Here is a 182,794-nt window from a genome sequence, read left to right on the forward strand (position 1 = left end):
CGCCCGTCGACGCGGCCGCTCACCCCGTGCCCCGGCTCCTCGGTGACCTGCGTCGGCTCGGCCAGCGGCAGCCCCCGCTCGCGGGCCTGCCGCACCAGCGCGGCGGCCAGCACGTGCGGGGAGAGCTGCTCGACCGAGGCGGCCAGCCGCAGCACCTCGTCGCGGTCGCCGCCCGGCGCCACCACCACCTCGGCCGCCCGGGGCCGCCCGGCGGTGAGCGTGCCGGTCTTGTCGAGCAGGAGGGTACGGGCGCGGCCGAGCTGTTCCAGCGACCCGCCGTCGCGGACCAGGACGCCGCGCCGGGCCACCCGGGACAGCCCTGAGACCACGGCGATCGGGGTCGCCAGCAGCAGCGGGCACGGGGTGGCCACCACCAGCACCGCCACCGCCCTGGTGAACTCGCCGGACAGCAGCCACGCCAGCCCGGCCAGCACCAGCGTGAACGGTACGAACGCGGCGGCGTACCGGTCGGCCAGCCGTACCATCGGGGCCTTGCGGGCGGTGGCCTCGCCGGCCAGGCGGACGATGCCGGCGTAGGTGCTCTCCGCCGCGTTGCGGCGGGCCCGCAGCCCGAAGCCGGCGCCCGCGTTGACGACGCCGCTGGCCACCTCCTCCCCGGCCGCGCGGGTGACCAGCTGCGACTCGCCTGTGACCACCGACTCGTCCAGCGTCGCGGACTCCTCGACCACGCCGTCCACAGGCACCACGTCGCCCGGTCCGACCACCAGCCGGTCCCCCACCGCGACGCGGTCCAGCGGCACCACCTCGATCCCACCGTCCGGGGTGCGCCGGCGCGCCTGCCGGGGCGCGCGTTCCAGCAGCGCCCGCAGGTCACGGGTGGCGCGGCGCTGGGCGTACTCCTCCAGCGCCCGCCCGGTGGCGACCATCACCGCGATCACCGCACCGGCCAGGAACTCCCGCACCAGCAGCGCGCCGAGCAGCGCCAGCACCGCGATGACGTCCACCCCGAACTGCCGCAGCCACAGCTGGCGCAGCGTCGTCCAGGCCGCCGGCACCAGGGCCACCACCGTGACCGCCGCCCAGACCAGCCGGGCGGCGTCGTGCGCGCCGGCGAACCACAGCGCCGCGCCGGCCAGCACGGCCACTGTGAGCAGCACCAGCGGCGCCCACTCGGCCCAGGCCCACCGCCGGGCGCGGGCCGGCTGCTCGGGTACGCACTCGCGTGGTTCGGTTCCCACGTGTGGATCGTCTCAGCCCGGACGTGGGGCGGGCGGGGCGACCCGGGTAATCCGGGGGCGAAGGACCCCTGCGGGGGCGGCCGGGCATGCCCGAGGATGGAGCGGCATCCCCACCCGGGCGTCCCGGGCGTGGGGCACGATGGGGAAAACAGGAAAGGTCGTGACGATGAGCCACGAGACGCCGGCCGGCGATCGCCCGTTGACCACCGCGCTCGCGGAGGCCGCCGGAATGGCCGGCCACGCCCCCTCGGTGCACAACACGCAGCCGTGGCACTGGACGGTCCTGCCCGACGCGCTGGAGCTGCGGGTGGTCCGCGAACGGCACCTCAGCGCCATGGACCCGGAAGGGCACCTGCTGGTGGTGAGCTGCGGCGCCGCGCTGCACCACGCCCGGGTGGCGCTGGCCGCCGAGGGCTGGACCCCGGTGGTGGAACGGCTGCCCGACCCGAAGGAACCCGACCTGCTGGCCCGGCTCACCAGCCTCGAGCACACCGGCGCCGACCCCGACGCCATGCGCGTCGTGCAGTGCATGCAGGTGCGGCACACCGACCGGCGGCCGGTCAGCGACGAGCCGATCCCCACCGCCGCGCTGAACGACATCGACCGGGCCGCCACGCTGGAGGGGGTGAACCTGCAACTGCTCGACGACACCCAGAAGATCCAGCTCGCCAGCGCCGCCCAGCAGGCCGCCGCCGTCGAGGCCGACAGCCCGGACCTGCGCGAGGAACTGGCGTACTGGATCAGCCGGGCCGGCACCGGCACCGGGCTGCCGCCGGAGGTGCTGCCCGACCAGGCCCCGCAGACGACCGTTCCGGCCCGCGACTTCGGCCGCGCCGGCTCGCTGCCGATCGGACCCGGCCACGACAAGGCCGCCGTCTACGGGATCCTGTGGGGCTCCGACGACGAGACGATGAGCTGGCTGCGCGCCGGCGAGGCGCTCTCCGCCGCCTGGCTCACCGCCACCCGGCACGGGGTGTCGCTGGTGCCGCTGTCCGGTGTGGTGGAGGTCGAGAGCACCCGCGAGGTGCTGCGGCAGATGCTCTCCGGCCTGGGGTTCCCGTACATCAGCATGCGGCTCGGCCTGGCCGACCCGACGCACGCCGGCCCCCCGCACACGCCCCGGCTGGACGTCGCGCAGACAGTCGACACCTCGGCGGTCCGCGACCGTCTCGCCTGACCGGTCTCGATCACGGCGGCCACCGGGCGATACCATCGCCGGGTGGCCGCCGCACCCCAGTCCCGGCACGAGCACCTCACACCGTCGCTCGGGCTGACCCCGCTGTCCCGCGTCCGCCTGGACGAACTGCTCCAGGAGATGCTCGACCGCGTCGGCGAGGTGGTGACCAGCCGCGAGCGGCTCCGGGCACTGCTGGACGCGGTCGTCGGCATCGGGTCCGACCTCGACCTGCGCAGCACGCTGCAACGGATCGTGCAGTCGGCGTGCGAGCTGGCCGGTGCCCGCTACGGCGCGCTCGGCGTGATCGGGCCCGACCGGATGCTGCACGACTTCATCGTCCACGGCATCAGCCCCGAGCTGCACGCGAAGATCGGCGAGCTGCCGCACGGGCGGGGCGTGCTCGGCCTGCTCATCGACGACCCGAAGCCGGTCCGCATGCCGGACATCACCAAGCACCCCAACTCGTACGGCTTCCCGCCGAACCACCCGCCGATGCACAGCTTCCTCGGCGTTCCGGTGCGCATCCGCGACCACGTCTGGGGCAACCTCTACCTGGCCGAGAAGCAGGGCGCGGCCGAGTTCACCGAGGACGACGAGGAGATCGTGGTGGCGCTGGCCGCCGCGGCCGGCGTGGCGATCGAGAACGCCCGCCTCTACGCGCTGGCGCACCGGCGGGAACGCTGGCTGGCGGCCGCCGCGGAGATCACCTCGGTGCTGCTCGGTGAGGTACGCCGTACCGACGCGCTGACGCTCGTGGCGCGCCGCGCCCGTGAGGTCGCCGAAGCCGAACTGGCCCTGGTGCTGCTCTACGACGAGGACGAGGCGCAGTTCACCGTCGAGGTCGTCGACGGCGCCGACCCGGTCACCCGGGAACTGGTCGGCGCGGTGCTGCCGGCCGCCGAGACCAGCTTCGCCGCGTCCGTCACGCAGAGCCGCCACGACCAGGTCGAGGACCTCGCCGCCGCGGCGCCCTGGCCCCGGCCGGTGGTCGCCGGGCCCGCCGTGGTGTCCCCGCTCGCCGCCGCGGACACGCTGCACGGTGTCCTGGTGATCGGCTACCGGCCCGACCACGGGCCCGCCGCCGACGACGACCTCGCGCTGCTCGCCAGCTTCGCCGGGCAGGCCGCGCTCGCCATGGAACGCGCCCGCGGCCAGGAGGAGCGGGAACTGCTGGTGGTCCTGGAGGACCGCGAACGCATCGCCCGTGACCTGCACGACGTGGTGATCCAGCGGCTGTTCGCCACCGGCCTGCAACTGCAGAGCGGCGCGATGAACGCCCGCCCCGAGGCCGCCAAGCGGATCAACCAGGCCGTCGACGACCTCGACGCCACCATCCGCGACATCCGCCGCACCATCTTCGAGCTGCGCACCCCGATGAGCGCGGCGCTGCGCACCGAGATCCGCGAGGCGATCGAGGTGGCCGCCGAGTCGCTCGGCTACCGCCCCGAGCTGGAACTGATCGGCCCGATCGACAGCGCCGTCCCGGACGACCTGCGCCCCGAACTCACCGCCGTGCTGCGCGAGGCGCTCTCCAACGCGGTACGCCACGCGCAGGCCGACCGGGTGTCGGTGCGCGTCCGCGTCGACTCCGGCCGCGTCGAGATCACCGTCACCGACGACGGCGTCGGCTGCGACCCGGAGGCGGCCCGCAGCGGCCTGGTCAACCTGCGGGAACGGGCCGAGCGGCTGGGCGGCGAGTTCTCACTGCGCCGGGCCGAGCCGCGCGGCACCGAGGTGCGCTGGAGCGTCCCGCTCGACTGACAGCTGTCAGGTGTTCTTGCCGAGCAGCCGGGTGGCCAGCACCGCCGCCTGGGTACGCCGCTCCAGCCCGAGCTTGGCGAGCACGCTGGAGACGTAGTTCTTCACCGTCTTCTCGGCCAGGAACATCTTCCCGGCGATCTCCCGGTTGGTGAGCCCCTCCGCCACGTACTCCAGGATCCGCCGCTCCTGCTCGGTGAGCGACTTCAGCTCCCGCGGCTGCTCCACGCCGCTGCGGATGCGCTCCAGCACACGGGTGGTGATCGCCGGGTCGAGCAGCGACTGCCCGGCCGCCACCCGGCGGACCGCGTCCACCAGGTCGGTGCCGCGGATCTGCTTGAGCACGTACCCGGCGGCGCCCGCCATGATCGCCGCGAACAGCGCCTCGTCGTCCTCGTACGAGGTGAGGATCAGCCCCTTGATCGAGGAGTCCACCGCGCGGACGTCCCGGCACACGTCGATGCCGTTGCCGTCGGGCAGCCTGGCGTCGAGGATCGCCACGTCGGGGCGCAGCGCCGGGATGCGACGCGCCGCCTCCTGGGCCAGGCCGGACTCGCCGACCACCTCGATGTCGCCGCTGCTCTGGAGCAGGTCGGCAAGGCCACGACGGACGACCTCGTGGTCGTCGAGCAGGAACACCCGGATCATCAGTCCTTTCTACCCGCTTTCCCGCCCTCGTAGCACGGGTCGAAAGTCCCGTCCTGCCCGCGCCGGCCGGGACCGACGGCCGGGCCCAGGTGGGGACCTCCGGCCCTGCTCACCGCGCCGCCCCCTGACGCACCGTAGTGGTGTACCCGGCCGGGGGAGCCGGCGCCGCACGAGAGGGAGCACCACCATGACGACCGAATACACCGCCGAGCAACTGCGGGCCGCGGTCGCCGACGCGGTCCGGGCCCCGTCACTGCACAACACCCAGCCGTGGCGGTTCCGGCTCGTCGACGGCGGCATCGAGGTGTCCGTCGACCCGCTGCGCGGCCTGCCCGCCACCGACCCGACCGGCTGGGGCGCGCGCATCGCCGCCGGTGCGGCCCTGTTCAACCTGCGCCTGGCGCTCGCCGTGGCGGGCACCCCGGCCACGGTACGGCTGCGCCCGTACCCCGCCGACCCGGACGTCGTGGCCCGGCTGGTGCCGGACGTGCCGCGCCGTCCCACCCCGGTCGAGCAGAGCCTGTACGGGGCGATCGGCCACCGGTTCAGCAACCGCGCGCCGTTCTGGCCCGACCCGGTGCCGGCCGAGGCCCGCTGGCGGCTCGGCGAGGCGGCCCGCGCCGAACAGTGCTGGCTGGAACTCGTGATCGGTACCAGCGCCGTCAACGCGGTCGCCGAGGTCGCCCGCAGCGCCCACCGCGTGCTGGAACGCGACCCCGCGTACGTGGCCGAACGGGCCGAGTGGATCCGCTCCGAGCCGGCCCCCGACGGCGTGCCCTCCGGCGCCGGCGGACCGCAGAGCGAACCGCAGGACCTGCTGCCCCAGCGCGGCTTCGGCGGACGCAACCGCGCCCCCGGCCGCGACTTCGAGCCGGAGCCGCTGGTCGCGGTGCTCGGCTCGGCCGGCAACACCTCGGCCGACCAGATCCTGGCCGGGCAGGCGCTGCAACGCGTACTGCTCACCGCCACCGACGCCGGGCTGAGCGTGTCGATGCTGTCCCAGCCGATCGAGGTGCCCGCCGCACGCGAGGCGCTGCGGATGTCGCTGGGCCGATTCGGCACCCCGCAGATGGTGATGCGGATCGGGTACGGCCAGCCGGGCCGCGCCACCCCGCGTCGCCCGGTCGAGGAGGTGCTCGACCTGCCGGTCGTGCCGGCCTGACCCGTACCCTCCGCAGGTCAGGCCGGGAGCGCGGCCCTGCCTCTCGGGGTCAGGCCGGGAGCGCGGCCAGCAGGGCGGCCTCCCGCTCCGGCGCCAGGCCGACCGGTGCGCGCGCCGGCCGCCCCGCCCGGTCCGGCACGCGCCCCACCTCGCGCAGCCACCGCCAGGTGTCGGCGACCGTCTCGGTCACCGGCCGGCAGACCAGCCCCGCCGCGTACGCGCGTTCCACGTCCCGCTCCTGCAACCACCGGTACTCGTGCCCGCGCGGAATCCACACCGGCAGGTCGTTCCACGGCTCCACCCCGGCCGCCAGGATCGGCTCCGGCGCCGTCCACCGCAGCGTCGCGTCCGACCCGGTCACCGCCACCGCCGCGTCGAGCAGGTCACCCATCGTCGCGTGCCCGGTGCGACCCACCACGTTGTACGCCCCGCCGACGCCCTCGGCGCCCCGGTCCAGCAGCCAGGTCGCCAGGTCCCGGACGTCCACGTACTGGATGGGCAGGTCACGCGGCCCCGGCGCCAGCACGTCCCCGCCCCGGGCGACCCGGTTCAGCCACCACGGCAGCCGCCCGATGTCCTCCCCCGGCCCCAGGATCAGCCCGGCGCGCGCCAGCAGCGCCCGGTCGCCGAACACCCGCGTCGCGGCGAGTTCCCCGCCGGCCTTGTTCGCCGGGTAGTCACCGTCGTCTCCGTCCGCGTCGGCCGGCACTGTGGGCGCCTCCTCGCCGCTGCCGGGCGCGACGGGTGGCGCGTACACCGATCCGCTGGACACGTAGACGTAGTGCGGCACCGCGTCGGCGAGCGCCAGCGCGGCGTCCCGTACCGCGCGGGGCGCGCCGTCCCAGGTGTCCACCACCAGGTCCCACTCGCCGCCGGTGAGCGCGGCCAGCCCGTCCGGCGCGGTCCGGTCGCCCCGCAACCGGTGTACGCCGTCCGGCACCCGCCCGTGCACACCCCGGTTGAACACGGTCACCTGCCAGTCGCGGCGTACCGCCTCGGCCACGACCGCACCGCCGACAAAGCCCGTACCGCCAAGCATCAGGAGTCGCATAGGTCCCAGCCTGCCGCCCAGCACCACCCGGCAGGCACCAAGTTCACAGTCAGCAGATCTGCCAACGGCAGAACCCGACCTCCCGTCCCTCCCCGGGCCCCGCCGCCCTCGTCCGCACCGGACATGACCCGCCGATCTTGGAGTTGTGGCACCTCGCGAACCGCGCTTACCGGGCATTAAAGGCGCCACAACTCCAAGATCGACGGTGATGGGCGAGGGCGCAAAAGACTCCGGACAGCACCGGGCACGAACCTTCTCCCGAGCAGCCCGCGATCTTGCACTTTCGTACCCCGCAAACCTCGCGAATAGGGCACCTGAAGGGCTCGAACTGCAAGATCGCGCGGGTGATCACCGGCGCTTCGCTCCCGCCCCCGGCCAGCCCTGCCCGGACGCGTCGATCATGAGGTTGACGGCATTCCGTGTCCGGTTTGTCGCCGCTAACTTCATGATCGACGGGGCGGAGGGCCTGCGGTTGTGGCCGGTGCAGGGGGTGCGGCGGGTGCAGGGGGCGGTACGGCGGGCTGGGTGTGCTGGTGGGAGGTTCCGGGGGTGCATCGCGGGTGCGGGGCGCGGGAGTGTCGTGCCGGTGTGGGCGGGGGTGTCCGGTTCGGGGGTGGTGGGTGGCACTCTGGGAGTGGAATCGCTGGCGGGTGGGTGGCGTTGTAACCGGGTGAACGACCGAGCAAGGCTCGCCCCGCGAGTGGGGTGGCAATCTGCAAGGCCTCGGGAATCACCCCGGGCCGCTGGTCGTTGAGTACGGTTCCGGCGACGTGAGCCGCGGGGAATCATCCTGGCCGGCTGGTCGTTGAACACGGTTCCGACGACGTGAACCCCCGCGCCTGCTCTGCGGTGGCGTATGGCGCGCCCCCGGGAATGATGGCGGGTGGCGGGTCGTTGAACATGCTTCCGGCGCCGCGACAAGGTACCCCCTGCCCTCGCGAGCAGCCGGATCCCCCAAGACTTTTTTGAGCGCCTGACGGTGCCCACGCATCCCCGTCCCCCGCGGGGTGCGTCGACCCCCGAATGGAGCACTTCTGATGAACACGATTCTGCGTAAGAGCATTCTGGGTGTTGCTGGTCTGGCTTTCACCGGTGGCGTGTTCGCCGGTCCGGTGGCTGCGCACGCGGCGGACACCACCCACACCAAGCCGGTTGCGGTGACGGTGCAGGGTGACAAGCTGATCCCGCATGGTGTGCAGGGTGAGCAGTCGCGTATCGACCTGAACGACGAGCAGACTGCCAATGTGAAGGCGATCATTGCGGCGACGAAGAAGGCCGGTATGGACGAGCGTGCCGCGGTCGTGTCGATCGCTACGGCGTTGCAGGAGTCGAAGCTGGAGAACCTCGGCCACCTCGGTGACCGTAACGATCATGACTCGCAGGGCCTGTTCCAGCAGCGCCCGTCCAGTGGTTGGGGAACGGTGGAGCAGATCACCGACCCGGAGTACTCCACGACGGCGTTCCTAAAGGGTCTGAAGCAGGTCGACGGCTGGCAGGACATGCCGCTGACCAAGGCCGCCCAGACCGTCCAGGTGTCGGCCTACCCGGACCACTACGCCCAGTGGGAGCAGCAGGCCGCCGACCTCGTCGCCCAGCACTGGAACAGCTGAGAGAACAAGTGAGACCAAGCTGAAGGCCGGCACCCCGAACCAACGGGGTGCCGGCCTTTTCGCGTACCCGATGGGTCAGGCCGGGGGCAGGACGAACGTCCACGTGGTGGTGGTCGTGCTGGCCGCGGCGCCCGTGGCGGTGAGTCCGCCGTAGCTGCCGGTCGGCACGCTGCTCGCCGAGTCGGCGAGCAGGCCGGTCACCCGGCCGCCGCCGGTCTGCGAGGTGTTGCTGCGCACCGCCACGCCGGACGGCGGGGTGAGCGCGGTGGAGGTGCTGTCGCCGTGCAGCCAGTACGACACGGCCCAGCTCTGCGCGGCGGTCACCGGCGCGTAGGGGGTGATCCGGGTGGCGGTGCTCGCCGGGTCGGTGGCCCTGGCGAAGACCGGCCCTCCCGGTGCCACCCCCCGGTACGCGGCCAGCACCAGGTTGCCCTTAGCCTGGCTGTCCAGTGTCACCCGGACCGCAGTGCCGGCGTCACCCGCGCTCGCGGTCTTCCACCAGGCGGTGGTGGTGGCGAAGCCACCGTCGAGGCGGTCGAGCCTGGTCCAGCCGGTCACCCCGGTCGGCTCACCGGTGCCGGTGTGCGTGTTCTGGCTGAGCACGAGCAGCAGCATGTCACCGGCCTGCACGCCCGCCGGGACGGTGACCGTGTGACTGGTCCAGTTGGCGTTCGCGGTGGCCTGGCCGACGAACGAGATCCGCTCCGGTACGGGCGCCACCGTCACGTCGACTGTCGCGGTGCCGGTGGCGCCCCGGTCGTCGGTGACGGTGAGCGTGACCGGGTAGGTGCCGGCAGCCGCGTACGTGTGCGACGTGGTCGGTACGGAGGCGGTGCCCGTGGTGTCACCGTCGCCGAAGGCCCAGCTGTGGTCCTGGATCGCGCCGTCGGCGTCGGTGGAGGCCGCGCCGGAGAACGTGCACACCAGCCCGGAGCAGGTGGGTGTCAGCGCTGCCACCGGCGCCTGGTTGGCCGGGCCGCCCGATCCCTTCAGGATCTTCACGTAGTCGATGTCGCCGGCGAAGTAGTCGCAGGTGACCTTCGTACCGTCGCACTGGCTCTTGCCACCCACGGACAGCGGCCAGGTGTTGGCGATGGTGCCGGTCGGCCCGTTGAGGCGGCTGGTCCGCACGCCGTCGACGTACATCTCCACGTACGCGGAGGTGCGGTTGCAGGTGACCGTGTGCCACTGGCCGTCGGAGATCGGCACGTCCGTGTAGCCGGTCCGGGAGGCGCCGTCCGCGCCCCGGAACAGGCACTTCGGCTTACCGTTCGGGGCCTCGAACTTCCAGTAGCCGCCGGCCGTGTTGCCCTGTCCCTTCTGGAGGATGTTCCCGAAGGAGTACGTGGTCCGGTAGCGGATGGTCACCGAGAAGTCCCCGGCGTCCGGGTTGAAGTCGGTGCTGTGCGGCACCAGGTCGACGTGGCCCGGGACGTACTCCTTGTCGGTGGGCAGGTGGGTGGCGAAGCGGTGGCCGGTCGCCCCGGCGTAGAGCGCGCCGGTGACCACCTCGCCGCCGATCGTGCCGTGGCGGCCGTTGCCGCTGTAGTCGGTCAGCACCGTCGACGATGTCGGCTCGTCCATGCTGAAGAACGCCACCGTCCGTGTCGCGGTGGCCTGCGCGGGCGCGGCCGAGACCGTCACCCCGGCAGCCGCGACGACAGTCGCCACCCCTAACCGGGCGGCCGTCCGCCGCCACCGTCCCCGCTCGATCATGTGCATGTGACCGCCTCCCTGCGTATCGGGCATCACAGTGACACGCGTGGTGGCAACGGCTGAATAACCCGCACGGTGGAGCCGGGTGACCGATGTGGCCGGTACGAACCGTCCGAGGGGATACGTCCGCCGATCGACCGGCGGCACCGGCGGGCGGGGAGGGTGACTCTCGGTGGGCGATACTGGGTTTGAACCAGTGACCTCTTCCGTGTCAAGGAAGCGCGCTCCCACTGCGCCAATCGCCCGGGCAATCGCGAGCGGACGACGGGATTCGAACCCGCGACCCTCACCTTGGCAAGGTGATGCGCTACCAGCTGCGCTACGTCCGCGTGCCGCCGGTTCGCGCCGGCGACGGGGTGAACTCTACCCGATGCCAAGATCGCCGTGCGGCAGACCCCCGCCGCGCCCGGTGGCCGTGTGGTTGCGCTGCTCGCCGCCGGGGTACTGAGGCCGGTGACAGCACAACCATCCCCCCGAAGGAGGCTGTCGTGGGTATCGGTACGAGCATTTTCCTGATCGCGGTCGGCGCGATCCTCACGTTCGCGCTCAACGCCAGCGTCGGCGGGGTCGACCTCGACGTCGTCGGCTGGATCCTGATGGCGGCCGGCGTCCTCGGCCTCATCATGACCACGCTGGTCTGGGGCCGCCGTCGCCAGGTGGTCACGACCACCGCCGAGCAGCCGGTGGAGTACCGCCGGGTCGAGGAGCGCCGGGACGTCGCCCCGCCGATGTGACAGTGACCGGGGCCGACGGAGCTGATCGGTCCCGGATCGGGCCGGCCGGATCACTCGATCCGGCCGGCCCGCTCTGCCAGGGCCGCCCGCGGTCGGTGGCGGCGCGCGGAGTGCCGTCCGGGTCAGCTCCGCATCAGCTCGTTCAACGCGTCGAAGTCGAGCCCGCCGGCGAGCGCGTCGTACGTCCCGGCGCCGAGCACCTCCGCCGCCGCCCGCTGGGCCACCGCGTACGCGGCCTCGGCCACCGCCGGTCCGATGCTCACCCGGGCCACGCCGAGCCGCGCCAGTTCGGCGACCGGCGGCGCGCCCGGCCCGGCCAGCACGTTCAGCGGCGCCGGGATCGCCGCCGCCAGCGCGGCCACCGTCTCCGGTTCCACGGTTCCGGGTACGAAGATCCCGTCCGCGCCGGCCGCCAGGTACGCCTCGGCGCGCGCGACAGTCTCGGGTACGCCACCGGCCCGGCGCAGACAGGTGTCCACCCGCGCGTTGACGTACAGCGGGATGCCGGCGCGGTCGGCGGCGGCCCGGATCGCGGCGAGCCGGGCGACCTGCTCGTCGACCGGGCGCAGCGGGCCTCCGCCGTCGTGCCGGGAGTCCTCCACGTTGACACCGACGGCCCCGGCGGCGAGCACCGCGGTGACCGTCTCGGCGACCTCGGCGGGGCTGTCGCCGTACCCGGATTCGATGTCGGCGGTGACCGGCACGCGGACCGCGTCTGCCACCCGGCGGATCACGTCGACGGCGGTGTCCCGGGCGAGCGCGTCGCCGTCCGGGGCGCCGCGGCTCCACGCGACCCCGGCGCTCGTGGTCGCGACCGCGCGGGCGCCGGCTGCGGCGACGATCCGGGCGCTCAGCGCGTCCCAGGCGTTGACCAGGATCAGTGGCTCACCGGGCAGGTGCAGGGCACGGAACTGCCGGGCTCGGGTCTGCTGATCGTCCACCGGGCCAGTCTGGGTGGGGCGATCCGGCCGCGGCAATGGCCAGCGGCGCGGCACTGGACTGATCGATGACGACGAGAAAGGCCGTGCCGAGTGATCGGCACGGCCTTTCCGCTGGTGGGCGATACTGGGTTTGAACCAGTGACCTCTTCCGTGTCAAGGAAGCGCGCTCCCACTGCGCCAATCGCCCTCGTCTACTGCGAGGTGGAGACGGGATTTGAACCCGTGTACACGGCTTTGCAGGCCGTTGCCTCGCCTCTCGGCCACTCCACCGAGGTTGCCCCCGAACTGCGTGGCGGCATCTCCGAGCGGACGACGGGATTCGAACCCGCGACCCTCACCTTGGCAAGGTGATGCGCTACCAGCTGCGCTACGTCCGCACGCCCCCGGTGTTATCCGGTGACGGATGAGAACTTTAGCCGAGCCCGGGAACGGTTGCCAACTCGGGGGCCCTTCCGGCGCGTCCGGATGTTGCCGGCGCCTCGTGGCGCGGGCTTCCTAGGAGCCTGGGTGGCTGCCGTCGAAGGCCCGCGGGCAGGGCCGCGACCTGCGGAATCCGCTCGGCGAGTCGAGTGTCCGGCATCCGACTGTCCCGCCGCCGACCGGCCGCTTCGGTAACTCCCTGTGGTCAGAGGGATGGGTTACCGTAACGCCGTGACGAGACGAGCCGCCGAGATCCGCCTGGACGCGCTGCTGCGTACGGCCTGCGAGGTGATCGCGGAACGAGGGCTCGCCAACACCCGCACCGCGGACGTGGCCGAGGCCGCCGGGGTCAGCCAGGCGCTCGTCTTCTACCACTTCGCGACCAAGGACCGGCTGCTCGCGCAGGCCTTCGCGTACGCGGTCGAGCAGGACCTGGCCCGTCTCGACGCGGTGCTGCGCTCCTCCGCCCCGCCGCTGGCGAAGCTGCGCCGGATGCTGCGCCTCTACGCGCCGACCGGCCGGGCCACCTCCTGGTCCATGTGGATCGACGGCTGGGCGGAGTCGCTGCGTACGCCGGAGCTGGAGAAGCTCTCCCGCCGCCTCGACCTGCGGTGGCGGCAGGACCTGGCCGCGGTGATCAGCGACGGGGTCGCCGAAGGCACGTTCGACTGCCCCGACCCGGCCGGCGCGGCCTGGCGGATCAGCGCGGTGATGGACGGGCTGGCGGTCCAGCTCGCGGTGCACGAGCGGGTGATCACCCGCCGGCAGATCGCCGAGTGGATCCGCCTGGTGGCCGCCCGGGAGCTGGGCCTGGAACCCAGCCAGCTCGACTGACCCCACCCGCCGGCGGGTCAGTGCCAGCGAGGGCGGGGGCGTTCGAAGGGGGGCGGGAGCGTCTCCGGTTCGGTCTGCGCGGACGGGCGCAGCAGGCGGCGCATCCGCAGCAGCAGCCCGGCGCCGAGGAACAGCAGCAACCCGCCGAGCAGGAACGCGGCCTGCACCAGGCCGAATCCGCCGCTGTCCGCCACCGGCCGCCCGGCCACGCCACCGGGCGCCGGCGGTTCCACCACCGCGGCGTCGGTCGGCTCGTCAGTCGGCTCCTCGTCGGGCGCCTCGGAGGACGGCTCGTCGCTCGGTGTGGGCTCCGCGCTGGTCGGCGAGGGCGTCGGCTCGGCCGCCTCCTCCCCCACCACCTCACGGGAGGCTGTCCGCCGGGCCAGCAGCCGCAACTGCGGGTCGTACGCCTCGGCGGCGAAACTCACCCGGCCACGCCCGACGTCCTCGGCGAACGCCACCCGGTAGCGGGCGGTCACGGTACGGCCGGGACAGAGCACACCCGGGTCCAGCTGCCGGTCGGTGAGCCGGGCGGTGTCTCCCTCGGTGCGGATCTCCAGCGGGAACGATCCGCTGTCCTCCACCCGGTCCACCTTGAGCTGGTCCAGCCGCAGGCCCTGCACCCGCACCAGCATCGACCAGCGCACCTTGACACAGCCGCCCCCGTCGGAGCGGGACACCACGGCGGACAGCGTCTCCACCCGGTTCCCGGCGGTGAACTCGTCCGGCAGACCGCTCAACTCGGTGGAGAAGGCCGCCGCCGCCCGCGCCGGCAGGGCTCCGCCGTACCCGGTCCCGGCCACGAAGGTCAGTACCAGTCCGATCCGCAGCGCATGCCGCCAGCCGCTCACCACGCCTCCTCACCCTCGGTCGTGTCCACAGGCAACGCTAGGAGCGCGCCGGGCACGCCGGTAGACGGGCGTGTTCGCATCCAACGCCACAACGCGGGGGTCATTTCACCGAGCGTGGTGAACCGGTCACGACCTCGCCGCGACACGCCCGGGATCGGTTCCGGAACCCGGGTGGGACACAATTCTCCGATGTCCGAGCTGTCCGCCGCGTTCGTCCGGCTGCACGCCCGCCTCGCCCCCGTGGCGTTCGTACCCGAGGTGCTGCTGCACCAGGCCGACGAGCCGATCGGCCTGTGGGAGCTGACCGAGGGCGAGTTCCGCAGCTCCCAGCCGCCGCCGTTCTGGGCGTTCGCCTGGGCCGGCGGGCAGGGCCTGGCCCGTTACGTCACCGACCACCCCGACGTGGTCGCCGGCCGCCGGGTGCTCGACCTGGCCTCCGGCTCCGGCCTGGTCGCCGTCGCCGCCGCCCGCGCCGGCGCCGCCGCCGTCCGGGCGGTCGAGGTGGACGAGCGGGCCGTGGCCGCCGTCGCGCTCAATGCCGAGGCCAACGGGGTACGCGTCGACGCCGAACTCGGCGACATCCTCGACTCCGACGCGGGCGACGCCGAGGTGGTGCTGGCCGGGGACGTCTTCTACAGCGAGGCGATGGCCCGCCGGATGCTGCGCTTCCTGCTCCGGGCCGCCCGTTCCGGCGCCCGGGTGCTGGTGGGCGATCCGGGCCGGGCGTTCCTGCCCCGCGAGCGCTTCCACGAGCTGGCCGCGTACGACGTGCCGGTGTCGGAGGCGCTGGAGAGCGTACGGGTGAAGCACACCACCGTCTGGGAGCTGGACCCGAACCCGCCCGGCGCCCGCCGCTAGCGTTACCGCGTGCTGTTCCAGGGCTGGGGGGAGTCCGTCGACGGGCCGTGGCCCGACGCGGCCACCGTTGTCGACCACGTCGGCGTGCCGCACCTGGTGGTGACCCGGCACGCGCTCGTACGCAGGCTGCTCACCGACCCGGTGACGTTCCGGCCGGACAACGCGCTCGACGCGGTCACCCCGATCCCGGTGGCCGCGCTGCGGGTACTCGCCGGGCACCGGTTCCGGCTGCCGCCGACGCTGGCGAACAACGGCGGCGCGAGCCACCCGGAGATCCGCGGCATCGTGGCCGACGCGCTGCACCCGCACCGGGTGGACGCCCAGCGCCGGTGGCTGACCGGGCTGGTCCGGGAGCGGGTGGCGGGCCTGGCGGCGGCGCTGGACGCGGGCCGCCCGGTCGACCTGTACGCGGGTCTCGCCGCCGACCTGCCGCTGCTGGTGCTGGCCCGGCTGGTCGAGCTGCCGGACGCCCCGGTCGGCGCGGTGAAGGACTTCGCCCGGGCCGCGCTGGAGCTGTTCTGGGCGCCGCTTGACGAGTCCCGGCAGCTGGCGCTCGCCGCCGAGGTGGGCCGGTTCCACACCGTGCTGCGGGAGTTCGCCGCCACCGGGGGCGGGCTCGCCGCGCGGCTCCGCGAGGCGGGGCACTCCCCCGACGTGGTCGTCGGGGCGCTGTTCTTCCTGCTGGTCGCCGGCCAGGAGACCACCTCGCAGTTCCTCACCCTGCTGCTGCACCGGCTGTCCGGCGAACCGGCGGTACGGGCCGGGCTGCGCGCCGGTGAGATCGGCGCGGACGACGTGGTCGAGGAGGGGCTGCGGCTGGAGCCGCCGATCGTCACCTGGCGGCGGGTGGCGGCAGTCGACACCACGCTCGGCGAGGTGCCCGTACCGGCGGGCACCAGCATCGTGGCGTGGCTGGCCCGCGCCGGCCGCGACCCGGCCGTGGTGGACGCGCCGGGCGAGTTCCGCCCCGGGCAGCCCGGCTCGCGGCGGCACCTGGCGTTCGGCGCCGGGCCGCACCGCTGCGTCGGCGCTCAGCTGGCCCGGATGGAGGCCGCGGTGGTGGTCGCCGAGGCCGCCACGCTGCTCGACGACGTGACGGTCGTCCGTCCACCGTGGTGCCCGGACAACCTCACCTTCCGGATGCCGGACGCGTTCGTGGTCCGCCGCGCCTGAGCCCTGCGGGTGTTAACAGGGGGCCCTTCCTCTACCGGAGGCGTTAAGAAGGGGCCCTTCCTTACTCCTCGGCCCAGGCCCGCCAGTCGTCGAGCACGCCGTACAGGGCGGGGGTGAGCCAGCCGGGCGCGGACCGGCGGAACACGCCCGGGTCCATCCCGCCCGCGCCGGCCGGTACCGCGCCGAGCAGGTTCGGCAGCAACTCGGACAGGTTGAGCCAGTGCACCAGTTCCGGTTCGGTCGGCCAGGCCCCGATCACCACGCCGGCCGGGACGGCCCGCCGCTCCAGCGCCTCCAGCGTCAGCGCGGTGTGGTTGAGCGTGCCGAGCCCGGCCCGCGCCACCACCACCGCGGGCGCGCCGAGCGACACCGCCAGATCGGCCACCGTCCACGGCTCGCCGGACGGGCGCAACCCCATCGGTACGAGCAGCCCGCCCGCGCCCTCGACGAGCACCAGATCGTGCTTGTCCGCCTCCTCGCGGATCGCGTCGACCGCGTTGTACAGCTCCAGCGGCGGCAGCTCCGCCACCCGGGCCGCGGCCAGCGGGGCCAGCGGATCGGGGTAGCTCGCCAGCGTCCGGCCGGTCAGCGGGGCGGCCAGCCGGGTCACCGAGTCGACGTCGCCGGGCTCTCCCGTCGCCGTACCCGTCTGGCCGGGCTTGACCACCGCGACCCGCAGGCCGGCCGCCTGCGCGGCGGCGGCGACGGCGGCGGTCACCACTGTCTTGCCGACCTCGGTGTCGGTGCCGGTCACCAGCACCGGCCCGGTCCAGGCGTCGCCGAGGCTCATGGCGCACACTCCACGATCACGTCCAGGGCCCGGTCGAAGCCGGCCCGGTCCACCCCGGCGCTGACGGTGAGCCGCAGCCGGGAGCGGCTGTCCGGCGTGGACGGGGGACGGAAGCAGCCGACCGCCACACCCTGTTCCCGGCAGGCGGCGGCCCAGGCGGTCGCCTCCTGCGGGCCGGGCGCGGTCACCGAGATCACGGCGCCGTCCGGGGCGGACACGGACAGCCCGGCCGCGCCGAGCCGGCGCACCGCCGCGGCGACCCGGTCGGCCAGCTCGGCGCGCAGCGCGTCGCCGTCGCGGGCCAGGCGCACCGCGGCGCGGACCCCGGCCACCACCGCGGGCGGCGGCGCGGTGTCGAAGATGAACGTGCGGCCGGTCTCCACCAGGTGGCGGACGAACTCGGCCGGCCCGGCGACCACGCCGCCGGCCCCACCGAGCGCCTTGGACAGCGTCGCGGTGACCACCACGTCGGGCGCGCCGGCGAGCCCGGCGGCGGCGACCCCGCCGGCTCCGGCCGGGCCGGTGACGCCGAGCGCGTGCGCGTCGTCGACGAGCAGCAGCGCGCCGTGGCGGCGGGCCACCGCGTGCAGCTCCGCGAGCGGGGCCAGGTCGCCGTCGACGGAGAAGACCGACTCGGTCACCACCACCGCCGGGCGGCCCGGCGCGGCGGCGAGCGCCGCGGCCACCGCTGCGACGTCGGCGTGCGGGGTCACGAGCGTCTCGGCGCCGGAGATCCGGCAGCCGTCGATCAGCGAGGCGTGGTTGTGGGCGTCGGAGACGAGCAGCGTCCGCGGCTGGGTCAGTCCCCGGACGGCGGCGAGGTTGGCCAGGTATCCGGAGGAGAACACCAGCGCCCGGTCGACGCCGAGCCAGCCGGCCAGGTCGTCCTCCAGCGCGTGGTGCGCGTCGGTGGACCCGCGCACCAGACGCGACCCGGTGGCGCCCAGCCCGTACGCGGACAGGGCCTCTGCTGCGGCGGCGGTGACCTCCGGGTGGGTGGCCAGGCCGAGGTAGTCGTTTCCGGCCAGGTCGACCACGGCGTCGTCGGCGGCGCGGGGGCGCAGCGTGCGGGTCAGCCCCGCCCGGGCCCGCAGCTCGGCGCGGCGGTCCAGGGCCGCCAGCCAGTCCGCCACCGTGCCGTCCCCTCCCGCCGACTTCACGCCCCCCGCCGGGCGCTTCCGCGGGGCGAAGTTACCACCCGCCCCGGCGGCCCCGGCGTGGCGCGGTCCCGGCTCGCCGGAGGGCCGGCGGCGGTGGTTTCCCGCGCTCACGGTGGCCTGTTAGGTTACGAGCCATGCCAGAGATCCTCGACCAGGCCCGGGAGCGGGTGCTGGGCAACGGCGTCGGCCTCGACGAGGCCGGTGTCCTCGCGGTGCTGAACCTTCCCGACGAGCACCTGCCCGCCGCGCTCCAGCTCGCCCACGAGGTCCGGATGCGCTGGTGCGGTCCGGAGGTCGAGGTCGAGGGCATCGTCTCGCTGAAGACCGGCGGCTGCCCGGAGGACTGCCACTTCTGCTCGCAGTCCGGTCTGTTCACCTCGCCGGTGCGCTCGGTCTGGCTGGACATCCCGGCGCTGGTCGAGGCCGCGAAGCAGACCGCCGCGACCGGGGCGACCGAGTTCTGCATCGTGGCCGCCGTGCGCGGCCCGGACGCCCGGCTGATGAAGCAGATGCGCGAGGGCGTCGCCGCCATCCGCGCCGCTGTCGACATCCAGGTCGCCGCCTCGCTCGGCATGCTCACCAAGGAGCAGGTCGACGAGCTGGTCGAGATGGGCGTGCACCGCTACAACCACAACCTGGAGACCTGCCGCTCCTACTTCCCGAACGTGGTCACCACGCACTCGTGGGAGGAGCGCTGGGAGACGCTGCGGATGGTCCGCGAGTCCGGCATGGAGGTCTGCTGCGGCGGCATCCTCGGCCTCGGCGAGACGGTCGAGCAGCGGGCCGAGTTCGCCGCGCAGCTCGCCGAGCTGGACCCGCACGAGGTGCCGCTGAACTTCCTCAACCCGCGCCCCGGCACGCCGCTGGGTGACCGCCCGGTGGTGGAGGGCAAGGACGCGCTGCGCGCCATCGCCGCGTTCCGGCTGGCCATGCCGCGCACCATCCTGCGGTACGCGGGCGGCCGCGAGCTGACCCTCGGTGACCTCGGCACCCGCGACGGTCTGCTGGGCGGCATCAACGCGGTGATCGTCGGCAACTACCTGACCACGCTGGGGCGGCCCGCCACGGCCGACCTGAAGCTGCTGGAAGACCTGAAGATGCCGGTGAAGGCGCTCTCGGCGACCCTGTGAGGCAGCGGTGACCGAATCCTCCCCCGCCACGGCGGCCCCCGCCGCGCTCTGGTGCGACAGGTGCGGCGAGTCGGTGGCGGCCGGGCCGCACCCGGCGTGCGAGGCGGCCCGCGCGTGGGAACCGCCGCGCTGGTGCGCGTCCTGCCGGCGGCGGATGAAGGTGCAGGTCGTGCCGTCCGGCTGGTCGGCGGTCTGCGTCGAGCACGGCGAGCGGCGGGGCTGAGGCGTGCTGCGCGGGCGGGCGGTGACGCTGCGGCCGGTGACCGACGCCGACGTGCCCGCCCTGGCCGCGATCCGGGCCACCCCCGAGGTGCGCCGCTGGTGGCGCGGCGGTGACGACCTGGCCGCGTCGGTCCGGGCGGACCTGGCCGACGACTCGGTGACGATCTACGCCGTCGAGCACGACGGCAAGCTGGTCGGCGCGATCCAGTGGTACGCCGAGACCGACCCGGACTACCGCCACGCCAGCCTGGACGTCTTCCTCGACCCGGCGGTACGCGGCTCGGGGCTGGGCGGCGACGCGATCCGCACGCTGGTCCGGCACCTGATCGACGAGTACGGCCACCACCGGTTCACCATCGACCCGGCGGCGGCGAACACGGCGGCGATCCGGGCGTACGCGAAGGTGGGGTTCCGTCCGGTGGGCATCATGCGCCGCTACGAGCGCGGCGCGGACGGGCGCTGGCACGACGCGCTGCTGATGGACCTGCTCGCCGAGGACCTGGCCGGCTGAGTCAGCCGGCCCAGAGCAGGTGCCCGTCGGGCAGCCGGCGGGCGCCCTCGGCGGGCCGGTGCGGGCTGAGCCGGCCGTCCGGCATGAGGTGCGACACCGGCACTCCGCGGCCGAGCACGGCGACGTCGGCGATCAGCCGCCGGTGGCAGCGCCACCAGACGCTCTCGCTGCACATCACGGCTGTGGTCTCCCGGGCGGCGTCGGCCAGCACCTCGTCGAGTGCCGCGTCGAAGTCGGGCGTGCGGGTGTACGCGGCGTACGCCCGGAAGGCCGCGACCGTCCACCAGGTGTCCGGTTCCGGCTCGCCGGCGCGGACGTGCCGGCGGCCGCCGAGGCGCGGTTCCCAGCGGTAGCCGATGCCACGTTCGGGCAGCCAGTGCTCCAGGGCCTCGCGGCGGACGTCCGGGTTGGTCCGGCTGGCCGGGTAGCGGCGCACGTCCACGATCAGGGTGACAGCCGCGCCGGCCAGCAGGTCCCCGAGCTGGTCCCGGTGGGCGGCCCCGTGCCCGACGGTCAGCAGCATGCGCTCCACCGACTCAGCTTGCCCCGGGTCGGCGCCGTCCGCCCGCCGGCCGGGCCGGCCCACCGGAAAGGGCGTGCCCGGCACCGCACGGGTGCCGGGCACGCCTTCCTCTTACGGTGTGGCGCCTAGCGCTGGAGGGTCAGCACACCCGGCCGCCACGGCAGCAGGTTGTAGTCGCCTCCCGCACTGGGGTTCTTGCCCTGGTACAGGAACTGGAGGTTGCAGGCGTCGACGGTCTTGGTCTGGTCGGGGTTGGTGCGGACCAGGTCACCGTGGCTGATGTCGTTGGTCCACGTCGCGCCGCTGTTGGCCTTGCCGGCGAAGGGGTTGCTCTCGCTGGCGGCCTGCGGGGTCCACGAGCCGCTCAGGCTGTTCGACGTGAACGACCGGAAGTAGCGTCCCTGGCTCCCGATCGCCTCGACGATCATGAGGTACTGGTTCTGGCCCGCCACCTTGTAGACCTCGACGCCCTCGAACAGGTTGTTCGTCGAGTCGGTCATGATCGTCGTGTAGTTCGAGCCGAAGCTGCCCGGGAAGTTCCCCAGCGGCATGCTCGACCGGTAGATCTTGCCGTTGTCACCGGCGAAGAACAGGTACATGTTCTGGTCGTCGCCGATGAGCGTCTGGTCGATGACGCCGTACGGGGCGTCGGGCAGGGTGGCGGTGGAGAGCGTCTGCGCCGAGGACCAGCCGTTGGCGTTCGTCGGGTCGCTCGACGTCTTGTAGCTGAACGAGGTCGGTCCCCACTGGTACGCCAGCACCCAGATGTTCTTCGGGGCGAAGTACAGCAGGGTGGGCGCCACGGTGCCCTGGCTCATTCCGTTCTGGCCGGCCGAGGCCATGTCGGACCAGTTCGTGAACAGGCTGAAGTTCATCGAGCTGTACTGGCCGCTGCTGTTGACGTACGACCCGTAGACCAGGTGCTTGCCGTTGTAGACGACGTTCGTGAAGTCCTTGAGCGAGACCCAGCCGTTCTGCGGGTTGGCCAGCGGCCCGGTCGACGACCACCGGTAGGTCGACGGGAGCGCGCAGCCGCCCGGCGGCGGCGTCGTGGTCGGGGGCGGCGTGCTCGGGGGCGGCGTGGTCCCGCCACCGAAGTCGGTCCGCCACTGCTGGTTGGTCTGCCCGTGGCAGTCGTACAGCTGGATCTGCTGGCCGTTGCCGGTGCCCCAGACGTCCAGGCAGCGCCCGGACTGCACGCCGCTGATGGTGCCGTTGGAGTTGATGTTCCACTGCTGGTTCGACTGGCCGTTGCAGTCCCAGATGATGATTCCGGTGCCGTTGCCGGTGGCCGCGCCGTTCGCGTCGAGGCACTTGGTGCCGTAGACCATCAACTGCTTGTTCGACGTGTACGTCCACTGCTGGTTCGACTGACCGTTGCAGTCCCAGAGCTGGACCCGGGTGCCGTTGGTCTGGGTGGCGTTCGGTACGTCGACGCACCGGCCCGACTGGGCTCCGATGATCCGGCCGGCGCCACCGCTGGGCGGCGGTGCCGTGGTCGGGGTCGTGGTCGGCCCCGAGGTCGGGGCGGCCGCGTTGAGGGCGTTGAGGACCGAGGTATACGCGGCCTTCTTGTTGCCGCCGCCGTCGAACAGCAGCGGGTTCTCGCCTGAGCGCCACGAGTCGCTGTCGCGCACGCCCCACACCGTGATGCCGATGCAGCGCGGCACGTTCATGCACGCCTGGGTCAGCCCGGCGTACTGGCTGGTCGACGAGTTGGTGACGTCGACCTCGGTCAGCGCCACGTCGACGCCGAGCGCGGCGAAGCTCGACAGCGTGGTCTGGAAGTTGCCCGGCAGCGAGCTGCCGCCGGTGAAGTGCGTCTGCAACCCCACGCAGTCGATCGGCACACCACGGGACTTGAAGTCCCGGATCATGTTGTAGACGCCCTGCGTCTTGCCGTACGACCAGTTCTCGATGTTGTAGTCGTTGTAGCAGAGCTTCACCGACGGATCCGCCGCCCGAGCGGTACGGAACGCCACCTCGATCCAGTCGTTACCGGTGCCCTGCAGGTTCGACTGGCGGCGGCTGCCGTCCTCGTTGAACGCCTCGTTCACCACGTCCCACGCGGCCAGCTTGCCCCGGTAGTGGCCCATCACGCCGTTGATGTGGTCGACCATCGCCTGACGCAGGTTGCTGCCGCTCAGGCTCTGCATCCAGCCCGGCTGCTGCGCGTGCCACGCCAGCGTGTGGCCACGGACCTTCAAGCCGCGCTGGGTCGCCCAGTTGTAGATCTGGTCACCGGAGTTGAAGTTGAACTGGCCCCGCTGGGGCTGGGTCGCGTCCGGCTTCATCTCGTTCTCGGCGGTGATCATGTTGAACTCACGTCCGGCGATCGTGCTGTACGTCGAGTCGCCGAGCCGGCCCGCCGCGATGGCGGTGCCGAAGTACCGGCCCGACTGCGTGGCGGCGGCGCCCAGCGTGGACGCGGCGGCGTTCGCCGACGGCATCATCACCGCGACGGCTGCCACCGTCACGGCGCTGACCGCGCCGGCGAGCAGCGCCCGGACGGCCGGTGATCGCCGTCGTCGACTCCCGCCGCGATGAACGGATGGGCTCATTGCCATCTTGGCCTCCTTACTGGCCAACACCCAGGCCGTCGGGGCGGAACGACTGGACGTCTCGATTGGGGTATCTAGCTCCGTCGATGCTTCCATCGCGCATCGGCGGGGACAATGGTGTTTCGGAAAAGTTTCGGAACGTTTTTGGTCGCGCGAGGCATGGCGTGGCGTGGCCGGTCACCCGGGGTGCGGTACCGGCCACGCCACGCCGCCTCGGCGGTCAGGAGACGGTGCAGGCGGAGCCGTTCAGCGTGAACGCGGTGGGCCTCGGGTTGGCGCCGGTGTGGGTGCCGTTGAAGCCGAAGCTCGTCGACGCGCCCGGCGCCAGCGTCCCGTTGTAGGACAGGTTCGACGCGGTCACCGCCGTGCCGGTCTGCGTCACGTTCGCCGACCAGGCCTGCCCGACCTTCTGGCCGCTGTTGCCGAAGGTGAACGCCAGCGTCCAGCCGTTGATCGCCGTGGTGCCGGTGTTGGCGACAGTGATGTTCGCGGTGAACCCGGTGTCCCAGGTGTTCGCCGTCCAGGTCACCGCGCAGGAGCCGCCGGCGGGCGGGGCCGTGGTGGTCACCGTGACGCCGGGCGACGCGGGCGAGACGTTGCCGGCCGCGTCCACCGCCACCACTGTGAACGTGTACGTGGTGGAGGCGGTCAGCCCGGTCACCGCCAGCGTGGTGCCGGTGGCGGAGCCGACCAGGACGTTCCCGCCGCGGTAGACGCGGTACCCGGTGACGCCCACCGCGTCGGTGGACGGGCCCCAGGTCAGCGTCAGGCCGGTCGGGCCGACCGCGGAGGCGGTGGGCGCGCCCGGCGCGGTCGGCGGTGTGGTGTCCGGCGCCGGGCCGGCCGGCGTGGTGACGGCCAGCGCCGCCGACGCCGCCGAGCGGTTGCCGGCACCGTCGAGCGCCCGCACTGTGAACTGGTACGTCCGTTCCGGGGCCAGCCCGGTCACCGCGAGCGTGTTTGTGGTGGCGGTCCGCAGCACCAGCGCGTCGCTTCCGGTCTGCGACTGGGTGATCTCGTACCCGGCCAGGCCGCTGCCGCCGGTGTCGGTGGACGCGGCCCAGGTCAGCGTGAGCCCGCTCGACGTGACGGCGGACGCGACGGGCGTGCCGGGCACTGTGGGCGCGGTGGTGTCAGGGGTGACCGGGCCGGGCTCCTCGCCCCAGACGCGGACGCCACCGGAGTAGAGCGGCACCTTCCGGTTCGGCCCCGCGGTGGCCTGGTAGGACGGGTCGTTCGCCGGATCCCAGGTGCCGCCCTCCGGCACCCCGATCTTGAACTGGACCTCCATCCGGTGCTGCGACTGCCCGGCCGGAGCGATGGTGTAGCCGGTGCAGTCGACCTCGACGTACCAGATGTCGCCGGAGAACTGCTTCGCCGTCGACGGCGACGGGCAGCCCTGGGTGTAGCCGGGCGTGACGGTGACCGGTCCGGTGCCGTCGGGCCGGAAGAAGTACCGGAACTTTCCGGTCGTCAGCGCCCGGGCCGGGAACGCCGACTTGTTGTAGATGATCGCCTTGAGCCCGGTGGCGCGCGGCTCGGCCTGCATCACAGTGGTCTCCACTGTCAGCTCGTCCAGGTCGGGCGTCTCGGCGGACGGGAAACCGGCGCGCGGGCTGCCGCCGTACTCGTTCGTGAGCCGGGCCAGCGCGGAGGTGAAGCCGGCGTTGTAGTCGGTGGCGACCTCGTTCATCACGTAGTCCGACCGGCTGTCGGTGTATGCGTCGTTGGCCGAGGACGGGCCGCCGACCAGCGCGCCGTAGAGCACGTGCCGGGTCTCGGTGGGCACGGTCTGGCTGTCCCACCAGGAGCCGTGCGCGGTGCGGTGGTGCGGGTTGCGCGGCGAGTTGGTGCCGAAGCCGATCTGGTAGCTGGAGTTGCGCGGGTTGTCGCCGAGCGCGTAGTTGATCTGCCGGACCGCGAAGTCGTGGTAGCGCGCCTTACGGGTGGTGTCCGTGGTCCTGTCGCTGTAGACGAGCGCGGCGAACGCGGTGTTGGAGGCGTACCGCAGCGCGCCCCACGAGTCGAGCACCGCCATCCCGCCCGGCGAGTACGGCACCCGCTGACCGTTGACGCCCACCGTCCAGTAGTCGAGCCACCGGTTGGCGTCGTCGACGTACTTCTGCTTGCCGGTGAGGTTCGCCAGCAGCACGTACGCGCCGAACTGCTTGTTGTCCCAGGCGATGGTCCACTTGTAGGAGCGGGTGGTGGACTGCGGCTCGGTGCCGAGCTTGTCGTACTCGCTCTCGGCCTTGGCGAGGTAGGTGGCGTCGCCGGTGGCCCGGTACAGCCAGATCGCGCCCCAGACCAGTTCGTCCTGGTAGCCGCTCCACGACTTGTAGAAGCTCGTCGCGTCGGTGATGCACTCGTGGTAGTTCTTCCGCACGGTGTCGGCGAACGCGTAGAGCTGCTTGGCGTGGCCGAGCAGCTTGTCCGCGTAGGCCGCGTCGGTGGACCGGAACACCATGGACGAGGCGGCCATCGCGGCCGCCGTCTCCCCCGCCAGGTCCGCGCCGCCACAGCTCGCGTCGATCTTGTACGCGGGCCGCGCCATCGGCATCACCTCGGCCGGACCCCACCACTTGTGGTCGTCGTCGCCCTTGCCGACCTGTCCGTAGAGGACGTTCGGGGCGGAGTGCGCCTTGACGAAGTAGTCGTTGACGAAGCGCAGGTTGTTCAGCAGGTGGGTGAGCTGGCCGGAGGCGACGTACCCGTCGCGGTACTCGACCGCGCCCCACGCCAGCATGGTGGCGCTGAACGCCATCGGGAAGCCGAACTTCACGTGGTCGCCGGCGTCGTACCAGCCGCCGGTGAGGTCGACGCCGACGTCGGCGCCGTCGGTGAGCGCCGAGTCGCCGCGCCAGGAGACCCGGTTCCAGGAGGGCTTGCGGCCCGACTGCTGCGCCTCGTAGAAGAACAGCGACTTCTGCAACGCCTCGGCGTAGTTGAACGCGGGCGCGGCCTGTGCGGCGGAGGCGGACGCGGGTGGCGGGGCGGCGGCGGCCGTGGCCAGGCCGACGGCCAGCGCGGCGCCGGCGGCGAACAGCCGGCGGAGCCGGGACCGGCCTCCCGGCGGCGGAATCGGACGGGGCATGGCGAGCTCCTGTGGCTGGCGCCGGGCGGCAGCCGGAGCGGGGACGGTATCGCAGGGCTCCGGCTGCCGCGTGGCGGTGGTGGTGGGGTGTCCCTGAGAGGTTCGGGAGCGCTCCCATGGACAATCGACAATGTAATGCGCCGTTCATCACAGGGGAAGAGCGCGCTGATCCGGGCCGCCCGGGCGTACTCACGGGTAACCATCGGGAGCTGGATCACACCATCGATATTTGTCGATATAGAGCGTATTCGGTCCCAGCTCAGCGGCATCGTCACGGTGGTGAATGCAGCCGCCGGGCTGTCGTCGGCGGCGCGGCCGTCCTGGCATACGAGCGTACGGTTGCCCGGCCGCTCCGGCCCGCGGGACAGTACGCCTCACCTGCGGTGCCATCGACGCCGCCGCTCCCCGGACGACACTGAGGAGATCGCGATGGCTCTACGACTCGCCGAGGGCACCTCCTGGTCCGACACCCTCGCCCGGGCGGTGGCCGCCACACCCGAGGCGTTCGGCACCGGCCCCGACGGCACCACGACGCTGCACAACCTCGTCCAGGGCGACTGGCGCGCGCTCGGCACGCCCACCGCCGTACGGACCCCGGTGGACAACACGGTGCTGGTGAACCTCGCCCGGCTCGACGCCGAGACGGCCCGCGCCGCCGTCGCCCACGCCGCCGACGCGCACCGGGAGTGGGCACAGACCCCGCTGGCCGAGCGCGTCGCCCGGGTCACCGACGCCCTCGACGCGCTCACCGCACACCGCGACCTGCTCGCCCTGCTGCTGGTCTGGGAGATCGGCAAGCCGTGGCGCCTGGCCTGCGCCGACGTGGACCGCGCGCTGGACGGCGTGCGCTGGTACGCGCAGGAGATCGAGCGGATGCTCGCCGACGGGCGGGAGCCGCTGCCCGGCCCGGTCAGCAACATCGCCTCCTGGAACTACCCGATGAGCGTGCTCGTGCACGCCGAGCTGGTGCAGCTGCTCGCCGGCAACGCGGTGATCGCCAAGACCCCGTCGCAGGGCGGCGCGGTCTGCCTCACCGTCGCGCACGCGCTGATGCGCCGCGCCGGGCTGCCCGCCACGCTGCTGTCCGGCAGCGGCGAGGAACTGTCCGAGGTGCTCGTCCGCGCACCGGAGATCGGCGCGGTGGCGTTCGTCGGCGGGCGCTCCAACGGCGGCAAGGTCGCCGCCGCGCTGCTCGACTGCGACAAGCGGCACTTCATCGAGCAGGAGGGCCTCAACGCCTGGGGCATCTGGAACTTCTCCCAGTGGGACTCGCTCGCCGCCCACCTGCGCAAGGGCTTCGAGTACGGCAAGCAGCGCTGCACCGCGTACCCCCGGTTCGTGGTCCAGCGCGACCTGGTCGACGAGTTCCTCGACATGTACCTGCCTGTGGTCCGGTCGATCCGGTTCGGGCACCCGCTCGCCGTCGGCGACGACTGGTCGGCCGGCGACCCGCTGCCCGAGCTGGACTTCGGGCCGCTGATCAGCGGGGCGAAGGCCGACGAGCTGCGGCGCAAGGTCGACGAGGCGGTACGCGGCGGCGCCGTGCCGCTGCACCGCGGCAAGCTCGACGGCGCACCGTTCCTGGACGGGCAGGACACGTCCGCGTACGTCGCACCGGCCGTGCTGCTGGCCCCGCCCGGCCGGTCCCGCCTCATGCACGCCGAGCCGTTCGGCCCGGTCGACACCATCGTCGTGGTGGACACCACCGACGAGCTGCTGGCCCAGATGAACGCCTCCAACGGCGCGCTCGTCGCGTCGCTCGCCTGCGACGACGAGGAGCTCGCCGGCAAGCTGGCGGTGGACCTCCAGGCGTTCAAGGTGGGCATCAACAAGCCGCGGTCCCGGGGCGACCGGGACGAGCCGTTCGGCGGCCGGGGCGCGTCCTGGAAGGGCGCGTTCGTCGGCGGCGACCTGCTCGTGCAGGCGGTCACAGTCGGTGGTGACGGCCGGCTCTACGGCAACTTCCCCGACTACAACAGCTACCCGGCCACCTGATCGCACACAGACGGGCGGGGCCCCCGCATCGGGAGCCCCGCCGTGTCACCGTCCCCCGTATCGGAGGTCGGCCCGGGTGGCGCGTGACCGCGCCGGTTCCGGCCGTCGGGCCGTACCCCTCGGGTGTGCCGCGCCGTTGCGGCGCACCTCCGGGATCCGGCCGGCGGCCGTCAGCTCAACTCGACCGCTGTGCCGGCACCGTCACCCCGGCCCGCGCGGCCGGCTCGGCCGCCGGCCGTGCGGCCAGCGGCAGCGTCGCGGTCAGCACGCCGCCGTCGCGTTCCATCGCCACCGGCCGGTCCAGCCGGCGCAGCGTCCGCAGCATCGGCGTGTTCTCGGACTGCACGTGCAGCAGCACGGCGGCGTATCCGGCACGGTCGGCGTGGCCCACCAGGCGGCGCAGCAGCGCCGAGCCGAGGCCCCGGCGCTGCCAGTCGTCGCGGACCAGCAGCGCCGCCTCGGCCTCGTCGCCCTCGCCGAGCAGGTTCGCCATCGCCACGACCGGCTCCGCCGCCCCGCCGGAGCCCGCCGTGGCGAGCAGTGTCACGCCCCGCGCCGGTTCCAGCAGCCGGCGCAGCCGGGCCGGCGACGGGTCCGCCGCCCCGCTCAGGTAGCGCCGCTGCCGGCTGCGCGCCGAGCAGGCGGCGTGCAGGTCACGTACGCCGGGGACGTCCTCGGCGGTCGCGGCCCGCACCGACACCTCACCGCCGTCCGGCAGCACCAGCGTGATCCGGTCAGCGTCCCGCCGGGCCAGTGTCGCCGCCAGCTCGACCAGGGCCTGTGCGCGGGCGTACTCGGCCGGGGTGAAGCTGGGCTCCCGGCGATGCAGTTCGTGGGCGCCGCCGGCCGGGTCGGCGAGCACCATCGTGGTGCCGCCCACCCCGCCCGGCGCGGTGGCGGGCGTCGGACGCCAGGTCACCGAGTCGGCGCCGAGCAGCGTGCGCAGCACCTCGCCGGTCGCCTCCGGGTCTCGCACCAGCCGCCCGGCGAGCCCGAGCAGCCGGGTCGGCTCGTCGGCCAGCCCGCGCGCCCCGCTGCGCGCGATCCAGCAGTCCCGGCCCCGGCCCCGCTCCACGGCGGCCCGCAGCTCCGCCTCGGTCACCTGCTCGGGCGCGTCGACCAGGAAGTCGTCGACCGCGCCGGCCTCGGTGGTGTGCACCTGCACGCTGAGGATGTTGACCCCGCGCAACGCGAGGCTCGCCGTGAGCACCGACAGGTAACCCGGCCGGTCGTCCACCGTGGCTCGGATCCGCCAGAGCGCCATGGTTGTCTCCCTTCCTCGGCACCGACCATGCCGTGCGCCTGTTGCGGGCCCGTTGCCCCCGGGTGACGTGGGCCGTCCGGTCAGGTGACGGTGGTCACGGGCGGCGTGCCGACCAGGTCCAGCCGGTCGCCGAGGATCACCGCGCCGGCGCGGACGAGCTGGGCGAGCCGGTCCACCTCGGTGGAGTGGAACCCGGCGGCGGCGAGCGGTTCGCTGTGGTCACGGGCGACCACGAGCACCAGCCCGGCCCGGCCGAACGGCGCCACCGCGTAGTGGTGCCCGTCCGGGCTGGTCATGGCGCGCGCCCGCAGCGGGGTCACCTCCGGCAGCCGCGGCGGCACCGGCGCCCGCCAGCTCGCGTGCCCGATCGCGGCGACGCCGGCCTCGCCGCTGCGCGAGGCCCAGTCCAGGGGTACGACGGCGACCACCGCCCAGTCCGCGGCGAGCAGCCCCGGCACCGCGTCGACGAGCGTGGCCACCCCGTCGACCGGGTTCGCCGCCACCTGGGCGAGCAGTTCGGCGTCCTGCCCGGTGGTGGTGGGCGCGCCGATCGCCCGCCACACGCCGTCCACCCGGACGCCGGGGATCGCGGCCAGCCCGGCGAGCATCCGCTCCACCCGCGCCGCACCCGGCCAGACCACCGTGAAGTCGTCCACCGCCCGGCCGCCGAGCCGTTCCAGCACCACCACCTGCACGATGTCCGCGCCGGAGACGCCGAGTGTCCGGGCCACCTGGCCGAGCGTGCCCGGACGGTCCGGCAGGGTCACCCGAACTCTCAGCAGCATGTCTGATCCCCTCCGCTCGGCGGGCCGGCCGAGCGGCCGGCAGGCTGGGCCCAGCCTGCCGGTTGACCATTTCGCCCCTGTTGCAAGGGCATGTCCCGCCGGGAAAACCCGACCTTGACAACAAAGCTGAGCTGCCATCAACTAATCGGATGACCGATCCGGCCGCCGATGTCGCCGCGCCCTCGACCGGTCCGGCCCCACGCGGGCTCGACCTCGACCGGCTCGCCGCCCACCTGGCCGTCCACCGGCCGGACCTGAGCGGGCCGCTGTCGGCGCGGCTGATCGCCGGCGGCAAGTCCAACCTCACCTACCTGCTGCGCGCCGGCGACCGCGAGGTGGTGCTGCGCCGGCCGCCCCTGGGGCACGTGCTGGCCACCGCGCACGACATGGCCCGCGAGCACCGGGTGATCTCGGCGCTCACGCCGACCGGCGTACCGGTGCCGGAGGCGCTGCTGCTGTGCACCGACGAGAGCGTCATCGGCGCGCCGTTCTACCTGATGGCGAAGGTCGACGGCGAGGTCTACCGGCGGCGCGAGCAGACCGACGCGCTCACCGCCGCCCAGCGGCGTGACCTCGCCATGGCGATGATGGACACGCTCGCCACGCTGCACCGGGTCGAGCCGGCCGAGGTAGGGCTGGCCGACTTCGGCCGCCCGGAGGGCTACCTGGCCCGGCAGGTGCGCCGCTGGGCCGGCCAGCTCGACCGGTCCCGCAGCCGGCCGCTGCCCGGCATCGACGAGCTGCGCGACGCGCTGGCCGCCAGCGTGCCCGAGGGCGCGAACGCGGGCCGGATCGTGCACGGCGACTACCGGCTGGACAACCTGCTCGCCACCGTCGACCCGGTGGCGGTGCGGGCGGTGCTCGACTGGGAGATGGCCACGCTCGGCGACCCGCTGGCCGACCTCGGGCTGCTGCTGACGTACTGGGACGTGCTCGGCGACAGCGACCACGGCGAGGGCAACCCGGTCGCCGACGGCATCGGGCCGCGCGCCGGCTTCCCGACCGGCGCCGAGCTGATCGAGCGGTACGCCGGGCGCAGCGACGTCGACGTCGGCCCGCTGCACTGGCACGTGGCACTCGGCTGTTTCAAGCTCGCGGTGATCTGCGAGGGCATCCACTACCGGCACACGCTCGGCCAGACGCTGGGCGAGGGCTTCGACCGGATCGGCGACATGGTGGCGCCGCTCGTGGCACACGGACTGCACGCGGTGAGGGAGAGCTAGATGGAGTTCGCGTACGACGACCGGACGGTCGAGCTGCGGCAGCGGCTGGAGGCGTTCCTCACCGAGTGCGTGTACCCGGCCGAGCCGGTGCACCACGAGCAGGTGGCCGCGGCCGGCGACCCCTGGGCCCGCCCGCCGGTGATGGAGGAACTCAAAGCCGAGGCGCGGGCGCGCGGGCTGTGGAACCTGTTCCTGCCCGACGCCCGCTACGGCGCCGGGCTGACCAACCTCCAGTACGCGCCGCTGGCCGAGCTGACCGGCCGCAGCCCGCACCTGGCCCCGGAGGCGCTCAACTGCGCCGCGCCGGACACCGGCAACATGGAACTGCTCGCCGAGTTCGGCTCCGAGGAGCAGCGCAAGCAGTGGCTCATGCCGCTGCTCGCCGGTGAGATCCGGTCCGCGTTCTGCATGACCGAGCCGGAGGTGGCGTCCTCCGACGCGACGAACATCGCCACCCGGATCACCCGCGACGGCGACCACTACGTGATCAACGGCCGCAAGTGGTGGTCGTCCGGGGCGATGGACCCGCGCTGCGAGATCTTCATCGTGATGGGCAAGACCGACCCGGACGCCGACCGGCACCGCCAGCAGAGCATGATCCTGGTCCCCCGGGACACCCCCGGCGTGACCGTACGGCGCGGGATGCGGGTCTTCGGCTACAGCGACGCCCCGCACGGCGGGCACGCCGAGATCGACTTCACCGACGTCCGGGTGCCGGTGGACAACCTGGTCGGCGAGGAGGGCACCGGGTTCGCCATCGCCCAGGCCCGGCTCGGCCCCGGCCGGATCCACCACTGCATGCGCCTGATCGGCATGGCCGAGCGGGCCCTGGAGCTGCTCTGCCGGCGCGTGCTCGACCGGATCGCGTTCGGCCGCCCGCTCGCCGAGCAGGGCGTGGTCCGCGAGTGGATCGCCGAGTCGCGGGTCCGGATCGAGCAGGCCCGCCTGCTGGTGCTCAAGACCGCGTGGCTGATGGACACCGTCGGCAACAAGGGCGCGCACAGCGAGATCCAGGCCATCAAGATCGCCACGCCGCTGATGGCCGAGTGGGTGATCGACAAGGCCATCCAGGCGTACGGCGGGGCCGGGGTCAGCCAGGACACCCCGCTGGCCGAACTGTGGGCGCAGGCCCGCACGTTGCGCCTGGCCGACGGCCCGGACGAGGTCCACCGCGCGTCGCTGGCCCGCCGCGAACTGCGCCGCTGGTCCTGACCGCTCCCCCGTCGCCGGGGGTGGGTCAGCCGGAGGCCCGGTGGATCAGCTCGGTGTCCAGCAGCACGTGCGGGGAGGGGACCTCCTCGCCGCGGATGCGGGACACCAGCAGCCGGGCCATCTGCCGGCCCATCTCCTCCACCGGCTGGAACACGGTGGTCAGCGGCGGCTCGGCCTGACGCGCGATCGGGGCGTCGTCGAAGCCGATCACCGCCACGTCCTCGGGCACCCGGCGGCCGGCCTCGCGCAACGCGCGCAGCGCGCCGAACGCCATCAGGTCGGAGGCCACGAACACGGCGTCCAGCTCCGGGCAGACGTCGAGCAGCCGGCGCATGGCCGCGGTGCCGCTGCCCTCGCTGAAGTCCCCGTACGCGATCAGGCCCGGGTCGACCCGGCCGCCGGCCGCGCGCACGGCCTCCTGGTAGCCGGAGAGCCGGGCCAGGCCGGCGCCCATGTCCTGCGGGCCCGCGATGGTCGCGACCCGCCGGCGGCCCTGGCGGAACAGGTGCTCCACCGCCTGCCGCGCGCCGCCGACGTTGTCCATGTCGACGAACCACGCCGGCTGCGCGTTCGGGTGCAGCATCCGCGCCGGACGGCCGCCGAGCACCGTCGGGAGACCGCGCTCCTCCAGCAGCGTGGGCAGCGGGTCCGCGTCGTGCAGGGACAGCAGGAGTACGCCGTCCACGTGCTGGTTGGTCAGGTGGTGCTCGACCCGTTCCCGCTCGATCGGCGACTGCACCATGGCCAGCCAGAGCTGCATCGGCGTCTCCACCAGCCCGGAGCTGACGCCCCGGACGATGGCCGCGAAGAACGGCTCGGTGAAGACCCGCTCCCCCGACTCGGACACGACCAGTGCGACCGAGTCGGTCCGCTGGGTGACCAGCGCACGGGCGGCACGGTTCGGCACGTACCCCAGTTCGGCGATGGCCTGCTGGACGGCGGCCCGGGCCTCCGGACTGACCTGCGGCGAGCCGTTGACCACGCGGGAGACCGTGCCGCGCCCGACGCCGGCGCGGGCCGCGACCGCGTCGAGGGTCGGACGCCCGAGCGAGCGGGTGCGCTGCGTTGTCATCGTTGTGCTCCTCCGACGGTCGGGCGGACCCGGCACCGATTGAGGCGTCGGCGCCGGGCCGCCCGTTACTGGCTGGCCCAGCTTATTGTGCGGGCAGTCCGTTGCGTCGGATCACGTCGGCGTACCACCTGGCGCTGGACTTCGCGATCCGGGCCTGGCTGTCGTAGTCGACATAGACCATGCCGAACCGCTTCGTGTAACCCCAGGCCCACTCGAAGTTGTCCAGAAGCGACCAGGCGAAGTAGCCCTTGAGCGGCACGCCGGCCTCGATCGCGGCGTGCGCCGCGCGCAGGTGCGCGGCGAAGTAGGCCAGCCGGTCCGGGTCGTCCACCCGGCCGTCGACCAGCTCGTCGACGAACGCCGAGCCGTTCTCGGTGACGTAGAGCGGCAGGTCGGTGTACTCCCGGTGGACCCGCTCCAGCGTCTCCACCAGGCCCGGGGCGTCGATCTCCCAGTCCATGTCCGTCACCGGGACACCCCGGGTGACGAACCGGACGTCCTCGCTGCCCGGCCAGCAGGACGGCGCCCGCCAGTAGGGCTCCGGCTCCGCGCCCTCGACCGGCGCGGCCACCACGTGCCGGCTGTAGTAGTTGACCCCGACCATGTCCAGCGGCGTGGAGATGGTCGCCAGGTCACCGTCGCGCACGTGCCCCATGTCGGTGACCTGACGCAGGTCCGCGACGAGGTCCGCCGGGTACGACCCGCGCAGCACCGGGTCCAGGAAGAACCGGTTCGCCAGCGCGTCGATCCGGCGGGCCGCGTCGGCGTCCGCCGCCGAGCCGCTCGCCGGGGTCACCGGGTACAGGTTGACTGTGATGCCGAGCTGCGCGTCCGGGCGGACCGCGCGTACCGCCTGCACGGCCAGGCCGTGACCGAGCATCAGGTGGTGCCCGGCCCGGACCGCGTCCGCGCCGTCCCTGCGGCCCGGCGCGTGCACGCCGGAGCCGTAGCCGAGGAACGCCGAGCACCACGGCTCGTTCAGCGTGGTGAAGTACTTCACCCGGTCACCGAGCGCCTCGGCGACCAGGTGGGCGTACTCGGCGAAGCGGGCCGCGGTGTCCCGGGCCGGCCAGCCGCCCGCGTCCTCCAGCGGCTGCGGCATGTCCCAGTGGTAGAGCGTCAGCCACGGCTCGATGCCGTGGCCGAGCAGCTCGTCGACCAGCCGGCGGTAGAAGTCCATGCCCTCCTGGTTGACCCCGCCGGTGCCGCCCGGCTGCACCCGCGGCCAGCTCACCGAGAAGCGGTACGACCGCAGGCCCAGGTCGGCCATCAGCCGCACGTCGTCAGGCATCCGGTGGTAGTGGTCACACGCCACGTCGCCGGTGTGCCCGGCCACCGTCCGGCCCTCCGTGTGGCTGAAGGTGTCCCAGATCGACGGGGCACGGCCGCCCTCCGTCGCCCCGCCCTCGATCTGGTACGCGGCGGTCGCCGCGCCCCAGAGGAAGTCGGACGGGAAGGTGAGGGCCGGACCGGCGTCGAGGACGCCGACAGCGGGCGGGCTTGCTGGGTTGCTCACGACTTGACGGCGCCTTCCATGATGCCGCCGATGATCTGGCGGCCAAACAGAACGAACACGACGAACAGGGGCAGGGTCGCGATCAACGTACCGGCGAAGATCTGCGAGTTGTCGGCGAAGTAGGCGGTGTTGAGGCTGCGCAGCGAGATCTGGACGGTCGGGTTGGACGGGTCCGCCAGCACCACGAACGGCCAGAAGAACTGGTTCCACTGCTCCATGAAGGTCAGCAGGCCCAGCACCGCGGCGGCCGGACGCAGCGCGGGTGCCACCACGTGCCAGTACACCCGCCAGGTCGAGCAGCCGTCCACCCGGGCGGCCTCGATCAACTCGTTCGGTACCGCCTGCTCGGCGTACTGGCGCATCATGAAGATGCCGAAGCCGCCGATCAGGAACGGGACGGTCACCGACGGCATGGTGTTCAGCCAGTCGAGCTTGGCCATCAGGATGTACAGCGGCAGCACGCCGAGCTGGATCGGCACCATCATCGAGGTGAGGATGATCAGCAGCAGCGCGTTCTTGCCCCGGAAGCGGAGCTTGGCGAACGCGAAGCCGGCCAGCGAGCCGAAGAACACGGTCGCGACGGTGATCGTCCCGGAGACCAGGAACGAGTTCATCAGGCCCTTGACGATGTTGGCGTCGCTGTTGGCGAGCACCCGCTCGATGTTCTCGCCGAGCTTGCCGCCGGGCAGGAACGGCGGAGGCCAGGAGTTGGCCGCGTCGTTCGTCCGGCTGGCGATCACGATCATCCAGTAGAACGGGAACAGGGACAGCAGCACGCCGAAGATCAGGCCGATCATGGTGAGCGGGCTGGCCTTCCAGAGCCGCTCGGCCCGGTGGGCGGTCTTGACCGGCGGACTCTGCCGGGTGGGCGGGCGGACGGCGGTGGTCGTCATCTCGTCACCTCACTTGTCGGAGCTGATGCGGCGGGCGAGCAGGTAGTTGATCGCCGACATCAACGCGATGAGCACGAAGAGCACGAGCGCGACCGCCCCGGCGTAGCCCCACCGGAAGCGCTGGTTCATCACGTCGAGCAGGTACATCGTGATGGTCTGGAACTGGCCCTCCGAACCACCGGAGAGACCGCCCGAGCCGCTGGTGAACAGCAGGGGCTCGGTGAACAGCTGGAGGCCGCCGATGGTGGAGATGATCAGCGTGAAGATGATCGTGGGGCGCAGCTGCGGGACCGTGATGGACCAGAACTGGCGCCGCCGGGAGGCGCCGTCCAGCGCCGCGGCCTCGTACATGTCCTTGCTGATCGACTGCATGGCGGCCAGGTAGATCAGCGCGTTGTAGCCGACCCAGCGCCAGTCGACCATGGTGGAGATGGCGAACCAGGAGGCGAAGCGGTTCGCCCGCCAGTCGATCGGGTCCAGGCCGACGCTGTCGAGCAGCCAGTTGACCAGGCCGAAGTCCTTGGCGTAGATCATCGAGAAGATCAGCGCGACCACAGCGGTCGAGGTGATGATCGGCATCGCGATGGCCATCCGGAAGAACGTCTGCGCGCGCAGCTTCCGGTTCAGCGCGTTGGCGAGCATCAGCGCCAGCAGCAGCTGGGGCACTGTGGAGAGCAGGAACATGCCGAACGTGTTGACCACCGCGTTCCAGAACTGCGGGTCCTCGGTGATCAGCTCGACGAAGTTGTCCATCCCGACGAAGGAGATCGTCGAGTTCAGCGGCGACCGGTCGGTCAGCGCGATCCAGACCGTGTACGCGATCGGGTACACGCCGAACACGGCGAAGATCACAAAGAACGGCAGGACGTACAGGTACGGCGAGTACTTCAGGTCCAGCCGGGTCATCGAGGCGGCGCGGCGGCGTGTGTGCCGTGCGGCGCGGGGCGCGCCGGGCTCGGGCGGCGCCGCGGCGTGCAGGTCGAGGCTCATGGGGAGTCCTTCTCCTCGGCCGGCGTCACCCGCCACACGGGCGACGCCGGACTCTGCGGGCACCGCGGGTGGCGCCGGCAGCCAGGGCTGCCGACGCCACCCGCGGGCGGCTCAACCGGTCACTTACCGGCGGCCGCACCGTTCTTCAGGGCCGCCTGCCACTGCTCGTCGGCCGACTTGCCCTGCTCCACGGCGCGCAGCGTGTTCTCCACGGCGGTGCGGACCGCGTTGTTCTTCGGGCCGAGGTAGACCGGCTTCAGGTCGGTGGCGCCGGCGGCGAAGATCTTGCCGACCGGGGCCTTGCTGAAGTAGTCGTTGGTCGAGTCGGCCACGGCCGGGTCGGTGAGCGCCTGCGGGTTCGAGGGCAGGTTGCCGACCGCCTTGTACGCGCCGATCTGGCCCTTGGCGCTGGTCAGGAACTTGGCCAGCTCCGCGGCCTCCTTCTGGTGCTTGCTCGACTTCGGCACGCCGAGGAAGGAGCCGCCCCAGTTGCCACCGGCGCCCGGCGCCTTGGCGATGTCCCACTTGCCGGCCGCCGCGTCACCGGCCTGGCCCTTGATGACACCGGTCATCCAGGCGGGGCAGGCGATGGTGGCGAAGGTGCCGTTCTTGAAGCCGGCGTTCCACTCGTTGGAGAACGACTGGAGGTTGTTGGACAGCCCGGCGGCGATCATCTTGGTGGTGAGCTGGTACGCGGCCTGCACGTCCGGGTTCTGGTCGATGACCAGCTTGTTGCTCTTGTCGTAGTAGGTGTAGCCGGTGCCCTGGCCCGCGATCTGCATCAGCACGACGTTGTAGAAGTTGGTCGCCGAGTCGACGAACTTGTGCTTCTTGTCGGCGGCGGCGAACTTCTGGCCGGTGGCGATGAACTCGTCCCACGTCGGCCAGAGCGCGCCGACCTGCTCGCGGTCGGTGGGCAGCCCGGCGGCCTTGAACAGGTCGCTGCGGTAGCACAGCGCCATCGAGCCGACGTCGGTGCCGAGGCCCAGCACCTTGCCGTCGGGGGTGGTGCCCTGCTCCCACTTCCACGGCAGGAAGTTGCCCTTGAGGTCGTTCGCGCCGTGGTCGGCCAGGTTCACGAACTTGTCGGCCTGGGCGTAGAACTGGACGATGGTGCCCTCTTCCAGGGCCACCACGTCGCCGGCACCCGAGCCCGCGGTGATCTGCTGCGTCAGACGGGTGTTGTAGTCACCGAGGCCGAGGCCCTTGCCCCGCTCCTGGATCTTGACGTTCGGGTGCTCCGCTTCGTACTGCTTGTACAGCTCTTCGTAGCCGAAGCCCTGGTCGCCGAAGACGTCGACGACCAGGGTGACCGGGCCGCCGCCGCTGCCGCTGTCGCCGCTGTCCGAGTCGTCGCCGCAGGCGGCGGTGGTGCCGAGCACGACGACGGACGCGAGCGCGATGGCCGCGAACCGCCGACGACGGATTGGGACGCTCATCCGAGACCCCTCTTTCGGTGGTGAGGCGATATCTGCTGTGTGGTGGGGGGTGCGTTTCGCGCGGGCCGGAGCGGGCAGGAGGGAGATCCGCACCACTCTCGGGAGCGCTCCCATGAGGTTGCCGGGAGGTGACAGGGGTGTCAATAGACCGTTGGGAGCGTTCCCATTTCGTTACCGCGTCGGCGCGCGGCCCCTGCGCGGGGACCGCGCGGTCAGCGGTGCGGCGGTGGCGCCGCGGGTCGCGCGGTCGGTGACGCGGCAGGTGCGCGCGGTCGGTGGCCCGGCTGGTGCGCGCGGTCGGTGACGCGGCGGGTGCGCGCGGTTGGTGGCCCGGCTGGTCGTGCGGTCGGCGGTGCAGTGGTCGCGCGGTCGGCGGTGCAGTTGGTCGCGCAGTCGATGGCGCGAGGGATCGGGTCAGCAGCAGCGGCGCAGCAGGACGGTGGCGCGGTCCGGGTCGAACACGGCCGGATCGAACGCCGGGCCGGCCCACTCCCGCATGGTCGGATGCTCCGGATGCGCGGGATCGGCGAGCGCGGCCAGCAGGACCGCGTACCCGCCCGGACCGCCCACGTCCTCCGGCGGGCAGGCCCGCTCCCCGTCCAGGCACAGCGGGTAACGCTCGTCCGGATCGGCGGCGCAGCAGTCCTCCACCACCAGGTCGTGCTCCCACCAGTCACCGAAGTCGTACGTGTAGCGGAACCGGTCGCCCTTGCCCACGAGCGCGTCCAGCCGGACGTCCAGCTCGTCGCGCAGCGCCAGCTCGTCGCGCAGCGCCAGCTCGCCGTCCGGGTCGGGCTCGCCGTACTGCCGGCCGTCCACGTCGAACGAGTGCAGGTGGCAGTCGCGCCAGCCCATCGCGTGCTGGATCACCCGGTGCAGCCGGTCCAGCGTGTAGCCGCCGGGCACCAGCACCCGCCGCCACACCGGCGGCCGGACGCCAGCCAGCGACACCATGAGCTGGAAGATCTGACGCGACACGACGTCCCATCCTTCCTGGGCATAGGCTGCCTGCATGATCTGCCGAGCCTGCCGGGAACGGCGGCACGACGACTGTCCTGGCCGGAAGTGGTGCGACTGCCAGCACCGTACCCCCGAACCCACCCCTCCGGTCACCGGTCCGGCCGGCGAATGACCGTCGGAACCCCGATCGAACGGATCTGGCCCGCACCCGTCACCGGTGCGCTCACCGATCCGCAGCTCACCGCGCTCTACGGCCGGACGGCCGGCCCGCACCTGCGGGTCAACTTCGTCGCCAGCGCCGACGGCGCGGTCACTCTGGACGGATACTCGGCCGGGCTCTCCGGCGAGCCGGACAAGCGGGTCTTCGGCCTGCTGCGGATGCTCTGCGACGGTCTCGTGGTGGCCGCCGGCACACTGCGGCACGAGGGCTACCGGGCGGTCCGGCTGAGCCCGGAACGCCGGGCCTGGCGCCGCGAGCAGGGGCTGGCCGAGTACCCCACGCTGGTGGTCGTCTCCGGTTCGCTCGACCTCGACCCGGCGCAGGCCGCGTTCGCAGACGCCCCGGTCCGGCCGATCGTGCTCACCCACGCCGACGCCGTACCGCCGCCCGGGCTGGCCGACGTCGCCGACGTGATCCGCTGCGGCACCGACACGGCCGACGACGCTGAGCAGGCCGACGGCACCGGGCAGCCTGGTGGCGCCGGTCAGCCCGACGACGGTGCCGGACGGGTCGACGGCAGCGGCCCGACCGACGGGACCGGGCGGATCGGCGGCGCCGGTCAGTCCGACGGCAGCGGCCCGACCGACGGCTCCGGGCGGACCGGTGGCACCGGTCAGTCCGACGGCAGCGGCCCGACCGACGGCTCCGGGCGGACCGGTGGTGCCGGGCGGACCGGAGGCGCCGGGCGGATTAGCGGCGCCGGGCAGGTCGATCTCGTCGCCGGACTGGCCGAGTTGCGTCGGCGCGGGCTCGGCCAACTGCTCTGCGAGGGCGGCCCGCACCTGTTCGGCGCGCTCACTGCCGCCGACCTGGTCGACGAACTGTGCCTGACCGTGGCGCCGCTGCTCGCCGGCGCCGGGCCGGGCCGGATCACCGCCGGGGACGCCAGCGTCCCGCGTCACCTGCCGCTGCGGCACGTGCTGGCCGCCGCCGACGGCGTGCTGATGCTGCGCTACGCCCGCGACCCCGCCGAGACCCCGCCCGCCGGTTCCGCCCCCGCCGCCTGACCCGCTCGCGGAACGCGGCACGCCCCACAACCCCCGACGCGCACCACGCGCTGGCGCCGCCCTCGCCGCCTGACGCGGCACGCGGCACGCGGCACGCGGCACGCGGCACGCGGCACGCGGCACGCGAGATCTTGGTATCAAACGGCCCCTAGAGGGGCCCTTTCGTACCAAGATCTCCGCGTCGTCCTGACACGCGGGACACGACTCCCGCGGCTCGGGACGCGCAAACCGGAAACGGCGAGTTCGGGGTGGGCAGGCGACGGGTGGAACGCCATGGGTGTCATCGGCCTGCGGAGGCACCCGTGGTGTTCCACCGAGCGGCCGGGCCGGGCCGGACAGCACCGCACCGCGCCGGGCCGGGCCGGGCCGGGCCGGGCCGGGCCGCGCCGCGCCGGGCCGCATCTCGGCCAGCCGACGGCACCGCTGACGGTCATCGGGCGGGCCGCCCGGGAGCCTGCGGCGTCGGCGCGGCAGACGGCCCGCAGACGGCCCGCAGGCGGCGGGTGGCGGAGGGGCGCGGCGCGCTGCGGGCGGGGCGGGGCGGCAGGCTGCGGGCGGCGGAGGGGCGAACGTGGAGGAAAGGCACGCATCGTGATCGGGCGGATTCGGGTGGCTACCGTTCGGCGCACGGGTGACGTGGCGTCCGCCGCGTCGCGTGGCAACCTGTCGCATCCCTCGGGCAGGATGCACGACGTGCACCGCCAACGGTACGACCAGCCGACCGGAGACCGCCGATGACCGACGATCAGCTCGACGGGCCCGGCGAGGGTGTCGGCCGGGTGCTCGGCACCGCCGACGCCACCCCGCTCACCTTCTGGACCGCCGTCGCGCCGGGCAGCTACCTGCAACTCGACGACGTGGTGGTGACCCGTCGCGACCTGCCCGACCGTGAGCCGGTGACGATCGCCGGGGTGGTGACCCAGGTGCGCGCCCGGCACGAGGGGGCGCAGTTCGACTCCGACGTCTTCGCCATCGCCGACGGCACGCTGCCGGCGCAGGTGCAGGAGGCGGCCGAGGTGACCACCACGCGGGTCGACCCGGAGTTCTACGTGCCGCCCACGCCGGGCGCGGTGGTGCACCGGGCCGAGGGTGACGCGCGGGCGCGGGCGCTGCACTTCGACCGGATGGAACGGCGGATCCCGATGGGGATGGGCCGCGACGGCGTGCCGGTCTACCTCAACGCCGACTTCCTCGACGGCACCCGCGGCGCGCACGTGTCGATCTCCGGCATCTCCGGTGTCGCCACCAAGACCAGCTTCGCCACATTCCTGCTCTACTCGGTGTTCCGCTCCGGCGTGCTGGGCGGCGACGCCGTGAACGCCAAGGCGCTGATCTTCAACGTGAAGGGCGAGGACCTGCTCTTCCTCGACCACCCGAACAGCCGGCTCGACGACCCGACCCGGGCCGCGTACGCGAAGCTGGGCCTGGACGCCGGGGCGTTCCCGGACGTGCGGGTGTACGCCCCGCCGCGGGTCGGCGACTCCTCCGGCACGCCGGATGTGAGCAGCCGGCTCACCGGCGTGGACAGCTTCTACTGGACGCTGACCGAGTTCTGCGCCGACCGGCTCCTGCCGTACGTGTTCGCCGACGCGGACGACGAGCGCCAGCAGTACACGATGGTGGTCCACTCGGTCGCCGCGCACCTGGCCCGCTACGCCCAGCCGGCCGACGGCGGGGTGAGCATCGACGGGGTGCGGCTCGGCTCGTACGCCGATCTGGTCGACCACGTGGTCGAGCAGCTCAACGACGACGAGACACGCGGCGAGTGGGCGGGCAGCGCGGTCGGGCTGGGCACCGTCAACGCGTTCGCCCGCCGGCTCATCGGCAGCAAGAAGGACCTGGGCCGGCTCATCCGGGGCGACCTGGCGATGCGCCGCCCGCACTCGATCAACACGGCGGAGAGCGCCCAGGTCACAGTGGTCGACCTGCACAACCTGCCGGATCGCGCGCAGCGGTTCGTGGTCGGCGTGACGCTCAAGAGCGAGTTCGAGCGCAAGGAGAAGGCCGGCACCGCCAAGCCGCTGCTGTTCGTCGTGCTCGACGAGCTGAACAAGTACGCGCCACGGGAGGGCTCGTCGCCGATCAAGGAGGTGCTGCTCGACATCGCCGAGCGGGGCCGCTCACTGGGCGTGATCCTGGTCGGCGCGCAGCAGACCGCCAGCGAGGTGGAACGGCGGATCGTCACCAACTCGGCGATCCGGGTGGTGGGCCGGCTCGACCCGGCCGAGGCGTCCCGCCCGGAGTACGGCTTCCTGCCGCCCGCCCAGCGGCAGCGGGCGCTGCTGGCCAAGCCGGGCACGATGTTCGTCAACCAGCCGGACATCCCGGTGCCGCTCTGCCTGGAGTTCCCGTTCCCGGCGTGGGCCACCCGGGTCTCGGAGGCGGGCCGCGCGCCCTCGGAGACGCTACGGTCGATCACGCAGGCCGCCGATCCGTTCGCGGTGGTCGGCTCCGGCTCCTCCGACGACGACATCCCGTTCTAGGCGGCACCCAGATGAAGATCCTGCACACCTCGGACTGGCACGTCGGCAAGGTCCTCAAGGGGCAGTCCCGGGCCGAGGAGCACAAGCAGGTCCTCGCCCAGGTCATCGACATCGCCCAGCGTGAGCGGCCCGACCTGGTGATCGTCGCCGGTGACCTGTACGACACCGCCGCGCCGACCCCGGAGGCGACCCGGCTGGTGACGCGGGCGCTGACCGCGCTGCGGCGAACCGGGGCCGACGTGGTGGCGATCGGCGGCAACCACGACAACGGCGCGGCGCTGGACGCGCTGCGGCCGTGGGCCGAGGCCGCCGGGATCACGCTGCGCGGCAGCGTCCGGGAGAACCCGGACGAGCACGTCGTCGACGGGGTCACCGCCGGCGGGGAGCGCTGGCGGCTCGCCGCGCTGCCGTTCCTGTCCCAGCGGTACGCGGTGCGCGCGGTGGAGATGTACACGCTCACCCCGGCCGAGGCCAACCAGACGTACGCCGACCACCTGGGGCGGGTGCTGGACCGCCTCGCCGAGGGGTTCACCGAGCCGGACCGCGTGCACCTGGTGACGGCGCACCTGACTGTGGTCGGGGCGAGCACCGGCGGCGGTGAGCGGGACGCGCACACGGTGCTCGGATACGCGGTTCCGGCGACAGTCTTCCCCGGCAACGCGCACTACGTGGCGCTGGGTCACCTGCACCGCTCGCAGCGGGTCATCGGCCCGTGCCCGATCCGCTACAGCGGCAGCCCGCTCGCCGTCGACTTCGGCGAGCAGGAGAACGTCGGCTCGGTGACGATCGTGGAGGTGACAGCCACCACCGCCGCCCGTATCCGCGAGGTGCCGGTGCCGGGCGCGGTGCCGCTGCGCACGGTACGCGGCACGCTCGCGCAGCTCGCCGAGATCGAGGCGCCGGAGGGCTGGCTGCGCGTCTACGTCCGGGAGCAGCCCCGGGCCGGGCTGCGCGAGGAGGTGCAGGAGCTGCTGCCCCGGGCGCTGGAGATCCGGATCGATCCGGAGCTGGTGCCCGCTCCGGGCAGCGGGACACGGACGGCTCAGCGGGCCGGCCGGTCGCCGGGCGAGTTGTTCGGCGACTACCTGGACAGCCGCGGGCACGCCGACGAGGGTGTCCGGGAACTCTTCGACGAGCTGCTCGAGGAGGTGGAGCACTGATGCGGCCGATGCGGCTGGACATGGCCGGGTTCACGGTGTTCCGCGACGAGACGACTGTCGACTTCACCGACGCGGACTTCTTCGCGCTGGTCGGGCCGACCGGTTCGGGCAAGTCGACGGTGCTCGACGCGATCTGTTTCGCCCTCTACGGCACGGTGCCGCGCTGGGGCGGCGCCCGGGGGCTGGCGAACGCGCTGGCGCCGTCGGCGACCGAGGCGCGGGTCCGGCTGGTCTTCGAGTCCGCCGGGGACCGCTACGTGGCGACCCGGGTGGTGCGCCGCGACGGCCGGGGCACTGTGAAGACGGCGAACGCCGGTCTCCAGCTCATGCCGCCGGGGTTCGACGTCACCAAGCTCGACACCGGGCTCAGCCCGGACGATCTGGGCGAGGTGGTGGCGGGCACCCCGGCCGAGATGGAGCAGGCGGTGCTGGACGCGGTGGGGCTGCCGTACGAGCAGTTCACCTCGTGCGTGGTGCTGCCGCAGGGACAGTTCGCCGACTTCCTGCACGCCAAGCCGGCCACCCGTCAGCAGATCCTGGTGAACCTGCTCGGGCTGGGCGTCTACGAGTCGGTGCAGAAGAAGGCGGTCGAGCGGGCCGGGCAGGCCGAGGCGAAGCTGGAGACCGTCGACAAGATGCTCGGCGGGCTCGCCGACGTCGACGACGAGAGTCTGACCGCCGCCCGGGAGCGGGTGGACGCGATGCGGGAACTGGCCGCAGCGGTCGCTGCCGCCGTACCCGAATGGGAGCGGGCCCGGGCGACGGCGGGTGAGCGGGCCGCGGCGCTTGCCGCCCTCGACGCCGAGCTGGGTGTGCTGGCCGGGGTGCGGCCGCCGGACGGCACCGCCGAGCTGGCGCGGGCGGTGACGCAGGCCCGGGTCGCCGCCGACGAGGCGGCGGCCGCGGTCGGGCTGGCCGAGGAGCGCGAGGAGAAGCTGCGCGGGGAGCTGGCCGCCGCCGGTGACGAGAGCGCGCTGCGGCTGCACCTGAAGGCGTACGCGGACCGGGACCGGCTGACCGCGGAGGCGGCGACGGTCCGCGCGGCGGTGGACGCGGCGCGGACCGAGCACGAGGCGGCGGTGGCGGCACTGGCGGCGGCGCGGGCGGACGCGCAGCGGGCCGAGACGGAGCTGGAGTCGGCGTTCCGCGCGCACGAGGACGCGAAGGCCGCCGACCAGGCGGTGGCGCTGCGGGCGCACCTGGTCGGCGGCGCGCCCTGCCCGGTGTGCGAGCAGACCGTCACCGCGGTGCCGGCGGTGCCGAAGGGTTCGGCGGTGAGCCGGGCGATCGAGGCGGGCAAGGCCGCGCGCGCGGCGAGCGAGGCGGCCAAGCGGGTGGTGCAGGAACGCGACACCGCGGCCCGCGACTCCGACCGGGTGCTGCTGCGCGCCCGGACCCAGCACGACCAGTTCGGCGCGCGCCTGGCCGAGCTGGACGAGCAGCTCACGGACGCGCCCGCGCCGGAGCGGCTGCGCGAGTCGCTGGCCGAGCACGCGCGGCTGCGGACGGCACTGGAGGAGGCGGCGGGCGCGGTGCGGGCCGGCCGGGAGGCGGCCCGGCGGGCGCGGGGCGCACTCGACGCCGCGCAGGAGCGGCTGCGCCGGGCCTGGCGTGACTTCGACGCGGTACGCGACGGGCTGGCCCGGTTCGGGCCGCCGGCCGCCGACCGGGACGACGTGGCGGCGGCGTGGGCGGCGCTGGCCGGCTGGGCGGGCGAGCAGGCGCAGGCGCGGCGCGCGGAACGGGACGGGCTGGCCGACTCGGTGGAGGCGGCGCAGCGGGCCGCGGCCGAGGTCGCCGACGGGATCGCCGCGTTGTTCACCGCGGCGGGGCTGGACGCCCCCCAGGACGCGAGGCGCGACGTGGCGGTGGCGGTGGAGCGGGCCGAGGCGGAGTTGCGCCGGCTCGACGAGCGCCGCGAGCAGGCCGCCGGGCTGCGGGAGCAGCGGGCCGGGCACGAGCACGAGGCCCGGGTGGCGCGGGCGCTCGCCTCGCACCTGCGGGCCAACAACTTCGAGCGCTGGCTGCTCACCGAGGCGCTGGACCTGCTGGTCGACGGCGCGTCGGGGATCCTGCGGGAGCTGTCCGGCGGGCAGTACGACCTGGTGCACGACAAGGGTGAGTTCTTCGTGGTCGACCACCACGACGCCGGGCTGCGGCGCGGGGTGCGCACGCTGTCCGGCGGGGAGACGTTCCAGGCGTCGCTGGCGTTGGCGCTGGCGCTGTCCGAGCAGCTCGCCGGCATGTCCACCACCGCCGCGAGCCTGGAGTCGATCGTCCTGGACGAGGGTTTCGGCACGCTCGACGCGGCGACGCTGGACACGGTCGCGGCGACGCTGGAGAACCTGGCCGCCCGGGGCGACCGGATGGTCGGCGTGGTCACCCACGTGCCGGCGCTGGCCGAGCGCATCCCGGTCCGGTTCGAGGTCCGCAAGGACGCGCGGACGGCCCGGGTGGAACGGACCGGCCTGTGACCGGCACGGGCCGGCGGAGCGCCGCGTGACCGGGCCGTCGCCGGCGTTCTTCGTCGACGCGTGGGATCCGTCGTACGGCGCGTCGTTCGAGGCGGCCGGCGGCTCCGGGCCGGCCGCGCCGAGCAGCGCGCAGGTCGACGCCGACGTCGAACTGCCGGCCACCGACTGGCGGGCGATCGGCCCGCGCGCGGGCGTGCGGGCGCCGGACGTGGTGCTGCTCGTCGACGGGGTACGCCGGATCGACGCCAGCGTCTGGACGGCCGAGGAGGACGGCGGTTCGTTCCCCGGCATCGCCGCCTCGTACGCGGCCGGTGTGGTCCGCTGCGACCTCGACCGGGGCGCCGCCGAGATGGCCGGTTCCCGGGTGGGCCGTGGCCTGTTCACGGCGAGCCCGTCGGCGCAGGACGTGGTCGCCGGGACGGTCCGCTACCCGGTGCACCGGGTCAGCGGCACCGGTGAGCTGAGCAAGCTGCCCGCGGCGGTGCAGGCGCCGCTGACCGCGCTGGAGGTGGCCGTCTCCGACGCGGTACGCACCGACGGCGACCTGCTGGTGGTGGACGGCCCGCTGCGCAGCCGGCGGAACCTGCCGCGCACGCTCGGGTACATCAAGACGCAGCACAGCCAGTACCTGGACGCCCGGCTCACCGCTGTGGTGACCGGGCTGGCGCCGGGCGAGCGCTGCCCGGTGTTCCGGCTGGGCACGGCCTGGGGCGGCTGGTCGTGGTATCTGCGGCTGCCGGTGCGCGCCGGCGCGCCCTGGGCGGGCATCGTGCGGGTGGAGTGCTCCGCCGACCTGACCGTGCCGGAGGCGATCGCGCTTGCCGACCTGTCGCTGGTGACGCTGCCCCGGTTCGCCTCCACCCCGTACAAGGATCCGCGCGCCCCGCAGAACCTGGTGCCGATCGCCGGGCTGGAACGCCGCCTGCGCGGGATGCTCGGCGATGCGCGGCTGCTGCACCGGGTGCTCACCGCCGCGGCGCGCGGGATGCGGCGCTGATGGGCCGGCGACGCGACTCCGACCGGGTGACGGCCGACGTCGACACCGGCCGGGCCGAGCTGGTGCCGGACGCCGACCGTCCGGGCTCCTGGACGCTGCTGCTCGACGGCGCGCCGCAGTCGCATGTGGACCTCGACGACCCGTCGCACCTGGAGTTCGAGTACGTCCGGCGGCTGGCCGCCGCGCTGGACCTGGTGGCACCGGCCGGGACGCCGCTGCGGGTGCTGCACCTGGGCGGCGGCGCGCTCACCCTGCCCCGCTACGTGCAGACCACCCGGCCCGGTTCAACGCAGCGGGTGTCCGAGGTGGACGGCGCGCTGGTCGAGCTGGTCCGCCGCGAGCTGCCCTGGCCGTCGGATCCGCGCCTGAAGGTCCGGGTGGCCGACGCGCGGGCGACGCTGACGTCGAGCCGGGACGGCGCGTACGACGTGATCGTGGCCGACGTGTTCGCCGGCGCCCGTACCCCCGCGCATCTGACCTCGGTGGAGTACGCCGCCGAAGTGGCCCGGGTGCTCGCGCCCGGCGGCAGCTACCTGGCGAACGTGGCCGACGGACCGCCGCTGCGGCACGCCCGCGCCCAGGTCGCGACGGTGCGTACCGTGCTGCCCCGGGCCTGCCTGGTCGGCGACGCGGCGGTGCTGCGCGGCCGGCGCTACGGCAACCTGGTCCTGGTGGCGTCCCGGGTGGAGCCACCGGTGCCGGAGCTGACCCGGCGGGCGGCGGGTGACTGGTTCCCCGGCCGGGTGCTGGCCGGTGCCGAGCTGGACCGGTTCACCGGCGGCGCGGCGGTGGTCCACGACGCGGACGCCGTCGACTCCACTCCCCCACCGCCGGGAATTTTTTCAGTCAAACGTTGATCCGATCGGCTGATCGCTGCGTATCCCCGGGCGGCCATGCCCGTGGGGGGCCGGCTGATGTCATTGGACAGCGGAGGTCTGCATGCATGCGGTGGCGGCCGGCTGGCACGGCGAGGTGGCGCGGCCCGAGTGGATGTTCGCCCGGGCACAACCACACTCGCGCGCCTCGCGTTCGGGCCGGGGGGTCGACGCCCGGTCCACCGATCGCCAGAATGACCCGGTGCCGCCGCGACCCGCTCCCGGACGCCACCAGGCGACCTCCGCCGAGGCCAGCCACTCCGACCAGTTGATCCGCCTGCTGTACGCCGAGCACGCCGGCCCGCTGCTGATGTTCGTGATGCGGCTGACCGGCGGGGACCGGCAGCGCGCCGAGGACATCGTGCAGGAGACGCTGCTGCGGGCCTGGCGCAACGCGCACCGGCTCGGCGTGCAGGGCCAGGGCTCGCTGCGCCCCTGGCTCGTCACCGTGGCCCGGCGGATCGCCATCGACGAGCACCGCAGTGAGCAGGCCCGCCCACCCGAGACGTACGACCGGGATCTGACCATGTTCGCCGAGTCGGACAGCACCGACCGGGTGCTGCGCACGATGACCGTAGCGGACGCGCTGCGTACGCTGAGCCAGTCGCACCGGGAGATCCTGGTGGCGACCTACTTCCGGGGGCGCACCGTGCCGGAGGCGGCCGAGGAGCTGGGGCTCCCGCTCGGTACCGCCAAGTCACGGGTCTACTACGCGCTGCGCGCGTTGCGCACGGCTCTGCAGGAGAGGGGGGTGACCGAATGAGCCGGGCCGATCACATGGACGTCGCCGCGTACGCGCTCGGCGTACTGGACGCGCAGGACGCGGAGCGGTTCGAGGAGCACCTGGCCACCTGCTGGGCCTGCGCGGCGGAACTGGAGACGATGGTCCCGGTGGTGGGACTGCTCTCCGGCATCGACGGCGAGGCGATGGCCGCGCTGGAGCAGACGCACACCGATCCGGCGCTGCTGGACCGGACACTGATGGCGGTACGACGGGACCGCCGTCGTACCCGGGTGCGGCAGTTGCTGGCGACGGCGGCGGCCGTGGTGGTGTTCGGCGGCGCGAGCGCGGCGGCGGCCGGGATGCTCGGCGACGATCCGGCGCCGCCGCAGGCCGGGCCGACGCAGGCCGCGCCGAGCGTGGCGCCGAGCGGCGAGCCGGGCAACCCGAACGACCCGGGCGTCGGCGGGAAAGAGGACATCGAGGGCGACCAGCACAACGCGACCGACCCGGGGACCGGCGTGCAGACCACGATGTGGCTGGCCCGCAAGGAGTACGGCACGCAGATCGCGGTGCAGCTCAGCCGCCTGCCGGGGCCGCGCACGTGCCGGCTGGTGGTGGTCCGCAAGAACGCCACGAGCGAGGTGATCTCCACCTGGTCGGTGCCGGTCGGCGGCTACGGGACGAACCAGAACCAGCTTCCGCTGGAGCTGAGCGCGTCCACCTCGGCCCCGGTGCGTGACATCGACAAGCTCCAGGTGCAGTCGGTCGACGCGAACGGCGTGGCGAGTCCGCTGGTGACGGTGGACGACATCTGATCTGGTGTGCCGACGGCGCCGGGTGGCTGAGCCACCCGGCGCCGTCGCGTCGTGCCCGGGCCGGCGGACCCCCTCGTGCTGACGCACGCATGCCGGCTTCCATCGGTTCAATCGGTCCACTGTGAAATGTGCCACCCTTGCGGGTTCAACCTTGACAGCGCTGCGCCCGTACTACTCGGCGAACTGCCAAGAACGAGGAGGGCACGTGGCACACCACAAGCGGACGACCGTCATCGTCGCGAGCGCGATGGTCGCACTTACGGCCTGCGCCCCAGCGGGCTACAACGGGGCGAACTCGGGCGCGGCCGAGCCGGTCGCCGTCGCCGCGGCCGAACCCACCGCGGCGGCCGAACCAGAGGCGTCGGCGGCTCCCGAGGAGGAGCCGGTCGCGGACAAGGCGCCCCCGGCCAACGTGAAGATCACCGACGAACTGGTCGGCAAGAAGCTGCCCCGGATGGGCCGCGTCGTCACCGACCAGGACGGCTGGGTGCTGTACCGGTTCGACAAGGACTCCGACGACCCGCCGCAGTCCAACTGCGTGGACAAGTGCGCCGAGGTGTGGCCGCCGTCGCTCACCGACGGCAACCCGCAGCTGCGCGGCGTCTCCGACGACAAGGTCGGCACCATCACCCGTCAGGACGGCACCCGGCAGCTCACCATCGGCGGCTGGCCGGTCTACCGCTACATCGGCGACAAGAAGCCCGGCCAGTGGAAGGGCCAGGGCGTCGGCGGCACCTGGTTCGTGGTCGACCCGAACGGCAAGAAGAACCTGACCTGCCTGCCGACCGGCACGCCCAAGGCGGTCGCGCCGCCCGCGGCGGGCAGCTCGGACAGCTCCGGCGGCGGCTCGGACTACTCGTACTGACACCGCAGGACACGGTGACCGGTCGCCGCCGGGGAGGGCGTGGCCGGTCACCGTCGCGAACCCCGGGAGGCGGGCCGCACCGGCATCGGCCCGCCTCCCGGCCAGGCGTGCCCGGCGTCACGGCCGGGCCGCGTGGCAGAGTGGCCTGGTGACCTCGCCCGACGCCCGCCGTACGCTGCGCCCGCCGGCCGGCTACCGGCTGGCCGCCTCGGTGCGGGCGCTCACGTTCAGCCCGTACGACCCGTGTGCGCGGATCGCCGCCGGCACGTTCTGGTGGGCCACCCGCACCCCGGACGGCCCGGCCACGCTGACGCTGCGCCCGTCCGCCGGCGACCTGCTGGCCGAGGGGTACGGGCCCGGCGCGGCCTGGGTGGTCGAGCGGGCCGACCGGATCGCCGGGCTCTGCGACGACCTGACCGGGTTCGCCGCGCTCGCCGGTACGCACCCGCTGGTGGCCCGCCTGGCCCACACGCACCACGGGCTGCGGATGCCCGCCACCGGCCAGATCTTCCCCCGGCTGCTGCGGGCGGTCTTCGAGCAGAAGGTCACCGGCAAGGAGGCGTACCGGGCGTACGCCGCCACAGTGCGGCACTTCCGGGAACCGGCGCCCGGCCCGCTGCAACCACTGCTGCTGCCGCCGGAGCCCGCCGCGGTGGCGGCCACGCCGTACTGGGTGTTCCACCCGTTCGGGGTCGAGCAGCGGCGCGCCGACACGCTGCGCCGCGCGGCGGCCGTCGCGGACCGGCTGGAACGCTGCGCCGACTCGGCGGAGGCCACCCGGCGGCTCACCGCCATCCCCGGCATCGGGCCGTGGACCGCCGCCGAGGTGGTGCGGATCGCGTACGGCGACGCGGACGCGGTGAGCGTCGGCGACTACCACGTGCCGAACACCGTGGCGTGGGCGCTGGCCGGTGAGGCGCGCGGCGACGACGCCCGGATGCTGGCGCTGCTGGAGCCGTTCCGGGGACACCGCGGCCGGGTGTGCGTGCTGCTGGAGGCGGCAGGCGTCCAGGCCCCGAAGTACGGCCCGCGCGCCCCGATCCGCTCCTTCGCCCGCTACTGACCGGTCAGCGCCGCCGGCACAGCCGCCGCAGCGTCCGCCCCAGCCACCAGGCGTACGCCCGCTGGAAACCCGGCACGACCGGCCCGCCGGCCCGCACGTACCAGTGCGCCGGGCGGCTGAACGCGGTCACCTCGAACCAGACGCCGTCGGCGCCCCGGGTCACCAGGAACGCCTCCTCACCGACCTCCGGATGCCCGGGCAGCGTGCCGTAGCCGAACCCGGCCCGGTCCGGTTCCGCCACCGTCCAGACCACCTCGGTCGGGCCCCACAGCCGCACCGGGCCGACGCCCAGCCCCGGCGTGACCCGTACCCCGGGTGCCGCGCGCGGCGCGTCCGTGCGCATCACCACGCCTGCCGCGCGGTGCAGCCGCCAGCCCAGCACCGCGTCCGCCGCCAGCGGGAAACCGCCGTCCGGCAGCCGGACCCGGTGGCGCAGGTGGTGGTAACCGGCCGGCAGGGCACCGTCGCGGGTCGCACCCACCTCCGGGTACGTCAGCTCCGGCACGCCGGTCACCTCCACGCTCATGGGAACACCCCAGCCAGCGTACGGCCGCCCGGGAGCGCTGTGGTGAGCTGAGCCGGTGACCGACGTGACCATCGCCCCCGCCGGCCCCGCCGACGCCGGGGAGATCCTCACCGTGCAGCGTGCCGCGTACCTGGTGGAGGCGCAGCGCTACCGCGACGTGTTCCTGCCCCCGCTGACCGAGACGCTGGACGAGGTACGGGCGGCGCTGACCGGGCCGGACGTGGTGCTCGCCGCCCGGCGCGGCACCCGCCTGGTCGGCTCGGTCCGCGCCCGCCTCGACGGCGACACCGCCCACGTGGGCCGTCTCTCGGTCGCCCCCGACCAGCAGGGCCGGGGCGTCGGCGGACGGTTGCTGGACGCCGTCGAGCACGCCTGCGCCGGCCGGGTGACCCGGTTCGCGCTGTTCACCGGCGCGGACAGCGCGGCGAACCTGTCCCTGTACGCGGGCCGCGGCTACCGGGTGGTGGCGCACCGGCCGGACGAGAACGGCAACCGCCTGGCCGTACTGGAGAAGACGGTCCCTGAACCTCCGGACGGCGCCTGAGCGGGCGCTCCGGCCCCGGTCAGCGGGCCTCGCCGGCGCCCGAGGCCGTCCGCCTCGGTCAGTTCCGCGCACAACGGCGCCTGAGCCCGTCCGCCTCCTGCCGCAGGTAGCGGCGCATGGTGGAGCCGCCGAGCAACCCGACCAGCCAGGCCAGCGGACCGGTCTGCACCAGGATCAGCTCGGCCCGGGTCCGCCCGTCCTCCAGCGGGATCAGCCGGTGCTCACCCCGGGTGCGCACGCCGGGGCTCGCCGACTCCCAGGCGAACGAGTACGGCGGACAGATCTCCACGACCCGCCACACGGCCGGGCGCAGCCGGGGCTGCTCCAGCCGGGCCGTCGAGCCGAGGAGCAGCGGACCGGGCTCCAGCCGGCGGGCGGCGGTGACCGACGGCGTCCACTCGGGCCAGCGCTCGACGTCGCTCTGCACCTCCCAGACCCGGTCGACGTCGGCGGCGATGTCGACGGACTCGGCGAACCGCATGGGCTTCTTCCCTCCCCCGTGGACGGTCCACTCAGCCTATGCCCGCCCTCCGCTCGCGCGCCGCCCCGCCCGCCGGCCCCCCTCGCTCGCCCGCTCTCGTCGATCTTGGAGTTGTGGCGCCCAGGATGTCCGTTCGGCGAAGTCTATGAGGTGCCACAACTCCAAGATCGGCGGTTCGCCCGGGCCGGAGATGCCCGGCCCCAGGGGTCACCCGGCGTTCCGCCGCTCGGTGCCGGCCGACAGGCGGTTCGCCCCGGCCGGGGTCAGGCGGCCTCGTGGAGATCGGCCAGGGAGACCGGGGCGTACCGCTTCAGCAGGTGTTCCAGCTCGGCGACCGAGCCGACCTCGCCGAGGACGTTCGCGCCGCCGCCGTGCTCCGGCGGGTAGCGGTGCGACAGCCGGTAGCGGTAGCGGCCGCGGACCAGCTCGACGCTGACCCGCCAGCGCCCGCAGCATTCGCAACTCCACTCCGGCACGCCGCGACGGTAGCTCTGACCTGCGGTTCCACCATTCGGGCGGCGGTGACGAACGCGGCCGGGACGGGACACGCCACCCGGCCACCGGCGGTGATCTGCCTCACCACTGTCGGTGGGGTCTGGTTGACTGGTCGCCGTGGACCTGCCGATCAACCCTCCGGTCGAGCCGATGCTCGCCAAGAGCGTCGCCGAGCTGCCCACCGATGCCGGTCTGACCTACGAGCCGAAGTGGGACGGCTTCCGCTGCATCGTGTTCCGCGACGGCGACGAGGTCGAGCTGGCCAGCCGGGGCGGCAAGTCGATGACGCGCTACTTCCCCGAGGTGGTCGAGCAGGCCCGCCGGCAGCTCCCGGCCCGGTGCGCGGTCGACGGCGAGCTGATCGTGATCCGCCGGGACGGCCCGGGTGGGCAGCCTCGGCTCGACTTCGAGCTGCTGGCCCAGCGGATCCATCCGGCCGCCTCCCGGGTGAAGCTGCTGGCCGAGACCACCCCGGCCGACTTCGTCGCGTTCGACCTGCTGGCGATCGACGACGAGCTGCTCATCGACCAGCCCTATCCCCGGCGGCGGGAGCGGCTGGAGCAGGCGCTGTCCGGGGTACGCCCGCCGGTGCACGTGACGCAGGTGACCACCGACCCGGAGACGGCCCGCCGCTGGTTCGACGTGTTCGAGGGCGCCGGGCTGGACGGGCTGATCGTCAAGCCGGCCGACCTGCCGTACGAGCCGGGCAAGCGGCTCATGTTCAAGGTCAAGCACGCCCGCACGATGGACGCGGTGGTGGCCGGTTTCCGTTGGCACAAGTCCGGTCCGGTGGTCGGCTCGCTGCTGCTCGGCCTCTACGACGACGGCGGCGTGCTGCACCACATCGGCGTCAGCTCCTCGTTCACCATGGCCCGCCGCAAGGAGCTGCTCGACGAGCTGGAGCCCTACCGCGACGTCGGCGGTGAGCACCCGTGGGTGCACGGCGACCACGAGCGGGGCCAGCGCATCCCGGGCGGGGTGAGCCGGTGGACCGGCGGCAAGAACCTGGAGTGGGAGCCGCTGCGTCCGGCACTGGTGGTCGAGGTGGCGTACGACGCGATGGAGGGCGACCGGCTACGGCACACCGCCCGGTTCCTGCGCTGGCGACCCGACCGTGATCCCCGCTCCTGCGACTACGGCCAGCTCGACCGCCCGATCCGTTACGACGTCGACGAGGTGCTGCGCGGCGATCCGGCAGCGACGGTCGGTGACACCCGCGGCCGGGCGTAGCCTGACGGTCGACACGATCATGGAGGGCGCCCACGTGACCCGCTTCCCCGAACGGACCCGCCGGTTCCGGCCCGTCCTGGCCGCGTTCGTCGCGGCGGTGGTGCTCACCGCCGGCTGCACGCTGCCGGCGTTCGCCCCGCGCGCCGAGAGCGAGGGCGAGGCCGCCCCGCCGGGCACGGCGCCGGAGTGGCGGGCCTGCCCGGAGGTGCCCGACGAGCTGGTCGGCCGGGGCGCGGCGGACATGCGCTACGACTGCGCCCGGATCGCCGTGCCGCGCAACTGGGGCACCGGGGCCACCACCGGCGCGACCGCCGGGCCGGGCGCCGGTGAGACGTTCGAGATCGCGCTGATCCGGGCCCGCTCGACCAAGCAGCGCGACCGGATCGGCTCGCTTGTCATCAACCCGGGCGGTCCCGGCGCGTCCGGCGTCGACACCGCCGTCTACCTGTCATTCGGCCCGGCGTTCGGCGGCCTGCCGACGGCGATCACCGACCGGTTCGACATCGTCGGCTTCGACCCGCGCGGGGTGGCCCGGTCCAGCCCGGTCAAGTGCATCTCCGACGCCGACCTGGACGCCAGCTTCGGCTACGACCCCGACCCGGAGAGCCAGTCGTCGTTCGACGGCTTCGTGGGCCTCAACCGGCGGGTCGGCGAGCGCTGCGGCGCGAAGTACGGCGACCAGCTCCCGCTCTACGGCACCGAGCAGGCCGCGCGGGACATGGACGCGGTCCGCGCGGCGGTCGGCGACGACAAGCTCACCTACCTCGGCTACTCCTACGGCACGCTGCTCGGCGCCACCTACGCGCAGCTCTACCCGCAGCGCGTGCGCGCCCTGGTGCTCGACGGCGCGGTCGACCCGCAGCAGAAGCTGATCGCCGGGTCGGAGAGCCAGGCGAAGGGCTTCGAGCGGGCGTTCGACAACTTCACCAGGTGGTGCGCGGCGAACGCGGGCCGCTGCCCGATCGCCCCGGACGCCCGCGGTGCGGTCACCGACGCGATCGCCAAGGCGAAGACCTCTCCGGTACGCGCGCAGGACGGCCGCAAGGCCACCGCCGGCTGGGTCTTCTACGCGGTGATCTCGTCGCTCTACACCGAGCAGGGCTGGCAGGAGCTGGCCCGGGCGATCGACGACCTCCAGGGCGGCGACCCGGACGGCGTGTTCAAGCTGGCCGACGCGTACGCGGGCCGCGAGCCCGACGGGCACTACTCGAACCTGTTCGACGCCAACCTGGCTGTCAACTGCGCCGACGAGACCGAGAAGCCGTCGCGCGAGCAGGTCCGCTCGCTCCAGTCGCAGTGGCGGCAGAAGTATCCGCTGTTCGGTCCCGCCCTGGCGGTGGGGATGCTGGGCTGCGTGGAGTGGCCGGGCGAGCGGGATCCGTATCCGACCGGCCGGGCGAACGGCGCCCCGCCGATCCTGGTGGTCGGCACCACCGGTGACCCGGCCACGCCGTACGAGCAGACGCCCGCGCTCGCGTCGATGCTCGGCGTGGGACGGGTGCTGACCTGGGAGGGCGAGGGGCACACCGCCTACCCGCAGACCTCGTGCGTGACGTCTGCGGTCGACGCGTACCTGATCTCACTCACCGTCCCCCGGGAGGGGCTGCGCTGCCCCGCCCGGTGACGGCGTGACCGGCGGTCGGGGTGCGGACGCCGGCCGGGCCGGCGGTCAGCCGGCGGCCGGGGGCGTCCAGCCCTCCGGGATGTGTCCGATACGGACGCGCTGGGGGTGGTCGCCGACCGGGACGCTCGCGACCTTCTGCCCGGTGGCGAAGTTGATCGCGGTGACCTGGTCCGCGCCGGATTCGGAGATCACGCAGTCCCGGCCGTCCCCGCTGACGGTGGCCCAGTACGGCTTGCTCGCGGGCACCAGCGGTCCCTCGCGCAGCGTGGCCCGGTCCAGCACCGTGGCGTAGTCGTCCATGGTGCCGGCGACGCAGATCCGGGTGCCGTCGGGGCTCATCGACAGGCCGTGGTGCCGGGAGTCGTTGACCCAGGTGGTGCGGTCCTCGCTGGTGGCCGGGTTCTTCGGCAACGTGGCGACGCGGGTGACCCGGTCGGTGGCCACGTCGTACTCGACGACGCCGTTGAAGAAGGACACCTGGAAGTAGAGCCGGCTGCCGTCCGGGGTGAAGACGGCGGGGCGGACCGCGTCGGAGAGGTCCCGGCGGCCGGCGGCGTCCAGCCGGTCCCGCATGTCGATCACCTTGACCACCTGGTACGTGCTGGTGTCGGCGACTGTGATCCGGCGGTCGCCCTTGGTCCAGTCGAGCCACGGCGCGTCCAGGTCGGTGTTGACCTCGCCGATGGACATGTTCCACAGCCGGGTGCCGCCGTCGGTGTAGATGTTCTCGTGCGGCTTGTCGCCGGCGCCGAACGAGCCGAGTTGCGCGCCGGTGCGGATGTCCAGCACGTGCACGGTGTTGGAGGTGGAGGCGGAGACCGCGACGCGGGTGCCGTCGGGCGAGACGGCCATGTGGTCGGCGCGGTAGCCGGAGACCGGGAACCGCCAGCGCAGCGCGCCGGTGGCCAGGTCGATCGAGACGACGTCGGCGAAGCTGGGCCGGGACACCACGAGCGCGGTGCCGTCCGGCGTGGTGTACATGTCGTCGATGAGCTGGTCGTGGCCCTCCCCCGGGCCCTGCCGGATGCCGAGGAAGAACGCCAGCTTGATCGGGTTGAGGTAGATCTCGCGCAGCCGCGCGGCGCGGTCCGGGATCACGTTGATCCGGCCGAGCCTGGCGTAGTCGCCGCGGGACCGGATCACGTCGGCGGTGCCGTCCCAGTTGTTGCCGACGAACATCACCTCCTGGAGCGCCGCCGCGGCGGCGGCCGGCGCGGGCGCGGTCACCAGCGGCGCCGGCGCGACCAGGGCGAGCGCGGCCAGCACGGCCAGGCCGGCGCGGCGGCGGCGGGTACGGGACGGGTGCTGTGGCACGGGTGTCATGGACGCCTCCTGGCAGCCGGTACGACATCGACGTTTCTCAGTGGCGCGAGCGGTGTTACCTTGCGGTAACAACCAGGAGAGCAACCGGCCGCCCGCCCGGGCTAGGGACCTGACGCCAACGCCCGCGCGGCCCGGTTGTGCCGCGTCGACAACCGGAGGGCGGCGGACGCCGATGACCCGGATCGGACAGGCCCCGACGTTCGGCGCGCTGCTGCGCGACCTGTCCGCCGATCCGGCCGCTGTCGACGAGGTGGCGCGGGCGGCCCGCGCGGACTCCCCCGAGGTGGCCCGGCTTCCGGCCGACGAGGTACGCCGCCAGGTCGTGCTGCTGCTGACCAGTGGCCTGGGTGCGCTGGAACGCCGCGAGGACCCGGCCGGACGCGACTTCGCCGAGGCCCGGCGGCTGGGCGCGGACCGGGCGGCGCAGGGCGTCTCGGTGGCCGGTCTGCTGCGCGGGGTGCAGGCCGGGCGGGACCGGGCGGTGGAGCTGGTGGTCCGGCACGGGCGGGCCGCCGGCATCCCGGACGAGGTGCTGCTGGAAGGGCTGCTCACCATCGGCCGGTACGCCGCGGCGGTGGAGCGGGCGGTGGTTGACGGGCACCGCGGCGCCGAACGGGAACTGGCACGTACCGGCGCGGCTGCCCGGGCTCACCTGCTGCGGCGGCTGCTGCGCGACGGTCCGGCGGGCCTGCAACCGGCCGAGCTGACCCGGTTCGGGCTGCGGCCGGACGGGCGCTACCACTGCCTGGTCGCCGCGCCGCCCGACCCGGTCCGGGCGTACGCGCTGCACCGGCAGCTCACCGCGCGGGGCGGCCTGCTCGGCACGGTCGGGGACCGGCTGGCCGGGCTGCTGCCGCGACCGCCCGACGCCGCGCCGGCCGACATGCTGACGCTGGTGGCGCCGGCGCAGCCGCTGGCACGGGCCCCGGACATGTACGCGCTCTGCCTGGCGGCGCTGGCCACGGCCGCCAATCGGCGGCTGCGCGGGCTGCGTCAGGTCACCGACCTGGCCGGGGAGACCGCGCTCGCCGCCCAGCCGTTGCTGGCCGAACTGCTGCGGGGCACGCTGCTCGGCGCGCTCGACCCGGCCGACGAGTTCCACCGGGAGCTGGCGGGCACCGCGCTCGCCTGGCTGCACCACGGCCAGCGCCTGGACCAGACGGCCGCCGAGCTGCACGTCCACCCGAACACGGTGCGCTACCGGCTGCGGCGGCTGCGGGAGCTGACCGGCGGGCCGCCGGTCGAGGAGGGCGCCCGGTGCACGGTGCCGGAGACCGTGCACTGGTGGTGGGCGCTGCGGAGCTGGCTGGACGACGGCTGACGCCGCCCGGGCCACACCGGCGCGCGGCGCTGTGCCAGGCTGGCCCGGTGACCGAGGTGATCTTCCGGGAGGCGGTCCGCGCCGACCTGCCCGCCGTGCTCGCGCTGCTCGCCGACGACGTGCTGGGCCGCACCCGCGACCTGCCCGAGGTGGACGGGGCGTACGAGCGTGCCTTCGCCGACCTCGACGCCGACCCGCGCAACCATCTGATCGTCGCTGACGACGGCGGGGAACTGGTGGGCTGCTTCCAGCTCACGTACATCCCGGGGCTGGGCCGGCACGGCGCCGAACGCTGCCTGATCGAGTCGGTGCGGGTCCGCTCCGACCGGCGCGGCCACGGTCTGGGCCGGACGATGATGCGCTGGGCGATCGACAGGGCCCGGGAGCACGGCTGCGCGCTGGTGCAGCTCACCACCGACAAGCAGCGCGCCGACGCGCACCGGTTCTACCGCGACCTGGGCTTCGTGGCCAGCCACGAGGGCATGAAGCTGGCGCTCTGACCCGGCACCGGGCCGCCGCCCGGAGGCGCGCGGCCCGGCACCCGGATCAGTCCTCCGACACCAGCCGGCCGTCGCGCAGTGTGAGCGTACGGTCGGCCAGCTCGATCAGCGCCGGGTCGTGCGTGGCGACGAGCGCTGTCATGCCCCGGGCGTGCACCACCGCACGCAGCAGGTCCATGATCGACCGCCCGGTCTCGGAGTCGAGCTGACCGGTCGGCTCGTCGGCGATCAGCAGGTCCGGTTCGTTCGCCAGCGCCCGGGCCACCGCCACCCGCTGCTGCTGCCCGCCGGACAGCTCGTACGGGCGCTGCGCCGCGTGCCCGCCCAGCCCGACCAGCTCCAGCAGCACCGCGACCCGCTGCTCCCGCTCGGCCGCCGGCACCTTGGCCAGCCGCAGCGGCACCCCGACGTTCTCCGCCGCGGACAGGATCGGCACCAGGCCGAACGTCTGGAACACGAACCCGATGGTGCCCCGGCGCAACGACAGCAGCTCCCGCTCACCTGCGGCGGTGACGTCGTGCCCGGCCACCCGGATCCGCCCGGCGTCCGGCCGGTCCAGGCCGCCGACCAGGTTCAGCAGCGTGGTCTTGCCGGCGCCGGAGCGGCCCCGGACGGCGACCAGCTCGCCGCGTCCCGCCGTGAACGAGACGTCCCGCACGGCGTGCACCGCGTGCTCCCCCTTGCCGAAGGTGCGGCTCACCCCCTCGACCCGGACCACGTCGTCGACGGCCGTCCCCGGCTCCGCCGGCAGCACCACTGTCTGGTCGGTCATCACTCACTCTCCTCGCCGTGCGCCCGGTCGCCGGGGCGCACCTCGACGTGGTCGGGTTCCAGGTTGAGCCGGACCCGGTCGCGCAGGGACAGCGCCTCCACGAACTGCGCCGGCAGTTGCATCCGGCCGGTGCGGTCGAGCACCGCGTACTCCTCGCTGACCATCTCGGTGCCGCCGTCGGCGGTGACGCGCGCGGTCCGGCGTACCTCGGAGGCGGTCCGGCCGTCGCGGATCGCGACGGTACGGCGGACCTGGCCGGCCACGGCGTGGTCGTGGGTGACCACCACGATGGTGACCCCCAGTTCGGCGTTGATGGTGCGCAGCGCGGCGAAGACCTCGGCGCCGGTGGCCTCGTCCAGCTCACCGGTCGGCTCGTCGGCGAAGAGGATCTCCGGGTCGTTCGCCACCGCCACGGCGACGGCGCAGCGCTGCTGCTCGCCGCCGCTCATCTGGCCCGGCCGGCGGTCGGCGCAGTAGCCGACGCCCACCATGTCCAGCAGCTCACGGGCCCGTTCCCGCCGCTTGCGCCCTCCGCCGGCCCGGCCGGCCAGCTTCATCGGCAGTTCCACGTTCTCCAGCGCGGTCAGGTACGGCAGCAGGTTGCGGCCGGTCTGCTGCCAGATGAAACCGACCACGTCCCGCCGGTACGCGAGCCGCCGCTTGTTCGACAGCGACAGCAGGTCGTAGTCGGCGACCCGGGCGATGCCCGCGGTCGGGGTGTCCAGCCCGGACAGGATGTTCAGCAGCGTCGACTTGCCGGAACCGGACGCGCCGACGATCGCGACCAGTTCGCCCCGGTCGATGACCAGGTCGAGGCCCTGGAGCGCGACGACCTCGACGCCCTCGGTCTTGAAGATGCGCACCAGGCCGTCGCAGACGATGTGCCCGCGCAGCCGGTCGCGCCCGCCGGCCCGTTCGGCGGCGCGCTGGGCGGCGCGCTGTTGCAGCGACGCCAGATCCGGTACGGCCGACGACGGTTCGTCACGCGGCGTGAGACGCGCCGGGCCCGGGTGGCCGGAAGCGGTCGCGGTCATGTCAGCTCTCCTCTCCGAGCCGCAGCACCTCGCCGAGGCGCAACCGGCGGTTGTTCACGGCTTCCACGGTGATCGCGAAGCCGAGGGCCAGCATGGCCAGGACCGACACCCCGGCCACCAGGCCGGGTTCGAAACTCGGGCGCACGTCCACGCCCCCGGTGAAGGCGGGCAGCCCGAGCACCGGTGTGAGCAGCAGCGGCAGCAATGCGCCGACCACAGCGCCGGTGAGCACCGACACCAGCACCAGCGGCGTCAGCTCCACCATCAGCAGTCCGCGCCACTGGCGGCGGGACAGGCCCATCGTGCGCAGCCGGGACAGCACCTGCCCGCGCGAGCGGGCCCCGGCGAGCACGGCGAGCGCGAGCCCGAGCAGCCCCAGCGCGGCGCCGCCCCCGGCGCCGAGCACGAACCCGAACACCAGCAGGCCGTTCACGCCGGTGCCGCCCAGGTCGGCGCGCACTGCCGAACGGGTCGTCACCTCCGGCGCGCGGGCCTTGTCCCCGACGTCGACCTCGCCGATGCGCAGGTAGCGCCGCTGCCCGTCGCTCGCGACCCGGTCCACCTCGGCCGCGTCCACGCCGGACCCGGCGAGCACGAAACCGGTCGGCGCGAGCTGGTGCGGGGCGTCGGCCGGCAACGCCGGCCACGGCAGCACCACGAACCGGCGTATGCCCTCGCCGACGAGCGCGAACTCGTCGACTGTGGCGGCGGTCCGCACCGGCAGCCGGTTGCCCTGCACGTCCAGCCAGGCGGGCCGCTCGCCCCGGGCGTCGGCGAGCCCGGCGTCGGCCAGTTCCCCGGCCACCGCCGGAGACACCAGCGCCGGCAGCGGCGTGCTCCCGTCGGTGCGGGCCCGCACCGGATCGGGCACGTCTACCGGTACGCCGGCCTCCCGTGCCACGTCGGCGAACCGCTCGCCGTCCACGAGCACCACGCGCAGCTCGGTGACCGGGGCGGGGCGTCCGGCGCGGTCGACGTACGGACGTTCGGCCGGCACTGTGAGCAGCGGCGCGACAGCGCGTACCCCGGGCAGCGCAGCCAGCTTCTCCGCGGTGTCCGGCGTGAAGCGCTCCCCGCGTACCAGCAGGTCACCGGGCACGGCCTGGGCGGCGGCGGTGTCCCGGCCGGTCTCGATGCCGGTCGCCACCACGCCGCAGAACGCGGCGGTGGCGACGGCCAGCACCACCACGACCAGCGGCCCGGTGCTGGCGGCCCGGCCCGCCCGGGCGGTGCCGAGGAACGCGACGCTGCCGCGCGCCCGGGCGGCGACGCGGCTGACCAGCCGCAACGGCCAGGGGTACGCGCGCAGCGCCAGCAGCGCCGCCGCGATCGCCAGCAGCACCGGCACGGAGACCAGCAGCGGGTCCACCGAACCGGCGGTGAGCCCGCGGCGGCGCAGCAGGAACGCGCCGAGCACGGCGAGCCCGAGCACTACCACCTCGACGGTGAGCCGGACGGCGGGTGACCGGCCGCCCAGGTCGGCACGTCCACCGGCCCGGCGGCCGACGGCGAGCGCGGCGAGCGGCGGCAGCAGCGTGGCCAGGAGCCCGGCGATCACCACCCAGCGCCACGACGCCCCGGTGCCGGGCAGCAGCCCGCCGAGCAGCCAGCCGATCCCGGCCGCGGCCGGCAGCACCAGCAACGACTCGGCCAGGCCGCGGCGCAGCACCGCGCCGGTCGAGCCGCCGCGTGCCCGGATCAGGTGGAACTCGGCGCGGCGGCGGCGCGCGGCCAGCCGGGCGGCCAGCAGCGTCAGCCCGGCCAGCGTGGCGAGCAGCCCGGCCGCGATGACCGCGAGCAGGGTACGCGCGGCGGCCAGCGCGTCGGCGAAGCGCCGCAGCGGGATGTCCACGCCCTGGGTGAGGGTCATCTCGATCTGGGCGGGCCGGGCCCGGTCCAGCCCGTCGACGCCGGCGATCAGCGCGTCGAGACGGCCGGGTTCGAGCCGGTCCGGGGCGATCCGGTACCGCCAGCCGAAGCTGACCGGCCAGCCGGTCGCGACGGCCTCGTCGACGCCGCCGTCGGCGGTGTAGGCGACGCCCACGAACGGGTCGCCGTCGCCCTCGGGCGGGGAGAGCTTGAGCATCGACGGCAGCGTGTCCCAGACACCGTCGGCCGGGTCGTTCGGCCGCCACACACCGACCAGGTGGACCGGGAGGGACTTGAGCACGTTGTCGTCCGGGTCGAGCATCAGGAGCAGGAACCGGTCGCCGGTCTTCACGCCGAGCGTGCCGGCGATCGTCTCGGCGAGCGTCACCTCGACCGTGCGGGCCGGGGCGACGGGGCGTTCCGGCCACCGCCCGTCGACCAGTGTGGCCGCCTCCTTGATGCCGGTACCGGCGCGCAGGTGCACGTCGATCAGGCCCTTCTCGGGGGCGAGCGTCGGGCCGCGCAGCCGTCCGGGCACGGTCTGGGCGACGTACCAACGCTGGCCGATGGTGTCCCGGACCACGCCGGGCATCGCCTCCTCGATCCCCGCCAGCTCGGCCGCGTGACCGGTCACGGCGGTCCGGGTCGACGGCGGGAACGCGGTCGGCGCGGTGCTGTACGTGAGGTCGCGGCGGGCCACCGGCTGCCCTGCGACGTACTCGGTGAGCCCCTGCCCGGTCAGCCGGTCGGCGACCCGGGGCACGCCGGTGATCAGCAGGGCGGTCACCAGGGTCAGGACGGCGAGCAGCAGGAACTGCCCTCCGTAGGCGCGTACCCGGCGCGCGGCACCAGGAAGGCTCATCGTTCTCCTCCGATCCGGAGCTGCGCGGCGGCGACCCGCTGGCGGATACCTGTGGTGATGAGGGCGGCGAAGGCGAGCGCGGCGAGCAGCAGCCCGGCGGCTGTCGTCCCGATCGGCAGCCAGGGCACTGTGAAGGCCGCCTCGGGCACCGGCCGGCCGGCGGCCGGGGTGAGGATCACCAGCGGCACCATGGTGGCCGCGACGAGGGCGCCGACGAGCATCCCGACGCCGACGCCGATCGCGGCCAGGAAGGTCTGTTCGGCGAGGTACGCGCGGGCGAGCAGCCGGGTGTTCGCGCCGAGCGTGTTGAACACGGCGAACTCGGTGAGCCGGCGCCGGGTGGTGGCCCAGACGTCGACCGCCAGACCGACCAGGGCGAGCAGCACCGAGCCGAGCGCGGCGGCCAGCAGCCCGGTGCGCGCGCCCTGCCAGTACGGATCCTCGGCGGCCTCCGCGGCCACCGCCCGCCGGTCGAGCAGCACCGTGCCGCCGGTCGAGGCGAGCGCGTCAGCGGCGGCGGTGTGCCCGCCGGGCGTGGTGCCCAGCCACCACTCGGCCACCGGCCGGACGCCGCCGCTGCGTTCGAGGAGTTGTGTGGTGGCGGTGGGCAGGTCCAGCAGCACCCCGTCGCCCCCGGTGCCGGGCACCGCGGCGACCTGGCCGACCACTGTGACCTCGACCGTCACCTCGGCGACCGACAGCTTGACGGTGTCGCCGGTCTTGAGGCTCATCGCGGCGGCCACGCCGGGGGTGACGAGCACCGGCACCGGACGGTCCGGCGCCTGCGGCGCCAGCGCGAACCGGGACGAGGGCACCCGGGCGAACTGCAACAGCCCGGCCGGCACGTCGAAGCCCTGCGTCCCGTCGATCCGGGTCGGGCTCGCCTCGGCGGTGTCGCGCGGCCCGGAGCCCGGGTCGATCACCCGCCAGGACCCCTCCACCGGCAGCTTCAGGGCCGCCCCGGCGGCGTCGGTGAGCCGCAGCTCGTCCAGGAGCAGCCGGTACGAGCTGCCGGTGGCGTCACCGCCGTCGGCCTCGAAACCGGCCAGGCGCAGCGGGACGCCGCCGCTGTCCGGCAGCGGCACCGAGAAGCGCACCGGCTTCCCGTCGCCGTCCCCCTCGGCGAGCCGGACCCGCCAGGTGGCCCCGGCGTCGGTGGCGAACAACGCGGTGACAGCCACCCGGGGCCGCTCGTACATGCTCTCGACCGGGGTGCGCACGGTGCCGGACAGCGTCTTCGCCCCCTCGGGCAGGACGCCGCCGGCCGGCGCGGTCCGGCCGTTCGCGAGCCGGTCCAGCAGGGCGCCGGTGGACGCGTCACCGCCGGCGTCGTCGAGCCGGATCATCCCCTTCGCGGCGGCGGCGTCGAATGCCACCACTGTGGCCGGCCGGGCCTCACGGCCCAGGCGTACGTCGTCGCGCCAGGCCGGCAGCACCCGGTCCACGCCCGGCACGGCGGCCAGATGGGCGGCCCGGTCCGCGGGGGCGGTGCCGTCCCGTTCGGTCAGCCGCAGGTCCGCGCCGACCGTGTGCTGTGCCTGGTCCCGCTGCGAGCGTTCCCAGGAGGCCACCAGCGACCAGGCGAGCGTGCTGCCGCCGACGGCGAGCGCGAGCAGCAGCACCGGCCCGGCGTGCGGGCGCCGGCCCGCCTGCCACATGCCGAACATGGTGGCGTTCCACGTCCGCCGGTCGACGAAGCGTTCCGCGAGCCGGGTGGTCGGCGGCAGCAGCCGCAGCGCGATCACCGCTCCGGCCAGCACGCCGATGGTGGGCGCGGCGGCCAGCAGCGGGTCGATGCCGAGGCTGCCGTTCGCGCCGGCGAGCGGCGAGGAGTACTGCCGCAACTGTGTCCAGGCGAGCACGGCGAGGGCCACCAGCGCCACGTCGACGCTCGCCCGCTGCACGGCCGCTCCCCGGGAGGGCCGCGACCGGGACGCCATGTCCGCGACGTACGTGCCCGCCCGGCGCATCGCCGGCAGCACCATGGCGAGCAGGCAGCCCACCGCCGCGCCGACCGCCACCACCCACACCCGGGCCAGATCGCCGTCGGCCAGCCCCAGGTCCGCGCCCAGGTAGTGGATCGCCTGCCCGGTCAGCGCCGGAGCCAGCAGCAGCGCCGGCGCCACCACGAGCGTCGCCTCGCGTACGGCCAGCCCGGCGATCTGCCCCCGGGCGGCGCCCCGGGCCCGTAGCAACGCGGTCTGCGCCCGCCGGTCCTCGTTGAGCAGCGCCGCCACCAGCACCAGCGCGTACCCGCCGAGCACCACGATCAGCAGCAGCGGGGTGAGCAGCGCGGACCGGCCCACCAGGTCGGCCCGGCTGAGCCGGTCGACGAGCCGGTCCAGGTGGCTGACCTGCTGTGTCGAGGAGCCCAGGCCGGTGGCCTCGGGCAGCTTCCCGGTGATCTCGTCGAGCGCTGTGGTCACGGCGGGCAGCCGGGCCGGCTCGACCGCCACCAGGTCGGGGTCGACCACCCAGGCCGCCGAGATGGAGCCCGGGAAGGTACGGGCGAAGTCGGCCGGGTCGAGCGCGAACGGCCCGTACGACGTGATCTCCGCGTCGCCCTGGCTCTCCCCCACCCCGGGGGCGAGACGCCAGTACGCCTCGGACGCGTCCCGCGGCCGCCACGTGCCGACGACCACCACAGTGCCGGCGCGCTCCGCGCCCCTGTCGTACAGCGGCACCCGCTCCCCGACCTCCAGGCTCAGTTGCGCGGCCACCTTCTCCGGCAACGTCACCTGCAACGGGTTGCTGCCGGGCACCGGCCACGCCCCGGCGGCCAGCTCGGCGTGCGCGGGCAGGTCGTCGAGCGTGGCCAGGTTGGCGAACATCGGATCGTCGTCGGTACGGGCGGCGCCCACGTCACCGGTCAGCTCCCGCCCGGTCCCGGAGCGGCTCGCGGCCACTGTGACCGGGGCGCCGCCGAGCCCCTTCGCGAACTGTTCCCGTACCGCCCGGTCCCGCTCGGCGAACGCGGCGGCGTCGGCGCCACCGGAGCCGCTGATCAGCAGGCTGCGTTCCTCGGCCGGTGCGGCGTCGAGCACCGCCCGGGCGCCCGCCTCGACGGCCCGGCGGTTGTAGTCGGAGAGCCCGGTGACCAACGCGACCGCGACGAGTGCCGCGACAGCGGCGGCGAGCAGCAGCCCACGGGCCTCTATCGCCCGCCTCCACACCAGCTTCATCCGACGTCCTCTCCTGGCCCCGGCGGGCCGATGCCGAGAGAGAGCAGTGACGCCCACCAAAAGGTTCGCGCCCGTTACATGATCGTTATCGGTCCCCCCGGCCCCCTTCCCCACCCCGCCGCCGCCCCGCCGCCGCCCCGCCGCCGCCCGTCCCCGTCGATCTTGGAGTTGTGGCACCTCGAATGCGCTCTATGTGGCTTTTGGGAACGACCACAACTCCAAGATCGACGGGGAGCACCGGCGCGGAGGGGACGGCTGTCCACAGGGGCGGACTTTGCGGGCGGCGGGCGGGAAGGTGGGCGGGTGTGGCGGTACGGGGAGTTGCTGGCGGGCGGGATGAGCCGCGGGGCGGTACGGCACCAGGTGGGGGCGGGACTGCTGGGCCGGCTGTCCCGGGGTGTCTACGGCTGCACCGACGACGAGACGAGCCGGTTGCGCGCGCTGTTCCGGCGACTGCCGCCGGGAACCGTCGCGGGATTCCACACCGGCGCGCGACTGCACCGGTTCGGGGCGGTGCCCGGCGACCGGGTGCACGTGATCGTGCCGCCCGGTGTGAGTGCCCGGCGGATCCGGGGCGTGGCGACGCATCAGACGGTGCTGCCGGTGCCGGACGCGGTGGAGATCGCCGGCATCCCCTGCGCGCCCGCCGCCCGCTGCGCCGTGGATCTGGCCCGGGTGATCCGGCGGGCGGACGCGCTGCCGGTGCTCGACCTGTGCCTCCGTGTCGGCGCCTGCCGCCGCGAGGACCTGCTCACCGAGGTGGCGTGGCACGCCGGCCTGCGGGGAGTACGGCAGGCGGGGGAACTGATCGCGCTCGCCGACCCGCGCCCGGAGTGCCGCCAGGAGAGCCAGTTGCGTCTGTTGCTGATCGACGGCGGGCTGCCGCCTCCGGAGCCGCAGCTGTGGGTTCCCGACCGGGACGGGATCCCGATCTACCGCCTCGACCTGGGCTATCGCGACCGGCGGATCGGCTTGGAGTACGACGGCGGATCCCACCTCGACCCCGGCCGGCTGCACCACGATCGATCACGGCTCAACTGGCTGGCCGAGCACGGCTGGCGCATGCGGGTCTACACCGCCACCGACCTCTACCGCCGCCCCCGGCACATCGTGGCCACCGTGCGAAGCATGCTCACCGCTCCCGCCTGAGCCGTGGTCACCCGAACGCGGCGCACGCCGCGCCACCCCACGCCGCGCCCACTCCGCGGTCGAGTGGAACGTCACGGGTGTCTCAGGGCCTCGGAGACACCCATGACGTTCCACTCGCCGAAAACGAGACCGGACCAGGGACCGCGTCAGGGGCGCGGGCGGTCGCGGTCCTTCGACGGCTGGACCCGCTTGGGCTCGCCGGGCATCTTCGGGTATTCCGGCGGGTAGGGCATGTCGCCCAGGCCGTCGGCGGCGTCCCGCTCGGCCCACTCCAGCAGCGGCGTGATGTCCCACGGGGCGTCGTCGATGCCGGCGTGCGGGTCGCCGCGCTCGGCGAATCGGGCCGGCACCGTGCCCAGGTGGAAGTCGTCCGGGTCGACCTCGGGCAGCTCGTCCCAGCCGACGGGGGTGGAGACGGTGGCGCGGGCGTTGGCGCGCAGCGAGTACGCGCAGGCGATGGTGCGGTCCCGCGCCATCTGGTTGAAGTCGACGAAGACGCGCTCGCCGCGCTCCTCCTTCCACCAGGCGGTGGTGACCAGCTCGGGGCGACGGCGTTCCAGCTCCCGGGCCAGCGCGATGGTGGCGCGGCGTACCTCCACGAACGTCCAGCGCGGCTGGATGCGCAGGTAGACGTGCACGCCCCGGCCGCCGGAGGTCTTCGGCCAGCCGGGCACGCCCAGCTCGTCGAGCAGACCGCGCAGCTCACCGGCGGCGGTCACCGCGTCGGCGAAGTCGGTGCCGGGCTGCGGGTCGAGGTCGACGCGCAGCTCGTCGGGGCGGTCGGTGTCGGCGGCGCGCACCGGCCACGGGTGGAACACCACGGTGCCCATCTGCGCCGCCCAGGCCACGTGCGCCAGGTCGGCCGGGCACAGCTCGTCGGCCGGGCGGCCGCTGGGGAAGGCGATCCGCGCGGTGCTGACCCATGGGGGCACGCCCCGCTGCGGCACCCGCTTCTGGAAGAACATCTCCCCCTCGATGCCGTCGGGGAAGCGCTGGAGCGTGGTGGGCCGGTCGCGCAGGGCGCGCATGATCCCGTCGCCGACGGCCAGGTAGTAGCGGAAGACGTCGGCCTTGGTGAAGCCGCGCTGCGGGAAGATCACCCGATCGGGGCTGCTCAGCCGCACCGTGTGCCCGGCTACCTCGATCTCCTCGACCGCACCCTTGCCCGCCATCACGCGACCATATGCGATGCCACCGACACCCGACGTACCGTGGAACGGTGAGTCTTTCCGACAACGAACTGCCCCGTACCGAGGACGAATGGCGCGTCCGGCTGAGCCCCGAGGAGTTCCGGGTGCTCCGCGAGGCCGGCACCGAGGCGCCCTGGACCGGTGAGTACGTCGACACCAAGACCCCCGGCGTCTACCACTGCCGGGCCTGCGGGCTGGAACTGTTCCGCAGCCAGGACAAGTTCGACTCGCACTGCGGCTGGCCGAGCTTCGACGACGCCATCCCGGGCGCGGTCAAGGAGATCCCGGACAACACGCTCGGCATGCGGCGCGTGGAGATCCGCTGCGCGCGCTGCGACAGCCACCTCGGGCACGTCTTCGAGGGTGAGGGCTTCACCCCGAAGGACACCCGGCACTGCGTCAACTCGATCTCGGTGCGGCTGGAGCCCAGCGCCGGCTGACGGCGGCGTCACAGCCGCAGCAGGCCGCCGGCCTCGTCCACCTGGTCGGCGGCCTCGTCGTCCAGCCACACCCCGCCGGTGGCGAGGTAGCGGAAGCGGTACTCCCCCGGCTTCAGCCGGACCGTCACGGTACGCGTGCCGTCACGGCGCGGCACCAGCTCGTGCCGGCCGGGCTCCCAGCCGTTGAAGCAGCCGACCACGCTCACCGTGCCGGCCGGGGTGTCCCGGGGCAGCGAGAACGTCACCCGGGTCTGGTTGCCGAAGAGCTTGTTGCGCTTGATCACGAATCCTCCGGGGATTTTCGGCGGTCACAGCAGTCAACGCGCGACACGCCGGGAGCGACTCGCCGTGGGGCCGGATCAGGTTCGCCGGTTCCGGTTGCTCGAAGGTGTCGTCTGCGCGACTCTCGGATGACAGGTCCGTTTTCGGGGGGTTTCGCATGGCTGCCTGCGAGGTTTGCGGCAACGACTACTGGATGGCGTTCGAGGTGCGCACCGTCGACGGGTCGCGGCACACGTTCGACTGCTTCGAGTGCGCGGTGCACAAGATGGCGCCGATCTGCGAGCACTGCCAGATCAAGATCGTCGGGCACGGCGTCGAGGTCTCCGGCCGCTTCTTCTGCTGCGCCCACTGCGCCCGCGCCGTCGAGGGCGAGCAGGGCGCCGAGGTACGCGACGCGGTCGGCGCCCGCCCCGCCTGACGCGCGGCGGCCACGCACGCGGGCGGGCCGCGCTCCGGGACACCGTCCGAGTCGATCTCTGACTAACATCCCTCCGTGACCCGACGGTTGATCATCGCGGCGGCACTCGTCGCCGTCCTCGCGGGCTGCTCCCCCGCCACCGAGCCCGGCGCCGCGACCGCCCCCGATCCGGCGTTCGTCGCGCCCTCGCCCACCGACGGCGGGGCCGCCGCGGCGCTGCGCGACCGGTACGCCGCGACCGGCAGCCTGGCCGGCCTGGCCGAAGAACCCGAGCACGCCAGCGAGCGGCTCGACTCCGACGGTGTCGCCTGCGGTCGTCCGCTGCCCCTGCTCGACCGGCGGCTCGTGGTGTCCACCCGGGTCTTCGTCACGCCGGAGGAAACCCCGGCCGGCGAGTTCGTCGAGATCGCCCAGGAGACGGTGGTCTACCCGGACGAGCCGACGGCCGCGGACGCGGTACGGCAGGTCTTCGGCCTGCTGGAGGCGTGCGAGCGCGACGAGGAGGAGGGCCAGGTGACCACCGGGCACACCGCGGGGGACCTGCCCGCCGGGCTGGGCGTGCCGGGCCGGGTGGTGTCGGCGACCATGACCGTGTCCGACGGCACGCGTTTCCCGCACCGCTACGGCTGCCTGCACCACGGCCGGGTGACCCAGTGCGTCGCGGTCTGGACCCGCTCGGCGGCCGACACCGGCACCTGGTTCGAGCGCGCCGTCACCGCCACCGCCACCGGGCTGCGCACGTCGAAGGGCTGAGCAGCGCCGGCCCGGCCACGCCGAACCGCCGCGCGTTGAGCCGGCACACCGGGACCGCGCCGGCCCGGCGCGCCGAGCCGACGTGCCGCGCCAGGGGGAGCACGACCGGGCGGAGACGCGCCGCCTACCCTGGGCCGATGCCCGTCGAGTCCCACCTGGCAAGCTTCGCCGACCTGGACACCAGCACCTTCCACGACCTGCTCCGGCTGCGCATCGACGTGTTCGTGGTCGAGCAGTCCTGCCCGTACCCGGAACTGGACGGCCGGGACGTCGAACCCGGCACCCGCCACCTGTGGCTGAGCCGCGACGACGCCGTGGTCGCGTACCTGCGGATCCTGGCCGACCCCGGCGGCGTGGCACGGATCGGGCGGGTCGTGGTGGCGCCGGTGGCCCGCGGCGCGGGCCTGGCCGGCGCGCTGATGACCGAGGCGCTCGCCGTGGTGGGTGACCGGCCGTGCGTGCTCGACGCGCAGACGCATCTGGTCGGCTTCTACGAAGGGCTCGGCTTCGAGGTCAGCGGCCCCGGCTACGTCGAGGACGGCATCCCGCACACTCCGATGCGCCGCGACCCAACTCATTGACGTTTGTCGCTTTCTGTGGCAGCGTGCGGGCGGAGCCGCCACGCGGGAGAGGGCAACTCCCGAGTCCGGGCGTCGTGCACCGACACCCTTCCCGGAGGCTTTCCATGTCCACTCCGTACCGCCGCCCGCTACCGCTCGCGGCGGCGATCCTCGGCGTCTGCGCGGTCGTCGCGGCGCTGCTCACCACCGCGTTCTCCGGCCCGGCCTCGGCGCACGGGTCGGTGGTCGACCCGGCGTTGCGCAGCTACAGCTGCTGGCAGCGTTGGGGCGGTGACTTCCAGAACCCGGCCATGGCCACCCAGGATCCGATGTGCTGGCAGGCGTGGCAGGCCGACCCGAACGCCATGTGGAACTGGAACGGCCTGTTCCGCGAGGGCGTGGCCGGCAACCACCAGGGCGCCATCCCGGACGGGCAGCTCTGCAGCGGCGGCCGCACCCAGAGCGGCCGGTACAACGCGCTCGACACGGTCGGCGCCTGGAAGACCGTGCCGGTGACCAACAACTTCCGGGTCAAGTTCTTCGACCAGGCCAGCCACGGTGCCGACTACATCCGGGTGTACGTGACCAAGCAGGGCTACAACGCGCTCACCTCGCCGTTGCGCTGGAGCGACCTGGAACTGGTCGGCCAGATCGGCAACACGCCGGCCAGCCAGTGGACACGTGAGGTGGACGGCGTGTCCATCCAGATCCCGGCGAACGCCCCGGGCCGCACCGGCCGGCACGTCGTCTACACGATCTGGCAGGCCAGCCACCTGGATCAGTCCTACTACCTGTGCAGCGACGTGGACTTCGGCGGGTCCGGCCCGACCACCCCGCCGACCAGCACGCCGCCCACCAGCACCCCGCCGACGAGCACGCCGCCCACCAGCCCGCCGCCGACCACGCCGAGCCCGGCCGGTGGCTGCACCGCGACGTACGCGATCACCGGTTCGTGGGGTGGCGGTTTCCAGGCCGACGTGAAGGTGACGAACGGCAGCGGTTCGCCGATCCGCGGCTGGTCGGTGAGCTGGAACTACCAGAACGGCCAGCAGGTCAACTCGGCGTGGAACGCCACTGTGACAACGAGCGGAACGCTCGTCACGGCACGCAACGTGGCCTACAACGGCTCGCTCGCGCCGGGTGCGAGCACCTCGTTCGGCTTCACCGGCTCGGCCGGTGCGACGAACCCGGTGCCCAGCATCGTGTCCTGCACGACGACCTCCTGACGACCGCCGTCCCGGTTGGGGCCCTGCTCGACACCGTCGCGGTGTTAAGCAGGGCCCCTTCCTCTACCGCAGGCGTTAAGAAGGTGCCCTTCCTTTCACACCAGGCAGTTGACGATGTCGGCGACCGAGCGGCGGCGGCCGGTGTAGAACGGGATCTCCTCCCGTACGTGCCGGCGGGCGCCGGAGGCGCGCAGGTCACGCATCAGGTCCACGATCCGGTGCAGCTCGTCGGCCTCGAACGCCAGCATCCACTCGTAGTCGCCGAGCGCGAACGAGGCGACCGTGTTGGCCCGCACGTCCGGGTAGCCCCGGGCCATCTTGCCGTGCTCGGCCAGCAGCTCGCGCCGCTCGGCGTCGGGCAGCAGGTACCACTCGTACGAGCGCACGAACGGGTAGACGCACAGGTAGGCGCGGGGCTCCTCGTCGTTCAGGAACGCCGGGATGTGGCTCTTGTTGAACTCGGCCGGGCGGTGCAGCGCCATCTGCGACCAGACCGGGGTGAGCGCCCGGCCCAGCGTGGTCCGGCGGAACCGCAGGTACGCGTCCTGGAGCGCGTCGCTGGACGACGAGTGCCACCAGATCATCAGGTCGGCGTCGGCGCGCAGCCCGGCCACGTCGTACGTGCCGCGGATCGTGACGTCCTTGCCGGCCAGCTCGGTGAAGAGCGACTCGACCTCGTCGACGACGTTCTCCCGCAGCGACGGCAGCGGGCTGGTGGCCCGGTACACCGACCACATCGTGTAGCGGATGGTCTCGTTGAGCTCGCGCAGCCGCGCCGCGTTGGTCTGCTCGGTCATGCTGCCGATCCTTCCAGTGCCGTGATGATCTCTTCGGCCGCCGTCTCGCCGGAGCGGACGCACACCGGGATGCCGACGCCGTCGTAACCGGCCCCGGCCACTGCAAGCGTCGGGTGGGCGGCGCGCAGCGCCGTCCGGACCGCCGCCACCCGGGCGGTGTGCCCGGGCGTGTACTGGGGCAGCGCGCCACCCCACCGCTGCACGTGCCGGGCCACCGGCACCGGCAGCGGCGCGCCGAGCACCGCCGACAGCTCCCGGTGCACCGTGTCGGCCAGGTCGTCGTCGGTGAGCTGCAGCGACGCCTCGTCGCCGTACCGGCCCACCGAGGCGCGCACCAGCGCCAGCCCGTCCGGCCGCCGCAGGTGCCCCCACTTGGTGGTGAAGAACGTGGACGCCTTGATCGTCAGCCCCTCACCGGCCGGGACCAGGAAGCCGGACAGCTCCGGCAGGGCCGGCCCCGGCAGCGCCAGGGTGATCAGGGCGACGCTCGCGTAGTCGAGCGCGCCCACCGTGCCGGCCGCCTCGGGCGCGGCGGCGGCGAGCAGCCGGGCGGCCGGGCGGGCCGGCACCGCGAGCAGCACCGCGTCCGCCTCGACGTGCTCGGCGTCGCGGGTCGGCCCGACTGTGAGCCGCCAGCCGTCCGGGGTGCGGCGCAACTCGCGTACCGCGGCGCCCCGGCGGATCGTCGCCCCGCTCGCCGTCGCCGCCGCCTCGACCAGCGTGCTCAGCCCACCGGCGAGCGTGCCGAAGACCGGTGCGCCGGGCGCGCGCGGCGCGGCGGCCTGCGCGGCGCGTACCGCACCGACCAGCGTGTGCTCGGCGCGTGCCGCGCGGGCCAGCGCCGGCATCGTGGTGACGAGCGACAGGTCGTCGGCCCGGCCGGCGTACACGCCGCCGAGCATCGGGTCGACCAGCCGCTCCACCACCGCGTCTCCGAGACGCTTGCGGACCAGCTCACCGACCGAGGTGTCCTCACCGTCGGCCAGCAGCGGGTGGCCCGCGTCGCGGTCGGCGTCCGCGGCCGGCGGCGCGACCGCCGCCACCTTGTCCAGATCCCCGGGTACGCCGACGAGCGTCCCGCCCGGGACCTGGCGCAACGTGCCGTCGACGAGCAGGGCCGCCTGCCCGACGGTCGGGTGCACGATCGACGCGTCCAGTCCGAGGCGGCGGGCCAGCGTCACCGCCGCCGACTCGCCACCGGCCGGGTCGCGCATCAGGAACGACTCCGCGCCGAACTCGACCGGGCCGCCGGCCAGCTCACCGGTGTGCAGCTTGCCGCCGAGGCGGCCGGACTGCTCGTACACGGTGATCTCGGTGCCCTCGGGCGCCCGGTCGCGCAACCGGACGGCGGCGGCCAGCCCGGTGATCCCGCCACCGACGATCGCCACCCGCCACGGTCGCACCACTGTCTCCTCCTAGCGCTCCGGTCGCGCGGTCAGCTCGTGCACCAGCGCGACCACCCGGGTCAGCACCTCGGGGTCGGTCTCCGGCAGGACGCCGTGACCGAGGTTGAACACGTGGCCGGGAGCGGCCCGGCCCTGCTCGACGATGCGCCGCACCTCGGTCTCCACCACCGGCCATCCGGCGAGCAGCACCGTCGGGTCGAGGTTGCCCTGCACCGCCTTGTCCGGCCCGATCCGGCCGGTGGCGACGTCGAGCGGCGTCCGCCAGTCCACGCCCACCACGTCGGCGCCGGCCTCGCCCATCGCGCCGAGCAGCTCGCCGGTGCCCACCCCGAAGTGGATCCGCGGCACACCGGCGTCGGCGAGGCCGCCCAGCACGTACGTCGAGTGCGGCAACACGAAGCGGCGGTAGTCCGCCTCGGAGAGCGCGCCGGCCCACGAGTCGAACAGCTGCACCGCGGAGACCCCGGCGTCGATCTGCACCTGGAGGAACGCCAGCGTCACCTCGGCCAGCCGCGCGCACAGCGCGTGCCACAGCTCCGGGTCGCCGTACATCAGCGCCTTGGTCTTGGCGTGCGTACGCGACGGGCCGCCCTCGACCAGGTAGCTGGCGAGCGTGAACGGGGCGCCGGCGAAGCCGATCAGCGGGGTGTCGCCCAGCTCGACGACGAGCCGGCGGACCGCCTCGTCCACGTACGACACATCGTCGCGGCCGATCGGGGTGATCCGCTCGACGTCGGCGGCGGTACGGACCGGCTCGGCCACCACCGGGCCGGTGCCGGGCACGATGTCCAGGTCGATGCCGGCCGCGGCGACCGGCACCACGATGTCGCTGAACAGGATCGCCGCGTCCACGCCGTGCCGGCGCACCGGCTGGAGCGTGATCTCGGTGACCAGGTCGGGCCGGCGGCAGGACTCCAGCATCGGCACGTTGGCCCGGATCTCCCGGTACTCCGGCAGCGACCGGCCGGCCTGGCGCATGAACCAGACCGGGGTGTGCGGGCCCGGCTCGCGCCGGCAGGCGCGGACGAAGGGCGAGTCGGCCGGCCCGCCGCGGCGGGGTTCTCCGTCTCGGGCGGCAGTGCCCGTGGTGTCGGTGGTCATCGCGGCAATCGTGCCACGCCCCCGGTGCGCGCCCGCGTTCACCGTCCGCATTTGTGACGTAGAAGGAAGGGCCCCCGCTTAACGCCTCCGGTAGCGGAAGGGCCCCTTCTTAACCGTCGATCACCCGGCGCGCCGTCGCGCGCCGCGCGGTGAGCGCGGCATAGGCTGCCCGCATGGCCCCCCCGATCGCGCTCCCGGAAACGTTCGCCCGCGCGGTCGCGGGGCTGCGATCGGCCACACCCCGACCGGAGATCATCCTGGAGGAGGTCGGCGCGCCGCAGCGGCTGGCCCCGTACGCGTTCGCGCTCTCCGCCGCCGTGATGCGCGACGACGACGAGGTGGCCACCGGCCGGCTGATCCTGCTGCACGACCCGGCCGGGCACGAGGCGTGGCAGGGCACGCTGCGGCTGGTCACGTACGTCACCGCCGAGCTGGAGGTCGACCTGGCCAGCGATCCGCTGCTGCCCGGTGTCGGCTGGACCTGGCTGACCGACGCGCTCGACGCGCAGGGCGCCGGGCACCGGGCGATCGGCGGCACAGTCACCCAGACGCTCTCCACCCGCTTCGGCGAGCTGGCCGGGCCGCCCGCCGCCGGTGACATCGAGATCCGCGCCTCCTGGACGCCGCTGCGCGCCGACCTGGGCCCGCACCTGCTCGGCTGGTGCACGCTGCTGGCCTCCACGGCCGGCCTGCCGCCGCCCGGCGTCACCGCGCTGCCCACCCGCCGCTCCGCCGGCGCCGCCTGACCGCACCCCGCCCGGGGACACGCGAAAGGCCGCCCCGGACGAACCGGGACGGCCTTCGGTGGACGCCGGTCAGAGGTAGTTCTCGGCCTCGTCGCAGATCTTGTCCAGGCCCTTGCTGGCCGCCTCGAAGGCGGCCCGGTCGCCGCGCGACGCCGCCGCCATGGCCGTGGTCAGCTTGTCCAGGCAGTTCGCGATGACCTTCTTCTGCCGGGCCTGCTCGTCCCGGTCGTTCTTGGTGCCGGTCAGGTCCTGCTGGGTGTCCGACAGCCGCTCCTGGACCGCCTTCAGCTCACCCTTGAGCTTCTCCATCTCCTGCTGGTTCGCCGAGATCGTGCCGTCCCGCTGGCTGACCGTCTGCCGGGACTTGTCCAGCTCGCCGTTCGTGGAGACGTACAGGAACGTCATCACGCCGCCGAAGACGAACAGCAGCGCGGCGACGAGGCCGAGCACCAGCGCCGCCCACTTCCTGCCGCCGCCGGTGGCCGGCGGGGCACCCACCGGGCCGTACGGGCCGGGCGGCCCGGACATCGGCGGCGGCCCGAAGCCGGGGCCGGACACCGGCGGAGCCGACGCGGGCGGGACCGACATCGGCTGCGCGTAGCCGGGGGCGGAGACCGGCGGGACGGAGACCGGCGGCGCCGACATCGGCTGCGCCGGCGGGGGCACCGGGGCGGCGCCGGGCGCGTATCCCGGCTGTCCCGGCGTGGCGGGCTGGTATCCGCCGTACCCGGGGGCGCCGTCGGACACGGTGGGCTGGTGCAGCGTCGGCGCTGGCTGGTTCGGGTCGTACTGCTGGGGCGCGGGCCGGCTGCCGTACGGGTTGCCGTAGACCGTGCCCCCCGGCGCCGGGGGCGGGTTGTCGCCCCCGGCCGGTGGGTAGGACATGTCGTTCCTCCAGATGTGCTGGTCCCCCGCGGGGTGGCCCGATGGGCCGGGGTCGATGCGGTGCGGCCGGGCCGGTGCGGCCACCGGTCAGCAGAGCCGGAACCGGTCGCAGGCGGTCTTGATCGGCACCGCGAGCCCGATGCCCTCGGCGTTGCGGGCCTTGGCCGTGGCGATGCCGACGACCTCCTTCGAGCCGTTGATCACCGGACCGCCGGAGTTGCCCGGGTTGATCGGCGCGTCGAACTGGATCACCGGGCCGCCGCCGCGCTCGTCCTCGCGGAACGCGCTGACCACGCCCGTGGTGACGCTGTCCTGCAACCCGAGCGGCGCGCCGACCACGATGATCTGCTGGCCCGACCGCACCGGGTCGCGGGCCGCGACCAGCCCGGTGAACTTGGCGGTGGTCTGCAGCTGCGCCAGGTCCTTGTCCTTGTCGGTGGCGATGATGGTCGCCTCGAACCGCTGGTCCTTGCGCTCCAGGAACACCTTGCGCTCACCCGCGGTGAAGACCGACTCGACCACGTGGAAGTTCGTCAGCAGCGTGGTGCCGCCGCCGGACGGGGCCTTGCCGACGGCGAACGCCGTACCGGTGAACTGCCCGGCCCGCACCCGGAACACGCTCGGCAGCACCGCGCTGGCCACCGCCTCCGGGTTGAAGGCCGCGCCGGCCTTCTTCTCCAGGCTGCCGGCGCGCTGCTCCAGGCCGTCGAGCCGGCTGGCGTCCGTGCCCTGCCCCTCGGCCATCCGCTTGTCGGCGGCGGCGAGCCGGTCGTCGAGCCGGTAGATCTGGTACGCCTGCACGCCGGTGACCACCGTCAGCACGGCGGCAAGGGCCAGCGCCACCACCGCCACCCGGCTGCGCCGCGCCGGCTGCGCGCCGAAGCCGGCCGGGCCGCCGACGAGGGCCGCCTGACCGGGGTACGCGGAACCGGGCTGGGACGGCGCCGACACCGGCTGCCCCGGGTAGGCGGGCGCGGACACCGGCTGGCCGGGGTACGACGGGCCGCTGCCGGACGGGCCCGGATACGACGGTGCGGCGGGCGCCCGGTCCGGGTACGACGACGAGCCCGGCCCGCCCGGATAGGACGGTGACGCGGAGACCGGCTGGCCCGGATACGCCGGTGACGCGGCCGGCTGGCCCGGGTACGCCGGGGCGGCGGACCGGGAGGTCTGTGCCGGTACGGCGCCGAAGGACGACGGCTGGGCCGGCGCGGAGCCGTAGGACGGCTGGGCCGGCGCGGAGCCGTAGGACGGCTGGCCAGGTGCGGAGCCGTAGGACGACCGGCCCGGCTCGGACGGCGTGGTGCCGTAGGACGGCTGGCCCGGCTGGGCCGTGGCGGGCGGGGTCGCGACGCCGGACGGGGCCGCGTAGGGCGTCGGCTGCGGCGTGCCGGCCGGGTCCGGGAGACCCGGGTAGCCGGCGGGCGGCTGGACGGCGGCCCGCGCCGGGTAGCCGGGGGTGCCGGCCCACTCGGATCCACCGGGGAACGATCCCGGCACCGGGGCCGAACCGGCGGGCGGGGCGAAGCGCGGCGGCAGCGGCCCCGGCCGGTCGGCTGCCGTGTCGCCGCCGCCGTGCCCCGGCACGTCGTCGCCGGTTCCGTACCCGCCTGTCATGCTCGACCGTCCTCCCCGTCGGCTTCGCCGACGCCCCCCGACCCGCTGCGGCACCCGTACGCCGTTCGCGGCTCGATGGACCGTACCGGCGGGAACGGGCTTTGTCTTCCCCCTTGTCCGACCCTCTCACGGCCCCGCAACCCGCACCTTTCCGGTCACCTGACGGCCATCGCGCCGACACGCGCCGGACCGGCTGCGCACACCGGATCGTCCGGCCTACTAGGGTTGTCAGGTGACCGACGAACCACCCCTGCGCCGTCGGGCCGCCGAAAGCCGTACCGGGGAGGCGTCCGCCCAGCCGACGTCGGCCCTGCCGGAGCCGGCGGACGCGGGGTCCGAGACCGAACCGGGCGCGGCCGTCCCCCTGACCGCGCCGCGCGACGGCACGCCCGCCCCGGTGGCCACACCTGCCGAGTTGGACGAGGTCGTGGCCCGCTTCGCGGCCGGCACCGGCCCGGTGGCCCTCGATGCCGAACGCGCCTCCGGCTACCGCTACAGCCAGCGCGCCTACCTGGTGCAGCTGCGCCGCGGCGGCGCCGGCACCGCGCTCATCGACCCGCTGCCGCTGCCCGACCTGTCCGCCCTGGACGCGGTGATCGCCGAGACCGAGTGGGTGCTGCACGCGGCCAGCCAGGATCTCGCCTGCCTGGCCGAGGTGGGGCTGCGCCCGCGCCGGTTGTTCGACACCGAACTGGCCGCCCGGCTGGCCGGTTTCGAGCGGGTCGGCCTGGCCGCGCTGACCGAACAGCTGCTCGGGTTCAGCCTGGAGAAGCACCACTCCGCCGCCGACTGGTCGAGCCGGCCGCTGCCGGAGTCCTGGCTGACGTACGCGGCGCTCGACGTCGAACTGCTCGTCGACCTGCGCGACTCGCTGGACGAGGAGTTGCAGCGGCAGGGCAAGTCGGGCTGGGCGGCGGAGGAGTTCGACGCGCTGGTGCGCAACGGCGCCTCGCCGCGCGTCCGCGCCGAGCCGTGGCGGCGCACGTCCGGCATCCACCGGGTACGCGGCGCGCGGGCCCAGGCCCGGGTGCGTTCCCTCTGGTACGCGCGGGACCAGATCGCCTCCCGCCGGGACGCCGCGCCGGGCCGGGTACTGCCCGACTCGGCCATCGTGGCCGCCGCCGAGCTGGACCCGAAGGACGAGAAGACGCTGCTCACGCTCCCCGGGTTCGGTGGGCGGTCGGTGCGCCGGCTGGCGCGTACCTGGCTGGCGGCGCTGGACGACGCGCGCCAGTTGCCGGACGACGCGCTGCCGGTGAGCCCGGCGGTGGAGGGTCCGCCTCCGCCGCACCGGTGGGCCGAACGCGACCCGGTGGCGGCCGGGCGGCTGGCCCGGGCCCGGGAGGTGGTGGTCGGCACCGCCGGGGCGCACCGGCTGCCGGCGGAGAACCTGATCGCGCCGGACTCGATCCGCCGGCTGGCGTGGCAGCCGCCAGCGGAGATCACCGACGAGACGGTCGCGGAGACGCTGCGCGGGTTCGGTGCCCGGGAGTGGCAGATCGGGCTGCTCCTGCCCGCGCTGACGGAGGCGTTGCACACCCCGCAGCAGTGACGGCCGCGGCCGGGGTGTGAGGTGGGCCACGCGGGGTGTGGTGCCACGTCTGGTTACTGGCGAGTAGCATCCGGGGAAATGCCCGTGCCGAGGGAGGCTCCAAGTGCCCCGTGAAGTCCGGGATGTCGTCTTCGTCGACGGCGTCCGTACCCCGTTCGGCAAGGCGGGTGGGATGTACGCCAACACCCGCGCCGACGATCTGGTGATCCGCTGCATCCGCGAGCTGATGCGCCGCAACCCGCAACTTCCGCCGGAAAAGGTGGAGGAGGTGGCCATCGCCGCCACCACCCAGATCGGTGACCAGGGCCTGACCATCGGCCGCACCGCCGCCCTGCTGGCCGGCCTGCCCAAGACCGTGCCCGGCTTCGCCATCGACCGGATGTGCGCCGGCGCGATGACCGCCGTCACCACCGTGGCCAGCGGCATCGCCGTGGGCGCGTACGACGTGGCCATCGCCGGCGGCGTCGAGCACATGGGCCGCCACCCGATGGGCGAGGGCGTCGACCCCAACCCGCGCATCGTCGCGGAGAAGCTCGTCGACCCGTCCGCCCTGGTGATGGGCTCCACCGCGGAGAACCTGCACGACCGCGTCCCGCACATCACCAAGGAGCGCACCGACGCGTTCGCGCTGGCCTCGCAGCAGAAGACCGCGAAGGCGTACGCCAACGGCAAGCTCCAGGGCGACCTGGTGCCGGTGGCGGTCCGCGACCCGGAGGCAGGCTGGGGCCTGGCCACAGTGGACGAGGCGCCCCGCGACACCTCGATGGAGAAGCTGGCCGGCCTGAAGACCCCGTTCCGGCCGCACGGCAAGGTCACCGCCGGTAACGCGGCCGGCCTGAACGACGGCGCCACCGCCGCGCTGCTGGTGGCCGAGGACACCGCCCGCGAGCTGGGCCTGCCGGTCGGCATGCGCCTGGTGTCGTTCGGCTTCGTCGGCGTCGAGCCCGAGGTGATGGGCGTCGGCCCGATCCCGTCGACCGAGAAGGCGCTGCGGATCGCCGGCCTGAGCATCGACGACATCGGCCTGTTCGAGCTGAACGAGGCGTTCGCGGTGCAGGTGCTCGCCTTCCTCGACCACTTCGGCATCGCCGACGACGACCCGCGGGTCAACCCGTGGGGCGGCGCGATCGCCATCGGTCACCCGCTCGCGTCCTCCGGCGTCCGGCTGATGACCCAGCTCGCCCGCCAGTTCGCCGAGCACCCCGAGGTCCGCTACGGCCTCACCGCCATGTGCATCGGCATCGGCATGGGCGGCACCGTGATCTGGGAGAACCCGCACTGGGAGGGTGGAGACAAGTGAGCCTCGCCGCACCGAACGAGGTCGTCACCAAGGCGCTGCTGCGCCAGGTGGCCGTACCCGGGCTGGACCGGCCCGCCGCCCTCATCACCCTGGACAACGGCTTCGACCACACCAAGCCCAACACCTTCGGCCCGGCCGGCCTGACCAGCCTGGACGAGGCGATCACCGCCGCGCTGGCGGCGGAGCCGGCGTTCATCGCGGTCACCGGCAAGCCGTACATCTTCTGCGTGGGCGCGGACATCACCAGCCTGCCGGCCCTGGAGAACCGCGAGCAGGCGCTGGAGATCGGCCGGCTGGGCCACCGGGTCTTCGCCCGGCTCAAGGACAGCGGCGTCCCCACCTTCGCGTTCGTCAACGGCGCGGCGATGGGCGGCGGCCTGGAGCTGGCGCTGCACTGCCACTACCGGACCCTGTCGGCGGGCGCGGCGGCCCTGGCGCTGCCCGAGGTCTCGCTCGGCCTCATCCCCGGCTGGGGCGGTACGCAGCTGCTGCCGAACCTGATCGGCATCCCGGCCGCGACGCAGGTGATCATCCAGAACCCGCTGATGCAGAACAAGATGCTCAAGCCGAAGCAGGCTGCCGAGATGGGCATCGCGGACGTGCTGCTGGAGCCGGCCGACTTCCTGGAGCGGTCGCTGGAGTGGGCCGCCGGCGTGGTCCGGGGCGAGGTCACCGTGACCCGTCCCGAGGTCGACAAGGACATGTGGGCGGGCGTGCTCTACTTCGCCCGGCAGACCCTCGACCAGCGGCTGCACGGCGCGGTCCCGTCCGCGTACAAGGCGCTGGACCTGCTGGAGACGGCGAAGGACGCCGACTTCGCCACCGGCACCGCGGCGGAGGACGAGGCCCTCGCGGACCTGGTCTTCTCCGAGGAGCTGCGCAGCGGCCTGTACGCCTTCGACCTGGTGCAGCGGCGGGCCAAGCGCCCGGCCGGCGCGCCGGACAAGGGCCTGGCCCGTCCGGTCACCAAGGTGGGCATCGTCGGCGCCGGCCTGATGGCCAGCCAGCTCGCGCTGCTGTTCGCCCGGCGTCTTCAGGTGCCGGTCGTGATGACCGACCTGGATCAGTCCCGCGTGGACAAGGGCGTCGGCTACGTGCACACCCAGATCGAGAAGGCCGTCAGCAAGGGCCGGATGGACAAGGGCACCGCGGCCAAGCTGTACGGCCTGGTCAGCGGCTCGGTCGACAAGTCCGTCTTCGCCGACGCCGACTTCGTCATCGAGGCCGTGTTCGAGGACCTGGGCGTCAAGAAGCAGGTCTGGGCCGAGCTGGAGAAGATCGTCAAGCCGGAGGCGGTGCTCGCCACCAACACCAGCTCGCTGTCCATCACCGAGATGGCCGCCGAGCTGGAGCACCCGGAGCGGGTGGTCGGCTTCCACTTCTTCAACCCGGTCGCGGTGCTGCCGCTGCTGGAGATCGTCCGCGGCGAGCGGACCGACGACGCCACGCTGGCCACCGCGTTCGCGGTCGGCAAGCAGCTCAGGAAGTCGTCGGTGCTGGTGAAGGACGCTCCGGCGTTCGTGGTGAACCGGCTGCTGACCCGCTTCCTCGGCACCGTGTTCGCCGCCGTCGACCAGGGCACCCCGCTGGACGTGGCGAACAGCGCGCTGGACCCGCTGGGTCTGCCGATGCGTCCGCTGGCGCTGCTCCAGCTCGTCGGGCCGGCCGTGGCGTACCACGTCGGCGGCACCCTGCACGAGGCGTTCCCGGACCGGTTCGGCGTCAGCGAGAACCTCAAGCGGATCGCCGACTCGGGCCAGCCGATCGTGGTCGACGACCAGATCAACGACGAGGTGGCGAAGCTGCTCGTGGTCGGCGACGAGCCGCTCACCGCCGAGCAGGTCCGGCAGAACGCGCTGGACGCGCTGGCGCAGGAGATCCGGCTCATGCTCGACGAGGGCGTCGTCGCCGAGGCGCAGGACATCGACCTGTGCATGATCCTCGGCGCCGGCTGGCCGTTCCACCTGGGCGGCGTCACGCCGTACCTGGACCGGACCGGCACCTCCGAGCGGGTGACCGGCAAGCGGTTCCTGCCGCACGGCGTGGCAAGCCTGCGCTGAGGCGACCGCAACGCATCGATCGCGGTGGTCGGGCTGTCCGTTCCGGACGGCCCGGCCACCGCGATCGGCGTCTGCGGCCCAGGTCACGGGTAGGTCGCGGTTTGGCGTCGCCGCCCTTGTGCGGACAGCGGGCTGTCGGTGGTGCTGGCTACCATCACGCGTCCAGTTTTCTCACAGGAGCTGCCTACATGTCCCAGCCGCCGTCCAGTCCCTACTCCGGCAACTACCCCTCCCCCCAGCAACAGCCCGGTGGCTACCAGCCGCCGCAGCAGCCGCAGTACGGCGGTGACTACCCGCAGGCTCCCCAGCAGCAGTACGGCGGCGACTACCCGCCGCAGCAGCCGCAGTACGGTGGCCAGCTCGGTGCGCCGGTCCCGCCGAAGAAGTCCGGCGTCGGCAAGGTCCTGCTGATCGTCCTCGCGGTGGTCCTGGTGCTCTGCGTCGGCGGCGGTGTCGCCGCCTACTTCGCCACGAAGGACACCGTCAACGAGGTGGTCACCGCCACCAAGACGCGGGTGGTCGAGCCGCAGACGCTCGGCGGCCGGGCCAAGGTCACCGACCCGCAGCTGCAGACCGCCGCGGCGCAGATGAAGTCCGAGCTCAGCAAGGACGTGCCGGACGCGACCAGCACCGTCGGCGCCTTCTACGGCGACCCGGCCAAGAAGGACCTGGTCATGATCGTCGCGGTGTCCGGCGTGATGGCGGACCCGAAGAAGGAGCTGGCCGACGCCACCGCGGCGGTCACCCCGGACCTGGCCACCAAGGACTTCAAGACTGTCGACGCGGGCCCGCTGGGCGGCGACGCCAAGTGCTCCGACGGCAAGGCGTCGGACGTGCCGGTGGCCGTCTGCATCTGGGCCGACCGGGGCAGCCTCGGCATGGTGGTCGTCTACTTCAAGTCCGCGGCCGAACTCCAGTCGGAGTTCGTGACGATGCGCGGCGAGATCGAGAAGCAGGACTGACACCCGTCACGCACCGGGCCCCCGCCGTGACGGCGGGGGCCCGGTGTCGTTTCCGGATCAGGCGGACACGGCCCGTTCGGCAGAGCTCCGGCAGACGCAGAACTCGTTGCCCTCGGGGTCGGCGAGCACCACCCAGCCGGTTCCGTCCGGGCGGCGCCGGTCGGCCACCAGCGCGGCGCCGAGCTCGCGCAGCCGCGCCACCTCCTCGTCCCGGGTGCCCTCGGCCGGGTGCAGGTCGAGGTGGAACGCGCCCTTGCCGTGCCGCTCGTCCACCCGAACGAACAGCAGGTCGGGGCCGTGCCCGTCGGGTGCGGCGAGGACCGCCTCCGGGTCGCCCGGGTGGTCGTCGTCGGCGAGCCGGCGGTCGAGCACGCGTGCCCACCAGCCGGCCAGGGCGTACGGGTCGTCGGTTTCGACTGTCACGCAGTGGATCTGTGCACTCACTATGCTTCCTCCTGTGGGGAGCGCGCCCCGGCGGAGTGGGAACGTCAGCGGGGAACGCGGGGCGCGGGACGGTTCACGACGGACATCGACCACACCCCCTTCCACCTCTCGGGCTGACCGGTTGATCATTCCACCGCCCGCACCGCGCACACAACCCCGCTCGTGCAAGGAAGGGCCCCTTGTTAACAGCGAGGTGTTAACAAGGGGCCCTTCCTCTACCGCAGGCGTTAAGAAGGGGCCCTTCCTTACGGGCCGACGAAGACCGCCTTCGCGCGCCAGTCGACGCCGTCGACCGCCGGGCCGCTGCGCACCGTGAACGTCCCCGACGGAGCGCCGTTCACCCAGTCGACGGCGGACAGGTCACCGGTGCTCCGGTTCACCTTGTAGAGCGTGGAGCCGGCCACGAAGACGGCGCCCGCGTCGGAGAACCCGCTCGCCCCGGCCACCGAGAACCGGTCGGCGCCGACCACGCCGCTGTCCGGCGTGAACCAGCGCCAGAACAGGCCGTTCTGCCCGGTCAGCGTGTAGTAGAGCCGACCGCCGGTGTAGAACATGCCGGTCACGTTCGGGATCTCGGCGTAGAAGCCGGTGGTCGCGCCGACGTACGTCTGCCCCTCCGGACCCGAGTTGGTCACCACGGTGTCCCAGTACGGGTCGTGGTACGGGTCCACCAGCTCGGGCGTGCCGAACGTGGTGCCGTCGAACGTACGCCGCCACAGCGCGCCGCCGGTGCCGTAGAACAGCGTCCCGCCGACCCAGAACGCGTTGCGCGTGGCGGACCACGCGGTCTCGTCCGGGTTCGCCACCGGAGCGGGCGCGCCGACGCCGGTCAGCCCGTCGTACGAGCGGACCTGCACCTCCTCACCGGTGCCGGCCGGCGGAGGCCCGGTCTTGACGATCTCGACGGCGTCGACGAGCGGGTTCTCCTTGACGTGGCGGAACTCGATGTCGACGGTGCCGTCGCTGGTCACCGTGAACTCCCGCATGGTGCCCACGTTGTGCCCGACGCTGGCGGACAGGTCCAGGTCGTCGAGGACGACCGCGCCGTCCAGCGCCACGTCGAAGACGCGCGTGTTGGGCGCGGAGGTGCCGTCGTACCGGTTGGCCAGGTAGAGCCGCACGTGCACCTCGGTGCCGGCGGGCACCGGGAACTGCCAGAGCATCTCCGCGCCGCCGGCCGGGTCGTACCGCTCGTCGCTGTAGAGCGCGGCCGGGGTGCCGGCCGGCACCGTCGCGTCCAGGCTGCCGACCGTGTTGAAGCTGGAGGTCGAGCTGCCGGTGTTGTGGTACGGGCTGGGGCTGGAGCCGGTGTCGGCCGCCCAGTCCGGTCCGCCGTCGGCGGCGGCGACCACCGGGCCGCCGGCGTTCACCCGGTACAGCACGTTGGTCGGCTTCGGCAGGCCGGCCTGGTACACGTTGCCGGGCAGCGTCGCCGTGGTGGTCGGGTGCGGTGCCTTGCCACCGGCGAGCGGGAAGAACGCGATCCGCTCCCGGCGGTACTGGAAGTTGCCGATCCAGAGTGTGTCGCCGCCGACCCAGAGGCCGCTCGGGGTCACGAGCATCTCGGAGGCGCCGATGCCGCGCGGGTGCCGGCCCGGGTTCCAGGACAGCGGCAGGCCGTTGGCGGGGTCGAGCGCGGCGATGCTGGCCCGGCCGACCGCGCCGGCCCGGGCGTTGTCGGTTCCCGTGCTGTTGTTGAGCCAGCGGAGGTGGCCGCCGACGTAGACCGCCTGCTCGCTGATGCCGACGGACAGGAACGTGTCGCCGCCGCTGTAGTCGACCCAGGTCGGCTGGAGGCTGCTGCCGGTCGCGCCGGCCTCCCAGCGGGCCGCGGTGTCGCAGAGCGTCCCGCCGTACGGGGCGCCGGTGGTGACCACCACGAAGTAGCTGTTGTCCGGGGAGAACGCGACGTCGCGGACGTACGAGTCGAACGACTGCCACTTGCAGCGCGGCGTGTAGCGGGCCGTGTTCCAGTCCGCGACGGTGGCGGCGGTGGCGCCCAGGTCGATCTTGACGATCTGGTCGTGCAGGACCCCGTCGGCCTTCTTGAAGTTGCCGATGACGACGAGCTGCGTGCCGTCCGGGGAGACGGCGAGCTTCTCCGCGCCCACGCCGGCCTTGGCGCCGCTGACGCCGTCCCAGTTGTGGTTCTCGGTCAGCGCCGTGGTGAGGTAGCTGTCGACCGCGCCGGTGGTGGCGTTGAGCGACGCGAGCCCGCCGCGCGGGTTGGGGTTGCCGGCCGTGGTGAAGATGCCGCCGACCAGCAGCCGGTCGCCGACGAGCGCGATGTCCTTGATCAGACCGTTGAACGCCGGCGGCGTGAAGCTGGTGACGACGGCACCGGTGGCGACGTCGAGCAGGGCCACCTTGCGCCGGGTCACGCCGTTGACGGTGTTGAACTTGCCGGCGACGAAGACCGTGCCCGCTGTGGGACCGGCGACGACCGCCGTCACCTCGTTGTCGAGCGTGGGCGCGAACGCGGTGTCCACCTGCCCGGTGGCCTTGTCGAAGGCGAGCAGGTAGTCGCGGGGGATGTCGACGTCGGAGTTGCGGTTCTGCACCCGGGTGAAGGAGCCGCCCGCGATGATCTTCGTACCGGCGTCGTGGATCGCGTCGACCGAGCCGTCCTGGACGTCGGGCGAGGCGGTGGAGGGGACGGTGTGGACCACTTTGTCGTGGCCGGGCGCGGCGACGGCTGCCGCGGGCGTGGCCGGCGAGAGGCCGGCGACGGTGAGGGCGCCGGCGGTGAGGACCGCGAGAAGACGGCGGCGGCGCGGGGCCGAGGGGTGGGTCACGGGCAGCTCCGGTGGGTGAGCAGGGTGAGGCGTCGCTGCGCTTACTCTCCGTTGATCCCCGGCTCCGCGTCCAGCGGGAGCGGCGCATTCTGCCCGACCACCGTGCCGCCGGGGGCCGACCACCGTCGGGTCCGGCCGGGACAGCCGAGGCCGGCCGCACGAAAAGGTGAGGCCGCCTCACCGGCCGGACGGGCCGGGTCGGCGGTCAGGTGGCCGCCGCCGGGTCGGCCGACGGAAGCGTGACTGTCACCTCGAGGCCGCCGCCGGGCTGGGCGACCGCCTTCACCGTGCCGCCGTGCGCGTCGCTGACGGCCCGCACGATCGACAGGCCGAGACCGGAGCCGCGCGCGCCGGTGCGTTCCTGGCCGCCGCGCCGGAACGGCTCGAACAGCCCGGGTACGTCGGCCGGGGCGACCTCGAAGCCGGTGTTCCCCACGACCAGCCAGGACCGTTCCCCGTCGGTGCCGGTGCGTATCCAGATCCGGCCGTGCAGGTGGTTGTAGCGGACCGCGTTCTCCACCAGGTTGCCGGCGAGCCGGTCGAGCAGGCCGGGGTCGCCGACCACCGGCGCCGGGCGCAGCGAGGTGTGCACCTTCAGGCCGATGCGCTCCACCTCCCGGGAGACCGCGGAGAGGGCGTTGGCGGTGCCGATGGCGAGGTCCGACTCGGCGCGCCGGCCCAGCCGCCGGCCGGTCTGCGCCTCGCTGCGCGCCAGCACCAGCAGCGCGTCGACCAGGCCGTTGGCGCGTTCGGAGGCGTCGCGCACCACGCCGGCCATGCGGCGGTACTCGGCGAGGTCGGCGTCGTCGTCGCTGAGCGTCACGTCGATTTCGGTACGCATCACCGCCAGCGGCGTCCGCAGCTCGTGCGAGGCGTTCGCGACGAACCGTTTCTGCGCCTCGAAGGCGCCGCTGATCCGGTCGAGCATGGCGTCGAACGTCTCGGCCAGCTCGGCCACCTCGTCGTCGGCGCCGGACCAGCCGATCCGCTCGTCGAGCGTGGCCTCACCGAGCCGGCGGGCGGTGGCGGTGACCTGGTGCAGCGGGCGCAGCGCCCGGCCGGCCACCAGGTACGCCCCGGCCACACCGACCACGCTGATCGCCACCAGCGCGAGCAGACCCTTGACCAGCAGTTCCTGTGACGCGGCGTCCACCAGTTGCCGCTGCCACTGCCCGGCGTCGAGCGTGCGCCCGTCCGTGAGCACCACAGTGGTGCCCGGTAGCAGCTCGTCGGTGGGGCGCAGCGCGTCGCGGACCAGCAGCCAGGCCAGCAGCACCAGGATCGCCCCCGCGCCTACCAGCAGCACGCCGTTGAGCAGGGTCAGCCGCAGCCGCAGCGTCGGCCGCACCCGGCGGGCGCTCCGCGCGCTCACTGCCGTACCCCGCCGATGCGGTAGCCCGCGCCCACGACGGTGTCGATGAGGGGCGGGTCGCCGAGCTTCTTGCGCAGTGTCATCACGGTGACGCGGACGATCGTGGTGAACGGGTCGGTGTTGGCGTCCCAGACCCGCTCCAGCAGCTCCTCGCTGGACACCACCGCGCCGCGCGCCTTGAGCAGCTCGGCGAGCACGCCGAACTCCTTGTTGGTGAGGTCGAGCGGCACGCCGCCCCGGCTCACCACCCGGCGGGCCGGGTCGAGCACCAGATCGGCCACCTCCAGCACCGGCGGCGCGGCCGGGGTGGCGCGGCGGCCGAGCGCCTGCACCCGGGCCACCAGCTCGTCGAACGCGAACGGCTTGGCCAGGTAGTCGTCGGCGCCGAGCTGCAACCCCTCGACCCGGTCGGCGACCGTGACGCTGGCGGTCAGCATCAGCACCCGGGTCAGCGCGCCGGAGGCGGCCAGGTCGGCGCAGATCCGGTCGCCGTGCACGCCGGGCAGGTCGCGGTCCAGGATCACCACGTCGTAGCGGGTCACGAACGCCGCCTCGTGCCCGGCGTCGCCGTCGTAGGCCACGTCCACAGCCATCCCGCGCTTGCGCAGCCCCCGCGCGATCGCGTCGGCGAGGTTGCGCTCGTCCTCGACCACCAGTACCCGCATCCCGGCCTCCCGCCTCGTGACCCCTGACAACCTAGTGCGGCAGGCAAAACCCGCCGCCGGAGGAGGCGATCCTCGAGACGGCCCGCCGACGAGCACATCACCGGGAAGCCCTCCTGGTGCGCACTCGCGCCACCCCACCCGACCCGGAACCCAGGATGTGACGCTTCGTAACGTTGACGCGGATTCACGGCCGCGTCACGCACCGTGATGGGCGCTCGCTCGCCCGAACGGAACGACCGGCAGGCCACATCGTCCTGAACAGCGAAGACTCCGAACCCGCCTCCGCCGCGAAGATACCCCTCCGCGCCCTTTGCTCTGCACCCACATGCGCAGCGGTAGCCGTGGGTCACCGATGCGCCGAGGGCTGCAGAGCAAAGGGCGCGGGGGTGACCATGCCGCGGGCGCGCTGCGGCTACGCTCGGTGATGGCACGCCAGGTGGAGCGCCGTGTGCGGTGGCACGGTCCGCCGTTGCAGAAAACCTTCGGGTACGCGATGCTCGGCGGCGATGATCGACACGCGCAGCAGCCACTGGTCACGGCCGTGCCGGGCGGGTTCCCGATGAGCGGCCGCGACATCGCGTACCACCGGTTCCGCTTCCCGGCGGACCGGGACCGGGGTCGTGCGGACGGGCTGCGCGCCGGGACGGACGGCCTGACGCCCGACGGCGATGCCGCCCGGGTCACGCACACCGACCCGCACTCCGGGACCACGGCCGAGTACGCCGCCGGCACCTGGACCTCCCCCGTGACGCCCGCCGGGTTCGCCCTCACCGAGCTGGTGCCCTCCTGGACCGCCGACACCCCGCCCGGCTGCTGGCTACGGGTCGAGCTGCGCGGCTGGGCCGACGGCACGGCCACCACCGGCTGGTACGAGCTGGGCCACTGGGCCGCCGACGAGAGTGCGGTGCATCGCGCCTCCGTACCCGGGCAGGAGGACGACCGGGCGCGGGTCGCCGCCGACACGCTGCGGGTGACCGGCGCGGCGGTGACCGGCTGGCAGGTCCGGGTGACCCTGCTCCGACGGCTCGACGCGCCCGCCGGCCCGGTACTGCGCACTGTGGGCGTCGTCGCCTCCACCGACCCGACGGGCGGCGCGGAGGCCACCGGCGCCGGAGATGCGGGCGCGTGGGGACGGGTGCTGGACGTGCCGCGGTACGCGCAGCGGCTGCACGCCGCCGGGGAGACCCGCTGGGGTGGCGGTGGCGACTCCTGGTGCAGCCCCACCTGTGTGTCGATGGTGCTCGACTTCTGGGGTGCCGGACCCGCCCCGGACCGGTACGCCTGGGTGGCGCCGCCCGGTCCGCGCCCGCAGGTGGTGCACGCCGCCCGGCACTGCTACGACCACGCCTTCGGCGGGCCGGGCAACTGGCCGTTCAACACGGCGTACGCGGCGACGCACGGAGTGGACGCCTTCGTCACCCGGCTGCGCTCGCTGGCCGAGGCGGAACGGTTCGTGGCCGCCGGCATCCCGCTGATCGTCTCGGCCGCGTTCACCGCCGGTCAGGTTCCCGGCCTGGACTACGACACCCGGGGACACCTCATGGTGCTGGCCGGCTTCACCGCCGACGGCGACCCGGTGCTCAACGACCCGTACGCGCCGGACGACGAGCGGGTCCGCCGCACCGTGCCGCGCGGGCCGTTCGAGAGCGCCTGGCAGGCGGGCAGCGGTGGGATCGCGTACGTGCTGCGCCCGGAGTCGGCACCGCTGCCGCCACCTCCGGCGCAGGCCAACTGGTGATCAGCGGCCGACCGGCCAGATCGCCATGCCGCCGGTCGGGCGCAGGCACACCAGTTCGGTGCCCGTGTCCGCGCACTCGGACCAGGCGCCGGGCAGGATCCCCCGGATCCGTACCTGCCCGGCCGCCACGTCCAGCGCGCCGACGAGCGTCCGGTCCCCGGTGAGCGTGCGCAACCCGAGCAGCGGCCCGGCCGGGAGGTCGTTGCCGGAGACGCGCCAGCGCCCCAGCCGGGCCAGCACGCGGCCGGTCGGCGGGTCCAGCGCCGACAGTTCCAGCTCCTCCCCGATTCCGCGCTCGGCGGCGATGAGCCGGCCGCCGACCGGGCCCATCCCCAGCCAGCGCTCGTCCGACCAGGCCGGGCGGCCGGTGGCCGGGTCGAGGGCCTGCGCGCCGCCCACCTGGTCGCGCAGGCACACCATCCCGGCGCAGTCGGCGAACCAGAGCCCGGCCCGGGAGCCGACCGGCAGGCTCCACCGCTCGTCGAGCCGGTCCAGCCCGTATCCGGTGACGGTGCCGCGGGCGTCCTCGACCAGCAGGAGGTCGGCCACCACCTGCGCGTACCGGTAGGCGGCGCGATCGGCCGCGGGCGCCACCCGGCCGGTGTGCGCGACCGTGCCGGAGTCCGCGTCGTACACGGTCACCCGGCCCTGCGGAGTGACCAGCACGAGCTGCGTCACCCCGTGGGCGTCGTGGCGGTATCCCACCTCCTGCCCCGGCACGGGCAGCGTCCACCGCACCACGCCGGAGGCCGGGTCCACGGCCCGCACGGTGCCCGCACCGGGCGGGCGGGGATTCTCCAGCAGCAGCCCGCCGGACGCGGTCCGGACCGGGTAGCCGGGATGCCGCCAGCGCAGCGTGCCCGTCGCCGCGTCGAGCATGGCCGACACCGAGTCGCCGTCCCCGGCCGGGCTGCTCGTCACCAGTAGCCCTCCGCCCACGGCGGTGAGCCCGAGCACGTGGTCCCCGGCGGTCAGCGCGAACCGCCACGCCGGTTCCCCGACGGGCAGCCGGTACGCGGCGACCACCCGCCCACCCCGGCCGATCGCGCCCGGGCCGTCGGCCACCACCACCCGGCCGGGCAGGAGCACGAACGCCGCGCCCTGCGGGGCGGGCACCCGGATCGGCTCGGGCCGTCGCGGCGGCCCGGCGGCGGCGGTGACCACGAGCAGCACCAGGCAGCAGAGCAGCGCCACCCGCGCCGTACGGCCCGGCGGCCGGCGGGGCGGCGCGTCGGCCGGCTCGTCGGCGGACTCGCCGTGCCGCATCTCTCCCAGCTCGATCACCGGGCTCACGTCAGCCGCCGCACCATGTAGTCGCCGCCGGGCCGGCGGCAGACCAGAAGCGCCACGCCGGTGGTGCAGCCGGTGCCGGTGAGCGTGCCCCGGGCCGAGGGCGGATCACCGGACAGGTTCACCTCGGCCAGGAGTTGCCGTCCGCCGCCCAGCGGCCGTGTCGCCAGCAGCGGGCCGCCCGACTCGTGCTGCGGGACCAGGGTCCAGCCGCCGAGGTCGGCGATCAGCCGCCCGTCCTCCTGGTCGAGCACCGCCAGGCCGGCGTCCATGTCGGTGTCGGCGACGCCGACGAGCAGCCGACCGCCACCCGCCGCCGGCACGCCCGCCCACCGGTCCACGCTCCAGCGCACGACGCCGGTCGCCGGGTCGAGCGCAGTCATCCCGCCGGCCAGTCCGACGGCGCAGAGCAGGGCGCCGCAACTCTCGACGTGGCCGACGAGCTTCCGCGCGACGGTCCAGCGCGGCCGGAGCGTGTCCAGGTCGTACGCCTCGATGGCCCCGTCGCCGTCGCGGAACTCCAGCAGCAGTCCGCGGGCGAGCTGCAACCGGCGCGGGCCGGGCCGTCGTACCGGGTCCAGATCGCGGGCCACCAGCCGCGCGCCGGTGCGCGCGTCCACGACCACCGTCTGTCCGGTCGCCGGGGACAACACCATGCGTACCGGCCCGGTCGGTTCGACGTCGAAACCCAGCGCGCCCGTCATCGGCGCCGTCCACACCGTACGGCCGTCGGCCGGGTCCACCTCCATGATCGACGTACTGGTGTCGGATGTGGCCGACTGCATCAGCAGCACCCGGCCCACAGCGAACGCGATTCCGGGCCGGCGCCAGACGTCCGCGCCGGTGGCCGCGTCGTACGTCACCGTCTGCCAGTCCGTGTCGTCGACGCTCCGGCCGGCCACGATCACCCGGCCGTCCTGCTCCCACACCGACACGGCGGTGCCCACGCCGGGCAGCGGGCTGCGCCACCGCTCCCGGTCGCCCCGGTACGCGAGGAGTTCCCGCCCGCCGCCGGCGCCTGCGCGGTCCGGCCGCACCACGTACACCACGTCGCCGGAGACGAACACGGCCGATCCCAGCCCGCCGGGCAGCGTCCACTCGACCGGGCCTCGCGGCGGTGTCGCGGCGGTGAGCGTGAGCAGCGCCACCAGCAGCACCACGAGAAGGCGGAACGGCCGTCCGACGGCACGCGGGGGGCGGGGCGCCGGGCCTGGCGGGGCGTCGTCGCGCAGCTCCCCCAGATCGATGACGGTCACGACCATCCTCTCCCGCGCGCCGAGCCGCCGCCCGACCGTGACCGGCCGTGTGACGAACCGCCTGTACGATGGCGCGTCGTGGCCGTGCCCGTGGTGGACCCCTCGTTGAACCCCTCGTCCGTCGAGGCGGACGCCGTCGTGGCCGACCCGCCACGCCGCGCCCGTCGCCGGCCGGCCCGCGCCGACGTGCTGGCCATCGGAGCCTATGTGCTCCTCGGCGTTCTCGTCTGCCTCAACTACTGGGGCGACGTCGAGCACCGGGTCTCCTCGCACCTGCCCACCGACCACAGCTGGTTCGAGTGGCTGTTCGCCCATGGCGCGTACTCGGTGCAGCACCTGGAGAACCCGCTGTTCACCACCCGGCAGAACGCGCCGGACGGGGTGAACATGATGGCGAACACCTCGCTGCTCGGGGTGACGCTGCCGCTGGCACCGCTGACGCTGCTGCTCGGCCCGCAGGTGATGTACGCGCTCTACCTGGGCGCCGCGCTGTCCGCGACCGCCGCCACGTCGTACTGGGTGCTGTCCCGGCACCTGGTCCGTTCCCGGGCCGCGGCGTTCGTCGGCGGCGCGTTCCTCGGTTTCGCGCCGGGCATCGTGCACCACGCCAACGGCCAGCCCAACTTCGTGTCGAACTTCCTGCTGCCGCTGATCGTGGCCCGGGTGCTGCGGCTGGGCGAGCCGGGCCGCTGGCGGCGCAACGGGCTGGCACTCGGGCTGCTGGTGGCGTACCAGATCTTCATCAACGAGGAGATGCTGCTGCTCACCGCGCTGGCCTGCCTGGTCGTCGTGGTGGCGTACGCGGTGCAGCGGCCCCGCGCGACCCGCGAGCGGGCCGGGTCGTTCGTGGCCGCGCTCGGTCTCGGCGGCGGCCTGGCGCTGCTGCTGACGGCGTACCCGATCTGGTTCCAGTTCAACGGCCCGCAGTCCTACCGGGGCTTGCAGGGCGGCGTCTTCCACAACTGGGGTGAGGACCTGGTCGCCTTCGTCACGTTCGCCCGGGACACGATCGCCGGTGACGAGGCGGTGGAGAAGACCATCGGGCTGACCGAGCAGAACACCTGGTTCGGCTGGCCGCTGGTGCTGGTGGCGCTGGCCGCGCTGGTGCTGCTGGTCCGCCGGTCGGTGCCGGCCCGGATCCTGGCCGTGCTGGTGGTGGTCTTCACGATCGCCTCGATCGGTCCCGTCGTGCGGTTCAACGGCGTGGAGACCGACATCGACGGGCCGTGGGCGTACGTGCCGGACGACCTGCCGCTCGTCGAGATGATGATGCCGACCCGGTTGAGCCTGGTCGTGGTGGCCGCCGTGGGCGTACTGCTCGCCCTGGCGTGGGACACGCTGGCCGGTGCCGGCCGCCCGCCGGTGCCCGCCCCCCGCTCCGGCGCCGACGACGGCGGGGACGACGACGGCGGGACGACCGCGCGCGACACGCGCCGCCGGGTGCTGCGCCTGGCCGGGTTCGTCGCCATCGCCGCCGCCGTGGTGCCGCTGATCCCGCGTCCGCTGCCGGCCGAGCGGATCGACCCGCCGCCGCACTTCATCACCGCGGGCGGCTGGCGGCCGTACGTGCCGGAGGGCCGCACGCTCGTGCCGGTGCCGATCCCGAGCAACGTGCACGGTCTGCACACGCTGCGCTGGAGCGCGCTGACCGGCCAGGAGTTCCCGGTCCCGGGCGGCTACTTCATCGGCCCGAACGAGCGCGGCGAGGGCGTGTTCGGCGCCCCGAACCGCCCCACCAGCACGCTCATCTACTCCACCATGGACGCCAACGAGGTGCCGGAAATCACCGAGGAGAACCGCCGCCAGGCCGTGGACGACCTGCGCTTCTGGCGGGCGTCGGTGGTGGTGCTCGGGGCCGGCCCGCGCGAGGCGGTGCTGCGCGACCTGATGGCCGAGTTGCTCGGCCCGCCGCAGCGGGTCGACGACGTGTGGATCTGGGACGTCCGCGACCGGGTGTGACCCCCGTACCGGTCAGCCGACGAGCGGGCGGACGTCCCACAGGTACCCGCCGGGCACGTCCCGGCCGGGGCCGACCAGCGCGTCCACTGTGGCGCGGACCGGGTCGCCCGGTGACGAGTCGGCCTGCACGAGTGCCGCCGCCCGCCAGTGCCGCAGGTCGTCGACCGCCTGCCGGCGTTCCGTCTCGCCGACCGGCGGCACCCGGCCGGTCTCGGCGGCCCGGCGCAGCAGCAGCGACGTGGGCCGGTCCGGCGCGCCCCAGCGGGCCGCCGGGTCGGTGGCCGAGCGCGGGCCGATGAAGTAGCCGCCCGGCGCGTCGAACGCCAGCGCGGTGCGCGCCGACCAGAACATGGCGGGGCTGACCGCCGCCCCGGTCACCGGCGGCACCGGCACCAGCGTCCGGCCCGGCGGCACGTACTCCCGCCAGCCGCCGCCGGACACCACGGCCGGGACCGGCGGGACCGGCACCGCGCGGATCGGCGTCGGCGCCAGCGGCAGCAGCGCGGCGGCGACCGCGCCGGCCCACGGCGCCCAGGTGCGCACGCCGCCGCGCCGGACCCGGTCCAGCGCCAGCGCGAGCAGCACCCCGAGCACCGGTACGCAGACCAGCGCGAACCGCGCCGGCACCACCAGGTCCAGCAGCGGCACGCCGGCGAGCAGGCGGTACGGGCCGGGCAGCCCGGTGTCGTGCCGGTTCACCACCACCGGGGAACCGAGCGACAGCAGCGCGAACAGCAGGCCGCACGCGGCGAGCGCGCGCACCAGCGGCCGCCGCCACAGCCGCACCACCACGAGTACGGCCAGCAGCGGCAGGAACGGCCCGAGGAACGAGTTCTGCTCGGTCGGGTTCGGTGACAGCAGCCCGGCCCGGCGGGCGTCCCCGGCGACGCTCTGCCGGGCGGTGGTGACGAAGGAGACCACGTCCAGCCGATAGCCCTCGGTGTGGAACGGCATCCCCCGGTAGTGGCCCGGCCCGGCGAACTGGAACCACAGCGGGTACGCCAGCAGCACACCCGCCACCAGCGCGCCGACGCCCAGCCGCCGGGCCACCACGGGCGTCAGCCGGCGCGCGGCGGCCCGGTCGGCGAGGGCGTACGCCCCGGCGAACACCCCGGCGGCCAGCGCCAGGAAGACCAGCACCTCCTCGCCGAGAAACACCTGGTACGCGACTGCGAGCCCGAGCAGCACGCCGTCGCGCCGGACCCGGTCGGTGGCCGGGCGGAACACCAGCGCGAGGATCACCGGCACCAGGAACTGGGCGGCCATGTGCAGGTGCGCACCGGCCTGCGCCACCATGCCCGGGGCGAAGCCGCAGAACAGGCCGCCCACCGCGGCGGCGGCCCGGGAGCGGACCAGCCGGCGGGCGAGCAGCGCGTACCAGGCGGTGGCGGTCCCGGCGAGGCTGAGCGTCACGGCGACGAGGAAGGCCGCCTGGGAGCCGAAGACGACTGTGACCGGGGTGAGCGGCACGCCCAGCCCGAGCACCGACGTGTTCGCCATCAGGTTCACCCCGTCCGGGGCGTTCAGCGCGCCGCTCCACAGCGGGTTCTCGCCGCCGGTGACAGCGCGGGCGGCCCGGGCCAGCATCCACTCGAACAGCATCTGGTCGCCGGCCTGGTGGAACAGCCGTTCCGGCCGGCGCCACTGGCCGGTGGTGAGCAGCACGGCGAGACCGAGGTAGCCGGCCACCACCAGCACGTCGGCCGGGCGGGGCCGACGGCGGCGGGGCGCGGGGGCGGGGACCGCCGGTTCGGTCAGGCGGACCGGCTGGTCAGTTTCCGCACGTCCCACAGCCACACGTCCAGCTCCTGCCGTCCGGGGCCGACCAGCTGCTCCACGGTGCGGCGCAGCGGCTCGGCGTTCTGCTCGTCGCGCGGCAGCACCACCACCGCCGCGTTCCAGTGCCGCAGCTCGTCCAGGTAGCGGCGCCGCTGGCGGTCGTCCAGCTTCGGCGTACGGCCGGTGGACGATACCTCCCGCAGCATCTCGCCGATGCCGCTGGGGCGGCCGCCGAAGCGCCCGGGGTCGCCTGTGACGCCGTTGCGCGGCGCGAGGAAGTAGCCGCCGGGGATCTTGAAGTCGAGGTTGGTGCCGGCCGCCCAGCGCATCGGGTCGGTGTTGCCCATCGCGGGCACCGGCACTGACACGAGCGTCTGGTCCGGCCCGACGTACTTGCGCCATCTGTCGGCGGTGATGAACTCCGGCACCGGCTCCCGGGTGGTGACCTGCAACGGCATCGGCGCGATCGGCAGCAGCGCGAGGACCAGGCCCGCGGCGGTGAGCTTGCGGGCGGTACGCCGGTCCACGCCGCGCAGCGCCCAGGCGCGACGGACCGCGTACGCGAGCAGGATCGCCACCGTCACGCCGGTGATCAGGCCGAAGCGGGTCGGCACCACGGCGTCGAGCAGCGGCAGCCGTACCAGCAGTTCCCACGGGCCGGTGGCGATCTCCCGGTCCCACCAGGAGATCCGCTCGCCGAGGGAGAGCACGGCGAAGAACAGCCCGGTGGCGGCGAGCGCGCGGACGATCACGTCCCGCCGCAGCCACACCACGATTCCCACGACCAGCAGCGACAGGCTCCAGCCGAAGAACGCGTTCTCCTCCGAGTAGTTCGGCGCGAGGTTGACGTTGGCGCGTTCGTTGCCGCCGAACGTGGGCGAGCCGGGCGCGAAGAACGCGGCGATGTCGTTGCCGTAGTCGCGCACCGCGTCGCTGAGCCCGTGGTACGCCATCGGCCCGGCGAACTGCACCCACAGCGGGTACGCCAGCAGCGCCCCGGCCAGCGCCGCGCAGACCGCCAGCCCGGCGCCGAGTGGCCGCCAGGCGGTCGTCCACCGCTCGCGCTGCTGCACCACCACGGCGATCAGGAACACGCCCAGCGCGAGCGCGGTGAAGAGCAGGATCTCCTCGTTGATGAACGCCTGCGCGGTGACCAGCAGCGCCAGCAGCACGCCGTCGCGGACCGGCCGGGCCGACCGGGTCAGCACCAGCACCCGCCACACGATGAACGGCAGCAGGAACTGGCTGATGATGTTCGGGTGCCAGTTGGCGTGCGACAGCATGGCCGGCGAGAACCCGCAGAACCAGGCCGCCACGGCGGCGGCGGGGCGGTGCCGGATCAGGTGCCGGGACAGCACCCGGTACCAGGCGGCGGCGGTGCCGGCCAGTCCGAGCGTGACCAGCGTGACGAAGGAGACCGCCGGTCCGAACAGGAGGGTCACCGGCACCATCGGGATGCCCAGCGCCAGGATGGCGGTGTTCGCCATCAGGTTGACGCCGTCGGGGTAGTTGAACTGCTCGGTGAAGAACGGGAACTCGCCGTGCAGCACCACCCGTACCGAGTGGGCCAGGAAGAACTGCACCTGCGCCGGGTCGCTGCTGTAGAGCGCGGCCACCCGCCCGGCCGGGTCGACCCAGATGCCGCTGGTGACCCAGATCGCGGCGAGCAGGAATCCGCCGTACACGGTGAGGTCGATCCGGCGGCGGGTCCACCGCCACCGGCGCGCGCGCCGTGCGCCCGGCGTGGCCGGCGCCTCCGGCTCGGTCGGCGCTTCCGGCGTGGTCGGCGTTTCCGGCGTGGTCGTGGTCGCCCGCTCCGGCTCGGCGATGGTGACCGGTGGTGGGTCCAGGGTGACGGCGCGGTGGCCCGTCGGGGCGGCGGCGTCCGGCGTCGAGGCGCCGCGGGTCTCGGCAGGCGTCACAGTCGGCGGAGTCTACCGGAGCCGGATATTGGTACCCGAATCGCCCGTCACGTTCCGCAGTGGCCGATCGGCCGAAAGGGTGAGCCGGGCGCGGCCGGGTGACGGGTCGTCTCGTACCATGTGGGCTTCCGACCGACGACCGGCGAGGGGATCAGGGTGCTTTCAGCCCGCCGAGGCGCTACGACGGGCACCGCGCTGGCAGCTCTGCTGCTGGTCACGGTCGGTTGCGGACCGGTCGCCGAACGGCGGCCGGCGGACCTGCGGGTCGGCTACGACAGTCTGGACGGCACCCTCGCCGTGTGGCCGCCGCGCGGCAGCCTGGCCCGCGACGCCGACGCCACCGCCGCGATCACGACAGCGGTACGCGACTGGCGCTCCCCGGTGGACGACCGGGTGCACGTGCCCACGTCCGGCATCCTCTTCTCCGGTCAGGTCGCCGGGTCGGCGCTCGCGCTCGTCGCCGCCGACGTGCCCGGTGAGGCCGCCTCCTGGCTGCTGCAACTCGACCGGGACGGGCAGCGCTGGCGGGTGGTCCACGCCACCGAGTACACCGACCCCGGTTACCTGGTCTACTCCGACGTGCTGCCGGTGCGGGAGCCGGACGGCCGTCGCTACCTCACCTCGGCCCGCGTCGAGCGCCTGACCGGGCCCGACGGCAAGGTGCTCGGCAGCACCGACGGCGTCACCGACCCGGTCGCCGTACCGGCCTGCCGGGCCGTCGAACTGACCGCGACGCTGCGGCCCACGCCGTCGCTGCCGCGCGGCCGGGCCGCGGACCGCGTCCTCGATCTGGGTACGGCCACCGAAGCGCCCCGCTACCCCCTGGTACGCGACGAGACGGGCGCCGGCAAGCGCGCGCTGACCGGACTGGACACCTGCGTGCTGGCCGGTGAACGGGGTCCGTTCGGCAGCGTGCCGCGCCGCATCGGCGACCGCGAGGCGCCCCGCTCCGCGCCGGAGTCCTGGCCGATGGCGAAGATCGCGACGCGGTCGCTCGGTTCGGTGGCTCTCGGCGAGGGCGAGCCGGGCGAGTTGGAGCAGCTCAGCTGGGAGACGCCGGCCGGGACGATGACAGCGGTGGTCTACCGTCCGGCCGACGGCGGCACTCCGGTGGCCTCCCCCGCCGACCGGTCCACCACGCTTCAGGCGTACCACCTGCCGATGCCGGGCCGGCCGCTGGCGGTGCTGTCCTGGCGCACCCGGGACGCCTCGTTCTCCGCCCCGCCCGGCACGACCCGCCTGGTCGACCGTCCCGGCCTGGTGGTGGTCGAGCACACCGACCAGAGGCAGACGTTCAGCCTGGCCGGCACCGAGAAGACCTGGTACCGCTCACTCCCCACCCCCTGACCGGCGCTTCCTCGCCCCGCCGCCGCCCACCCCGTCGATCATGAACTTGACGGCGACAAACCGGACACGAACCACCGCCAACCTCATGATCACCCAACCGGCTCGGTGATCAAGGAGTTTGTGTCATCCGGGAGGCCCTCCACGCACCCGAACTCCTTGGTCAACAGGGCGGGGCGGGGCGGGCCGGGCCGGGGCGGGAGGTGCCGTCGGGGCGCCAACCGTGGCGCGTGTAGAACGCGCGGGCCCGGGTGTTGCGCTCCCACACCTCCAGTACGCCCAGGGCCAGCCCTTCGTCCTCAAGGTGCCCCACGAACAGCGTGTGCAGCGCACTCCCCACGCCTCGTCCCCACATCTGCGGGTCGACGTGGATCTGATAGAGCTGGGCCGTCGTGCGCGGATCCAGGTCGGACGAGTGCGGCAGCCCCATGGCGAGCACCCCGGCCAGGGCGCCGTCCACGATGGCGCACCGCACCCGCTTGTGCGCCGAGCTGATCGCCGCCGCCCAGCCCTCCCGCTGCTCCCGCGCCAGCTCCGGAGTGAGGACCTCCCCGACCGGCAGCCCGCCGGCCCCGTAGTAGGCGACCCGCGCCCGGCTGTGCACCTCGACGATCCCCGGAAGATCCCCCAGCCCCGCCTCGCGTACCTCCACGAGCCCTCCCTCCACGTCAAAGGCCCCTCGCGATCTTGCGACTGCGGCCCCCCGCAATCGGGCGAAGCCGACATCAGGAGGGCCGCAAGTGCAAGATCAACCAGCGAAGCACGCCCGAGGCGCGCGCGGAGTGGTCAGCTCTGGGCTCGGGCTCCGTTTGTGGCCGGGTCGACCGGGGCGGCGTCCAGGCCGGAGATCCAGCCGGTGACGTCACGCGCCACATCCTGGGCGGTCAGTCGCAGGTCGGCCAGGATCTGCGCGCGGCTGCCGTGCGGGTGCCAGTCGGCCGCTACGCCGAGGTCCTTGACCGGTACGCGGACGTCGGCGTCGCGCATCGCCTGGGCCAGCGCCGAGCCGACGCCGCCGATGCGTACGCCGTCCTCCACGGTGACCACGAGCCGGTGCGCGGACGCCAGCTCGACCAGTTCGGCCGGCACCGGGCGCACCCAGCGCGGGTCGACCACTGTCACGCCGTAGCCCTGCTCGGCGACCCGGGCGGCGACCTCCACGCCGAGGCCGGCGAACGAGCCGACCGCCACCAGCAGCACGTCGGTACGCGCCGACTCGGCCAGCACGTCGACCGGGCCGACCCGGCGTACGGCCGGCAGGTCGGCGGCGACGGTGCCGGTCGGGAAGCGCAGGATGGTCGGGCCGTCGTCCACGGCGACCGCCTCGCGCAGCTCCTCGCGCAGCGTGGCCGAGTCGCGGGGCGCGGCGATCCGCAGGCCGGGCACCACGCCGAAGACCGACATGTCCCAGATGCCGTAGTGGCTGGGCCCGTCCGGGCCGGTGATGCCGGCCCGGTCCAGCACGAACGTGACCGGCAGCTTGTGCATGGCCACGTCCAGCAGGACCTGGTCGAACGCGCGGTTGAGGAACGTGGCGTAGACCGCGACCACCGGGTGCAGCCCGCCCATGGCGAGGCCGGCGGCGGAGGTGGCCGCGTGCTGCTCGGCGATGCCCACGTCGTACACCCGCTCCGGGTACTTGCGGGCGAGCGTGGCGATGCCGGTGGGCTCGGCCATGGCGGCGGTGATGCCGACCACGTCGGGGCGCTCGTCGGCGATCGCGACCAGCTCGTCGGCGAAGACGTTCGTCCACTTCACCGACGGCACGGCGAGCAGCTTGCCGGTCTCGGCGTCGAACGCGCCGGGGCCGTGCAGGCAGTCGGCCTCGTCGTCCTCGGCGGGACGGTAGCCGTAGCCCTTGCGGGTGACCGCGTGCACGATCACCGGGCCGCCGAAGTTCTTCGCGGCGCGCAGCGCCGCCTCGACCGCCGGTACGTCGTGACCGTCGACCGGGCCGACGTACTTGATGCCGAGGTCCTCGAACATGGCCTGCGGGGCGACCGCGTCCTTGATGCCCTTCTTGACCGCGTGCAGCACCTCGTACATCGGCTTGCCGACGAACGGGGTGTTGCCCAGCGCGTCCTTGACCGTGTCGAGCACCTTCTCGTAGCCGGGGTTGAGCCGCAGCGACGACAGGTGGTCGGCGAGGCCACCGATGGTCGGCGAGTAGGACCGGCCGTTGTCGTTGACCACGATCACCAGCGGGTTGCCGGCGGTGGCGATGTTGTTCAGCGCCTCCCAGCACATGCCGCCGGTGAGCGCGCCGTCGCCGACCACTGCGACCACTGAGCGCTTCTCGCCACGCAGCGCGTACGCCTTGGCCAGGCCGTCGGCGTACGACAGGGCGGTGGAGGCGTGCGAGTTCTCGATCAGGTCGTGCTCGCTCTCCGCCTGGCTGGGGTAGCCGGAGAGGCCACCGCGCTGGCGGAGCTTGTCGAAGCCCTCCTGCCGGCCGGTGAGGATCTTGTGCACGTACGCCTGGTGGCCGGTGTCGAAGAGGAGCCGGTCACGCGGGGAGTCGAAGACCCGGTGCATCGCCAGGGTCAGCTCGACCACACCGAGGTTGGGGCCGACGTGGCCGCCGGTGCGGGAGACCTTGGCGATCAGGAAGTCACGGATCTCGGCGGCGAGGATGTCCAGCTGCTCGGCGGTCATCCGCTTCACGTCCTGCGGGCCGCGGACGGTGCCCAGCAGCCGACCGTGGTTGGCCGTGCCCTCTTCAACACTCATGACCGGAGAGTCTATCGGCCGCGGAACAGTCCGCAGCCTGGCCGTGCATCGACCCAGGTCAGGCGTCCACCACGAGCCGCCGGGGCGCGGGTGGGCGCGGCGCGGCGACGGACGGGCCCGCAGGGGTCCAGGAGCCGAGCACGGCGGCCCGGGACGCCCCGGTCACCGACGGCACCGCGCCGGGTAGCCCGTGCCAGGACAGCCAGCCCAGCAGCGCGAACGCGTACGCCTCCTTGGCCTGGGCCGGTACGCCCAGCTCGTCGGTGGTGCGCAGCCGCCAGCGTCCCGCGCCCAGGGCCGCCAGCCGCGCCCGGAGTGTGGGATTGCGCACTCCCCCGCCGGCGGCCACCACCTCGGTGACCCGGTGCCGGTCGCAGGCGTCGGCCACCGTGCGGGCGGTCAGCTCGGTGAGCGTGGCCAGCACGTCGTCGGCCGCCACCGGCTCACCCAGCCCGCTCAGCGCGGCGTCCAGGTAGCCGCCGTGGAACAGCTCCTTACCAGTCGACTTGGGCGGCGGCGCGGCATAGTACGGCTCGGCGAGCAGCCGGGCCAGCAGCGCCGCGTGCACCCGGCCGGCCGCGGCCCGCGCCCCGTCGACGTCGCAGGGCCGGTCCAGGAAGCGCCGGGCGGCGGCGTCCAGCAGCGCGTTCGCCGGGCCCACGTCGTACCCGAGGACCGGTGCCCCGGGCGCGACCACGGTGAGGTTCGCGATCCCGCCGAGGTTCAACGCGGCCCTGGCACCGGCCTCCGGGTCGAGCAGCAGCGCGTCGAACGCCGGGACCAGCGGCGCGCCCTGGCCGCCGGCCGCGACGTCCGCCGAGCGCAGGTCGTGCAGCACCGGTACGCCCACCCGGGCGGCAACCCGGGCCGGCGCGCCGAGCTGGAGCGTGCCGCGTACCCGGCCGTCCTCGACCCAGTGGAAGACCGTCTGCCCGGGCGACACCACCGCGTCGGCGGTGCCCCCGGCCAGTTCGACGCCGGCCGCCGCCGCCTCCGCGAACACCTCGCCGAGCCGGTTGTCCAGCCGGCAGACCGCCTCGATCGTGGTGGCCGCCGGGGGCAGCAGCGCGCCGATCTCGGCCCGCAGGTCGTCCGGGTACGCCAGCTCCCGGTGCCCGAGCGGCCGCAGCCGCAGCGTGTCGCCGTCGGCGGTGAACTCGGCCGCCACCACGTCCACGCCGTCGTAGGACGTGCCCGACATCAGCCCGACGATGCGCAAGGAAGGGCCCCTTCTTAACGGATCCGGTAGTGGAAGGGCCCCTTATTAACGCGATCAACGCGACCAACGCGCGGAGCCGGGGACAAGATCAACGCTGTGGAGGCAGGAACAGGCCGACCAGCTCCACGTGCTGGGTCATCGGGAACAGGTCGAAGCCGCGCAGCGCAGCCAGCCGCCACCCCGCCTCGGCGAACGTGCGCACGTCCCGGGCGAAGGCCGCCGGGTCGCAGGCCACGTAGGCGACAGCACGCGGCCCGGCGGCCACCACACCGCGGACCACCGGCGCGCCCGCGCCGGAGCGCGGCGGGTCGAGCACCACCAGGTCGACCGGTCCGGTGATCCGGCGCCGGGACAGCGCCGCCTCCACCCGCGCGGCGACCACCTCGACGGCGCGCAGGTCGGCCAGGTTCTGCCGGGCCGCGGCCACCCCGTCCGGCGCCGACTCGACGAGCGTCACCCGGGCCCCGTCGACCCGTTCGGCGAGCGCGGCGGCGAACAGGCCGGCCCCGCCGTACAGGTCCCAGGCCGTCTCCCCCGGCCGCGGGTCGAGCAGGTCGAGGACCGCGCCGGTCAGCGCGTCCGCCGCGGCCGGGTGCACCTGCCAGAACCCGGAGGCGGGCAGCGTGAAGGAACGCCCGGCCGCCGTCTCCCGGACCCGCTCCGGCCCGCTCACCGCCGTCGGAACCCCATCGGTGTACGCGACCACGGCGACGTCCCCGCCGGTGCTGGCGACCGTCTCCACCGCGTCGGCGTCGGGCCAGCGGGCACCGGTCGGCGGGAGCACCGGCAGATCCTGGATCGCCGGGTGCGCGATCAGGCACCTGTCGATCGGCACCACCTCGTGCGAACGGTGCTTGAGCAGCCCGGCCCGGCCGGCCGCGTCGACCGCGTAGCGGACCCGGGAACGCCAGCCCAGCGGCCCGCCGGGCAGCGCCTCGATGCGTACGCCGAGCGCGTCCACCTGCTCCGCGGTGAGGCCGCCCAGCCGGGTGAGCTGCTCGCGCACCACGGAGAGCTTCCAGTCGAGCTGGGCGGCCGGGGCGACGTGCTGGAGGTCGCAGCCGCCGCACCGGCCCGGACGGGCGTACGGGCACGGCGGGGTGACCCGGTCCGGCGAGGCGGTGAGGATCTCCACGGCATCGGCGCGGGCGAAGCCCCGGTGCAGTTCGGTCACCTCGGCCACCACCCGCTCACCGGGCAGCGCGTGCCGGACGAAGACCACCTGCCCGCCGACCCGGGCCACGCAGTGCCCGCCCGGCGCGACCGCGTCGACTGTCAGCTCGACCCGCTCGGCCTCCTCCAGCCCCGGCCGCTCCGCCGACGCAGGACCGGAGGGCGCAGCCGTCGGCGCGGAACCGGACCGCCCGGCCGCAGGACCGGAATGCTCGTCGCCGCTCACGGCCGCTCCTCGCGCTCGGTGCCGGGTGTGGACGCCACCGGCGGCGGCAGGGTGCTCTGCGGCGCCACCCGGGGGCCGCGCGCCGGGCCCCGGCTCAGCGTGGCGTCCAGCCGGTCCAGGTTCTTGCCGGCGGTGGACGCGAGCTGCCAGGGCACGCTGGTCACCATCACGCCCGGCTCGAACAGCAGCCGCCCCTTGAGCCGCAGCGCGCTCTGGTTGTGCAGCAGGTTCTCCCACCAGCGCCCCACCACGTACTCGGGAATGAAGACGGTGACCACGTCGCGCGGCGACTCACGGCGCACCGACGCGACGAAGTTGAGGATCGGGCGGGTGATCTCCCGGTACGGGGAGTCGATCACGGTGAGCGGCACCGGCAGCTCGCGGCGCTCCCAGTCGGCCTGGAGGTCGCGGGTGTCCTGCTCGTCCACGTTCACGGTGACCGCGGTGAGCGTGTCCGGCCGGGTGGCCCGGGCGTACGCGACGGCCCGCAGCGTCGGCTTGTGCAGCTTGCTGACCAGCACGATGGCGTGGTTGCGGGCGGGCAGCACGCCCCGCTGCTCGGTCGGCTCCAGTTCCTCGGCGATCCGGTCGTAGTGCCGGCGGATGCCGAGCATCACCACGTACATCACCGCCATCGCGACGATCGCGATCCAGGCGCCGAGCAGGAACTTGGTGGCCAGCACGATGATCAGCACCACGCCGGTCATGACCATGCCGAACGTGTTGATCGCCCGGGAACGGAGCATGCGGCGGCGCGCCTCCGGGTCGCGCTCGCGGCGCAGGTGCCGGTTCCAGTGCCGGATCATGCCGGCCTGGGAGAGCGTGAACGAGACGAACACCCCGACGATGTAGAGCTGGATGAGCTTGGTCACCTCGGCCTGGAAACCGATGATCAGCACGATCGCGAAGACGGCCAGGAAGAGGATGCCGTTGGAGAACGCGAGCCGGTCGCCGCGGGTGTGCAGCTGGCGGGGCAGGTAGCGGTCCTGCGCGAGGATCGAGCCGAGCACCGGGAAGCCGTTGAAGGCGGTGTTGGCGGCCAGGAACAGGATCAGCGCGGTCATCCCGGCGACCACGTAGAGCAGCACCGAGCCACCGCCGAACACGGTCTCGCCGAGCTGGGTGGTGACAGTCTTCTGCACGTACCCGTCCGGGCCGGAGATGATCTGCGTGCGCGGGTCCTCGACGAACTGGAGGCCGGTGAGGCGGGCCAGCCAGATGATGCCGACGAGCATGGCCACCGCGATGCCGCCGAGCAACAGCAGCGTGGTCGCCGCGTTCTTCGACTTCGGGCTCTTGAACGCCGGTACGCCGTTGGAGATCGCCTCCACGCCGGTGAGCGCGGCGCAGCCCGAGGAGAACGTCCGTAGCAGCAGGAACACCAGCGCGAACCCGGTGACGCTGTGCTCGGCCTGGATCTCCAGGCCGGCGCTCGGCGCGCGCAGGTCGTCGCCGAGCACGAAGACGCGGATCAGCCCGGTCAGCAGCATGCCGCCGATCACGATCACGAAGCCGTACGTGGGGATGGCGAAGGCGGTGCCCGACTCGCGCAGGCCGCGCAGGTTGATCGCGGTGAGCAGCACCACCGCGCTGACCGCGATGAGCACCTTGTGGGTGGCCACGAACGGCACCACCGAGCCGAGGTTCGCCACGCCGGAGGAGACCGAGACGGCGACCGTGAGCACGTAGTCGACGAGCAGCGCGCTCGCCACCGCGAGGCCGGCCTTGGGCCCGAGGTTGACAGTCGCCACCTCGTAGTCGCCACCGCCGGAGGGGTAGGCGTGCACGTTCTGCCGGTAGCTCGCCACCACCGTCAGCATGACCACGACGACCGCGAGCGCGACCCACGGCGAGAAGATGAACGCCGAGGCGCCGGCGATGGACAGCGTCAGGAGGATCTCGTCCGGGGCGTACGCCACGCTGGAGAGCGCGTCCGAGGCGAAGACCGGCAGCGCGATGCGCTTCGGCAGCAGGGTGTGCTGGAGGCGGTCGGACCGGAACGGTCGACCGAGGAGGAGTCGCTTCAGCAGCGAGGTGGGTCGGGCCACAACCGCCAAGCGTACGACCACCGGGTCCGGGGCGCTGGGGTGGTCGATCTCCCCCGCGTGCGGCCGCGCGGTACGGTTCGGTCCCCCGTCCGGCAGGGGGACGTGGCAGGCTCGCAGACGACGGGTCGGCGGGCGGCGCCGTGGGAGGAGCGGACACCGTGCATGTGGTGATCATGGGCTGCGGGCGGGTCGGGTCGACCCTGGCGCACAGCCTGGAGTCGCGTGGACACTCGGTGGCGGTGATCGACCAGGACGCGGACGCGTTCCGCCGTCTCGGGCCCGACTTCGCCGGCATCACCGTCACCGGTGCGGGCTTCGACGGCGAGGTGCTGCGTCAGGCCGGCATCGAACGGGCCGACGCGTTCGCGGCGGTGTCCAGCGGCGACAACTCCAACATCATCTCGGCCCGGCTGGCCCGGGAGACGTTCGGCGTGTCCCGGGTCGCGGCCCGCATCTACGACCAGCGCCGCGCCCAGGTCTACGAGCGGCTCGGCATCCCCACCGTGGCGACCGTCCGGTGGACCGCCGACCGGATGCTGCGCCACCTCGTCCCCGAGGGCAACGTGGAGATCTTCCGCGACCCGACGAGCACCGTCTCGATCATCGAGGTGCCGGTGCACAAGGACTGGATCGGCCGTCCGCTGCGGCAGCTGGAGCAGGCAGTCGGTGCCCGGGTGGCCTACCTGAACCGGTTCGGGATCGGCACGCTGCCCACCGCCTCCACGGTGATCCAGGAGGGCGACCAGGTCTACATGCTGGTGACCGACGACATCAACGGCCCGGTCACGTCGGTGGCGGCGGCGCCGCCGGAAGGGGGGCACTGAGCCATGCGGATCGCCATCGCGGGCGCCGGCAACGTGGGCCGCTCGATCGCCCAGGAGCTGATCGACAACGGCCATCAGGTGATGCTGATCGAGCGGCAGCCGAAGATGCTGCGGCCCGACCGGGTGCCGGCCGCGGACTGGGTGCTCGCCGACGCGTGCGAGCTGGCCAGCCTGGAGGAGGCCGACGTGGCCGGGTGCGACGTGGTGGTGGCCGCCACCGGCGACGACAAGGTCAACCTGGTGGTGTCGCTGCTGGCCAAGACCGAGTTCGCGGTGCCCCGCGTGGTGGCCCGGGTCAACCGGGCGGAGAACGAGTGGCTGTTCACCGAGCAGTGGGGCGTGGACGTCGCGGTGAGCAAGCCGCGGGTGATGGCGGCGCTGGTCGAGGAGGCGGTCACCGTCGGCGACCTGGTCCGGCTGATGACGTTCCGGCAGGGCGAGGCGAACCTGGTCGAGATCACGCTGCCGCCGACCGCGCCCTACGTGGGGCAGGCGATCCACGCGGTGCCGATCCCCCGGGACGCGGCGCTGGTGGCGATCGTGCGCGGCAAGCGGGTGCTGGTGCCGACCCCGGACGACCCGATCGAGGCCGGCGACGAGCTGGTGTTCGTCTGCACTGCGGCGGTGGAGGACGACGTGCGCGCGGTGATCCTCGGCCCGCCCAGCGCGGACCGGCACCGCGACCGTGCCTGAGGCGGCGGCGTCAGGAGCCTGGTAACGGGGTGGGTGCGGTCTCCCGGGTGACCCGGCGCACCACCCACACCGTGATCAGCAGCAGCAGCGCGTACGGCGGGTAGCCCAGGGCGAGCCGGGCCACGCCGAGCGCGGTGTCCTGGTGGGCCAGGTAGAGCCCGGCCTGTACACCGACCTTGGCCAGCCACACCACGCCCCACAGCACGGTGAGCTGGGTGAAGGTGCGTACCAGCTTGGGGTCGTCGCGCCACTCGGAGCGGCCCTTGGCGACCAGCACCGACCAGATCCAGCCGACCAGCGGCTGCCGGATCGCGGCCGACAGCAGCAGCGCCAGGCCGTACCCGATGCCGTAGAGGATGCCCGGCAGGTAGAAGTCGCGCTCGTCGCCGGTGCGCAGCGCCAGCAGCGCGCCGACGCCGACGCCGAACAGCCCGTTGACCGCGTGCCGCACCGGCTTGCGCTGGGCCAGCCGCAGCCCGGCGATCAGCAGCGCCACCGCCACCGAGGCGTACACGGCGGGGCGCAGCTCGCCGATCACGTTGGCGATCACGAAGACCACCACCGGGATGCTCGACTCGACCAGCCCGCGCCATCCGCCGAGCTGGTCGGCCATCTGCTCGGCGAGGCTGGGCAGCCGCTCCTCGTCCTGCGGGCCGAGACCCGACGGGGTGTGCTGCTGTCCGGTCGTCACTTCGGCGACTCCAGCTCGTAGTACGGGTTGTAGATCACCTTGCGGTCGTCGCGCACCGCCACCCGGCCGCGCGCGGTCAGGTGCCGGCCCGGCTCGATCCCGGCGATGTGCCGGCGGCCCAGCCAGACCAGCGTCACCACGTCGTTGCCGTCGTAGAGGTCGGCTTCCAGCGTGGGCAGGTTCGTGCGGGGCGTGTAGACGACGGTACGCAGCCGCCCGGCCACCGACACCACCTGACCCCTGTTGCACTGGTGGGCGGGCGTGCCGCCGGACTCGGCGCTCTCCCGGCGCAGCTCCTGCGCCTCGATCTCGGCCTCGCTCGCGGTGAGCCGGTGCAGGAGCCGCCGCAGCGACCCCCGGCTCTCGTCGGTCGTCATGACCTCCGCGTCACCCTCTCCACAGCGGGGCCCCGCGGGCGGCGGAACCGTCCCGCCAGCGTACGCGCAGTGGCCGCCCGGCGGGAGCGGCGTGGCGCGTACCGCCGGCCGGGACCGGACACGCCGCGGGCCCGGCGCCGGTACGACGCCGGGCCCGGGCACGTGTGGATCAGACCTCCTGCGAGTCGGCGGCCTGCTGCTCGGCGACCTCGCGGGGCAGCCGCAGCGGCAGCGGCTCGCGCACCGGCTTGGCCTCCTGGCCGCGGTCGACGACCAGGCCGTCCAGGCAGGCCGCGAGCGGGCCGGCGGCGGCCGGGTCGGTGGCGGCCGCGCCCTGGAAGACGCCGCGCACCATCCAGCGCGGGCCGTCGATGCCGACGAACCGCAGGTCGGTCGGCCCGTCCGGGGTACCCACCCGGGCGCGCAGCTCGGGCCCGTGCTCCCCCTCGACCTCCTGGGCGGTCGCGCCGTCGCTGACGAGCGACTGGCGGATCTCCTCGCGCACCTCGTCCCAGATGCCCTCGGAGCGGGGCGCGGCGAAGACGCCGAGCTGGAGCGCGTTCTGGCCGTGCACCAGCACGACCTGCTGGATCACGCCCTGCGGGTCGGCCTGGACCCGCACCTCGACGTCCGGCACCGCCGGGATCCGCAGGCTGCCCAGGTCGAGGCGAGGCGCCTCCGGGGCCTCGCTGACGTCGTACGGGCCGCGGTCCGGCGCCGACGGGGTCTCCTCGGCGTCGAGGACCCCATTGTCACGCGCCTCGTCGGCCCGCTTCCGGGAGAAGATCACTGCGCCCACCCTCCGCTGTTCACACTCACCCTGCCACCTCTTCGCTCTGCCCGCCGGACGGCGCCGGGACCAGCCCGGCGTGCCCGCCGGTGGACCCGTGCCCGCCCGTGCCACGCCGGGACTCGGGCAGCTCGGCCACCGGCCGGAACTCGGCCCGGGCGACCCGCTGGACCACGAGCTGCGCGATGCGGTCACCCCGGCTGATCTTGGCCGGCGTGTCCCGATCGTGGTTGATCAGGTTGACCAGGATCTCACCCCGGTAGCCGGCGTCGACCGTACCGGGCGCGTTGAGCACCGTCACGCCGAGTCTGGCCGCGAGTCCGGATCGGGGGTGCACCAGCCCGACGTAGCCGTCCGGCAGCGCCACCGCCACGCCCGTGGGCACCAGGGCCCGGCCGCCGGGGGGCAGCTCGACGTCCGCGGCGGCCACCAGGTCCGCACCGGCGTCGCCGGGATGGGCGTACGCCGGCAGTGGCAGCTCCGGGTCGAGCAGCCGCACGGGCACGGGTACGACGTCTGTCACGGTCATCCTCTTCCGTCCGGTCCTGCGGGGTGCCCCTGCCATCCTGCCGGTTGCCGGGCCGCTCGCGCGCCGTACCCTCGTCTGTGTGCGTCAGTCGTCATCTCCGGCCGCCCCGACGGCCACCGCCGCGCCGTACGCGGAGCGTCTCGGGCTGCCCTGGTGGGCCTGGCCGGCCGGGCTGGCCGCGGCCGGTCTGCTCGCGGTCGAGCTCTGGATGGGCGCGACCGGGGTGCGCGCCTGGCTGCCGTTCGTGCTGCTGATCCCCGCTGCGGTGGCCGCACTGTGGTGGCTGGGCCGGATCCGGGTCGAGGTGCGTGACGGCGAGCTGCGGGTCGACGACGCCCACCTGCCGGTGCGGTACGTCGCGGACGTGGTGCCGCTGGACGCGGCCGGCCGGCGCGAGGTGCTCGGCGTCGGCTCCGACCCGCTCGCCTTCGTGGTGCAGCGGCCGTGGATCGGTGGCGCGGTGCAGGTGGTGCTGGACGACCCGGCCGACCCGACGCCGTTCTGGGTGGTCAGCACGCGGCACCCGGTCCAGCTGGCGACCGCCCTGCTGGCCGCCCGCGACGCGGCCTGACGGTCCACCGCGACCCGGCTCGGCCCGCCGCGGCCCGGCCCGGCTCGGCCCGGGACCGGTCAGGACGGCGCCTCCGGCAGGGCACGCGCGGTACGCCGCAGGTCCTTGCGCAGTTGCTCGCCGAGCGCGCGGGTGGCCCGGCGGTTGAGGTAGCCGGCCACGGCGGCGCCGGTCAGGAACGGCCCGAGCGTGGTGAGGTTGCGCCCGAAGCGGCGCATCAGGCTGTCCCGCAGTTCCCGGCGGGCGGCGGTGCCGAGCACCGCGCTCACCCCGACGCCCGGCATCATCGGGTTGACCCCCCGCTGGGTGGCCCAGGACTGCACGAGCGCCACGGCACGGCCGGTGCCGCCGGGCGGCAGCGGCACCCGGTGGACCTCGTGCAGCTCCCCGATCAGTTTCAGCTCGATCGCCACCACGGCCACCGTCTCGGCGGCCAGCAGGACGGGAGCGGAGAGCAGGGTGGGCGTGACCGCCCATTCGACGGCGGCGACCCCGCCGCCCGCGGCGCCGACTCCGGCGGTGGCGCGGGACGCGTTGCGGACCAGCCGGTCGGCGAGCGCCTCGTCGTCCAGGCCGGGAAAGTGCCGCCGCAGCGTGGCGAGGTCGCGGATCGGCACGTGCGGGGCGACCTCGGCGACCGTGTCGGTCATCCAGCGCACCGCCGCGCGGGGCTTGAACAGGTCGGTGATCCCGCGGGCGCGGGCCTGCCCGACCAGCCGGGTCAGCAGTTGCCGCCGGCGGGCGGGCGCGATGTCGTCGGCGGTCAGGGCGGCGACGGTGGCGCCCAGCTCCGCGGTGTCCGGGCTGTCCGGGCCCGGTACGTCCGGGCCGGGCTTGTCCGGGCCGGCTTCTTCGCTGCGCTCGCTCACCCGTCCGCCCTCCTGCTCCGCGCGGCGTGGCAGCCGCCCGTACGAGTCAAGCAGCTCCCGGCCGAGCGCGCACGGCGGCGGCTCGAACAGCGGCGGCCCCGTCGAGGAGGCCGCCGCTGGTGTCCCCGGTCGGGATCAGACGCACTCGCGGCAGATCAGGTCGCCGTTGCGCTCGACCGCCAGCTGGCTGCGGTGGTGGACCAGGAAGCAGCGGGCGCACCGGAACTCGTCCTGCTGCATCGGGAGGACCTTGACCGTGAGCTCCTCGTCGGCCAGATCGGCGCCGGGCAGCTCGAAGCTCTCGGCCACCTCGGCCTCGTCGACGTCCACGGCACCCGACTGTGAGTCGACCCGCCGGGCCTTGAGCTCTTCCAGGCTGTCCTCGCCGAGGTCGACCTCGTCGCGACGCGGGGCGTCGTAGTCGGTGGCCATCGGTTTCACTCTCCAATATCGATATTGTCGCTGCCGGTTGTAACGCCGGACGACGCCGTTTCGGTTCCCCTGACCGGCCACCATCTCTGTCGGGCACCCGACCCGAAGAGCGGTGGGCCGGGCTCGCCGGTGCGAAATGCCCCCGGTGAGCGCGGAACCTTACCCCCCCTGTGGGCGAGGCATGTATACCGCCCTCGCGGGAGAGATGTACGCCTCTGCGCCCGAAGTTGTTCCCAATGTGACTCAGGCGACACGAAGATAGGGGTAGTCCTACCGGTTCACCGCGTGGCGCGCCGGTATGTCGGACTGTTTCCACGCCTGAGCCGGACAAGCGTTAACCTCAGCGGCGTACTGGACGGCCGACAGGTCGCGGCCCGACCGCGTCGCCCGCCACCACCCAATCACTGTCCGGGGAGCGCCCAGGATGAGTTTTGCGCGAGTGCGGGCACTCGTTGTCGTCGGACTGCTGGCGGTCGTCGCCCTGGTCTTCGTGGTCGTCGCCGTGCTGAAGGACAGTCAGGGCACAGCCGGTACGGCGGCCGCCTGCCCCGATGGCTGGCCGCTGGTCGACCTGCGCCTGCGGGAACAGAAGGACGTCAAGATCAACGTCTACAACGCGACCGACGAGGCCGGCCGGGCCGGCAGCGTCGCGGACGACTTCCGCAACCGCAAGTTCCAGGTCAAGAAGGTCGGCAACGAGACCAAGGCGTTCGACGGCGTGGCCGAGCTGCGGTTCGGGCCCAAGGCCGTGGGCTCGGCGCACCTGCTGCGCGCGTACTTCCTCAACGAGGCCAACCAGAAGTTCGACCCCAAGCGCAAGGACGACGTCGTCGACGTGGTGCTGGGCAACCAGTTCCAGCAGCTCGCCACCACCACCGAGGTCAACCAGTCGCTCGGCGACCTGGGCGCGCCGCAGGCGCCGACCGGCACCTGCCCGATGCCGATCGAGAAGTAGGCGACGGGCGCACCGACGGCACAGGGCGGTCTCCCCCGGGGAGGCCGCCCTGTCGCGTGTCCGGCGCCGTCACGGCCCGCCCGAGGCGTCCAGGTCGGCCAGCCGGTCGTGCAGCGGCCCGTGCAGCACCGGCGGCGCGGCGAGCACCAGGTCCGGGCCGGCCGGGAGGCCGGACAGGCCGGTCACCAGCAGCCCGGCCTCCCGGGCGACCAGCCCGCCCGCGGCCAGGTCCCAGTCGGCCAGACCCTTCTCGTAGTACGCGTCCACCCGCCCCTCGGCGGCCAGGCAGAGGTCGAGCGCGGCGGCGCCCATCCGGCGGATGTCCCGGATGTGCGGGATCAGCTCGGTCACCACCCGCGCCTGGTGGGCCCGGCGGTCGGCGTCGTAGCCGAACCCGGTGGCGACGAGCGCCTGCCCGAGGTCGGTGGCGGCGGAGCCGTGCAGCCGCTGCCCGTCGCGCCAGGCGCCGCCGCCGAGCGTCGCGGTCCACTCCTCGCCGGTGACGATGTTGCGGACCACACCGGCGACCACCTCACCGGCCACCTCGGCGGCCAGCGAGACGGCGCAGTACGGCAGCCCGTACAGGTAGTTCACGGTTCCGTCGATCGGGTCGAGGATCCAGCGCACGCCGTCGGGGCCGGCCGGGCCGGTCTCGCCCGCGCCGTACTCCTCGCCCAGCACGGCGTCGCCGGGCCGGCGCTGCCGCAGCGCGGCGACCACCTGCCGCTCCACCGCCCGGTCGGCGGCGGTGACCACGTCGGTCACCGTGCTCTTGGTCGCGGCCACCGAGACGCCCTCGACCCGCATCCGGTACGCGGTGGTGGCGGCCTCCCGGGCCACATCGACAGCGATCGTGAGCAACTCCCGCGCCGTGGGCGTCGAGATGATCATGTCTCTCCCCTTCCGGCACGATCGGGACCGGCCGTCTCGTGCGCGGGTATCATCCTTACAAAGTCCACATCTGCGCCGAATCTGCGGTCCCGGACCGCAGGTCCGCCGTGCGGCGCGGGATGATCGCGGCAGACGGCGTTACAATTCACCCTGCCCACGCGCCACGGACCGCCAGCGACCGGACGGCCCGGGACACGGGGGTCCTCAACGACTCGCCCGGCGCGGCCGTCCCATGCTGCGCCGGACGACCCGGCCGTGCTCGCTCTTTCGCCTCCGGAAGGTCTTCGTGACAGATCCCCGCCAGACCGGCGCCGACGTTCGCTCGCTCACCGACACCCTGATCGCCCACGCGCAGAGCGCCGGCGGCCAGCTCACGTCGGCCCAGCTCGCGCGCACCGTCGAGTCCGCTGAGGTGACCCCGGCCCAGGCCAAGAAGATCCTCCGCGCACTCTCCGAGGCGGGCGTGACGGTGGTGGTGGACGGCTCGGCGAGCACCCGCCGCCGCGTCGCCGCCGCCCGGTCCGCCACCCCGGCCTCCCGCGCGACCACGGCCAAGACCACCAAGAAGGCCGCCGCGCCCGCCCCCAAGCAGGCGCCCGCCGCCGAGGAGTCGCCCGCCCCGGCCCCCCGGAAGGCGACCGCGCGCAAGGCCACCACCGCCGACGTGGCCAAGGCCGCGGCCCCGGCGAAGGCCACCAAGACGACCCGCGCCACCAAGGCCACCGTGGCGGCGAAGACCGCAGCGGCCAAGCCGGCCAAGGCCGGCGGCAAGGGCGAGGGCCCCGACGGCGAGATCGATCCGGAGGAGCTGGCCGCCGAGATCGAGGACGTGGTGGTCGAGGAGCCGGCCGAGCTGACCCAGGCCGCCGAGGCCGACGCGGCCAGCTCCGCCACCGACAACGACTTCGAGTGGGACGACGAGGAGTCCGAGGCGCTGAAGCAGGCGCGCCGGGACGCCGAGCTGACCGCCTCCGCCGACTCCGTGCGGGCGTACCTGAAGCAGATCGGCAAGGTGCCGCTGCTCAACGCCGAGCAGGAGGTCGAGCTGGCCAAGCGGATCGAGGCCGGCCTCTACGCCGCCGAGCGGCTGCGCGCCGCCGACGAGGGCGAGGAGAAGCTGGTCCGCGACCTCCAGCGCGACCTGATGTGGATCTCGCGGGACGGCGAGCGCGCCAAGAACCACCTGCTGGAGGCGAACCTGCGGCTCGTGGTCTCGCTGGCCAAGCGCTACACCGGCCGTGGCATGGCCTTCCTCGACCTCATCCAGGAGGGCAACCTCGGCTTGATCCGCGCGGTCGAGAAGTTCGACTACACCAAGGGCTACAAGTTCTCCACCTACGCCACCTGGTGGATCCGCCAGGCCATCACCCGCGCCATGGCCGACCAGGCCCGCACCATCCGCATCCCGGTGCACATGGTCGAGGTGATCAACAAGCTCGGCCGCATCCAGCGCGAGCTGCTCCAGGACCTGGGCCGTGAGCCCACCCCGGAGGAGCTGGCCAAGGAGATGGACATCACACCGGAGAAGGTGCTGGAGATCCAGCAGTACGCCCGGGAGCCCATCTCGCTCGACCAGACCATCGGCGACGAGGGTGACAGCCAGCTCGGCGACTTCATCGAGGACTCCGAAGCGGTCGTCGCGGTCGACGCGGTGTCGTTCTCGCTGCTGCAGGACCAGCTCCAGCAGGTCCTGCAGACGTTGTCCGAGCGTGAGGCGGGCGTGGTGCGCCTGCGTTTCGGCCTCACCGACGGCCAGCCGCGCACTCTGGACGAGATCGGCCAGGTGTACGGCGTGACCCGGGAACGCATCCGGCAGATCGAATCCAAGACCATGTCCAAGTTGCGGCACCCCTCGCGTTCCCAGGTGCTCCGCGACTACCTGGACTGACCGCGTACGTCAACAAATCGTGCCGGTTTGATCACCAGCCGTAGAACACTCTTTGGTGATCGTTCGGTTGCCTGTTTGTGATCGTTGACGTGGCACCCTTGGTGCACGGCACACTGTCCTCCACGCCAGGTGTGACCTCGGTCCCCCGCGGGCACACAGGGAAGGCAGGGCCCGAGATGGGTGTTGCACGATAGGTGAGCAACCGAAGAGAGTGTTCATCGGTGACGACCAGAGGAGGAAGGCGATGACCCCGACCCTCACGCCGCCGCCCGAGACGGTGAGCCCCCCGGCCGCCGATGAACGGTGCGACCGCTGCAATGCTGCCGGCAAGCTCCGCATCACTCTGGCGGGTGGGAGTGAGCTGGTGTTCTGTGGGCACCACGCGAACAAGTACGCGGAGGATCTCGTGAAGATCACCGTGCGGTACGCGTCGGACCCGGAGTTCAGCTGGCGAGGCGCCGATCTCATGGCGAACTGAGGTCCGACAAGAAGTCCACAACCCGACATGACCGGCCGGAGGCACCCGCAAGGGGAGCCTCCGGCCGGTTTTTCGTGCCGGGTGCCAACGGTGCGCGACGGTGTTAAGAAGGGGCCCCTGCTCTACCGGAGGCGTTAACAGGGGGCCCTTCCTTACAGGGTCTGCACGGTGGCGATGCGCTCCTCGAGTTGCTCGATCGTCGCCTGCGCGCTGGGCGGGCCGCCGCAGATCCGGCGCAGCTCGGCATGAATCTTGCCGTGCGGCTGGCCGGTGTGGTGGTGCCGGGCGGCCACCAGAGCGTTCAGCTGCCGCCGTAGCGCCACCCGGCGCTGGGCGGCACTCATGGGTGGGGGCGCCGCCGTCGGGGCCGCAGCGGCCGGCTCAGCGGTCCGCTGGGCGGCCCGGCGCTTCTGGGCGGCGAGCTGCTCGGCCTGCCGCTTGGTGAGCAGCAGCGAGACCTGGTCGGCGGTGAGCAGCCCGGGCAGGCCGAGGTATTCCTCCTCCTCCGGCGTGCCGGCCTGGGCGGCGGTGCCGAACGAGGCCCCGTCGAAGATCACCTGGTCCAGCTCCGCGGTCGCGGAGAGCGCGGCGAAACGCTTCTCCAGCTCCCCGCTGGCGCCGTCGTCGCGCTGGGCGCGCTCCAGCAGGTCGTCGTCGAAGCCCTCGCGGTCCTTCGGTTTGCCGAGCACGTGGTCCCGCTCGGCCTCCATCTCGCTGGCGAGCCCGAGCAGGTGCGGCACGCTGGGCAGGAAGACCGACGCGGTCTCGCCGGAGCGGCGGGCCCGGACGAACCGGCCGATCGCCTGCGCGAAGTACAGCGGGGTGCTGGCGCTCGTCGCGTACACCCCGACTGCGAGCCGGGGGATGTCGACGCCCTCGGACACCATCCGCACCGCGACCAGCCACCGTTGCTGTGAGGCGGCGAACGTCGCGATCCGCGCGGACGCGCCCTGGTCGTCGGAGAGCACCACGGCGGCCTTCTCACCGGTCACCTGCTCCAGCAGCTTCGCGTACGAGCGGGCCACCTGCTGGTCGCTGGCGATGACCAGGCCGCCCGCGTCGGGCATGCCGTTGGCGCGCAGCACGCTCAGCCGGGCGTCGGCGGCGCGCAGCACCTGCGGCATCCAGTCGCCGGCCGGGTCGAGCGCGGTACGCCACGCCTGGGCGATCAGGTCCTGCGTCATCGGCTCGCCGAGGCGGGCGGCCAGTTCCTCGCCGGCGTTGGTGCGCCACCGGGTCTCCCCCGAGTACGCCAGGAACAGCACCGGCCGGACCACGCCGTCGCGCAGCGCGTCGGAGTAGCCGTAGACCGAGTCGGCGCGGGAGCGCAGCAGCCCGTCGCCGCCACGCTCGTAGCTGACGAACGGGATCGGGTTGTCGTCGGAGCGGAACGGCGTACCGGTGAGCATCAGCCGGCGTACCGCGGGCTCGAACGCCGCCTTCACACCGTCGCCCCAGGTACGGGAGTCGCCGGCGTGGTGGATCTCGTCGAGGATGACGAGCGTGCGGCGGGTCATGGTGCGGCGCCGGTGCACCTGCGGCGCCATGCCCACCTGGGCGTAGGTGACCACCGCGCCGTGGAAGTCGGCCGCGGAGTGCAGGTCGGCGTTGCGGAACGCGGCGTCGAGCTGGATGCCGACCCGGGCGGCGGCCTGCGCCCACTGGGTCTTCAGGTGCTCGGTCGGCGCGACCACGGTGACCGCCTCGACGCTGCCGTCGGCGAGCAGCTCGGCGGCGATGCGCAGTGCGAACGTGGTCTTACCGGCGCCGGGCGTGGCGACCGCTGTGAAGTCCTCGGTCCGGCGGCGCAGGTATTCCACGAGCGCCTTGCGTTGCCAGGCGCGCAGGGGCGGGAACGTGTCGAGCGCCGGCATCCGCGGTGGCACGCGTAGCTCCTCTCCGCCGCGGACGGCGGCGGGCCCGACCGGGGCCACGGGAGCCGCCGCCCATGAAAACGCCCTCGCGCATCCGGTGCCGCGAAGGCCGGTTCAGCATAACCAGCGCGGGCCGTACGCCCCACTCGACGCCACGCCTGTCACATCCGCCCACCCCGGCGCACGGCGGGTCAGGGCAGTGGTCCCCGGGTGCCGGTGCGCGGCGGCCGCATCGTCGCCACCGGTGCGGACCAGCGGCGGCGCAGCGCGATCAGGCGCAGCCCGAACACGAACATCGCGGCGCCGGTGAGCGGCACGGCGGTGGCCTGTCCGCACGCCGACAGCAGCGCCACCGCGATCGAACCGGCGAGCGCGGCCAGCGCGTAGATCTCGCGGCGCAGCACCACCGGGATCTCGCCGGTGAGCAGGTCCCGGCCCAGCCCGCCGCCGATCGCGGTGAGCATGCCGATCATGCACGCGCCGACGGCCGGGACGGCGGCGTCGAGGGCCTTGAGCGTGCCGGTGACTGTGAACAGGCCGAGGCCGGCGGCGTCGAGCACCAGCACCGTGGTGCGCAGCCGGGCGAGCTGGGGGTGCAGCCAGAACACGGCGGTGGCGACGACGGCAGCGGTGGCGGCGTAGCGCCAGTCGGCGAACGCCAGCGGGGGTACCTCGTCGATCGCCAGGTCGCGGAAGATGCCGCCGCCGAGCGCGGCGACCACGCCGACGAAGACCACCCCGAACAGGTCGAGCCGTTTCGCCACCGCCGCGGAGGCGCCGGAGGCGGCGAAGACCGCCACGCCGGTCAGATCGGCGAGCAGAAGGGGGGTGGAGGTGGTCACCGCCGCAGGTTACGTCCAGGGGCGGCGGAGCCGCCCGGGATCACTCGGCGTACGAGTCGTAGATCTCCTTGCACTTCGGGCACACCGGCGAGCCCGGCTTGGCCGCCTTGGTGACCGGGAACGTCTCGCCGCAGAGCGCGACCACGTAGGTGCCCATGACGGCACTCTCGGCGATCTTCTCCTTGCGGACGTAGTGGAACATCTCCGGACCAGTGTCCGCGTCCTTCAGCTCGGGACGCTCGAGAACCTCTGTGCTCACGACTACACCTCCGGCGTTCCAGTTTTGCAGGTCGGTCCGCCCCGGTCCACCTGGGCCCCGGCCGGAGGCGGCCCGTACGGTAGCCGACGTGACCAACTTTCACATCAGTCTCGGTAGTGAGGTGGCCGACGCCCTGCGGGACGGCCGCCCGGTCGTGGCGTTGGAGAGCACGATCGTCTCGCACGGGCTGCCCCGGCCGGACAACCTGCGCGTGGCGCGCGAGATCGAGCAGGCCGTGCGGGACGCCGGGGCGGTGCCGGCCACCATCGGCATGGTCGCCGGCAGGCTGCGGGTCGGGCTGGACGACGACCAGCTCACCCGGCTCGCCACCGTCGACGGCGTGAGCAAGCTCTCCGTCCGCGACCTGGCCCCGGCGGCGGCCACCGGAGCGGACGGCGCCACCACCGTCGCGGCCACGAGCGCGGTCGCGGCGGCGGCCGGGATCGGCGTGTTCGCCACCGGCGGGCTCGGCGGCGTGCACCGCGAGGCGGCGCAGACGTTCGACGAGTCGGCCGACCTGGTCACGCTGGCCCGGACGCCGATCGCCGTGGTCTGCGCCGGGGTGAAGTCGATCCTCGACGTGGGGGCCACGCTGGAGCGGCTGGAGACGCTCGGGGTGGGCGTGGTCGGCTACCGCACCCGCCGGTTCCCCGGCTTCTACCTCACCGACGCGGGCTTCGACCTGGACTGGTCTGTCGAGTCGCCGGAGCAGGTGGCCGACGTGCTGGCCGCCCGCGCGGCGCACGGCGTGCACCACGGCGGTCTGGTGGTGGCCAACCCGCTGCCCGCCGACGAGCAGCTCGACCCGGCGCTGCACGACCGCACGCTCGCCGAAGGACTGGCGGCGCTGGCCCGCGAGGGGATCACCGGCAAGGCGGTCACCCCGTTCCTGCTGTCGCACTTCCACTCCGCGACCGAGGGCGCGAGCCTGGCGGTGAACGTCCGGATCATCCTGCGCAACGCCGATCTCGCGGCCCGGATCGCGGTCGCCGCGGCGACCACCTCATGAGCGGGAGGCCGCGCATCGTCGTCGTCGGCGACGTGATCACCGACGTGCTCGCGGTGCTGTCCGGGCCGCTGGCGACCGGCTCGGACACGGCGGCCGGGATCCGGTTCAGCGGCGGCGGGCAGGCGGCGAACACCGCGGCCTGGCTCGCCGGTCAGGGCGCGGCGGTGACGCTGGTCGCCGCCGTGGGCGACGACGAGACCGGCCGGGAGCGGGTGGCCGAGCTGACCCGGATCGGTGTCGAGTGCGCGGTGGAGCGGCACGAGGGCTACCCGACCGGCACCGTCATCGTGCTCGCCCACGACGGGGAGCGCACGATGATCAGTCAGCGGGGTGCGAACCTGCGGCTGACCGCCGGGCACGTGGACGCGGCGCTGGCCGCCGCGCCCGACGCCGGGCATCTGCACCTGTCCGCGTACACCCTGTTGGACGTCGGGTCGCGCGGCGCCGGCCTGCGCGCGCTGGCCGCGGCCCGCGAGCGCGGGCTGACCGTCAGCGTCGACGCGGCGTCCGCGGCGCCGCTGCGGCGCGTCGGCGGGGCGTTCCTGACCTGGGTACGCGACGTCGACCTGCTGCTGGTCAACACGGACGAGGCGACGGTGCTGGCCGGCGGGCTGGACCCGGCGGCGCAGGCGCGGGCGCTCACAGCGGTGGCGCACCGGGTGGTGGTCAAGCGCGGCGCGGCGGGCGCGGTGTGGGTGGAGCGCGGCGGTGTGGTGGAGTTCGCGCCCGCGCCCGGGGTGGACGTGGTGGACGTGACCGGCGCCGGGGACGCGTTCGCGGCCGGGCTGCTCACCGCGTGGCTGGCCGGCGCCGACCCGCGTGCCGCGCTGGCCCGGGCCGGTGACCTGGGCGCGCTCGCCGTGACGACAGTGGGTGCCCGCCCGACGCCGTGACGCCGGCGGCCGGTCCGGGCGGCGCTCCGCCCGGGCCGGTCAGGGCTCGGCGTCGATGATCTTGTGCGGGTTCTCCTCGGCGGTGAGGGCCGTGGGCGCGGGCTCCTCGCGGTGCCGGTTCTGGAACCGGTTCGCCAGGCGGTGCTCCTCCTTGGGCGGCCGGTCGTTCGCCAGCAGCACCGCCAGCCAGGGCACGAGCACCATGCCGAGCGCGCACAGCGGCAGCCAGAGCCAGAGCAGCGGTGCCTTCGCGCCGACCAGGATCGCGCCGGCCACCAGACACGCGACCCGGATGGCCATCATCAGCACGTAACGCTTCTGCCGGCTGTTGAGCTGGTCGTCCTGGCTGCGCGGGGCGTCGGTGATCAGTATCGGCTGGTACGCCTGACGCTTCACCACGGACCTCCTACGAGGGGATAGGGCCCATCCTGTCACTCCGGACGGATGATCGGCGAAAATCGTGACAGCCCGGTGCGTGTTACGTGCGTGGTACGCTTCGCCCGTGGCCAACCGGTTCAGCTTCACCGACGAGGCGCTGGCGAACCTGCGGGTCTACGACGTCACACCCGGGGAAGTCTGGGAGGCCCTGCACAGCAGGCGCCGGGTCATCCGCCACCTCGGGGACGACGTCATGGTGGTCTACGCCACCGACCACCGCGGCCGGCGGCTCGCCGTGCTGCTGGCCGCGGCCGACGGCACCGACAACGACTGGGACATCCTCTCCGCCCGCGAACTGAGCGACGTCGAGGCCAAGCGCTACGACGAGGCGGTGCGGAGAACACGCCGACGAGGAGGCGGTCACGATGCACCGTGACGAGGCGACCAAGCGGTTCCACGCCGGAGGCGACGCGTTCGCCGACCTGATCGACGACACGTCACCGGCGCAGCTGCCCACCCCCGACACCGACGTGCCGATGGTCAGCCGGTCGGTGCGGCTCCCGCTGGAGACGTACGAGCGGGTCCGCGCCGCCGCCGACGCGCGCGGAATCGGGGTGACCACCCTGATGCGGCAGTGGATCGAGGCCGGCCTGGCCGACCTGGACGACTCCGCCACCGTCTCGCTGGCCGACGTACGCCGCGCGCTGGCGTCGCTGTCCCGCCCGACCGCCGCCTGACGGCTCACGCCTCCGGGCCGCCCTCGCCGAGCGCCTCCCGCCCGATCGGCGAGGCGGAGGACTCCGGCGGCCGGTGCCAGGCCCGGCGGGCGTCGGCGAACGCGACGAGCGCCAGCACGAGGGCCACCGCGCCGAGCGCGAACATCGCCGGCACGGTCGCCAGCGCGGGCAGGAGCAGCACCAGGGCCAGCAGCCCGGCCAGCCGGGGGCGGGACACCCGGCCGAAGATCTCGTACTCGAACCGGGAGCGAGCGGCCAGGAACAGCGCCGGGCCGCCCACCACGAAGACCAGCCAGTTCGGCCGGGCCGTGTCGTACGGGTGGGCGATCACCAGCTCGTAACCGACCGCGGCGCTGAGCACCCCGAGCACCATGAACAGGTGGGTCTGCGCCGCCGACTCGGCCAGCCGCCCCGGCGTGCCGGCCATCCGCAGCGCCTCCGCCAGCAGGTGACCGGCCCGGTAGAAGTAGATGCGCCAGAGCAACGCCGTGATCACGAACGAGATCGTGAACGCCACCGCCGCGTCGCCGGAGAACTCCTTCCCGCTGTAGGTCACGCCGATCACCAGGATCGACTCGCCGAGCGCGATGAGGAAGATCTGCTGGTAGCGCTCTGCCAGGTGCTCCCCGGCGACGAGCCACTGCCGGATGCGCGACGCCCCGATCCACGGCAGCGGCCAGCCCAGGAACGTGCCGAGGCGGTCCACCGCCAGCGCGACGACCCACAGCGCCAGGCGCGGACCGGGCATCAGCGCGCCGGCGATCCACAGCGGGGCGCTGACCCCCGCCCAGACGGCGAGCCGCAGCGGGACCAGACGCCGCGGGTGGGCACGCAACGCCACCGCGATCAGCAGCGGCCGCCCGACCATCACCACCACGTACGCGAGCGCGAACGGCAACGCCCGCTCCTCCAGGGCGCGGGGCAGGGTCACGCCCAGCACCAGGCTGCCGAACATGGTGCCGACCACCACGACCTGGATGACGGCGCGCTCCGGCTCGTACCGGCTGGTGACCCAGGTGGTGATCGTCCAGACCTGCCAGAGCACCAGGAACAGCAGCAGGGTCCTGCCCACGTCGGCGGCCACCGCACCGGCGGAGCCGTCGACGCCGTTGATCAGCCGCTGGGAGACCCGGGTCAGCGCGAACACGAAGACCAGGTCGAAGAAGAGCTCCAGGAAGGTGGCCCGCCCGGGGCTGGACGCGGTACGCAGCAGCGCCCCGCCCCGCTGCTCGGTCATCGTCCGCCCCTGTCCCCCGTCCTGGCGACCAACGACAGGGACGGCGGGCCGGTTGCGGCGGCGTACGGCGGATCAGCCCTTCGCGGCCTTCGCCTCCGCCTTCATCCGCTGCTTGAACTCGCGTACCCGGCGCAGCGACTCGGGATCGGTCACGTCCGCCACCGAACGGTGGGCGTCCGCGTCGCCGTAGTCGCCGGCTGCCTCGCGCCAGCCGTCCGGGGTGATCCCGAACCGCTTGCCGAGCAGCGCGACGAAGATCTGCGCCTTCTGCCGGCCGAACCCGGGCAGCTCACCCACCCGGCGCAGCAGCTCCCGGCCGTCGGTCACGTCGGACCAGAGCCGGGCCGGGTCGCCGTTGTAGCGCTCGACGAGCGCCCGGCACACCTCCTGCACACGGGCCGCCATCGCCTTGGGGAACCGGTGCAGCGCGGGCGGCCGGGCGAAGATCTCCACGAGGGCGTCCGGGTCGTACCCGGCCAGTTCCGCGGCGTCGGGCTCGTGGCCGAGGCGCTGCGCCAGCACGTACGGGGAGGAGAACGCCTTCTCCATCGGCACCTGCTGGTCCAGCACCATGCCGAGGAGCAGGGCCAGCGGGCTGCGTGCCAGCAGCTCGTTGGCCTGCGGGTCGATGGGCAGTGACAGCGTCATGGGGACCATAGTGCCGCGCCGGCCGCCGGTCGGGGGCGGCGACTCCCCGACGACGTGACGCGGCCCGGCGGACCCCTGGGAGGTCCGCCGGGCCGCGGCCCACGGAGTGGTCAGGTCGCCCGTGTCGTCAGTTGACGACGAAGAGCAGCCGGTTCGGCGAGCCCGAGCCCGGGCTGGTCACCTTGCCGGTGGTGGCGTTGCTGGTCAGGTAGCTGGCCACCTGAGCCGGGGTGTAGGAGGTGTTCGCGGACAGGACGAGCGCCGCCGCGCCGGCCACGTGCGGGGACGCCATCGAGGTGCCGCTGATCGTGTTGGTGGCGGTGTCGCTGGTACGCCACGCCGAGGTGATCGACGAACCCGGGGCGAAGATGTCCACGCAGGAGCCGTAGTTGGAGAAGGACGACCGCGCGTCGGTGCTGGTGGTCGAGCCGACGGTGATCGCCGAGGCGACGCGGGCCGGCGAGGAGTTGCACGCGTTGGCGCTGGAGTTGCCGGCCGCGAGCGCGTACGTGATGCCGGAGTTGATCGAGTTCGCCACCGCGTTGTCCAGCGTGGTGCTGGCGCCGCCGCCGAGGCTCATGTTGGCCACGGCCGGCTTCACCGCGTTCGAGGTGACCCAGTTGACGCCGCTGATCACGCCGGCGGTGGTGCCGCTGCCGGAGCAGTTGAGCACCTTGACGGCCACCAGGCGCACGCTCTTGGCCACGCCGTACCTGGTGCCGCCGACCGTGCCGGCGACGTGGGTGCCGTGGCCGTTGCAGTCGGTGTTGTTGGTGTCCACCGTGTTGGTGCCCCAGGTGGCCCGGCCGCCGAAGTCGCTGTGCGTGGTGCGGATGCCCGTGTCGATGATGTAGGCGCGCACGTTGCTGGCGGTGTTCGGGTAGGTGAAGGTGCTGTTCAGCGGCAGGTTGCGCTGGTCGATCCGGTCCAGGCCCCAGGTGGCGCCGGTCTGGGTGCCCTGGGTGGTCATCACGCGGTCCTGCTCGACGTACGCGACGGCCGGGTCGGCGGCCAGGCGGCGCGCCTGGGCGGGGGTCATCTTCGCGCTGTAGCCGGTGAGAGCGGAGCTCCACACCGTGCCGACGTTGCCGCCGTAGCGCTTGGCCAGGCCGGCGGCCCGGTCCGGGACGGCGGTACGGGCGGCGAGGGTGTTCGCGGTGCCGACCGCGTCGCCCTTGAGCACGACCACGTAGCTGCCGCTGACGGCGTCCGCGGCGCCGGCGTACCGGATCTCCCCGGTGGGCGCGGCGAGAGCGGGCGTGGAGGCGGCGGCGGCGAAGGCCGCGGCGGCGGCCGTGACGGCGAGCGCACGCAGCGCGCGCCGCCGGGGAAGGGACACGTCGGGCATCGTCTGGCTCCCTACCGGGCGGCCCGGTTTGTGGCCGGATCGCCCCATCGACGGATGTTGGCAGGAATGCTAACCAGAGATCGATACACATGAAAGAGATAGTTGCCGATAGATGCGGTCCACGTTATGGATCGGCGGGTGCGCGCCACGCCGGACCGCGCCCGAGGCAGGATGAGCACGTGGACCGTCACGACATGCTGCTCTCCCCCGCCGCGGTCGACGCGCTGCGCACCGCGCTCACGCTCGCCCGCTTCACCGCCAACGGGATCGCCGACCGCCTGGGCCCGCAGGGCACCGGCGCGGTGGCCCGCAACGACTACCGGGCCGCGCTGCGCGCCACCGAGGACCGGGACCGGCTGGCCACGCTGATCCGCGTCTTCATCTGCGACCAGACCGAGCCGGAGGCGGCGGTGGCCGCCGCGCTGGCCCCGCTCGCCCTGGACGAGGCGCTGGCCGGAGGCATCGTGGAGCGGCACGGCGACGGCCTGCGCGCCGGGGTCGACCTGGAGCCGTACGGGGACGACTGGTGGGTGCTCGCCGACGTGCCGGCCAGCGCGCGGCCCGGGCGCCCGCTGCACGCCGAGCACGTGCTGGGCATCGGCGGCGCCACCCAGACGCTGATCTCGGCGGCCGTCCGCCCGACCGTGGACACCGCGCTCGACCTCGGCACCGGCTCCGGCGTCCAGGCGCTGCACCTGGGCACCCACGCCCGCCGGGTCACCGCCACCGACGTCTCCGAGCGGGCGCTGCGGTTCGCCGCGACCACCGCCGCGCTCAACGGTCAGGACTGGGAGCTGCTGCGCGGGGACATGGTCGCGCCGGTGGCCGGGCGCCGCTTCGACCTGGTGGTCAGCAACCCGCCGTTCGTGGTCGGCCCGGGCACCACCACGCACGTCTACCGGGACTCCGGTCGGGTCGGCGACGCGATCGGCGCGGAGCTGGCAGCGGCCGCGCCGGACCTGCTCACCGAGGGCGGCACCATGCAGTACCTGGCGAACTGGGTGCACGTCACCGGCGAGGACTGGGCCGAGCGGGTCACCGGGTGGTTCGCCGGCACCGGCCTGGACGCCTGGGTGATCCAGCGCGAGGTGGCCGACCCGATGGCGTACGTGAACCTGTGGCTCACCGACGTCGGCGAGAGCGCCGACCCGCAGCGGATGGCGGCCTGGCTGGACTGGTTCGACGCGCACAAGGTGGAGGCGATCGGCTTCGGCATCGTCTCGCTGCGCCGCTCCGGCCACGACCAGCCGGTCGTCCGGGTGGAGGACCTGCGCCAGCGGGTCGAGCCGCCGCTGGGCGACCGGATCGGCGAGTGGTTCGCCCGGCAGGACTGGCTGCGCACCCGGGACACCGAGGGCCTGCTCGCCGCCCGCTACCGCGCCGCCGACGGGCTCCAGCTGCGGCAGGAGGCCACCATGGGCGACGACGGCTGGGCTGTGGACCGGCAGGTCCTGGCCATGCCGCGCGGGCTGCGCTGGTCCGAGGAGATCGACCCGCTGGTGCTCGCCCTGGTCGGCGGCGCCGACGGCCGGCTGCCGCTGCGCGACCAGCTCGCCCTGCTGGCCGCCGCGCACGACGTGGCCCTGGACGAGCTGGCCGAGGCGGCCGGACCGATCGTGGCGCACCTGGTCGAGCGCGGCATCGTCGAGCCGGTGACCGACTGATGCGGGCGGTGGTGCAGACCGTCGGCCGGGCCCGGGTGACTGTCGACGACGAGGTGACCGGTGAGATCGCCGACGGGCTGCTGGTGCTGCTCGGCGTCACCCACACCGACACCCCGCAGGTGGCCGCCACCATGGCCCGCAAGCTGCACGAGCTGCGCATCCTCGACGACGAGCGCAGCGCCGCCGACGTCGGGGCGCCGCTGCTCGTGGTCAGCCAGTTCACGCTCTACGGCGACGCCCGCAAGGGCCGGCGACCGAGCTGGACCGCCGCCGCGCCCGCCGAGGTGGCCGAACCCCTGGTGGACGCCGTGGTCGAACAGTTGCGCGCCCGGGGTGCGAAGGTGGAGACCGGCCGCTTCCGCGCCCACATGCTGGTGGAGAGCGTCAACGTCGGTCCCCGGACCCTCGTGCTCGACCTCTGAGGCCTAGAAGAACAGCCCTCGACGGGACAGCGACTGACGCAGCCAGCCGTCGAGCTGGGCGGCCCAGTCCGTCCGGTCCGCCGTCGCGTGGTCCACCGTGAACCGGCCGAACGCGTCCCGGCCCTCGGTGAACAGGCCGCCCCGCTTGTCCAGCTCCAGCACCACGTGGACCTGGCGCGGATCGGTCACGAAGGTGACCTCGAGCTGGTTCATCGCGCCCGCGTACTGCGGCGCCGGGTAGAACTCGATCTCCTGGTAGAAGGGCAGCTGCTGGTGCAGGCCGTAGATGTGTCCACGCTCGACGTCGGCCCGCGCGAACCGGAAGCCCAGCCGTAGCAGCGCCTCCAGCAGCCGCTCGTGGGCCGGCAGCGGGTGCACCGCCACCGGGTCCAGGTCGCCCTTGTCCATCGCCCGAGCCACCTCCAGCTCGGTACGCAGACCCATCGTCATGCCGTGCAGGTGCTGGCCGTACAGGTCGGTCAGCGGCGTCTCCCAGGGCACCTGGAAGCGGAACGGCACGTCGTGCCGCTGCCCCGGCTCCAGCCGGAACGCGCCGGTCACCTGGGCCCGGCCGAACTCCTGGTTCACGTCGTACTCGCTGTCGGAGCTCTCCACCTCGACCCGCGTGACCAGGCCGAGTGCGATGTAGCTCACGTCCACCGGGTGGTCGCCGCCGACCACCTGGATCCGGCCCGCCAGCTCGCCGCCGGGGCGGCAGTTCGGGTTGGCCAGCACCGTCTCCACCGACGGTCCACCCACACCCATCGCCTGCATGAGCCGCTTGAAGACCACCACGTTCTCCGATCGTCAGTGCCGTGCCGGCCCCGACGGCCGGTCGGTGGCACGGTAACCGCGCCGGGCAAGGGAACGCCGGATTCCGGCCGGGATTCCTGTCGGGTCTCCGATCGCCTCACTCCCGTCTCACGCCCCGACCGCCAAGCTGTTTGTCATCGGCCACCACCGCGTGGGCGGCACGGGACCGGTAGGCACGTCGGACACGGGGAGAACAGAGATGACCCAGCAGATGATCGAGCACCAGGACATGGACGTCGCCCTCACGGACCTCGACGCCACCGACGAGCGCGGCGTCTCCACCGATCTGGTCCGGGCGTACCTGAACGGCATCGGCCGCACCAAGCTGCTCACCGCGGCGCAGGAGGTCGAGCTGAGCAAGCGGATCGAGGCCGGCCTCTTCGCCGAGGAGAAGCTGGCCACCTGCACCCCCGTCTCCGCCGAGCTGCACGCGGACCTGGCGCTGATCGCGGCCGAGGGCCGCGCCGCCAAGGACCACCTGCTGGAGGCCAACCTGCGGCTGGTGGTGAGCATCGCCAAGCGCTACACCGGTCGCGGCATGGCCTTCCTCGACCTCATCCAGGAGGGCAACCTCGGCCTGATCCGCGCGGTCGAGAAGTTCGACTACACCAAGGGCTACAAGTTCTCCACCTACGCCACCTGGTGGATCCGCCAGGCCATCACCCGCGCCATGGCCGACCAGGCCCGCACCATCCGCATCCCGGTGCACATGGTCGAGCAGGTCAACCGGATGGTCCGGGTGCGCCGCGAGCTGTCGGTGACGCTGGGCCGCGAGCCCACCGTCAGTGAGGTCGCCACAGCGCTGGAGATCCCGGAGTTCCAGGTGATCGAGCTGATCTCCTACGACCGGGAGCCGGTCAGCCTGGACCAGGCCGTCGGCGAGGACGGCGAGAGCGCGCTCGGCGACTTCGTCGCCGCCGTCGACCCGCGTACCGAGCCGGGCGACGCCGCCACCAACGGCGAGCTGCGCAACGAGGTCCGCATCGTGCTGGCCACGCTGTCCCAGCGGGAGCAGGCGGTGATCCGGCTGCGCTTCGGCCTGGACGACGGCCGGCAGCGCACGCTGGACGAGGTCGGCCGCGAGTTCGGCCTGTCCCGGGAGCGGATCCGGCAGATCGAGAAGGTCACGCTGCTCAAGCTGCGCGACCCGGAGCGGGCGAACCGGCTGGAGGCGTACGCCTGCTGACCCACCCCAGCCCCGACAGGCCCCGGCGGTTCGCCGGGGCCTGTCGCGCTTGACCCGGGCGCTCCCACCGTATACAACCGACTGGTTACACAACCAGGAGGTTATGAAAGTGCCCGCGGATCTGCTCGACGCCACCTTCGCCGCGCTCGCCGACCCCACCCGGCGTGCCATCCTCGCCCGGCTGGCCGCCGGGGAGGCGACTGTCACCGAGCTGGCCGAGCCGTTCGCGATGAGCCAGCCGGCCGTCTCCAAGCACCTCAAGGTGCTCGAACGCGCCGGCCTGGTCACCCGGGGCCGGGACGCCCAGCGCCGTCCCTGCCGGCTCGACGCCCGGCCGCTGCGGGAGGCGGTCGCGTGGCTGGCGGACTACCGGGACTACTGGGCCGAGAGCTACGCGCGACTGGACGAGGTGCTCGCCGAACTGACCGCCGGGGAGCAGCGGTGACCGGCCTGACCGTGTCCCTGCCCGGCGACCGGGAGATCCGGCTCAGCCGCGACTTCGCCGCTCCCCGCCACCTCGTGTTCGCCGCCTTCACCCGCCCCGAGCTGCTGGTCCGCTGGTGGGGCGCCCGGGGCTGGCACCTCGTCGAGTGCGAGGTGGACCTGCGGGTGGGCGGGCGCTGGCGGTTCGTCTCCCGAGGCCCGGACGGCGATCTGATGGGCCAGGGCGGCACGTACCGGGAGGTCGACCCGCCGGCGCGGCTGGTCTGCACCGAACTCTTCGACGACCAGTCGTATCCGGGCGAGACGCTGGTCCGCCACGACTTCACCGGCTCGGCGGACCGGACCACAGTCGTCACCCACCTGCGGTATGCCACCGCGCAGGGGCGCGACACCGTCCTGCGCTACCCGATGACCCGCGGCCTGGCCGAGGCGTTCGACCGGCTCGCGGCAGTGCTGCACACCGATTCGACGACAGGAGCGACAACGTGAACTGGACACTGGAAGTGGTGGTGGTGCCGGTCTCCGACGTGGACCGGGCCAAGGAGTTCTACGCGCAGCGGCTCGGCTTCGTCCTCGACCACGACACGGATCTGGGCGGCGCGGGGCGGATCGTCCAACTCACTCCCCCGGGCTCCGGGTGCTCGATCGTCCTCGGCCGGGGCGTCGTACCGGAGATGCCGCCGGGCTCGCTCAAGGGCGTGCAACTCGTCGTACCGGACCTGGAGCGGGCGCGCGCCGAACTGGTCGAGCGGGGCGTCGAGGTGAGCGAGATCCAGGTGATGGGCCAGAACCCGCGCCCGGTGCCGCATCCGCTGGACAACGTCGGCTTCGTGTTCTTCCGCGACCCGGACGGCAACGAGTGGTCGGTGCAGCAGATCTCCGAGCGTGGGTGAGCGGTGTTAAAAGGGGGCCCCTTCTCTACCGGAGGCGTTAAGAAGGGGCCCTTCCTTACAAGCGGCGCGGGCCGGTGTCCGGGCGGGCGGCCTCCGCGCCGGTGCGCACGGTGGCGTGCAGCACCGAGATGCCGTCCGGCCGGGCCAGCACCGGGTTGAGCGTGAGCGACCGCACCCGGGGCTGCTCGTCGGCCAGGCGGCCGACCCGCACCAGCAGGTCGACAAGGGCCGCCCGGTCCACCGGCGCGGCGCCCCGGTGCCCGCGCAGCAGCGGCGCCGCGCGGGGCTCGTCGACCAGCTCGGCGGCGTCCCGGTCGGTGAGCGGGACCGCCCGCCACGCCCGGTCGCCCAGCAGCTCGGTCGCCACGCCACCCAACCCGAACCCGACCACCGGCCCGAACGCCGGATCCTCCACCAGCTCCACCACGCACGCCACACCCGGCGCGACCATCGGCTGGACCAGCACCTCCGCGCCGAACACCGGGGCCATCTCGGCGTACGCGCGGCGCAGCGCGGCGGCGTCGGCCAGGTCGAGGCGTACCGCGCCCAGGTCGAGGCGGTGCCGCAACCCGGGGGCGGCAGCCTTGAGCGCCACCGGCCGGCCGAGCCGTTCGGCAGCCGCCAGCACCTCCTCGGCGCTGCCGGCCGGCACCGACTCCACCACGTCGATCCCGTACGCGCGCAGCAACGCCGCCGAGTCGGCGCCGTCGGGCCGCAGCGCGGCGTGCCCGGCCGCCCGGTCCACGTCGGCCAGTTCGGGCAGCACCCCGGCGGGCCGGCGCAGCCAGTCCGCGTACGCGGTCACCCGGCCCAGCGCGCGTACCGCCTCCTCCACGCTCGGGTACGCCGGCACCCCGGCCGGCACCAGCCCGGCCAGGAACGTCGCCACCACCGGCTTTCCGGTGACCCGCGCGTCGGGCAGCGCCGCCGCGAAGTCGGCCACCGGGTCGGCGAGCTGGCCCGGCAGCGGCGGCGCGAACACCGCCACCACGGCGTCCACCCGCTCGTCGGCCACCGCGTCGCCGAGCGCGGCGGCGTACGCGGCGGCGCCCGCGCTCGGCCCGACGTCCTGCGGGTAGCCGTCGGCGACTGTCAGTTCCTGGGCCGCGCAGGCGGTCGCGGCCAGCCCGGTCAGCGCCGACGAGTTGCCCACCACCGCCACCCGCCGCCCGGCCGGCAGCGGCTGGTGGGCCAGCAGCACGCCCACGTCGAGCAGTTCGGACACGGTGTCCACCCGGATCACCCCGGACTGGGCGAACAGCGCGCTCACCGCAGCCGCGTCCAGCGCGGGCGCGTCCCCCACGCCCGGCGGCCGGGCCAGCGAGGCGAGCGCCACCACCGGCTTGCGGCGGCCGATGCGCCGGGCCAGCCGGGCGAACTTGCGCGGGTTGCCGAACGTCTCCAGGTAGAGCGTGATGACGTCGGTGGCCGGGTCGTCCTGCCAGTACTGGAGCAGGTCGTTGCCGGACACGTCGGCCCGGTTGCCGGCCGAGACGAAGCTGGACAGCCCGAGCCCGCGCCGGGACGCCTCGGCCAGCAGCGCCACCCCGAACGCGCCGGACTGGCTGAACACGCCGACCCGGCCCGCCGCGGGCAGCACCGGCGCGAGCGTGGCGTTGAGGCGTACCGCCGGGTCGGTGTTGGCGACGCCGAGGCAGTTCGGGCCGACCACCCGCATGCCGGCCAGGTGCGCGGCGCGGACCAGCGCGCGCTGCGCCGCCGCGCCGGCCGGGCCGGACTCGGCGAACCCGGCCGAGATCACCACCAGGCCGTGCGCGCCCGCGCGGGCCGCGTCGCGGACCACGTCGGTCACCGCGTCCGGCGGGACAGCCACCACCGCGAGGTCGACGTCCTGGCCGGCGTCGGCCGCCGACGGGTACGCGGGCAGCCCCGCCACCGTCGCCGCGCTCGGGTGCACCGGCACGATCGCCCCGGCGAAGCCACCGTCGCGCAGGTGCCCGAGCAGCGCCGCGCCGACGCCCTGGCCGGTGGTGCTGGCGCCGTAGACGGCGATGCCCCGGGGCGCGAGCAGCCGGGCGATCGACCGCGCCTCGGTGCGGTGCTCCCGGCCGCGCTGCACCTCCAGGGTCGCCTCGGTGGGCGCGATCGGGAAGCTCAGGTGCACCACGCCGTCGGCGTACTGGCGCTGGACCTGGTAGCCGAAGTCGGCGAAGACCCGCAGCATCGCCCCGTTGGCCGGGAGCACCTCGGCGACGAAGTGCACGATGCCGTTGCGCCCGGCCGCGTCGGCCAGGTGCTCCAGCAGCACCGATCCGATGCCCCGGCCCTGGTAGGCGTCCTCGACCACGAACGCCACCTCGGCCTCGGGCGAGGCGGGGCCGAGCCGCTCGTACCGGCCGACGGCGACGATCCGCTCGCCGGCGAGCACCACGAACGCCTCCCGGTCGCGGTGGTCGACGTTGACGAAGCGCTTCAGGTCGCGTTCCGGGATACGCGGGTACGGCGAGAAGTACCGCAGGTATCGGGTGCGCTCCGAGAAACGGCCGTGCATGGCCACGATCTCGGGCGCGTCCTCCGGGCGGATCGGTCGCAGCTGGACGGTCGTGCCGTCACTGAGCAGCACGTCCAGCGGTTGCTCGACGGTGGTCACCGGTCGGTCCTCCCCTGCCGCCGGCTCAGTCGCGCGGGTCGTGCGGATCGAGCCCGAGCAGCGGGAAGACGGCCTTGCGGGTGGCCGCGACGGCCCGGTCCACCGCGTTCGGCTCGCCGCTGGGCTGCCACGGCTGGTACGACGGGTCCACGTCGTCGGTCATCCGCAGCGGCACCTCGTGCCCGGGTCGCCGCCGCGCGGCCAGGTCCCGCCAGCCCGGCGGGGTGAGCGTGGCCGGGTCGACCGGCTCGCCGGTGGCGATCGCCAGCAGGTGCGTCCACGCCCGGGGCACCACCTCGACCAGCGCGTACCCGCCGCCGCCGGTGGCGACCCAGCGGCCGTCGCACAGCTCGTCGGCGAGCGCCCGCAGCGCGCGGTAGGTGGCCCGCTGCCCGTCCACCGACAGGTGCAGGTCGGCCAGCGGATCCTTGCGGTGCCCGTCGGCGCCGCACTGGGTGACCAGCACCTGCGGCCGGAACGCGCGCAGCACCGACGGCACGATCGCGTGGAACGCCCGCTGCCAGCCCGCGTCACCCACACCCGGGGGCAGCGGCACGTTCACCGCGGTGCCCTCCGCGCCCGGGCCGCCGGTCTCGTCCGGGAACCCGGTGCCGGGGAACAGCGCGAGCGGCGTCTCGTGCAGGCTGATCGTGAGCACCCGCGGGTCGCGGTAGAAGATCTCCTGCACGCCGTCGCCGTGGTGCACGTCCACGTCCACGTACGCGATGCGCTGCGCGCCGAGGTCGAGCAGCCGCGCGATGGCCACGGCCGGGTCGTTGTAGACGCAGAACCCGGCGGCGCGGGCGGGCATCGCGTGGTGCAGCCCGCCGGCCACGCTCACCGCGCGCCGGGCGTCGCCGCGCCACACCGCCTCGGCGGCGGCCGTCGTGGCGCCGGCGATCAGCGCGCTCGCCTCGTGCATCCCGTCGAAGACCGGGTTGTCCGACGTGCCCAGACCGAAGCCGGCGAACAGCGGGTCGCGCGGCGCGGACCGGACCGCGTCCAGGTAGGCCGGATCGTGTACGCGGGTGAGCAGCGCGTCGTCGGCCGGCTCGGGCTTGACCAGCCGTACGCCGGGCCGGTCCAGCACACCCAGTTCACGGGCGAGCGCCATGGTCAGCTCGACCCGGACCGGGTCGAGGGGATGGTCGCCCATGTCGTAGGCGAGGAGAGCCTCGTCCCACACCACCACCGTGTCGTCGGCCATGCGGCCATCGTCGCACGTGGTCCGGGACGCGCCCACCGGTCGTGCGCTCACCGGCCGGACGTGCCGCCGGTCGCGACCGGACGGTCCGGGTCGGCCACCCACTCGCTCCACGAGCCGACGTACAACGCGGCGTCCGGGCGACCGGCCAGGTGCAGCGCGAGCACGGCCTGCGCGGCGGTCACCCCGGAGCCGCAGTACGCACCGACCGGCGCGTCCGCGTCCACCCCGGCGGCGGCGAACCGCTCCCGGAGCGCCTCGGCGGCGGGGAACCGGCCCTGCGTGACGTACTCCGGGGCGGGCAGGTTCACAGCGCCCGGCACGTGCCCGGCGACCGGGTCGACCGGCTCGTGCTCGCCCCGGTAACGCGGCGCGGCCCGTACGTCGATCAGCACGCCGGGCCCGGCGGCGGCGAGCCGGGCGGCAGCGGCGGCGTCCAGCACCGGCAACGCGCCGGGCGCCACCGTCACGTCGCCCGGGACCGGGGCGGGCACGCTCGTGTCGACCGGCAGGCCGGCTGCCGTCCAGGCCGGGAAGCCGCCGTGCAGCACCCGCACCTGCCGGTGCCCGGCCCAGCGCAGCGTCCACCAGGCGCGGGCGGCGGACATGCCGTCGCCGCCGTCGTACACCACGACGGGACGACCGGCGCGGACGCCCGCGGCCCGCAGCGCGGCCTGCAACGCCGCCGGGTCCGGAAGCGGGTGTCGCCCGGCGGCGCCGGGCGGCCCGCACAGCTCGGTGTCCAGGTCGACGAAGACGGCGCCGGGCAGGTGGCCGGCGGTGTAGTCGTCGCGTCCGGGCGGGCCGGTCAGCCGCCAGCGGACGTCGAGCAGGGTCGGCGGGTCGGCGTGATCGAGTTCGGCGGCGAGCCGGTCGGGCTCGACCAGCAGGTCTGCGGTGGCGGGCATGCGGCCCAGTCAACACCATTCGGCCCGCCACCTCCGGCTTCGCCTGCGTCGATGGTCGGTGGGAGCGGGTACCATCGGAGCCCAGGAGGCCGCAGACGTGAAGCACGACCTTGTTGACACCACCGAGATGTACCTGCGCACCATCCTCGAACTCGAGGAGGAGGGGGTGCCGCCGCTTCGTGCCCGCATCGCCGAGCGGCTGAAGCAGAGTGGTCCGACCGTCAGCCAGACCGTCGCCCGCATGGAGCGCGACGGCCTGCTCACCGTCGAGGGCGACCGGCACCTGACTCTCACGCCGCAGGGCCGCAACACCGCCGTGTCGGTGATGCGCAAGCACCGGCTGGCCGAGTTGCTGCTGGTGAACGTGATCGGGATGCCCTACGAGGAGGCCCACGAAGAGGCCTGCCGGTGGGAGCACGTGATGAGCGACGCGGTGGAGAAGCGGGTCTTCGACCTGCTCAACCGCCCGACCCGCTCGCCGTACGGCAACCCGATCCCGGGCCTGGCGGAGCTGGGCGACCCGGGCCAGGCGCTTGCCGACGCCGTCGAGGGCGAGCGCAACCTGGCCTTCCCCGGCCTGTCCGGCCCGGTCGTGGTGCGGCGGATCTGCGAGAGCGTGCAGACCGACTCGGACGTGCTCCGGCAGTTGCACGCCGCCGGCGTCGACCCGGGCGCGACCGTGACGGTGGCGCAGGAACGCGACGCCGTCTCCATCGACCGCTCCGGCGATCGGGTACGCCTTCCCCGCGAGGTGGCGTCCCGGGTGTTCGTCGCGGCCCGCTGAGGCCGGCTTCCGGTCAGAGCTGCCTTGGTGCGACCCGCGATCAGAGCTGCCTCGTGTCGATCACCTTGGCCAGCGTGACCAGCTTGCCGGCCGTCTTGTCCGCCTCCGCCTTCGCGGTGCCGGCCGGGGCGGTCCAGCGCAGGGTGGCGAGCCGCCCCTCGGTGGCCAGCCAGCCGACCTCGGCGGCCGGCCCGGACTTCGCGGTCTTGGGCAGCGTGCGCCGGTAGGCGGCCTTGCCCAGCTTGGTGATCTTCGCCGCGCCGCCCGGCTGCACGTCTAGGGCGAACGTGGCCGCGTCGATCGACGTCTCGGTCACCGACAGCGTCAGCTCCGGCAGCACCGCCCCGGCCGCCCGGACCACGCACGTGTGGGTGTCGCCCCGCTCGGTGGCCGCCGCCACGTCGAACGTGCCGCCGGTGTGCTCGGCGATCACCGCGAAGTCGAGCAGCCGGCACGCCCCGCCCGAGGACGCCGCCGCGACCGGCACCGGCGGAGGCGGGGCCGGCGGCCCGGACCGGGTCGGCCCCTCGTCGGCGCAGCCGGCGGCGAGCAGGACGGCCGCAACGGCCAGCCAGATACGTGCACGCACGGGAGACCTCCGCGGTCGGCGGCGGGTCCGACCCGCCGGAGTTCCGTCGGACACCGTACGGCGTGCCCCAGCGGGGACGGAAGCCCCCTAATCGGCCACGTACGGACAGTGCCGGCAGCCTCGCCCGCAGCACGTGCCACGCCGCGCCAGGAAGCCCGCGCTGAGCACGAACAGCCCCGTCTCCGGATCCAGGTAGCCGGCCTCCCCGGCGGCCAGGGCGGCGGCGTGCGCGGCGAGGATGCGCTCCCGCCCGGGGTGGTCCGGCGACAGCCGCGACGGGTGCGGTTCGGTAAGGGGCCGTCCCGCCAGCTCGTCACGCACCGCTGAAGTCTACGGACGCCCGGCCCGCCCTAGTTTCCGCCCGGGCCGCCGCCGGTCCCGAGGCGTTCCAGGTACGGCACGAACGCCTCGGGCCGCTCGAACATCGAACGGTGCCCGGCGCGCGGGATCACCAGATGGTCCTTGCGCGGCGCCTGGAGCTGCGCGTACCACTCGTCGAACAGGCGCAGCCGGCCCGGCACCTCCTGCGCGCCGTCCACGAAGTACGCCGGCACCGCGAGCTGCCGCACGTCACGCCGGAAGTCGATCTCCTGCAACCGGGGGTACAGCACGTCCCAGCCGTCCAGGAACCCGAACAGGTGCACCTTCTCCAGCAGGCTGTATTCGGAGACGCCCAGGTTGCCGACGGTCCCGGTCTCGTCCTCGCTCGCGCCTTCCCGGTCGACCGGGAAGGCCCCGGCCTCGTTGGTCAGCAACGGCTCGTACGCCCAGAGGTCGCGGTAGGGCGGCGGCCCCTGCGCGGTCATCCGGTCCGCGAGCGCCGTCCGGCCGGTGCGGCGGGCCCAGGCCACGGTGTCGGCGTACTGGCTGCGGTCGGCCTCGCGCAGGCTCACCACCTGCCCGACGCCCACGTACGCGGCGAACAGTTCCGGGTGCTGTCGCACGGCGAGCAGGCCGGCGATGGTGCCGCCGGAGTGCGCGACCAGGTGGATCCGATCCCGGCCCAGCCGTTCCCGCAGGTGCCGGGCCACCGCGACCAGGTCGTCCACCTCGTCGTCCAGGCGCCAGTCCGACGGGGCGCGGAACCCCGACCAGGACCGCGGCCCGCCGGCACGGTCCCACACGGCCACCACGAAGCGCTGCTCCAGTTCGGGCAGATGGCGACGGACCGCGCCGATCTCCGAGCCGCCGGGCGGACCGGGCACCACGAGCAGCACCGGAGCGCCGCGGTCCGTACCCCTGATCAGCAGGCCCAGCTCGCGCCCGGAGGAGTCGACGGTGTCGAAGCGGGCGATGCCGCCGGGGATCGGCTCGGTGCGGCCCGGCACGGCCACGCCGACGGTGACGAGCGCGAGCAACGCGGCCAGCAGACCGACGCCGATCCGGCCCAGCCGGCGCGGCACCGGCCGGCGCGGCGGCACCGCGTCGAGGCGGCGAGCCAGTCCGGCGCCGTAGGCGGCACCGACCAGCAGCGGCAACAAGCTCAGCAGACCGTGTACGCCCCGGCCGGCGAGCAGCGCCACGACGCCGAAGCCGGACAGGCGCGGACGGTCGACGGTGGGCCCACGCAGCCGCAGCCGGACCAGCTCGACAGCCACCGCGAAGATCACCGGCGCGACGAGCATCAACCAGCGGGACCGGCTCAGCCACCCGGCGGCCAGCCCGACGACGAGGCTCACCGCGACGGAGGCGAGTGCCGCACCCACCGTGCCGGGCCCGCGCGGGGTCCACCAGCCGGCGACAGCGCCCCAGAGCAGGGGCAGCGTCGACGCGAGGAGCATCCGGGTGCGCATGCCGTCTCCCTCCGCCGAGATCGTCAACCCTAGCCAGGGCGGCCACTCTTCGCTGTCCCGTCCTCACGTGTGGTACAGATCGGGTGTCGGCTGTGGTGAATGTTCAGCCGGCCGGACGCTGCGCGAGCAGGAACGCCTGGGACTGCCGCTCCCTGCCGACCGGCGCGCGGACCGTCGTCGCCGACACCGCGAACCCGGCCGCGGTGAGCTGTGCGACCAGCCGATCCGGGGACAGCCAGTAGACGTCGAAGGCGACGCAGTGGCCGTATGCCTGCTCCCGTCGGTCGAGCCGGTCGCCGGCCTTCACCGCGAGCAGCAGGTGACCGCCCGGAGCGAGCACCCGGTGGAAACCGGCGAACACCTCCGGCAGCAGTTCCGGTGGCAGATGGATGACCGAGTACCAGGACACCAGCCCGGCCAGTGATCCGTCCGGCACGGCCAGCTCGGTCAGCGAGCCGACCTCGAAGCGCAGGTCCGGGTACGCGCGGCGGGCCACCGCCACCATGCCGGGCGACAGATCGACGCCGCTGATGTCGAGGCCGAGCCGGTGCAGGTGGGCGGTGACGCGACCGGTACCGCAGCCCACCTCCAGCACGGGCCGCCCCGGCCCGACCGTCTCGGCGAACGCGGCCAGCAGGGCCCGGTCCAGCGGCGGCTCGACCACGTCGGGCAGCAGCCGCGCGTAGTCCTCGGCGACGGCGTCGTACGCCGCACGGGTCTCGGCGAGCCACCGCGGTTCGGTCACCCCGCGACCCTAGTAGCCGGCCGGACCACCTCCCGCCCCCGCTCCGTCGATCATGAAGTTGACGGGGGCGAGGTCGGCGTGTCGCGCCGTCAACCTCATGATCGACGGGGCGGGCCTCCGCCGGCTGCACCGCCGATGGGACGGCGTCGCCGGGGGAACTCCGCGCCCCCTGCGCGCTGCTGCCGGCCGATCTGCGGGAAGGGACACGACGACCGGCCCTCGGACCAGCGTGAACCGGTATGCGCCGACCGGGCATGAAGGGATGTGACGAACGAGATGCACCCGGTCGCGGCCCAGGAACGACGACCACCCGGGGCCGGGCCACCCGAGGCGGCAACGGACGGCGACCTGATCCACGGATCCGTCACCGAGCCGGAGCGGTTCGCGCCGTTGTTCGACCGGCACGCCGTCGCCGTGCACCGCTACCTCGCCCGGCGGATCGGCCCGCCCGCCGACGACCTCCTGGCCGAGACGTTCCTCGTCGCGTTCCGACGGCGGGCCGCGTACCGACCGGACGTGGGGGTACGGCCGTGGCTCTTCGGGATCGCGACCAATCTGCTGCGCCGGCACGTACGGGCCGAGGAGCGCCGGTACCGGGCACTGGCCCGGCTCGCCGCAGCGGAGACGCAGCCCGGGATCGAGGACGCGATCGACCGGCTGGACGCCCGCGCCCTGCGCCGCGATCTGGCCGCGGCACTCGCGTCGCTGCACCGGCGCGACCGGGACGTGCTGCTGCTCACCGCCTGGGCGGATCTGTCGTACGAGCAGATCGCCGCCGTGCTCGACATTCCGGTCGGCACGGTCCGTTCCCGCCTGCACCGGGCCCGCCGGCTCACCCGACTCGCGCTCACCTCGAAGGAGCCGACATGAACGAGATCGCCCTGTTGCGGACGCACGGACCGGACGCTCCGGAGGCGTCAGCGGAGACGCTGAACGACGCTCGCAACCGCCTCGTCGACGAGTTCCCGGCCGCATCGGCACGCCGGACCGTCAGACCGGTGCGGCGCCGGACCCTCCTGGTGGCGGCAGCCGCGACGACGGTGACGGTCGCGGTGGGCGTCGGTCTGGCGGCGCGTCCGGTCGACCGCCCGGCGGAGCCGGTCACGCTGGTGGCGGTGACCATGCCCGAGTTCCCGCTGACGTTGCGGTCCCGCCCAGCGGTGCTGGCACCACCGCGGTACAGCTACGAGCCGGACCGGTTCCTCGCCGTGTACCTGTCGGATGGCGGCGCCGACGATGTCTGGCTCTCCGTCCGGGACGAGCGCCCGGATCGCCACGCACTGCCGTCCCGGCGGGTGACCGTCGGCAGCCACCAGGCGGAACTGTACGAGGACGAGCACCCCGCCGCGCCCCGGCAGGTCACCGTGACGTGGGAACAGAAATCGGGTCGGTGGGTGTCGCTGACCGGCCACGGCCGGTTCGCGGCGGACGGCGCGTTGCTGCGGCTGGCCGGGGACGTCGTCGACGAGCCGCAGCCGATACCCCTGCGGGTCCGGGTCGCGCCCCGCGGGTGGCGGATCGCCTCGTTCAAGGACGACACCATCCTCACCCTGCGCGGCAAGTCCCCCGGCGACATGCTCGCCGTGCAGGTGGTGGCTGGCCGCGACCCGGACCTGCTGCACACGGTGATGGGGGCGGTGGAGGAACGCACGGTCACGGTCGGCGGGCGGGACGCACGGTTGGTCCGGGCCGACGAGATGTGGTTCCTGCAGACGGAGGTGCCGGGCGGGGCGGTGGTCAACCTGCAGGCGCCCCTACGGCTCACCGTGGAGCAGGTGATCGCGATCGCCGAGCAGGTGTCGGTGACGCCACGGGGTCGCTGACCGTCCCGTCGGCCCTTCGGCGACGGTGGCCGGACCAGCAGCCCGCCGGTCATGCCGCCGTCGCGCCGATCTCGCAGCCGCCCCCCGCTCCGTCGATCATGAAGTTGGCGGGGCGAGGTCGGCGTGCCGCGCCGTCAACCTCATGATCGACGGGGCGGAGCAGCGGAGGGCGGGGCTGGCGCCGCGCTGCTACGGTCGCCCGCGATCGTCCGAGGAGGACAACATGACGAGATCGGCCGCCTTACTGCTGGTCATCGGGGTGCTCCTGGCCTCCGCCGGCTGCACCGCCGACGAGACGGCGTCGCCGGGGGAACTCCGCGACCCCTGCGCGCTGCTCCCGGCCGACCTGCTGGCGCGGCTCGCGCCCGGCGCTCAGCCCACCGCCTCGGCGAACCTCGGTGACCGCAGCGGCTCCAAGGAGTGCGCGGTCGACCTGACCAGTGGCACCGCCATGCGCGGCGACCTGGTCGTCACCGTGGCCACGGATGCCGAGGGCAGGTACGACGCGACGTGGCGGCGGGACCGGTGCGACCGCATCGCCGCCGAACCGAGCGACGCCGGCCCGGGCGACACCTCCTGCACGGCGGTGCGCCCGTGGGACGGCGGGGAGACCCGGTTCGACGGCTGGGCCTGGCGAGGTGACCACTACGAGGTGCGCGTGGCGTACCAGGTGGTCAAGCCGGAGACGTTGCCGGCCGGCGCGGAGGCCGACCTGCGGGGCGTGCTCGCCTCGGCGGTCGACGCGCTGCCGGACTGAGCCGGGCCGGGCGGTCCGGCGGTCTTCACGGCCGCGCCGCGCCGAACCAGGTGAGCGCCTGGCCGTGGCCCCGGGTCCAGGCCAGGGGGCGACCGTCCAGGGCCAGGACGTTGTGGAACCCGTCGGCGGGCGGCTCGGGCAGCGTCGCGTGCGGCAGCACCGACAGGTCCTCGTTGGCGAGCCAGTGGCCGGGCAGGGTCCGGACCAGCGCGGTGAACGCCTCCCGCCGTGGCGGCGGCACCTGGTACAGCACCGAGCTGTGGAACACCACGAGCGTCGCCCCGGCCGGAGCTTGCGCCGCCAGCGCCGGCAGGTCGTCGACCAGGTCACCGCGCACCAGCAGCGGCGGGTCGGCCGCCGCGACCGCAGCCGCCGCGCGCAGCCGCGCCCGGCGGTGCCGGTGCTCCGGCCAGATCAACGCCTCCAGCCAGGCCACGTCCGCCGGGTCGGTGACGTCGAGCGGGTTCACGTCGAGCCCGGCCCGCCACACCACCTCCGGGCGCCGCACCGGCGGCTCGGTGCCGGTCAAGTCACAGTCGAGCACCGGCTCGCCGTCGCCGACCCGCCGGTCGCCGTAGCGGTACGCGTACCGGTCGGGGTAGAGGCACAGCCCGGCGGACGCACCCACCTCCAGCAACGCCAGCGGCTGCGGCAACGCGGCGAGCACCGGCAGCAGCACCGCGCAGCGCCCCGCCTCGTTCGTCTGGGTCGCCCGCGTCCGCATCTGCGCCGCGACGTCCGGCCAGTGCCCGATCACGTACGCGCGGAACGCCGCCGGGTCGTCCACCGGCCCGCCGCGCAGCCGCACCACCCCGAACAGCAGGTTCGGCTGACGCTTGGCCGGCGGCAGCGTGTCGAGCAGGGCGAGCAGCTCCCGGTCACCGGCCACCGCCCGCGACAACCGCTCGTACGCCGGGGACACGCCGCGCGTCTCACGCTCGGCGAAGACCCGATAGATGTCTGCCGTGCTCATCCCCCGAGCATTCCAGCTCGCGTACACGATGGTCTGTGACCGTGGGCACCTACAGCCGTTTCGGCCGACGGGGACGAAGCCCTCGGGAGATCTCCTCCAGGTGCCGCTGCTGGTGCTCACGCACCATGGCCTCCCAGACCTCCTGGTCGAAGTCAGGATCGAGCGGCACCCACCGGTGCGAGCCGTCGCAGTAATGAAACCGTTCGTCGCCCGGCCGAATGACATTCATCGCACCCACCCGAGGAAGCGCTGATGCAACACCCCGGCCGTCACCCAGGTCAGATCCTCCGCCGCCCACACCAGATAAGACCCCATGTACAAGCCCAACGACACCGGCGCTCCGGCGAACTCGGCCCGCAGCTCACGACGCCGCGTCGGGCAGGGCCACGGAGCGCCACACCCACCGCAGCTCCACACCGGAAGAACCGGCCCGTGGGCGGTCACCGGAGGCCGTCCAGGAAGCGCCGGGTGGCCGTCCGCGCTTGCCGGCGGGCCGCCCATTCGACCTGCTGACAGGGGTACGGGGACAGCCGCGCCCACCACGCCCGGCACCCTGCGCAGAAGCCGTCGACGCCGGGTACGTGTACCGACAGGATCTGCCGGACCTGCGGCTCCGTCACGTCTGCTCCTCTCCCGGCCAGTGGCCGCGACGGATCGGGATGCGATGGCGTACGCGGCACGGCAGTTCCGCGCCGCAGCGGCAGATCCGCCGCCACCGCCGCCAGGACCACACCGGACGGTGTCGCCGGGCGAGGGTCAGCGCGACCGCCACCACGTAGTCCTCGTACGACACACGAGTACGCATGCCGCCCTCCCAAACTTAGACTTCCATTTTGGAAGCCCAACTAGACTAAAGTTGGACTCCTGTTTTGGAACCCTGCCGAGCGTGTCGCGTCATCTCGATGCGGAGGGCGATAATCAGCCGATGGTCAACCCGACAATCCAGCGCAGGCGGCTCGGACTCGCACTCAAGCGGGCTCGGGAGCACGCCGGCAGGACGCAGGACGAGGCGGCAGCAGTCATCGATGCCGCAGCGAGCAAGATCAGCCGCATCGAGCTGGGTCAATCGGGCATCAAGCTGACCGACCTGCATCTCCTGCTCGACCTGTACGGCGTTACGGGCGAGGAAGCTGAGCCGTTACGCGAACTCGCTCGTGCCGGGCGCCAGCGAGGGCGGTGGAGCACATACCGCAACGCCGTACCCGATTGGTTCCGCCAGTACCTCGACCTAGAGGGCGACGCGTCGGAGATTCGCTGGTACCAACCGGAGGTCGTTCCCGGCATCCTCCAGACCGAGCCCTACATCCGCGCGATGAACGCCACCGCCCACCCGCGCCCCAACGACGAGGATCTGGACCGAACGGTTGCCATCAGACTTGAGCGGCAGGCGATCTTGCGTCAGGACGGCGGCCCGGAGCTGAGCTTCATCCTGAGCGAATCCGCGCTCCGGCGGAACATCGGTGACGTCGACACCATGAGCGACCAACTCCGCCACCTCGTGGAGGTGAGCAACCAGCCGAATGTCTCGCTCCAGGTCTTCCCCTTCGACGCGCAGACCTACGAAACGGCGTCCTTCAACTTCATCATTTTGCGCTTCGGCGACGACGCCGGCTCGGATGTGATCTACGTAGAGACGTTCACGGACGCGGATTACCTCGACCGACCGGACGCGGTGCGGGCCTACACTCGGCTGTGGGACCGGCTCCGTGCCGCCGCGCTCGGGCCGGTAGAGTCGCGCAAGCTCATCCGGCAACTGGCGGATGAGCTGGCACGCTGACGGAACTGGAGGTGGCCGTGACAAGCCCGGATCGCCTCGGCCTCAAGTGGCGCAAGTCGAGTCGCAGCGACAACAACGGCGGCGCGTGCGTAGAGGTTGCCGCCGTCAGCGAGAACATCCTGATCCGCGACAGCAAGGATGCGGCCGGTCCCGTTCTACGCTTCGGGCGTCAGGCATGGCAGGCGTTCCTCCGGACTCTGCCCTGAACCCGGACCTGCCGGTACACACACTTCACCGCTGGCCCTTAAGCCAGCCGCGAGGACGAATGAGGGCAAGCGGGGCGCACGCCTTCGCGTACGCCCCGGCCTTCTAGTCAGCGTGAGTCACGTGGCGGATTCGGATCGTTTCCGTAGCTGTCTCGCTCACGGATTTGACCGTTTCTGCCGTGAAGGTAGAACTCCGTCTGGTCCGCCCGGGCTACTGGCCGCCCAGCCCTCTCGGCTTCCGCCTGAGTCGGGTGCAGCGACGATGCCCGCTGATTTCCCTCCCGGACCACAGCCCACTCGCCGTCACGAGGGACGACATGAACAGGTTTGGCCTTATCAGCCATGACTTTCTCCACTCCTACTCGATTAACTTGCTTGACCGAGCCGGGAGGAGCGAAGATCTGTCTCTGCAAGGAAACAGGTCGGGTTCCGTCCCGGCTCACGAGCCCCGGGCGCGCCAACGCCCGGGGCTCGTTGCTTTCGTCAGCTGCAGCCGCTGGTGGAGCCGCAGCCCTCGCAGACGTAGCAGCTACCGGCGGGCCGCATCTTCGTACCGCAGGTGAAGCAGAGCGGCGCGTCGGCGGCCTTGCCGATCACGGCCTCCAGCAGTTCGGTGCTGGAACCCACCGACGGCGCGGGCTTGACGGCCGCGGCGTCGGCCATCTCCTGCGCCGGCTGCGCGATCGGGCCGGTCTTCGGCTCGGGCGCCTCGACCGGGGCGGAGGCGGCCATCGCGGTGAGGTCCGCACCGCTCGCCTCCGCCTCCGCCTCGGCCCGGAGCTGGGCGGCCCGCTCCTTGGCGGTGAAGATGCCCAGCTCGGCGCGGCGGTCGTACGGCAGGAAGTCCAGCGCCAGGCGACGGAAGATGTAGTCCATCACCGAGGCGGCCATCCGCACGTCCGGGTCGTCGGTCATGCCGGCCGGCTCGAAGCGCATGTTGGTGAACTTGCTGACGTACGTCTCCAGCGGGACGCCGTACTGGAGACCGATGGAGATGGCCACCGAGAAGGCGTCCATCACACCGGCCAGGGTCGAGCCCTGCTTCGACATCTTGAGGAAGACCTCGCCGAGGCCGTCGTCCGGGTAGGACGAGGCGGTGAGGTAGCCCTCCGCGCCGCCGACCGAGAAGGAGACCGTCTGCGACGGGCGCTTCTTCGGCAGCCGCTTGCGCACCGGGCGGTACTCGACGACCTTCTCCACGACCTTCTCGACCTCGGCGGCCGGGGCCTGCGTCTCGGCGGTGGCCTTGTTCGGCTTGGCGGCCGACAGCGGCTGGCCGACCTTGCAGTTGTCCCGGTAGATCGCCAGCGCCTTGAGGCCGAGCTTCCAGCCCTCGAAGTAGATCTTCTCGACGTCCTCGACGGTGGCCTGCTCCGGCATGTTGACCGTCTTGGAGATGGCGCCGGAGATGAACGGCTGGACGGCCGCCATCATCCGCACGTGACCCATCGGCGCGATCGAGCGCTCGCCCATCGCGCAGTCGAAGACCGGGTAGTGCTCCGGCTTGAGGCCCGGGGCGTCCACCACGTGGCCGTGGTCGGCGATGTGCTCGACGATCGCCTCGACCTGCTCCTCGGGGTAGCCGAGGCTGCGCAGGGCACGCGGCACGGTCTGGTTGACGATCTGCATCGAGCCGCCGCCGACCAGCTTCTTGAACTTCACCAGTGCCAGGTCCGGCTCGACACCGGTGGTGTCGCAGTCCATCATCAGGCCGATGGTGCCGGTCGGGGCGAGCACGCTGGCCTGCGAGTTGCGCCAGCCGAACTTGTCACCGAGCTTGTTGCCCAGCGTCCACTGCTTGGTCGCCTCGCGCTGCACGGCGGTCGCCACGGTGCCGGTCGGCTTGATCGCGTCGTTGGCGGCGGCGTGCTTGCGCATGACCCGCTTGTGCGGCTCTGCGTTGCGGGCGTAGCCGTCGTACGGGCCGACGATGCCGGCCAGCTCGGCGGAACGGCGGTAGGCGGTGCCGGTCATCAGCGAGGTGATCGCGGCGGACACCTCCCGGCCCTGCTCCGAGTCGTACGGCAGGCCGGAGGCCATCAGCAGCGCGCCCAGGTTGGCGTACCCGATGCCGAGCTGCCGGTAGGCGCGGGTGGTCTCACCGATCTTCTCGGTCGGGAAGTCGGCGAAGCAGATCGAGATGTCCATCGCGGTGATGACGAACTCGACCGACTTGACGAACTTCTCCACCTCGAAGCCGCCGTCGGCGCGGAGGAACTTCATCAGGTTCAGCGAGGCCAGGTTGCACGAGGAGTTGTCCAGGTGCAGGTACTCCGAGCACGGGTTCGACGCGGTGATCCGCCCGGTCTCCGGACAGGTGTGCCAGTCGTTGATGGTGTCGTCGTACTGCAGGCCCGGGTCGGCGCACTCCCAGGCCGCCTGGGAGATGGTGTGGAACAGCTTCTTGGCGTCGATCGTCTCGATGGTCTGCCCGTCGAGCCGGCCGCGCAGGTCGAAGCCGCCGCCGTTCTCCACCGCGGTCATGAACTCGTCGGAGACGCGGACCGAGTTGTTGGCGTTCTGGTACTGCACGCTGACGATGTCGGCGCCGCCCAGGTCCATGTCGAACCCGGCGTCCCGCAGCGCGCGGATCTTGTCCTCCTCGCGCGCCTTGGTCGCCACGAACTCCTCGATGTCCGGGTGGTCCACGTCGAGGATGACCATCTTCGCCGCGCGCCGGGTGGCGCCACCGGACTTGATGGTGCCGGCGGAGGCGTCCGCGCCGCGCATGAAGCTGACCGGACCGGAGGCGGTGCCGCCGGAGGAGAGCAGCTCCTTCGAGGAACGGATCCGGGAGAGGTTGACCCCGGCGCCGGAGCCGCCCTGGAAGATCCGCCCCTCCTCCTTGTACCAGTCGAGGATCGAGTCCATCGAGTCGTCGACGGAGAGGATGAAGCAGGCGCTGACCTGCTGCGGCGACGGCGTGCCGACGTTGAACCACACCGGCGAGTTGAAGCTGAACACCTGGTGCAGCAGCATCCAGGTCAGCTCGTGCGCGAACACCTCGGCGTCGGCCGGGGTGGCGAAGTAGCCGTACTCCTCACCGGCGGTGCGGTAGGTCTCGACCACCCGGTCGATCAGCTGCCGCAGCGACCACTCCCGCTCCGGGGTCCCCACCGCGCCCCGGAAGTACTTGGTGGTCACGATGTTCGCCGCGTTCACCGACCAGGACTCGGGGAACTCCACCCCGCGCTGCTCGAAGTTGATCGAGCCGTCCCGCCAGTTCGTCATGACGACGTCGCGGCGCTCCCAGGCGACCTCGTCGTAGGGATGCACCCCCTCGGTCGTCCAGACGCGCTCGATCTTCAGCCCCGCCCCGGCCTTGTTCCGTGACTTGCTGGTCGTCACGCCCTCGCCCCCCTCGTCGGCAACGGTCACCCACCGCGCCTCGTGTGCCTGTCAGAAACCCGTGAATGTCAGCTGATCGCGCCGGCGGCGTCCGCCGCACCGGCACCGGCGCCCTCCCGGGCGCGCGCGGCGGCCCGCAGCGTCTCGATCTCGCGCTCGAAGTCGGCGAGCGAGTCGAAGGACCGGTAGACGCTGGCGAACCGCATGTAGGCCACCTCGTCGAGGTCACGCAACGGGCCGAGGATGGCCAGGCCCACCTCGTGGCTGGGGATCTCGGCCGCCCCCTTGGCCCGCACGGTCTCCTCGACCTTCTGTGCCAGCAGCGCGATCGAGTCGTCGTCGACCGGGCGCCCCTGGCACGCCTTGCGCACCCCACCGATGATCTTCGTACGGCTGAACGGCTCGGTCACCCCGCTGCGCTTGACCACCGCGAGCACCGCCTCCTCGACGGTGGTGAACCGCTTGCCGCACTCCGGGCACGACCGTCGCCGCCGGATGAGCTGGCCGTCGTCGGCCTCCCGCGAGTCGACCACCCGGGAGTCGGCGTGCCGGCAGTACGGACACCGCATTCGCCCGACCTCCTCCGTCGATCGCGGGCACACCTACCGGCTCCCGGGCACGCGTCGACACGGCGGGGCCATCGTCCGATGACCGTCGCCGAGTGCGCGGTGCGGGAGTGCGTTCGGTAGTCGAACCCAACCTGTAGGCAACTTACGCCCGTGTGACTACTACATCTAGGGGTCGACCGTATGCCGAACCCCAAGCGAGGTCAAGTTGGCGGGCGTGTCCGGCGCGTCATCAGGATCACGCCCGGCACGACGCCACCGAGGAGCCCAACGGACGGCCTCCCGTGCTAGTCACGGGCGGCCGGGATAGAACATCCGTTCGAGCGGCGTACTCTTCTATCAGAACACCAGTTCGGAAATCCAGGAATTCGGCGCGACACGCCGACAGCAGGTCGTACAGATGTTTGAAAATGGCCGATCTCACCTATACGGTCAGACCACACGCACCACGAGCCGACGAGGCACCCCAGCGCCGACCAGGGAGGGACGGACGTGACCGAGGACCGGGCCAGCCGGCAGAAGAACCCGCAGCCGAACGACGGGGCGGGTCCTCCGGCGACCCGTCGCCCCCGTACCGCCCGCAGCCGCACCGCCCCCGCGGCGGTGCGTCCGGTCACCCCGGTGGTGAGCAGCTTCCCCGACCCGGCGACGGTCGACCTGACCGCGCGGCAGCGGCGGATCCTGGAGTTCATCCGCACCTGGGTCGAGCGCCACGGCTACCCGCCGAGCGTGCGCGAGATCGGCGAGGCGGTCGGGCTGGTGTCCCCGTCCAGCGTCGCCTACCAGCTCAAGGAGCTGGAGAAGAAGGGCTTCCTGCGCCGCGACCCGAACCGTCCGCGCGCCGTCGACGTCCGCGCGCCGGGCGAGGCGGACGACGAGGCGGCCCGCGCGCAGCGGCCCGCCCCGGCGTACGTGCCGATGCTGGGCCGCATCGCCGCCGGTGGGCCGATCCTGGCCGAGCAGGCGGTGGAGGACATCTTCCCCCTCCCCCGCGAGCTGGTCGGCGAGGGCGAGGTCTTCATGCTCCAGGTCAAGGGCGACTCGATGCTCGACGCGGCGATCTGCGACGGCGACTGGGTGGTCGTCCGGCAGCAGCCGAACGCCGAGGTCGGTGACATCGTGGCCGCCATGCTCGACGGCGAGGCGACGGTGAAGACCTACCGGCGGCGCGACGGGCACGTCTGGCTGATGCCGCAGAACCCGGCCTTCGACCCGATCCCCGGCGACGACGCCACCATCATGGGCCGTGTGGTGGCGGTGCTGCGCCGCATCTGAGCGACAGCGACGACGAAGGGGTGACCGGTGGCCGGTCACCCCTTCGTCGTGTCGTCTCAGTAGCGGTCGCCGCGGTACTCCCGGCCACCGCCGGACACCGGGCCGTACTGGCCCCGGCCGTCGTAGCCGTCGTCGCGGCGCCCGCCCCGCGGCTCCTGGCCGCGGCGCGGCGGCTCGGCCCGGCCGCCGTCCCCCCGCGGTCCGCCGCCGTTCGGCTGCCCACGGTGTCCGGCCCCGCCCGGGCCGCCGCCATAGCCGCCACCAGGGCCGCCGCGGCCCTGGCCGCCGCCACCCGGGCCGCCACGACCGGGGCCACCCTGGCCCGCACCGCCGCCCGGTCCACCCTGACCTCCGCCGCCGTAGACGCCGCCGCGCCCTCCGCCGCCGGCCGGGGCACCACCGCCGCCGTAGACGCCGCCGCCACCCGGCGGACGGGCTCCGCCCGGGGGACGGCCACCGCCCTGACCACGGCCACCCTCCTGCGGGCCGCCGCCGTACACGCCGCCGCCCGGCCGGCCACCACCGTAGACACCGCCGGACGCCGGGCGGTCGCCGTTGGCCGCGCCGCCGTACACGCCGCCCTGACCGCCGCCGTAGACACCGCCGCGCGGCGCGGCCGGCCGCTCGCCCGACGGGAAGCCGTTGTTCACCGGGAACTCGCCGCTGCGCTCGGGCTCGTCGGCCGGCGCCCGCGGCGCCGGCTTGCGCCGCGCCCGCAGGATGCCGAACATACCCGCGCCGACCAGGAGCGCGCCGAGCACCCCGACGGCCGCGATCAGGTACGTGATCTCGTCGAGCGAGAGCCCTTCGAGCCACGACTTCTGGGCGGCCGGTTTGGTGTCGGCCTTGCCGCCGTTCGGCAGCGCCTCGGCGCCGGTGGTCGACGGGGTGTAGGTGAGGATGTCGATCGGGTCCGACTCGTCGAGCGTGCCGCCGTCGGAGACGGTGACGAACAGCTTGCCGTCCGGCGTGTAGGAGATCGCCTCGCCGAACGGGTCGGCGAGCGGCGTGACCCGGGGCTTGCCGGTGATGAGCGCCTTGACGATGTCGCCGCCGGCCACGTCGAACTCGAACGCGTCGGCGTACGTGCGCAGCACGACCTTGCTGCCGTCGGGCGAGCGGGCCGCGCCGGTGACGAGCGCCCGCCCGGGCGAGCCGAGCTTGTTCTCGGTGCTGGTCTTCGGGAGCGTGACCTCGCCGACCTTCTTCATCGGGATCGCCTCGGTGTCGCCGCTCGTCTTCAGCTTCACCGTCGGGGTGTAGATCTCCGACTTGCCGGAGAGCTCCTTCGTGATCACCAGCGGCATGTTGTCGTCGCCGACGAGCAGGGCCTCCGCGTCGTGCGGCTCCTTGCCCGGGTAGCTGAGCCGGTGCAGCACCGGCTGTTTCGAGCCGCTCAGCGGCATCGTCCAGACCGCGACCCGCTCCCGGCGGGTCTTCTTCTCCACGTTGTCGCCGGTGTCGGCGATCCAGAGCGTCTTGCGGTCCGGGCTGAGAGCCAGGTCCTCGGTGTCGAGCGGCCCGTCACCGGAGTAACGGACCTCCCTGTCGACCTTGCACTTGGTGTCCAGATAGAAGACCCGCTTGCGGCTGGGGTCGTCCGAGCCGTCGTTGATCACGACGTACCCGTTGCTGGTGGCCACCAGGCCGGACAGCTCGCGGAGCCGGTCGTCCTCGACCGTGCACTTCTTCTTGGGAGCCGCGGCCAGCACGGGGGCCGCGGCGGGAGCCGCCGGGGCCGGCCCGGCCGGCGCCACGACCGCGCCGACCAGGCCGAGCGCGAGCGTGACCGAGGAGACAACGTGCCGCATGACGCTCAGTGTCGCACGGCACGGGTTTCCGGCGGGTGACGCCGGACGGCTCACCGCCCGGCGCCCACCCGCTCGTCGCTGGTCAGCCGGTCACCCGCCCGGTACGGCGCGAGCTCCGCGGCCAGCCCCTCGTTGACCCGCACGTGCACCAGCGTGCCCTCGGGCAGGTGCGCGGTGCTGAGCACCTCACCCTGCCGGTGCACCCGGGCGACCAGGTCACCCCGGTCGTACGGGAGCACCGCGCGCACCTCGACGGCCGGCCGGGGCAGCCGCCGCTCGACGGCCTCGCGCATCTCGTCGATCCCGCGCCCGCTGTGGGCGGAGACGAAGACCGCGTCCGGCCAGAGCCGCTTGAGCCGCAGCATCGTCTCCTCGTCGGTGGCGTCGGTCTTGTTCACCACCAGTAGTTCCGGCAGCCGGTCGGCGCCCACCTCGGCGAGCACCTCGCGTACCGCCCGGACCTGCTCCTCCGGATCCGGGTGCGTGCCGTCGACCACGTGCACGACCAGGTCGGCGTCGGCGACCTCCTCCAGCGTCGAGCGGAACGCCTCGACGATCTGGTGCGGCAGGTGCCGAACGAACCCGACCGTGTCGGACAGCGTGTAGAGCCGGCCGTCGGACGTGGTGGCCCGGCGGGTGGTCGGGTCCAGCGTGGCGAACAGCGCGTTCTCCACCAGCACACCCGCCCCGGTCAGGCGGTTGAGCAGGCTGGACTTGCCGGCGTTCGTGTAGCCGGCGATGGCCACCGCGGGAACCGCGTTACGGGTACGCCGGGCGCGCTTGGTCTGGCGTACCGTCGCCATGCTCTTGATCTCGCGGCGCAGCCGCGCGATGCGGTGGCGGATGCGCCGCCGGTCGGTCTCCAGCTTGGTCTCACCGGGACCACGCAGACCCACGCCGCCGCCGGCGCCACCGCCGCGGCCGCTACCACCGGTCTGCCGGGACAGCGTCTCGCCCCAGCCGCGCAGGCGCGGCAGCAGGTATTCGAGCTGGGCCAGCTCGACCTGCGCCTTGCCCTCCTTGCTCTTGGCGTGCTGGGCGAAGATGTCGAGGATCAGGGCGGTGCGGTCGACCACCTTGACCTTGGTGCGCTGCTCCAGGTTGCGCAGCTGCGACGGCGACAGCTCACCGTCGCAGATGATCGTGTCGGCACCGGTGGACAGCACTACCGCGCCCAGGTCGTCGACCTTGCCCCGGCCGATGTACGTGGCCGGGTCGGGCCGGTGACGACGCTGGATCAGCCCTTCGAGCACCTGCGAACCGGCCGTCTCGGCCAGCGCCGCCAGCTCGGTGAGGCTGTTGTCGGCGTCGGACTGGGTGCCCTCGGTCCAGACCCCCACGAGGACGACCCGCTCCAGCCGGAGCTGACGGTATTCGACCTCGCTGATGTCGGTGAGTTCGGTGGAGAGGCCGGGGACCCGCCGCAGCGCCTGCCGCTCCGACAGCTCGTACTCGCCGGTGGTGGCGTCGAACTCGTCGTCGGTGTAGGGATGGAAGGTCTCCTGCTCGCGCAAATGCGTCTCCTGTCCGTTTTGGGCAACGCCGAGAATTTTCGGCGCGTGACAGCAATCCTGACATGTGACAACGCCGGACGCACCTGTGTTATGCCCGTGACGCTACCGACGGGTAGCGGGGGCGGATGCCGGGCGACCTGGGCGGGCGAGTAGAAATGCCAGTCGAGCCGCTCAGCGCCGACGGAGGAGTTTCTCGTGGCCAACACCCGACTGCCGAGTGCCGGATTCTCCATCACCATCCGGATCGCGGTACCCGCCGACGCCTCCTCCATCGGCCGGCTCACCACCGCCGCCGGTGAGGCCGGGGCCATCGTCACCGCGCTGGACGTGGTCGACTCCGACCCCGCGCACGTGATCGTCGACCTCACCTGCGACACCGCCGACGCCGGCCACGCCGACCAGGTCGTCGACGCGCTCACCGCGCTCGACGGGGTGGACGTCCGCAAGGTCTCCGACCGCACCTTCCTGCTGCACCTCGGCGGCAAGATCGAGGTCACCCCGAAGGTCGCGCTGCGCACCCGCGACGAGCTGTCCCGCGCGTACACCCCGGGTGTGGCCCGGGTCTGCATGGCCATCGCGGAGAACCCGGCCGACGCCCGCCGGCTCACCATCAAGCGCAACACCGTCGCCGTGGTCAGCGACGGCACCGCGGTGCTCGGCCTGGGCAACCTCGGCCCGGCCGCGTCGCTGCCGGTGATGGAGGGCAAGGCGGCGCTGTTCAAGCGCTTCGGCGGGGTGGACGCCTGGCCGGTCGTGCTGGACACCCAGGACACCGACGAGATCGTGGCGATCGTCAAGGCGATCGCGCCCGCGTACGGGGGCATCAACCTGGAGGACATCGCCGCGCCGCGCTGCTTCGAGATCGAGGCCCGGCTGCGCGAGGCCCTGGACATCCCGGTCTTCCACGACGACCAGCACGGCACCGCGATCTGCGTGCTGGCCGCGCTGACGAACGCGTTGCGCGTCGTGGGCAAGCAGCTCGCGGACGTCCGGGTCGTGGTCTCCGGCGCCGGCGCGGCCGGCACCGCGATCATGAAGCTGCTGCTGCGCCAGGGCGTGGGCGACATCATCGCGTACGACCGCCAGGGCGCCCTGCACCGCGGACTGCCGGACCTCAACCCGGCCTGGCAGTGGCTGGCCGAGAACACCAACAAGGAGAACTACTCCGGCGACCTGGCCGGGGCGGTACGCGGCGCGGACGTGTTCATCGGCGTGAGCGCGCCGAACCTGCTCACCGGCGAGGACGTCGCCGCGATGGCGAAGGACTCGATCGTCTTCGCGCTCGCCAACCCCGACCCGGAGGTGGACCCGCGGGAGGCGCGCAAGTACGCCGCGGTGGTCGCCACCGGCCGCTCGGACCAGCCGAACCAGATCAACAACGTGCTCGCCTTCCCCGGCGTGTTCCGCGGCATGCTCGACGCGCACGCCGAGGAGTTCACCGAGGAGATGGCGCTCGCCGCTGCGCGGGCCATCGCGGACGTGGTCGGCGAAGACAAGATCAACCCGACGGTGATCGTGCCGAGCGTCTTCGACTCCCGGGTCGCCCCGGCCGTGGCCGCCGCGGTACGGGCCGCCGCGCAGAACCCGGCCGCGACGCCGGCCCCGGCGGCCGACCCGGGCCCGGCCGACCTCCCCGAGATCGCCGCCAACGCCAGCGCGACCCCCTGACGCACCGCAGCTTGATCGACTCCACTTCCCCGAAGTGGCGGCATCATCACCCTTGATCAACACCAGTTCCCCGAAGTGGCGGCATCAGAGGCTCCGCGATATGACCACTTCGCCGAGCTGGTGTTGATCACGCTGGGCGGCCGTGCGCCGGCGGAAGCGGGGGCCACGGCTGCCAGGGCCGCCGACACCACTCACCATGCGCGTGTTGACCAAGGAGTTCGCGTCACCGAAGCACCGGGAATCCGCCACAAACTCCTTGATCACGGGGGCGGGAGGGCGGGCGGCACCGGGCGGGGGCGGGGCGGGGCAGGGCGGGGCAGGGGCGGGGCGGGGCAGGGCGCGGGCTACGGGTGCAGGGCGGCGGGGGTCAGGGTGCCTGTCGCCACCAGGACGGCGGGGCCGGAGAGCCAGCACGAATCGGCTGTCACAGTGACCGTCAGACGCCCGCCTGGCACGTCCACAGTCATCGTGCCGGTGTCCAGGCCGGCGTCACGCAACGCCACCGCCGCCACCGCGCACGCGCCGGTGCCGCAGGACAGCGTCTCGGCCGAGCCGCGCTCGTACACCCGCATCAGCACGTGCCCGTCGGTGCCGTCGACCGGCTCGCCCGGCGTGGTGAACTCGACGTTCACCCCGGACGGGAACGTCGAGGCGTCCACCTCGGGCGCGCGGGTCAGGTCGAGGGCCGTCAGCTCCAGCGCGGCGGGCAGCGCGCACACCAGGTGCGGGTTGCCGACGTCCACGGCGGTGCCGGGCAGCGTCAGCCCGCCGAGCGTGGCGGTGGCCGTGTCGTACAGCCGGGGGCGGCGCATCTCGACCGCCACGTCCTCGCCCTCGACGCGGGCCCGCACCAGGCCGGCGCGGGTCGCGATCGGCAGCGTCCCGCCCGACGGGGCTGTGAGCGAACGGTCCAGCAGGTAGCGGACGAACACGCGGGCCCCGTTGCCGCACATCTCGGCGAACGAGCCGTCGGAGTTCCAGTAGTCCATGAACCACTCGGCCTCACCGGCGAGCGCGACGCCCTCGGGGTGCTTGGCGGCGCGTACGACACGCAGCACGCCGTCGCCGCCGAGCCCGCGCCGCCTGTCGCAGAGCGCGGCGACCAGGCCGGGTGTCAGGTCGAGGGTGCCGTCCGGGTCGGGCAGGATGACGAAGTCGTTGCCGGTGCCGTGACCCTTGGTGAACTCCACTCCCCCATCATGGCCGATGCTCGGCGACCACCCGCAGGGCAGTGTCGAGAAACGCGGGCGACGCCGAGTCCAGCCAGTGGACGCGCGGGTCACGCCGGAACCAGGAGCGCTGCCTCCGGACGAACCGGCGGGTCGCGCGGATCGTCTCCTCGTGCGCCTGCGCCTCGGTCAGCTCTCCGGCGAGGAACCGCAGCACCTGCTGGTAGCCGAGCGCCCGGCTCGCCGTCCGCCCGTCGGGCAGCCCTTCGCCGACCAGCGCCCGCACCTCGTCGACCAGGCCGTCGGCCCACATCCGGTCCACCCGCAGCGCGATCCGCTCGTCCAGCGCAGCGGTGTCCAGGTCCACGCCGAGCTGCACCGACGGGTAGTACGGCGTGGGCGACGGCAGCGACGCGGTGAACGGCGCGCCGGTCAGCTCGATCACCTCCAGCGCCCGCACGATCCGCCGCCCGTTGGTGGGCAGGATGCTCGCCGCCGCGCCCGGGTCGGCCTCGGTCAACCGCGCGTGCAGCGGCAGGGGGCCCACCGCGGCGAGTTCCGCCTCCAGCCGCTCCCGCAGCGCCGGGTCGGTGCCGGGGAACTCGAACTGTTCCAGCACCGCCCGCACGTACAGCCCGGAGCCGCCCACCAGCAGCGGCACCCGTCCCCGGGCCAGGATGTCGTCGACGGCCGCGCGGGCCAGCGCCTGGTATTCGGCGACGCTGGCCGGCTCGGTCACCGGCCAGATGTCCAGCAGGTGGTGCGGCACGCCCTCGCGCTCGGCCGGCGTCAGCTTCGCGGTGCCGATGTCCATGCCCCGGTAGAGCTGCATCGAGTCGGCGTTCACCACCTCGCCGTCGAGCGCGTGCGCCAGTGCGATGCTCAGCGCCGACTTCCCGGCCGCGGTCGGCCCGACCACCGCCACGACCGTCACGACCGCTCCCAGTTCGCCACGAAGTAGGCGACGCCGTAGGGGGCGCGGTGGTAGCTCAGCTCGCCGCGCCAGTCGCCGCCCGCCGCCCTGGCCGCACCGGCCAGCACCTGCCACGGCGCCCGCCCGGCGGCCCTCAGCTCCGCCGACAGCCCCGGGTCCAGGCCGAGCAACGCATCGGCGTCCGCGCCGGCCAGGGCCGCGGCGACCCCCTCGTCGTACTCCTCGGCGCGCGGATCGTCGTACCCCGGCGCCTTGACGCCCCGGCAGGCGGACCCGTCGCCGAGCACGAGCAGCGCGACCCGCGGATCGTCGTCGTCGATCAGGCTCGCGCCGAACTCCGCGCACTCGGCCGGTGTGGCGTCGTGCGCCACCGACCGGGCCAGGCGGGGCAGCTCGGTGCCGGAGCGGTTGAGCAGCCAGGCGCCGACGGTCAGGCTCAGCGGCAGGCGCTCCCCGCCGGAGCAGGAGATCTTCCACAGCCGCACCGGCCGGTCGAGCCCGAAGCCGCGCAGGGAGCCCCAGTCGGCGGAGTTGAACCGGACGGTCTCCGGCCCGCCGCCGACGAGCAGGATCGCCTCGGGGCCGGCGGCGAGCAGCCGGGCCACAGCGGCGTCGGCGGCGGCGCGCAGGTCGTCCAGCTCGGGCGCGGCGGCGCCGGCCAGCTCGGGCACGATCAACGGTGGGTGGGGGCACACGGCGGCGGCGACCAGGGACACGCCCCCAAACCTATCGGGATCCCCCGGTGCGTCCCCGCGCCGATCCGGTCATCGGGGGCGTACAACACCGTATGGTCACGGTCGGCGACAGGCGCTCGACACGGACGGGGGCGGACCTGTGACAATGCCGGGAGAAAGTTTGCTGCGCCGTGGCGGCGAACGAGGGGGCTGTCCCCTCGACGCCGGGAGAACGAGGATGGGCACATGAGCGACTGGACTGCCTTCGGACGGGTCGACGAGGACGGCACGGTCTACGTCAAGACCGCCGAGGGCGAGCGGGTGGTCGGATCCTGGCAGGCAGGGGCACCGGAGGAAGGGCTCGCCCACTTCGCCCGGCGCTACGCCGACCTGGTGACCGAGGTCGATCTGACCGAGGCGCGGCTCAACTCGGGCGCGGCTGATGCCGGCCACTCCCTGACCACGATCCGCCGCATCCGTGGGTCGCTGGCCGAGGCGCACGTCGTCGGTGACATCGACGCCCTTGCCGCCCGCCTGGACAAGCTGGCCACCGTCGCCGAGGAGAAGGCCGGCGAGGCCAAGGCCGCCCGCGAGGCCGCCCGGGGCGAGGCGCTGGCGCGCAAGACCGCCCTGGTCGAGGAGGCCGAGAAGCTGGCCGCCGAGTCGACCGGCTGGAAGACCGCCGGTGACCGGCTCAAGGAGATCCTCGACGAGTGGAAGACCATCCGCGGCGTCGACAAGAAAGCCGACGGTGAGCTGTGGAAGCGGTTCGCCGCCGCACGGGACGGCTTCACCCGCCGCCGGGGCGCCCACTTCGCCTCCCTCGACCAGCAGCGCAAGCAGGCGCAGACGGTCAAGGAGGAGCTGGTCGCCGAGGCGGAGAAGCTCAAGGACTCCAGCGACTGGGGCGTCACCGCCGGTCAGCTCAAGGACCTGATGGCCCAGTGGAAGGCCGCGCCGCGCGCCGCCAAGGAGGCCGAGCAGAAGCTCTGGGAACGGTTCCGCGCCGCGCAGGACGAGTTCTTCACCCGCCGCAGCGAGGTCTTCTCCGCCCGCGACAACGAGCAGCGGGCCAACCTGGAGCGTAAGCAGGCGCTGCTGGCCGAGGCCGAGGCGCTGGACGTCGACGGCGACCCGAAGGGCGCCCAGGCGAAGCTGCGGGAGATCCAGGCGCAGTGGCACGAGGCCGGCCGGGTGCCGCGCGAGGCCGCCGCCGGGCTGGAGCGCCGGCTGCGGGCCGTGGACGACAAGGTCCGCGACGTGATGGACTCGGCGTGGCGGCGTACCTCCAAGGAGGACAACCCGCTGCTGGCGCAGATGCGCGCCCAGGTCGCCGAGGCCGAGGACCGGCTGGCCCGGGCCCAGGCCGCCGGTGACGCCCGCCGGATCAAGGAGGCCGAGCAGGCGCTCGCCTCGAAGCGGCAGTTCCTCCAGCTCGCCGAGCAGGCCGGCTGACGCGAGCACCCCGGCCGGGCAGGCCGGCGGACAGACACATCGGGTGAGCCCCCGGCCGGGTCGGCCGGGGGCTCACCTGCGTCCGGGCCGGGTTGACGCATCGAGGCAGGCTGATCAGAATGAGCGGCGGAGCCAGGTTCCGGCACCGGCACGAGGGCATCGACGGCTGATCTGCGCCGTCGACGATCGCCGGTGCGACATCTCGCGGGTGGCCGTCCACACGACACGGCCCGGCGCGCGCTGCGCGCGTACTCGATGACGAGCGGGACGTGCCTCCTGGTCCTGCCGCCCGCGGCGCCTGCGCGGCGCGGGCATCCGAAGTGGAGCTTCCATGCACCGACGCACCGCCCTCGGCGGCGCCCTGACGGCGCTCGCCACCGCGGCAGCCGGCGTTCTCGTCGCCGCCGCCGTCTCCACCGCACCGGCCGCTGCGGCGGCCGGTGGCACCGGCACCGGTTACCTGCACACCAGCGGCAGCAAGATCGTCGACAGTACGGGCGCGACGGTCCGCCTGACCGGCATCAACTGGTTCGGGATGGAGACCGACAACAAGACGTTCCACGGCCTGTGGTCGAGCAACCCGTGGCGCTCGCAGCTCGACACCATGGCCCGGCTGGGCTACAACACGCTGCGGATCCCGTACTCGAACGACGCGCTCAAGGCCGGCGCGACAGCCACCGGCATCAACGACTTCGTCAACCCGGACCTGATCGGGCTCTCCCCGCTGCAGATCCTCGACAAGGTCATCGACTACGCGGGCAGCAAGGGGATGCGGGTCATCCTGGACCGGCACCGGCCCACGTCGGCCGGGCAGTCGCCGCTCTGGTACACCTCGACGGTCTCCGAGGCGACCTGGATCAACGACTGGAAGATGCTGGCCCAGCGGTACGCCGGCAACACCACTGTGATCGGCGCGGACCTGCACAACGAGCCGCACGCCGAGGGCACCAACCCGGCCGCCACCGGCGCCTGCTGGGGCTGCGGCGACACCGCCCGGGACTGGCGGCTGGCCGCCGAGCGGGCCGGAAACGCGATCCTCGGCGTGCAGCCGAACTGGCTGATCTTCGTGGAGGGGGTGAGCTGCCCGAGCGGCGGCCTGTCGAACGTCTGGGACAACGACCCCAGCAACGACGAGGACTGCGGCTGGTGGGGCGGCAACCTGTCCAAGGCCGGGCAGTTCCCGGTCCGGCTGAGCGTGGCGAACCGGCTGGTCTACTCGCCGCACGAGTACGCCACGTCGGTGTACCGCCAGGCCTGGTTCGACGACCCGACCTACCCGGCGAACATGCCGGCCATCTGGGACAAGTACTGGGGCTACCTCTACAAGCAGAACATCGCGCCGATCATGATGGGCGAGTTCGGCACCACGCTCCAGGACCCCAAGGACAAGATCTGGCTCCAGAACCTGATGGCGTACACCGGCACCGGCGTGAACGGCATGTCGTTCACGTACTGGTCGTGGAACCCGAACTCGGGTGACACCGGCGGCATCGCCAACGACGACTGGACCACGATCAACCAGCCGAAGCAGGACATCCTGACGCCGTACCTGATCCCGCCGACCGGCGGTGGCGGCACCACCAGCCCGTCCCCCACCGGCACGCCGAACACGTCGCCGGCGCCGACCACCCCGCCGCCTCCGGTGACCGGTGGCTGCACCGCCACCTACAAGCAGATCAACTCCTGGGCGGGCGGCTTCCAGGGCGAGCTGACCGTCAAGAACACCGGCACCGCCGCGGTGAACCCGTGGTCGGCCACCTGGACCTGGCCGTCCGGGGTGACGCTCGCCAGCGGCTGGAACGCCACTGTCACGCAGTCCGGCACCACGGTGACGGCGGCCGCGCCGGCCTGGGCGTCGTCGCTGGCGCCGGGCGCGTCGGTCACCGTCGGCTTCACCGCCAACGGCACCGCCGCGACGCCGGGCAGCGTGAAGCTCAACGGCACCGCCTGCTGATGTAAGGAAGGGCCCCTTCTTAACGCCTCCGGTAGAGGAAGGGCCCCCTTTTAACACCGAGTGTTAAAAGGGGGCCCTTCCTTACATGCGGTCAGGGGGCGGCGCAGCCGCCTACCGGGGCGGGTGGGGCGGCCGGGGCGCCGATCGTCGGCAGGCCGAGCAGCACCCCGGGGGTACGCGGAACCTGTCCCGCCTCGGCCGCGTCCCCGGCCCGGGTACGCCGGTGCGCCAGCGGCGCGCCGTCGGCGTTGAGGTGGTGCGGGGCGGCGTACGTGACAGTGGTGTGCACGATGTCGCCGGGACGGATCCGCCCGGCCAGGTCACCGGTGGCGAAGTGCACCAGCCGGCCGTCGCGGGCCCGGCCGGACATCCGGCCGGTGCGCTCGTCCTTGCGGCCCTCGCCGACGGCCACGAGCACCTCGACCGTCTCGCCGACGAGCTTCTTGTTCTCCGCCCAGGTGATCTCCTCGACGCAGGCGATCAGCCGCTCGTAGCGTTCCTGCACGACCCGCTTGGGCAGCTGCCCGTCCATCGTGGCGGCCGGGGTGCCGGGGCGCTTGGAGTACTGGAACGTGAACGCCGAGGAGAACCGCGCCTCCCGCACCACGTCGAGCGTGCGGGCGAAGTCGGCCTCGGTCTCGCCGGGGAAGCCGACGATGATGTCGGTGGTGATCGCCGCGTCCGGCATCGCCGCCCGGACCTTCTCGATGATCCCCAGGTAACGCTCCGACCGGTACGAGCGGCGCATCGCCCGCAGCACGTCGTCCGAGCCGGACTGCAACGGCATGTGCAGCGAGTGGCAGACGTTAGGCGTCTCGGCCATCGCGGCGATCACGTCGTCGGTGAAGTCCTTCGGGTGCGGGCTGGTGAACCGCACCCGCTCCAGCCCGTCGATGTCGCCGCAGGCGCGCAGCAGCTTGCCGAACGCGTACCGGTCGCCGAACTCGACGCCGTACGAGTTGACGTTCTGCCCGAGCAGCGTCACCTCCAGCACACCGGAGTCGGCCAGCGCGCGGACCTCGGAGAGGATGTCGCCGGGGCGGCGGTCCTTCTCCTTGCCGCGCAGGGAGGGCACGATGCAGAACGTGCACGTGTTGTTGCAGCCGACGGAGATCGAGACCCACCCGGCGTACGTCGACTCGCGCCGGGTCGGCAGCGTGGAGGGGAAGACCTCCAGCGACTCCAGGATCTCGACCTCGGCCGCGGCGTTGTGCCGCGCCCGGTCCAGCAGCGCCGGCAGCGAGCCGATGTTGTGCGTGCCGAAGACGACGTCTACCCAGGGCGCCTTGCGGACGATGTCGCCGCGGTCCTTCTGGGCCAGGCAGCCGCCGACGGCGATCTGCATCCCGGGGTGCTTCGCCTTCACGGGGCGCAGATGACCCAGGTTGCCGTAGAGCCGGTTGTCGGCGTTCTCCCGGACCGCGCAGGTGTTGAACACCACCACGTCGGGCTGCTCGTCGGCCTCCGCGGCGCGCACGTACCCGGCGTCCTCGAGGAGGCCGGAGATGCGCTCGGAGTCGTGCACGTTCATCTGGCAGCCGTACGTACGCACCTGATAGGTGCGCGGGCTGCCCGCGGCTGCGGTAGTCATGACCCGGACAGCGTATCCGGGTGGAGCCGATCGGATCGAACGAGGAGGAGTCGTGTGCCGGAGCATCAAGACCCTGCGTGAGCCGTACGTCCCGGTGGTGACCGAGGAGGACATCCGCGCCGCCGCGTTGCAGTACGTCCGGAAGATCTCCGGATTCCGTACCCCTGCGGCGCACAACGCGGCCGCGTTCGACGCCGCGGTGGACGCCGTGGCCGCCGTCACGGCGACGCTGCTCGACCAGCTCGTGGTGCGGGGGCAGCAGCCGGCGGCCCGGGGCTGAGCCCGGGGCCGCCACCGCTCGCCGCCGGAGGGGACACGGCGGCGAGCACCTGTCACGGGTGCCGGCCGGCGTCCGCGATCAAGCGGCGGCGAGCGCCGGGGCGACCGTGTCGGGGGCCCAGCGGGAGCGGTGGCACTGCGACCAGCCCCGGCAGCGCGCGTCGGCGACGGTGCAGAGCCGGTGGTGGCTGAGCACCTCGCCGTCGTCGGTGTCGGCCACGTCGAAGTGCACCGGCCGGATGGTGCCGTCCGGCGCGACCAGCAGGTGCCGGCCGGCGTCGAGCGTGTCGTCGCGCATCAGGCAGTTGCGGCCCAGCAGCCGGGCCAGCGCCGCGATCGCGGGCAGCTCGGACAGGCTCTCGGGCACCCCGTAACAGTCGACCACGGTGCCGTACAGCCCGGGCGCCTCCCACACGTCGCAGACCACCGCGTACGCGGGGAGCCGCATCGGGTCGGCGACGGCCATGGGCATCACCACCCGGCCGAGCGCCTCGGCCAGTGCCGGGTAGACCTCCACCGGCTCGCCGCCGTCGATTCTCCAGTTCCACAGCTCGGTCATGCCGCCTCCTCGCTGCGCTCGTTCCACCGGCCTCCGGATCGGGCCTTAATGTCGATGGTGGGGTGCATTTGACCTCAGCCGGGCGCAAGTTACCGGTCTGTGACCATTCCGGGCAAAATTCCCTCGGGCGACGTTGCCCGGAGTAGCTGGAAGATGACAGTTTATCGGGTACGGTGCCGCGGCGACGGCCCAGCCGCGCCGTGGATCCGGCGGCTCAGCGCACCCGGATCAGGTGCTCCGACGCGGGCAGCAACTCGCCGATCACAGTGCCGCCCGGCACCTCACCGGCGACCAGCAGGCCACCGGAGGTCTGCGCGTCGGCCAGCAGCAGCTGCTCCCCCTCGTCCGCGCCGCCGAAGTCGGTCCACGGGGTGACCCATTCCAGGTTGCGCCGGGTGCCGCCGCTGACGTACCCGTCGCGCAGCGCCTCCCGCGCGCCCGTCAGATACGGCACCGCCGCCGCGTCGATCGCCACCGTCAGGCGGCTCGCGCGGGCCAGCTTCGAGGCGTGCCCGAGCAGGCCGAAGCCGGTCACGTCGGTGCCGCAGCGGATGCCCGCGGCGATCGCCGCGCGGGCGGCGTCCCGGTTGAGCCGGGCCATCGACTCGACCGCCTCCGGGAAGCGCTGCCCGGTCTGCTTGTGCCGGGTGTTGAGCACGCCCACGCCGAGCGGCTTGGTCAGCGACAGCGGCAGCCCGGCCCGCCCGGCGTCGAGCGTGATCAGCTCCTCCGGCCGGACCACGCCGGTGACCGCCAGGCCGTACTTCGGGCCGTCGTCGTCCACGCTGTGCCCGCCGGCCAGGTGGCAGTTCGCCTCCCGGGCCACGTCCAGACCGCCGCGCAGCACCTCGCGGGCCATCTCCGGCGGCAGCACGCCGCGCGGCCAGCAGAGCAGGTTGAGCGCGACGAGCGGGGTGCCGCCCATCGCGTACACGTCGGAGAGCGCGTTGGCGGCGGCGATCCGCCCCCAGTCGTAGGCGTCGTCGACCACCGGGGTGAAGAAGTCGGCGGTGCTGACCAGGCCCGTACGCTCGTCCAGCCGGACCACCGCGGCGTCGTCGCCGTTCTCCAGGCCGACCAGCAGGTCGGCCGAGCCGCCGGTGGCGCCGAGACCGGCGACCATCGCCTCCAGCTCGCCGGGTGGGATCTTGCAGGCGCAACCGCCACCACGTGCGTAGTCGGTCAGCCGGATCGCGTCGGTCACCGCCTTATGATCTCCGGCCTGCCCCGGCGGCGCCACCCGGCCCCACCGGCGGGTGACGAAATTCGGACGGGCCGGTACGCCGGTGACCGGTGTTACCGCTCCGTGACCATCTGAGTTGCGATCTGCCACATCACCCCGCCTACAGTTGCCCAACCGGGGGTCGACCGACCCCCGAATTCCGCCATGGACGACAGGGACGGTGGACGACGTGACGACGGGCGACCCGCTGATCGTGCTCGACGGGGTGAACAAGTGGTTCGGGCCGCTGCACGTGCTCGACGACGTGTCCCTGTCCGTCGGCCGGGGCGAGGTGGTCGTGGTCATCGGCCCGTCCGGCTCCGGCAAGTCGACGCTCTGCCGCACCATCAACCGGCTGGAGCCGATCGACAACGGCACCATCACGTTCGACGGGCAGGCGCTGCCGGCCGAGGGCAAGCCCCTGGCCAAGCTGCGCAGCGAGGTCGGCATGGTGTTCCAGTCGTTCAACCTCTTCGCGCACAAGACCATCCTGGAGAACGTCACGCTGGGGCCGGTCAAGGTCCGCAAGGAGAAGCCGGCCGCGGCCCGTGAGCGGGGCCTGGCCCTGCTGGACCGCGTCGGCATCGCCAACCAGGCGGACAAGTACCCGGCGCAGCTCTCCGGCGGTCAGCAGCAACGGGCGGCGATCGCCCGCGCGCTGGCCATGCAGCCCAAGGCGATGCTGTTCGACGAGCCGACGAGCGCGCTGGACCCGGAGATGGTCGGCGAGGTGCTGGACGTGATGACGTCGCTGGCGAGCGAGGGCATGACCATGGTCGTGGTGACCCACGAGATGGGCTTCGCCCGGCACGCGGCCAACCGGGTCATCTTCATGGCCGACGGCAAGCTGGTCGAGGACGCGCCGCCGGCCGAGTTCTTCGCGAACCCGCGCAGCGAGCGGGCCAAGGACTTCCTCTCCAAGATCCTCACCCACTGAGCGTCCGTAGTGGAGTCGTCCCGTCGACTCCGTCGAAGAAGGAGATGAGTATGCGTTACAAGCGCGTGGCGGCGGTGGCCATGATGGCCTCGCTCGCCCTGTCCGCGGCCGCCTGCGGCAAGGAGGGGAACCCCGCTCCCAGCGGCGGCGGCAACGCCAGCGGTGGTGCGCAGGGCGACAACTGCAGCAGCTCGGGCGTCACCTTCACCCCCAAGACGGACGCCAACGTCGCCGGCAGCCCGGCCTTCGAGAAGATCAAGTCGGCCGGCAAGGTCGTCATCGGCGTCAAGTTCGACCAGCCGAACCTCGGCTACAAGGACGCCCAGGGCAAGCGCTGCGGCTTCGACATCGAGATCGCCCAGTACGTCGCCAGCACGCTCGGCGTCGACCCGGCGAAGATCGAGTACAAGGAGATCGCGTCCGCCAACCGGGAGACCGCGATCAAGGGCGGCGAGATCGACTACTACGTCGGCACCTACTCGATCACCGACAAGCGCAAGAACGACGTCTCCTTCGCCGGGCCGTACTTCGTCGCCGGCCAGGACCTGCTGGTCCGCAAGGACGAGTCGTCGATCACCGGCAAGGACACGCTCAAGGGCAAGAAGATCTGCTCGGCCACCGGCTCCACGCCGATCCAGAAGATCCGCGACGAGGGCCTGACCGAGGGCGAGAACATCGTCGAGTTCAAGACCTACTCCGAGTGCGTCTCGCAGCTGCTCGACAAGAAGGTCGACGCGGTCACCACCGACGACGCCATCCTCAAGGGCTACGCCGCGCAGAACCCGGACGAGCTCAAGGTCGTCGGCCAGCCGTTCAGCACCGAGAAGTACGGCATCGGCCTGCCCAAGGACGACAAGGCGCTGCGTGACTACGTGAACGACCAGATCGAGGCGGCGTTCACCGACGGCACCTGGAAGAAGATCTACGACGGCACGCTCGGCAAGTCCGGCTCGCCGGCCACCCCGCCGCAGCTCGAGCGGTACTGACGGTCCGCACCGACGTCGGACCGGGCGGGGAGGTCCTCCTCCCCGCCCGGTCCCGTCTGGAGAGAGTGAGAGCGAGGTATGGGCGAGTTCTTCCGCGTCCTGACGGACAACGCGAGCCTGTTCCGCGAGGGGTTCTACAACACCGTCAAGCTGTTCCTGATCGCCGGCGTCGGCAGTCTCGTCCTCGGCATGCTGCTCGGCGCGATGCGGGTGTCACCGGTCCCCGCGTTGCGGGCGTTCGGCGCCACCTACGTCAACCTGGTCCGCAACACTCCCCTGACGCTGGTGTTCGCGTTCCTCGTCTTCGCGGTGCCGAAGCTGGACGTCAACATCGACTACTTCAACAGCGCCTGCATCGCGCTGATCGCCTACACCTCGGCGTTCATCTGCGAGGTGGTCCGCTCCGGCGTGAACACGGTCGCCACCGGCCAGGCCGAGGCGGCCCGCGCGCTGGGCATGACGTTCGCCCAGGTGCTGACGCTGATCGTGCTGCCACAGGCGCTGCGGGCCATGGTCCCGCCCATGATGAGCGTGCTCATCGCCATGCTGAAGAACACCACGATCGCCGCCGGCTTCTCCGTGCTGGAAGCGGGCGCCATCCCGGCGTACATGTCGGAACGGGGTGAGCCGCAGTTCATCGTGCTCACCTGGATCGTGATCGGCTTCCTGATCCTGATCATCCCGCTGGTGGTGCTCCAGCGGATCCTCGAGCGCAAGTGGGCGGTGGCCCGGTGAGCAGCAGCAGCGTCCTCTACGACATCCCCGGCCCGAAGGCCCGCAGGCGCAACCGGATCCTCGGCATCGTCTCGATCGCGGCGATCGTCGCGCTGATCGCGTTCGTGGTCTACAAGTTCAACCAGACCGGCCAGTTCGAGGCCCGCAAGTGGGAGCAGTTCCAGTACGCGGCCGTGCAGCGGGAGCTGCTGAACGGCCTCTGGGCCACGCTGAAGGTCGCCGCCGTCGCCACCGTGCTGGCGCTGCTGTTCGGCGCGTTCTTCGCCAGTGCCCGGCTCAGCGACAAGGTGTTGTTCCGCGCTCCCGCCACGTTCGTGGTGGAGCTGTTCCGGGCCATCCCGCTGCTGATCCTGATCTTCTTCGGCTACTACGTGCCGCTCCAGTACGGCTGGCCGATCGACAAGTTCTGGGCGCTGGTCATCGGGTTGACGCTCTACAACGGCTCGGTGCTGGCGGAGATCTTCCGCGCCGGCATCAACGCCGTGCCGTACGGGCAGTCCGAGGGCGCGTACGCGATCGGCATGCGCAAGAACCAGGTGCTGCGGCTGATCCTGCTGCCGCAGGCGTTCCGGTCGATGCTCCCGGCGATCGTGAGCCAACTCGTCGTCCTGCTCAAGGACACCGCGCTCGGCTTCATCATCACGTACCCGGAGTTGCTCTTCGTGGGCAAGCAGATCGGCGGCCGGCTGGCGTTCGGCCTGCCGTACGTGCCGACGTACCTGATCGTCGCGGCCATCTACATCAGCATCTGCGGCCTGCTGTCGGTGCTGGCCTGGTGGCTGCAGAAGCGGCTGACCCGGCTGCCGCGCACCGCGGCCAAGCCGGTGGCGGCCACGCAGACCGACGGTGGCACCGGCGCCACGTCGCTGTGAGCTGACGTCGTCCGACGGACACGGAACGGGCGGGTGGGTTCTCCCCCACCCGCCCGTTCTCGGTCTTGCCGGTCTAGCGGGCGATCTCGGTGACCCGGGACTCGCGTACCACCGTCACCCGGATCTGACCCGGGTAGGTCAGCTCCTCCTCGATCTGCTTGGCCACGTCCCGGGCCAGCACCGCCGCGCCGATGTCGTCCACGTCGTCCGGCTTGACCATCACCCGGATCTCCCGGCCCGCCTGCATGGCGAAGACCTTCTCCACGCCCAGCTTGCCGGCCGCGATCTCCTCGATCCGCTCCAGCCGCTTGACGTACGCCTCCAGGCTCTCCCGCCGCGCGCCCGGCCGCCCGCCCGAGCAGGCGTCCGACGCCTGGGTCAGCACCGCCTCGATGGTCTGCGGCGGCACCTCGTTGTGGTGCGCCTCGATGGCGTGCACCACGTCCTCGCTCTCGCCGTACTTGCGGGCCACGTCCGCGCCGATGATCGCGTGGCTGCCCTCCACCTCGTGGGTGAGCGCCTTGCCGATGTCGTGCAGGAACGCGCACCGCTTGATCGTCGGCACGTCCAGCCGCAGCTCCGCGGCCATCACGCCGGCGATGTGCGCGGTCTCCACCAGGTGCTTGAGCACGTTCTGCCCGTACGACGTGCGGTAGCGCAACCGGCCCAGCAGCGTGACCAGCTCCGGGTGGATCTCGGTGATGCCGACCTCGACCAGCGCGTCCTCGGCGGCCCGGAGGCACAGCTCCTCCACCTCCTGCCGGGCCACGTCGTAGACCTCCTCGATCCGGTGCGGGTGGATCCGGCCGTCCAGGACCAGCTTCTCCAGCGTGACCCGGCCGACCTCCCGGCGTACCGGGTCGAAGCACGACAGCAGCACCGCCTCGGGCGTGTCGTCGATGATCAGGTTGACGCCGGTGACCGACTCGAAGGCGCGGATGTTGCGCCCCTCCCGGCCGATGATGCGCCCCTTCATCTCGTCGCCGGGCAGGTGCAGCACGCTGACCACGCTCTCCGCGGTCTGCTCGCTGGCGACCCGCTGGATGGCGTCCACCACGATGTTGCGGGCGCGCTGCTCGGCGCTGCCCCGGGCGTCCGCCTCGATCTCCCGGACCAGCAGCGCGGCCTCCCGCTTCGCCTGCCCCTCGATCGACTCGACCAGCTCGGCGCGGGCCGCGTCGGCGGTCAGGCCGGCCACCCGCTCCAGCTCCCGGCGGCGCTGCTCCTCCACCTCGGTCAGCGTCCGCTCGCGCTCGGCCAGGGCGGCCTCCCGGGCGGCGAGCGCCGCGGTGGCGGCGGTGAGCTGCCGCTCCCGTTCGGCCAGCCGCTCCACCTCCTCGGTGTGCAGCCGCTCCCGCTCGTCCATCCGGGCGGCCCGGCGTTCCACCTCGGCCGCCTGCTCCCGGGTGGTGGCGGCCAGCACCGCCACCTCCCGCTCGCCGCTGCGCCGGGCGGTGGCGCGTAACTGCTCGGCGTCCGCCTCGGCCTGCTTGTGCGCCCGCTCCAGCACCGTGTCCGCCTCGGCGCGGGCGTCGTCGAGCACCCGCCGCGCCTCGGCCCGGGCCGCCTTCGCCTCCGCCTTGGCGGCAGCCGCCTCGGCACGCGCCGCCGCGGCCGCGGACTTCGCCACGTCGATGGTGCTGTTCACCTCGTCGGCGGCCGTCCGCAACGCCGCGAGGGACTGTTCCTGCCGGTCCTTCTCCGCGATGAAGGCCGGGTCCTCCGGCGCGGGCGCCAGGCTGAGCCGCTTGAGGGTACGCACGCCGAACAGCACGGCGCCGACCACCACCACGACCAGCAGCAGCACGACCAGGAGGAGGACGACGTCGAAGGCGCTCATCGAGCCGCTCCGCACCGGTACGCGGGCACACTCGCCCGCCGCACTCCGGCGACCCGGCCGGCGTCGCCGGCCCGTCGGGGCTCGGTGGCCGGGCTGTCGCCCGCCGATGCGGGGTCGGGGCCGTGTGGCAGACCGCCGGTGAACCTGTGCCGCCCTGCCATGGCCGCCTCCCCCTGAAACGTCGGCGCCGCAGGACACGCGCGAAGGACACGCGCCTGCGGCTCTGGACGCCCGACCGGAGCGGCTGGCTGTGGGCAGCTTTCCGTCGGCGGTGTCCCTCATGGGGCACCGCTGGCGGCCGGTTGCAGTTGTCGGAGGCTCCGAAAGGTTCCGGAGCTTCCGTCAAGGGCCGGTGTAGCTGGCCAAAGTGATGCTGTTCTGTTACGAGATCTATGTTGTGCGCTTAGCCTGCGCTGGTCGGGCAAAGTGAGCCTGTATGGCGAGGCTAGGTCGCGAGGGGCCGTTCGGTCAAGGAGTCATGATCAAACCACCCGGACGGAGAGAAGTTACGACGTCACTCAGTGGTGATCAGATGCCGGACAGGCCAGGACAAACCCCGCCCGGTAGCGCCGCGACTCGGCCACTCCGACCTGCTCAGGCCCCTCTCGCACCCCCATGATCAGCTCCACCGTCACCGTCCCACCCCCGTGATCGAGGACTTGACGTCCACCCGCGACCGCCCAGACGACACAACCTCCTTGATCACCGTCCGGCCGCGCGGCCGCGCCGCCGGGGGTGGCAGGGCCGGCCGGTCCGGCCGGGCGCGCGCGATCATGAGGTTGGCCTGGACAAAGCGGACGGGAAGTGCCGCCAAGTTCATGATCAACCTGGCCGGGTGAGGGTCGCGCGAGGGCTGCGCCGAGCCTGCGCCGGGTGGGTCAGCGTGCGGCGGAGGTGAGGGCTGCGGTCACCAGGGTGGCGTTGTCGGGGGCGGGGGTGCCGTCGGGCAGCAGCAGCGTGTCCTCCAGGCCGATCCGGGTGTGCAGGCCACGCCGGACCGCCTCCGCGTACACCGGCCAGGTGGCCGGGCCTTCCCCGTGCAGCAGAACCGGCGGGTGCCCGCCGGGCAGCGCGGCGAGGATCGCCGCGGCGTCGGCGAGTGCCGTCTCGACCTGCTCGGCCATGCACTCGACGAGGACCCGCCCGGTGGGCGTAGACCAGCGGCGCCAGGCGTCGACCGCCGCCGGCGTCCACAGACCGGCCTCGACCATCACGCCGCGCTCGTGCAGGGCGGCGGCGACCTCGGCCGCTCCGGGTTCGTGGGCGTTGACCGAGGCGAAGTCGGGCAGCACCGTCCAGGCGCGGACGGCGGCGGCCCGCTCGGCCGGGTCGGGGACGATCCAGGCGCCGGTGCTCACGCCGACCGGCAGGCCGGGACGGGCGTCGCGGATGGCGGTGACCGCCGCCGCGATCACTGCCGGATCGAGCGACTCGGTGCCGCTGTCGTCGCGCGGGTGCACATGCACCGCCGCCACCCCGGCGGTCGCGCAGCGCACCGCGTCGGCGGCCAGTTCGGCCGGGGTGAGCGGCACGGCGGGGTGCTCGTCCAGCCGTCGGGTGCCGTTGAGACACGCCTTCAGCACGGGTGTGCGCCTCCCTCGGGACGGCGGCCGCGACACCGGCGGCCGGTCGGTCAGTCGAGCCGGCGGGAGTCGAGGTCGTGCTCGGCGTCGGCCATCGCGTCGGCGTCGATGTGCTCGGCGAACTCGGCCGCCTCGGCGCTCTGCGCGGCGAGCGCGTCCTTCACCGCCCGGATCGCCACCCCGGCCGGGTAGCCCTTGCGCGCCAGCATGCCGACCAGACGCCGGAACACTGCGTCCGGCTCGCCTCTGGCGCTGCGCAGCTTGCGGTCCACCAGGGCGCGGGCGGTCTCCGCCTCGGTCTCCTCGTCCAGCCCGTCCAGTGCCGCGCCGGCCACCTCGACGTCGACGCCGCGCTGGCGCAGCTCGTTGGCGAGTGCCCGGCGGGCCAGCCCGCGGCCGTTGTGCCGGCTGCTCACCCAGGCACGCGCGAAGGCGGCGTCGTCGACGATGCCGACCTCGTCGTACCGGTCGAGGACCTGCTCGGCGACCTCCTCGGAGATGCCGCGCCGGGCCAGCGCACCGGCCAGCTCGGCCCGGGTCCGCGGGCGGACCGCGAGCTGCCGCAGGCAGATCTCCCGGGCCAGCTCGGCCTCGTCGCGCGGCGGAGCCGGAGCCTCCCCTGCATCGGGCTCCGCCGCGCGATCACGGCGCCCCCGGCGAGGCCGGGGCGTACCTGTGGCGTCGCCCGTACGGGGTGGACCGGCATCCCAGCCCCGGCCCGTACGGGCGCGTCGTCCTGCCACGGGTCAGCGGATCAGAAGTCGACCGGCGGCAGTTCCGGGCCACCGGCGGCGTCGCCCGCACCACCGGTGCCGACGCCGAGCTTCTCCAGGATCTTCTTCTCGATCTCGGCCGCCACGTCCGGGTTCTCGCGGAGGAACTCGCGGGCCTTCTCCTTGCCCTGGCCGAGCTGGTCGCCGTCGTAGGTGTACCAGGCGCCGGACTTGCGGATGATCGCCTGCTCCACGCCGACGTCGATCAGCGAGCCCTCGCGGGAGATGCCCTTGCCGTACATGATGTCGAACTCGGCCTGCTTGAACGGCGCGGCGACCTTGTTCTTCACGACCTTGACCCGGGTGCGGTTACCGACCACGTCGGTGCCGTCCTTGAGGCTCTCGATGCGGCGCACGTCGAGCCGGACCGAGGCGTAGAACTTCAGCGCCCGCCCACCGGTGGTGGTCTCCGGGCTGCCGAACATCACGCCGATCTTCTCGCGAAGCTGGTTGATGAAGATCGCGGTGGTGCCGGTGTTGTTGAGCACGCCGGTGATCTTCCGCAGCGCCTGGCTCATCAGCCGGGCCTGGAGACCGACGTGGCTGTCGCCCATCTCGCCCTCGATCTCGGCGCGCGGCACCAGGGCCGCCACCGAGTCGATCACGATGATGTCGATCGCGCCGGAGCGGACCAGCATGTCCGCGATCTCCAGCGCCTGCTCGCCGGTGTCCGGCTGGGAGACCAGCAGGGCGTCGGTGTCGACGCCGAGGGCCCGCGCGTACTCCGGGTCGAGCGCGTGCTCCGCGTCGATGAACGCGGCGATGCCGCCGGCGCGCTGGGCGTTGGCCACCGCGTGCAGCGCGACGGTGGTCTTACCGCTGGACTCCGGACCGTAGATCTCGACCACCCGGCCGCGGGGCAGACCGCCCACGCCGAGCGCCACGTCGAGCGCGATGGAGCCGGTCGGGATGACAGCCGTCTGCACGACGGGCCGCTCCCCCAGCCGCATCACCGAACCCTTGCCGAACTGCTTGTCGATCTGAGCGAGAGCAAGGTCGAGCGCCTTCTCCCGGTCAGGCCCTGCTGCCATCGTTGCCACCCCTGCCTTCGCCGGCGTCTTTCCTGAGCTTCGCGTCACGCGGGACACGCTAGGCGCTGGGTCCGACAGAAAACCAGCCGACGGGCCGTGAGCTGTGGACGAGCACCCCGCTGTGGACAATAGCCGAACAGGTGTACGACTGGGCAAGCGACACGCGGGATCGACGAAAAGGCTGCTCAGCGTAGTCGGGCGGGCACCCGGTCCGGATACGCGGCGACCACGGCGCGCCACACCACGTGCGTTTGCTCACCGGCCGCGAGCGCCTGCTCGATGGTCCGCCCGCCGAGCTGGGACAGCACCTGATCCCTGGCGATGCTGGTCGCGTACCCGGGCCCGAACGCCTCCTCCAGCCGCGTCCAGAAGTCGGTCAGCCGCACGTGTTCAGTCCTCCTCGTCGAGTGGTCGCGTGCCGGTACGGCGCAGCGCCAGCGCCACCAGCGGCACCACAGCGATCGCCGCCAGCAGGGTGAGCGTCGGGTACCCCACGGCCCGCATGACGAACCCGCTCGCCGCTGCCGCGCCCGCCCCGGCCAGCCCCATGAGCAGGTCGGACAGGCCCTGAACGCCGGGCCGGTCGGCGGTGGGCACCGACTCCGACAGCAACGTCGAGCCCGCCACCATCGTGCCCGACCAGCCCAGCCCGAGCAGCGTCAGCCCCACCGACAGCAGCGCCGTGTGGTGCCCGGCGGTGCCGGAGACCGCGCACGCGGCCAGCAGCAGCGCCACCCCGCCGAGGATCACCGGCCGGCGGCCGGCCCGGTCGGTGAGCCACCCCACCACCGGCGACAGCGCGTACATGCCGGCGATGTGCAGGCTCAGCACCAGGCCGACCACGGGCAGCACGTCCTCGTCGGAGTGCCACTCGCCGAGGTGCACCGGCGTCATCGACATGACAGCGACCATCACCAGATGCCCCACCGCCACCGCGGCGATGCCGAGGCGTGCGGCCGGCCGCCCGCGTACCGTGCGCCATGCGGCGACCATGCCACCGCGGCGGGTGACAGCCGGCGCGGCGCCGGGTGCCGGCTCGGCCGCCGCCAGCCGGCGCGCGGTGAGCAGCGGGTCCGGCCGGAGCAGGACCAGGAGTACGACGGCGGTGAGCGTGAACGCGACGGCGCTGAAGGCGAACGGGCCGGCCAGCGCCGGCAGGCCCCAGCCCCGGGTGGTGTCGTCGGCGAGCGCGGCGAAGTTCGGCGCGGCCACCGCGCCGATGGTGGTGGCCCACACCACCAGCGAGAGCTGCCGTCCCCGGCGTTGTGGCTCGGCCAGGTCCACCGCCGTGTAGCGGGCCTGGAGGTTGGCCGCCGTGCCGCCGCCGAACAGCAGCATGCCGACGAAGAGCAGCGGTACCAGGCGCGTCACGGTGGCGACCACCACCAGCACGCCGCCGACCGCGCCGACCGCGTACGCGAGGACCAGCCCCGGCCGCCGACCCCGCGCGGTCATGAGCCGGGTGACCGGGATGGCGAGCAGCGCGGCGCCGACCACACCGGCGCTCTGCGCCAGCCCGGCCAGGGCGGTGCCGGCGACCCGGGCGGCGAGCAGCGCGCCGACCGAGATGCCGATGGTGACGCCGATGCCGCCGATGATCTGGGTGAGGAAGAGCAGCCGGACGGTACGCCGCTGGATGCCGGCGACGTCGGGCCGGGGCGGGGCCGGCGCGGTCAGGTCGGTGGACATGCGGCGCTCCTGGTGGGGACGGGTGCCCCATCCTCCCGCACCGGCCCGCCCGGCCGGCACCCGGTTTCGCTACAGGCCGAGGCCCCGGCCGATGATCTCCTTCATGATCTCGGTGGTGCCGCCGTAGATGGTCTGCACCCGGCTGTCCAGCCACGCCTTCGCCACCGGGTACTCCGCCATGAAGCCGTAGCCGCCGTGCAGCTGCACGCACCGGTCGGCGACCTTGGTCTGCAACTCGGTCGTCCACCACTTGGCCTTCGCCGCGTCGGTCACCGAGAGGCGGCCCGCGTTGAACTCGGTGACGCAGTGGTTGACGAACGTCCGCGCGATGGTGACCTCGGTGTCCAGCTCGGCCAGCAGGAACCGGTTGTGCTGGAACCGGCCGATCGGCCGGCCGAACGCCTCCCGGGAGCGGGCGTACTCGATCGTGAGCGCGAGCAGCTTCTCGCAGGCCGCCACCGCGGCGACGGCGATGCTCAGCCGTTCCCGGGGCAGGTTGGCCATCAGGTGGTAGAAGCCGTGGTTCTCGGTGCCGATCAGGTTCTCCGCCGGCACCCGGCAGTCGTCGAAGAACAGCTCGGCGGTGTCGTTGGCCTTCAGGCCCACCTTCGCCAGGCGACGGCCCCGGCTGAAGCCCGGCGTGCCGCTCTCCACCACGACCAGGCTCACCCCGTGCGCGCCCTGGTCCGGCGCGGTCTTGGCCACCACGACCACGAGGTCGGCCATCTCACCGTTGGTGATGAACGTCTTCTGCCCGTTGAGGACCAGGCTGTCGCCGTCGCGGACCGCGCTGGTGCGGATGCCGGCCAGGTCGCTGCCCGCGCCCGGCTCGCTCATCGCGATGGCGGTGACCAGGTCGCCGGAGCAGAAGCCCGGCAGCCACCGCTTGCGCTGGTCGCCGGTGGTCAGTTCGGTCAGGTACGGCGCGACCACGTCGTTGTGCAGCCCGAACCCCAGACCGGTGCACCCGGCGGCGACGATCTCCTCGTCGAGCACCGCGTTGAACCGGAAGTCGCGCTGCCCGCCGCCGCCGTACTCGGGGTCGACGTCCGGGCCGAGCAGCCCGGCCGCGCCGGCGGCCCGCCAGACCTCCCGGTCGACGATCCCGTCGGCCTCCCAGCGCTCGTGGTGCGGCACCGCCTCCCGGGTCAGGAACCGGCGGCACAGGTCACGGAACTCGTCGTGGACGGGCTCGTAGAGATGCTGCTCCATGCCGGCAAGTCTGGCACCGCTCACCCGCGCCGGACAGGGGCGAACCGGACGGGGTGGCCCGCCGCCGCGCGGTGGACCAGGATGACCGGATGAGCACACTCACGGGGAAACAGGTGGCCGAGGCCGGGCTGGACGGATGGACGTACCTGCTGGGGGCGTTGCAGACGCGCATCCGTACCCCCGATTTCGCGGCCGGACTGGCGCTGGTGGCCGCGGTCGGCGCGGAGGCCGAGCGGGTCGACCATCATCCGGATCTGGACCTGCGCTACACCCACGTGGACGTGCGGCTCTGGTCGCACGACGCGGGTGGGGTGACGCAGCGTGACCTGCGGCTGGCCCGGACGATCGCGGCCCTGGCCGCGGACGCCGGGCTGACCCTGTCGCCAGCCGGGCTGGCCCGCCTGGAACTCGCGCTGGACACCCCCGAGCACGCCGCGGTGCTGCCGTTCTGGCGGGCGGTCCTGACCTGGCAGTCGCCGGACGGCCGCGGACCGGACGACGACGAGGTACGCGACCCGGACGGCGTGCTGCCGACCGTCTGGTTCCAGCGCTCCGGCCGGGACGAGCCGCGGCAGCGGTGGCACCCGGACGTGTGGGTCGACCCGGCCGAGGTGGACGCGCGCATCGCCGCCGCGCTGGCAGCGGGCGGCGCGTTGGTCAGCGACGCGGAGGCGCCGAGCTTCTGGGTGCTCGCCGACCCGGACGGCAACCGGGTCTGCCTCTGCACCTGGCAGCAGCGCTCCTGAGAAACCGGGGCAGCGGCGGGCGCGGCCCGGCGCTAGCGTGCCCGATGTGGACGCACGCGCGCTGATCGAGGAGTTCAACGCGGCCTGGCTGCGGGGCGACCTGGCCGCGGTGTCGGCCTGCCTGGCCGAGGACGTCACCTACTGCCCGAACGCCTGGGACGGGCCGGCCGGCACGGTACGGGGGCGGGCTGCGGTGGCCGACGTCTTCGCCGGGCAGCTCGGTCCGGGCGACGGTCCGGCGCTCGGCGCGGTCTGGGCCACCGGTGACCGGGCGGTCTGCGAGTGGGCCTGGCCGCCGGCCGAGGACGGCACCGTGCTTCGCGGGCTGGACGTCTACCGGGTCCGGGACGGGCGGATCGTCGCCAAGGACGTGTTCGGCAAGATCACTTCTTGAGTGCCTTCGCGGCCACCTTCAGGTCGGCGACCAGGCCCTCGTAGGCCACGTCCTGGTTGTCGGCGCGCAGCACCGCGGACGGATGGATGGTGGCGAGCAGCCGGGCCGCCGGGGCGTCGGCCACAGCGCCCGTCCGGTCGACCGGCACGCGCTCGAAGTCCTCCGGGTGCTGGGCGGCGGCGGGCCAGGGCAGCAGCTCACCACGCTGCTTCGTCACCCGGAAGCTCGGGCCGAGCAGCGCCTTGGCGGCGGTGGCGCCGAGCACCACCACGATCTCCGGGCGCAGCCGGGCGAACTCGGCGACCAGCCACGGCCGGCAGGCGGTGACGTGCACCCGGTCCGGGGTCTGGTGGATGCGCCGCCTGCCGCGCAGCTCGAAGCGGAAGTGCTTCACGGCGTTGGTCAGGTAGATCTGGGCGGGGTCGAGCGCCGCGTCGTCGACGGCCTTGCGCAACAGCCGCCCGGCCGGCCCGACGAACGGCAGCCCCTTCTGATCCTCGATGTCGCCCGGCTGCTCGCCGACGAAGACCACGCGCGCGTGCTCGTCGCCGCGGCCGAACACGGTCTGGGTGGCGTCCCGGTACAGCTCGCAGCCCCGGCAATCCCCCGCCGCGGCGCGCAGCTCGTCGATGGTGTCCGCCGACGGCGGGATGAACTCCTGTGCGCCGGGTGCGCTCTCGGTCTCGGCCATGCCGATCGTTCTACCCCGTCGGGCGGCGCGCACGCGAGCGGCCCGCCGCGCTGTCCGGAGGTGTTAAGTGAGTGTTTGAGATTCCGGCTCAGGTGTGGGTTGCCTGGGCCGGTTTCGTGTGTCGGGCCAGGCGGGTGACCATGACGTGGATCATGGCCC

At 73.5% G+C, this 182,794-nt stretch carries 167 protein-coding genes, 5 tRNA genes and 1 pseudogene (1 of these 173 running past the window's edge); 76 read left to right on the forward strand and 97 right to left on the reverse strand.

The window, feature by feature from the left end; genetic code table 11:
• Positions 1-1,199, reverse strand: the 5' portion of a protein-coding gene (locus FB455_RS20360) for a heavy metal translocating P-type ATPase (RefSeq protein ID WP_013284887.1). Its footprint begins 1,150 nt before the window's first position; only the first 1,199 of its 2,349 coding nucleotides appear in the window; it begins with the start codon at positions 1,197-1,199; its stop codon lies off the left edge, out of view.
• A gap of 166 nt (positions 1,200-1,365) precedes the next feature.
• On the opposite strand from FB455_RS20360, the gene FB455_RS20365 reads away from it, so the two are divergent.
• Both FB455_RS20365 and FB455_RS20370 read left to right on the forward strand, forming a co-directional pair.
• On the forward strand, positions 1,366-2,376 hold the full coding sequence (locus FB455_RS20365; protein ID WP_013284886.1) for an Acg family FMN-binding oxidoreductase: 1,011 nt from the start codon (positions 1,366-1,368) through the stop codon (positions 2,374-2,376).
• A 93-nt stretch (positions 2,377-2,469) separates the two neighbouring features.
• Positions 2,470-4,137 carry a sensor histidine kinase gene (locus FB455_RS20370; RefSeq protein ID WP_174361775.1) on the forward strand — a complete coding sequence of 556 codons (1,668 nt, stop codon included), beginning with the start codon at positions 2,470-2,472 and terminating at the stop codon, positions 4,135-4,137.
• 6 nt (positions 4,138-4,143) lie between these two features.
• Here FB455_RS20370 and FB455_RS20375 read toward each other — a convergent pair whose 3' ends face one another.
• Positions 4,144-4,782 (reverse strand): response regulator, encoded by a 639-nt coding sequence (locus tag FB455_RS20375; RefSeq protein ID WP_013284884.1) that lies wholly within the window; start codon positions 4,780-4,782, stop codon positions 4,144-4,146.
• 187 nt (positions 4,783-4,969) lie between these two features.
• Here FB455_RS20375 and FB455_RS20380 point away from each other — a divergent pair, with 187 nt between their 5' ends.
• Positions 4,970-5,944 carry an Acg family FMN-binding oxidoreductase gene (locus tag FB455_RS20380; RefSeq protein WP_013284883.1) on the forward strand — a complete coding sequence of 325 codons (975 nt, stop codon included), beginning with the start codon at positions 4,970-4,972 and terminating at the stop codon, positions 5,942-5,944.
• 49 nt (positions 5,945-5,993) lie between these two features.
• Here FB455_RS20380 and FB455_RS20385 read toward each other — a convergent pair whose 3' ends face one another.
• Positions 5,994-6,995: an NAD-dependent epimerase/dehydratase family protein gene (locus tag FB455_RS20385; protein ID WP_030275203.1), complete on the reverse strand. Its 1,002-nt coding sequence runs from the start codon at positions 6,993-6,995 to the stop codon at positions 5,994-5,996.
• Positions 6,996-8,032: 1,037 nt separating this feature from the next.
• On the opposite strand from FB455_RS20385, the gene FB455_RS20390 reads away from it, so the two are divergent.
• Positions 8,033-8,605 (forward strand): hypothetical protein, encoded by a 573-nt coding sequence (locus tag FB455_RS20390; RefSeq protein WP_114919770.1) that lies wholly within the window; start codon positions 8,033-8,035, stop codon positions 8,603-8,605.
• A 75-nt stretch (positions 8,606-8,680) separates the two neighbouring features.
• Here the strand turns inward: FB455_RS20390 and FB455_RS20395 are convergent, their stop codons facing one another.
• The 3 genes from FB455_RS20395 to FB455_RS20405 form a co-directional block, all read right to left on the reverse strand.
• Entirely contained in the window at positions 8,681-10,327 is a 1,647-nt protein-coding gene (locus tag FB455_RS20395) for a PKD domain-containing protein (protein WP_186466426.1), read from the reverse strand.
• 167 nt (positions 10,328-10,494) lie between these two features.
• A tRNA-Val gene (locus tag FB455_RS20400) sits at positions 10,495-10,566 on the reverse strand.
• 11 nt (positions 10,567-10,577) lie between these two features.
• A tRNA-Gly gene (locus FB455_RS20405) sits at positions 10,578-10,650 on the reverse strand.
• A 159-nt stretch (positions 10,651-10,809) separates the two neighbouring features.
• Between FB455_RS20405 and FB455_RS20410 the strand changes: the two genes are divergently transcribed.
• Positions 10,810-11,055, forward strand: coding sequence for a DUF6458 family protein (locus FB455_RS20410; protein WP_013284878.1), 246 nt, complete (start codon positions 10,810-10,812; stop codon positions 11,053-11,055).
• 122 nt (positions 11,056-11,177) lie between these two features.
• On the opposite strand, the gene FB455_RS20415 is transcribed toward FB455_RS20410, so the two are convergent.
• From FB455_RS20415 to FB455_RS20430, 4 genes are all read right to left on the reverse strand, one after another.
• On the reverse strand, positions 11,178-11,996 hold the full coding sequence (locus FB455_RS20415) for an isocitrate lyase/PEP mutase family protein (RefSeq protein ID WP_013284877.1): 819 nt from the start codon (positions 11,994-11,996) through the stop codon (positions 11,178-11,180).
• A 112-nt stretch (positions 11,997-12,108) separates the two neighbouring features.
• Positions 12,109-12,183, reverse strand: a tRNA-Val gene (locus FB455_RS20420).
• A 12-nt stretch (positions 12,184-12,195) separates the two neighbouring features.
• Positions 12,196-12,266, reverse strand: a tRNA-Cys gene (locus tag FB455_RS20425).
• A gap of 34 nt (positions 12,267-12,300) precedes the next feature.
• Positions 12,301-12,373, reverse strand: a tRNA-Gly gene (locus tag FB455_RS20430).
• A gap of 274 nt (positions 12,374-12,647) precedes the next feature.
• Here FB455_RS20430 and FB455_RS20435 point away from each other — a divergent pair.
• A complete protein-coding gene (locus FB455_RS20435) occupies positions 12,648-13,250 on the forward strand; it encodes a TetR/AcrR family transcriptional regulator (protein ID WP_030275337.1) in 603 nt (200 codons plus the stop codon).
• Positions 13,251-13,267: 17 nt separating this feature from the next.
• Here the strand turns inward: FB455_RS20435 and FB455_RS20440 are convergent, their stop codons facing one another.
• Positions 13,268-14,101, reverse strand: a complete 834-nt coding sequence (locus tag FB455_RS20440) for a hypothetical protein (RefSeq protein ID WP_071096165.1) — start codon at positions 14,099-14,101, stop codon at positions 13,268-13,270.
• A gap of 189 nt (positions 14,102-14,290) precedes the next feature.
• Here FB455_RS20440 and FB455_RS20445 point away from each other — a divergent pair, with 189 nt between their 5' ends.
• Both FB455_RS20445 and FB455_RS20450 read left to right on the forward strand, forming a co-directional pair.
• On the forward strand, positions 14,291-14,959 hold the full coding sequence (locus tag FB455_RS20445) for a class I SAM-dependent methyltransferase (RefSeq protein ID WP_013284874.1): 669 nt from the start codon (positions 14,291-14,293) through the stop codon (positions 14,957-14,959).
• 9 nt (positions 14,960-14,968) lie between these two features.
• A complete protein-coding gene (locus tag FB455_RS20450; protein ID WP_071096167.1) occupies positions 14,969-16,132 on the forward strand; it encodes a cytochrome P450 in 1,164 nt (387 codons plus the stop codon).
• Between the two features lie 61 nt (positions 16,133-16,193).
• On the opposite strand, the gene bioD is transcribed toward FB455_RS20450, so the two are convergent.
• Positions 16,194-16,922 (reverse strand): dethiobiotin synthase, encoded by a 729-nt coding sequence (gene bioD / locus FB455_RS20455; protein ID WP_013284872.1) that lies wholly within the window; start codon positions 16,920-16,922, stop codon positions 16,194-16,196.
• Positions 16,919-18,055 (reverse strand): 8-amino-7-oxononanoate synthase, encoded by a 1,137-nt coding sequence (locus FB455_RS20460; protein WP_030275342.1) that lies wholly within the window; start codon positions 18,053-18,055, stop codon positions 16,919-16,921. The genes bioD and FB455_RS20460 overlap by 4 nt, the downstream gene beginning before the upstream one ends.
• A gap of 161 nt (positions 18,056-18,216) precedes the next feature.
• On the opposite strand from FB455_RS20460, the gene bioB reads away from it, so the two are divergent.
• The 3 genes from bioB to FB455_RS20475 are packed head-to-tail and all read left to right on the forward strand — an operon-like array spanning position 18,217 to position 19,945.
• Complete coding sequence (bioB, locus tag FB455_RS20465) at positions 18,217-19,212, forward strand: biotin synthase BioB (RefSeq protein ID WP_013284870.1); 996 nt, start codon at positions 18,217-18,219, stop codon at positions 19,210-19,212.
• 7 nt (positions 19,213-19,219) lie between these two features.
• On the forward strand, positions 19,220-19,435 hold the full coding sequence (gene bsaP, locus FB455_RS20470; protein ID WP_013284869.1) for a biotin synthase auxiliary protein BsaP: 216 nt from the start codon (positions 19,220-19,222) through the stop codon (positions 19,433-19,435).
• A gap of 3 nt (positions 19,436-19,438) precedes the next feature.
• Positions 19,439-19,945 (forward strand): GNAT family N-acetyltransferase, encoded by a 507-nt coding sequence (locus FB455_RS20475; RefSeq protein WP_013284868.1) that lies wholly within the window; start codon positions 19,439-19,441, stop codon positions 19,943-19,945.
• A gap of 1 nt (position 19,946) precedes the next feature.
• Here the strand turns inward: FB455_RS20475 and FB455_RS20480 are convergent, their stop codons facing one another.
• The 3 genes from FB455_RS20480 to FB455_RS20490 form a co-directional block, all read right to left on the reverse strand.
• Complete coding sequence (locus FB455_RS20480; protein ID WP_013284867.1) at positions 19,947-20,570, reverse strand: DUF488 domain-containing protein; 624 nt, start codon at positions 20,568-20,570, stop codon at positions 19,947-19,949.
• Positions 20,571-20,593: 23 nt separating this feature from the next.
• On the reverse strand, positions 20,594-23,035 hold the full coding sequence (locus FB455_RS20485; protein ID WP_145754608.1) for a non-reducing end alpha-L-arabinofuranosidase family hydrolase: 2,442 nt from the start codon (positions 23,033-23,035) through the stop codon (positions 20,594-20,596).
• A gap of 214 nt (positions 23,036-23,249) precedes the next feature.
• Positions 23,250-26,123 carry a glycoside hydrolase family 9 protein gene (locus FB455_RS20490; protein WP_030274671.1) on the reverse strand — a complete coding sequence of 958 codons (2,874 nt, stop codon included), beginning with the start codon at positions 26,121-26,123 and terminating at the stop codon, positions 23,250-23,252.
• Between the two features lie 429 nt (positions 26,124-26,552).
• Here FB455_RS20490 and FB455_RS20495 point away from each other — a divergent pair, with 429 nt between their 5' ends.
• Positions 26,553-28,118: an aldehyde dehydrogenase family protein gene (locus tag FB455_RS20495; RefSeq protein WP_030274673.1), complete on the forward strand. Its 1,566-nt coding sequence runs from the start codon at positions 26,553-26,555 to the stop codon at positions 28,116-28,118.
• A gap of 175 nt (positions 28,119-28,293) precedes the next feature.
• Here FB455_RS20495 and FB455_RS20500 read toward each other — a convergent pair whose 3' ends face one another.
• Positions 28,294-29,382 (reverse strand): GNAT family N-acetyltransferase, encoded by a 1,089-nt coding sequence (locus tag FB455_RS20500; RefSeq protein WP_030274675.1) that lies wholly within the window; start codon positions 29,380-29,382, stop codon positions 28,294-28,296.
• An 80-nt stretch (positions 29,383-29,462) separates the two neighbouring features.
• Positions 29,463-30,167: an ACT domain-containing protein gene (locus FB455_RS20505; protein WP_013474552.1), complete on the reverse strand. Its 705-nt coding sequence runs from the start codon at positions 30,165-30,167 to the stop codon at positions 29,463-29,465.
• 149 nt (positions 30,168-30,316) lie between these two features.
• Between FB455_RS20505 and FB455_RS20510 the strand changes: the two genes are divergently transcribed.
• Together FB455_RS20510 and FB455_RS20515 are read left to right on the forward strand one after the other, a co-directional pair.
• Positions 30,317-31,390 carry a phosphotransferase family protein gene (locus tag FB455_RS20510; RefSeq protein ID WP_030274677.1) on the forward strand — a complete coding sequence of 358 codons (1,074 nt, stop codon included), beginning with the start codon at positions 30,317-30,319 and terminating at the stop codon, positions 31,388-31,390.
• Positions 31,391-32,602 carry an acyl-CoA dehydrogenase family protein gene (locus FB455_RS20515; RefSeq protein WP_030274680.1) on the forward strand — a complete coding sequence of 404 codons (1,212 nt, stop codon included), beginning with the start codon at positions 31,391-31,393 and terminating at the stop codon, positions 32,600-32,602. It abuts the gene before it with no gap.
• 25 nt (positions 32,603-32,627) lie between these two features.
• Here the strand turns inward: FB455_RS20515 and FB455_RS20520 are convergent, their stop codons facing one another.
• The 6 genes from FB455_RS20520 to FB455_RS20545 form a co-directional block, all read right to left on the reverse strand.
• On the reverse strand, positions 32,628-33,674 hold the full coding sequence (locus tag FB455_RS20520; protein ID WP_013284859.1) for a LacI family DNA-binding transcriptional regulator: 1,047 nt from the start codon (positions 33,672-33,674) through the stop codon (positions 32,628-32,630).
• A gap of 82 nt (positions 33,675-33,756) precedes the next feature.
• Positions 33,757-35,190 (reverse strand): GH1 family beta-glucosidase, encoded by a 1,434-nt coding sequence (locus FB455_RS20525; protein WP_013284858.1) that lies wholly within the window; start codon positions 35,188-35,190, stop codon positions 33,757-33,759.
• Positions 35,187-35,987: a carbohydrate ABC transporter permease gene (locus FB455_RS20530; protein ID WP_030274682.1), complete on the reverse strand. Its 801-nt coding sequence runs from the start codon at positions 35,985-35,987 to the stop codon at positions 35,187-35,189. The genes FB455_RS20525 and FB455_RS20530 overlap by 4 nt, the downstream gene beginning before the upstream one ends.
• A gap of 105 nt (positions 35,988-36,092) precedes the next feature.
• Positions 36,093-37,073: a carbohydrate ABC transporter permease gene (locus tag FB455_RS20535; protein ID WP_013284856.1), complete on the reverse strand. Its 981-nt coding sequence runs from the start codon at positions 37,071-37,073 to the stop codon at positions 36,093-36,095.
• 119 nt (positions 37,074-37,192) lie between these two features.
• Positions 37,193-38,512, reverse strand: coding sequence for an ABC transporter substrate-binding protein (locus FB455_RS20540; protein ID WP_013284855.1), 1,320 nt, complete (start codon positions 38,510-38,512; stop codon positions 37,193-37,195).
• Between the two features lie 414 nt (positions 38,513-38,926).
• Positions 38,927-39,490 carry a plasmid pRiA4b ORF-3 family protein gene (locus FB455_RS20545; RefSeq protein WP_030274683.1) on the reverse strand — a complete coding sequence of 188 codons (564 nt, stop codon included), beginning with the start codon at positions 39,488-39,490 and terminating at the stop codon, positions 38,927-38,929.
• A gap of 150 nt (positions 39,491-39,640) precedes the next feature.
• Between FB455_RS20545 and FB455_RS20550 the strand changes: the two genes are divergently transcribed.
• The 10 genes from FB455_RS20550 to FB455_RS20595 all read left to right on the forward strand — a co-directional run bounded on the left by FB455_RS20550 (position 39,641) and on the right by FB455_RS20595 (position 52,155).
• Positions 39,641-40,699: a pyrimidine reductase family protein gene (locus FB455_RS20550; RefSeq protein ID WP_030274685.1), complete on the forward strand. Its 1,059-nt coding sequence runs from the start codon at positions 39,641-39,643 to the stop codon at positions 40,697-40,699.
• A 734-nt stretch (positions 40,700-41,433) separates the two neighbouring features.
• Positions 41,434-43,182 (forward strand): ATP-binding protein, encoded by a 1,749-nt coding sequence (locus FB455_RS20555; RefSeq protein ID WP_013474546.1) that lies wholly within the window; start codon positions 41,434-41,436, stop codon positions 43,180-43,182.
• Between the two features lie 11 nt (positions 43,183-43,193).
• Positions 43,194-44,342, forward strand: a complete 1,149-nt coding sequence (locus FB455_RS20560; RefSeq protein ID WP_030274687.1) for an exonuclease SbcCD subunit D — start codon at positions 43,194-43,196, stop codon at positions 44,340-44,342.
• Positions 44,342-46,816: an AAA family ATPase gene (locus FB455_RS20565; protein ID WP_145754611.1), complete on the forward strand. Its 2,475-nt coding sequence runs from the start codon at positions 44,342-44,344 to the stop codon at positions 46,814-46,816. Before FB455_RS20560 ends, FB455_RS20565 begins: the two co-directional genes overlap by 1 nt.
• Before the next feature lie 25 nt (positions 46,817-46,841).
• The gene (locus tag FB455_RS20570; RefSeq protein ID WP_013284849.1) at positions 46,842-47,813 is read left to right on the forward strand and encodes a hypothetical protein; all 972 of its coding nucleotides are present in this window, start codon (positions 46,842-46,844) and stop codon (positions 47,811-47,813) included.
• Positions 47,813-48,670 (forward strand): spermidine synthase, encoded by an 858-nt coding sequence (locus FB455_RS20575; protein ID WP_145754613.1) that lies wholly within the window; start codon positions 47,813-47,815, stop codon positions 48,668-48,670. The genes FB455_RS20570 and FB455_RS20575 overlap by 1 nt, the downstream gene beginning before the upstream one ends.
• Before the next feature lie 82 nt (positions 48,671-48,752).
• Positions 48,753-49,451: a sigma-70 family RNA polymerase sigma factor gene (locus tag FB455_RS20580; RefSeq protein WP_013284847.1), complete on the forward strand. Its 699-nt coding sequence runs from the start codon at positions 48,753-48,755 to the stop codon at positions 49,449-49,451.
• Entirely contained in the window at positions 49,448-50,227 is a 780-nt protein-coding gene (locus tag FB455_RS20585; RefSeq protein WP_013474543.1) for an anti-sigma factor family protein, read from the forward strand. Before FB455_RS20580 ends, FB455_RS20585 begins: the two co-directional genes overlap by 4 nt.
• A 205-nt stretch (positions 50,228-50,432) precedes the next feature.
• A complete protein-coding gene (locus FB455_RS20590) occupies positions 50,433-51,092 on the forward strand; it encodes a COG4315 family predicted lipoprotein (RefSeq protein WP_013474542.1) in 660 nt (219 codons plus the stop codon).
• Between the two features lie 148 nt (positions 51,093-51,240).
• On the forward strand, positions 51,241-52,155 hold the full coding sequence (locus FB455_RS20595) for a DNA glycosylase family protein (protein ID WP_145754616.1): 915 nt from the start codon (positions 51,241-51,243) through the stop codon (positions 52,153-52,155).
• Positions 52,156-52,159: 4 nt separating this feature from the next.
• On the opposite strand, the gene FB455_RS20600 is transcribed toward FB455_RS20595, so the two are convergent.
• Positions 52,160-52,681, reverse strand: coding sequence for a DUF1990 domain-containing protein (locus FB455_RS20600; protein WP_030274696.1), 522 nt, complete (start codon positions 52,679-52,681; stop codon positions 52,160-52,162).
• Positions 52,682-52,736: 55 nt separating this feature from the next.
• Here FB455_RS20600 and FB455_RS20605 point away from each other — a divergent pair, with 55 nt between their 5' ends.
• A complete protein-coding gene (locus FB455_RS20605; RefSeq protein ID WP_013284842.1) occupies positions 52,737-53,225 on the forward strand; it encodes a GNAT family N-acetyltransferase in 489 nt (162 codons plus the stop codon).
• 58 nt (positions 53,226-53,283) lie between these two features.
• On the opposite strand, the gene FB455_RS20610 is transcribed toward FB455_RS20605, so the two are convergent.
• Together FB455_RS20610 and FB455_RS20615 are read right to left on the reverse strand one after the other, a co-directional pair.
• Entirely contained in the window at positions 53,284-53,706 is a 423-nt protein-coding gene (locus tag FB455_RS20610; protein ID WP_013474539.1) for an SRPBCC family protein, read from the reverse strand.
• Positions 53,707-53,969: 263 nt separating this feature from the next.
• Complete coding sequence (locus FB455_RS20615) at positions 53,970-54,182, reverse strand: hypothetical protein (RefSeq protein ID WP_013284840.1); 213 nt, start codon at positions 54,180-54,182, stop codon at positions 53,970-53,972.
• A gap of 136 nt (positions 54,183-54,318) precedes the next feature.
• On the opposite strand from FB455_RS20615, the gene FB455_RS20620 reads away from it, so the two are divergent.
• Complete coding sequence (locus FB455_RS20620; protein WP_030274698.1) at positions 54,319-55,431, forward strand: ATP-dependent DNA ligase; 1,113 nt, start codon at positions 54,319-54,321, stop codon at positions 55,429-55,431.
• Positions 55,432-55,450: 19 nt separating this feature from the next.
• Complete coding sequence (locus FB455_RS20625) at positions 55,451-57,055, forward strand: alpha/beta hydrolase (protein ID WP_030274700.1); 1,605 nt, start codon at positions 55,451-55,453, stop codon at positions 57,053-57,055.
• A gap of 45 nt (positions 57,056-57,100) precedes the next feature.
• Here FB455_RS20625 and FB455_RS20630 read toward each other — a convergent pair whose 3' ends face one another.
• On the reverse strand, positions 57,101-58,378 hold the full coding sequence (locus FB455_RS20630; RefSeq protein ID WP_013284837.1) for a YncE family protein: 1,278 nt from the start codon (positions 58,376-58,378) through the stop codon (positions 57,101-57,103).
• 172 nt (positions 58,379-58,550) lie between these two features.
• Here FB455_RS20630 and FB455_RS20635 point away from each other — a divergent pair, with 172 nt between their 5' ends.
• Both FB455_RS20635 and FB455_RS20640 read left to right on the forward strand, forming a co-directional pair.
• On the forward strand, positions 58,551-59,699 hold the full coding sequence (locus FB455_RS20635; protein WP_030274702.1) for an RsbRD N-terminal domain-containing protein: 1,149 nt from the start codon (positions 58,551-58,553) through the stop codon (positions 59,697-59,699).
• 47 nt (positions 59,700-59,746) lie between these two features.
• The gene (locus FB455_RS20640) at positions 59,747-60,199 is read left to right on the forward strand and encodes a GNAT family N-acetyltransferase (RefSeq protein ID WP_145754618.1); all 453 of its coding nucleotides are present in this window, start codon (positions 59,747-59,749) and stop codon (positions 60,197-60,199) included.
• 46 nt (positions 60,200-60,245) lie between these two features.
• Here FB455_RS20640 and FB455_RS20645 read toward each other — a convergent pair whose 3' ends face one another.
• The 4 genes from FB455_RS20645 to FB455_RS20660 are packed head-to-tail and all read right to left on the reverse strand — an operon-like array spanning position 60,246 to position 67,918.
• Entirely contained in the window at positions 60,246-60,971 is a 726-nt protein-coding gene (locus FB455_RS20645; RefSeq protein ID WP_047893123.1) for an ABC transporter ATP-binding protein, read from the reverse strand.
• Entirely contained in the window at positions 60,971-62,005 is a 1,035-nt protein-coding gene (locus tag FB455_RS20650; RefSeq protein WP_013284833.1) for an ABC transporter ATP-binding protein, read from the reverse strand. Before FB455_RS20650 ends, FB455_RS20645 begins: the two co-directional genes overlap by 1 nt.
• A gap of 1 nt (position 62,006) precedes the next feature.
• On the reverse strand, positions 62,007-64,736 hold the full coding sequence (locus tag FB455_RS20655) for an FtsX-like permease family protein (protein WP_145754620.1): 2,730 nt from the start codon (positions 64,734-64,736) through the stop codon (positions 62,007-62,009).
• Positions 64,733-67,918, reverse strand: coding sequence for an FtsX-like permease family protein (locus tag FB455_RS20660; protein WP_145754622.1), 3,186 nt, complete (start codon positions 67,916-67,918; stop codon positions 64,733-64,735). The genes FB455_RS20655 and FB455_RS20660 overlap by 4 nt, the downstream gene beginning before the upstream one ends.
• Before the next feature lie 303 nt (positions 67,919-68,221).
• Between FB455_RS20660 and FB455_RS20665 the strand changes: the two genes are divergently transcribed.
• Complete coding sequence (locus tag FB455_RS20665) at positions 68,222-69,067, forward strand: endonuclease domain-containing protein (protein ID WP_030274517.1); 846 nt, start codon at positions 68,222-68,224, stop codon at positions 69,065-69,067.
• A 146-nt stretch (positions 69,068-69,213) separates the two neighbouring features.
• Here the strand turns inward: FB455_RS20665 and ligD are convergent, their stop codons facing one another.
• A complete protein-coding gene (gene ligD, locus FB455_RS20670; protein WP_030274519.1) occupies positions 69,214-70,239 on the reverse strand; it encodes a non-homologous end-joining DNA ligase in 1,026 nt (341 codons plus the stop codon).
• A 47-nt stretch (positions 70,240-70,286) separates the two neighbouring features.
• Between ligD and msrB the strand changes: the two genes are divergently transcribed.
• Positions 70,287-70,697 (forward strand): peptide-methionine (R)-S-oxide reductase MsrB, encoded by a 411-nt coding sequence (msrB, locus tag FB455_RS20675; protein ID WP_013284828.1) that lies wholly within the window; start codon positions 70,287-70,289, stop codon positions 70,695-70,697.
• Positions 70,698-70,705: 8 nt separating this feature from the next.
• Here the strand turns inward: msrB and FB455_RS20680 are convergent, their stop codons facing one another.
• A complete protein-coding gene (locus FB455_RS20680; RefSeq protein WP_013284827.1) occupies positions 70,706-70,981 on the reverse strand; it encodes an isoamylase early set domain-containing protein in 276 nt (91 codons plus the stop codon).
• Positions 70,982-71,136: 155 nt separating this feature from the next.
• Here FB455_RS20680 and FB455_RS20685 point away from each other — a divergent pair, with 155 nt between their 5' ends.
• From FB455_RS20685 to FB455_RS20700, 4 genes are all read left to right on the forward strand, one after another.
• Entirely contained in the window at positions 71,137-71,397 is a 261-nt protein-coding gene (locus FB455_RS20685; protein ID WP_013284826.1) for a hypothetical protein, read from the forward strand.
• 75 nt (positions 71,398-71,472) lie between these two features.
• The gene (locus tag FB455_RS20690) at positions 71,473-72,150 is read left to right on the forward strand and encodes a hypothetical protein (RefSeq protein WP_145754625.1); all 678 of its coding nucleotides are present in this window, start codon (positions 71,473-71,475) and stop codon (positions 72,148-72,150) included.
• Positions 72,151-72,287: 137 nt separating this feature from the next.
• Positions 72,288-72,731, forward strand: coding sequence for a GNAT family N-acetyltransferase (locus FB455_RS20695; RefSeq protein ID WP_145754628.1), 444 nt, complete (start codon positions 72,288-72,290; stop codon positions 72,729-72,731).
• A 104-nt stretch (positions 72,732-72,835) separates the two neighbouring features.
• The gene (locus FB455_RS20700) at positions 72,836-73,936 is read left to right on the forward strand and encodes a lytic polysaccharide monooxygenase (protein ID WP_145754630.1); all 1,101 of its coding nucleotides are present in this window, start codon (positions 72,836-72,838) and stop codon (positions 73,934-73,936) included.
• Positions 73,937-74,031: 95 nt separating this feature from the next.
• Here the strand turns inward: FB455_RS20700 and hemQ are convergent, their stop codons facing one another.
• From hemQ to hemE, 3 genes are read right to left on the reverse strand one after another with little or no spacing between them, the layout of a single operon-like run.
• Positions 74,032-74,733 carry a hydrogen peroxide-dependent heme synthase gene (hemQ, locus tag FB455_RS20705; RefSeq protein WP_013474527.1) on the reverse strand — a complete coding sequence of 234 codons (702 nt, stop codon included), beginning with the start codon at positions 74,731-74,733 and terminating at the stop codon, positions 74,032-74,034.
• Complete coding sequence (gene hemG, locus FB455_RS20710) at positions 74,730-76,139, reverse strand: protoporphyrinogen oxidase (protein WP_145754632.1); 1,410 nt, start codon at positions 76,137-76,139, stop codon at positions 74,730-74,732. Before hemG ends, hemQ begins: the two co-directional genes overlap by 4 nt.
• A gap of 9 nt (positions 76,140-76,148) precedes the next feature.
• Complete coding sequence (hemE, locus tag FB455_RS20715; protein WP_030274526.1) at positions 76,149-77,240, reverse strand: uroporphyrinogen decarboxylase; 1,092 nt, start codon at positions 77,238-77,240, stop codon at positions 76,149-76,151.
• 173 nt (positions 77,241-77,413) lie between these two features.
• On the opposite strand from hemE, the gene FB455_RS20720 reads away from it, so the two are divergent.
• Positions 77,414-77,986 (forward strand): DUF3000 domain-containing protein, encoded by a 573-nt coding sequence (locus FB455_RS20720; RefSeq protein WP_013284819.1) that lies wholly within the window; start codon positions 77,414-77,416, stop codon positions 77,984-77,986.
• Between the two features lie 69 nt (positions 77,987-78,055).
• On the opposite strand, the gene FB455_RS20725 is transcribed toward FB455_RS20720, so the two are convergent.
• On the reverse strand, positions 78,056-78,871 hold the full coding sequence (locus FB455_RS20725) for a hypothetical protein (RefSeq protein ID WP_013284818.1): 816 nt from the start codon (positions 78,869-78,871) through the stop codon (positions 78,056-78,058).
• A gap of 87 nt (positions 78,872-78,958) precedes the next feature.
• The gene (locus FB455_RS20730; protein ID WP_145754634.1) at positions 78,959-80,488 is read right to left on the reverse strand and encodes a trypsin-like peptidase domain-containing protein; all 1,530 of its coding nucleotides are present in this window, start codon (positions 80,486-80,488) and stop codon (positions 78,959-78,961) included.
• A 232-nt stretch (positions 80,489-80,720) separates the two neighbouring features.
• Here FB455_RS20730 and FB455_RS20735 point away from each other — a divergent pair, with 232 nt between their 5' ends.
• The 4 genes from FB455_RS20735 to FB455_RS20750 all read left to right on the forward strand — a co-directional run bounded on the left by FB455_RS20735 (position 80,721) and on the right by FB455_RS20750 (position 86,362).
• Complete coding sequence (locus tag FB455_RS20735) at positions 80,721-82,040, forward strand: ribonuclease D (protein WP_030274529.1); 1,320 nt, start codon at positions 80,721-80,723, stop codon at positions 82,038-82,040.
• Positions 82,041-82,143: 103 nt separating this feature from the next.
• The gene (locus FB455_RS20740; protein WP_013284815.1) at positions 82,144-83,340 is read left to right on the forward strand and encodes a thiolase family protein; all 1,197 of its coding nucleotides are present in this window, start codon (positions 82,144-82,146) and stop codon (positions 83,338-83,340) included.
• Positions 83,337-85,400, forward strand: coding sequence for a 3-hydroxyacyl-CoA dehydrogenase NAD-binding domain-containing protein (locus FB455_RS20745; RefSeq protein WP_071096232.1), 2,064 nt, complete (start codon positions 83,337-83,339; stop codon positions 85,398-85,400). Before FB455_RS20740 ends, FB455_RS20745 begins: the two co-directional genes overlap by 4 nt.
• 188 nt (positions 85,401-85,588) lie before the next feature.
• Complete coding sequence (locus FB455_RS20750; protein ID WP_013474522.1) at positions 85,589-86,362, forward strand: hypothetical protein; 774 nt, start codon at positions 85,589-85,591, stop codon at positions 86,360-86,362.
• 57 nt (positions 86,363-86,419) lie between these two features.
• Here FB455_RS20750 and FB455_RS20755 read toward each other — a convergent pair whose 3' ends face one another.
• The 4 genes from FB455_RS20755 to FB455_RS20770 form a co-directional block, all read right to left on the reverse strand.
• Positions 86,420-86,806, reverse strand: a complete 387-nt coding sequence (locus tag FB455_RS20755) for a VOC family protein (RefSeq protein WP_145754637.1) — start codon at positions 86,804-86,806, stop codon at positions 86,420-86,422.
• Positions 86,807-87,051: 245 nt separating this feature from the next.
• On the reverse strand, positions 87,052-89,601 hold the full coding sequence (locus tag FB455_RS20760; RefSeq protein WP_013284811.1) for a malectin domain-containing carbohydrate-binding protein: 2,550 nt from the start codon (positions 89,599-89,601) through the stop codon (positions 87,052-87,054).
• A 205-nt stretch (positions 89,602-89,806) separates the two neighbouring features.
• Complete coding sequence (locus tag FB455_RS20765) at positions 89,807-90,973, reverse strand: sensor histidine kinase (protein WP_369752115.1); 1,167 nt, start codon at positions 90,971-90,973, stop codon at positions 89,807-89,809.
• Positions 90,970-91,638: a response regulator transcription factor gene (locus FB455_RS20770; RefSeq protein WP_013284809.1), complete on the reverse strand. Its 669-nt coding sequence runs from the start codon at positions 91,636-91,638 to the stop codon at positions 90,970-90,972. Before FB455_RS20770 ends, FB455_RS20765 begins: the two co-directional genes overlap by 4 nt.
• A 469-nt stretch (positions 91,639-92,107) precedes the next feature.
• On the opposite strand from FB455_RS20770, the gene FB455_RS20775 reads away from it, so the two are divergent.
• On the forward strand, positions 92,108-93,376 hold the full coding sequence (locus FB455_RS20775; protein ID WP_364772251.1) for a peptidase C39 family protein: 1,269 nt from the start codon (positions 92,108-92,110) through the stop codon (positions 93,374-93,376).
• Here the strand turns inward: FB455_RS20775 and FB455_RS20780 are convergent, their stop codons facing one another.
• Both FB455_RS20780 and FB455_RS20785 read right to left on the reverse strand, forming a co-directional pair.
• On the reverse strand, positions 93,377-94,660 hold the full coding sequence (locus FB455_RS20780; protein ID WP_486481557.1) for an outer membrane protein assembly factor BamB family protein: 1,284 nt from the start codon (positions 94,658-94,660) through the stop codon (positions 93,377-93,379). It abuts the gene before it with no gap.
• A 5-nt stretch (positions 94,661-94,665) separates the two neighbouring features.
• Positions 94,666-95,922: an outer membrane protein assembly factor BamB family protein gene (locus FB455_RS20785; protein WP_145754646.1), complete on the reverse strand. Its 1,257-nt coding sequence runs from the start codon at positions 95,920-95,922 to the stop codon at positions 94,666-94,668.
• Positions 95,923-96,012: 90 nt separating this feature from the next.
• Here FB455_RS20785 and FB455_RS20790 point away from each other — a divergent pair, with 90 nt between their 5' ends.
• Positions 96,013-97,881 carry a DUF6311 domain-containing protein gene (locus tag FB455_RS20790; RefSeq protein ID WP_041799190.1) on the forward strand — a complete coding sequence of 623 codons (1,869 nt, stop codon included), beginning with the start codon at positions 96,013-96,015 and terminating at the stop codon, positions 97,879-97,881.
• A gap of 12 nt (positions 97,882-97,893) precedes the next feature.
• Here FB455_RS20790 and FB455_RS20795 read toward each other — a convergent pair whose 3' ends face one another.
• Both FB455_RS20795 and FB455_RS20800 read right to left on the reverse strand, forming a co-directional pair.
• Entirely contained in the window at positions 97,894-99,678 is a 1,785-nt protein-coding gene (locus FB455_RS20795) for a DUF6311 domain-containing protein (protein ID WP_091329542.1), read from the reverse strand.
• Complete coding sequence (locus tag FB455_RS20800; RefSeq protein WP_486481561.1) at positions 99,636-101,357, reverse strand: DUF6311 domain-containing protein; 1,722 nt, start codon at positions 101,355-101,357, stop codon at positions 99,636-99,638. The genes FB455_RS20795 and FB455_RS20800 overlap by 43 nt, the downstream gene beginning before the upstream one ends.
• A 381-nt stretch (positions 101,358-101,738) precedes the next feature.
• Between FB455_RS20800 and FB455_RS20805 the strand changes: the two genes are divergently transcribed.
• Positions 101,739-102,929, forward strand: a complete 1,191-nt coding sequence (locus FB455_RS20805; RefSeq protein ID WP_128138061.1) for a hypothetical protein — start codon at positions 101,739-101,741, stop codon at positions 102,927-102,929.
• Positions 102,930-103,089: 160 nt separating this feature from the next.
• Here the strand turns inward: FB455_RS20805 and FB455_RS20810 are convergent, their stop codons facing one another.
• From FB455_RS20810 to FB455_RS20830, 5 genes are all read right to left on the reverse strand, one after another.
• Positions 103,090-103,578: a GNAT family N-acetyltransferase gene (locus FB455_RS20810; RefSeq protein WP_486481558.1), complete on the reverse strand. Its 489-nt coding sequence runs from the start codon at positions 103,576-103,578 to the stop codon at positions 103,090-103,092.
• Positions 103,579-103,712: 134 nt separating this feature from the next.
• The gene (dxs, locus tag FB455_RS20815) at positions 103,713-105,656 is read right to left on the reverse strand and encodes a 1-deoxy-D-xylulose-5-phosphate synthase (protein WP_013474513.1); all 1,944 of its coding nucleotides are present in this window, start codon (positions 105,654-105,656) and stop codon (positions 103,713-103,715) included.
• Between the two features lie 58 nt (positions 105,657-105,714).
• Positions 105,715-106,875 carry an anhydro-N-acetylmuramic acid kinase gene (locus FB455_RS20820; RefSeq protein WP_145754653.1) on the reverse strand — a complete coding sequence of 387 codons (1,161 nt, stop codon included), beginning with the start codon at positions 106,873-106,875 and terminating at the stop codon, positions 105,715-105,717.
• An 88-nt stretch (positions 106,876-106,963) separates the two neighbouring features.
• A complete protein-coding gene (locus FB455_RS20825) occupies positions 106,964-108,178 on the reverse strand; it encodes a TRAM domain-containing protein (RefSeq protein ID WP_145754735.1) in 1,215 nt (404 codons plus the stop codon).
• A 92-nt stretch (positions 108,179-108,270) separates the two neighbouring features.
• Positions 108,271-110,322 (reverse strand): APC family permease, encoded by a 2,052-nt coding sequence (locus FB455_RS20830; RefSeq protein WP_013474510.1) that lies wholly within the window; start codon positions 110,320-110,322, stop codon positions 108,271-108,273.
• A gap of 158 nt (positions 110,323-110,480) precedes the next feature.
• On the opposite strand from FB455_RS20830, the gene FB455_RS20835 reads away from it, so the two are divergent.
• Complete coding sequence (locus tag FB455_RS20835; protein ID WP_013284798.1) at positions 110,481-111,146, forward strand: potassium channel family protein; 666 nt, start codon at positions 110,481-110,483, stop codon at positions 111,144-111,146.
• A 3-nt stretch (positions 111,147-111,149) separates the two neighbouring features.
• Entirely contained in the window at positions 111,150-111,839 is a 690-nt protein-coding gene (locus FB455_RS20840; protein ID WP_013284797.1) for a potassium channel family protein, read from the forward strand.
• A 10-nt stretch (positions 111,840-111,849) separates the two neighbouring features.
• On the opposite strand, the gene FB455_RS20845 is transcribed toward FB455_RS20840, so the two are convergent.
• From FB455_RS20845 to dut, 4 genes are all read right to left on the reverse strand, one after another.
• Complete coding sequence (locus FB455_RS20845; protein WP_013284796.1) at positions 111,850-112,530, reverse strand: DUF3159 domain-containing protein; 681 nt, start codon at positions 112,528-112,530, stop codon at positions 111,850-111,852.
• The gene (locus FB455_RS20850; protein ID WP_013284795.1) at positions 112,527-112,907 is read right to left on the reverse strand and encodes an OB-fold nucleic acid binding domain-containing protein; all 381 of its coding nucleotides are present in this window, start codon (positions 112,905-112,907) and stop codon (positions 112,527-112,529) included. The genes FB455_RS20845 and FB455_RS20850 overlap by 4 nt, the downstream gene beginning before the upstream one ends.
• A 169-nt stretch (positions 112,908-113,076) precedes the next feature.
• The gene (locus tag FB455_RS20855; protein WP_013284794.1) at positions 113,077-113,697 is read right to left on the reverse strand and encodes a DUF3710 domain-containing protein; all 621 of its coding nucleotides are present in this window, start codon (positions 113,695-113,697) and stop codon (positions 113,077-113,079) included.
• A 25-nt stretch (positions 113,698-113,722) separates the two neighbouring features.
• A complete protein-coding gene (dut, locus tag FB455_RS20860; RefSeq protein WP_030274559.1) occupies positions 113,723-114,220 on the reverse strand; it encodes a dUTP diphosphatase in 498 nt (165 codons plus the stop codon).
• Between the two features lie 85 nt (positions 114,221-114,305).
• Here dut and FB455_RS20865 point away from each other — a divergent pair, with 85 nt between their 5' ends.
• Complete coding sequence (locus FB455_RS20865) at positions 114,306-114,797, forward strand: DUF3093 domain-containing protein (protein WP_013284792.1); 492 nt, start codon at positions 114,306-114,308, stop codon at positions 114,795-114,797.
• A 59-nt stretch (positions 114,798-114,856) separates the two neighbouring features.
• On the opposite strand, the gene FB455_RS20870 is transcribed toward FB455_RS20865, so the two are convergent.
• On the reverse strand, positions 114,857-115,666 hold the full coding sequence (locus FB455_RS20870) for a hypothetical protein (RefSeq protein WP_047893848.1): 810 nt from the start codon (positions 115,664-115,666) through the stop codon (positions 114,857-114,859).
• A 135-nt stretch (positions 115,667-115,801) separates the two neighbouring features.
• Positions 115,802-116,098 carry a DUF4193 domain-containing protein gene (locus FB455_RS20875; RefSeq protein WP_013284790.1) on the reverse strand — a complete coding sequence of 99 codons (297 nt, stop codon included), beginning with the start codon at positions 116,096-116,098 and terminating at the stop codon, positions 115,802-115,804.
• 439 nt (positions 116,099-116,537) lie between these two features.
• Between FB455_RS20875 and FB455_RS20880 the strand changes: the two genes are divergently transcribed.
• Positions 116,538-117,053 carry a LytR C-terminal domain-containing protein gene (locus tag FB455_RS20880; RefSeq protein ID WP_030274563.1) on the forward strand — a complete coding sequence of 172 codons (516 nt, stop codon included), beginning with the start codon at positions 116,538-116,540 and terminating at the stop codon, positions 117,051-117,053.
• Positions 117,054-117,122: 69 nt separating this feature from the next.
• On the opposite strand, the gene FB455_RS20885 is transcribed toward FB455_RS20880, so the two are convergent.
• Complete coding sequence (locus FB455_RS20885; protein WP_071096249.1) at positions 117,123-117,944, reverse strand: inositol monophosphatase family protein; 822 nt, start codon at positions 117,942-117,944, stop codon at positions 117,123-117,125.
• A gap of 286 nt (positions 117,945-118,230) precedes the next feature.
• Here FB455_RS20885 and FB455_RS20890 point away from each other — a divergent pair, with 286 nt between their 5' ends.
• Both FB455_RS20890 and FB455_RS20895 read left to right on the forward strand, forming a co-directional pair.
• Positions 118,231-119,832 (forward strand): RNA polymerase sigma factor, encoded by a 1,602-nt coding sequence (locus tag FB455_RS20890; protein WP_041784477.1) that lies wholly within the window; start codon positions 118,231-118,233, stop codon positions 119,830-119,832.
• A gap of 244 nt (positions 119,833-120,076) precedes the next feature.
• A complete protein-coding gene (locus FB455_RS20895; RefSeq protein WP_013284786.1) occupies positions 120,077-120,310 on the forward strand; it encodes a DUF7455 domain-containing protein in 234 nt (77 codons plus the stop codon).
• Positions 120,311-120,462: 152 nt separating this feature from the next.
• Here FB455_RS20895 and FB455_RS20900 read toward each other — a convergent pair whose 3' ends face one another.
• The 3 genes from FB455_RS20900 to FB455_RS20910 all read right to left on the reverse strand — a co-directional run bounded on the left by FB455_RS20900 (position 120,463) and on the right by FB455_RS20910 (position 123,285).
• Complete coding sequence (locus FB455_RS20900) at positions 120,463-122,184, reverse strand: DEAD/DEAH box helicase (RefSeq protein WP_145754738.1); 1,722 nt, start codon at positions 122,182-122,184, stop codon at positions 120,463-120,465.
• 191 nt (positions 122,185-122,375) lie between these two features.
• The gene (locus FB455_RS20905) at positions 122,376-123,026 is read right to left on the reverse strand and encodes a trimeric intracellular cation channel family protein (RefSeq protein ID WP_145754656.1); all 651 of its coding nucleotides are present in this window, start codon (positions 123,024-123,026) and stop codon (positions 122,376-122,378) included.
• 40 nt (positions 123,027-123,066) lie between these two features.
• A complete protein-coding gene (locus FB455_RS20910) occupies positions 123,067-123,285 on the reverse strand; it encodes a DUF3039 domain-containing protein (protein WP_013284783.1) in 219 nt (72 codons plus the stop codon).
• 88 nt (positions 123,286-123,373) lie between these two features.
• Here FB455_RS20910 and FB455_RS20915 point away from each other — a divergent pair, with 88 nt between their 5' ends.
• Together FB455_RS20915 and FB455_RS20920 are read left to right on the forward strand one after the other, a co-directional pair.
• Positions 123,374-124,294, forward strand: coding sequence for a pseudouridine-5'-phosphate glycosidase (locus tag FB455_RS20915; RefSeq protein WP_120571028.1), 921 nt, complete (start codon positions 123,374-123,376; stop codon positions 124,292-124,294).
• Entirely contained in the window at positions 124,291-125,187 is an 897-nt protein-coding gene (locus tag FB455_RS20920; RefSeq protein ID WP_145754658.1) for a carbohydrate kinase family protein, read from the forward strand. Before FB455_RS20915 ends, FB455_RS20920 begins: the two co-directional genes overlap by 4 nt.
• Positions 125,188-125,226: 39 nt before the next feature.
• On the opposite strand, the gene FB455_RS20925 is transcribed toward FB455_RS20920, so the two are convergent.
• A complete protein-coding gene (locus FB455_RS20925; protein WP_145754740.1) occupies positions 125,227-125,583 on the reverse strand; it encodes a DUF3099 domain-containing protein in 357 nt (118 codons plus the stop codon).
• 106 nt (positions 125,584-125,689) lie between these two features.
• Between FB455_RS20925 and FB455_RS20930 the strand changes: the two genes are divergently transcribed.
• Both FB455_RS20930 and FB455_RS20935 read left to right on the forward strand, forming a co-directional pair.
• Positions 125,690-126,001: a hypothetical protein gene (locus FB455_RS20930; protein ID WP_486481559.1), complete on the forward strand. Its 312-nt coding sequence runs from the start codon at positions 125,690-125,692 to the stop codon at positions 125,999-126,001.
• Entirely contained in the window at positions 125,991-126,302 is a 312-nt protein-coding gene (locus FB455_RS20935) for a hypothetical protein (protein WP_013284778.1), read from the forward strand. Before FB455_RS20930 ends, FB455_RS20935 begins: the two co-directional genes overlap by 11 nt.
• A 4-nt stretch (positions 126,303-126,306) precedes the next feature.
• Here the strand turns inward: FB455_RS20935 and FB455_RS20940 are convergent, their stop codons facing one another.
• The 3 genes from FB455_RS20940 to FB455_RS20950 form a co-directional block, all read right to left on the reverse strand.
• Positions 126,307-127,539, reverse strand: a complete 1,233-nt coding sequence (locus FB455_RS20940) for a low temperature requirement protein A (protein ID WP_145754663.1) — start codon at positions 127,537-127,539, stop codon at positions 126,307-126,309.
• A gap of 72 nt (positions 127,540-127,611) precedes the next feature.
• Entirely contained in the window at positions 127,612-128,196 is a 585-nt protein-coding gene (locus FB455_RS20945; protein ID WP_145754667.1) for an HhH-GPD-type base excision DNA repair protein, read from the reverse strand.
• Between the two features lie 118 nt (positions 128,197-128,314).
• Positions 128,315-129,535 carry a S8 family peptidase gene (locus tag FB455_RS20950; RefSeq protein WP_013284775.1) on the reverse strand — a complete coding sequence of 407 codons (1,221 nt, stop codon included), beginning with the start codon at positions 129,533-129,535 and terminating at the stop codon, positions 128,315-128,317.
• 179 nt (positions 129,536-129,714) lie between these two features.
• Here FB455_RS20950 and FB455_RS20955 point away from each other — a divergent pair, with 179 nt between their 5' ends.
• Together FB455_RS20955 and dtd are read left to right on the forward strand one after the other, a co-directional pair.
• Complete coding sequence (locus tag FB455_RS20955; RefSeq protein WP_186466427.1) at positions 129,715-131,199, forward strand: DUF7782 domain-containing protein; 1,485 nt, start codon at positions 129,715-129,717, stop codon at positions 131,197-131,199.
• Positions 131,199-131,621 carry a D-aminoacyl-tRNA deacylase gene (gene dtd, locus FB455_RS20960; protein ID WP_013474500.1) on the forward strand — a complete coding sequence of 141 codons (423 nt, stop codon included), beginning with the start codon at positions 131,199-131,201 and terminating at the stop codon, positions 131,619-131,621. Before FB455_RS20955 ends, dtd begins: the two co-directional genes overlap by 1 nt.
• A gap of 3 nt (positions 131,622-131,624) precedes the next feature.
• On the opposite strand, the gene FB455_RS20965 is transcribed toward dtd, so the two are convergent.
• Entirely contained in the window at positions 131,625-132,413 is a 789-nt protein-coding gene (locus FB455_RS20965; protein WP_013284772.1) for a sporulation protein, read from the reverse strand.
• Positions 132,414-132,633: 220 nt separating this feature from the next.
• Here FB455_RS20965 and sigB point away from each other — a divergent pair, with 220 nt between their 5' ends.
• The 4 genes from sigB (at position 132,634) to FB455_RS20985 (ending at position 134,957) form a co-directional block, all read left to right on the forward strand.
• Positions 132,634-133,620: an RNA polymerase sigma factor SigB gene (sigB, locus tag FB455_RS20970; protein ID WP_145754670.1), complete on the forward strand. Its 987-nt coding sequence runs from the start codon at positions 132,634-132,636 to the stop codon at positions 133,618-133,620.
• 103 nt (positions 133,621-133,723) lie between these two features.
• Positions 133,724-134,065 (forward strand): ArsR/SmtB family transcription factor, encoded by a 342-nt coding sequence (locus tag FB455_RS20975; RefSeq protein ID WP_198039690.1) that lies wholly within the window; start codon positions 133,724-133,726, stop codon positions 134,063-134,065.
• A complete protein-coding gene (locus FB455_RS20980) occupies positions 134,062-134,553 on the forward strand; it encodes an SRPBCC family protein (RefSeq protein WP_145754672.1) in 492 nt (163 codons plus the stop codon). Before FB455_RS20975 ends, FB455_RS20980 begins: the two co-directional genes overlap by 4 nt.
• The gene (locus FB455_RS20985; protein ID WP_013284768.1) at positions 134,550-134,957 is read left to right on the forward strand and encodes a VOC family protein; all 408 of its coding nucleotides are present in this window, start codon (positions 134,550-134,552) and stop codon (positions 134,955-134,957) included. The genes FB455_RS20980 and FB455_RS20985 overlap by 4 nt, the downstream gene beginning before the upstream one ends.
• A gap of 55 nt (positions 134,958-135,012) precedes the next feature.
• Here the strand turns inward: FB455_RS20985 and FB455_RS20990 are convergent, their stop codons facing one another.
• From FB455_RS20990 to FB455_RS21000, 3 genes are read right to left on the reverse strand one after another with little or no spacing between them, the layout of a single operon-like run.
• Positions 135,013-137,568, reverse strand: coding sequence for a bifunctional GNAT family N-acetyltransferase/acetate--CoA ligase family protein (locus FB455_RS20990; RefSeq protein WP_145754674.1), 2,556 nt, complete (start codon positions 137,566-137,568; stop codon positions 135,013-135,015).
• Between the two features lie 25 nt (positions 137,569-137,593).
• Entirely contained in the window at positions 137,594-138,775 is a 1,182-nt protein-coding gene (locus tag FB455_RS20995) for an acetoin utilization protein AcuC (protein WP_013474498.1), read from the reverse strand.
• Between the two features lie 47 nt (positions 138,776-138,822).
• Positions 138,823-139,680, reverse strand: a complete 858-nt coding sequence (locus FB455_RS21000; protein WP_145754676.1) for a sulfurtransferase — start codon at positions 139,678-139,680, stop codon at positions 138,823-138,825.
• A gap of 97 nt (positions 139,681-139,777) precedes the next feature.
• On the opposite strand from FB455_RS21000, the gene FB455_RS21005 reads away from it, so the two are divergent.
• Positions 139,778-140,464 carry an iron-dependent transcriptional repressor DtxR gene (locus tag FB455_RS21005; RefSeq protein WP_145754679.1) on the forward strand — a complete coding sequence of 229 codons (687 nt, stop codon included), beginning with the start codon at positions 139,778-139,780 and terminating at the stop codon, positions 140,462-140,464.
• A 40-nt stretch (positions 140,465-140,504) separates the two neighbouring features.
• Here the strand turns inward: FB455_RS21005 and FB455_RS21010 are convergent, their stop codons facing one another.
• The 4 genes from FB455_RS21010 to FB455_RS21025 all read right to left on the reverse strand — a co-directional run bounded on the left by FB455_RS21010 (position 140,505) and on the right by FB455_RS21025 (position 143,591).
• Positions 140,505-141,053 (reverse strand): hypothetical protein, encoded by a 549-nt coding sequence (locus tag FB455_RS21010; RefSeq protein WP_145754681.1) that lies wholly within the window; start codon positions 141,051-141,053, stop codon positions 140,505-140,507.
• Positions 141,054-141,140: 87 nt separating this feature from the next.
• Positions 141,141-141,374: a DUF5522 domain-containing protein gene (locus FB455_RS21015; RefSeq protein WP_071096262.1), complete on the reverse strand. Its 234-nt coding sequence runs from the start codon at positions 141,372-141,374 to the stop codon at positions 141,141-141,143.
• Positions 141,375-141,403: 29 nt separating this feature from the next.
• The gene (locus FB455_RS21020) at positions 141,404-142,846 is read right to left on the reverse strand and encodes an alpha/beta fold hydrolase (protein WP_145754684.1); all 1,443 of its coding nucleotides are present in this window, start codon (positions 142,844-142,846) and stop codon (positions 141,404-141,406) included.
• A gap of 103 nt (positions 142,847-142,949) precedes the next feature.
• Complete coding sequence (locus tag FB455_RS21025; RefSeq protein ID WP_145754686.1) at positions 142,950-143,591, reverse strand: class I SAM-dependent DNA methyltransferase; 642 nt, start codon at positions 143,589-143,591, stop codon at positions 142,950-142,952.
• 276 nt (positions 143,592-143,867) lie between these two features.
• On the opposite strand from FB455_RS21025, the gene FB455_RS21030 reads away from it, so the two are divergent.
• The 3 genes from FB455_RS21030 (at position 143,868) to FB455_RS21040 (ending at position 146,171) form a co-directional block, all read left to right on the forward strand.
• Positions 143,868-144,461: an RNA polymerase sigma factor gene (locus FB455_RS21030; protein WP_145754746.1), complete on the forward strand. Its 594-nt coding sequence runs from the start codon at positions 143,868-143,870 to the stop codon at positions 144,459-144,461.
• The gene (locus tag FB455_RS21035) at positions 144,458-145,414 is read left to right on the forward strand and encodes a hypothetical protein (protein ID WP_145754689.1); all 957 of its coding nucleotides are present in this window, start codon (positions 144,458-144,460) and stop codon (positions 145,412-145,414) included. Before FB455_RS21030 ends, FB455_RS21035 begins: the two co-directional genes overlap by 4 nt.
• A gap of 223 nt (positions 145,415-145,637) precedes the next feature.
• Complete coding sequence (locus tag FB455_RS21040) at positions 145,638-146,171, forward strand: hypothetical protein (protein ID WP_145754692.1); 534 nt, start codon at positions 145,638-145,640, stop codon at positions 146,169-146,171.
• A gap of 25 nt (positions 146,172-146,196) precedes the next feature.
• Here the strand turns inward: FB455_RS21040 and FB455_RS21045 are convergent, their stop codons facing one another.
• The 4 genes from FB455_RS21045 to FB455_RS21065 all read right to left on the reverse strand — a co-directional run bounded on the left by FB455_RS21045 (position 146,197) and on the right by FB455_RS21065 (position 147,949).
• Positions 146,197-147,144: a DUF2332 domain-containing protein gene (locus tag FB455_RS21045; RefSeq protein WP_145754694.1), complete on the reverse strand. Its 948-nt coding sequence runs from the start codon at positions 147,142-147,144 to the stop codon at positions 146,197-146,199.
• A 49-nt stretch (positions 147,145-147,193) separates the two neighbouring features.
• Positions 147,194-147,373, reverse strand: a complete 180-nt coding sequence (locus FB455_RS21050; RefSeq protein WP_145754696.1) for a hypothetical protein — start codon at positions 147,371-147,373, stop codon at positions 147,194-147,196.
• Positions 147,374-147,584: 211 nt separating this feature from the next.
• Positions 147,585-147,764, reverse strand: coding sequence for a hypothetical protein (locus tag FB455_RS21060; protein WP_145754701.1), 180 nt, complete (start codon positions 147,762-147,764; stop codon positions 147,585-147,587).
• Positions 147,761-147,949, reverse strand: a complete 189-nt coding sequence (locus FB455_RS21065; protein ID WP_145754704.1) for a hypothetical protein — start codon at positions 147,947-147,949, stop codon at positions 147,761-147,763. Before FB455_RS21065 ends, FB455_RS21060 begins: the two co-directional genes overlap by 4 nt.
• A gap of 81 nt (positions 147,950-148,030) precedes the next feature.
• Here FB455_RS21065 and FB455_RS21070 point away from each other — a divergent pair, with 81 nt between their 5' ends.
• A complete protein-coding gene (locus FB455_RS21070; protein WP_145754706.1) occupies positions 148,031-148,921 on the forward strand; it encodes a DUF5753 domain-containing protein in 891 nt (296 codons plus the stop codon).
• 17 nt (positions 148,922-148,938) lie between these two features.
• Entirely contained in the window at positions 148,939-149,127 is a 189-nt protein-coding gene (locus tag FB455_RS21075) for a DUF397 domain-containing protein (protein ID WP_013284754.1), read from the forward strand.
• Between the two features lie 107 nt (positions 149,128-149,234).
• On the opposite strand, the gene FB455_RS21080 is transcribed toward FB455_RS21075, so the two are convergent.
• The 3 genes from FB455_RS21080 to nrdR all read right to left on the reverse strand — a co-directional run bounded on the left by FB455_RS21080 (position 149,235) and on the right by nrdR (position 153,044).
• A complete protein-coding gene (locus tag FB455_RS21080) occupies positions 149,235-149,471 on the reverse strand; it encodes a DUF2188 domain-containing protein (RefSeq protein ID WP_013284753.1) in 237 nt (78 codons plus the stop codon).
• A 139-nt stretch (positions 149,472-149,610) separates the two neighbouring features.
• Entirely contained in the window at positions 149,611-152,505 is a 2,895-nt protein-coding gene (locus FB455_RS21085; RefSeq protein WP_013474489.1) for a vitamin B12-dependent ribonucleotide reductase, read from the reverse strand.
• Positions 152,506-152,543: 38 nt separating this feature from the next.
• Complete coding sequence (gene nrdR, locus FB455_RS21090; RefSeq protein ID WP_013284751.1) at positions 152,544-153,044, reverse strand: transcriptional regulator NrdR; 501 nt, start codon at positions 153,042-153,044, stop codon at positions 152,544-152,546.
• Positions 153,045-153,533: 489 nt separating this feature from the next.
• Between nrdR and lexA the strand changes: the two genes are divergently transcribed.
• On the forward strand, positions 153,534-154,316 hold the full coding sequence (lexA, locus tag FB455_RS21095; RefSeq protein ID WP_128137231.1) for a transcriptional repressor LexA: 783 nt from the start codon (positions 153,534-153,536) through the stop codon (positions 154,314-154,316).
• 56 nt (positions 154,317-154,372) lie between these two features.
• Here the strand turns inward: lexA and FB455_RS34360 are convergent, their stop codons facing one another.
• Both FB455_RS34360 and hflX read right to left on the reverse strand, forming a co-directional pair.
• Entirely contained in the window at positions 154,373-156,127 is a 1,755-nt protein-coding gene (locus FB455_RS34360; RefSeq protein WP_184977137.1) for a hypothetical protein, read from the reverse strand.
• 50 nt (positions 156,128-156,177) lie between these two features.
• Complete coding sequence (gene hflX / locus FB455_RS21110; RefSeq protein WP_145754708.1) at positions 156,178-157,641, reverse strand: GTPase HflX; 1,464 nt, start codon at positions 157,639-157,641, stop codon at positions 156,178-156,180.
• A gap of 195 nt (positions 157,642-157,836) precedes the next feature.
• Here hflX and FB455_RS21115 point away from each other — a divergent pair, with 195 nt between their 5' ends.
• Positions 157,837-159,309 carry an NAD-dependent malic enzyme gene (locus tag FB455_RS21115; RefSeq protein ID WP_013284747.1) on the forward strand — a complete coding sequence of 491 codons (1,473 nt, stop codon included), beginning with the start codon at positions 157,837-157,839 and terminating at the stop codon, positions 159,307-159,309.
• Between the two features lie 344 nt (positions 159,310-159,653).
• Here FB455_RS21115 and dapF read toward each other — a convergent pair whose 3' ends face one another.
• Genes dapF through FB455_RS21130 form a run of 3 tightly spaced genes read right to left on the reverse strand, consistent with a single transcriptional unit; the run spans position 159,654 to position 162,128 of the window.
• On the reverse strand, positions 159,654-160,499 hold the full coding sequence (dapF, locus tag FB455_RS21120; RefSeq protein WP_013284746.1) for a diaminopimelate epimerase: 846 nt from the start codon (positions 160,497-160,499) through the stop codon (positions 159,654-159,656).
• A 7-nt stretch (positions 160,500-160,506) separates the two neighbouring features.
• Complete coding sequence (miaA, locus tag FB455_RS21125) at positions 160,507-161,526, reverse strand: tRNA (adenosine(37)-N6)-dimethylallyltransferase MiaA (protein WP_084588792.1); 1,020 nt, start codon at positions 161,524-161,526, stop codon at positions 160,507-160,509.
• Entirely contained in the window at positions 161,409-162,128 is a 720-nt protein-coding gene (locus tag FB455_RS21130; RefSeq protein ID WP_030269773.1) for a class III extradiol ring-cleavage dioxygenase family protein, read from the reverse strand. Before FB455_RS21130 ends, miaA begins: the two co-directional genes overlap by 118 nt.
• Before the next feature lie 204 nt (positions 162,129-162,332).
• On the opposite strand from FB455_RS21130, the gene FB455_RS21135 reads away from it, so the two are divergent.
• Positions 162,333-163,541, forward strand: a complete 1,209-nt coding sequence (locus tag FB455_RS21135; RefSeq protein WP_013474481.1) for a DUF349 domain-containing protein — start codon at positions 162,333-162,335, stop codon at positions 163,539-163,541.
• A gap of 331 nt (positions 163,542-163,872) precedes the next feature.
• On the forward strand, positions 163,873-165,495 hold the full coding sequence (locus FB455_RS21140) for a cellulase family glycosylhydrolase (protein WP_145754712.1): 1,623 nt from the start codon (positions 163,873-163,875) through the stop codon (positions 165,493-165,495).
• A 91-nt stretch (positions 165,496-165,586) separates the two neighbouring features.
• Here FB455_RS21140 and miaB read toward each other — a convergent pair whose 3' ends face one another.
• Positions 165,587-167,086, reverse strand: a complete 1,500-nt coding sequence (miaB, locus tag FB455_RS21145; protein ID WP_145754714.1) for a tRNA (N6-isopentenyl adenosine(37)-C2)-methylthiotransferase MiaB — start codon at positions 167,084-167,086, stop codon at positions 165,587-165,589.
• Positions 167,087-167,138: 52 nt separating this feature from the next.
• Between miaB and FB455_RS21150 the strand changes: the two genes are divergently transcribed.
• On the forward strand, positions 167,139-167,366 hold the full coding sequence (locus FB455_RS21150; RefSeq protein ID WP_145754717.1) for a DUF2277 family protein: 228 nt from the start codon (positions 167,139-167,141) through the stop codon (positions 167,364-167,366).
• Positions 167,367-167,444: 78 nt separating this feature from the next.
• On the opposite strand, the gene FB455_RS21155 is transcribed toward FB455_RS21150, so the two are convergent.
• Both FB455_RS21155 and selD read right to left on the reverse strand, forming a co-directional pair.
• The gene (locus FB455_RS21155; RefSeq protein ID WP_013284739.1) at positions 167,445-167,924 is read right to left on the reverse strand and encodes a hypothetical protein; all 480 of its coding nucleotides are present in this window, start codon (positions 167,922-167,924) and stop codon (positions 167,445-167,447) included.
• Positions 167,925-168,138: 214 nt separating this feature from the next.
• A complete protein-coding gene (gene selD / locus FB455_RS21160) occupies positions 168,139-169,128 on the reverse strand; it encodes a selenide, water dikinase SelD (protein ID WP_013474478.1) in 990 nt (329 codons plus the stop codon).
• Positions 169,129-169,327: 199 nt separating this feature from the next.
• On the opposite strand from selD, the gene FB455_RS21165 reads away from it, so the two are divergent.
• The 4 genes from FB455_RS21165 to FB455_RS21180 all read left to right on the forward strand — a co-directional run bounded on the left by FB455_RS21165 (position 169,328) and on the right by FB455_RS21180 (position 172,676).
• A complete protein-coding gene (locus FB455_RS21165; RefSeq protein ID WP_030269781.1) occupies positions 169,328-170,083 on the forward strand; it encodes an amino acid ABC transporter ATP-binding protein in 756 nt (251 codons plus the stop codon).
• Between the two features lie 50 nt (positions 170,084-170,133).
• Positions 170,134-171,069, forward strand: a complete 936-nt coding sequence (locus FB455_RS21170) for a glutamate ABC transporter substrate-binding protein (RefSeq protein WP_145754720.1) — start codon at positions 170,134-170,136, stop codon at positions 171,067-171,069.
• A 78-nt stretch (positions 171,070-171,147) separates the two neighbouring features.
• Complete coding sequence (locus FB455_RS21175) at positions 171,148-171,804, forward strand: amino acid ABC transporter permease (RefSeq protein WP_013284735.1); 657 nt, start codon at positions 171,148-171,150, stop codon at positions 171,802-171,804.
• Positions 171,801-172,676: an amino acid ABC transporter permease gene (locus FB455_RS21180; protein ID WP_071098841.1), complete on the forward strand. Its 876-nt coding sequence runs from the start codon at positions 171,801-171,803 to the stop codon at positions 172,674-172,676. The genes FB455_RS21175 and FB455_RS21180 overlap by 4 nt, the downstream gene beginning before the upstream one ends.
• Before the next feature lie 73 nt (positions 172,677-172,749).
• Here the strand turns inward: FB455_RS21180 and rny are convergent, their stop codons facing one another.
• The 7 genes and pseudogenes from rny to FB455_RS21215 all read right to left on the reverse strand — a co-directional run bounded on the left by rny (position 172,750) and on the right by FB455_RS21215 (position 180,804).
• A complete protein-coding gene (rny, locus tag FB455_RS21185) occupies positions 172,750-174,516 on the reverse strand; it encodes a ribonuclease Y (protein ID WP_013284733.1) in 1,767 nt (588 codons plus the stop codon).
• A gap of 878 nt (positions 174,517-175,394) precedes the next feature.
• On the reverse strand, positions 175,395-176,099 hold the full coding sequence (locus FB455_RS21190; protein WP_145754723.1) for a 3-keto-5-aminohexanoate cleavage protein: 705 nt from the start codon (positions 176,097-176,099) through the stop codon (positions 175,395-175,397).
• Between the two features lie 50 nt (positions 176,100-176,149).
• Positions 176,150-176,842, reverse strand: coding sequence for a regulatory protein RecX (locus tag FB455_RS21195; protein WP_145754725.1), 693 nt, complete (start codon positions 176,840-176,842; stop codon positions 176,150-176,152).
• Positions 176,843-176,853: 11 nt separating this feature from the next.
• Positions 176,854-177,903, reverse strand: a complete 1,050-nt coding sequence (gene recA, locus FB455_RS21200) for a recombinase RecA (protein WP_013284729.1) — start codon at positions 177,901-177,903, stop codon at positions 176,854-176,856.
• Between the two features lie 185 nt (positions 177,904-178,088).
• Entirely contained in the window at positions 178,089-178,289 is a 201-nt protein-coding gene (locus FB455_RS21205; RefSeq protein WP_013284728.1) for a DUF3046 domain-containing protein, read from the reverse strand.
• Positions 178,280-179,592: pseudogene (locus FB455_RS21210) on the reverse strand (MFS transporter). Before FB455_RS21210 ends, FB455_RS21205 begins: the two are co-directional and overlap by 10 nt.
• Positions 179,593-179,661: 69 nt before the next feature.
• Positions 179,662-180,804, reverse strand: coding sequence for an acyl-CoA dehydrogenase family protein (locus FB455_RS21215; RefSeq protein ID WP_013284726.1), 1,143 nt, complete (start codon positions 180,802-180,804; stop codon positions 179,662-179,664).
• A gap of 89 nt (positions 180,805-180,893) precedes the next feature.
• Between FB455_RS21215 and FB455_RS21220 the strand changes: the two genes are divergently transcribed.
• Positions 180,894-181,550, forward strand: a complete 657-nt coding sequence (locus tag FB455_RS21220; protein WP_145754730.1) for a 4a-hydroxytetrahydrobiopterin dehydratase — start codon at positions 180,894-180,896, stop codon at positions 181,548-181,550.
• Positions 181,551-181,596: 46 nt separating this feature from the next.
• Positions 181,597-181,944 (forward strand): nuclear transport factor 2 family protein, encoded by a 348-nt coding sequence (locus FB455_RS21225; protein WP_225319783.1) that lies wholly within the window; start codon positions 181,597-181,599, stop codon positions 181,942-181,944.
• Here FB455_RS21225 and FB455_RS21230 read toward each other — a convergent pair.
• Complete coding sequence (locus FB455_RS21230) at positions 181,934-182,635, reverse strand: UdgX family uracil-DNA binding protein (protein ID WP_145754733.1); 702 nt, start codon at positions 182,633-182,635, stop codon at positions 181,934-181,936. The two genes, FB455_RS21225 and FB455_RS21230, sit on opposite strands and share 11 nt — an antisense overlap.
• Positions 182,636-182,794 lie beyond the last annotated feature (159 nt).

The organism is Micromonospora sp. CNZ296 (assembly GCF_007827635.1).

Bases quoted from the DNA above. Each gene is read 5' to 3' on its own strand.
- FB455_RS21080 (WP_013284753.1), bottom strand. From the start codon at position 149,471: ATGGCTGATAAGGCCAAACCTGTTCATGTCGTCCCTCGTGACGGCGAG.
- FB455_RS20730 (WP_145754634.1), bottom strand. From the start codon at position 80,488: ATGACAGGCGGGTACGGAACCGGCGACGACGTGCCGGGGCACGGCGGC.
- FB455_RS20550 (WP_030274685.1), top strand. From the start codon at position 39,641: ATGACCGTCGGAACCCCGATCGAACGGATCTGGCCCGCACCCGTCACC.
- FB455_RS20895 (WP_013284786.1), top strand. From the start codon at position 120,077: ATGACCCCGACCCTCACGCCGCCGCCCGAGACGGTGAGCCCCCCGGCC.
- FB455_RS20720 (WP_013284819.1), top strand. From the start codon at position 77,414: ATGGCCCCCCCGATCGCGCTCCCGGAAACGTTCGCCCGCGCGGTCGCG.
- FB455_RS20390 (WP_114919770.1), top strand. From the start codon at position 8,033: ATGAACACGATTCTGCGTAAGAGCATTCTGGGTGTTGCTGGTCTGGCT.
- FB455_RS20540 (WP_013284855.1), bottom strand. From the start codon at position 38,512: ATGAGCGTCCCAATCCGTCGTCGGCGGTTCGCGGCCATCGCGCTCGCG.
- miaB (WP_145754714.1), bottom strand. From the start codon at position 167,086: ATGACTACCGCAGCCGCGGGCAGCCCGCGCACCTATCAGGTGCGTACG.
- FB455_RS21135 (WP_013474481.1), top strand. From the start codon at position 162,333: ATGAGCGACTGGACTGCCTTCGGACGGGTCGACGAGGACGGCACGGTC.
- FB455_RS20510 (WP_030274677.1), top strand. From the start codon at position 30,317: ATGACCGATCCGGCCGCCGATGTCGCCGCGCCCTCGACCGGTCCGGCC.
- FB455_RS21065 (WP_145754704.1), bottom strand. From the start codon at position 147,949: ATGCGTACTCGTGTGTCGTACGAGGACTACGTGGTGGCGGTCGCGCTG.
- nrdR (WP_013284751.1), bottom strand. From the start codon at position 153,044: ATGCGGTGTCCGTACTGCCGGCACGCCGACTCCCGGGTGGTCGACTCG.
- FB455_RS20505 (WP_013474552.1), bottom strand. From the start codon at position 30,167: ATGCTGCTGAGAGTTCGGGTGACCCTGCCGGACCGTCCGGGCACGCTC.
- FB455_RS20535 (WP_013284856.1), bottom strand. From the start codon at position 37,073: ATGAGCCTCGACCTGCACGCCGCGGCGCCGCCCGAGCCCGGCGCGCCC.
- FB455_RS20695 (WP_145754628.1), top strand. From the start codon at position 72,288: ATGCCCGTCGAGTCCCACCTGGCAAGCTTCGCCGACCTGGACACCAGC.
- FB455_RS21020 (WP_145754684.1), bottom strand. From the start codon at position 142,846: ATGCGCACCCGGATGCTCCTCGCGTCGACGCTGCCCCTGCTCTGGGGC.
- FB455_RS20565 (WP_145754611.1), top strand. From the start codon at position 44,342: ATGCGGCCGATGCGGCTGGACATGGCCGGGTTCACGGTGTTCCGCGAC.
- FB455_RS20875 (WP_013284790.1), bottom strand. From the start codon at position 116,098: ATGGCCACCGACTACGACGCCCCGCGTCGCGACGAGGTCGACCTCGGC.
- FB455_RS21215 (WP_013284726.1), bottom strand. From the start codon at position 180,804: ATGGAGCAGCATCTCTACGAGCCCGTCCACGACGAGTTCCGTGACCTG.
- FB455_RS20585 (WP_013474543.1), top strand. From the start codon at position 49,448: ATGAGCCGGGCCGATCACATGGACGTCGCCGCGTACGCGCTCGGCGTA.
- FB455_RS20655 (WP_145754620.1), bottom strand. From the start codon at position 64,736: ATGAGCCTTCCTGGTGCCGCGCGCCGGGTACGCGCCTACGGAGGGCAG.
- FB455_RS20950 (WP_013284775.1), bottom strand. From the start codon at position 129,535: ATGCCCGACGTGTCCCTTCCCCGGCGGCGCGCGCTGCGTGCGCTCGCC.
- dxs (WP_013474513.1), bottom strand. From the start codon at position 105,656: ATGAGTGTTGAAGAGGGCACGGCCAACCACGGTCGGCTGCTGGGCACC.
- FB455_RS20580 (WP_013284847.1), top strand. From the start codon at position 48,753: ATGCATGCGGTGGCGGCCGGCTGGCACGGCGAGGTGGCGCGGCCCGAG.
- FB455_RS21170 (WP_145754720.1), top strand. From the start codon at position 170,134: ATGCGTTACAAGCGCGTGGCGGCGGTGGCCATGATGGCCTCGCTCGCC.
- FB455_RS20375 (WP_013284884.1), bottom strand. From the start codon at position 4,782: ATGATCCGGGTGTTCCTGCTCGACGACCACGAGGTCGTCCGTCGTGGC.
- FB455_RS20770 (WP_013284809.1), bottom strand. From the start codon at position 91,638: ATGCGGGTACTGGTGGTCGAGGACGAGCGCAACCTCGCCGACGCGATC.
- FB455_RS20445 (WP_013284874.1), top strand. From the start codon at position 14,291: ATGTCCGAGCTGTCCGCCGCGTTCGTCCGGCTGCACGCCCGCCTCGCC.
- FB455_RS20945 (WP_145754667.1), bottom strand. From the start codon at position 128,196: ATGGTCCCCATGACGCTGTCACTGCCCATCGACCCGCAGGCCAACGAG.
- FB455_RS20485 (WP_145754608.1), bottom strand. From the start codon at position 23,035: ATGGCAATGAGCCCATCCGTTCATCGCGGCGGGAGTCGACGACGGCGA.
- FB455_RS20630 (WP_013284837.1), bottom strand. From the start codon at position 58,378: ATGACACCCGTGCCACAGCACCCGTCCCGTACCCGCCGCCGCCGCGCC.
- FB455_RS21220 (WP_145754730.1), top strand. From the start codon at position 180,894: ATGAGCACACTCACGGGGAAACAGGTGGCCGAGGCCGGGCTGGACGGA.
- FB455_RS21030 (WP_145754746.1), top strand. From the start codon at position 143,868: ATGCACCCGGTCGCGGCCCAGGAACGACGACCACCCGGGGCCGGGCCA.
- FB455_RS20365 (WP_013284886.1), top strand. From the start codon at position 1,366: ATGAGCCACGAGACGCCGGCCGGCGATCGCCCGTTGACCACCGCGCTC.
- FB455_RS20935 (WP_013284778.1), top strand. From the start codon at position 125,991: ATGCACCGTGACGAGGCGACCAAGCGGTTCCACGCCGGAGGCGACGCG.
- bioB (WP_013284870.1), top strand. From the start codon at position 18,217: ATGCCAGAGATCCTCGACCAGGCCCGGGAGCGGGTGCTGGGCAACGGC.
- FB455_RS20520 (WP_013284859.1), bottom strand. From the start codon at position 33,674: ATGACAACGCAGCGCACCCGCTCGCTCGGGCGTCCGACCCTCGACGCG.
- FB455_RS21040 (WP_145754692.1), top strand. From the start codon at position 145,638: ATGACGAGATCGGCCGCCTTACTGCTGGTCATCGGGGTGCTCCTGGCC.
- FB455_RS20380 (WP_013284883.1), top strand. From the start codon at position 4,970: ATGACGACCGAATACACCGCCGAGCAACTGCGGGCCGCGGTCGCCGAC.
- FB455_RS20885 (WP_071096249.1), bottom strand. From the start codon at position 117,944: ATGATCATCTCGACGCCCACGGCGCGGGAGTTGCTCACGATCGCTGTC.
- FB455_RS20920 (WP_145754658.1), top strand. From the start codon at position 124,291: ATGAGCGGGAGGCCGCGCATCGTCGTCGTCGGCGACGTGATCACCGAC.
- FB455_RS20635 (WP_030274702.1), top strand. From the start codon at position 58,551: ATGACCCGGATCGGACAGGCCCCGACGTTCGGCGCGCTGCTGCGCGAC.
- dtd (WP_013474500.1), top strand. From the start codon at position 131,199: ATGCGGGCGGTGGTGCAGACCGTCGGCCGGGCCCGGGTGACTGTCGAC.
- FB455_RS20750 (WP_013474522.1), top strand. From the start codon at position 85,589: ATGTCCCAGCCGCCGTCCAGTCCCTACTCCGGCAACTACCCCTCCCCC.
- FB455_RS21140 (WP_145754712.1), top strand. From the start codon at position 163,873: ATGCACCGACGCACCGCCCTCGGCGGCGCCCTGACGGCGCTCGCCACC.
- recA (WP_013284729.1), bottom strand. From the start codon at position 177,903: ATGGCAGCAGGGCCTGACCGGGAGAAGGCGCTCGACCTTGCTCTCGCT.
- FB455_RS20645 (WP_047893123.1), bottom strand. From the start codon at position 60,971: ATGACCGACCAGACAGTGGTGCTGCCGGCGGAGCCGGGGACGGCCGTC.
- bioD (WP_013284872.1), bottom strand. From the start codon at position 16,922: ATGAGCCTCGGCGACGCCTGGACCGGGCCGGTGCTGGTGACCGGCACC.
- FB455_RS21230 (WP_145754733.1), bottom strand. From the start codon at position 182,635: ATGGCCGAGACCGAGAGCGCACCCGGCGCACAGGAGTTCATCCCGCCG.
- FB455_RS20385 (WP_030275203.1), bottom strand. From the start codon at position 6,995: ATGCGACTCCTGATGCTTGGCGGTACGGGCTTTGTCGGCGGTGCGGTC.
- FB455_RS21045 (WP_145754694.1), bottom strand. From the start codon at position 147,144: ATGAGCACGGCAGACATCTATCGGGTCTTCGCCGAGCGTGAGACGCGC.
- FB455_RS20975 (WP_198039690.1), top strand. From the start codon at position 133,724: ATGAAAGTGCCCGCGGATCTGCTCGACGCCACCTTCGCCGCGCTCGCC.
- FB455_RS20395 (WP_186466426.1), bottom strand. From the start codon at position 10,327: ATGCACATGATCGAGCGGGGACGGTGGCGGCGGACGGCCGCCCGGTTA.
- FB455_RS20995 (WP_013474498.1), bottom strand. From the start codon at position 138,775: ATGGCCGACGACACGGTGGTGGTGTGGGACGAGGCTCTCCTCGCCTAC.
- FB455_RS21050 (WP_145754696.1), bottom strand. From the start codon at position 147,373: ATGAATGTCATTCGGCCGGGCGACGAACGGTTTCATTACTGCGACGGC.
- FB455_RS20500 (WP_030274675.1), bottom strand. From the start codon at position 29,382: ATGGCGCTCTGGCGGATCCGAGCCACGGTGGACGACCGGCCGGGTTAC.
- FB455_RS21155 (WP_013284739.1), bottom strand. From the start codon at position 167,924: ATGACCGAGCTGTGGAACTGGAGAATCGACGGCGGCGAGCCGGTGGAG.
- FB455_RS20555 (WP_013474546.1), top strand. From the start codon at position 41,434: ATGACCGACGATCAGCTCGACGGGCCCGGCGAGGGTGTCGGCCGGGTG.
- FB455_RS20600 (WP_030274696.1), bottom strand. From the start codon at position 52,681: ATGAGCGTGGAGGTGACCGGCGTGCCGGAGCTGACGTACCCGGAGGTG.
- FB455_RS34360 (WP_184977137.1), bottom strand. From the start codon at position 156,127: ATGCGGCACGTTGTCTCCTCGGTCACGCTCGCGCTCGGCCTGGTCGGC.
- FB455_RS20560 (WP_030274687.1), top strand. From the start codon at position 43,194: ATGAAGATCCTGCACACCTCGGACTGGCACGTCGGCAAGGTCCTCAAG.
- hemE (WP_030274526.1), bottom strand. From the start codon at position 77,240: ATGACCACCGACACCACGGGCACTGCCGCCCGAGACGGAGAACCCCGC.
- FB455_RS20650 (WP_013284833.1), bottom strand. From the start codon at position 62,005: ATGACCGCGACCGCTTCCGGCCACCCGGGCCCGGCGCGTCTCACGCCG.
- FB455_RS20530 (WP_030274682.1), bottom strand. From the start codon at position 35,987: ATGATCGGCCTGATCTTCGGCGTGCTGCTGTCCCTGTTCCCGTTCTAC.
- FB455_RS20685 (WP_013284826.1), top strand. From the start codon at position 71,137: ATGGCTGCCTGCGAGGTTTGCGGCAACGACTACTGGATGGCGTTCGAG.
- FB455_RS21035 (WP_145754689.1), top strand. From the start codon at position 144,458: ATGAACGAGATCGCCCTGTTGCGGACGCACGGACCGGACGCTCCGGAG.
- FB455_RS21175 (WP_013284735.1), top strand. From the start codon at position 171,148: ATGGGCGAGTTCTTCCGCGTCCTGACGGACAACGCGAGCCTGTTCCGC.
- rny (WP_013284733.1), bottom strand. From the start codon at position 174,516: ATGAGCGCCTTCGACGTCGTCCTCCTCCTGGTCGTGCTGCTGCTGGTC.
- ligD (WP_030274519.1), bottom strand. From the start codon at position 70,239: ATGGCGGGCAAGGGTGCGGTCGAGGAGATCGAGGTAGCCGGGCACACG.
- FB455_RS20660 (WP_145754622.1), bottom strand. From the start codon at position 67,918: ATGAAGCTGGTGTGGAGGCGGGCGATAGAGGCCCGTGGGCTGCTGCTC.
- FB455_RS20610 (WP_013474539.1), bottom strand. From the start codon at position 53,706: ATGCGGTTCGCCGAGTCCGTCGACATCGCCGCCGACGTCGACCGGGTC.
- FB455_RS20495 (WP_030274673.1), top strand. From the start codon at position 26,553: ATGGCTCTACGACTCGCCGAGGGCACCTCCTGGTCCGACACCCTCGCC.
- sigB (WP_145754670.1), top strand. From the start codon at position 132,634: ATGACCCAGCAGATGATCGAGCACCAGGACATGGACGTCGCCCTCACG.
- FB455_RS20900 (WP_145754738.1), bottom strand. From the start codon at position 122,184: ATGCCGGCGCTCGACACGTTCCCGCCCCTGCGCGCCTGGCAACGCAAG.
- FB455_RS20840 (WP_013284797.1), top strand. From the start codon at position 111,150: ATGCGGATCGCCATCGCGGGCGCCGGCAACGTGGGCCGCTCGATCGCC.
- FB455_RS20515 (WP_030274680.1), top strand. From the start codon at position 31,391: ATGGAGTTCGCGTACGACGACCGGACGGTCGAGCTGCGGCAGCGGCTG.
- FB455_RS20940 (WP_145754663.1), bottom strand. From the start codon at position 127,539: ATGACCGAGCAGCGGGGCGGGGCGCTGCTGCGTACCGCGTCCAGCCCC.
- FB455_RS21000 (WP_145754676.1), bottom strand. From the start codon at position 139,680: ATGCCCGCCACCGCAGACCTGCTGGTCGAGCCCGACCGGCTCGCCGCC.
- FB455_RS20625 (WP_030274700.1), top strand. From the start codon at position 55,451: ATGGAGGGCGCCCACGTGACCCGCTTCCCCGAACGGACCCGCCGGTTC.
- FB455_RS20725 (WP_013284818.1), bottom strand. From the start codon at position 78,871: ATGTCCTACCCACCGGCCGGGGGCGACAACCCGCCCCCGGCGCCGGGG.
- FB455_RS20575 (WP_145754613.1), top strand. From the start codon at position 47,813: ATGGGCCGGCGACGCGACTCCGACCGGGTGACGGCCGACGTCGACACC.
- FB455_RS20700 (WP_145754630.1), top strand. From the start codon at position 72,836: ATGTCCACTCCGTACCGCCGCCCGCTACCGCTCGCGGCGGCGATCCTC.
- FB455_RS20490 (WP_030274671.1), bottom strand. From the start codon at position 26,123: ATGCCCCGTCCGATTCCGCCGCCGGGAGGCCGGTCCCGGCTCCGCCGG.
- FB455_RS20850 (WP_013284795.1), bottom strand. From the start codon at position 112,907: ATGACGACCGACGAGAGCCGGGGGTCGCTGCGGCGGCTCCTGCACCGG.
- hemQ (WP_013474527.1), bottom strand. From the start codon at position 74,733: ATGACCGAGCAGACCAACGCGGCGCGGCTGCGCGAGCTCAACGAGACC.